Origin of the sequence: Kribbella sp. NPDC056861, from assembly GCF_040687575.1 — a bacterium.
Taxonomy (GTDB): Bacteria; Actinomycetota; Actinomycetes; order Propionibacteriales; family Kribbellaceae; genus Kribbella.
The window spans coordinates 390,503-553,598 of sequence record NZ_JBFBNQ010000006.1 but is presented as its reverse complement, the minus strand read 5'-3'; the positions used below and the strand labels follow the sequence as shown (position 1 = coordinate 553,598).

The following is a 163,096-nucleotide window of genomic DNA, read 5'->3' as shown; positions in this document are numbered from 1 at the left end:
GTCCTGCACCCCGCAGTACCGGCTGGGCCTGCACCCCGCAGTACCGGCTGGGCCTGCACCCCGCAGTACCGGCTGGGCCTGCACCCCGCAGTACCGGCTGGGCCTGCACCCCGCAGTACCGGCTCGTGGCGCTGCGCGCCACGTCGCCTCTCGCCTGGATGCTCACGCCCACAAGCCCGCGATGTCGTCAGCCGTGTGGCGGGCTCTGCCCCATCTCGGCGGTACCAAGCGCGTGGTGTTAGCCGCCGCCTCGCATGCTCACGCTGGAACCCGTGCTGAGCTATACGACTTGCAAAGCCGGTTGGCTGATCGACCAGGTCGGTTCGGCAGTTCTTCGCGAGCAGCCATCCGGTGGCAAAGGAGCCGGGCACACATGCTGGCATGGAGCGTGCAGTCGCCCGCAGGTTGCAATCACCGACCATCAGGCTGCGCGATCGGTCCTGAACCGTTGCGGTGAAGAGGAAAGCGCGCGGAGGCGGAGGGCTGTAGCCAATGGGTTCATCGGCATCGAAGGCCTCGACAGCGTCAGCATCCAGGCGGAGGCGAGGTGGCGCCCAGCGTCACGAGCCGGGGTGGTGGTGCGGGGTGGTGGTGCGGGGTGGGCAACCCGGAGAACCAAACAGGTGTGTCCCCATCGAAGGCTGAGCAGCGTCAGCATCCAGGCGTAGGCGAGGTGGCGCGCAGCGCCACGAGCCGGGTGAGGCGCAATCGGTGGAAGCGGCCGGGGCTGGCCGCGCATCACAGGTCGAGCCGCGTCAGCATCCAGCCGAGCGAGGTGGCGCGCAGCGCCACGAGCCAGTACTACGTGGGCCGGCCGCCGGGTGGCGGCAAGGGCTTCGAGCCCCCACCCAGCAGCCGCACAGGATCAGCCGAACGCCAGGCGCTTGGCCTCAGCCAGCCGCTCAGCTGACCGCACAGTCGGCGGTTCGGTGCCGACGATCAGATGGGTGACCCCCAGAGCCTCGTACTCCTTGAACGCCTCGGCCAACTCCTCAACCGTCCCCACGATCGCCGAAGCATCAGGCTCAGCCACCGCCGGCTGATCCCGATCAGTCACCGTGATCCCCACCGTCAGCTCCAGCGACTCAGCCGGCCGATCAGCAGCAGCAAGCGCCCCACGGATCCCAGCAAGACGTTCCTTCAGCTTGTCGTTGGGCAGACCGAACCAAGCCGTGTTCCACTGATCGGCCCACTTCGCCGTCAGTTCCAGCATCCGCGGCCGAAAGGACGCGACCAGAAGCGGAATCCGCCGCTCCGGCGCAGGAACCAGCGCCACGTCCTGAGCCTGGTGATACTTCCCCGCGAACGACACCGTCTCCTTCCGCAGCAGACGCGCGACAATCTCCAGCCACTCCTCAAACCGCCCCACCCGATGATCGGTAGGCAACCCGAAGGCCTCGTACTCCGGGTCGTGCCAGCCGGCGCCGACACCGAGGATCAGCCGGCCGCCCGAGACCATGTCGAGCGTCGCCGCCATCTTCGCGGTCAGCCCGGGGTCGCGGAACGACGCGCAGAGCACCATGTTCCCGACCTCGACTCGCTTGGTCACCGCGGCGACGGCGGTCAGCAGCGTCCACGACTCGTGCATCCCATGGATCACCCCGTCGGGCGCCTTGTAGAAGAAATGGTCCGCCAGCCAGACCGAGTCCAGCCCGGACTCGTCGGCCGCCACCGCGATCGCCTTCGTGTCCGCCCAGGTCGGCATCTCGCCGGTCGGGCCGTCGGTTCCGCCTACGGGCAACATCACGCCGATTTTCATTCCGCCAACCTAATCCGCCCGCCGCGAAGCCGCCCCTCGAATTCGCGGCGGGCAGACACCAAATGAAACGCAGACACTCAGGCGAACATGAGCTCCAGCAACCCACCGGAGAACGTCGGCCGCAGTACCGCCTCCACCCGCAGGTACTGCGCCCGCACCGGTGCAAACGAAACCTGATTCAACCGATCAACCTCCACCCCGTACGCCGAAGCGCCGTCCACCGCCCGCCACACAGCCCCGTCCAGCCAAAGCACCCGCCACGACGCCGGCACCCGGCACTGCCCAACCCCCGTGTCGTCAAACCAGTACGCCGAGGCAGCAGACACCTCCCGCACCTCCCGCAGGTCGTACTGAATCCACTCGGTGGACCCGCGCCGATCCCACCAGGTGAAGCGCGGAACAGAGCCATCAGACGACGAGCCAGGCAGGCGCCCGTCACCAAGCGCCTCGAGCGAGTCCCCGTCATTCACATGCGACGCAGTGACCCGAGTCCGGTAGCGCCACTCAGTGCCACCAGCAGCGATCGACGGGAACGAGGTGATCCGCAACCGAGCAGCACCCATCGGCAGAAGCGTCACCTGCTCCACAGGCTCCGTCGACCGCGCCGGGCTCGGCTGCAACAGCCCGACCACGTCCTCGCTGTCGGCCTCCCACTGCGGGATGCGCCGCGCCTTGGCCTTCAACTGCAGCGGCGTCCCCTCATGCGTGAACGGGTTGGCGCCGCGCGGGACGTTACGCCGTACGACGTCGAAGCGGCTACCTGCGACCAGCCCATAGTTCCACGGCGACTCCGGATAGACAGCAAGCTCCGGCCACTCCTCGGTCCCGCCGATCACCTCGTAGCGCTCGTCGATCGCCAGCGAGTAGGTCAGCGGCCCCCTGTCGACCGACACGGAGCCCTGGTTGTCCGACCAAACCCGGGTGCTCGTCCGCATCGGCAGTACGAGCTTCACTCGGTCCCCCGCACCCCAGGAGCGGTCCAGCTTGATCCACCCGCCCTGCGCCCGAGCAGGCGTCCGTGCCCCATTTACTGTGACAGTGAAGTCAGTAGCCCAGCCAGGAACCCTTAGGTAGAAGGGGAATCGAGCAGCTGTCTGCACAGTGAAGGTCATAGTGTCGCCGAACGGGTAGTCCGTCTCCTGCACGATGCTGACAGCAGTGCCGGCGGCACCGACCTTCGCAGTGACCTTACTGGCGGCGTACATGGAAGCGGCGAGGCCGTTGTCGGTAGAGGCCAGCCACAGCTCCTGTGCGTAGTACGGCCAGCCCATGCCGTAGTTGTGCGGGCAGCAGCGGTACTGATGGACGCCGTACTTGTAAGCCTGCATGGCAAAGCCGTTCTGGAACTGCCCGTGCTTCACCCGGTCGTCCAGCTGGATGCTGTTGGCGCAGGTGACGTAGTGCATCACTTTCTGCGCCGCGTCGTACGACGCAGGCAACAGGTTGAACGCCAGTTCCTCACAGCGATCGGTCCATTCGGTGTCGCCGGTGAAGCGGGTGAGCATCTCGAACGTGTGCATCAGCTCGACGATCCCGCACGTCTCGAAGCCCTGCCGCGGGTCACCGAAACCAGGACGCGAGTTCTCGTCCCCAGCGAACCCGCCGCCCGGGAACTGCCCGTAGAGCCCCATGATCGTCGAGTAGTTCCGGTACGTCGCTGCGCTGTGGCTGGGGTCGCCGCTCAGCAGTCCGTACTGCAGCGGCTCCCGGAACCCCTGCGCCAGGTTGACGTTGTGCCAGTTGGGGATGCCACTGACGTAGTCCGCCGACCCGGAGTGCATCTTGGCGACCAGGTCGAGCAGCCACTCGTCGCCGGTGCGGTTGTAGAGCCAGTAGGCGCTGTCGATGTTGTCGCCCCAGCGGAAGGCGCCCCAGGAGCGGTTGAACACCTCGGCCGGCTGGGTGTTCTGGAAGCCCAGGTAGTGGGTCATGAAGGGGATGACGCGCTCGTCACCGGAGTACTCGTACCAGGAGCGGAATGCGGCCAGTAGCGGCATGCCGGGCCAGAAGTCGGGTCCACCCTCCAGGGAGGTCCGCAGCCGCTCGGGGCCGAACCAGCCGTCAGGAGCCTGAGTGGCGAGGATGCCGTTGATCCACCGCTCGGTCCTGGTCAGTACTCCGGTGTCGCCGGTGACGTAGCCGAGATCGCCGAAGCCCCGGAGCCAGTAGGGGAGCTCCTCCCAAGCACCCTGAGTCGGGTCGACCCAGCCGTTGCCGTCGTACGGGAGGAAGTCCGAGACCTCGTCGTACCGGCGACAGAGGCCGTTGACCTGCAGGTCGAGTTGCTGGGCCAGCCAGCCGTGGGGCTCGATCGCACCCGGCGGGAGCTTCTGGAACGGCACCGGCTGGAGGGGAGCACGGTTGGGGACATAGTGGCCGCCTCTGGAGGCCGGTGGGCGGCCGGAGACCGCAGAGGCGGGTAGCGACTGGGCGGCGGTCATGCCGACCGCCATGCCGCCAGTAGCGAGCAGGAAGTCACGTCGGGGGATCCCTTCGAGCATGGTGGAGAGCCTTTCGCGTGATGGATCGGGGCGGAACCTCACACTGTCCACGGAAAAACAGCACACGTTTTCCGTGATCGATACTAGGCTGTCTTCCGACGGATTTGCAGAGCTGGAAGGAAAAGATGAAACAGCAGGCGCGGATCGTGGATGTGGCCGCACTGGCCGGCGTCTCCGCCGGGACCGCGTCGAAGGCGCTGAACAACACCGGCCAGTTGAGCCCGGCCACGCGGGAACGCGTCCGGCGGGCCGCCGAGCAACTCGGGTTCACCCCGGACACCCGCGGGCGCGCGCTCTCGTCGGGGCGGACGTACACGGTCGCGCTGCTGACCACCGACAGCTCGGGGCGGTTCAGCATCCCGATCATGCGTGGCGTCGAGGACGTGCTCAGCGCAGGCGAGCTGGCGACCATCCTGTGTGACACCCGGGACGACCCGCTGCGTGAGCAGCACTACCTGCGGTCGCTGATCGCCAGGCGGGTCGACGGGATCGTGGTGACCGGGCGCCGGACGGAGCCGCGCGCGCCGATCGACGTACCGCTGCCGGTTGTCTATGCACTCGCTGCGTCGACCGATCCGGACGACGCGTCGGTGATCGTCGACGACACCGGCGGCGCGACGTCGGTGGTCACCCATCTGCTGGGACTCGGCCGGGCGAGGATCGCGCATGTCACCGGACCGGCCAACCATCGCTCGGCGGCCGAGCGCGCGCGGGCAGTTGCCGGCACGGCGAAGCGGGCCTTCGTAGGTGAGCCGCTCTTCGGCGACTGGAGTGAGCGGTGGGGGCGCCAGGCAGTCGACGTCCTGCTGCGGGCGCACCCCGAGGTGGACGCCATCACCTGCGGCAGTGACCAGCTGGCCCGGGGCGTCTGCGACCGGCTCCGAGAGCTCGGCAAGTCAGTACCGGCCGACATCGCGGTCACCGGTTACGACAACTGGTCGGTGATGGCCGAGGCGAGTCGCCCGCCGCTCACCTCGGTCGACCTCCAGCTCGAGGAGCTAGGCCGCCGTACTGCGAACTTGCTGCTCGACGCGATCGCCGGCGACCCGCATCACGGAGTACTGGAGCTGCCGACGCATCTGATTCCGCGGGAATCCACCCTCGGGATGTCATAACCGCTTGTCGCGGGAAGGATTGGGTACTGTCAGCACGTCCAGTTTCGTGAGGCGATCTTGGGACGCGCGGTTCGCGCCCCTCACGAAAGGCAGTGATGTGATGACGGACTTCGCAGTACGCCCCACGGCGTACGACCTCAGACTGATCCTTGCTCTGCCGCTGCCCGCGCATGTCGTCGCTCTGATCGACGACGCCTGGCTGCCGGCCTGGCTGATCAGCCGCACGCACCACGCGGACGGCTGGATGGCGCTGGTTCAGTACACGGCCCCGGACGGCCGGGAGCTGACCTGCCGCTTGCCGGTCGATCGGCTCGGCCCACGGCGGTAAAGCGAAGCGCCCCGACCTTGTGGGTCGAGGCGCTTCTGCAGTCCGACTGGCTGGCTTCCGGGGCAGCTGGTCGGAGTACGGGGTAGGTCAGCCGAGGCGGGCCTTCAGGTTGTCGAGCTCGAGCTTGAGCGTTGCGGGGACCTTGTCACCGAGCTTGGTGAACCACTCCTCGATCAGCGGCAGCTCGGCCTTCCACTCGGCGTCGTCGACGTTCAGCGCGGTCTGCAGGGCCTCGAGGCTGAGGTCCAGGCCGGTGACGTCGATCGCGTCCGGGGTCGGCACGTGGCCGACCGGCGTCTCGACCGCGTCCGCGGTGCCCTCGAGCCGGCCGATGATCCACTTGAGCACCCGGCCGTTCTCGCTGAAGCCCGGCCAGACGAACTTGCCGGCCTCGTCCTTGCGGAACCAGTTGACGTAGAAGATCTTCGGCAGCTTGGCCGCGTCGTTGTCCTTGCCGACGGTCAGCCAGTGGTTCAGGTAGTCACCGGCGTTGTAGCCGAGGAACGGCAGCATCGCCATCGGGTCGCGGCGTACGACGCCGACCTCGCCGACCGCCGCGGCAGTGGTTTCGGACGACAGCGTCGCGCCCATGAAGACACCGTGGTCCCAGTCGCGCGACTGGGTCACCAGCGGCACCGTGGTCGCGCGGCGGCCGCCGAAGATGATCGCCGAGATCGGTACGCCGTTGGGGTCCTCGTACTCGTCGGCGATGATCGGGCACTGCTTGATCGGGGTGCAGAACCGGCTGTTCGGGTGCGACGAGAGTTCGCCGGACTCCGGCGTCCACTCACGGCCCTTCCAGTCGGTCAGGTGGTTCGGCGGGGTCTGCGAGTAGCCCTCCCACCAGACGTCACCGTCGTCGGTCAGCGCCACGTTGGTGAACAGGGAGTTGCCCTGCTCGATCGTGCGCATCGCGTTCGGGTTGGTCTTCCAGCCGGTACCGGGGGCCACGCCGAACAGGCCGAACTCGGGGTTCACGGCGTACAGGCGGCCGTCCTCGCCGAATCGCATCCAGGCGATGTCGTCGCCCAGCGTCTCGACCTCCCAGCCCTCCAGGGTCGGGTCGAGCATCGCCAGGTTGGTCTTGCCGCAGGCACTCGGGAACGCGGCCGCGATGTAGTGCACCTGCTTCTCCGGCGAGATCAGCTTCAGGATCAGCATGTGCTCGGCCAGCCAGCCCTCATCGCGGGCCATCGCGCTGGCGATCCGCAGCGAGTAGCACTTCTTGCCCAGCAGCGAGTTGCCGCCGTACCCGGAGCCGTAGGACCAGATGGTCCGCTCCTCGGGGAACTGGACGATGTACTTCTCGTCGTTGCACGGCCACGGGACGTCCTGCTGGCCCGGCGCGAGCGGAGCGCCGACCGAGTGCAGGCAGGGCACGTACTTCGCGTCGGTGCCCATCTTCGCCAGCACCTCGGCGCCGGTGCGGGCCATGATCCGCATCGAGGCGACGACGTACGCCGAGTCGGTGATCTCGACGCCGAACATCGGCTTCTCGGCGGTCAGCGGGCCCATGCAGAACGGCACGACGTACAGGGTCCGGCCGCGCATGCTGCCGCGGTACAGGTCCGTCATCAGGACCTTCATCTCGGCCGGCGCCATCCAGTTGTTGGTCGGGCCGGCGTCGACCTCGTCGACCGAGCAGATGAACGTGCGCTGCTCGACCCGGGCCACGTCGGACGGGTCGGTCCGGGCCCAGAACGAGTTCGGCTTCTTCTCGTCGTTGAGCCGGACCAGCGTGCCGCCGGCGATCAGCTCGTCGGTGAGCTCGGTGTACTCCGCGTCCGAGCCGTCGACCCAGTGGATCCGGTCGGGCTGGGTGAGTTCGGCAACCTCGGCAACCCAGGCCAGCAGGCCCGCGTGCTCAGTCGGGGCGTTACTCAGGTCGTAGGAGGTCGTCGGCGTGGTGACCGGGGTCTCGACACTGAGAGCAGTCTCGGTATGGGCAGGGCTGGCGGTTGTCGTCATCGGCGGCATTCCCTCTCGCTCGCGATCGTCCCGAACGTGCGGTCCCGACCCTCGACGCTGAGGGGGTACGACGTCGGCCGCCGGGGTCTCCGGCGGTTCGATTCAGCTGGCTGGCGGTGTGATCTGTCGCATACCAGTTCGCCCAGTGGGCGTATACCAGTGTGCAAGTGGTACTAACGGTACGCGACCAGGTCGGGTGTTGAGAACCGCTAAGACGTGAGGACCGTCACAGAATTTCGCCGACAAGGGCTTTCCCGACACAAAAGATCGGCCGCGCGGTGGTCGCGCGGCCGATTTACGGTCTGAGGTGGTCTGCTGCGGCGGATCTGTTGGGTGCCGGCTACGTGGCTGGCTACTGGCTGGCTATTGGGTCTGGCGCCAGATGTCGTTGAGGACGCGCTGGGCGGCGGGCTCCTCACCCGGTACTGCGGTGACGGTCACCCCGAGCAGCCAGGACTGCCCGTTGCTGGTGAACACCCGTGTCATGGTCAGCGTGTACGGCTTACCGCTGCTGACCATCAACCAGGTGTTGGGGGCTTTGGGAGTGGTGAGTGCCGCCACCTTGAAGATGCCGGTCCACTCCCGGTCGAAGGCCGCCCGGTCCGCCAGGCAGGCGGTGATCGATGCGCAGGGACGCAGCGCGAGCTTGGCGTCGAGGGTGACCGAGAAGGAGACCTTCTCTGCCAGCACCTGCCGGTACAGCGTGGTGTCGGACACGCCCAGGTCGACAGTTGTCGGCGGCCGCGGCCAGCCGAAGACGAACGGCAGCCCGAGCCCGGTCACCGGTTGGACGTCCTCATCGGTGTCGTAGGTCTCGCCGATCAGGCCCGCCGCTGCCGTCGGCGGAAGGTATGCGGCGGTCTTGGGCTTGGCGATACCCGGCTTGAGCGCAGGCGACGGCAGCGCGGCCGGTTCGACCAGTGCCGGGGTCGGCTGCGCTTGCGGCTGGCCCTTGGTCGCAGTGCCCAGCTTGGCGCCGGCGGAGTACAGGACACAGAACACGATCAGTACAGCTAGTACTGCGACCGGCGTCGCCCAGCGCGGGTACTTCGGCGTCGCGGCATCCTTCTGCGCCTGCCCTGCGTCCTGCGCCTGTCCTGCGTGCTGTGCCGCCTCGGCGTCCTCCGCCGTCCGCGAGCCTGCGCCCGCAGCCCTTACCTGCGAGCCTGCGCCCGCATCCCTCGCGTGTGAGCCAGCTCCCGCAGCTCCCGCCTGTGAGCCTGCGCCCGCAGCCCCCGCAGCCCCCGCAGCCCCCGCAGCCCCCGCAGCTCCCGGGTCCCCCGCCGTCCGGCCGCCCGCAGCCGCACGCCCTGTCGCACTGCCATCCGCGCCGGCAATCCGCGACGGGTCGAGCGAAACCTCAGCCCCCGCCCCACCACGCGCCCCACCGGGGATCGGCAACGCCCCGAACGCCGCCAGCTGACTACGAACCGCCTCCACCGACTCCTCGTCATTCCCCAACAACCCATCCAGCGGATCCAGCAGCCGCTCCGCCCCCGACTGCCCCGCCACCAACTGCGTCACGGCGTACGGACGAGCAGCAGTGAGATTGGCGGCCCACAGCGGCGTCTGCAGCTCCCCAGGCTTCAGCGCAGCCGTCCGGCTCGCCTGCCCGAGCCGCTCCCGTACCTCAGGGTCAGCCGCCCCACGCTCACTCAAGACGAGCGCGACAACCTCCATGCCGGTGAACGACCGCCCACGCCAGATCTCCGCCAGCGGGTGCTCCAGCAACCGCTGGTCGAGCTGGTACCCCTGCAGCTGCGGTGTGTCGTTCACTTGGTCTCCCAGATCGCCCGGTCAGCCATTACCAGGGCGGCTTGCTGCGCCGTCGCCAGGTCGATCGGATGCGCGGTGTAGTCCACCTGGACGGTGACACCGCCCCGCTGGACGAGTACCGAGACCCTCGAGTTCAGCCGGCCGTCGGCGGCCGGCTTCTTCTCCACCTTGGTGGGATACGGACGGCCGTTGACGAGCAGCCAGGGCTGCCGGTCGAACGCCTGCTTGGCGACCGCGGCTGGGGACTCGGGCAGCTGGTTCGCGCCCGCCTCGCGACCGGCGTACGGCCTGATCTTGAGGGTGAGCGTGGCCGCCGAGAAGGTCGACTGGCTCCGCTCGGACACGGCGACCGCGCACATCACCTCGGTCCGGCCGCTCTGGGTCAGCTTCGCGTTGGTGGCCTTCGGCAACAACGGGGAGACGTCCCCGAGCCGGGAGCACAGATCCGCAGGGAGCACTCTGGCCGGCTCGACGCCCTTGGACTGCGCGGTACCGCCGGCGGAGTAGCCGATCCCCAGGCCGAACGCGGCGGTGACACCGCCGGCGATCGCAGTACTCCGTACCAACCGACCACCCATGATCGCGACCTTAGTCACGCAGAGGTTCTCCCTTGCCGTCCGACATTCCGATCCCCCGAGCCGTGACCTTTGACGCCGGCCGGGCGGCGTCGGTTCCTGCCTATGCTGCGGCGATGACTGCATTCCCGGACATCGTCGTCGGCGCTCCCGGCGACGGCGAAGTACTGAACCTGCCGTTCGGCGTCTTCACCGTGCGCATCTCCGGCGAACAGACCGGCGGCGCGCTGTCCGTCGTCGACTCGATCCTCGGCGCCGGTGCGCTGGGTGCGGCGCCGCATATCCATCACGGGCATGAGGAGTACTTCCTGGTGACGGCCGGGGAGGTCACCTTCGACACGGAGTACGGCGTACTGACGGTTGGCGCCGGCGGATCGGTGGCGGTGCCGCGGGGGCAGGCGCACGGCTATCGCAACGCGACGGAGGAGGCAGCTCGGCTGACCACTCTGTTCACGCCCGCGGGGTACGAGAACTACTTCCGCGCGGTCGCCGAGGCGTTTGCGGCGGGCGAGCAGGTCACGCCCGAACTGCTCAACGCCCTCCGCGCCGAGCAACAGACGACACCGGCTCACTTTTGACCCTGTTGAGGCGGTCGGAGGATTAGCATCCCGGCATGGATCTTGGGGATTTGCTGGGTGGGCGTGACATCGGCGACGTGAAGAAGGCCGTCGGGTTCGTGATGGAGAACTCCGACGACTTCGAGAAACTCCTGAAGCTGGTCCGCGACCTGCCGGACGACGCGCTCGGCTTCATCGGCCGGCTACCGGACCTGATGAAGACGATCGGCTCCGGCCTGGCCGACGCCGGCGAACAAGCCGCCAAGGCCGCCGGCGCCCTGGTCGGCGACGACGGCGAGGGCGGCGCCCGCAAGGCCCTGACCGGCAGCGCCAACACGATGAACTCGGCCAAGGACAAACTCCACGACGCCGCCGGCATGCTGTCCGGCCTGGCCGGCGAACTCGACAAGATCCCCGGCATCGGCGACGCCGCCGCCAAACGCCTGAACGACGGCTCCGGCAACATCTCCGGCGTCGCCTCCGAGATCGAAAGCCTGGCCGGAAACCTGCAAGACCTCTCCGGCATCCTCGCCTCGGTCGGCGAGGCGTTGTCCGGGCTCGGCACCAAGCTCACCGAGTCGGGCGGCTCGGTCAAAACCCTGCTGAACTGAGCTTTCCACGGGGTTCGGTCAGCCTGCAGTACGGCGTACTGCGCCCTGCTTCGGGACCCGCGGTACGCCGTCTGCAGCCTCACTCCGGGGCCGATTGGCTCCCACCCCCATCCCGCGTGTATCGTTACCTTTCGTTGTCCGGCGCTCGTAGCTCAACGGATAGAGCATCTGACTACGGATCAGAAGGTTGGGGGTTCGAATCCCTCCGAGCGCGCCGCACTAAGCCCAAGTCAATCAGGTGGTTGACCTGGGCTTTTGTGTTTTCTGGGGACTGTGTTTCCCCCGCGCGGCCTGACTACGCCGGCTCCTCCGTCGCCTGCTCCGCAGACCGCTCCCACCCACCCTTGGTGCGGGCTGCGCCCTGTTTGAAAGCACCCTGGTCGCGGCGGCACGTGGGTTCGCCTGCAAACACGATGCGACCAGTTCCCTCGTCGCCCGCTCCGCAGACCTACTCGTCCACACCGGGACGCGTGCTTCGCCCACTCAACTAAAGCTGCTCGCCAACACCAAGCCGAGGCACCTGCGTTACTTAGGGTTGAGTCGAGCCTGCTGGCGATGTTCTCCCTCAAGGTCCGGCCTCAGACTGCGCGTGTCCGAGAACCTCAGCCGCATCGAAATGGCATTCTGCGGATCACCTTCCGGCGTGGTCCAGCACGCAGGCATCATCACGAGCACGCCAGGACGCGGCACGATCGTCCGTGAACGGATCATGGCTGACTACCGATCGAGCAAGATTGCTGGAGTTGCGATCGAAGCGGCACCGAAGCCGTGGCCGAAGAGGACCAGGCTAACCGCCGCGCCGACCACGGTCCTGCCAGGTCCACGACGACATCCGCGCCAGAGTTGAGAAGGTCGTCGGAGAACTCCAGACCGCCTAACCCGACGACCCGCAGAAGGATCTGTCGGGCTACCGTGATCGGATGCCAGAAACCCCGTCGCGCCAGCGCAATGCCATCTCCCAAGGAATGGCACTCGGCCTACTCGTCTGTGGCCACAGCTCCCTGCCGTTTCGCAAAGTCGATATCGACCTCGCTTTCGCCGGTGCATGGCGGTCGTGGGCGCATCGAGATCAGTTCCCACAGGTCAATACGGACCTGAAGAACGGCTCAGACCCTGTCTGGGTCATCACGCACGCTGACGCCAAGAAGCAGGTCCGGGTCTTGCACTGGGAGCAAAATCGCGCGCAGTTCGACATCTGTATCCACGAGGACGACTGGACGGTCAGTGACCCTGAGGATCTCGACCATGCCGTCGGCACCATCGACGGTCAGGTTCCCTTGTCTGGGTGGACCGAACTCGCCCGTAACTTCTTGGAGCGTTTCGAGCAGTAGCTCCGTCGCACAGACGAGCCGACCTTAGCCGGTGATCAGTGTCATGGCTGCCTTTTCGCTGCCAAGCGCACCGCTGTCAGCCTATCTCCCAGGAGGCTTTCTCAGTGATAGAACTGAGCGACGGGCCGCTCTTGAAACGACCATTAGGTAGACGTGACGTGGTTCAGCGCGATGCTGATGACAGCGAGAATATGAGTATCGATGTTAAAGGATGCAGCAAATCAGGATCCAATGAATAGCGTTATATTGAAACCGGGAAGCCCGAGTTTACCAAGCGCTTGCACGCGCCCTACTTGTCCAAGACGCGCCGAACCTGTCAAGAGGTGGTGAGTTCAGTTGTGACGCTGCTACGACGTCGTCTTCAGTCGGTCGAGATAGGCGCGGCAGCGGGCCAACCAGCCGACGTCTTTGGTGTCCTGCATGCATCGCTCTAGCAGGCTGACGGCTAATTCCCGAATTGCCGGATCCACCAACTGATCCTCGTACGCCTCAAGTTCGCCCGCAAGCTTACGGCGGGTTCCGATCTCCGAAAGATCGAGTTCTGCTAGGGCTTCGATTGCCGCTGTGACATCTAGCTGGAATAACGCTGGGACCAAACGTCGGATCACGCCGACGTCATCGCTATGGTTTGCTAGCGAGACGCAGTCAGCCAAGAATTCAGGGGCTGGGGGTCGCTGACGATACAAGTCAGCGAGGTGATGTATTGCGAGCCTTTGAACTCCCTGCTCGCGGCTGGCCACAAGTGCAGCTGCCGTCTCTGCGCTAGCTGCAGCTCGGTCGATCAGCGCAAAAATGGCGCGTTTCCTGAAGTACTTGTCCTCAAATTCGTCCAGGGCGACCTCTTCAGCCGCTGCTAGATCAGCGGTAGACAGATCGGCGGGCGCGGAGAGTATCCCAGCCAATGCCTCTCGCTGGAATCGTACTTGGAGACTTGACAATCCCGCCGTGAAGATTCGTGATGCCTCCCTGCGATACACGTCCGAGAAGTTCGCCATATCAAACTGCACTAACGTCAGGTGTCTTTCCGAACCTAATTCCGACATGGTTCGAATCAATTTACGCGTCCCATTATCCTTGATCGCGGTCAAATCAGGAACATTTCGTGTCAAGTTTAGGAACATATCGTAGGTTGAACTCAGGCAGAGGATTATGAAAGGTTTCCCGGCGTTGAGGGCTTCCTTTAATTCAGTATTCCAAGTGATATCGCCATGTCTACGTAAGATAACAAAGACACATAGGTCTACGCTAGCGACAGTCTCTCGCGAGTTCTCATTCCAGTCGGCGCTCAGTCGATTGAGGTGGTTGATCTCTCCAGACAAGTAGTGCAGTGGCTCCGCACCGAACTGACGGGTAACGAGGCTGAACTGGTCCGCCACATCGGCCATGTCCGAAGCGCCGCAGAGCATGATTCTCAGCATATCTGAGGATGACAGTCGAGGCTCTGTTGTGGAAGAACCGCGCCGGAGCTATGCGAAAAACGAATAGTGCGCAAACTCTGTAACGGCTCTGCGTCTCTGGGCGATGTTGCGTAAGAGATCGAGTCGCGCGCAGGCAGGCGGCATGCGATGCATCGTTAACCGATCAGGGGGAATCATGGATTATCAGGAAGATTTTGAATCGGCCGTTCGGGATGCTGTCGCGTCCTGTGTGAAGAGAAATCGGCAAACCCGAGATTGGAAGGATGACCAAGGCAACTCGGCAACTGGCTGGTCGGTCGAGCAAGAATCGTGGGGACCTAATATTGAAGGAAACCCTGGAGGCGGCTGGTGGCGAGAGCGCTGGGGGAATCGCGAATTCATCCTGGCTGTCGATGGGAAGATTTGGTACAGCCAGTTTAATGGCGAGGATAGTAGTGCATCGCCATCCTATCAAGGTACTCGAATGGAACTCGTTCCTGAGTCATGGCTGGTAGGCAACAAAGGTAAGCCGTATTCAGAATGGAAGGCGAAGATTGAACGCATGCCGTATCGCTGACGCCTCGGCCGCGCTTATCCTGGCGGCATCAGGCGAGTAAGATCGCGATCGGTGCCCTGTCTGGCTTTGGTCCAGCGCGCGTGCTCTTGCGAAACCAGCGCCTGAACCTTTTCTGCCAATACTGCGTCGCGATTATTCTCTTGGTATGGCCCGGCATGGGCGATGTAGAGGTATCGCTGCTGCTTTAATGCCTCGCTGGTGGAGCGATAGAGAACCTGGTCTGTCTGCCATTGGAACAGTTGTTGGATAGCCTCCAGCAGAATCACGATCGCTCCGAGGGATGCAGTGATCGCCGATGGGACCTCAAGCAGCGCGATAATTGGAACGGCAGAGCCAATTGTCAGTTGGCTAATCTTTACTAGGCGGTAATTGCGTAGCGCCAGTGCGCTCTTGGTGCTGTACCAGTGGACTTGCTCATCCATCCACTTGCGAGCGAATCCGATGTCGACCCCGGGGCTTCCGTCTGCCGCCACAGTTCTCCCTCCGTTCCGTGGTGCTGGCCCGAATGTCAAGCGTAGCGATGGGTTGGTCGGTTGCGTCTGGCTCGGCGTGGTCCGGCAGATGACGCGAAGCGTTGGCCCTTGCTGTAAACATCGATCGGGGTACTGAGGGGAGCGGAGTTTGCTAGGGCCCTAAGGAGAACTGCGGTAAAAAGTAGGTGGCATTTGAGGGAGGTTGGTTGCCGACGGTGACATAAGGCGACGGTCGTCTCTCCGTGTCACCACTGCATGCAACCACGTCTTTCGGCTGTAGGCCGACTGACGCTATTGCCTACTCGCCAACGGTGTAGCGGAGGTCAGGAAGTCTGGGGCGGCTGCTGGTCCGGCTTATCGAGGGTGTGCTCGGTCCGCGCTGGCAGTCCTGATCGGCCCTGACCGCTCGGTTGCGTATCAGACCGCTGCGCGTCAGGCGCGTTGCGTGCTGCATCCGGTTGTTGCGCATGTCAGTGCGGCCTCCACATATGAGGTTGCATCGCAGACTGCTCTCCGCCAACCCCGGGCAGCAATTGCACCCGCCGATCAAAGCACCTTGCTGCGCATTCACGGGCTCATCGACAGCCTTCACGCTCTGGCGCCATGCCTCACTCCCCACGCCCTCGCGGCTGCAATCCTCTTCCGCGCCGATCACGAGCGACCGCCGCCACCGGATGGCCTATACGCCTCACCCATTGGCCACGGAGTCAGCGTGCCCGCCGGCGGCGTACTACGTCGATGACGACCAGCGCGATGCTGATCAGCATCGCCAGGCCGAAAGAGCCGAGGGCCTTGACCAAGGCGGGGAGCATCGTGTCGACGGAGGCGCGATCGCCTACGTAGTACCGGATGGTGTTGTCCGCGTTGGTGCAGGTGACCGTGACCGTCTGCGGCGGGATGGGGGACCGCGAGTGGGCGATGACGTAGTAGCTCGGGCCGCTCACGGAGTAGTTCTCGCGTTTCAGCGGGCCCTTCAGGGGGATGTCGGCGCCGGTGGCGTCCTTGGCCTGGCAGGTCGGGGTCTGGCCGCGGGCGGTGGTCGAGATGGTCAGGCCTTCGTACTCCAGTTGGACCACGCCGTCCCCGAGCGGTACCGGCTCGTGCGGGATCATCCCGAGCATCGGCATCATGAAGATGCCGCTCACCACGATGCCGATGGCGAAGCAGGCGGCGGCGATCCACAGCAGGGGCCGGCGGCTGACGGGCGTTCGTACGCCGGGGGACATCGACATAGCCGAAGACTAGTGCTCGTGCCCGGTCACCAAGGCCTGCTTCTGGTTCGACTGGTGGGGCCCGGCCAGCCAGTCTTGCTCCAGGCGTACGTCGACTGGCTCCTCGCCTCGGCGAAGGGCTTCGAGGTAAGCGCGATCGGCGGCGATGCGAGCAGCCACCTCGGGGCCTTCGGCAACGGCTCCGTGGCCTGGGACCAGCACATTGACCTGCCTGACAGCTTCGGCCAGTTGGTCGAGTGCGGTCTCGTACGCGGTCAGTTGATCGGGGCGGCGCGGGTCGAGCAGCGGGATCAGTACGTCGGACAGCATGTCGCCGGCGATCAGGACGCCGCGGTCCGCGAGGAGCAGCGCGGCATGGCCGACCGCGTGCGCCTGATGCTCCACGAGCTGACCCGGTACGCCGCCGCCGTCCGCGGGGATCGGGGTGAGCAACGCGATCAGTTCGAGCGGGATGCCTGTCGCGCTCTCGGCCGCCATCGCCTGTGCGCGTTCCCGGGCTTCGCTGGCGAGTTGGGCACAGCCCGCAGTGGCATAGCGCGGTACGTCGCCGAAGCGGGCATGCCAGAGCAGGTGATCCCAGTGCGGATGGGTGGCGAAGCCGGCGACTACCGGCGTACCGAGCTGCTCCACGTCGTCCGCCAGCTGCTCCAGGTCGGAACCGTCGATGCCGGGATCGACCAGGATCAACCCGTCGTCGCCGCGCACCACGACGGCGTTGCTCCAGACCCATTCGCTCTGCCGGACCCAGACGCCGTCGGCCACCTCATTCAGCATCCGATCACTCTGCCAGCAGTCTCCGCCCAGCGCGAGTACCGGGATTTACCTTGCGCCCAGAGGGTTTGCGGCCATTCTGCTGCCGAGGTCGGCCTCGATCGCGCGGGCGGCCGAGCTGCTGGGCTTGCGGTCGGCCTGGGCCTGGAAACAAGCGAGGAACTCGTCAGTGAGGGTGAGACGAGGGTGGAGTTCCAGTACTTCGGCGCGGAAGGCGGCGCTGAGGTCGTCTGCGCTCCTGCCCACGATGTCCAGCGCCGCGGCCCGCGAGATCAGGTGACCTTCGGGGTCGGCGGTCGCGTCCACCTCCGGCAACATGTGCCTGACGATGACTTCGGCCAGGCGGTCGCGGCGGGCAATCGGCCAGCCGGCGCCGGCGGCGAACACGCGGGCGACATGCCCACCGGCTTCCTCGAACGAAACCGTGTGACTGTCGAACTCCGGCACGAGGCTGAGGTCGTGGAACATCGAGGCCACGAACAGCAGTTCGGCGTCGTACGGGATGTCCTGCTGGTTGCCGAAGGCGGCCGCCCAGAGGTAGACGCGGCGCGAGTGGCTCAGCAGGGTGGGGGACAGGTAGGCGGTGGCCACCTCCAGTGCCGCCGACGAGGCAGCGGTGTCGGGTAGTGCGAGGTCTTCTACGGCGATCATGCTTCGACGGTACGGCGGGGAAGGCCCGCGTCGCTGGTCCATTCCATGGGCACGATCGTGGGCCACTCAGCGTGCGGAATCGGCCCATGAACTGCGTCGGCGAATGGCCCACTCACGGCGTACTGCGGATGCGTACTGTCGGAGGAGAACCCATCAACTCAACCACCGCAAGGAACGTCATGCGTGCCATCACTGTCAGGGATCGCGAGGCCGGCGTCGGCGGATTGGCTCTGACCGAGCTGCCCTCGCCGCATGCTGCGGAGAACGACATCATCGTGCAGGTGCACGCCGCCGGCTTCACGCGCGGAGAGCTGGACTGGCCTGGGACCTGGACCGATCGTGCCGGTCGCGATCGCACCCCGAGCGTTCCCGGGCACGAGGTGTCGGGGGTGGTCGCCGAGCTCGGCTACGGCACTACCGGTCTCACGGTCGGTCAGCGAGTCTTCGGACTGACCGACTGGTCCCGCGACGGAGCGCTCGCGGAGTACGTCGCTGTCGAGGCTCGCAATCTGGCCCCGCTCCCGGCTGACGTCGATCACGTTGTCGCGGCGGCGCTGCCGATCTCCGGGCTCTCTGCTTGGCAGGCTTTGTTCGACCACGCGCGTTTGGAGACAGGGCAAACCGTTCTCATCAACGGAGTTGGTGGTGCAGTTGGTTTCGTCGCCGCGCAGTTGGCCCGCGAGGCGGGTGCCCGCGTCATCGGTGCCGGGCGGGCGTCCGACCGGCATGCGGCAGGTGAGCTAGGCGTTCACCAGTTCGTCGATCTGGAAGGCGAACGGCTGGAGGACATAGGCGAGGTCGATGTGGTCCTGGACGTGATCGGCGGCGAGATCCGCGACCGCTGCACCGCGCTGGTACGCCCCGGCGGCACGCTCGTCACCATCGCCGATCCGCCGACTGTGCACCCGCGCGCCGGTCGTGCTGTCTTCTTCGTTGTCGAGTCCAAGCGCGAACAGCTGACCCAGCTGATCAACCGCCTGCGGTCCGGCCGGCTCGCACCGCTGGTCGACAATGTGATTTCCCTGGCGGATGCTCCGGCTGCCTTCGCCGCCGGGGCTCGCGGCCGAACCATCGTCAAGGTGACGTCGGACGGAAAGCCGGCCTAAAGCTGTGGAAGCGGCGAACTGTCGGCCTCTATGGTGGGCCGATGGCGTCCGTGAAGGAATTCCAGGTCACTTTCGACTGCGCGGTACCGGAGCGCGTCGCGCGCTTCTGGTGCGAGGTGCTCGGGTACGTCGTACCGCCGCCGCCCCCGGGGTTCGCTGACTGGGGCGAGTTCGATCGCTCGCTGCCGCCCGAGGCCCAGGGCTCGGCGTTCGCTTGCGTCGATCCGAACGGCGTTGGACCGCGACTGTTCTTCCAGCGCGTTCCCGAGGGCAAGGTCGTCAAGAACCGGGTGCACCTCGACGTCCGCGCCGCACCGGGTCTTGTGGGCGACGAGCGGGTCGCCGCACTCGAGGCCGAGTGCGCCCGACTGGTTGCCCTGGGCGCCAAGCGCGTGCGCCTGCTGGTTGCCGACGGCGTCAACGAGTCGTGCCTCGTGATGGAAGATGTCGAAGGCAACGACTTCTGCCTCGACTGAGGAATGGAGCCCGAAGAGTTCCTGACCGGCGGAAACGTCGCGGCAGAGGTGGTCCGGGTCGGGTCGACTGTGCGGAAGCCGGCGCTCGCGCAGACGGCCGGCGTCGAGGCCGTTCTCGGTCATCTGGCTGAGAAGCAGTTCGGAGGAGCGCCGCGTGCGTTGGGACGGGACGAGCGCGGGCGGCAGGTCCTCGAGTACGTACCGGGCGCTGTGGCTGACACGCTGCCGCCGCTTTCGTTGGCCGAGCTGCGCCGCGTGGGGCGGTTGATTCGCGAGCTTCACGACGCGATGGCGGATTTCGAGGCACCCTCGGAGGTCGCTTGGGACGTGCTGGTGCCTGACCCGGCGGGCGGTGAACTGATCTGCCACAACGACCTCGCCCCGTGGAATCTGGTCCGCGACGATCAGCGCTGGGTCTTCATCGACTGGGACAACGTCGGGCCCACCTCGCGGTTGTGGGACCTCGGGTACGCCGCGACGGCGTTCGTGCCCTTTGCCGCGGGTGGCGACGTACAGGCTGACAGTCTTCGGTTACGCGCTCTGGTGGACGGCTACGGGCTCGATCTGCAGCAGCGTCGGGAGTTTCCCGCGCGGATCGCGGCCCGCACGTGGGGATCGTACGAACTGCTGGTGCGTGGCGATCGGACTGGTGAGCAACCGTGGGCGCGGCTCTATGGCGAGGGGCATGGCGACTACTGGGGACCGGCTGCGGCGTACGTCGAAGAGCACCACGACGCTTGGGTCGCCGCGCTTGTCTCCTAGGACGCGGCTTTCAGGCGGGAGCCGTCTCGCCAGGCTGCGGCGAGGTCTTGGATCGGGACGTCGAGGACGTCGCTGAGGGCGGCGATGGTGCCGAAGGCGGGGGTGGGGAGGCGCCCGGTCTCGATCTTACGGAGGGTCTCGGGGGACATGCCGGCCGCGTTGGCGACCTCGCCGAGGTCGCGGTTGGCTCGCGCGGCGCGCAGCAAGCTGCCCAGACGGCGGCCGGCCTCGATCTGTTCGGGCGTGAGCGGATTGCGAACCATGGGTCCCAGCGTACGGTTGGTATTTTAATACCGCAACGGCTACGGTGGTATTTAAATACCAAGGTACGACGTGAGGGCACGCCATGATCGAGTTGAAGTCGCCTGCGGAGATCGAGCAGATGCGCATCACCGGGCAGTTCATCGCCCAGACCCTGACCGAGCTCGGCGAGCTGGCCGAGATCGGCGTCAATCTTCTCGACCTGGAGCGCCACGTTCGTCAGCGGATCGGCGAGCGGGGGGCGGAGTCCTGCTACTGGGACTACGCGCCGTCCTTCGGCAACGGGCCGTTCCGCAACATGGTCTGCCTGTCGGTGAACGACGCGGTGCTGCACGGCATGCCCCACGACTACGTACTGCGCGACGGCGACGTCCTCAGCATGGATCTCGCGGTCGGGATCGACGGCTGGGTCGCCGACTCGGCCCGCACCGTCATCGTCGGCACCCCGGACGAGGACGATCTGCGACTGGTCCGTGCGACCGAAGAAGCGCTTGCCGTCGGCATCGAAGTCGCGCGGCCGGGCAACCGGGTCGGCGATATCTCCGCGGCGATCGAGGCAGTCGCGACGGCGTACGGGTATCCGGTCAACACCGAGTTCGGCGGTCACGGGCTCGGGCGGACGATGCACGAGGATCCGCACATCTCCAACAAGGGCCGGGCCGGCCGCGGGCTCAAGCTGCGCGCGGGGATGACGCTGGCGCTCGAGCCGTGGTTCGCCCGGACGACCGACAAGATCGTCTTCGACCCCGACGGCTGGACTATTCGCTCGGCTGATGGTTCGCGCACCGCGCACTCCGAGCACACGATCGCGATCACTGATGACGGCCCGATTGTGCTCACCGAACGCCTGCCGCATCACGCGACCGTGGCCTGAGGCATCTGCCAGGATCGCCGGTATGACGAAATGGAGGGAGCTGCGGGATGCCTACGGGCCGGCGACGGAGGTCCCGGGGCTGCTCGCGGCCGCCTCAGATCTCGCGGCGGCTTCAGATCTCGCGGCTGGCCCAGATCCCTCGGCGGCCCCGGATGATGGCGGCCGCGAAGTCTGGGACGACCTCTGGAGCCGGCTGTGTCACCAAGGCGCCGTCTACAGCGCCAGTTATGCAGCACTTCCGGTACTGACCGAGCTGGCCGACCGGCGCGCACCCGCCGGGTACGTCGAACCGCTGCACCTCGCCGCCGCGATCGTCGGCGCCGATGACGGCGCGGAGCCTTTCGCCGAGATCAGCCGCCGGTACGCCGCTGAGCTGAGCGCGCTGCGCGACCTGGCGGAACAGTCTCTGCCGCTGGCCGATGGGTCGATCGAATTCGTCTATGCGCTGCAAGGGTTGCTGGCGTTCGAGGGCACCCGAGCTTCGCAGTACCAGCTGGAGGCGCTGGCGGACGAGGAAATCCAACTGACTTGTCCGCAGTGTCGTGAGCATCTCGACATCAGCCTCGCCGCATCGCCGCCGCCGATCATCGCGGCAACGCCGGACAGTCTGGACGACGGCCCCGCAACACGCATGTATCAGCTGGCCGTGCACCACCGCCGTCCGGACGTGGCGACCGGAATCCTTTACCTGCTTGGCGAAACCACCTGCCCCGCCTGCGGGCAGCGCTTCGCCATCCCGCAGGCTCTTGCCTAAAGCACCCGTGGTCGGTTTGGATGGCGAGGTGGCGACATTCAGTGGATCCGACGACCTGCAAGGTGCTCAGTTCGTCGATGCGAGCCTGCGCGGGGCCCGGTTCGTCCGGGCTGATCTGTCCGGGGTGGTGATGCGTGCCGTCGATATCCAGGGCGCGGACATCGATGCTCCATGGCTGCTGGACGGCGAGAGTTCCCTGCGGGTCAACGGGGTCGACGTCGCGCCACTCGTCGAGGCTGAGCTCAATCGGCGCTTCCCCGGACGTGCTGAGCGCCGCGCTGCGGATCCGGACGGACTGCGCGCGGCGTGGGCTGCGCTGGAGAGCACCTGGGCGGCGACGCTCGAGCGCGCCGCCGCGATGCCGGCCGGCACGGTCGACGTGTCGGTCGACGGCGAGTGGTCGTTCGCGCAGACGCTGCGGCATCTGGTGATGGCGACAGATGTCTGGCTGGGTTCCGCGATCGAGGAGATCGAGCAACCGTTCCACCCGATCGGTCAGCCGAACGCGGAGTACGAGACCGACGGCCTCGACATGTCGGTCTTCGCCCCCGGCGTACCGGAGTACGCCGAAGTGCTGGCGGTCCGCGCCGGTCACGTCGCCAGAGTGCGCGACTTCCTCGCCACCGTCACCGTGGACGAGTTGGCCGTGCAACGCAAGAATCCGTGGGCGCCGCAGTACCCGGAGAGCACGCTCTCCTGCCTGCACACGATTTTTGAAGAAGAGTGGGGACACCACCGGTACGCCGTCCGCGACCTCGACGCGATCGAGGCCAAGCAGTAGCCATCAGAGGGTCAGGACCTGCTTCTGATAGCTCGCGAGATCGCGAACCTCGACGGTGACCTGAGTGTTCAACCCCGTCGCGGGCCTCAGATGATCGGTCAGGATCCCGAGGGTCAGCTCGCCGAGCCGCGCTTTGAGCTCGGCGTCGCGACCGGGCAGGATCGCCAGGTCGATGTGGATCATCGCCTCGCCGGGATCGCCGCCGCCGATCACGGTCTCGCCGGTGGTCCGAAAGCGGGTCTTGAAACCTGACACTGTGCTGCTGATCAACTCAGCCGCCTGAGGGTGCAACGCAAGCGCGAAACCGCGCCGATCGAAGGCGTCGGTGAGTGCTTCGGAGTACTCGACAGAGATCTGGGGCATGCCGAGCATTATGCGTGGCATCCGCATTGCAGGTTGATGCAATGGGGGTTTCCGCGGGGCGCCAGGTCGGTAGGGTGGGCGGACATTCGGCGGTGCGCGGGGCTCTTGGGGGGCATCGAGTACTTAGGGAGATCTCTGCTGATGAAGATTCGTCGATTTGGCGTGGCTGTGGCCGGGCTGAGCCTCATTGCTGGGGCAGCGCTGGCCGGGCAGGCCAGTGCCGGAGTACAGGGCGAGCCGGAGCCGGGGGCATGGCCGATCGGTAAGCCTGCGGCGAAGCTGCCGCAGACCAAGGCACAGGCCGCGGGGCCCTGCAAGGTGCTGATCGGCGGGGTGGACGCCACCGGTGAGGCAAGCGCTACCGAGCTGACTGCGACCAAGCCCCCGACCGCGGGCGGACCGGCGCCGTTCCAACTGTTCCCCGTCCGCGCCAGCTCCACCTGGTACTACGTGAAGGGTGGCGTCCAGCCGCCGCCGTACTACGCCGGGATCGTCCTGCAGGGCGCGAACCTGTACATCGCGAGGGCGACCTTCGTCCTCGACGCGCCTGGCGCAGCCAGCAGCACGAAGCTGGGCACCGGGTGGTCCGGATTCAGCACCATCGCGACCTCCAACTACGTGCAGGGCCCGAAGGCGCACGGGTTCCTCTACGGCCTGCACGCCAACGGCTCGCTGTACCGCTACGACCTCAACACCGGGGTCAAGCCGCTCGGCTCGGCGCCGGGCTACCAGGGGTTCAGGGCGATCACGGTGATCTCCGAGACGGCGACGTACGACACGCTGCTGGCCACTACCAAGGCCGGCGCGCTGTGGACCATCCGCATCCCCGTCACGGCGCCGTTCAAGGCAACCCTGAAGCTGGTCCGCTCGACCGGCTTCAAGGGCTATGACCAGCTCGTCGCCCAGCGCTGCGGTGCGAGCAGCACGCTCCTCACCGGGCTCAACAAGGCCAACAACAAGGCCACTCTGTACGCGATGAGCCGCGCCAACGGCACCGCAACGGTGATCAACACCATCGGCAACGCCGAGATCAACTCCGAGCCCGGAGTCCGCTTCCTCCGCACCAACGCCGACGGCCCGCAGCTCGTCGGCGAGTGACTTCCGCTCTGAACTGAGCACCGAACCGTACTACCAACAGAAGCCCAGGCCAGCGTGTCGGCCTGGGCTTCTGTTCGGGGGATCCGTTCCGCTGTCTGGCGGTCAGCGGAGGGGGATCAGATCAGTTGAACAGGCCGAGCAGGCCGTGGCTCCAGTTGCCGTGGCCGTGACCGCTGTAGCGGGAGCTGAAGTCCACGAAGATGCCGACGACGATGTTCAGGGTGCTGTGGTACATGAGGTCTCCAAATAGCTAGAGGTTTTGTAGCTGACAGCAAGCACTTCGGAGCGGAGCGTGGTGGTGGATGGGTCGATCCGGAAAATAGTTGCTTGACGCAACAGGTAAGGGGAGGACCCATCCGCTGGGGTGAGGGCGCCGAAGTAGGGGCGTCAAGGGTTGCGGCGTCAGCCGGTTCCATCACCTCAGGGAAGAGAGATTTGCCATGTCCAAGAACCTCGTTCGCGTCGGACTCGCCGCGTCTGCGCTGTCGCTCGTCTTTGTGACGGCCGCTTGTGGCAGCGATGACACCAAGGCCGGCGACAGCCCGTCGGCCACCTCCTCGTCGTCTGCTCCGATGGAGACCCCGTCGGCGTCCGCGTCGACGGACAACGCCGCTGGCCTGGTCGGCCCGGGCTGTGCCGACTACGCCAAGGCGAACCCGACCGGCGCTGGTTCGGTCGACGGCATGGCCGCCGCGCCGCTGGCCACCGCTGCGTCCGGTAACCCGCTCCTCAAGACCCTCGTTGCTGCGGTGTCGGGCAAGCTGAACCCGAAGGTCGACCTGGTCTCCACCCTCAACGGTGGCGAGTTCACGGTGTTCGCTCCGGTGGACTCCGCGTTCGCGAAGATCCCGGCCGCGACGATCAACACCCTGAAGACCGACAGCGCGCTGCTGTCGAAGATCCTGACCTACCACGTGATCCCCGGTCAGCTCGACCCGGCCGCGGTGGTCGGCAAGCAGGTCAGCGTCGAGAAGGGCGCCGTCACCGTCACCGGCTCCGGCGACAACCTGATGGTCAACAACGCCAAGGTCATCTGTGGTGGCGTCAAGACCGCCAACGCGACCGTCTACCTGATCGACACCGTTCTGATGCCGCCGGCCGCCTGATCCCAGTCGGACCAACGCAAAACCAGCAGTAACGCAAAACCAGCAGTAGGGACCGGCAGATGACCATGCAAGACGTTCACACCCTGACCGGTCCCTACGTGCTGGCCGCGCTACCTGACGACGAGCGAGCAGCCTTCGCGCAGCACCTGGCCTTCTGCCAGATCTGCGCCGACGAGGTCGCGGAGTTGCAGGAAGCGGTGACCAGACTGAGCACTCCGGTCGCCATGAAACCGCCGACCTTGCTGAGGGCAAGAGTGCTGGCGTCGGTCGACACGGCGAGACAACTCTCGCCAATGGTTGCCAAGCGCAACCAACGCGGATCGCGGCGATCGATCCTCGCCCTGGCCGCGGCGGCCGTCGTGATCGCGGTCAGCGGTGGTGTCGCGATCGATCAGCACCGCTCGCGGACGGTCGCGAGCCAAGCCGGCGGCGAGGTCAGCGCAGTACTCGCGGAGCCTGATGCGCGCACGCTCCACGGGGACGTGGCCGGTGGCGGGCGGGCGACTGTCGTGATGTCGACAAGACGAGACACCGCAGTCGTCGTACTGCGTGAGCTCCGCCCGTTGCCGGCCCGTCAGACCTACCAACTCTGGTCGATCGACACCGCCCGTACTGCGCGGTCGATCGGCCTGGTCGGCGAAAACCTCACCCAGGTGGTCCGTCGCCTCGCCGGCACGGCCGAGATCGGCCTCACGGTGGAGCCCTCCGGCGGCTCCGCGCAGCCCACACTTCCTGCTGCGGCGACGATCTCACTGACCTGACCGAGCGGTTTTGGAAAGCAGGGCACCGAGACGACGAATCCATGAAGCCCCGATGCCCTGCTTGCTCACCACGATGCCCCCATCGACGCCCCAACGCAAAATCGCACCATCGAAGGCGTGTCGTCCACACCCACCGGCGGAACATCTCAAGGGCTGCGTGAGTTGGTGGCAGAGTGGGGTACAGGTTTGGCGACGAGTTGGGAGCAAAGGTGAGCATTCGGGTCGGGTACAAGGCGTCCGCCGAGCAGTTCGGACCGCGGGATCTGGTGGAGTACGCGGTACGGGCCGAGGAGCTCGGGCTGGACAGCGTGACGGTGTCGGACCACTTTCTGCCCTGGCGGCACGAGGGTGGGCACGCGCCGTTCGCACTCGCCTGGATGGCGGCCGTCGGCGAGCGCACGAACCGGGTCCAGATCGGCACCTCGGTGCTGACGCCGACCTTCCGGTACAACCCGGCCGTGATCGCGCAAGCGTTTGCCACCATGGGGCTGCTCTACCCGGACCGGATCATGCTCGGGGTCGGCAGTGGTGAAGCACTGAACGAGATCGCCGTGTCGGGTCGTGAGTGGCCGGAGTTCAAGGAGCGGTTCGCCCGGCTGCGGGAAGCGGTCGAGCTGATCCGCAACCTGTGGACCCAGGAGGGGGTCAGCTCCGACGGGCCGTTCTACAAGACCGTCGACGCGTCGATCTACGACCGCCCGGAGACCCCGGTCAAGGTGTACGTCGCCGCCGGCGGACCGGTGGTCGCGAAGTACGCGGGACGCGTCGCGGACGGGTTCATCGCGACCTCGGGCAAGGGCATGGAGCTCTACACCGAGAAGCTGATCCCGGCGGTCAAGGAGGGCGCGGAGAAGGCGGAGCGTTCCTTCGACAACGACATCGACCGGATGCTCGAGGTGAAGATCTCCTACGACCGCGATCACACTCAGGCGCTGGAGAACACCCGGTTCTGGGCGCCGCTGTCGCTGACGCCGGAGCAGAAGCACAGCGTGACCAGCGCGACCGAGATGGAGCGGTTGGCCGACGAGCTGCCGATCGAGCAGGTCGCGAAGCGCTGGATCGTTGCCTCCGACCCCGACGAGGCGGTGGCGCAGCTGCAGCCGTACCTCGATGCCGGGTTCAACCACTTGGTGATGCACGGACCGGGGCACGACCAGGAGCGGTTCCTGACCCAGTTCACCACCGACGTCCTCCCGCTGCTGCGCAAGCTCGGCTAGCGGCGTGGGGTTCCGGCGGGGCGACAGGGGTCAGGGTTGACGGTCGAGATAGTGCGGGACGACGATCCGCGCTGCTCCGAGCTGGAGGCGGCCGGCTATCGGATCGTCGGAGAGTCCTGGGGTGCGCGGCTGCGTGATCCTGACCCGGCGCTGCTCGAGCACGCCGTACTGCGTGCCGCGGGGGTGACCGTCCGCGAGTTGGACCGCGGCTACGCGGCTCAATGGCATGCACTCGAGAAGGCGAACGAGAAGGACTACCCGTACACCCCGGCGACCCACCACGTCGTCCCGCCGGTGGAGGAGCTTGCCGAGCAGTGGACGACCGGCCGGGTGTTCGGCGCGCTCGATGGTGAACGGCTGGTCGGGGCGACGGTCATCAGCCTGGCCGGGGAGACCGGCTTCACCTCGGTGCTGGACGGCTATCGCGGGCGGGGAATCGGGCAGGCGGTCAAGGCCGCTTCGATCCTTGCGCTGTACGCCGACGGCGTCCGGGTCTTCGGGACGGGTGGCGCCGGCCTTAACGAGGCGAGTATCGGCGCCAATGTCGCTCTCGGGTACGTCATCGAGGAGCGGTGGCGCAGCTACGCGCCGCCCATCAGGTAGGGACGCCGTCCGGCCACCACGGCGGGACGCCCGCGGGACAGATACCGGGGTTGCCTGCCTGGGTGCCGGCCCAGGAGAACAGGGCCAGGTCGGCGATCGCGATGGCGATCAGAGCGGCGAGGAGCGGCATCGTCCACTTGCCGCCCTTGCCGCGGCGCATGAACCGGAAGACCAGGTTGAACAGCACGATGTTGACCACGCCCGCGACCGGGACGCCGACGAAGAACAGGGTCGGCCCGTTGCCGACGCCGCTCAGGGTGACCTGGCAGATGTCCCAGGCGCGACGGGTCATCACGATCAGCCCGAAGCCGGCCGCCCCGCCGATCACCACCGAGAAGAACGTCTCGCTCTTACTGCTTTTCGCCATGCCGTCACCGTAGAGCCTGCCGGGGACCACGGCTCGGGAGGAGCCGGACCGGGGTGTCGCGGCGTACCCTCCCGTCATGACGGCGAGGTTGGTGGCGCAACTGACGGTGGTGCTGATCGGGCTGCTGACGATGGTGGCCCCAGCGGTGCACGTGCGATCCGCGCGGAAGAACCTGCGCGACGATCTCTTGCTCAACCTCCAGCTGCTGAGGGAGCTGCCGGCTGAGAGTCGTCAGAGAGGCGAGCTCACTGCTCATGTCGAGCGTCAGTTCGAGGCGCGGCTGGCCCGGCTGGACGCCGGTGAACAGCCCACTGTGGAGTCGCCTTCGCTGGTGGTCGCCGCGGTGGCGACTGCGATCGGGGTGGCCGCGATCGGGCTCGGGGGGAACTGGTACTTCGCGCTGATCTTCACCGGTCTCGCGTTCCTGCTCACCGCGTTTCCGTCGAGCACGTCCGAGGACGCGCCGGATGCTGGCCGGCCGCAGGACGCAGTACCGGAGAAGCCTGCTGGTTAGAGGGTGATGGTGACCGGGCGCTCGGGGTGGGTGAGCGGGTCGGTCGCCAGGCGGGCGTGGCGTTCGACGTCGTAGCGGGTGCCGTCGTAGTTGAGGCGCTGGCGTTCGAGGCCTTCGAAGAGGAAGCCCGCGCTGGCCGCGACGCCGCAGGAGGCCGCGTTGTTGGTGCGGTGCCCGAGCTCGAGCCGGTAGAGGCCGGCGTCGTGGTGGGCCCAGTCGACCAGCGCTCGGAGCGAGTCGCGGGCGACACCTTGGCCGCGGACGTCGGCGATGGTCCAGTACCAGGTCCAGCCGACCTGGTGCCGGTCGATGTTGGTGACCGCGACACAGCCGACGGGGTGGTCGTCGGCATCCGCAACGGCGTACACGTGGCCGTTGTCGAGGTCCGCCACCCGGCCGATCCAGTCGACCGCGCTCGCGGTGTCCCGGATGCCGCCCTGGTTGACCATGTCAGGTTCTTGATGCGCCTCGGTCAACCGCAACGCATCGGCCACCCGCCACCGCCGGAGATCCAGACTCGCCAGGTCATAGCCCATCCATCGAGGCTACCGCCGCTGTTCACCCTAGGGTTGGGGTCATGGCGTTTCTTGATTTCAGTGGTCAGGTTGTTCTCGTCACCGGAGCCAGCAGCGGGATCGGGGCTGCGGCGGCGGTGGGGTTCGCGGAGGCGGGGGCGACGGTCGCGTTGCATTACCACCGCAACGAGGAGGGGGCGCAGCACACGGCCAACGCGGTACGCACCGCAGGCGGTGCGGCGTCGGTCCACCAGGCTGATCTCGCGGTCGCCGACTCGGCCGGGGTGCTGATCGACGAGGTGCTCGCGAAGCACGGGCGGATCGACGTACTGGTCAACAACGCCGGCGACCTGGTCAAGCGCGCGCCGGTGGTCGAAGTGTCGGACGACGAGTTCCACCGGATCATCGACGTCAACCTGACCTCGGTCTTCGCGCTGAGCCGCCGCATCATCCCGGTACTGCGTGCGCAGGGCGGCGGCGCGATCGTGAACGTCACCTCGATCGCCGGCCGGCACGGCGGAGGCGGCGGTTCGGTCGTCTACGCGACCAGCAAGGGTGCGGTCAGCACGTTCACCCACGGCCTGGCGAAGGAACTCGCACCCGACGGCATCCGGGTCAACGCGATCTCGCCCGGAGTCATCCGCACCCCGTTCCACGACCGGCACACCAGCGAGGAGCAGCTGAAGACGATGCTCACCACCATCCCGATGGGCCGCACCGGCACCCCGCACGAATGCGTCGGCACCATCCTCTACCTCGCCTCCGACCGGATGAGCAGCTACGTCACCGGCCAGCTGATCGAGGTCAACGGCGGCCAACTGATGCCGTGACCGCCGTCGAGGACGACGAGTTGGTGCGTCTGCACCGCTCAGGTTGGGTCGAGTGGAACTACCTGGAAGGCGGCGGCGACGGTCTAATCGAGATCGTCATCGCGTTGGCGGCGCTGCTGGCCAATCTCCTGGTGCACTTCCTGATCTTCTGGGGCGGTTGGACGATCCGGGTCACCGCCGGCAGCCGCTCCTGGAAGACGCGGTACCGCTCGAAGCGGGCAGCGCTGGCCGACCTGGATCGGCAGCGCGCATTGGCTGCCGAGGTCAGCGGACCGAGTGGCGGCGGGTGACTTCGTTGTCGTCGCGGCGGTCGGGGCGGAACAGCGTGTTGTGGTCGAAGGTGGCTCCGGTGGAGCGGTAGCCGAGCTCGTCCAGTACTGCGTGCAGGCGGCGTCTGAGGTCGGGGCGTTTGTCCTCGACCAGTACTGCGCGGGGCTGCAGCCGGATCAGCGTCCTGCTGGCGCCACCCAGGGCAGCGGCTTCCGAGCCCTCGACGTCGAGCTTGACCACGTCGAGGCGCTCCAGGGAGTGCTCGCGAGCCCAGTCGTCCAGCCGGATCACCGGGACGTCCTGGACGAACTCGCCGTCGGCCTGCAACGAGCGGACGCCCGAGTCGGCCGGGTCGTAGCGCGAGTCGGCGTGCAGCGTCGCCTGGTGCTTGCGCTCGCCGAGGGCGGCGGGCACCAGGGTGATGAGGTCGGCCAGTTTGTTGCACTCGGCGGCGGCGCGGAGCTTCTCCAGCGAGTCGGCCGCTGGTTCGAAGGCGATCACCCGGCCGTCGCCGCCGAGGTCACGCAACTGCTTGGCGGCGCCGAGGCTGTGCAGCCCGATGTTCGCCCCGATGTCCAGGACGACGTCGCCGGGCTTCAACTCGCCGCGGAGGAAGCGCGTGACGGCCGGCTCGTAGCGGCCGGCGTAGTACAGGACGGCTTGGAGGTTGTCGCGCAGGTCGAGATGCCAGCGCAGACCTTGACGGCGTACTTCGATGTCGGTGGTGACCCACTCCGGCGAGATCTTGGCCAGTCGCGGATTCACGTCGGCGACCCGCGGCGAGATGCGGTGCGCCATCCGGAGTACGCCGGCCTCGGTCAGGCCCTCGGCGGAGCCCACCACCCGCGCCAGTCGACGCGCGGCATCCACGCTGATCGACCGCCCGGCGACGCGCGGAACACCCCACGCCGCCCGGCGGACGACTCCATCGCGGTACTCCATCCCCCATGGTTACCCGATAGCGGTCAAATCACTCATCGTGGAACGTAAGGACCAGCGAAAGATTTCGCGATCGCCGTGACCTTTCAGTTCGACAGCCGGCGGAACCTGGCCGCGGACAGTGGCAGGAAGATCGCGGTCAGCAACAAGGGGCCGATGATCGCCGCCGCGAGCGCGTGCTCGCCGATCCACGACGCCGCCGACGGGTCGGGATTCCCGAACAGCGACCGGGCCGCGGTCGCCGTCCCCGACAGCGGGTTCCACTGGGCGATCGTGCCGAGCCAGTCGGGCATCGTCGACGTAGCGACGAAGACGCTCGACAGGAAGCCGACCGGCCAGACCGCGACCTGGACGGCGACGATGCTCTGCGCGTTCTTCACCGTCAGCCCGATGAAGATCCCGACCCACAGCAGCGCGAACCGCAGCAGCAGGAGCAGCCCGAACGCGGCCAGCGCCTCCAGCACACTGCCGTGCCAGCGCCAGCCGAGGGCGAGACCGGCCCCGGCGAGCACGACCAGAGTGACCGCCGAGTCGAGCAGGTCCGCGATGCACCGGCCGAGGACCACCGCCGCCGAACTCATCGGCAACGAGCGGAACCGGTCGGTGACACCCTTGGCCACGTCCGTGGTGACTGCGGTCATCGTCGCTTCGAGTCCGAACAGCATCCCCAGTGCGAAGATGCCCGGCACCAGCAGTTCGTAGTACGAGGTGCCGGCCGGGGTTTCGATCGCGCCGCCGAGCAGGGCGCCGAACATCAGCATCATCAGCACCGGGAACAGCCAGCCGAAGATCACCGGCCCGGGCTGCATCCGCCAGTGCAGCAGCGCTCGGCGCGCGATCGTCCAGCCGTCCGCGAGGGCCCAGCCGAGGGCGGTCATGCCGGCACCCCCGCCCCGGTCAGGTGCAGGAAAACCTCGTCCAGGGTGGGTCTGCGCAACGTGATGTCCTCCGGTTCGATCTTTGCCTCCTGCAACAGAGTGGCTACTTCGATGAGTGCTCTGGTCCGGTCCTTGACCGGGATGCTCACCTTGGTCCCGTCCACGTGGATCTCGCCGTCGGCCAATGGCTGGGCCAGCTGAAGGATCCGCGGAACGTCGGTGGTTGCGGTGAGCACCAGGTCGAGCCAGTCGGCGCCGAGTTGCGCCTTCAGCGCATCCGGGGTGCCCTCGGCAACGACCTTGCCGTCCTTGAGCATCGAGATCCGGTCGGCGAGCTGATCGGCCTCGTCGAGGTACTGCGTGGTGAGCAGCACGGTCGTTCCGGTTTTCACCAGCTCGCGTACTGCGGACCAGACCTCGGCCCGCCCGGCCGGGTCGAGCCCCGTGGTCGGCTCGTCGACGAACAACACCTTCGGCGCCACGATCAGGCTGGCCGCCAGGTCGAGTCGTCGGCGCATGCCACCGGAGTACTTCGAAGCCGGGATCGTGGCCGAGTCGGTCAGGCTGAACCGCTCGAGCAGCTCGTCGGCCCGGCTGGTCGCCTTCGTGTGGCCGAGATGGTTGAGCCGGCCGAACATGACCAGGTTCTGCCGGCCGGTGAGGATCTCGTCGACCGCGGCGTACTGGCCGACCAGGCCGATCCGCCGCCTGACCTCCGCGCCTTGGCGGCGTACGTCGTACCCGGCGATCCTCGCCTCGCCGGAATCCATCCTGAGCAGCGTCGCCAGGATGCGCACCGCCGTCGTCTTGCCGGCGCCGTTCGGGCCCAGCAGCCCGGTCACCGTGCCGGCGCTCACCTCCAGGTCGAACCCGTTCAGTCCCGCCCCCTCCTTGCCCCCGGCGTAGTTCTTGCGTACTTCGAACGCCTCGATCACTGGCTCCGACACTTGCCCGCCTCTCCTCGCGGCCTGAACCGTAGGCCGTACCGTACACCGTACGACTCGGGTACGATCGGGTCAACGACGACCGGCTGGAGTTTGTTCCCGTGAGTGGAAACCTGTGAGCGCGAAGAAGGCCGCGGCACCCGATCCGGCGCGCAGTCTGGCGCTGCTGTGGGGCAGTCACACGAAGGCCGGGCGGTCCGGGCTGACGGTGCGCGCGATCGTCACCGCCGCGATCGAGCTTGCCGACGCGAGTGGGCTCGAGGCGGTGTCGATGCGGCTGGTCGCCGAGCAGTTGAAGGTCGGGACGATGTCGCTGTACACGCATGTGCCGGGCAAGGGTGAGCTGACGGATCTGATGTTCGACAGCGTGCATGGGGATCTGTATGCGTCTGTGGATGAGCCTGTTGAGCAGCCGGGTGGGTGGCGGGGGGCGCTGGAGTTCATTGCTCGGCGGAACTGGGATTTGCTGGTGCGGCACCCGTGGCTGCATGAGGTGCCGGCTGGGCGGAATGCGCTCGGGCCGAACATCACGCTGAAGTACGAGGCTGAGCTGCGGCCGCTGGATGGGCTCGGGCTGACCGATGTCGAGATGGACTCGACGCTGACGCTGGTGCTCACGCATGTGCTGGGGACGGCTCGTGCTGGGGCCGAGCAGGTGCGGTCGCAGCAGGACTCGGGGATGTCGGACGAGGAGTGGTGGTTGACCACTAGTCCGGTGTTGGAGCGGTATATGGCTGGGGTCGCGGATCGTTTTCCGCTGGCGGGGCGGGTCGGGACGTCAGCTGGGGAGGCGTATCAGGCGACGATGGATCCTGCTCATGCGCTGTCTTTTGGGCTCACCCGCATCCTTGACGGGACGGCGCTGTTGATTGCCGAGCGAGGGTAGTTTTCCCGCGCGACCTCCGATGCCCGCTCCTTCGTCGCGTGCTCGTTCTGTCGCTCCCACCCGCCCGGGGAAAAGCCGCTCCTGCGTCGCGCGGTGCGACGACGGTGGCGGTTGGCAGAGTTGCGCGGGTGCAGCTAGTTGCCCTGCGGCCTCTGGTGCATGCTCCTGCGTCGCGCGGGTGCGAGCACGATGGTGGTCGGCTCGCTCGGCACGAAGCCAGGCAAACTCACCCGAATACCGGAGCGGTTCACACACTGGAGGTCAGGATGAGGTTGGATCTCGCGAGGGTTCTGTTGGCTCGTACTCAGATCGATCCGCTGTTCCTCGACACCCCGCAGTACGAGTGTGAGCCGTTGAGTGAGTTGCTCGGGTGTCGGTTGATTCTGAAGGTGGAGACGCTCAACCCGGTCCGGTCGTTCAAGGGGCGCGGGACCGAGACGGTTTTCAATCGCCTCCCGGCGAGCAGCACCGAGGTGGTCTGCGCGAGTGCGGGGAATCTCGGGCAGGCGTTGGCCTTCGGCGGCAGGCAGCGTGGCGTCGGGGTGACCGTGGTCGCGTCGGCTGCGGCTAATCCGTTGAAGGTCGAGCGGATGAAAGCGCTTGGTGCCGACGTGATGCTGGTTGACGGCGAGATCGAGGAGGCGCTGGCGGCCGCGACGCGGTATGCCGAGGAGACGGGCGCGTTTCTGGTGGAGGACAGCAAGGATGTCGGGACCTGTGAGGGGGCGGCGACGATCGGGGTGGAGTTGTCCGAGTTGCCGGGGGAGCTTGACGCGGTACTGGTGTCGTTGGGGGCCGGTGCGATGGCGTCTGGGGTGGGCTTTGCGCTGAAGGAGTTGCGTAAAGGCACCGAGGTCATCTGTGTTCAACCCGAGGAGGCTCCGGCGATGACCTTGGCGCTGCGAGCCGGGCGGGCGGTGGAGGTCGGGGCTCCGCGGACGATTGCTGATGGTGTGGCTGGGCGGTCTGTGATTCCGGAGGTGCTCGACGACCTCGCAGAAACAACAGACGACGCGGTGCTGGTCAGCGAGGCCGGCATTGTCGAAGCGATGCGGCTGCTTTATCGAAGCGCGGGACTGGTGGTCGAGCCGGCTGCGGCGCTCGGGGTAGCGGCGGTGCTGGAAGGAGGCGGACGGTTCAATGGCAAGACCGTTGCGACCATCCTGTGTGGGAGCAACGTGGCGCCGGGGGACTTCGAGCGCTGGGTCGGAAATGGTCGGTAGCGGCCACTAGCATCCGGCAGCATGAACGCCTCCTCCATCGACCAGCCTGCTGACCTCGAACTCGTGCGTGCCTCTTACGATCGCGTTGCCGACAACTACGTCGAGATGGATCTCACCGACGTCAACAAATACCCCTGGTTGCGGACGGCTCTCGATGGGTTCGCGGCTGCGGTGGACGGGTTGGGGCCGGTGCTGGATGTCGGATGCGGTCCGGGCGATGTGACTGCCTATCTGGCGGAGCGTGGGCTCGACGTGTCCGGGGTCGATCTGTCGGCGCGGATGATCGAGCATGCTCGGCAGCGATTCCCCGAGCAGCGGTTCGCGGTTGCCTCGGCGACCGAGCTTGAGTTGGCGGAGTCGTCGTACGGCGGGATTCTCGGGTGGTGGTCGTTGTTCAACCTGCCGCGGGACGTGCTGGCGCAGGTGCTCAGCTCGTTCGCTCGCGCGCTGGTGCCGGGTGGGCACTTCATCATGGCCACTCACATGGGCGACGGCGATCGCGAGCGGACCGAGGGGTACGGCGGGGTGCCGGTCACCTGGACGACCCACCTCTGGCAGCCCGAGGCGCTCTGGGAGCTGTTCGCGGCGGCCGGCCTCGACCCGGTGGCCGAGCTCCGCGTCCCCCCGAGCGTGGCCGCCGCGCCCTCCTTGGTCCTCGTTGCCAAGAGGTCAGCTGTTGAGTAGGTCCTCGAACGGGGTCGGGTTCGCGTAGGGATCGGCGACCGCGTGGCGTTCGTTGCTCATGGCATCTACCAGCTCGGCGGCGGCGCGGTCGATCCGGGTGTGGAGTTTGCCGGCGTCGGTGCCCCAGTCGGAGGAGGCGGCGTAGACGCCGGTGGGCATCACGATCGCCTTCAGGTAGGTGAAGAGCGGGCGGAGGGCGAAGTCGAGAATCAGGGAGTGGCGTTCGGTGCCGCCGGTGGCGGCGATCAGCACTGGTTTGCCGGCCAGGGCCTGGTCGTCCAGGACGTCGAAGAAGGTCTTGAACAAGCCGCTGTACGACGCGCTGAAGGTTGGCGTGACGGCGATCAGCGCGTCCGCCCCGACCACCGACTGCAGCACAGCCGACAGTTCCTTCGACGGGAAGCCGGTGAGCAGGTTGTTGGTCAGGTCGTGGGCGATGTCGCGCAGCTCGACCACCACCACCCGGTACGCCGTACCGCGGCCGTCCAGCTGGTCGCGGACGGCGGCGGTCAGGCGGTCGGCGAGCAGGCGGGTCGACGACGGGGTCGTCAGGCCCGCCGTCACCACCGCGATGGTGCGCTCGGTCATCGTGCGGTCCCCTCCAGCCCGACAACCTCCGGGCTGACCGTCTCGAGGTCGTGGCGACGCTCCGCCGCGGCCTTCAAAGAAGCGTGCGTCGGCGCCTCGGGAACGTGCGCCGGGCGGGCCGAGTCGAACTCCTTGCGCAGTACCGGGACGACCTCGGAGCCGAGGATGTCCAGCTGCTCCAGCACCGTCTTCAACGGCAGGCCGGCGTGGTCCATCAGGAACAACTGCCGCTGGTAGTCGCCGAAGTGCTCGCGGAAGGTCAGGGTCCGCTCGATCACTTCCTGCGGGCTGCCGACCGTCAACGGGGTCTCGCGGCTGAAGTCCTCCAGCGACGGGCCGTGGCCGTAGACCGGCGCGTTGTCGAAGTACGGGCGGAACTCCTTGACGGCGTCCTGCGAGTTCTTCCGCATGAACACCTGGCCGCCGAGGCCGACGATCGCCTGGTCGGCGGAGCCGTGGCCGTAGTGCTCGAAGCGGCGGCGGTAGAGGTCGATCATCTGCTTGGTGTGCGAGATCGGCCAGAAGATGTTGTTGTGGAAGAACCCGTCGCCGTAGTACGCCGCCTGCTCGGCGATCTCGGGGCTGCGGATCGAGCCGTGCCAGACGAACGGCGGGACGTCGTCCAGCGGCCGCGGGGTCGAGGTGAAGCCCTGCAGCGGGGTGCGGAACTTGCCTTCCCAGTCGACCACGTTCTCGCGCCAGAGCCGGCGCAGCAGCGCGTAGTTCTCGACCGCCAGCGCGATCCCGTCGCGGATGTCCTGCCCGAACCACGGGTAGACCGGGCCGGTGTTGCCGCGGCCCATCATCAGGTCGACCCGGCCGTCGGCCAGGTGCTGCAGCATCGCGTAGTCCTCGGCGATCTTCACCGGGTCGTTGGTGGTGATCAGCGTGGTCGAGGTGGACAGGATCAGCTTCGACGTCTGCGCCGCGATGAAGCCCAGCAGCGTGGTCGGCGACGACGGCACGAACGGCGGGTTGTGGTGCTCGCCGGTCGCGAACACGTCGAGGCCGACCTCTTCGGCCTTCCGCGCGATGGTGACCATCGCCTTGATCCGCTCGGCCTCGGTCAGGGTCCGGCCGGTGACCGGGTCCTGGGTGACGTCGCCGACGGTGAACACACCGAACTGCATCTGGACTCCTTGGTCGCATTTGGTGACTATCAAATCTTAAACTATCTGTCCGGGGTAACGCCACTCCACCGAGCCGCATTCCCAGCACGACCTCTTGCCAGCACGGTCCCATCCAGTGAAACTAGGTCCCGTCAGACGAAACCGCCCCCAAGGAGTCTGTCCATGCCCAAAGTCAGTCGTCGCCTGCTTCTGGGTGGAGCCGCTGCCTTCCCCGCGGCCGCAGCTCTTCCCGCTGCCGCAGCACCGGTCCCGTCAGGCGGAACCGCCGCCCGCAAACCGCGGGACCTCTCCGAAGAACTGCTCGACCAATGGTCCGAAGCGAACGGCACGCACCCGCTGATCCCCGACATCTCCCACGCCGGCTACCGCGGCGGCGAGCGCCCACGCCGCCCGAAGGTCGTCGCGAAGGTCACCGACTTCGGCGCCCGGCCCGGCAGTGACTCCGACGCGGCCGCCGCCTTCAACGCCGCAGTCCGGTACGCCGGTGAGCGCGGCGGCGGCACGGTCGTCGTACCCCGTGGCACCTATCGCCTCGACTCACCGATCTGGATCCACTGGTCGAACGTCGTCCTGAAGGGCTCCGGCTCCGACGACACCGTCCTGCACTTCACCAAGCCGCTCGACGAGTCGTACCGGACCAATCTGCAGCCGAGTCTGCAGAGTCGCTGGTCCTGGACCGGCGGACAGATCTGGGTGATCGCGCCCGAGCGGAAGGCCAAGTCGGAGGCCGAGGACTTCGCTGCCTCCGAGGGCTGGCTGCTCGGCGACACGTTGGCCGAGGTCGGCTCCGCCTCGCGGGGTCAGCGCACGTTGCTGGTGTCGGACACCAGCAAACTCGCGGGCGGCGATCTCGTCGTACTGGAGACGGACAATCCAGCCGATGCCGGCGTACTGCGCCATGTGGCGGGCGATGTGCCCGGGACTCGCGACTACAACTGGGCGGCCAAGGCGCCGCAGTTGACGACCGGTTCCGGCGGTCAGTACATCCAGTACGCGACCCTGCAATGGCCGGTCCGGATCGAAGCGGTGCTGGGCAACCGCCTGGTGAGGTTGGCCCAGCCGCTGCGCTACGACCTGCGACCTAGCTGGCCGTCACGGATCCGGGCGCTCGGTCCGACCGTGCACGATGTCGGGGTGGAGTCGCTGACGATCCGCAACGAGCTGCGGCCGATGACGATCCACAACCGTCATCCTGGCTCGAACGGCCTTTGTTTCCAGGCGGTTCACGACTGCTGGGCGGACGACGTACGGGTCGAGAACTGCGACCTGGGCTTCGGGTTCACCACCACCAAAGCGGTCACGCTGACCGATGTGGCGGTCGGCGGCCGGTCCGCGCACCACAGTTTTGCTTGCCGGATGCAATCACATGACAACCTGGTGGACGGCTTCGAGATCGAGAAGTTCACCGTCCCGCTCCCGGACGGCGCGCTGCACCACGGCCTCAACCTCGAAGGCCTGTCGGCCGGCAACGTCTGGCGCCGCGGCACGATGGCCGAAGGCACCTTCGACACCCATCGGGCGATGCCGTTCGAGAACGCGCGCACCGACATCACCCTGACCAACAACGGCCGGGTCGGCGGCTCAGCTGCGTCCGGCCCGCTCTTCGGCGCACGCATCGCGCACTGGAACATCCGCATCACCGCGGGCGTGCCCTACGCCATCGACCTCGCGGATGTCGCTCCCCGCAGCATCACCGTCGGACTCCAAGGCCTGACCGCCGCGGGGAGCGGCCTACCGCGAGACTTCCAAGGCGACCTCGAGAACGGCACCTACCAACTGGCCGACCGCCCCAAGATCACCGACCTGTACTCCGCCCAGCGACGCTAGCGTCCGCGCTGTACCCGGCGAAGAGATCCGAGATCTGCTCCAGCGAGGGAACCGACGAAGCCAGCAGCACCGCGGTCTGCTCGAAGGCGAACAGGAAGCCCTGGATCTCGCCGGGGGACAGCAGCGCGGTGTCGGCCATGAGGGACAGCTTGATGCGTTCGGCTGTCCCTCTGGTGTCGAGGAACAGCGCGGACCCCTCGATCTCCGACTTCTGCGGCCAGTCGAACGACGACTCCCGGACCAGCCGGTCGAGCTCGGCCGGTGACGAGTCCGGTCGGCCTGACGGTCGCGGCAGGGTCGACCACATGTCGTTGAACTGGCAGGCCGGCTCGGGCTCGACGCCTCGGCGCTCCGCCTCCACCCGGAAGACCTCAGCGGCGGCGCGAGCGTCGTACCGGCTGCGGCGGCGGGCGATGGTGGTGACGAACTCGGACTGCCGGAGCAGGTCCTCGAACGATCGGCCGGTTAACTCCAGGGCGGTCCGGACAGCCTGGTTGAGGCTGCTGACGCTGTGCATCGACTCGGCCGATCCGCGATTGCCCTGCATCAGATCGACACCAATGGCCGGTCCGGGCGCGAAGTTGCGGAACAGAGCCGTGGTAATCGACAGCAGCACGACCGACGTGGTGGTCCGATGCCGACGGGCCGCGACCCGGACGGCGACCGGAATCGCAGAGGATTCCAGCTCGCCACGGAAGTACCGCGGCGAGACCGGCTCGTGGCGGGTGGGCAGCGGCGTCTCCGGGATCTGCCGCAGCTGCTCGCGCAGGTGCCCGAGGGCCTCCACGTTGAGCATCTGCCCCTCCGGCGAGTTCTCGTAGGCGGCCAGGTCTGCGGGCTGCAGAGCAGGCCTGACCGCCGGTACGTCGGTCCCGTCGGCGCGGGCCTGGAGGAGAGCGGCCAGATCGGCCGAGACCACATCAGCGCTGGTGTAGTCGGCGGACAGATGCGAGACCCCGAACACCACGAGCACCGGAATGCCCTGGTGCATGGCGACATAGAACCGCACCGGTACTTCGGTGTCGTGGTCGAAGTGATCCGCCTCGGCCCGGGCCAGGCAGTTGGTCACGATGGTGGAGAACTCGACCGGATCCTCGGCCGGCCGGTCGAACACCGTGATGCCGACCGAGCCGCTGGCGAGCACCTCCTGCTGCGCATCGCCGCGATCGGTCGCGTGGTAGAGCGTGCGCAGCCCTTCGTGCCTGATCATCAGCTCGCCCAGCACCGCGAGCACGTCCGGCAGTCCGAGCAGCAGCGGGATCGACTGCCACCGGGTGACGACGAAGAACGGCTTGTCCTGCAGCAGCCAGTCCTGCATCACGTCCCAGCTGGCCTGCTGACCCCAGGCCAGCGGGGCGACGCGGGCCTTGCCGCCGAAGAACTCGACCTGGGCAGTGCTCTCGGTGATCATGATTTACTCGTCTCCAGTGAGTCGTCGACGGGCGCGGGCAGTGCCGGAGTACTCCGGTCGAACAGCACCCCGCGCAGGCAGAAGGTCGTGTAGGTCAGGCCGGCGGTCCAGCTCGCCACCACCGCCCACATCACCGCGTCGATCCCGAACGGCCCGTTCAGGAAGTAGGCGAACGGGATCTGGACGCAGACGAACGCGATCACCGTGCAGATCAACGGGGCCGTCGTCCGGCGTGAGCCGTTCAGGTAGCCGTGCGCGACGACCATCACGGTGTAGAGCGCCAGGAACGGATAGATGATCAGCAGGTACCGCTCGGTCAGCTCCCGGGCGGCGACGTCGTCGGTGAAGACGCCCGCGATCGGTCCCCGGGCCAGCAGCACCAGCGCGGAGACCAGCAGCGAGACCCCGATGGTGAGGTAGATCGTCTGCAGCAGTCCGCGCCGGGCCCGGGCCTTGTGCTCGCCGCCGAGGTTCTGCGCGACGAACGCGGTGACGCCGCCGGAGAAGTCCAGGAAGACCATCGCGGTGAACAACTCGATCCGGGACACCACGGTGAACGCGGCCAGCACCACCTCGCCGTACCCCTGGATGATCCAGACCAGGACCATGATGCCGAGGGCAAGGATGATGTGCTGGCTGGCCAGCGGGAAACCGAGCCGGACGGCGTCGATGAGCTCACGCCGTACTGCGGGCCGCCCGTCGCCGGCCGCCAGCGGGTACTTCTTGGCGGCGTACGCGAGACCGGCGATCAGCGCCACCGCGCTGGCCACCACGGTCGCCAGCGCCGCTCCTCTGATCCCCATCCGCAGCGGTGACACGAACCACCAGACCAGCACGATGTTGAGCACACTGCCCAAGGCCGCGACCCACATCGCCGAGCGGGAGTCGCCCAGGCCGCGGAAGTACGCGCTGACCGCCGCGCCGCCGAAGATCGCCGGGAAGCCGATCGACAGGGTGCTGATGAAGATGTAGCAGTTGTCGGCCAGATGACCCTCGATCCCCATCAGGCCCAGCACCGGCCGGGCCAGCACGGTGGCCAGGATGATGCAGCCGACCGACCAGATCACCGTGACCAGGGCGAGCGAGAGCACCACGCCGCGGCGTTCACCGTCCTGCTGGGCACCGCGCAGGTGCGCCAGCCGGATCGTGAACGCGGTGCTGAGGCCGATGAACATCGCGTTCAGCAGGTAGAACAGTGGTCCGGCCGCGCCGACCGCGGCCAGGCCCTCGATCCCGACGTACCGGCCCACCACGATGCTGTCGATCAGGACGTAGCTCTGGCCGACCAGGTTGGCCGCGGTCAGCGGGAGCGCGAAGCCCACGATCCGCCGCAGCGGCGGGCCGGTCGTCAGGTCGGTCATCAGGCCACGTCCGCCTCGAACTCGATCAGCGACTCCAGGTGGTAGGCGATCTCCGCGATCGTCCGGTCCGCCAGCAGGTCGGCGATCTCGTACTGGACGCCGTGCACGACGCTCAGGTTGGCGGCCACCGACGCGGCCATGATCGAGTCGCCGCCGAGGTCGAAGAAGTCCGCCTCGACGTCGAGCTCCGGATAGCCGAAGGCGAACGCGAGGCACTGCGCGACGGTCCGCTCGGTGTCGGTGTAGTCGTCGTCCGGACGCCCCTGGATCTCGACCTCGACCGCGGCCACGTTGGCCTTGATCTTGTCCGCGGCCTGCCGCAGCCGCTCGTCCAGCGCGAGCAGCTCCAGCTCGACCTTGGCCTCGATGTCGGCCGACAGCCGGACGTCGTACGACTTCAGCAGGTGGATCAGCTCGCCGCGGTAGTGCAGCTCACCGGCGAACAACCGGGACCGGCCCGACCGCAGTCCGGCGTCCAGGATGTCCAGCCCGACCGTGGTCGGCAGCGCCTTGAACATCGTGTCGCCGTTGGTGCCGTGGTCGACGGCCATCCCGATCTCCTTCCAGGCGACCCAGTCCAGCGCGATCACCCGGCAGGACCCGCCGGCCTGCGACCGGGCCAGGTTGTCCAGGTAGTAGTTGCCGGCGGCATAGTCCGCCTGACCGGGGGCCGGGAACACCGAGGCCACCGACGAGAAGTGCACGATGAAGTCGGGCCGGTCGTCCTTGGTCAGCAGATCCAGCATGAACGCTGCCTGCACCTTGACCCGGACGACGGCGTCGAAGTCCTCGGCCTGCCGGAACATCACCGTGCTGCCACCGGGCAACCCGGCCGCGTGCACGATCCCGTCGATCCGCCCGTGCTCGCTCTGGATCCACTGGACGGCGTCGGTCAGCGACTTCGGATCACCGGCATCGGCGGCCCGCACCACCACGGTGGCGCCCAACGCCTCCAACTCCTGTACTGCGCGAATGCGTCCGGCGATCGCGTCGCCCGACGACAGCAGCTCGGCCCAGTCCTCCTTGCCAGGAAGGCCGGAACGGCTCAGCAACACCAGTCGCGAGTCCGGCTGCGCGGTCGCGAACGACTTCGCCACCGCCAACCCGAGCGCACCGGTGCCACCCGTGATGAGGTACGTCCCGCCGGCCTTCAGATAGTCCTGCGGGCCATCGGCAACAAGTTCCGGTACCTCGACGAACACCTCGTGCAGCCGCTGCTCGCCTCGCAGCAGGAACACGCCGTACTCCGGTGCGAACACCTCCGCCCGCAGCGCCGCCGGCGGAACCGACAGGTCGATGTCAAGGTGCTTCACCTTGATGTACGGGTACTCCCGGCCGATCACCTTGCCGAAGCCGACCAGCGCCGAGTTCTCGGTCACCACGTCCGCATCGCCGTCCGCCGCAGCGATCGCGTACTGCGTGAGCACGGTCAGGTCGACCTTCACACCCGCCGACATCAGGGACTTGGACAACAGGAAGAGGCTGCCCAGGTTCTTGGTGTTCCGCCGCTCGATCTCGTCGATCCCGGTGGCCGCCTTGGACTCGAAGGCGAGCGCGTGGACGACGTGGGTGATCTCCTCGTCGCTGACCAGCTGGGCCAGCTGCTCGAACGCCTTCACGTTGTCAGGGGCAAGCAGTTCGCCACCCGGCCGGACCGGCTCGCAGAGCCGGATGACCTTGGCCTCGCCGAGTTGCGCGGCGGCCAGGATCTCCTCGGCCTCGGTGTCCGGGTCGATCAGCACGACGACCTTGGTGCCGGTCGGAACGGCCGCGATCGGCAGCGCCGGCGCGGGCTGGAACTCGATGTCGTGCGTGACCGGGTGGCGGACCTCGGTGCTGGTCAGCGAGAGCTGGGAGCGCCAGGTGTCCGGGAACTCCACCCAGGCAAGGGATTCGTCGAAGGCGTAGCTCGGCAGCCGGACGATGCGCGGCTGACGATCGCCGCTGAGCACCTTCCAGTCGACCGGCTGGCCGCCGAGATAGGACTGGGCCAGCGCGGCGAGCGGGCTGTCCGGGCTGATCGGGTCGGGGTTGGGCAGCTGCCTGCGCAGGTCGGCCACGTCCTTGACCGCGATCGCGATCCGCAGCCGGTGCGAGCTGCGCGAGACCTGGCTGGTGTAGCAGACGTCGGCGATGTCGACGCCGTCCAGCCCGCCGCCGTCGATGAACTTGACGTACCGCTCGACCAGCTGGGTCAGCGAGTAGACGGTCGCGCCGCTGAGGGTGAAGAGGAACTCGCCTGCCTCCGAGGCGGGACGGTCATCGGGCTGCAGGTACTCCTCGACCACCGCGTGCGCGTTGGTGCCACCGAGGCCGAAGGCGCTGACGCCGGCCCGGCGCGGTCCGTCGGTCGCCTCCCACGGCTCCAGGGCGGTGGAGACGTAGAGCGGGCCGGCGGCGAAGTCGAGCTTCGGGTTCGGGTTGTGGAAGTTGGCCTGCGGCGGGATCTGCTGGTTCCGCAGTACGGCGACGGTCTTGATCAGGCCGATCACGCCGGAGCCCTCGAACAGGTGGCCGACGTTGGCCTTGACCGTCCCGACGGCGCAGAAGTTCTTGTCGGTGGTGTGCTTGGCGAAGGCGCGCTTCATCCCCTCGTGCTCGATCGGGTCGCCGACCCGGGTCGCCGTACCGTGCGCCTCCAGGTAGCCGATGCTGCGCGGGTCGACGTCGGCGTTGCGCCAGGCCCGGATCAGCAGGTTGGCCTGCGAGTCCGAGTCGGGGTTGGTGATCCCCTCGGTGTTGCCGTCGTGGTTGACCGCGCTGCCCTTGATGACGGCGTAGATCTGGTCGCCGTCGGCAACGGCCTGGTCCAGCCGCTTCAGGATGACCGCGCCCGAGCCCTCGCCGAAGCCGGTCCCGTCGGCGGCCTCGTCGAAGGTCCGGGTGACACCGTCGGAGGACTCGATGCCGATGTTGGAGTGCGGGTGCTTGATCGGCGAGAACACGATCCGCGCGCCACCGACGACGGCCATCTCGCAGTCACCGGCCAGCAGGGCGTTCTTGGCCTGGTGAACCGCGACCAGGGTGGCGGAGCAGGCGGTGTCCACGACCAGGCTCGGCCCGCGCAGGTCGAGGAAGTGCGACAGCCGGTTGGCCAGCATGGTCGGGATGTTGCCGGTGATCGCCTGCTGGCCGACCGACGGGTCGATCCGGCAGATGTAGTCCAGGTACGTCGAGCCCGGGTTGACCGCGAAACCGACGAAGACGCCGGTGTTGCTGCCGCGCAGCCGGTCGATCGAGTAGCCGGCGTCCTCGAAGGCCAGGAACATCGCCCGCAGCACCATCCGGTGGTGCGGGTCGGTCAGCGTGGCCTGCCGCGGGTTCATCCCGAACACGGAGTAGTCGAAGGTGTCGACAGTGTCCAGGAAGCTGCCGTTGTGGTAGTCGATCTCGGTGTCCTCGATCGGGTCCACGCTGGTCGCCCGCAGGTAGCGGACGTACTCCCGCAGCTTGTCCCGCCGGTCGACCGGGAACGGCCGGGTCAGGCTGGTGCCGGAGCTGATGATCTGCCAGAAGGCGTCGAGGTCCTGGGCCCCCGGGACGTCGACGGACAGGCCGACGATCGCGATGTCGGAGTTGGCGGTCTGGGTCATGGTCGTCGATCTCCTCAGTTGATCCTGGTCAGCAGCGAACTCAACGTCTGGCCGTTGACCTCGTCGAACTCCGTCACGCCCTGCGCCCGCAACGTGGTGACGGCCTTGACCCACTCGACCGGCGCGGAGAGCTGCCGGGCCAGCAGGTCGGCACCCTCGGCCGGGTCGAACAGCTCACCAGTCACGCCCGAGACCACCGGGGTCTTGGCCGGGCCGAACTCGACCTCGGCCAGTACCTCGCGGAACTCCTTGGCGGCCGGCTCCATCAGTGGGGTGTGGAACGGTCCGCTGACGTTGATCGGGATCACTCGCGCGCCGGCCAGGGCCGAGATCGCCTTGCCTGCAACGGCGATCTCCGCCCGGTCACCGGCGATGGTGGTCTGCACGTCGGCGTTCAGGTTGGCCACGAACACCTTGCTGAGGCCGGTCTCGGTGAGCGCCCGGCGGACGAAGGAGACCGGAAGCCCTTGTACTGCGGACATCCCGCCGCCGGTGATCGCCGACATCACCTCGGCCCGCCGCTTCACCAACCGCAGCCCGGCGGCCAGGTCGAGCACCTCGGCCGCGACCAGCGCGTTGTACTCGCCGAGGCTGTGGCCGGCGAAGTACTGGTAGCCACCCGGCTCCTCGGCGATCCGCTGCACCCCGAGCAGGGCGTTGACGAAGAACACGGCCGGCTGGACGTACCGGGTGTCGCGCAATCGGCGGTCCGGATCTCGAAGACAGAGTTCCTCGATCGAGTAGCCGAGGATCTCGTCGGCGAGGGCGGTCTCGGCCGGGAAGGCGCCGAATAGCTCAGCGCCCATCCCCTTCTTCTGGACACCCTGACCGGGGAAAAGCAGACAACGCATGGCGGTGCTCCTAACGAACTCGACGCGAGAACTGCTGGACGGACTCGAAGCGGACGGTGCTGTCGCCGCGGAGGCATTCGCGGGTGAAGCGGCGGGCGGCGGCGCCCGGGCCGCAGTCGACGACCAGCTCGACCTTGGCGTCGCTGACGGCGTGCGCGGCGGCGACCTTCCAGTCGATCGGGCGGACGAACACCTGCTCGAGGTACTCGTCGACCAGGTCGGCGGACTCCTGCAGGTTGCGCGGCGCATCGGTGGCGTAGACGGGGACCGCCAGGTCGTCGGGGTCCGGCAGCGGTCCGATGAAGTCCAGGTCCTGGTCGCGGACCTGCTGAACGGCCGGGATCAGCTGGTCGCTGTGGAAGGGGATGGTGTTCGGCAGGAAGGACCATTGCGCCGGGGAGTTGGCGAACTCCGCGAAGTACAGGTCGAGCAGGTCGGCCGGGCTGCCGCTCAGGACCTGGGCCGTGGGGGTGTTCACCAAGCTGATCGAGATCGGCTGCCGGGCGGCTTCGGCGTTGTAGCCGGCGACGAGTTGCTGCAGGTCTGCCAGGGACAAGCCGGTGACGGACGCCATCGGGCTCGGAGTACGGGCTTTGCTGCCGGTGGCCAGGTAGCGGTCGACGACTGCCTGGTCGGGCTGTCCGCCAGCGGTGAGGTGGCGGGCGCGGAGCAGGCTCAGCACCACCAGCTTCAGCGAACTGGAGGTCACGGCGAGGAACTGGTCGAGCCGGCGGATCCGCAGTCCGGCCACCAGGGCCGCCTGCAGGCCGATACTGTGGCCGAGCGAGGCCACCACACTCGGGTCGGCGCCGCACTCGGTCGGCTGCAGCCGGCTGAGCTGGTAGGCGTGCACGAGAATTCCCGCGATGACCGACTCGGACCAGCCGGTCTCGGATAATTCGGCCGATAGTTCAAGCCATTGTTTCAATGGCAGCCCGGACGGCAGATAAGCCGCTCGGAGATCGGCGTCGGCATATTCCACAGCCTCGTCCAGGGCGGTGAAAACGGTCTGGAAATACGCCTGGTTCTCCGGCCGGGTGGACAACTCCCGGAGGGTGGCGAGCAGGCCGGCCTGGTTGCCGCCGAGCCCGTCGAAAAGCAGAAGGGTACGCATGTTGGCCTCACGGAAATGGGCAGCACACAGCGAATCCGCGGCGGCGGCCGGGCGGGGCAGCAGCCTTGGACTGAAGGAAGAAAGGGTGAGTTCAGCGCCGGCGGGCAGGCCGCCGTGGACCGAACGAAGAGGGTGGATTGATGGGCAGGCCTATCTACTCGGGGCGAGGCCGGCTCGAGCGACTGTGATCAAACCGGCGAGCAGGTAGAAGCAGCGCGCATTCCCCACAAATTGAGCGCTTCTGACCGCAACAGATTGATGTGCCGACGGGTTCTCTTCCACCAAAGAAATACACCCACCGGAGATACGAGCAGGACACTACCAGCCGTTCCGGCCGGAATCCAGCAATCCTTGACTCTTAGCGTACAGATGAACGCAAGGTGTCAAATATGATCTTTGATATGACCGGCGTGTTACTTGGCGCTCAGGCTGTGCGAGGTCAGGTGCGAGTCGTCGCCGGTCAGGGCGGCGGTGATCCGGCGGTGTTTGGTGGCCTCTTCGGGGCGGCCGAGGCGCTCCAGGGTGCGGGCCATCAGGAGGTGCGCGTAGTACTCGGTGGGGGCGCGCTCGATGATCTCCTGCAGGTGCAGCTCGGCAGGCTTGAGCAGGGCGCTGTGGAAGTACGCGCGGGCCAGCAGGAGGCGGGTGCCTACGTCTTCTGGGGTCTCCTCGACGACGGGGAGCAGGGCGCGGATCGCGCCGCGGTAGTCGCGGGCCTCGAAGTACTGCTGACCGAGGCCGTAGCTCAGTGCGCGCATGTCTTCCATACCCGGGCAAACGCAAGGGAGCACCGGCGGTATTCCACCGGTGCTCCCAGGCTTGGATCAGGCTGCGTCCAGGGTGGCGACCTGGTCGGGGGTGAGGGTCAGCTCGACCGCGGAGTACGAGTCGCGGATGGTCTCCGGGCGGCTCGCTCCGGGGATCGGGACGACGACCGGGGACTTGGCGAGCATCCAGGCCAGGGTGAGCTTCTGCGGGCTGACGCCCAGCTCGGCGGCCAGGGTCTGGAAGGCGGCGTGCTTCTCGCCGAGCTCGGAGGCGTTGGAGATGCCGCCGAGCGGGGACCACGGCAGGAACGCGATGCCGAGCTCGTCGCAGAGCTTCAGTTCGGGCTCGCTGGAACGGAAGGCAGGGGAGAACTGGTTCTGCACCGAGACGAGCCGGCCGCCGAGGATCTCGTTGGCCTGGCGGATCTGCTCCGGGTTCGCGTTGGAGATGCCCGCCTGCCGGATCTTGCCCGCGTCGAGCAGATCGCGGATCGCGCCGATCGACTCCTCGTACGGCGTCTTCGGGTCCGGCCGGTGGAACTGGTAGAGCCCGATCGCGTCGACCCCGAGCCGCTTGAGCGATTCCTCGGCCGCCTGCTTCACGTGCTCGGGAGAACCGTCCAGCGTCCACGCGCCGCCACCCGGTCGCAGATGCCCGCCCTTGGTCGCGACGAGCACCCCGGACGTGTCACCGCCGTACGAGCCGAGCGCCTTCGCGATCAGCGTCTCGTTGTGCCCGATGTCGGAGGAGTCGAGGTGATAGGCGTCGGCGGTGTCGATCAGCGTGACCCCGGCGTCGAGCGCGGCGTGGATGGTCGCGATCGACCGCGCCTCGTCGGGCCGGCCCTCGATCGACATCGGCATCGCGCCGAGCCCGATCGCACTGACCTGGATGTCGCCGATGCTGCGGGAGGAAGAAGTCATGCTTCCAACCTCCCGCAGCCCGACTCAGTTTTCAAACAGTAATAACCACTGACAGTCAGTAGCTCGCCTGCTGAATGGTCAGGAGGCGTGCACGTGCGGGTTGCGGTCCTCGACCACGTACGTCGCGCGGGTGGTGATCGGGGCGTCCGGGGTGCTGACGTAGGGCAGGACCCGGAAGTCGGAGCGCCAGCGGTGCTGGTCGGCGGTGACCCGGACGTAGCCGCGCTGGGAGTTGAAGAACTTGAGGTGCGGGTTGGCGGCCAGGAACTGCTCGCCCTGCGGGGTGGTGTCGGCGCCGTCGCCGCCGCTGGTGATCGACGTACCGACGAACTCGGTGCCGACCGTGCGGGAGTCCGGGTCGGCGAAGTCGCGCTTGAGCTCGAGGGCGTAGTTCTGGTGCCGGTCGCCGGTGATCACCACCAGGTTCCGGACGCCGCTGTCCTGCGCGGCGGCCAGCACCTTGTTGCGCTCGGCAACATAACCGTCCCACGGGTCGAGCCAGACGTGGGTCTCCGGGCCGGGAGTCCAGTCGGTCTGGCCCATCGGGGTCTGGTTGCCGATCACCTGCCAGCGCGCCCGGGACTGGCGGAAGCCGTCCAGCAGCCACTTGCGCTGCTTGCCGCCGAGCATCGTGTTGTCCGGGTCGAACCGGTCGTCGCAGGTCGACGAGTCGCCGTCGCCGCACGGCTGGTCGGAGCGGTACTGGCGGGTGTCCAGGATGGTGAAGTCGGCCAGCCGGCCGTACTGGAGCCGCCGGTGGTACCGGATGTCCGGGCCGGACGGCATCTGCTCGTGCCGCAGCGGCAGGTTCTCGTACATCGCCTGGAACGCCTGCGCCCGGCGCGCGCGGAACACCACCGGGTCCTGGTCCGGCTCGGTGTCGGCCTGGGACAGGTCGCCGGCCCAGTTGTTCTCCACCTCGTGGTCGTCGAAGGTGTGGATCCACGGATGCGCCGCGTGCGCGGCCTGCAATGGCGCCTCGGTCTTGTAGAGCGAGTACTGCAGCCGGTACCGCGCCAGGTCGAACGTCTCGGTGTGGAACCGCGGATCCGTCACCACCCCGCGCTTGTTGGTCTTCACCCCGGACTCGTAGAGGTAGTCGCCCAGGTGCACCACCAGGTCGAGATCCTCCTCGGCCATGTGCTGGTACGCCGTGAAGTACCCGTCCTGCCACGCGTTGCACGACGCGAACGCGAACCGCACCTCCCGCGGCGAACTGAGCGGATGCGGCGTGGTCCGGGTCCGGCCGACCGTCGAGATCTCGCCGCCGGTACGGAAGCGGTAGTAGTACTCGTGGTCCGGCAGCAGCCCGTTGACCTCCGGGTGGACCGAGTGGCCGAGCTCAGGCGTGGCAACCACGCTGGACCGGCGGACCAGGTGGCGGAAGTGCTGGTCGCGCGCGACCTCGTACTCCACCCGGACCGGCTTGGCGGGCATCCCGCCGCGGCCGTCGACGGCGTACGGGTCGAGCGCGAGGCGGGTCCACAGCACCACGCTGCTGTACTTCGGATCGCCGGACGCGACGCCGAGCGTGAACGGGTTGCCGCGCCCGGCCGGAGCGGCGTACGTGGTCGAGGCGTCCCAGGCGCCGGTGCCGAGGAGGACCGCGGCGGTGCCCGCGCCTCCGAGACCGATGAAGCGACGACGCGAAACTGCCATGGGGTTCCTCCGGAGCGGGTCGGGTCGGAAAGCGATTTCACCCTTCCGCCGCGAGGTGAACGTGACGACAAGAGAAGATGGGCAGATGCAGACAGCTGACCGAATCCGCCGCGCCCAGCCGGCCGACGTACCGGCGATCGTGGACCTCGTGTACGCCCTCGCGGAGTACGAACGCGCTCCGCAGGAGTGCCGGCTGACCGCCGACCAACTGCAGACAGCCCTCTTCGGTACTGCGCCCGCCGTCTTCTGCCACGTCGCCCCGGTGGACGACGAGGTGGTCGGCTGCGCGCTCTGGTTCCTCAACTACTCCACCTGGCGCGGCGTCCACGGCATCTACCTCGAAGACCTCTTCGTCCGCCCCGAGCACCGCGGCTCCGGCCTCGGCAAGGCCCTGCTGACCGCCCTGGCCCAGGAGTGCGTCACGAACAACTACGAACGCCTCGAATGGTCCGTCCTCAACTGGAACACCCCGGCCATCGACTTCTACCACTCCCTCGGCGCCACCCCCCAAGACGAGTGGACCACCTACCGCCTCACGGACACCGCCCTCACGAAGCTTGGCAGCTGAGCGAGAATGGGCGGGTGGAACTGAAACCGCTCTTGATCACTCGGATCTGTAATGCCTCGGTGTGGCCGCTGCTCGTCGGGGTCGTGGTGATCGCGTTGCGGGACGACCTGCCGTTGGCGGTGGTGATCGTGGGCGCGCTGGTGTGCGTCGGGGCGGCTGTCTACCTGGCGATGCTGGGGTGGCGGCTCGGGGTGGTGTTCGATGCGGACGGCATCGAGGTGAACGGGTTGCTGCGGAGCCGGCGGATCGCGAAGGAGGAGATCGTCGCGATCACGAACTTCCCGGCGGTGCGGTGGAAGAACGCGGACGGCAAGGCGCGGTGGACGCCGATCTTCGCGTTCGCCAATCCCGGCCGGGTGATCCCGTTGGTGGAGCGGCACAACGAGGCGGCGATCTCGATCCTGCAGGACTGGCAGACCGACGCCAAGCCGGAGCCGGTGAAGAAGAAGCGGCGGCAGCGGCCGGCCCGCTAGGACTTCCGGGGGACTAGAGGCTGGCGCGGTAGGCGCGTTTGGCCTCGTACATCGCGTTGTCGGCGGTGCGGAGCAGTTCGTCGAGGTCGGCGGCGTACGGGCTGACGACGGCCAGGCCGATGCTGGCGGTGACCGGTACGTCGATGCCGTCGAGCGGCTTGCTGATCGACTCGTCGATGCGGCGCATCAGGACGTCCAGGTCGTCGCCGTCGATGTCCTCGGCCAGTACGGCGAACTCGTCCCCGCCGAGTCGCGCCACCGTGTCGCCGTGCCGGACCTCGGTGAGCAGCCGGTCGGCGATCTCGCGGAGTGCCTTGTCGCCGGCCTCGTGCCCGTACTTGTCGTTGACCTGCTTGAAGTGGTTCAGGTCGCAGAACATCAGTACTCCGCGCCGCCCGGTCTGCCGGGACCGCTGCAGCGCCGCGTTGAACCGGTGCTGGAGCAGCCGCCGGTTCGGCAGTCCGGTGAGCGGGTCGTGCGCCGCATGGTGCCGCAGCTCGCGCTCCGCGTCCTTGCGCGCGGTCACGTCGTCGATCTGGATCAGGATGATCCGCGGCAGATCCTTGCCCTGGTCAACGATCGCGGCGGTGCCGCCCAGCCAGATGTCGTTGCCGTCGGTCCGCCGGAAGGTCCGCTCGAACCGGTACGGGCCGCGGCCGGTGGCGAGCTGCTCGATCTCCCGCTTGGTCTGGCCGGTCTGCTCGTCGCGCAGGTAGTCGACGAAGGTGGTGCCGACCAGCTGGGCCGGGGTGTAGCCGGTGATGTGGCAGAAGGCGTCGTTGACGCGCAGGATCCGGCCGGCCTCCGGGCCGTCGAAGGCGATCGTCGCCATCCCGTTGCCGGCCCCCTCGAAGACCATCCGGAAGGTCGTCTCACTCGCCTCCAGCCGGGCCTTCTCGGCCAGCAACTGGTCGGTCAGCCGGGCCTTGTCGATCGCCAGGCCGGCCTGGGTCGCGAAGATCTCCAGCAGCTCCCGCCGGATCTGCCCCGGCCGCCGCTGGTCCTCGGGCAGATCGACCGACAGCATCCCGACCAGCTCGCCGTCGGAGGAGTGCAGCGGCGCGAACAACGCGTCCAGTGGATGCCAGGCATCGGCCCCCGACGGGATCGGGATCTCCGGCACCCAGCCGACGATCTCGCCGCCCTCGGGCAGCCGCTCGTGCGGGACGAACCGCAGCCCACCCCACTTGTCCGCGATCGCGAACTCGGCGTCGAAGATGTCGCCCGCGCTGATCGTGCCGAGCAGCGCCTCCCGGGCCTCCGGCGAGCCGGCCACCGCGATCACCTCGAACTTGCCGTCGGACTGGCGCAGGTTCAGCACCGCGATACCGAAACCGAGGCCGTTCACGACGCCCTCGACGACCGCCTGGAGCGTTTCGGCCAGGCTTCGCCCGGCGCCCATCCGGGCGCTCACCTCGTAGAGACGGCGGACCGCCGTCATCCGTACGGTGGGCTCGTTCAGCACGTGGGATCTCTCCGGCGTCACGGCGTCGGCGGCCTCACGGGACCCCGCCGTGGTGAGGGCCCTCTTCCAGGGTGACAGACCGGCCGTGCCGGAGAGCGTTCTCCGGCGCGACACGGCCGCCTAATTACGCCGGACGGAAGCCAGCCGCGTGCAGTCAGTGACGAGAATACGCCTACTGACACGTACCGTCGTGAAACGGCCGTTCGCTTCACGGATTCCGGTCAGTACCGGAGCTCGGCCAGCGCCCGGTACGACGTCAGCGCCGACTGCCACTCGTCGGTCGGCGCATCGTGCTCGACCAGCCACTGCTCGACCCTACCCGACTCCGCCTCGGCGAAGATCGCCGCGAAGTCGAGCCGGCCGGTGCCCACGTCGGCGAACGAGCCGTCCGCCGCCATGTCCTTGACGTGCAGCGCGGGGAACCGGCCGGGGTGCCCGCGGAAGTAGTCGACCGGGTGCTTGCCGCCGTTGACGACCCAGTACAGATCGAGCTCGAAGCCGAGCAGATCCGGCTCGACCTCGTCCAGCAGGATGTCGAACAGCACCTGCCCGTCCACCTCGGCGAAGTCGTGACCGTGGTTGTGAAAGAGCAGCTTCAGGCCTTCCTTCTTCGCCAGTTGGCCGGCTGTGCTGAAGGCGCGAGCAGCCTCGCGGAACCCGTCCGGCGTCCACAGCTCCTTCGGCAGCGACGGTACGACGACCCACTGGCCGCCGAGCGTTTGGACGTCCGCGATAGCGCCCTCCCAGTTGTCGGTCAGCCGGGGATAGCCGACGTGCTCCAACACGATCCGGAGACCCGCCGCATCGGCGTACGAGCGGATCTGCTCGGCCGAGTGACCGAACCTGCCGCTCACCCCGACGGTGCGATAGCCGATCTCGGCCAGGCGTTGCAGGGTGCCGGGATAGTCCGCGGCGAGCGCCTCACGCATCGTGTAGAGGTGCATGCCGATGCCGTCAGCGGGGATCGTCCGGTCGCTCATGGGGAGAGGGCTCCTTCGAGTGCTGGATTGTCAGGCGACGTGTTCCAGATAGCGCGCCAGGGAGAGGTCGAAGACCTCCTGGCCCGGTGCGTCCCACAGTTGCTGGTTGAAGATCTCGACCTCGACCGGTCCGGTGTACCCCGCGGCGTCGCACGCCTCGCGCAGGCGGCGCAGCTCGATCGCGCCGTCGCCCATCATGCCGCGGCCGAGCAGGTTGTCGGCCGGGAGCGGCGTCACCCAGTCGCTCACCTGGTACGAGCAGATCCGGTCGCCGGCCCGCTCGATCTGCCGGTAGACCTCGGCGTCCCACCACAGGTGGTACGCGTCGACGATCACGCCGACCTGCTCGACCGGGAACTGCTCGGCCAGGTCGAGCGCGCCGCCGAGTGACGAGACGACACAACGGTCTGAGCAGAACATCGGATGCAGCGCCTCGACGGCGAGCCGGACACCCCGTTCCCCGGCGTACGGCGCAAGCTCGGCGAGGCCGTCGCGGATCATCCCGCGGGCGCCGTCGATGTCCCGCGAGCCGGCTGGCAGGCCGCCGCTGACGAGCACCAGGACGTCAGTGCCGAGAGTGGCGGCCTCGTCGATGGCGCGACGGTTGTCCTCGATCTTCGCCTGCCGCTCGGCCTCGTCGGTGGCGGTGAAGAATCCGCTTCTGCACAAGGAGGAAACGCGCAGGCCGGCATCGGCGACGAGCTTCGCCGACCGCTCCACGCCGTACTCCTGGATCGGCTCGCGCCACAGGCCGATCCACTGCAGCTCGGCTTTGGCGCTGGCGGCAACTACTTCCTCCAGTGACCAGTACTTCGTTGTTGCCTGGTTCAAGCTGTAGCGGTTCATGCGTCGACCCCGCCGACGATGAGCAGCTTGCGGAAGCGGTCGACGGCCAGCTCGGGTGACGTGAGCACACCGGCCGCGTCGGCGAGGCGGAAGGTGTCGGCCAGGTGCGCCAGGGACCGGCCGGTCTGCAGGCCGCCGACCATGCCGAAGCCGGGCTGGTGGCCGTTGAGCCACGCCAGGAAGGCGATTCCGGTCTTGTAGTAGTAGGTCGGCGCGGAGAAGATCTGACGCGCCAGCGGGACGGTCGGTGCGAAGATCTCCTCGTACTTCGTCAGCTCGCCGTCGTCGAGCGCCTTCAACGCGGCGGCGGCCGCCGGGGCGATGGCGGCGAAGATGCCAAGCAGCGCATCGCTGTAGTGCTCGTCGTCGCCGCGGATCAGCTCGGGGTAGTTGTAGTCGTCGCCGGTGTAGAGCCGGACGCCCTCGGGGAGACGCTTGCGCAGGGCAACTTCTTTGGCGGCGTCGAGGAGGGAGACCTTGATGCCGTCGACCTTGCTGACGTTTTCGTTGATCAGGTCAACCACAACGTCGGCGGCGGTGTCGAGGGAGTCGCTGCCCCAGTAGCCGTCGAGCGCCGGGTCGAACATCGAGCCGAGCCAGTGCAGGATGACAGGCCGGGAGGATTGGCTGAGCAGGCGGTCGTAGACCTTGCGGTAGTCGTCGGGTGAAGTAGCTGCAGCGCAGAGCGCCCGGCTCGCCATCAGAATCGGCTGAGCGCCGACTTCCTCGGCCAGCGCCAACTGCTCCTCATAGGCGCCGATCACCGCATCCAACGGATGCACACCCGCGGACAATTGATCCGTTCCTACGCCTACTGCGATTCGACCATCAGGTGCTTCGGCGGCGGAGCGGCGGATGAGTTCTTGGGTGGCGGGCCAGTCGAGGCCCATGCCGCGTTGGGCGGTGTCCATGGCTTCAGCCACCGACAAGCCGAGCGACCACAGGTGGCGGCGGAAGCCGAGGGTGTGCTCCCAGTCGATCACCGCGGGAGCACCCGGCGAGTTGTCGGCGAGGGGGTCGGAGACCACGTGCGCTGCTGCGAAGGCGAGTCGGGTGCGGGCCGGCGAATAGGTGCCATGGGCAACCGGAGTACCGGTGAGCTGGTAGGTCTCCAAGGCTCCGTCGAGTGGGAGCCGAAGCGACAGGCTCATGCCTGCGCCTCGATGTCGAGCGCGGGGACCTCCAGCTTGCGTCCCTCGCGCCACGACTGCAGACCGAGCTCCGCCAGCTGAACGCCCTTGGCGCCCTCGACGAAGTCCCAGGTGAACGGCGCGTCGTCGACGATGTGCCGCAGGAACATCTCCCACTGCACCTTGAAGCCGTTGTCGAAGACCTCGTTGTCCGGCACCTCGGACCACTGGTCGCGGAACGAGTACTCCGCTGGGATGTCGGGGTTCCAGACCGGCTTCGGGGTCGCCGAGCGGTGCTGGGCGTGGCAGTTGCGCAGTCCGGCGACCGCGGAGCCCTCGGTGCCGTCGACCTGGAACTCGACCAGCTCGTCACGGAACACTCGGGTGGTCCAAGAGGAGTTGAGCTGCGCGATGATGCCGCCCTCCAGCTCGAAGACGCCGTACGCCGCGTCCTCGGCGGTGGCGGTGTACGCCTGACCCTGCTCGTCGTACCGGGTCGGGATGTGGGTGGCGCCCTGGCAGTAGACCGACTTGACCGGCGCGAAGATCTGGTCGAGCACGTAGCGCCAGTGGCAGAACATGTCGACGACGATGCCGCCACCCTCTTCGGTCTTGTAGTTCCAGGCCGGCCGCTGCGCCTCCTGCCAGTCACCCTCGAACACCCAGTAGCCGAACTCGCCGCGGACCGAGAGGATCTCGCCGAAGAAACCGCCGTCGACGAGCCGCTTCAGCTTGCGCAGCCCGGGCAGCGAGAGCTTGTCCTGGACGACACCGTTCTTCAGCCCGGAGTCGCGGACCAGCCGGGCCAGGTCGACCGCCGCCTCCAGCCCTTCGGCGATCGGCTTCTCGCAGTAGATCGCCTTGCCGGCCTCGACCGCGGCGCGCACGCCCTTCTCCCGCAGCTGGGTGAGCTGGGAGTCGAAGTAGATCTCGACATCCGGCTCGGCCAGCGCCTCGGACAGGTCGGTGGTCCAGCGGGTCAGGCCGTACTTGTCGGCGATGTTCTTCAGCTTGAGCTCGTTGCGGCCGACCAGGATGGGCTCGGGGATGATCATCGTGCCGTCGGCGGCCGGGATGCCGCCCTGTTCGCGGATCGCCACGATCGAGCGCTCCAGGTGCTGGCGCAGGCCCATCCGCCCGGTCACGCCGTTCATCACGATGCCCACGTGTCTGTCGTTCACAGGTGCTACCTCTCTTCGGCGCAGGAGCGCAGGATGATGGCGGCCGTCATGGGCGCTCATTCAAGTCATAAACGTCTAGGCGGCCGCACATTCCGTGCTTGCCGAATTCAGTAGGTGCGGGGAGTTCGTGCAGTTCTGCGGTCTGCAGGTGCGGGGCCTTGCCGGCCTCCAACGCATCCAGCGCAGCACCCGTCTCGTCGGCCAAGCGGCGAGCGCCTTGCTCCCAACGACGTCGCCAATCGGCGAGCTGCGGCTGCACGATGCGCACTGCGGACTCATAGAACGCGTCCAGCGCAGAAGCACCCTCGGCGGCGTACGCCTCACGCAGTACGGCGAAACCCTCGAGCGCGAGGTTGCGGCGCGCCATCGCGGACGGCGTACGGGCTTCGCCTTCGCCGGTCAGCGTGGTCGCGCGCAGGTAGGTCTCGCGGTCGGTGAGGTGCTCGGGCGGAAGAGTCAGGACGGCGTCGCCCGCCTCGGGCAGACCGGAGTTCGACATCAGGGTGAGGATCTGCAGTTCGCCGCCGTTGATCAGCCGGTGGATCGTGCCGGGGTCGAACCAGACCACCGTGCCGGCCTGCAGCGGCGTCTCGGTGAAGCCCTTCGGATTGAGGGTCTGGACCGCGCCGGAGCCGGCGATCACGTAGTACCCCTCGGAGCAGGCGAGGTGGACGTGCGGGGTGCCGCCGACGAGTCCGTCCGGCGCCTCGAGGTCGTAGACCGACAACCGCGAGATGCCGATCCCGCCGGGCAGCGCTGCGGCCGGGCCGTGCTCACACATGCTCGCTCCTCCCGCTGCCGCCTTGGAAAGGGCTTTCCAAGGCTCGTGATCGCAACCTTAGGTGGGCGGTCCGGACGAGTCAACCTGTCGCGGAAGTCGGCGGAAAGCGATTGCAGACCGATTCCGGACACGCCGCCATGGGCTGCGTGCGGATGGACGGATGGGGTACGGCGAGGCGTTGGGCGTTAGCGTCGTTTCAGGTGACGAGAGGAGCACGGTGGTCAAGGGCGGTGATCGGGCAGCCGACGGGGCGGAGACGGGGTCGCCGTCGCTGGATGTCACGTTGTCGGAGGACCTGCGGCTGGGCGATCTGAGGCGTGCGGACGCCGCGAAAGCGCAGGCTGACGCGAGTGAGCGACGCCGCGGCGAGCGTCGGCAGGCAGAGCGGCGCCGGCGGGATCGCCGTGATGCGGAGCCGACGACGGGCGAGTTGTCGGTCGACGAGCTGTCCGCCGAGCTGCAGGCAGCCGACGAGCAGGCCCGCGACGAGCAGCGTGAGCTTTATCGCACCCTCGATCTGGCGCTCCGGATCGGCGAGGTCGTGCTCTCCAGCGGCGCCGGTACTGCGGATGCCACGGCGACCATTCTCAGCGTCACCGCCTCGGCCGGTCTGCGGGGCTGCGAGGTCGACATCACCTTCACCTCGATCGCGATCTCGTACCAGGCCGCGCCCGACGTCGCCCCCGAGACGCACATGCGCATCGTCCGGTACCGCGGTCAGGACTTCTCCCGTCTCACCGCCGTCGACCAACTGGTACGCCGGTTCGCCCGCGCCGAGCTGACCCGCGAGGAGGCCAGCCGCGAACTCGCCCGGATGGTGTCGGCCGGCCCACCCTTCCCGCGCTGGAGCTCGGTGCTCGCGTGGGGCGTAATGGCCGGCGGAGCGACGCTGCTGCTCGGCGGTGGCTGGCTGATCACTCTGGTCGCCGTCGTCACCGCCTGCTTCATCGAGCTCAGCAATCGCTGGTTCAACCGCCAGCGGTTGCCCGCCTTCTATCAGCAGGTGGCCGGCGCGTTCGTCGCCACCGCCGTCGCCCTGATCCTCTACGCCGTCGACGCTCCCGTGAAACCGTCCCTGGTAGTTGCCGCAGGCATCATCATGCTGCTGGCCGGGATCGCTCTCACCGGCGCCGTCCAGGACGCCATCACCGGGTACTACGTGACCGCGGCCGCCCGCAGCCTGGAGGCGATGCTGCTCACCGGCGGCATCATCGCCGGCGTCTCGCTGGGGATCAGCCTCGGCATCAAGCTAGGTCTCCCGGTCGCGATCGAGGCCCAGACGATCCAGCTCTCCAACCTCCCGATCATGGTCAGCTCCGGCGCCCTGATGGCCGTCGCGTTCGCCTACGCGTCGTACTCGCCGCTGCGTTCCCTGCTGCCGATCGCGGTGGTCGGCGCGCTGGGCTCACTCGTCTTCACGCTGATGACCCGGGCCCAGTTCGGCCCGGCTTGGTCGACCGCGGCCGCCGCCTTCGCGGTCGGTCTCGTCGGCTACTCGCTCGGCCGTCGTTCGGGCGTGCCGCCGCTGGTCGTGGTGGTTTGCGGCACCGTGCCACTGTTGCCTGGACTGACCATTTACAAGGGCTTGTACGAGCTGAGCCTCGGCCAGCTGGTCGGCATCGTCAGCCTCGTCACCGCCGTCGCCATCGGTGTCGCGCTGGCCTCCGGCGTGATCCTCGGCGAGTACGTCGCCCAGCCGATCCGCCGCGAAGCCCGGCGACTCGAGGACCGGCTCGCCGGCCCGCGCCTGGTCGGCCCACGCCGGCCGACGCGGCGTCGTACGGAACGCTCGCGCTCGCACCGCTCCCGGCGTACGAGGCGCGCGGACCAGCCTTAGACCGGCGGAGTGGAACCGCGGCCCTCGTAGAGATCCAGGTAGTAGGTGTTGATGGCGGCGGCGCGGGTACCGAGGTTCTCCTGGTCGAGGATCGCGTGCTCGAAGCCCAGTGCGCTGGGAAACTCGTGGGACAGCAACGGAACTCCGCTGTTCTCGGCGATTCCGCGGGGGACCTCGACCGCGCGGCGCAGGTCGATCAGGTCGTCGTTGGCCGAGGTGACCACCGCGACGCTGCGCAGCTTGTCGTTGACGGGGCGATCACGATAGTTGTGAACGATCCGGAGGTACTGCGTGAGCGCGCTGAAGGAGAAGCCCCGCTCGTTGATCTTGTCCGGCACCAGGTGGTAGCCGTAGAGCACAGTGATCGGCCGGACGACGATCCCCGGTGCTTGTTTGGGGCCCGGCTGGTAGAACGGTGACAGCGCGAGCAGATGGGCGACCGACTCGGTCCGGTACTCCGCCAGCCAGGTCGCGAGGTCCGCGCCGCCGGAGATCCCGATCACGCCGACCTCCTGGCCGAGGCCGGCCGCGATGTCCAGGCCGCTGTCGGCGTAGTCGAGCAGACCGTCGACGCTGACGTCGGCCGTGGCCTGCTTGTTCGTCAGGCCGTGATGAGCCTCGCGGGGTGCGTAGACGTTGTAGCCCTGGCGGTAGAACAGCTCGGCAAGCTCGTCGTAGTCCTCGGGGCAACTGGTGTAGCCGTGCAGCATCAGCACCGACTTGGCCGGCCGGTCCGGGTGGGTGAGCAGTTTCGTGCGGCACTCAGGCCGAACGTCTCCCTTGGCCGTGTCCTGCTGCACTGCTACCTCGGCGGCGGCCTTCGCCTGCGCGAACGGCAACGCGGTGACCTTGGGGTTTGTGGCCCGATCCGACCCCAGCGGGTACACGTACAGCGTCGTCACCAGCAGAGCCAGCAGCACCACCAGGACGCCGAGTCCGATCCCCGTTCGTTTCAACGCCTTGCGCAGCATCGCGCAAGTGTGACAGCCCGGCCGCACCGCGACGCAGTACGGCCGGAAGCTGCCATCAGCGGGGTTCGAGGCGCCAGGTCTGGGGTTGGAGGTTGTTGCAGGTCCAGACCTGGACGTTGGCGCCCGGGGCGCCTGAGCCGCCGGCCACGTCGAGGCAAAGAAGGCTGTTCTGGCCGACGAGCTTGTAGTAGCCGCGGCCGACGTTCACCAGGCGCCAGCGTTGCCAGCCGCCGTCCTGGCAGTTCCACTGCTGCACATTGGCGCCCGGCGTACCGGAGTTGCTGGCGACCTCCACGCAGAGCTGGCTGTTCTGGCCCTTGAGCCGGAAGAAGCCGTTGCCCTCGGAGGTGAACTGGAAGTTCTGCGGGCCCAGGTTGTTGCAGGTCCACTGCTGGATGTTGCCTGCGGGCTGACGTGAGTCGGCGGCGACGTCCAGGCAGTGGCCGCTCTGCGCGGACACCAGCCGGTAAGTCGCGTTCGCCACACCGGTCGCGTCCTGGGTGCCGATCGCCGAGCCGGTGGCGAAGAAGGTCTTGCAGACGCCGCCGTCGTAGTCGCTCGCCAGCTGCAGGACCCTGGCGCCGTCGGCGGACGGGACCAGCGGCGAGCTGTAGTTCGGGCAGAAGTTGTTGTAGGGATTGGTCACCGCGACCGGCGAGGCGATCTCGTACCAGTTGCCGTTGGCGCCTTCTGTGTTGACCAGGATCGTCCGGCCGTTGTCAGCGGCAACCGAACCGTTGGCGTTCTGCAGGATCTGCCCGATCAGCAGCAACTTGCCGTTGACGGTCGCGATCGTCGGCGCGTGGGTGAAGTACTTCCCGTCGACCGTGTGCGGCCGCCCACCCAGATTCGACGGCGGTCCCCAGTTCCAGCCGTCGCCGGACGTCCGGGTGTGGACCACACAGTCGTACTGACCGCCGAGTCCGCAGATCTCGTAGGCCATCACGTAGACGCCGGTCGGCAGCTTCCGGACGACCGGCATCCCCGGCCGGTGCCCGAAGGTCGGGCTGGAGACGGTCGGCACCCGATCGGTCCAGGTGATCCCGTCCGAGCTGCGGACCTCCATCAGCTTCTGGCTGTGGGCCGCGTCCGTCTCGTCGGCGTAGTGACAGACCAGCCGGCCGTCGGCGGCGATCGAGAACTCCGGCTCCCACAGGCCCTTGGTATTCGGTGCCGTCGCGCAGTTCGACAGATAAGTCCAGGTGCGCCCGACGTCGTTGCTCTTCCAGATTCGCAGGGCCATCGGGCGGGCGTCCGCTCCGACGGATGCTGCCCAGAGCAACGTTCCGGCCGGCATCGCGCCGACCTGTTGTGGCAGTTCGAAGAGCGTCGCGCAGCAGAGTCCCTTGCCTGCGCTCGCCGCTGGGTCCGCGACCGATCCGACCTGAGTGAACGAGGCGCCGTCGTTGGTGCTCTCGTAGATCGCCCCGATGCCGGAGTTGCCGGTGAAGGTGACGACGCTGGCGATCATCCGGCCGTTGGCGGTGCCGCTGTTCTGCAGTCTGACCGCTCGGGGATAGAGGCCGGTGTCGTTTCGCAGTAGTTGGCCGGTGGCGGTCGGCGCGGCCTGGATCTGCGGCGCGGCTTGGGGGTTCGACGCGGCTTGCGCGTACGACGTACTGACGAGGCCGCTGGCCAGCAAGGTCAGGACAAGGGGAACCAATCGCTTCTTCATGCGCGCTCCTGAGGGCGGGTCAGAGTGCGAGAAATCGATTACTCGCTTACCGTAACCAGCTAACCCCGGGCGGTCAACGTCTCAGGCGGAGAGCGACTGCTCCAAGGCGTCCGCGGTCTGGGCGACGGCGTCCTCTTCGCGCAGCAGGACGGCCAGCTCGGCGGCGCGCTGACGCGGGCCGTTGCAGAGCATCGGCTCGAGCGCGGCGAACAGAGTGGGCTCGCTCAGGTCGGTGAAGCGAAGCGTGCTGCCGACGCCCATCCGCTGGAGTTGGGCGCCCCAGAACGGCTGGTCGGCGAAGACCGCGCAGACCACTGTCGGCAGGCCGGCCCGCAGCGAGGTGGCCGACGTACCGGCGCCGCCGTGGTGGACGGCGGCCAGGCAGCGCGGCAGAACCGTGTCGTGGTTGAGGTTGCCGACCACCCGTACTGCGCTGCTGCTGGTCGGGCGGGCCTTGAGGCTGACCAGCGCCCGGACGCCGAGCATGTCGGCGACCTTCTCGATCATGGTCAGGGCGGCCTCCGGCTCGAGTACCGGCATGCTGCCGAAGCCGAAGTACACCGGGGGATCGCCGGCGTCGAGCCAGGCGTCCAGCTCGGGATCGTGCAGCTCGTCGAGCAGTTTGCGCTGCTGGGCCGACGGCGCGAGGAAGCCGGTCAGTGGGCGGCGCGGATCCCAGTCCACCAACTCCGGTACGACGTGCCGGCTGTACGCCTGGACCTCGAGGGAACCGGTCCGGGCGAGCCGGACGCCGGTCGTCTCGGTGGTCGACGGCAGGCCGACGCGGGTGCGGAGCTTGTTGACGAAGGGCTCGAAGACCGGCCAGTTGGAGCCGTCCACCTTGGCGTAGGTGGCCAGGTTCTGCTCCGGCGAGAAGATGTCGGTCGAGACCAGCAGGTGCGGGAACGCGCTGTTGCTGCGCATCGGGGCGTGGTAAATCGACGCGTACGGGATCCCCGCTGCCTCCGCGATCACGACGGCCTCGAGCTCGGTCGCGGTACCGGAGATCAGAACGTCGGCGTTCGACGCCAGGTCGATCAGGTCGGACTGCAGTTGGTCGGCGTACTGGCGTTTGTAGTCGAGCAGCCAGCGGACGTAGGACTGGAAGTCGCCCGCGGCCAGCCACTTCTGGCCCTGCGGCGACTCCAGGAACTCCTTGGCGCTGGCCTTCAGGTCGACCGTCTCGACGCCGAGCGCGCGGCCGATCCAGACCAGGTCGGAGCACAGGCCGAGGGTGACGTCGTGGCCGCGCGCGACCAGCTCCGCGCCGAGGACGGCCATCGGTTGCGCGTCGCCCCGACTGCCCATCCCCACCATGACTACTCGCATGCGCCCACCCCTGAGCCTCGAACCGCCGCGGAACCGGCGTACGGACCCTGATGCTAAGCGGCCGAGCAGGTCGGCGTCCCCTTCTTGCTCGGTTCCGGAACTCGTGGTCGCCCGCGGTGGCCGGATCGGCCCTGTCAGTGACCCTTGCCGGGGTCAAGCGTTAGAGTTACTGACTGGAAACATCGGCCTGCTATCGCCGGGTGAGCTGCCCGGCGGGCTCGGAGGATCGACGTGGCACTGGGTAGGACGTCCCCGCGGGACCTGCCGCTGTTCGCGGAGCTGTCCGGCCGGGAGATCAAGGACATCTTCCGGGCCGGCGAAGAGGTCTCGGTACCGGCCGGCTGGTCGCTGATCCTGGAGCAGACCGCGCCCGACGCGGCGTACCTGATCCTGAGCGGCACCGCGGCGGTCCGGGTCAAGGGCGAGGAGATCGCCGTGCTCGGCCCCGGCGACATCGCCGGCGAGGTCGCGGTCCGGCAGAACCGCTTGCGGACGGCAACGGTCACCGCGAAGTCGCGGCTGCAGCTGCTGCACTTCACCCGGGAGAAGTTCGACGACCTGACCACCCGGCTGCCGAACTTCCGCGACGCCATCGACGCCACCATCGCCGAACGCCGTGGCCCCCAGCCCGACTAACCCGGCCGAGCCCGACTCCGGCACCGACGGCGTGGACGGCGCCGCGGCCGGTCCGCCCTCGGACTCTGCTCCCGCCTCCGCCCGCGCCGCGGCCGTCCCGCTGGAGGCGGAGCCCTCTTCTGCTGGGGGGCAGGCTCCGGAGCCGGATCTGCTGGCGTTGCAGCAGGGGTTCGAGCAGGCGTTGCTTGGCGGTGAGCGAAAGTTCACCCGGATCCAGGTGTCCGAGCGGGCCGGGATCTCGATCGAGCGGGCCGAGCAGATGTGGCACGCGCTCGGGTTCGCGACCGTGCCGGACGACGAGATCGCCTTCACCGACGGGGATGTCGAGGCGCTCCGGATCGTCGCGGCGCTGGAGGACGACGGGTTCATCGACCCAGCGGTGGAGTCGTCGCTGGCTCGCAAGCTCGGTCAGACCCAGTCCCGGCTGGCGTCCTGGCAGTCCGCGATGTTCCTCGAGCTGCTCGGCGGCTCCAAGCTGTCCGCCGACGACGCGATCGAGGTCGCGTCTTTGTTGCTGCCAGCAATGGAACGACTGCAGACCTACGTCTGGCGCCGGCATCTGGCAGCCGCGGCGGGCCGGGCGGTGGCGGGCTCGGACGAGTTATCCCGGGGCGTCCGGGTGGTGGGCTTCGCCGACATCGTCAGCTACACGAGGCTGACCCGCCGGTTGTCGGTCGTCGAACTGGGCAGCCTGATCGAACGCTTCGAAGGACTGGCAGCCGATGTCGTCGCGCTGAACGGCGGCCGAGTGATCAAGTCGATAGGCGACGAGGTCCTGTTCGTCACCGACACTCCCGCGCAAGGTGCCGCGCTTGCTCTGGCCCTGCAGGACAAGATGACCGAGGCCGGCGACCTGCCTGAGCTGCGGATCGGCCTGGCCTACGGCAGCATCCTGATCCGGCTCGGTGATGTGTACGGCGAGGTCGTCAACCTCGCCTCGCGGCTGACCTCGGAGGCCAAGCCGGGGCGCGTCCTGGCCGACCGCGAACTGGCTGCCGCGCTCGACGGGCATCCGGCGTACCGGTTGCGGAGGCTTCGGCGGGTCTCCGTTCGCGGCTACCACCACCTCACGCCGTACGCGTTGCAACGCGCCTCGGCGGCCCACTGACACGTCAGACACAATGTCCGGGTGGATCAGATTTCAATGGCCGGGGAGCTGGCGACGAGGGCCGATGGCGATCTGCTGATGGTCTGGGCCGGCCAGGGCGACCTCGGCGGCCGCAGCAGGGCTTGGTACTCCGGTGAGGCGGTGGTGGTGGCCTCCGCGGATCTGTCGAAGCACGACCGGCTGGTGGTTCGCGGGCCGATGGACGAGTTGGCGCCGTTGGTCGAGAACGCGCTGGCCGAGCTCGGTCCGACGTACCGGCCGTTCGGTGAGGAGGCGGTGATCCGCGAGTTGGTGGATCGCGTGCCGGGATTGTTGCTCCGAGCCACTTTTGGGTGGATGGAGACGACGGTTGCGCCGTCCGAGACGACCACCGCTGCCTGGCAGGCCGACGCTGCGGGAGTCGATGAGTTGCTGACGCTCGCCTCACCTGGGTCCTACGCGTGGCCGGCGGATCCTGGGGTGACGCGGTGGGCGGCGATCACGGATGAGGCGGGCGAGTTGCTGAGCATCGCCGCTGATGCGTGGAGTGCGCCGGACGTTGGGTTCCTGGCGGGGGTGGCGACCCGGCCGGAGGCTCGCGGGCGGGGGTTGTCGCGGCAGGTTTGCGCGTTCGTGACGGCTGAGTTGGTGAAGCGGCACGGGCAGGCGGTGCTGATGGTCGAGGAGACCAACGAGGTCGCGATCGGGCTGTATCGCAAACTGGGCTACAGGTACCGCGGGGTTGCCGCGGCACAGCTGTAGCCCAGTCTTTTGGCGCTGTTGTTTGGTGCTGCTGTTGGTGCTGCGTCAGCGGGTCGGCGGGGGAACCGTGAGGGTGACGCCGCCCGGCGGGGGCGTGCTCGGTGCCGGCGTCGTGCTCGGTACCGGGGTGGTGCCTGCCTTCGGGGTGGTACTCGGCACGGTGGCGCTGGGATTGGCGCTCGGGGCTGGGGTCTCCGAGGGATTCGGCGTGGTGCCCGCGGAGGGCGTGTAGCTCGGCAGCGGGGTGGCCGGGGCCGGCGGCGGGACGAACGGCGCCTTGTCGGTGTCCTTGCAGTTCTCCGAACTGGTGGCACTGGTCGGATCCTCGCTGGACGGATTCTCGACGGCTTGCTCGGGCGCGATGGTGGCCAGCGGGAAGTAGTTGCTGACCGACTCCTGGCTGCCGTCGCCGTAGGACGCCTGGCAGTTCTGCAGGTTCAGGTTGATCGGCTTGCCGTCCTCGGTGTAGAGCCTGACCTTCAGCTGCCGGCCCTGCTCGTCGAACGGGTAGATGTTGTTGATCGGCGTACCGTCCAGGACCAGGCCGTTGGAGTAGTAGCTGTTGGGCTCGGGGGTGCTCCGGTAGTTGGTGAACGGTCCGGCGGAGCCGCCGACGAAGCTGTAGGCCAGCCAGAGCGGCACGATCACGGCTGCGGCGACGTTCAGCGGTACGACGTACCAGAGCCACCTGCGATCCTGCTGGGTCTGGCGGCCGATCCAGATCGAGACCACGGCGCCGACCAGCGCGCCGACTACGGTGACCGCCGAGGCGCCGAACACGGCGAAGACCGCGCCGCCGCCGACGATGCCGCGGGCCACCCACCAGACCGGCTGGCCGATCGTGACCAGGTCCTTGCGGACGTTCGGCGGGAGTTGCTCGACGCCGCTGCGGACGGCTTCGGCGCCCTGCTTGCCCAGGTTGGTGTCCAGCACGACGCGTGGGTTGTTGCCGCGCAGTGCTCGGACTCCCAGGTAGGCCGCGCCGAGCAGCACGGCCAGGCCGAACACGCCGAAGAACAACAGACCGCCGGTGCCGTTGAGCAGGCCGACGACCAGGAAGAACGGCCCGACGGTCGCGGCGACGATGCCCCACCGGACCGCGCTCTCGGCGCCGGTCGTCTGCTTCGGCGAGGCGGTCGGCGGCGGGTAGCCGGCCGCGGTTCGGAGCTCGTCGGCGTACTGCCGGGGCGTGCCGAGCCGCTCCTGCAGCGCCTCGGCGGTCGGCTCCTGCTCGAACTCCGCGGAGACCTCGCTCAGATGCCCGGTGACGTCCTCGAGCACGTCGGCCAGCTCGCCCGGCGGCAGGTCGCTCAGCTCGGTCCTGACCTGGGCCAGGTAGTTCGCGACCGGTCCGGTCAGAGTGCTGTTCACGCCGCCTCCTTGAGCAGCAACACCGACATGGTGTCGGCGAAGTGGTTCCAGGTCTTGGTGGACTGGGCCAGCAGGTCCAGGCCGGTCTTGTTCAGCCCGTAGTACTTGCGATGCGGGCCTTCCTCGCTGGGCATCACGTACGACGTCAGCGCGCCGGCCGCGAACAACCGCCGCAGCGTGCCGTACACCGAGGCGTCCGCAACGTCCTCGAGCCCGGCGGCCCGCAACCGGCGCAGTACGTCGTAGCCGTACCCGTCCGCGTCGCGCAGCACTGCCAGGACAGCCAGATCGAGCACGCCTTTGAGCAGCTGACTCGGGTCCATCGCCTCCACCTCCGGTTGGTGCACCGCGAAACCGGACCCCTCAGACCGGCCCCGCGGTGCTCTGCCGACCACACTACTACACGATGCGGAGTACTCCGCAATGCTGTTTGACTGGGGGTGCAGGTGGTTCTCCCGCGCGGCCTCCGACGTCCGCTCCTTCGTCGCGTGCTCGTTCGGTCGCTCCCACCCGCCCGTGCGAAAGCCGCTCCTTCGTCGCGCGGTGTGACCACGGTGGTGGCGCGCCGGGTTGCCGGGGGAAGGTGGTTGCTGTCGCCCGCGCGGCTGGTCGCGTCGTCGACTACCTGCCCCGCCCGTTGCCTGCCCGCGCGCTGGCCCGTGCCCGAGTCACCACCTGTTCGAGCGTCCCGCCTGCCGCGCCCTGCCCGCCTGCCTACTGACTGCCGTCGCCCTCGCCGTCGCGACTTGTTCTCGGTTCGGTGAAATCGATCAAGTCCGGCCCCCGTATTCGCGGGCACAGTGGAGGCATGGATTCCACTGACCTCTTCTCCGGGTTTGTTGCCGCGGTTGCCGACAGCCTCGATGACATCGGCACTACCGGCGGGGACCTGGCTCAGCGGGTGCATTTGTCGCGGTCGCATTGTGATCGGGTGGTGGCGGCGGTGGCGGGTGAGTCGCCGGCTGCGTTTCGGCGGCGGGTGTTGCTGGAGCGGGCGGCGTACCGGTTGCTGGCGGGGGATTCCGGGGTGCTCGAGTTGGCGATCGAGGCGGGGTACGGGTCGCACGAGGCGTTCACCAGGGCGTTTGTGCGGGCGTACGGGATGGCGCCGCGGGAATGGCGGCGGGAGGCGTCGCGTCAGTTCTTCCTGGCGGCGCCGAGTGGGGTGCATTTTCAGCCGCCGGCGGGTTTGCGCCTGCCGGCTCGGAAGGAGACGAGAGGGATGGACGTACTGGTCAGGATGGTCGAGCACCACGTGTGGCTCACGGGTGAGCTGATCGAGCGGGGTGCGCGGCTGGATGCCGTGGCGCTGGATCGGCCGATCGAGCTGTCGGTGGAGGGGATCGACGACGACGTGTCGATCCGGTACCTGCTGGATCGACTGGTTTGGCAGGAGGAGATGTGGCTGGCGTCGGTCGAGGATCGGCCGTTCCAGGTGCCGGAGTGTGGGCGGGAGGTGACCACGCCGATCGCCGAGTTGCGCGGTCGGCATGCGGAGGCGGGATCGCGGTTCGTGGCACTGGTGAATCGGCTGAACGACGAGGGGCGGTTCGACGACAGCTTCGTCGACACGACCTGTGAGCCGCCGCGGGTGTTCACGTACGGCGGGATGGTCGCGCACGTGCTGACCTTCGCGGCGCATCGGAGGTCGTTGCTGATCGGGGCGTTCTACAGCGCGGGGATCAGGGACCTGGGGTTCGGTGATCCGATGCAGTTCGTGGCGGACGGAGTACCGGGGTAGAAGTTTCTGCCGGCCGATGTCGAGAACGCGACAGCGGCTCCGTCCCTAGGGTGAGAGCGGCCGGAACCGGCCGCTCACCAACGGAGGAGAACCAGCGTGACGATTCGGCGGATGGACAACGTCGGGATTGTGGTCGACGACCTGGACGCGGCGGTCGCGTTCTTCGAGGAACTCGGGATGGAACTGGAGGGCAAGGCGCGGGTCGAGGGGCCATTCGCGAGCGGCTGCGTCGGGCTCGAGGACGTGAGCTGCGATATCGCGATGGTGCGTACGCCGGACGGGCACAGCCGGCTCGAGCTGGCGAAGTACCTGTCTCCCGCAGCGGTCGGGATCGGGCAGGAGAAGCTGCAGCACAACACGATCGGCATGCATCGGGTGATGTTCACGGTCGAGGACATCGAGGACGTCGTGGCCCGGCTGGGTGCTCACGGCGGGGAGGTTGTCGGCGAGATCGTCCGGTACGGCGACAGCTACAAACTCTGTTATGTCCGCGGACCCGAAGGCATCTTCGTCGGCCTGGCCGAGCAGCTCAGCGCGGGGTGAACTGCGATGGGCCGAGGACGCCGAGCATGGCCAGGCGGGTTTCGTCTTCGGTGCCGGGGGTGGGGGTGTAGATCAGCAGGCGTTGGTCTTCGGTGGGGGTGAGGAGGGTTTCCCAGTTGAGGGTGATGGGGCCGATCACCGGATGGGCCACGCGGAGGTGGGAGGTGCGGCGGGTCACTACCTCGTGCAGGGGCCAGAGTTCGGCGAAGCGGGGGCTGGTGGTCAGGAGATGGTGGACGAGCGCGGTGGAGGCGTCGTCGTGGCCGCGGCGGGTGGCGGCGGCTCGGAGGTTGGCTGTTTGGTAGTGGTCCAGGTCGTCGAGTTCGTCGGCGGGGTACGGGGCTCGCATGGCCGGTTCGGTGAACCAGCGGAGGACGACGTTGCGTTCGCCTTCGCGGACTGAGCAGATCGTGCCGAGCAGGGAGTCGGCGATCGCGTTCTGGGCGAGGACGTCGCCGAGGTCGTTGAGGATCTGGGCGGGGGTTTCCCTGAGTTCGTCGAGGACCCGGAGGAGGCCTAGGCTGATCTGGTCGCCGCCGGGGCGAGCGGCGGGTGGGCGGTGGCCGGCCAGCAGGTACAGGTGGTCGCGTTCCTCGTCGGACAGGCGGAGCGCCCGTGCGAGCGATGCGAGTAGTTGGGTGGACGGTTGCGGGCTGCGCGCCTGCTCGAGTCGCATGTAGTAGTCGGCCGACATGCCCGCGAGCTGCGAGACCTCCTCGCGCCGCAGGCCCGGCGTACGGCGACGGGGGCCGGTGGGCAGGCCTGCTTCCTGCGGGCTGACCCGTTCGCGGGAGCGGCGCAGGAAGTCGGCGAGCTGACGGCGATCCATGGCATCCATCATGACGCGCGGCCGGGCCGGGACCCAGGCCTCAGCCTAGGGCTGCCGATCCTAGGGAATCCGGTCCGCTCCTCAAGCCGCCGCCAGGCTGCCACCGTCGTGGTGACCACGAGCGATCAGAGGGAGCCATCGATGTCCAAGGCAATCAACTTCAGCAGGCACGGCGGGATCGAGGTCCTGGAGGTGGTCGAGGTTGCCAAGCCTGAGGCCGGTCCGGGTGAGGTGCTGGTGGCGGTGCGCGCGGCGGCGGTGAACCCGCTGGACTCGTCGATCCGCGAGGGGCTGATGCAGAGCATCTACCCGGTCGCGGCCTATCCGAGCGGTCAGGGGGTGGACTTCGCGGGCGTGGTCGAGTCGATCGGCGTAGGCGTGGTGGAGTTCGAGGTCGGAGCCGAAGTGCTGGGCTTCCTGCTGCCACCAGGCGCAGCGCAGGCGGAGTACGTCGTTGCCCCGGTCGCCCAAGTGGTCGCCAAGCCGGCGAACGTCCCGTGGGAGGTCGCGGGTGGGCTCTACACAGCCGGTACTGCGGCCTACGCCTCGGTGCGAGCGGTCGGGCCGCAGCCGGGCGAGACGGTGGTCGTGGCCGGCGCTGCGGGTGGAGTCGGTTCCATCGCGGTGCAGCTGGCTCGAAGGACCGGCGCGAAGGTGATCGGGATCGCCGGACCGGCGAACCATGCCTGGCTGTCAGCCCACGGCGTGACACAGGTTGCTTATGGCAATCAACTCGTGCTCGATCGGCCGGACGTCTTCATCGATGTCTTTGGCAACGGCTATGTCGATCTGGCGATCTCGCTGGGAGTGCCGCCGGAACGGATCAACACGGTGATCGACTTCGCCGCCGCGGCGAAGTACGGGACCCGGGCCGACGGCAACCGAGCAGCCGGTACGCCGCAAGCTCTGGCTGAGCTCGCGGCCTTGGTGGACCAAGGCGAACTGGAGGTTCCGATCGCCGCGACCTTCCCGCTCGACCAGGTCCAGGACGCCTTTGCACTGCTGGATCAGCGCCACACCCACGGCAAGATCATCCTGCGGCCCTGACCTCCACGGTGCCGTCGACCAACAGGTGGAGGACCTCGTCGCCGTAGCGGATCCGGGCTGTCGACGCTGAGCCGAGAGAGGTGACACGGGCGGTCACCAGCCGGCCGGAGTGCCACTCGATGTCGACGACGAAGCCGCCTCGGGCGCGAAGGCCGTAGACCTTGCCGGAAGGCCAACTGGTGGGGAGGGCCGGCAGGAGTTCGATCTCGCTCGAAGTCGATTGCACCAACAGCTCAGCCAGCGCTCCGGTGGCGCCGGTGTTGCCGTCGGTGGCGTAGATGTTCTCGGTGACGCCGGCGATTCCGGCGACCGAGTAGGACAGCAGGTTGGCTTCGCTGGCGTCCGTGATCAGGGCGCGGAGGTGGTCGAGGGCCAGGTCGCCCTTGAGGAGGCGGGCGTAGTACGCCATCAGGTTTGCCTCGACCCACTCGGTCTGCTCCCAGCCGTCGGCTGCCTGGCGACGGTCGATGGTGACCTCGCAGGCGCGGGCCAGTTCGGGGTGTTCGCGGGGTGTGATCTGGCGTTCGGGGTAGAGCGCGATCAGGTGGGACGTGTGGCGGTGGCTCGGGACGGCCTCGTCGAAGTCGTGCAGCCACTCCTGCAGTTGGCCGTGTTTGCCGATCTCGAACGGCGGGAGCTTCTTGCGAGCGGCATCGAGTCGGGCGCGGAAGTCCAGATCGGTGTCGAGCAGGGTCGCTGCCTCGTCGCAGATCCGGAAGAGGGCCTCGATCAGGACGGTGTCGCAGGTGGCGCCCATCGAGAGCGAGGCCTGGCCTCCGTCGGGAGTGCGGTACCAGTTCTCCGGGGAGTCGGACGGGCCGCTCAACAGGAGCCCGGTCGCGGGGTCTTCGGTCAAATAGGCAAGGAAGAACTCGGCCGCGTCACGGAGTACGGGGTAGGCGCGGTCGGCCAGGAAGGCGAGATCGCGGTGGTACTCGAAGTGCTCCCACAGTTGCAGCGAGATCCAGATCCCGCTGGTCACGTGCACTCCCCAGCCGAGTCCCCAGCCAGGTGCCGTGTAGCTCCAGGCGTTGCTGACGGTGTGCGAGACCCAGCCCGGTACGCCGTACAGCTCGCGGGCCGTCTTCTGTCCGCTGGCCCGCAAACCGTCGATCAACTGGAACAGCGGGTACTGGCATTCGCCGAGTCCGGTGATCTCGGCCGCCCAGTAGTTCTGCTGGGTATTGATGTCGAGGTGGTAGTCGTTGGTCCACGGACCACCCGATGCGCGGCCGTCGTTCCACAATCCCTGCAGGGCAAGGGGAAGTGGCGAATCCGTGCGTGATCCGGCGATGGTCAGATAGCGGCCGTACTGGAAGTAGAGCGCGAGCAGCTCGGGATCGTCGGCACCTGCGGCAGCTCGGCGCTCATCCGTCGGCAGACCCCGTACTGCGTCGCTGCTGCGGCCGACGTCGAGCCCGACCCGGCTGATCAGTGGCGTGTAGTCATCGAGGTGCGCCTGGCGAAGTGTCGCGTAGTCGGCGTCGTTCTGTACCGAACGAGACGGGCGCTCGGTGGGGTCGGCGCCGAGCCAATCAGTGCCGACAGCAACTAGCAAGGTAGTGGCGGTCGCGCTGTCGATCACCAGGTGGTTGTCAGCAGCAACAACTGTGCCGTCGGTGGTCGCGCGGGCTCGGAGGTCGACCAGGGTGCCGACTTCTCCGTTGCTGTGCAGGCTTTCACGGGCCTGGAATGTCAGCTGGAGGACATCGCCGTCAGTCACCGCGGACGGCTCGCTGAAGGAGACCTGAAAGCTCGCCGGGGCGCTGCTGGTCAGCCGGACCACGATCACGTCATCGGCATGCGACGCGAAGACCTCCCGCTCGAAAACGATCCCCGCGCGCTCGAAACGAGTCCGAACGATCGCGTCGCCGAGATCAAGCGATCGCTGGTAGCCCGTGGTCGAGCCGTCGATGGCGAAGTCGAGCAACAGTTCCGGCAGCTTGACGTTGGTGCCGAAGGAGACCGGGCGGCCGGGAAGATGCTGGTCGGCCAGCGCCTGCGCTTCGGCGTACCGGCCGTTCAGCAGGAGCTCCCGGATCGCCGGCAGGTTCTCCAGCGCCGTCGGGCTCACGTCGGTGTCGCTGGGAGCGCCGGACCAGGCGGTCGACTCGGCGAGGGCGATCCGTTCGCGGGTGTCGCCGGAGTAGACCATGCCGCCCAGGCGGCCGTTGCCGATCGGCAGCGCCTCGAACCAGCGCTCCGCGGGGCGGCGATACCAAAGCCGCCCGGCCTCGACGGCGGCGGACGGCTGTGGCTGGACTACCTCGTGCTCAAGCATGGCCCCACACTAAAGGGGATACTTCACGAAGGTAAGTATTGGGTCAGTGGGTGGGATCGTGCAGGTCCGGGCGCTCGCTCGGGGTGGTGATGGTGACGTTGAGCGGAGCGGTCCGCGCGGTCGCCGGGTTGACCTTGCCGACGGTGATCGGGAGGTTCAGCTTGCTGCCGGCCAGGTCGATGTCGATGGTCGCGCCGGTGTCGTTCGGCGTGGTCCACTCGGTGTCGCTCAAGGTCACCGCGAGGCCGAGCACGCGGCCCTTCGGGATCACCTCGTCCTGCGCCCGCAGCGGCACCGTGACGGTGGTCCACTTGCCCGGGGTGAGCGGCTTCGGCTTGCTCAGCGAACTGCTGTGCGCCGCGTCGATCCAGCCCCGGCTGACGATGCCGTGGTCGCTCTGCTCGGTCTGCTTCTCGACGGTGAAGTAGCAGGCGTCGTCGTACTCGACGCTCGAGCCTTCACAGGTCGGAGTGGTGGTCCGCCGGATGCCGGAGTACCGCTGGGCTTCGCCGTACTCGACCAAGCGGGCGGTCACCGGTGTGGTGGCCGCGTCGGCCTTGATCCGCAGCGTGACCGTCGGCGTACCGCTGACCCGGATCGAGGCCGGGAGCGGCGCGGACAGGAACATCTGCCGGCCCGCGATCACCTCCGACGGCGTGGCCACGATGTCGTCCTCGGTCAGCGAGGTCTCGTCGGTGATGCTGACCGTGCCCTTGCCGAAGGAACCGAGCTTGCCGGCCGCCAGCGGCACCGGCACGGTCTTCTGGGTGGCCGGCCAGGTGGCGTAGTTCTTCCACACGTCCGGCGCGGTCTCGACGGCTGCCATCGGCTCGCGCATCACGTTGTTCTGCAGGCCGAGCAGCCAGTAGTCGAACCACTTGTGCAGCTCGGCCACCCACTCGTCGCGGCGGAACTCGAACGGGTCGACGTGGTCTTCCAGGCCGAGCCAGATCTTGCGCTTCACGTTGTTCTTGGCCAGTGCGTCCCACCACTGCGCGAAGTGGTTGGTCTGCACGTTGTAGTCGCTCAGGCCGTGGGTGACGAAGACCGAGGCCTTCACCTTGCGGGCGTCCTTCAGGTAGTCGCGCTCGGCCCAGAACTTCGTGTAGTCGCCGGTCTCGTCGTCGTCCTGCTCGCCGAGGTCCGCGCGGACGGCGTCACAGGCGGCCGAGTCGTGGCCGACGTAGCCGCCCAGCCAGGGCATGTAGTCGACCGAGTACGGCACTCCGCCGGAGCGGGAGTAGTCGTACCACGAGGAGATCGCCGAGATCGGCACGATCGTCTTCAGCCCGTTCACGCCGGTCGCGGCCACACCGTTGGCCAGCGTGCCGTCGTAGGACTTGCCGATCATGCCGACCGAGCCGGTGCTCCAGGTCGCGCGGACCGGGGCGCCGGTCTTGGTGTGCGCGGAGTTGCGGCCGTTCAGCCAGTCGATCACCGCGACCACGGAGGCGATCTCGTTCTTGCCTCCGACGTCGCCGCAGCCGGTCGAGCGGCTGGTGCCGACCACGTCGACCCCGACCACGGCGTACCCGAGCGGGACGAAGTAGTTGTCGTAGTACAGCGGCATCTTCTGGATGTCGCCGTTCTCGTCGTAGGTCTTCTTCTCGCTCTCGTTCCCGCGGCCGCAGCAGGAGTAGTACGGCGAGGCGTCCATGATCACCGGGATCTTGCGGCCGGCCGCGGCGGTCTCCCGGGGCCGGACGATGTCGACCGCGATCACGTCGTTCGCGCCGTCGGAGTCGGTGTCCATCTTGGTGTCCACGTAGACCGATTCGCGGATCGCGTTCGCGTAGTCGTAGACCGGCTTGGTGCTGTGCTTCTTCGGGTCGACGTTCGGCGGCACGGCCGAGGCCGGCGCGAGCTGCGCGCCCTGCGCCGAGCTCAGCTCCGGCGCGGGCGGGGCAGCGGGGGCAGCGGACGCGCCCTCGACTCCGTCCGGTGCCGGTGCGGCGACCGCGGTACCGGTCACGGTCCCGAGGCACATCAGCGCGGTGGACGAAGCCAGCAGCAGCACCCTGGCGCGGACGGTCGTCATGGCTGGGAAGGCTAGTCATTCCGGGGCCGCAAAGCCAGGTTCTGGAGACATTGCCTACCGCTCAGCGCAGCCCGGCACACCACGGAGGGTGATGACGGGGCCACTTCCGATAGTGTGACCGCCACCCAGGGGGAGATGCACGGAAGGTGGGTAAGGCGATGAACCTGCGAGCACCGGTCACACTGCTCGATGTGGCACAGCGGGCGGGAGTGTCCGTAGCGACGGCTTCACGGGTGCTGAACGGCGGTGACCGGGTACCGCGCCCGGAGCTGCAGGAGCGTGTTCGCGACGCTGCCACGGCACTCGGCTACACCCCGAACGCGCAGGCCCAGGCGCTGGCGAAATCATCCACCAACCTGGTCGGCATCCTGGTCCACGACATCGAGGACCCGTACTTCGCGGCGATCGCGAACGGGGTGATGCGGGCGGCCGACGAGCGCAACCTGCTGGTGATGATGGCCAGCACGTTCCGTGACGCCGACCGTGAGATTGCTTACCTCTCGTCCTTGCGCGCCCAGCGCGCCCGGGCCGCGGTGATGATCGGTTCGCGCCGCACCGACGCCGACGGGCTGGCCCGGACGGCGACCGAGGTGCAGACCTTCCTGAACTCCGGTGCGGGGCTCGCGCTGGTCAGCCAGTCGGGGATGCCGGCCCACACGATCGAGCCCGACAACAAGGCGGGTGCGGCCGAGCTGGCCCGGTCGCTGGTGGGGCTGGGGCTGCGCAAGTTCGGCGTACTGGCTGGCCCTGAGGGGCTGGCCACGGCGAGGGACCGGCGGGACGGGTTCGTCGAGGGGCTGGCCGAGTCGGGGCTGGAGCCGGTCGCGGTACAGGCCGGGGACTTCACCCGGGACGGCGGTCATGCGGCGGCCCTGGAGCTGCTGGCGACCAAGGCCGAGCTGGACTGCCTGTTCGCGGTCAACGACGTGATGGCGGTCGGCGCGATGTCGGCGCTGCGGGCCAACGGCATCGACGTACCGGGGCAGCTCGGGGTGGCCGGCTTCGACGACATCGCGACCCTGCGGGACGTCTGGCCCGCCCTGACCACCGTGCGGCTGCCGCTGGAGCAGATGGGCCGTCGCGCGCTGGAGCTGGCCGTCGAGGGCGGGGACCCGACCACGGAGACCTTCCCGGCCGAGGTCGTACTGCGGGAGAGCACCCGCCGGCGCTGAGCGGCACCGGGCCTGAATATGCTCGCGGCGTGACTGATCCCGCGCAGGTCTCCGAGATTTTCGACCCGTCGAGGTGGAAGCAGGTCGACGGGTTCGACCTGGTCGACATCACCTACCACCGGGCGGTGGACGCCGGCGTGGTCCGGATCGCGTTCAACCGGCCCGAGGTCCGCAACGCGTTCCGGCCGCGGACGGTCGACGAGCTGTACCGGGTGCTCGACCACGCGCGGATGTCGAGCGACGTCGGCTGCGTGCTGATCACCGGCAACGGGCCGTCCCCGCGCGACGGCGGCTGGGCCTTCTGCTCCGGCGGCGACCAGCGGATCCGGGGCAAGGACGGCTACAAGTACGCCGAGGGCACCACCGCCGACACGATCGACCCGGCCAAGGCGGGCCGGCTGCACATTCTCGAGGTGCAGCGGCTGATCCGCTTCATGTCGAAGGTCGTCATCTGCGTCGTACCAGGCTGGGCGGCCGGTGGCGGGCACAGCCTGCACGTGGTCTGCGACCTGACCATCGCGTCGGCCGAGCACGCCCGGTTCAAGCAGACCGACGCGGACGTGGCGTCCTTCGACGGCGGTTTCGGCTCGGCGTACCTGGCCCGGCAGGTCGGCCAGAAGTTCGCCCGCGAAATCTTCTTCCTGGGTGACGAGTACTCCGCGGAAGATGCTTACCGGATGGGCATGGTGAACAAAGTCGTGCCGCACGCGGAACTGGAAAGCGTCGCGCTCGAGTGGGGATTCAAAGTTTGCGCAAAGTCACCCACCGCGCAGCGAATGCTGAAATACTCGTTCAATTTGATTGACGACGGTTTGGTCGGCCAGCAGATTTTCGCCGGTGAGGCGACCCGGCTCGCGTACGGCACCGATGAAGCAGCAGAGGGCCGCGACTCCTTCCTGGAGAAGCGGCCCGCTGACTGGTCGGACTATCCGTACGCGTTCTGACGCTAGTGTCCCGTAAGCGAAGTAGCTCGGCGCTGGAGGCGCCCAGGCACGCACCTCGCGGCACTTGACGAGCATCCACGATGCTCCGCATCGAGGACGCTCCTCAAGCACCGCGATGCACGCACCTGGACACCTCCATCGTTCGAGCTACTTCGCTTACGGGACACTCGGGACTCAGCCCTGCTTCCAGTGCTGCTCGGCGGCACCGGTGCAGCGGCGCAGGAACAGCCGGCCGCCGTTGTCGCTCTTGTCGGCGGTGACGCACTTGCCCTCGGCGGCCGGGTTGACCAACTCGTTCTTCTGGGTGACCCGGAACTGCTGGGCGGCGTTGCCGTTGCAGGCGACCAGCTGGACCGGGGTGTTCTCGGCGATCGAGCCCCAGGCCAGGTCCATGCACTGACCCAGTGACTGGACCGTGCCGTCGGGGTTGAACGTCCAGGTCTGGCCGGCGCCCTTGGTGCAGTCCCAGACCTGGAGCGGCGTGCCGTCCTTGCCGGAGCCGGCCCGGCCGTCCTTGACGTCGACGCAGCGCCTGGTGCCTTCGCTCTGCAGCTGGGTGGCCGAATCCGGACGCGGCCGCAGCGCCTGACCCTCGGCGGCGATCCCTTGTTTGCCAGGCTCCGTCACCTTGTTGGTCACGGTGGCGGTGGCGGTGGCTGTTGTGGTGGCCGTCACAGTGGCGGGCTTCAGCGGCGCCGGGGCCGGCGCGGTGATGGTGACCGGCGGCAGCGTCACGGTGGTGCCGGGCTGGACCACGGTGACCTGACCGCCGGGCGCGGTCATCGTGACCGTCGCGGTGGCGACCGAGATTCGCGGCGCCGACGTGATGGTGGTCTTGGTGGTGGTCGTCATGGTCGCCGTGGTGGTTGCCGTCGGCACCTTGGTCGGGGTGCCGACCGGGGTCTTGACGGAGATCGGCGCGTCCACCGAGATCACGGTGTCGGACTTCTGTCCGCCGCCCATGTGGGTCAGCAGCGGTACCGCGACAGCGGCGCCGGCCACGAAGGTGGTGACGAACGCCGTGGTGGTCCAGGCGCGCCGGTCGGGCATCGGCGCCACCCGGGGAACCACCGGCCGGCGGGCGAAGGTCTTGGCGAAACGGGCCGGGTTCTGCTGGCCGGACCGGCGAAAACCGGGCGATCGAAAGAGCGGCACGTCGACTCCAGAGGTGGGGGCGGACAGCGGTCAGGCGCCTGGTTGAAGGCATGACCACATTGAGAATCTCCCGAACCAGGGGCAGGAGTCAACGGATTCGTGAGTCACGCTCTCATCACAGTCGGAGACTGGATTGTGGCTGATTGTTCACCTACAGTCGGCGGCAATGGTTGCATTCTTCCACTAAGTTCAAGATCTGAATTCCAGGTCCTCCGCCCCTAAAATGAGGTCCCGACATCGACGAGATCAGCGCGAGCCGAATGAAAGCCATCGAGCTTTGTTTGGCCGAACGCGAGACCCTGCGCCGCTATGTTCAAGGCCTGGTGGGCTGGAATACGTTTGCCGTCGAAGATGTGATCCAAGAGACACTGCTTCGGGCCTGGGTCCAGGCCGAGACTCTGGACTGGGAGAGCCGGCCGATCCGGATGTGGCTGTTCCGGGTCGCCCGCAACCTGGTCGTCGACCTGCACCGCCGGGAGAGCCGGGCGATCCCGGTCGGGCTGTGCCAGACCGAGTTCGAGTCGGATCGCAGCGAGCCGGACCCGGCCGACCAGGTGACCGAGCGGACCGTGCTGGTGGAGGCGCTGAACCGGCTGTCCCCGGCGCACCGGGAGGTGGTCACCCGAGTTCACCTCTGCGGTCATCCCGGTGAGGATGTCGCTTTGGCGCTGGACGTCCCGATCGGTACCGTGAAGTCGCGTACTCACACTGCCGTCCGCACCTTGCGGGGGGATCTGTTGCGTCGCGGATGGGGCGAGGCCGCTGCATGACGGCTATGCAAGGCGGCAGCAACGTCCGCACGATGCTCGGGTACGCCGGCCTGGTGATCCTGGCTCTCATCCTGCTCAACCTGCTGGTTCGGCGGCTCGGTGGCTGGCGTCGCCTGGGCCGCTTCATCAAGCGGGAGACCAGCCGGACGGTCCATGCCTTCGTCGACCCGATCGCGGCCCGGATCCGGTACCGGCTCCGGGTGCGCTTCCTGAGCCGGATCCTGCGCAACAAGAACGGCTGGGCGCAGGCCGAACAGGCGATGGGCTACGCGGCGGCCGTCGACCCCACGATGGCGCCGTACGCGCTGGCGATCGCCAAGCAGCGGATCGGAGTACTGGTGGTCGGGGCGACGGCTGAGCGGGCCCTGCCGTCGCCGTGGCTGAAGGACCAGACGGATCCGCGATTGTGGTGGATCGAGCGCCGCGCTCTCACGGACTACTCGGTGCCGTCCGGGCACGTGCCCGCGCAGACGCCGTTGCTGGCCTGTCTCGGGACCGATGCCAGCGGCAAGAACGCGATCATGATCGACCTGTTGGCCGGCCCACCGTCGCTGTCCGTGTACGGCGTACCGCGCACGGCGCAGGCCGTCGTCCAGGCGCTGGCCGCGCAACTCGACGTACGGCTGCCGGCCGGTGCGGTCGAGGTGGCCGACGGAGTGCACAGCAAACACGACGGAATGCCGCTGGACGAGGCGATCCAGCGGCGCGGCGCCTGGTTCGTGATCGGCGCCGAGAAGCTGGAGACGCCGGTGCCGAAGGGCGTGCGGCTGGTCAGCCTCGGGGTCGGCCGGGGCAGCTCCCGTTTGATGGAGACGACACCGGACCACGGCCTGCGGCTGCACGGCGCGGCGACCTGGCTGGAGATCGACCCGCTGCCGCTGGCGGCGGCCGTCGCCCGGTCGGTCCGGCGGATGCCGCCGCACGACTTCGAGACCCGTGGCCCGGACGGCCCCGCGATCGGCACCGACGACTTCGGTGATCTGGATCTGCCGGTGGGTGTGGCCGGTGTGTCGGTGCTCGGCTCCGAGGCCGGGCGACCGACGGACGCGCCGAGAGGAAAGACAGCGTCGTGGAACTGAACCTGACAACCGTCGAGCAGCGCGGCGAACGGCGTACCGATCGGGTGGTGAAGCTTCCCCGTGGTCTGTCCGTCGGCGGTTTCGCCGAGGGGCTCGGGCGGCCTGGCCTGCCGTTGTTCGTCGGGACCAGGCGGCTGGACTCTGCTGCTCCACTGGCTGGGTCGGGCGTTCGCGATGGCGGCGTACTCGGGGTCGGGGCTCCGGCCGAGTCGCCGAACCTGGTGCAGAGCACGGCTGCTGCGGCGCCGGTCGTCGTCGAGTTGCATGCGGTGTCCGGTCCTGACGCTGGTCGCGTCTGGCGGATCGGGCCGGGCAGCCACGAGATCGGTTCTGATCCGCTGTGCTCGATCAGGCTGAGCGGGAGCGGCGTACCGCCTAGTGGCTTGTGGGTCACGGTCGGACCGTCGGGCGAGACGTACTGGCACCAGACCGAGACGATGGCCGGCAAGGTGATGAGCCGCCGGGTCGGCCCGCCGGAGGACGACGCCGCGACCAGCGCGATCCGGGTCGAGGACGTCGAGAACCCGCAGGACGGGACGTCGCCGGCCAGCGACCCGGGCGAGGTTCCGATCGGCCAGGTGAACGAATGGCCACCGGAGGAAGACCTCTCGGTCGGCTCGGTGCTGTTGCGCTGCAGCGGATCGCTGGAGCCGGTGGCCGCGATCCGGGCCGCCGACGACGGGTTCGGGCTCGACTACAACCGGCCGCCGCGGATCGCGCCGCACCTGGACGACAGCAAGATCCGGCTGCCCAACCCGCCGCCGCCGCCGGCGAAGCGGCCGTTCCCGTGGCCCGTCGTGCTCGCCCCGGTGGTACTGGGCATGGTGATGGTCGGGCTGTTCAACTCGTACTACTTCCTCATCTTCACGATGCTGAGCCCGTTGATGATGGGCATGAACTACTTCAGCGGCCGGAAGAGCAACCGGGCCGAGCACCTGGAGGCGATCCGCCGCTACGTCGCGCGGCGTGCGGCGCTGGAGGAAGAGATCCACGTCGCGGTCACCCGGGAGCGGTTGATCCGGAACGTGACCGCGCCGGACCCCGTTCGCGTTGCACAGTTGGCGATGCGGCCGGGTAGCCGGTTGTGGGAACGGCGTCGCAACGACCCCGACTACCTGCTGCTGCGACTCGGTACCGCGGACCAGGCGTCGCTGAAGGAGCTCGACGACCAAGGTCGCGAGGAGAACCACCGGACGATTCGCTGGACGATCCCGGACGCGCCGGTCGCCGTACCGCTGCGTGGGCACGGCGTGATCGGCATCGCCGGCAACTATGCCGAGTCGCGTGCGCTGGCCCGTTGGCTGGTGATCCAGTCCGCGGCGCTGCACTCGCCGCGGCAGTTGCGCATCGTCATCCTGGCCGAGCCGGACCGGATGGAGGACTGGGCCTGGGTGCGCTGGTTGCCGCATCTGCGGCCCGAAGGCGCGCCGGCCGCAGTACTGATCGCCAACGACGAGGCGACCACCGCGTCCCGGGTGACCGAGCTGATCTCGCAGGTGCAGGGCCGGCAACGGCGGATCGAGGCCTCCAGCAACAAACAGGAGCCGTTGAGCGATCCGGAGGTCGTCGTGATCGCCGATGGCGCGCGGCGGCTGCGCGACGTACCGGGATTCATCCAGGTGCTGACCGACGGGCCGTCGGTCGGCGTCTACAGCATCTGCCTGGACCGCGACGAGCGGTTGCTGCCGGAGGAGTGCGGCGCCGTGATCGCGACCGGGCGCGAGACGCTGACGGTGAAGCGGCCGGGGTTGCCGGACCAGAAGAACGTGCGCGCCGACCTGGTGACGTCGGAGTGGGCCGAGCAGATCGCGCGGGCACTCGCCCCGGTGCGCGATGTCAGCCCGGACCACGACGCGGGTCTGCCGAAGATGGTGAAGTTGCTTCCTGAGCTCGATCTCGAGCCGCCGACGGCCGAGGCCCTGGTGAACCGGTGGCAGCGACGCCCGGCCAGTACTTCGTTCGTGCTGGGCGCCGACTTCGACGGACAGTTCGTCCTCGACCTGGTGACCGACGGGCCCCACGGCCTGATCGCCGGTACTACGGGCTCAGGTAAGTCGGAGCTGCTGCAGACGCTGGTCGCCTCGCTCGCGGTGGTCAACCGGCCGGACGAGCTGACCTTCGTTCTCGTTGACTACAAGGGCGGAAGCGCGTTCAAGGAGTGTGCCGGTCTGCCGCACACCCTCGGCATGGTGACCGACCTGGACTCGCACCTGGTCGAGCGGGTGCTGGAGTCGCTGGACGCCGAGCTGCGGCGTCGGGAGCGCATTCTGGCCGCGGCCGACGCGAAGGACCTGGTGGACTACCAGGCCAAGCGACTGGTCGACCCGTCGTTGGGCCGGTTGCCGCGACTGGTGCTGGTGATCGACGAGTTCGCCGCGATGGTGCGGGAGATCCCGGACTTCGTGCCCGGGTTGATCTCGATCGCTCAGCGAGGGCGGTCGCTCGGGATCCACCTGATTCTGGCGACCCAGCGGCCTGCTGGTGTGGTGACCGGTGACATCCGGGCCAACACGAACCTGCGGATCGCCTTGCGGGTCACGGATCAGGCCGAGTCGCAGGACATCGTCGACGTGAACGAGGCTGCCTCGATCACGCCGGACATTCCCGGCCGGGCGATCATCCGGCGCGGGCCGCGGCTGGCCGACCTGTTCCAAACTGCCTGGGTCGGTGCCGAGCGCGATGTGGTCGACGACCTGATCGAGCAGGGTCCGCCCGACGCGTCGAACATGCAGGTCACCGACCTGGAGTGGGAGGCGTTGGGCAAGCCGGCCGTCAAGGACGAGCGGCCGGTGGAGGTCGACGACACTCCGGCGACGTTGGCGGTCACGGACCTGATGGCGTTGGTCGATGCGGTCCGTGGGGCTGTCGACCAGCTCGAGGACTTCGCAGTACAGCCGAAGCCTTGGCAGCCTGCGTTGACCGCGCAGCTGTTGTTGTCGGATCTGCCGGACACCACGCACAAGAAGCTGTTCGCGCCGTACGCGCTGGAGGACCTGCCGGCGTTGCAGCAGCAGCGAGTGGCCGGTGTCGACTTCGAGACTTTCGGGCATCTGTATGTGATCGGAGCGCCGCGGTCGGGGCGGACGCAGATGCTGCGGACGCTGGCCGGGTCGGCGGCGAAGAAGATCAGTACTGCGGACCTGCACATCTACGGCATCGACGCCGCTGGTGGTGGTCTGGCGGTGATCGAGACGCTGCCGCACTGCGGTGGAGTCGTCTCGCGGCACGACATGGAACGGATGAGCCGGATCCTGCGGCGGCTGGGCCAGGAGATCACCGAGCGGCAGGAGTTGGCCGGCAAGCACAACGCGACTGGGCTTACCGAGCTGCGGAACATGCTGCCCAAGGTTTCGCGGCCGGCGCACATCCTGGTGCTGATCGACGGCTGGGACGCACTGGCGTCGATGCTCGACGACCACGACCAGGGTCAGGTGCTGCAGGACGTCATGCGGCTGCTGCGTGAAGGCGCGGGTGTGGGCGTGCACGTGGTGGCGACGTCCGAGCGGTCGTTGCTGGGCGGGCGGTTGTCGTCGCACAACGACCACAAACTGCTGCTGCGGCAGGCTGATCGGACCGACTACCAGGCGGCCGGGCTGCGGCTGACCAAGGTGCCGGCGAACGTGATCCCGGGGCGTGGCTGGCACGTGCTGACCGGGACGGAGACGCACATCGCCGTACTGGCCGAGGGTGGCGGCGCCGCGCAGGTCGACGCGATCCGCGACATCGCGGCCGAGGCGAAGAAGCGGGACGCGAAGGTGCCCGCCGAGCGGCGTCCGTTCGCTGTCGCCGAATTGCCTTCGTCTGTTGAGTTTTCCGCGGCGTACGAGCTGGTCCCGGTCGAGGACCGGCGGCCGCTGTGGGGCCTGGTCGGGCTCGGTGGCGACGAGGCCGGCGCGCTGGGCGTCGACCTCAAGGGGGTGGCGTCGTCGTTCGCAGTACTGGGGCCGCCTGGGTCGGGGCGCAGCAACGCGTTGTCGTCGCTGGCCGTCTCGTTGCTGGCCGGCGGTACGACGCTGGTGCTGATCACTCCGCGCGAGACCCCGCTCCGTACGCTGGAACGGCATCCCCAGGTGGTGTTGATGCCGCAGGCGGACCCGGGCGAGGACTTGCTCCGCTCAACCTTGGACGGCATCCCCGGGCCCAAGGTGGTGATGATCGACGACGCCGACCTGGTGATGTCCGCCTCCGCCGACAAGCTGCTCAAGGAGATCATCGTCTCCGGCCGGGACAGCGGCATCGGCCTGGTCTTCGCCGCCTCGACCGACGGATTCCAGTCCGGCATGGGCGGCTGGCCCACCGCGGCCCGGCGAGCCCGTCGAGGACTGGTGATCGAACCACGCTCGATCGGCGACGGCGATCTGATCGGGGTGCGGTTGTCGCACAACATCACCCGGGCCACCCCGAAGACCGGGCGGGCCTGGACCACGGGCCCTGGCTCGACGCCGGTCGCAGTACAGATCCCGCTGACTACCTTGCGGGTCTAACACTAGCTAGTCAAAGATGACAACTCTTGAGGAATATCTAAAGGAAGCGGAAATACTCAAGAGCCTTCACTAGTTCTTAGGTCTGTTTTGGGGTGGCTAATGCGGTACTGGCGCCCATGTCAGACCGAATTGTTTCGATGATGACATCGATCTGAGTAAGTGCTTCCCCTGATTCCCGGCGCAAATCGTCCAGGATGGCAGGGTGTTCTCGTGCGTTACCATCAATCGTGTCCAGGGTAGAGTTGATAGCAATAAAGCACTTTACTAAAGCCCCACGCTCGGCGCGGACCGCATCCGACTCGAACAGGGCCATGTTGGCGCGAAGCTCATAAGGTGTCTTCCACCAGCCATCCGAGACTTTGTTTGTTAGAAGATTACTTTCGGGTTGACGCAGGATCTCCCGCACCGTTTCTTGCAACCAGTGCAGGTAATCGATGTATACCGTCGCCCGTGCATCCCATACTCTCTGGTCGTGTGCGCGGCGCGCTTCTAAATCAACTGTTGTAATAGAACGCTGTTTCTCCGCTTCGATCTGACGCGCCTGGGCGGATCTGTTAAAAATGAAACCGGCCAAGGCGACTAGTGTGGTCGCTGCAATGGCGGCGACCGAAACCCATGCTTGTGAGTTCATGGTGCGAGAGTGCTACCAGATACTGAATCTCGCAATAGTTCGAGGTGACCCTGAGGCGCGGAAGGTTTGGTTGCTTAGGTGTACCCTGCGCAGATTTCCTGCTGCGTCATAGTACAAGCTCCCATCTGGAGTCACCCCAGGTATCTGGCGGACAAATGCTGCTCGGACGCCTCTGTGTCGCCTCGCGTGACCTGGTAGGCGCTGGCGTCCGGGCGTGAGCTGACGATGTGGGCCAGGTGGCCGTTGACGAAATGCAGGCCGACACCGTCCTCAGCGGCGTACCCGGCGGGGAAGCCGTTCTGGACGAGTGCGCGGTAGGTGCCGCGTCTCAGCGGCTCCCCGTCGTAGTGCGGACAGGCGCTGCCGGCCAGCAGACCGAGACCGTCCGGCAGCGGGTCGAGGCCGTTGGAGTTGAACGAATCGGTGACCGAGGCCTCGAACCAGCAGTTCATCCCAGCACTGATCCCGGCCAGCACAACACCTGCCTGGTAGGCGTTGTTGAGTGCCGTGTCGAGCCCGTGCAGCCGCCAGACGGCGAGCAGATTCGCGGTGTTGCCGCCACCGACGTACACGATGTCCTGCTCGAGCAGGAATCCCTGCAGGTCGGTCACTGTGCGATCGAACAACGACAACACCGAAGCCTCGGCCCGCCCCTCCCCGAACGCCTCCAGAAACCGCGCGCTGTACCCATCGGAGTCCCCGCTCGCCGTTGGCACAAAACACACCCGCGGCCGCCGCCCAGCCGGCGCCAACCCCAGCAAGTAGTCATCCAGCAAAGGATTCTCCGGCTCCATCGAGAACCCACCCCCACCCATCGCGAGGATCTGAAGGTCAACCATTCGGGGTCCCGTCCTGGAGCTGGTCGAGGCAGGCTCGGCGGACGCCGGCCGCTAGTTCGGCGTGGGGAGTTTCCGTGTCGCCGGCGATGTCCCAGAGCACACCCATGGGCGGTTCGACGAGTTCTGCGGTGTGGCCGTGGGTGATTACGAGGTTCGCGACCGCGTTGACGGCCGAGGCCCAGTCGAGTCGGCCGTCGAGGTGCATCGTGGCGATCTGGGCGTAGAAGGTGCTGAGCGCCGACTCCTTGGAGGGCAGCGGCCTGATGCCGATCTCTTCGAGAGCAGCCGGGACGAGAGCTCGTACCTCGTCGGCGTCTCGGCCGCTGAGGCCGGCCAGTTCTGCCAGCGACTTCCCGTCGTACCCCTGGGCAAGCCAGTAGGCCGACCACATCGGTACTGACTCGGCGGGGAGGACGCCCAGGACAAGCCAGGCGGCCACCAGTCCAGGTGGTGGTGCTTCTCCGTCCGTGCGCACTTCCGGCAGCATGCCGTCATTGTCCTCGTGTCGTCGCGGAACGTGCGAAGGGCCCCAGGTGGTTGCCTGGGGCCCTTCGGGGTGGTGCTTGGTGCTGGGAGCTACTTCGACTGGTTGAGGCTGGCGCTGATGCCCTGGTCGAACTGCTCGGCGTTCTCCTTGATGGACTTGAACATGTCGGAGAAGTCCTGGATGCCCTTGACGGCAGCCTTCAGGGAGGTGTCGAAGTTGTTGTAGGTGTTCCGGATGACCTCGGAGGACTGCTTGAAGACCATTCCGTCGTCGACCAGGGTGTTCACCCGGGTGCGGAGGTTCTCGATCATCGGGGAGATCTGGTCGTGGGCGTTCGTCATCAGGTTGCAGACTTCGACGATCTTGCCGTAGTCGAGGTTAATGCCGTCGTACGCCATGGCTACTACTCACTTTCGTGGGTTGGGCTGAACACTGTGGGTTCGGTCAGACGCCGACGCTTGCGACAAAGGTCTCGTCATCGTCTTCATCGTTCTCTTCGACGCTCTCCGGGGTCTCGACCCATGGCTGGCTGGTACCTCGCCAGTCGTCGGCGCCCCGGGTGAACTCGTGCTTGGTGCCGTCGGCGTTCGTCACCGTCTGGGTGCCGCTGCCGTCCTTCGTGATGTTCGTGGTGGTCGTGTCCACCTTGCCGTCGGTGTCGGTGCTGGTGGAGGTGCTGGTGGAGCCACCGTCGGTCGCGATGTCGGTGACGTTGTGCACGGTGCTGCCGTCGGGATAGGTGCTGTCCGTGACGATGTGGTTGTGGGTGCTGTCGTACGTCGTCACCGAGGCGTAGGTCTTGCCGTCGTAGGTGACGGTGGTCTCCTCCTTGATGACGTTGCCCTTGTCATCGAGGGTGAGGTGGGTGTGGATGTTGCCCCGGTCGGTGACGATCGTCTGGTCGAGCGGCGCGGCCCCGGGATCCGTCGCGCCGCAGAACTCCGGCTGCTTGTCGCCGACGCACTCGTCCAGGTGGGACTGCTTGTGGTCCCACTGGTCCTTGTTCCGCTGCCAGTTCGAGAGCGCCAGGCTGCTGTTGGTGGCGTTCATGCCCTGGGCGATCTCGGCGTCGAACTGCAGGAACGCCTCACCGACCGAGCCGAACGAGTCGCCCAGCTTGGTCAGGCCGTCCTTGGCCTTGCCCATCGTGTAGCTCGCGTTGGAGTGCAGCGTGTAGACGGCATAGGAGATGTCGCTGCTGCCCAGGATGTCGTCGCTGGTACCGTCGCCGAGGCCCTGGAAGGCGTCGTCGTCCATCGACGGGATCAGGTCGTCAGCCAGCTGGTGAAGATCGCGCTTGGCGTCGTTCAGCAGGTTGTAGTTCATCTTCAGTTTGTCCGGCACGGGCACCTCCGCTGTCCAAACAGTTCCACCCAGTCCACGCTGTGGAGCGCGATCTGGTTCAGAAAAAGTTTTCCCGGGCCGATCCGGCCCGGATCTGAACCTCGGAGCGCTCTCACGCGTGGACTTTCCGGAGGGACCACTTCGGCGTGAGGGAGGGTTCGGGATGCCACGGCCAGGTGACTGGGATTCGATCGGTCTGGGGGGTGACCCCACACCGGGCGATCCCGAACGAATCAATGCGCTGGCGGACGGCTTCCAGAAGATGGGCGGCAAGGCGCGGGAGATCCTGACCGCGATCGAGGCCGTGATGAACAAGAACGACGACTCGGTCTTCGTCGGTCAGACCGCCGAGGCGCTCCGCGGCAAGGTCGACGGCCGGCTGCGCGGGCACGTCGAGGACGTCGCGGCCGCCTTCGAGACGTCGGCCACCGCGCTGCGCGAGTGGCGCGGCGTGGTGATCGAGCAGCAGGCCAAGGCCGACGCCGCCCTGAACGCCGGCCGCGGGCTGGCCGAGGACGACCCGGAGCGGGAGAACCAGAAGAACGCCGCCAAGTCGGCCGGTGAGTACCAGTCCGAGCAGGCCTCGACGTACGCCGGCCGGATCAACGGTGTCTCCGACATCCAGCTGCCGATCTCCGAGTGCGACGCGTTCTGGGAAGCCTTCAAGTGGCTGGCGATCATCCTGATCATCCCGGCGCTGATCTTCGGTGGCCCGATCGCGCTGCTCGCGCTGGCGGTCAACCTGGCCATCTTCATCAAGACCATCGTCGACGTCGCCAAGGGTGACGCGAGCTTCCTCGACCTGTTCCTGGCCGGGCTCGGCCTGATCGCGCCGACCACCAAGGCGCTGCCGATCTTCAGCATCGTGAAGGCGATCGGCAAGGGCATCGGGGCCGGCGTCAAGGGCATCGCGCAGAGCTTCAAGCAGATCTTCAGCAAGGAGTTCCTGTTCAACGGGCTGCTGACCGGCCTGAAGAGCATGCCGGCGCTGGCCAACATCGCGATCCGCGAGACCGGTTTGTTCGTGGTCAAGAACATCCGCAACTTCCCGGTCAACGCCGCCAACTTCGGCAACAACTTCGGCAAGATCGCGCTGAACGGGATCAAGGGCCTCGGTACGGCGTTCGCCGGCATGCCGGCCGCCCTCGGCCGCGGGCTGGCCGGCATCGGCAAGGGCTTCGCCACCGGCGCCATCAACACCTGGAAGTTCACCGCCGCCCACTTCGGCGGGATGCAGTGGACCCGGATCTTCCTGCCCGTCGCCGCCGACGAGATCCGCGCCTTCCGGGCCCTCGGGATGGGCAACTGGCAGGCCTTCACCTCGGCGCTGAAGGTCGGCGTGGTCGGCCGTGGCCTGCAGGGCACCAACGTCTTCGGGATGCCGATGACGAGCGCGATCGGCCGGGGGATCGGCGCGATCCCGATCGACACCGCGGCCGCCGGCGGGGGCTGGAGCAAGTTCGTCACCCAGCTGAAGACGCCCGAGATCAGAATCCCGATGATCAACGTCAAGGGCTTCGAGAACGCCTCCGGCGCGGGGTTCAGCGCCGGGCACGCCTTCACCGCGATCGACGACATCAACATCAACGTCGGCGGGATCAAGAGCGGCGACCTCGGCGTCAGCATCACCCCGCCGACCACGGTCACCCCGGGCGGCATCCACCTGCCGGGCAACGCCGGTACGAACATCCCGGCCCTCCCGGTCGGCAGCAACATCCCGGCCGCGCACATCGGTACGCCGCAGATGCCGTCCAACATCGTCGGCAACCTGGTCCAGCCCCAGGTCGGCACCCCGGTGCTGCCGATCCACATCGCCACCGGCGCCACCCCGCCGCCGGTGCACGTGAACACCCCGACCTTCAACGGGAACGCCGTCGTCGGCAACATCCCGTCGCCGCACATCGGTACGCCGGAGTTCACGGCCGGGCAGCACCTGAACAACATCAGCGTGCAGGCGCCGGGCCTGAACAGCGTCAACGTGCACGCACCGGGCCTGAACAACATCGGCGTACAGTCGCCCGGCCTGAACAACATCGGCAACCTGCACGTGCCGATCCCGTCGGCGAACGGCGCCGGGCTGAGCGACCTGGCCGGCTCCGCGATCCGCAACAACCAGCCGGCCGTTTCGCCGCACTTCGGCAGCTCGATCGGCGAGGGCGTCACCGGCGGCTTCCAGGCCAACCACTTCAAGCTCAGCATCGACGAGATCCTGAACACGCCGACCCCGGCGCACTTCAACGGCGTCCAGGCGCTGAACCCGCCGGCCGTCGACCGGATCAACGCCGCGCTCGACCTGGTGCACAACCCGAACGTGACCAGCCAGGGCGTCACCCCGCCGGCGTTGCACACCACCAAGCCGGTCGGCACCGACGTCAACGTCAACGTGAACCTGGCCGGCGCGGACTTCAAGACCCCGGCCCCGACCACGATCAAGATCGAGAACCCAGGTCTGGCCGGCGCCCAGAACGCGCCGACCGTGCCGTCGGTGAACATCCAGCAGGTCGCGTTGCCGAGCCGTGCGGTCGATCTGCACGTCCAGCCGGCCGCCGTGCCGGGTGGCACCAACCTGGCGACGCCCAACCTCCCGGGTGGCACCAACCTGGCAACGCCCAACCTTCCGGGTGGCACGAACCTGGCGACCCCGAACCTGCCGGGTGGCGCGAACCTAGCGACCCCGAACCTCCCGGGCGGCGCGAACCTCGCGACCCCGAACCTGCCGGGTGGCACGAACCTCGCGACGCCCAACCTCCCGGGCGGCACCAACCTCGCGACGCCCAACCTCCCCGGCGGCACCAACCTCGCCGCCAACCTGCCGCCCACCAACCTGGCCGGCAACCTCCCCGGTTCCACCAGCCTCCCGGGCAGCACCGCGATCCCCGGCAACGTCGGCGTACCGGGTCACGGCGTGAACCCCCACGCCGCCCTCGACACCCAGCTGGTCCCGCTGCACCCCCAGCCCGCCGCGGCGGTCGACAACCTCGGCGCGCAGAGCCTGAACACCCCCACCCTCAACACCAGCAACCTCGGCGCCCACAACCCAGGTTTCCGCGACCCCGGCTACTCGCTGGCCAAGGGTTTCGACATGGGCAACTCCGGCATCGGCACCAACTCGCTCGCCAGCAAGGTCGAGATCCCGCTCAACGGCCTGACCGACCGCCCCGGCGCCTACGTCCAGGTCGAGCGGACCGAAGGGGGCATGACCAGCTACAACCTGTACGGCGGCGGCCCCGACGGCCGGATGGACGTCCTGCCCGGCGGCAACCTCCGCTTCACCGACTCGGTGACCGGCAACACCACCCGCTTCGACAGCAGCGGCATCGTGATCGACCAGGGCCTGCGGCTCACCAAGGCCGACGGCGTACTGCGCCCCACCGACCAGATCCTGGTCACCCGGCCGGGCGGCGAGTTCCGGGTCACCTCGGTGACCGGCGACATCGCCCCGGACATCAAGGTCCGCCAGCTCGACAACGGCGGCGTCCAGTTGATCGACCAGAAGGGCGCCGGTTTCCACTACAACGCGCAGGGCAAGCTGGACAACCAGCCGCTCAGCGCGACCTGGGACGCCGACCTGGCGGCGAAGGCCGGGGTGTTCCGCAAGCCCGGCGACACCGACGCGATGGTCAACGCCAAGATGGCCGACTTCGGTCAGGTCCAGCGGGCCCAGACGCACTTCGACAACGCGCTGGAGAACGTCGCGGTGCACGGTCACCGGGCCGACGGACCCTCGACCGGCCCCGCGGTCGGCGACCAGGTGCACATCGACCTGCGCGCCGCCGAGGCCGACCTGAACTACGCCAAGACGACGTTCGAGGGCAAGCACGGCCTCAGCGCCGACGGCATCCAGCAGCAGCTCGAGAAGCTCACCCTGGACTCGATCAAGGATCGTCCGCGGCTGCTCGGCGGCGTCGCCCGCGAGTTCGACGTACCGGGTGGCGGCGGGACGAAGTTCGAGCTGAACGGCACCCAGGTCAGCTTCAGCGGACCGAAGGCCGACGCGTTCAGCAGTTCGCTGGACGGCAAGATCCTGACCATCACCGAGATGGGGGCCGGCGGCAAGGCCGCGCACAACTGGACCTACTCGCTCGGCTTCGGCGGCCGGGCGAACCAGATCGGCGAGTCGTTCCCGCTGAACGGCGGCCTGTTCGACGGTCAGCCGATCAGCCTGGAAGGCCGGATGGGGTCGTTCGACAAGGCCCTGGTGACCGACCTGCACGGCAACAAGCTGCCGGTGAAGCTGACCGACGACGGGTTCGTCGTCGCGTCGCCGAGCGGCCCGCTGTCCTACGACAAGGGTGGCAGTTTCCACGGCGGCGCTCCGTCGGTGGCCGGCGACCTGCCGAAGCCAGTTGCCCCCGGCAACCTGACCGGCAACGACCTGACCCGCTGGAACGCGCAGGCGGAGATCTCCCAGACGCACCTGACGGCGGCGGTGCAGAACAAGAACATCGACCTGCTGATGAAGGACGTCGCGGGCGGCTCGTTCACCTCCAAGAAGGGCTTCGAGGGGTACGTCAACCCGCAGTCGCTGAAGGACGGCACCCTGATCGCCAAGGTGCACAACTTCGAGAACGTCGCGAAGGAGCTGGCCTTCAAGGGCCCCGAGGACAACATCACCGTGTACCGCGGGGTCTCGATGGACCCGGGCAGCGCGAAGGCCGGCGCCTTCACCGAGCGGCTGCCGATCTCCACCTCGACCTCGATGAAGTTCCAGGACGACTGGGCCAAGAACGGGGTGAACAGCAACCGGGTGGTCTTCGAGATCGACGTACCGCCGGGGCACAGCAAGCTGGCGATGTCGTACCCCGAGGGTTACAAGCCGGTGGCCGGCGGCGCTCCCGAGGTGAACGCGAGCCAGTTCGAGGTCACCCTCGGCCCGACCACCCTGGTCCGGACCGGGCCGAGCCGCACGCTGGACAACGGGATCACCGTCATCCCGGTCAAGGCCGAGCCGATCCCGCCGTCGATGTACGAGTCGGTGATCACCGCCAAGTGGCCGGGCCTGTCGTCGGAGTCGGCGTTCGGCGACTTCGTGAAGTCGTTCGAGCTGAGCGCGCTGAAGCAGTTCCCCGACCTGGAGAACGTGACCGCGAAGTCGGTGCTGAGCACCGACGGCCTGACCCACACCACCACGGTCAGCAAGCAGGGCTTCGGCGACGACCTGACCATCACCGTGATGCGCGACCCGAAGGCCGACTCGGTCCGGGTGACGATCGCCTCCGACGGCGTGAACAAGTTCGACCAGACCTGGAGCAAGACCGACTTCAAGCACATCGCCACCGACCTGCGCGGCGGCGTCCTGCACAACAACGAGCAGTTCATGAACCTGCCGCAGCCCTGGCAGTGGCAGAAGGCCGAGCCGTTCCGCGGCGACGGCATCAGCGACGCCCAGGTGTTCCAGCGGATGGACGACTGGGCCGCCGTGGAGAAGGCGCAGCTCGAGCTCGACTCGATCAAGCGCGACTTCGGGCCGCAGACCGGACGGGTGGACGGCTCGTCGTCGATGCCGTCGGTGGGCGACCAGGCGAAGCTCGAGATCCAGCTCGCCGAGCAGCAGCTGGTCGAGGCGAAGGCCGCGTTCACCCAGTTGCACAACCTGGACGCGGACGCGACCGCCGACTGGCTCTCGATGCTCAAGACGCTGGACCTGCAGACGCACCCGGGGCTGCTGGGCGCCAGCGGCCGGCCGGGTCGCGGGATCGACCTGCCGGGCGCGGACGGCGTACAGCTGGTCCGGGACGGCCGCGCCTTCAAGCTGGCCGGCGAGGGCTCGGACTCGTTCCGCCTGCAAACAGGTGCCGATGGCAACATGATCGTCCAGAAGCTCGGCACCGGTGACACCGTGCTGCACTCGTGGACGATGAAGCCGGGTTTCCGGCCGAGTGTGATCGGCGAGACGCTGACGCTGGGCGACGGACCGCTGGCGGGCAAGTTCCTCGACCTGCAAGGGACCGCGGGCAAGCTGGACGGCGTCGTCGACGACGTCCGGGGCGGCCTGCCGGTCAAGGCGAGCGGCGACGAGATCGTCGTCGCCGGCCCGGGCGGCCTGTTCAAGTACGACCGGGACGGCTTCTTCCAGGGCCCGGGCGCACACCCCGGCGACAAGCTCGGTACTGCGGAACTGCCGCCGAGCCTGAAGCTGACCGGCGACGACGCGACCCGCTGGACCGCGCAGGCCGACCTGTCCCGCACGCACCTCAACGAGGCGGGCTCGAACAAGGCCGTCGAGAACCTGATGAAGGACGTCGCCGGCGGCAGCTTCACCTCCAAGAAGGGCTACGGGGGTTACGTCAACCCGACGGCGCTCGGCGACGGCACGCTGCTCGGCAAGATGCAGAACTTCCACGACGTCACCAAGGACCTGCTCACCAAGGGCCCGGCCGACAACATCACCCTGTACCGCGGGGTCTCGATGGACCCGGCCGCGGCCAAGGCCGACCTGTTCACCGAGCGGCTGCCGCTGTCCACCTCCAGCACGGTGAAGTTCCAGGACGAGTGGGCCAAGAACGGCGTCAACAGCAACCGGGTGGTCTTCGAGATCGACGTGCCGCCCGCGCACAACAAGCTGTCGATGTCCTACCCCGACGGCTACAAGCCGGGCGCCGGCGAGGCGAAGGCCTGGAACCAGGACCAGTTCGAGGTCACCCTGGCGCCGACCAACCTGGTCCGGACCGGGCCGAGCCGCACCCTGGACAACGGCATCACGGTGATCCCGGTCAAGGCCGAGATGATCCCGCCGTCGGCGTACGACGACCTGATCACCGAGAAGTGGTCCGGGCTGGCCTCCGGTACGGCGTTCGACGACTTCGCCAAGTCCTTCGAGCTGTCCGCGCTGCGGCAGTTCCCCGACCTGGAGAACGTCACCGCGAAGTCGGTGCTCAGCACCGACGGGATGGTCAACAAGATCACCGTCGGCAAGCCGGGTGCCCAGGGCAACGACATGCACATCACGGTGACCCGCGACCCGCAGGCCGACTCGGTCCGGGTGACCATCGAGTCGGACAGCCTGGTCAAGTTCGACAAGACCTGGAGCGGCCAGCAGTTCAACAACCTGGCCACCGACCTGCGCGGCGGCGTACTGCACAACAACGAGCAGTTCACCAACCTGCCGAAGCCCGCCGCCTGGGACGACCTGGCCGGCTCGGCCCCGCTCGACATCAAGGGCAAGGGCAAGCAGCTCGACCTGAACGACAGCTGGGCGAAGGACCTCGAGGCGAAGACGAACGTCTTCCGCCGGCCGGGTGACACCGACGCGATGGTCAACGCCAAGATGGAGGACTTCCGGCTGGTCCAGCAGGCGGACCTGAACGTCAAGCACGCGCTGCAGGACCTGGCCGAGCACGGGCACCGGTTCGACGGCACCTCCACCAACCTGCCGGTCGGGGTCCAGATGCGGATCGAGCTGGGCCAGGCCCAGTCCGACCTGGCGCTGGCGAAGGCCGGCTTCCAGCGCAAGTACGACCTGGACCCGAACGCCATCCAGACCCAGCTGGACGACCTGCTGAAGCAGTCGCTGAAGGATCGGCCGCGGCTGCCCGCCGGAGCTCCGGGCCAGTTCCCGGTGCCCGAGGGCGGGGCGATGTTCAAGCTCGACGGCGGCTCGGTCAACTTCACCGGCGGCCGGGCCGGCGCGTTCGACGGGGTGCTGGACGGCAAGGCGCTGCGGATCACCGAGACCAACGCCGACGGCGCGATCGTCCGGACCCTCGACTACGAGCTGAACGCCCGCAACTTCCCGATCCTGAAGTCGGACGAGCTGACCCTGAACGGCGGCGACTTCAACGGCCAGAAGCTGAAGACCGAGATCGACACCGGCCGGCCCTCGAACGGCTCGACTTTCGATGCCCATGGCAACGAACTGCCGACCCGGTACTACCAGGACAACTTCCAGGTGCCGTCCTCGGCCGGCGCGCAGGTCTACGACCGCGGCGGCAACTTCGTCAAGATCGAGGCCGGCCTGACCTCGAAGCTGCCCGAGACCGTGCCGCCGGTGCATCTCCAGGGCGACGACCTGGCCCGCTGGACCGCGCAGGCCGATCTGTCCCGCACCCACCTGACCGCCGCCGCGAAGTACGACCACGTCAGCGACATGATGGTCAAGGTCCGCGAGGGCGCGTTCACCTCGAAGAAGGGTTTCGACGGGTACGTCGACCCGCTGGTGCAGAGCCGGAACCTGAGCAACGACGTCCGCAGCTTCAACGAGGTGGCCAAGGACGTCATGTTCGACGGCCCGGTCGGCAACACCACCGTGTACCGCGGGCTGGCGATGGACTCGGCGACCGCGAAGGGCGACACCTTCATCGAGCGGCTGCCCGCCTCGACCTCGAGCAACTGGGACTTCCAGAAGACCTGGGCCAAGGACGCCGACCTGAGCAAGCGGGTCGTGTTCCAGATCGACGTACCGCCGGGGCACGGCAAGCTGTCGATGTCCTACCCGGAGGGCTACCACCCGAGCGCGCGCGAAGCCGATGCCTGGAGCAACCAGTTCGAGGTGACCCTGTCGCCGACCGTGCTGCAGCGCACCGGTGACTCGTTCGTCAAGGACGGGATGACCGTCATCCCGGTCCGGGCCACCCAGATCCCGGAGAGCCAGCTGGACGGGCTGATCGGCGCGAAGTGGCCGGGGATGTCCTCGGAGTCGGCGTTCGACGACTTCGCCCGTGGCTTCGACCAGGCCAGTCTGCAGAAGTTCCCCGGGATGGCCGACGTGACGTCGACCTCGAAGATGACCGACAACCTGGTCAACGAGATCGTGGTCAGCAAGCCCGGAATGAACGGGCACGACCTGACCATCGTCGTCACCCGCGACCTGGACGCCGACGCGGTCCGGGTCACCGTCACCGCCGACGGCAGGACCAGCTTCAACCACAGTTGGAGCAAGGAGCAGTTCGGCAACATCGCGACCGACCTGAAGGCCGGCACGCTGCACGACAACGACCTGTTCGTGAGCATGTCGAAGCCGGCCGAGTGGAGCAAGCGGCCGGTCGACCTGGGCACCACCAAGCAGGCCACTCCCGACTGGGCCGCCGACTACGCCGCGCACGCGAACGTCTTCCGCCAGGCCGGCGACTCCGAGGCGACGATCGCCGCCAAGATGGAGGACTTCGCCCGGATCCGGCAGAGCGACTACAACCTGCAGCAGGCGAACATCAACGCCGGTCTGCACGGCTCCCGCCCCGACGGCGGCTCCACCGGCGGCGGGCTCTCGGTCGGCGACCAGGTCAAGCTGGACCTGAACGCGGCACAGGCCGATCTGGACGTCGCCAAGGCCGGCTTCAAGCGCAAGTACTCGATGGACCCCGACCAGCTGATGGACGACCTCGGCCATGTGTCGAAGAAGCCGAAGGGGCCCGGCGCCGGCCGGCAGTTCGAAGTACCGGGTGGTGGCGTCAGCTACCAGATCGAGAACAACACGGTCCAGTTCACCGGCACCCGGGCCGGTGAGTTCACCGGATCGGTGGCAGGCCGGGAGATCACCGTCACCCAGCTGGCCGCGAACGGCGACGAGCTGGCGAAGTGGACGTTCACCAAGGGCTTCGGCCGGCCGAACCTGGTCGGGCAGAGCATCCACCTGACCGACGGCCCGCTCGGCGGTCAGATCGCCAACGTCAAGGGTGTGATGGGCCAGCTGGACGGCACCGTCAACGACGCCGGCGTCTGGCCGATGAAGACGGTCGGCGACGAGCTGTTCGTCGGTACGCCGGGTGGCCCGGTCCGCTACGGCTTCGACGGCAGCTTCCACGGCCCCGCACCGACCAGTACCACTCACCTGCCCACCCCCACGCTGCCGACCAACCTGCACGGCAACCCGGCGCACTGGACCAACCAGGTCGACCTGTCCCGCACGCACCTCACCGCGGCCGCCGAGAACAAGGCTGTCGAGCACCTGATGAAGGACGTGATGGGCGGTTCCTTCACCTCCAAGCGTGGCTTCGAGGGGTACGTGAACCCGCTCGCGCTGGAGGACGGCACCCTGATCGGCAAGGCGAAGGACTTCGCCGAGATCACCAAGGGCCTGCGGCTGGCCGGCCCGGACGCCGACGTGATCCTGTACCGCGGGGTCTCGATGGACCCGGTCAGCGCCAAGGCCGACGAGTTCCTCGACCGGCTGCCCAGCTCGACCTCGAACAACATCAAGTTCCAGGAAGAGTGGGCCAAGAACGGCGTCGCCAGCAACCGGTTCGTCTTCGAGATCGAGGTACCGGCCGGGCACGGCAAGCTGTCGATGTCCTACCCGCCGGGCTACCAGGCGCTGCCGGACGAGGCACGGGCCTGGAACCAGAGCCAGTGGGAGGTCACCCTGGCGCCGACCAACCTGATCCGGACCGGACCGAACCGGGTCGAGAACGGGATGACGATCATCCCGGTCCGGGCCGACCAGATCCCGGTCTCGGCGTACGACGACGTGATCGGCGCCAAGTGGCCGGGAATGTCGTCCGCGTCGGCCTTCGACGACTTCGCCAAGTCGTTCGAGCTGGACAACCTGCGCAAGTTCACCGGGCTGGAGAACGTCACCTCGAAGTCAGTGCTCAGCACCGACGGCCTGACCAACGCGATCACCGTCAGCAAGGCCGGCTACGCCGACGACCTGACGATCACCGTACTGCGCGACGCGGACGCCGACTCGGTCCGCGTCACGGTCGCCGCGGACGGGATGAACACCTTCGACAAGAGCTGGAGCAAGACCGACTTCAAGCACCTGGCCACCGACCTGCGCGGCAACGTGCTGCACAACAACGACCTGTTCGCAGGCCGGATGGAGCCGGCCTCCTGGAAGGGCGCGCCGGCCGCCAAGTCGATGGGCGAGGTCTGGCAGGCCGACAGCATGGCGCGGCTCGACGTACTGCGCCGGCCGGGCGACACCGACGCTGCGCTCAACCTCCGGATCGACGACTTCACCTCGGTGCAGAAGGCCCAGAACGACTACAAGACCGCCCTGGCGAAGTACGACGCGCTGGCGACCCGCGCCGACGGACCGTCCAGCGGGCTGTCGGTCGGTCACCAGGCCCGGATCGATCTGCAGACCGCGCAGCAGAACCTCGACATCGCCAAGCAGGCGTTCGATGCCAAGCACGGCGTGCAGTTCGACGGTCTGCAGCAGCAGTTGGACGACCTGCTGGACGCGTCGATCGCCGAGCGGCCTCGCCTGGTCGGTGGCGGCAGCATGTGGTCCTCGCCGGAGGTTCCGACCGGCCACCAGGTCACGGTGGGCAACCGCACCAGCCACTTCGACAGCCAGAACCAGCTGATCGAGGAGCACTTCGGGTTGTCCGGTTCACCGGACCGGTTCGTCGTTCGCCAGCCTGACGGTGGGCTGGAGCTGATCGGCGACGGCGCCGACGACTTCGTGGTCCGCGGGCTCGACGACGGCGGCTTCCGGATCTACGGCGCCGACGGCCACGCGCAGCGGTACGGCGCCGACGGCGTGCACCTCGGCGACGGCCGGTCGATTGTCGACGGCAACGGTCTCCGCGGCGACCGGTTCATCGAGTTCGACGCGGTCAACGGCCACCGGGTGGTGGACCTGCAGGGCACCCCGGTTCCCGGCCAGACGGTCGATCTGCTGCCTGACAACGGCTTCCGGATCACCGAGGGCAACCGCTCCTTCGGGTACGACGGCGACGGCATCCGGATCGACGCCCAGCTGCACCTGACCGGCGTGAACAACGGGCACGCCCTGGTGCACCCGGCCGGTGGCGGTCAGCCGCACTTCACCGGACCGAACGCGCAGCACCTCGACGTCCAGGACCTGCCGGGCGGCGGCTTCCGGGTAAACGATGCCCAGGGCAACAGTCAGCGGTTCGGGCCGGACGGTGTGCACGTCAACGACGGGCTGCGGGTGGTCGACCCGACCGGGCTGCAACCGGCCCGCTTCGTCGAGCCGAACCCGGCCGGCGGCGTCCACCTGGTCGACGCGAACGGCGCGCCGATCCCGAACACGCACACCACGACGTTGCCAAACGGCCAGACGATGGTGGTCGACGACGGGCTCAACGACGTCCAGTGGTTCGGCCGCGACGGGGTCCGGCAGGGTGTCGGCGTCCAGGTCGCGCACGGCGACTTCCCGAACGCGCAGGTCTACCTGTTCCGGGCCGACGGCGGCACTGTCTCCTTCATCGACAACCTCGGAGCGCAGCTGCCGCACCAGGTGGATGTCCTGCCAGGTGGTGGCTTCCGGCTCACCGACCCGGGCAACGGGATCGCGCGGACCTTCGACGACGCGGGTCTCGCGATCGATCGCCGGATCCCGCTGCACCAGCCGGGTGTCCAGCCGAACAACCAGCTGATCGCCGTCCACGACGTGCACGGCAACGTGAGCCTGGTGACCCGCGCGGACGCACCTGGTCCGGGCACGGTCGAGCTGACCGGCAACGGCGGCTACCGGGCGATCGACGGCGGCAACTACCACGTGTACGACGCCGACGGCGCACACCAGACGCGTGGTGTGGCAGTCGGGATCCCTGGCGAGCAGGGCTTCCTCGAGATCGGCGCCCAGGGGGCTCAGCGGGTCGACAACGCCTACCAGCCGATCCCGGGTCGCCAGCCGGTCGTCAACGCCGCCGCGGGCGAGATCACCGTGCCGCGGCCCGGCGGTCACGACGTCTTCGACATGCACGGCGTACCGGTTCGCCAGGTCACCGATCTCGACCCGCTCGGCGCCAGCCAGCTGGGCGGCCGGGTCACCCGCGACCAGAACGGCGTCGTCACCTGGACCGACGTGCACGGTACGGCGATGCCGACCCCGCACCGCGTCACGGTCGATGCCCAGGGCAACGCCAAGATCGAGATCCACGTCACCGCGGGCAGCCCGCGCAACGGCGAGTACCACCAGTACAACCGGGCCGGCAATCTCACCGAGCAGGGCTTCCCGGTGCTCAACAACGGCCAGGCGACGCCGTACAAGTACGTCGTCGACCGGGCCAACAGCACCTGGACCCGGACCGGCGGCACCGGCACGGCGGACGGGGTCTTCCAGACCGGCAAGGTCGAGGTGACCGGGGTCGGCAACGGCCAGATCAAGCTGATCAGCTCCAGCGCCAAGGAGGTCCAGGTCTTCGAACGGCGCTGGCTGCCGGGCGGCGAGATCATGGACAGCTTCCGCAAGACCGACACGCTCAGCTTCGGTACCTTCAACCGGCGCACCACCTGGGCGACGTACGACAACCTCGGCGGCGTCAGCAACTGGGGCAAGCGCGAGTTCGACACCAGCGGCTTCTCCTGGCGCGACCTCGACCACAACGGCCGGCAGGTTCACCACTACCAGCAGGGGCTGCAGAAGTACGACAACCCGATCGCGGACGAGATTGGCCCGATGGCCAAGGCCGAGAAGGAGATCACCGGCCACGTGCTGGCCACCCGCGGCGCGGGCGACGCCTGGACCTGGCACCGGTTCGACGCGGACGGCCTGCTGATCGGCTCCGGTCAGCGGAGCTGGGAGAAGGTCGGCGACGGCTTCACCGACCGGGTCACGCTGCAGGTCAACGGCGCCCAGACCACCGAGATCGCCCAGCAGAAGTGGGGCTCCTGGCACAAGGTCGACCAGGCCAACCAGTACCAGGAGTTCAAGCTCGAGAACGGCGCCAACGGGCTGGAGCGGCCGGGCAGCTGGGAGATCCAGGGCAGGGCCGGCAAGCCGGTCGGCAGCGGCACCAAGCTGTTCAACGACAACATCCTCAGCGCGCACCGGGTCGGCGAGCAGCGGCCGCCGGTCTGGTTCCGCGACTACGTCCAGCGCAACCCGATCCCGCAGGGCAACGTGTCGCACGTCGCCAACGACGCGCGGTACCAGATCTATCGCTGGGAGAACACCGGCGCGACCAACCCGGGCCACGGCGTCCGGTACGTCGCGGGCGACGAGTCGTTCGTCGACGTCGGGCTGGACGGCCGGTTCGTCCGGTTCGAGGGCAAGCTGCACGACGGGTCGAAGCTCAAGGTCGGCGACCACATCGAGGGCCTGACCGACGTCCACCCGAACCCGGGCGGCGGCGCGGTGATGGCCTGGGAGAACGACGGCGCGCTGGGCTGGCGGGTCTTCGACAACACCGGCAACAGCTGGGAGGACTTCAAGCCGTCGATGGGTCCGCACCAGCCAGGTCAGGGGCCGGACTGGATCTCGGTGCGGCAGAGCCGTCCCGGTGGCGAGGTCCGCGAGTTCCCGGAGGCGGGCAACACCCACATCTGGGTGCAGCGCGACGCGCACGGCAACCTGGTCGGCTCGTCCCACCAGGTGCCGACGTACGGGCCGAACCCGGCGATCCGCTATATCGAGGCGAGCGGCCCGGCCGACGCCTCCCGCTGGACCTGGCGCGAGCTGGACGTCAACGGCACCCCGACCGGGGTCAACGGCGAACGGTTCCACTTCAAGGGCTCGCGGGACGAGTCGATCAGCTGGGACAACTCGTTCCGCGACTTCGACACCCGGGGCAACCTGGTCCGCGACCGGCACATGCTGGACGAGGGCCGGTACATCGAGTCCTGGAAGTCGTCCAACCAGAACTGGCACGCCGCCGAGTTCGACAAGTTCGGCCAGCGGGTCGACGACGCGGTCACCTTCAACCGGCGCTGGAGCGACGGCACCAGCGCCTGGTCGGGGCAGTGGAACGCGCAGTCGACGCACTTCCGCGACGTCACCCCGACCACCGCACCGGTACCGCACCAGGTCCGGTTCGAGACGCCGCAGCACCTCGGGGACGGACAGCCGGTCCGGGTCCGCGAGTACCACGTGAACCCGGCGGGCAACTCCGACCAGGCGCAGTGGAAGGAGTTCGACTTCGACAAGATCGTCCGCGAGCGGGCGGCGTCGGGTGCGAACTACCTGGAGACCGACAAGCTGCACGGCCAGTGGAAGATCTGGGACAACAACGGCCGGGTGGTCGGCGAGCGGTCCGACACCGGACTGGTCTTCGAGATGCGCGACGGCCGGCTCACGCTGACCGGCAACGAGTTCGACTTCCGCGGCGCGATGACCGAGTTCCGCGGCTGGAACGCGCGGATCGGCGACGCCCAGCGGCAGCCGTGGCACCTGCACTCGGACTGGACCCTGGACGCCAAGACGCTGCGGCCGGGCGGCGATCCGCTCCGGATCGAGTCGAACTACGTCTCGTACTCGCGGCTGCTGACCCAGAAGATGCTGCTCACCGCGGGGACCGAGTTCATCCTCGACTACGCGGCCAGCCTGATCATCATGGGCATCATCGCCGAGGCGCAGAACCGGCCGTTCAGCGGCACGGACGCGCTCAAGGCGCTGATGAACGCCGCGGTCGGCACCACGCTGCGGACGGCGGCCGGTACGGCGCTGACCGAGACCCGGCTCGGCGGCGGGCTGCGGGACATGAAGACCACGATGGGCAACCTGGACAGCGGCACCCTGATCACCAAGCGGCCGAACAACAACAGCTCCCAGTGGGGCGTCGAGTTCGCCGGCAACACCAGCGTGACGAAGTGGCGCGGCGGCACCTGGGACTACGGCTTCGGGATGCTGATGCTGCCGCTGACCGGGTTCGTGAACGGCACGATGAACGCCGCGATCTTCGGGGTCAAGGGCCCGGACGGCAAGACCATCCACCTGTCCGGCTGGCAGGCGATGGCCGAGGGCGGCATGTCGGTCGCGACCGGCTACGCGATCGCCAACAGCATCGGCATGCTGCGCACCATCGGGATGGGCTTCGGCGCCGGCCGGTTCTTCCAGAAGGGCGGCATCGGCGACATGTCGATCGGCTTCGGGCTCAAGTTCTTCGAGAAGGGAATGGCGTCGATGCTGGCGCCGGCCCTGCGGGCCTCGATGAACCCGGAGTGGTCCCGCCCGGCGCCGCAGCCGACGCCCGCACCCTCGCCGCTGATCCTTCCGCCCAGTGTTACCGTGCCACAGCCGCAGGTGACCAGCGGCGGAGTGATCCTGCCGCCTGGTGTCCAGGTGCCGCCGACCCCCGCGCCGACGGGGACCCCGACACCGTGACCGGGAACGAACTGATGGAGAGCCAGTGACGACGAGGTATGTCGCCCCGAAGGGCGGACGCGGGACGTTCCGGCGGATCGCCGACGCGGTCAAGGCCGCGAGCCCCGGGGATGCGGTCGTGGTCTCGGCGGGCACGTACCAGGAGCAGTTGGTGCTCGACCGCTCGGTGGTGATCGTCGCCGAGCAGGGTCAGGGCAGTGTCGAGCTGGTCGGTATCAAGGGCAGCGGCCAGCCGACGATCGTGGTCGAGGGTCTCGAGTGCGCCCTGCGCGGCCTGATGGTCCGGGCCGGCGACGACTCCGACACCCCGGCCATCGGCATCTCCGGCGGCGCCGGCCTGCTGATCGAGGACTGTGTCGTCTCCGGCAGCCGGATCCATGCCCGAGGCAACGAAGCGGGTCAGGGCTCGGACCTGAGCGGGTACGGCGTGACGTCGGTGCTGGTCCGCCGGTCCAAGCTCGGCAGCGGCCGGCTGGCCGCGATGCACCTGTCCGGCCGGGTCCGGGCGCAGGTCGAGGACTCCACCATCGAGAAGATCGACGGCATCGGCGTCGTCCTGTCCGGCGGCGCGTATCTGGAGGCCACCCGGCTCCGGATGACCGACACCGTCGGCTACGGCTTCCGGCTCCGCGGCGACAGCCGAGTGAAGCTCACCGACTCCGTACTACGCCAGACGGGCATGGCCGGCCTGCTGCTCGAGGACGGCGCTACCGGCGTACTGACTGAGCTGACGATCGACAAGGCCGGGGCAGCCGCTATCCAGGCGTCCGGGTCGGCCCGGGTCGAGATGATCGACTGCCGGCTGCGGGACACCCAGGCCAGCGGTCTGGTGATTCAGGACCAGGCTCAGCTGACCGCGAAGGGCTGTGCCGTCTCCGACTCGGGGGCCAACGGCCTGCTGCTCTCGGACGGCGCTCAGGCGACTCTGATCGACTGCCGGGTGGACCGGTCGAAGTTCAGCGCCTTCCACCTGACCGGGTCGGCGAGCGTCGTACTGACCGACTGCCTGATCCGGGGTGGCGCCGAGCACGGTATCCACGCGACCGGCGCCTCGCGGGTCGAGATCGACGCCTGCGGGATCACCGACATCGGCCTGACCTCGCTCTCGGTGGTGGACGAGGCGACGCTCAAGGCGGAGGACTGCCGGATCACCGGCGGGACGATCGGCGTCCACCTGGAGTCGACGGCCGCGGCCAGCCTGGAGACGTGCTCGGTGGCCGGGACGTCGGGGACCGGGGTGGAGCTGTCCGGGTCGGGGTTCGTCGAGCTGAACGCAGTACGGGTCAGTAAGACGAAGGCGGCCGGGATCGTGATCGGGACCGGCGCGAGTGCCGAGATCACCGGCAGCACGATCGAGAGGTGCGAAGGATCCGGGCTGGTGGTCTGGTCCGGGGTGGCGCCGATCGTGACCGGGCTGCGGGTCACCGGGGTCGCCAAGAACGGGATCTACCTTGCAGACAAGGCCGCAGGGACCTACAGCGACTGCGACGTGGTCGGCACGAAGTACCCGGCACTGCATCTGAGCAAGGCCTGTACGCCGGTACTGCGGCACGTGCGCATCCGGGACTGTGACGGGGCGGTCGGCCAGGACGACGGCGCGAAGCCGGTGTTCGAGGACTGCACTGTGGACGGCGTCCCGATGGCTCCCGTGGAGACGGCCGCGGCCGCCGCCGGGACGGGTGGTGCGGCGCCGGTGACGGTCGGTCCGGTGGGCACGCTCGAGGAGAGCATGCCGCCGGAGGACGAGAAGCTCGAGGACGTGCTGGCCGAGCTCGAGGAGCAGATCGGTCTGGGCCGGGTCAAGCGCGACGTCCAGTCGATGGTGAACCTGATGCAGGCGGTCCGGATGCGGCAGGAGGCCGGTCTGCCGGCGCCGCCGCTGAGCCGGCACCTGGTCTTCGCCGGCAACCCGGGAACGGGCAAGACGACGGTCGCGCGGCTGTACGGCCGGGTGCTGAAGGCGCTCGGCCTGTTGCGCAAGGGCCACCTGGTTGAGGTGGACCGGACCGCGCTGGTCGGCGAGTACGTCGGCCACACCGGTCCGAAGACGCAGGCCGCGGTCAACCAGGCGCTCGGCGGCGTGCTGTTCATCGACGAGGCGTACTCGCTCGCCCCGGTCGGGATCGGCAACGACTTCGGCGCCGAGGCGATCGCGACGCTGGTCAAGATGATGGAGGACCACCGCGAGGACCTGGTGGTGATCGTGGCCGGCTACGTCAACGACATGGGCCGCTTCATCGGCTCCAACCCTGGTCTGTCGTCGCGGTTCACTCGGACGCTGCTCTTCGACGACTACACCCCGGCCGAGCTGGTCGACATCTTCGAGTACCACGCCGGCGAGCACCAGTACGAGCTGTCCGCGGACGCCCGGACGGCGCTCTCGGAGATGTTCCAGGTGCTGCCGCGCGGTGAGGGCTTCGGCAACGGCCGGTCGGCCCGGCAGATCTTCCAGCAGATGACCGAGCGGCAGGCCTACCGGCTCGCCACCATCACCGCTCCGACCCCGGAGCAGCTGGTCAGCTTGGAAGCCAGCGACCTGCCGATCGACTACACCGCGAACTCCTGAGGGCTACTGCGCTACGCCGTACAGGCGGTCGCCCGCGTCGCCGAGGCCCGGGACGATGTAGCCCTTCTCGTTCAGGTGCGAGTCCATCCCGGCGATGACGAGCGTGCAGGGGACGTCCAGGTCGGCGAGCTCGCGCTCGATCCGCTCGACCCCCTCCGGCGCGGCCAGGATGCAGATCGCGGTGATGTGGTCGGCGCCGCGGTCCACCAGGAACTGGATCGCCACCGCCAGCGTGCCGCCGGTCGCCAGCATCGGGTCCAGCACGTAGCACTGCCGGCCGTGCAGGTCCTCCGGGAGGCGTTCGGCGTACGTCGAGGCGTCCAGGGTCTCCTCGTTGCGGATCATCCCCAGGAAGCCGACCTCGGCGGTCGGCAGCAGCCGGGTCATCCCCTCCAGCATGCCGAGCCCGGCCCGCAGGATCGGGACCACCAGCGGCTTGGGGGAGGTCAGCTTGATCCCCTCGGCCTCGGCGACCGGGGTGGTGACGGTGATCGGGCCGGTCCGGACGTCCCGGGTGGCTTCGTACGCGAGCAGCGTGACGAGCTCCTCGGTCAGCCGCCGGAAAGTCGGCGAATCCGTCCGCTCGTCCCGCAGCGTGGTGAGCTTGTGGGCGACGAGCGGGTGGTCCACGACGAGGATCTGCATGCGCCGAACGCTACCGTCGGCGATTCGCTACCGGAAACCGTCCGCACTTTTAGGATGGATCTGCAGTCGATTTAGGTCAGCCGGCCCCCGCCCCGGGGCGCCTCTCCGAAACCGACCCAGGACGGTGCCGCCCGTGCCCGAACACACCGGCAAGTCGCCCGAACAACTCGACCGCCTCCGCCGTCGCGCCGCCTTCCTCCGCGAACTGGAAGAAGCCCGTGCCCTCCGCGCCCGGGTGGCCCCACGCCGTACCAGGGTCCGCCGGATCCGCGCCGCCATGCGCCGCGCCACCTACCATCATTGACCGGGACCAAAAGCCGGAAAAAGCGGAAGTTGCGGCCGGAGTCTGCGACCATGCAAAGGTGTCCGAACCCACAGCTGGGCCGATCACCACCACCGACCTCGACTTCGCGCTGGCCGCCTACACCGAGGACGGGGACTGGCAGGTTGCCCCGCTGGTACTACGGGGTGAACCGGACCTGTCCGCCTTGGTCTCGGCGCTGCGGCGCTACCCCGGCGACCAGGGCGTGGTCGGGATGATCTCGGTCGACGAGGACTTCTTCATCCTGCTCCGGGTGGTCGGCGGCCGGGCCAAGCTGCTGATCTCCGACGTCACCGCCGCCACCGAGTGGCCGCTGGCCAAGCAGGTCGTCGACGAGCTCGACATCCCGCTGGTCGATGACGACGACGACCAGGTGCCGGCCGGCGACCTGGCGATCCTCGCCGACCTGGGGATGAGCGCGATGGATCTCGGCGCGCTGATCGACGACGTCGACCTGTACCCCGAGGAGATGCTCGAGGAGATCGCCGACGCGCTCGGCTTCGGCAACCAGTTCCACGAGGCGATCGAAAGCATTGGCTAACCCAGCGCACCGCGCCTACGCCCGGTTGATGGGGGTGGCGCTGGAAGAGGCCGAGCGGGCCCACGTCAGTGCCGACGTGCCGATCGGGGCGATCGTGGTGGACGCCGACGGGCAGGTGATCGGCCGCGGCCACAACGAGCGTGAGCTGACCGGGGACCCGACCGCGCACGCCGAGGTGCTGGCGATCCGGCAGGCCGCCGACCACGTCGGCGAGTGGCGGCTGACCGGCTGCACCCTGGTCGTCACGCTGGAGCCCTGCACGATGTGCGCGGGGGCGATCGTGCTGTCCCGGCTGGACCGGCTGGTGTTCGCGGCGTACGACGAAAAAGCGGGCGCGGTGGGGTCGCTGTGGGACGTCGTACGGGATCGAAGGCTGAACCATCGGCCCGAGGTGATCGGCGGCGTGATGGCCGACGAAGCGGGTGCGCGGCTACGCGATTTCTTCAATGGCCATCGGTCTTGATAGCCTTGCGGCGGTGGCGTGTCCGAGCGGCCGAAGGAGCGCGCCTCGAAAGCGCGTGAAGGGTAACCCCCTTCCGAGGGTTCAAATCCCTCCGCCACCGCCAACCACCCCCGGGTGGTAGTTACGCCGAGGACCCTGATGCTGTGTGATGCGTCAGGGTCCTCGTTTTTTCTCACTGTCTCCTTGCAACCTTTTGATTCGTTGCCGGAGGCACGACTCCACTAAGCTGCAGTCCCCGACCCGAGAGGGCCGCTGTGGACGTTTCACAACTCGACCGGATCCTGCTGGCCGGCGCCGCTGTGCTGCTGGTGGCGATCATCGCTGTCCGGTTGTCCGGCCGATTGGGCCTTCCCTCGCTGCTGATCTACCTCGCGATGGGACTGGCGCTGGGGGAGTCCGGCGCCGGGATCCAGTTCGAGGACGCCCAGATCGCGCACGCGCTCGGGTTCGCCGCGCTGGTGATCATCCTGATCGAGGGCGGTCTGACCACCCGCTGGAACGAAGTCAGACCCGTGATGCCCGTCGGGGTGGTGCTGGCGACCCTCGGCGTCACCGTCAGCGTCGGCGTAGTGGCCTGTGTGGCCCACTTCATCCTCGGCCTGGACTGGCAGATCTCCGTGCTCCTGGGCGCCGTCACCTCGCCGACAGACGCCGCAGCCGTCTTCTCCGTACTACGCCGCGTCCCTGTCCGTCCGCGGCTCCGGGGGATGCTCGAGGCCGAGTCAGGGCTCAACGACGCCCCAACGGTCCTCCTGGTGACCCTGGTGAGCACTGGGGGCCTCAAGGAGCACGGCCTGCCGTACTTCGCCGGCCTGGTCCTCTATGAGCTCGTGATCGGCGCCCTGTTCGGGTTCGTGGTCGGCTGGCTGGCGGTCGGCCTGCTCCGCCGGGTCGCGCTCGGCTCGGCCGGGCTGTACCCGCTCGCGATCGTCTCCCTCTGCTTCGTCTCGTACGCCGGTGGCACGGTCCTGCTGCACGTCTCCGGGTTCGCCGCCGTCTACGTGACCAGCCTGATCCTCGGCCGCGCCGAGCTGCCGCACCGGATCGCGACCCGGTCGTTCGTCGACGGGTTCGCCTGGCTGGCCCAGATCGGGCTGTTCGTGATGCTCGGCCTGCTCGCCTCGCCGGGCCGGATCCGGCTGAACGACGTGCTGCTCGCGCTGGTGATCGGGATCGCGGTCACCGTGGTCGGGCGGTTCGCGGCGGTGACGATCTCGGTGTCGTGGTTCCGGATCCCGTGGCGAGAACAGACCTTCATCGCCTGGGCCGGGCTGCGCGGCGCAGTACCGATCGTTCTTGCCACCATCCCGCTCGCGGAGCAGGTGCCACAGGCGGACCGGGTCTTCGACGTGGTCTTCGTGCTGGTGCTGCTCTTCACCCTGCTGCAGGGCCCGTCGCTGCCGTGGCTGGCCAAGCGGCTGGGGGTGCTCGACGACAACGCGGCGCACGAGGTCGACATCGACGTGGCGCCGCTGGAGTCGCTGGGCGCGGACATGCTGCAGGTGCTGATCCCGAGCGAGTCACGGCTGGCCGGCGTCGAGATCGGCGAGCTGCGGCTGCCGCCGGGGGTGTCGGTCTCGCTGGTGATCCGGGAGAAGAAGGCGTTCGTCCCCGAGCGCCGGACGGTACTGCGCGCCGGCGACGCCGTACTGGTGGTCGCGCCGAGCGCGCTGCGAGAGCAGACTGTTCGGCGCCTCCGGGCAGTCAGCCGGGCCGGTCGCCTGGCCGGCTGGTTCGGCGAACGCGGTCGCGAACAGCAGTAACCAGCATCAGCGGCGAGATCGCGAGTAACCAGGATCAGCGGCGAGATCGCGAGTGACCAGCACCAGCGGCGAGATCGCGACGTACGCCTCGACGGGTGCGCTCGGTGACTAGTTCGGGTTCTGACCCGACGGGATCGGCTGCGTGGGCTTGATGCTCGGCAGGCAGAGGGTGGTGTCCTTCGGCAGCGCGATCGACTGCACCGGCTTGTCCCGCAGTCCGGGGTAGCCCACGCCGACCACCAGGTCGACCGAGTGGTCGGGGCGCGAGTCGGCGACGGCCTTCAGCTTGCCCTTGACCTGACCGGCGACCAGGTTCATCTCCGGCCCGTTCGTGGTGGTGCCGCGCAGCTCGACGCCGGTCACCTTGTTGCCGTTCGGCTCGTTGGCGATCTTGCCGACGTGGAAGCCGCTCTTGGTCAGCACCTTCGAGATCGCCGACGCCGTTCCGGCCTTGGCGCCGCCGTTGTAGACGTTCACGGTGACCTGCTTGGGCGTCAGCCGGTCGTTCGCCATCTTGGCGTCGACGCAGCTCGGCCCGGCGTTGCTCTCGGTCAGCGACTCCCAGCCCCACCACGCGCCGCCCACCAGGACCGCCAGCAGCGTCACCATCGTGATGGGCGTCCGCCAGTGAATGCGCGAGTGCGGTCGCGGCTGTACCTGGAGTGCGCTCATCTGACAGTCCCCCGACTCATCTTCTAATCCACGACCAGGACCCGGGCGTGCAGAACCAGACGCTGCTGCAGGGCCGCGCGCAGGGCGCGGTGCAGACCGTCCTCCAAGTACATCTCGCCCTTGAACTCGACCACATGGGCGAACAGGTCGCCGTAGAAGGTCGAGTCCTCGTCGAGCAGCGCGTTCAGGTCCAGAGTGCCCTTGGTCGTCACGAGCTGGTCGAGCCGCACCTGCCTCGGTGGCAGCACAGACCAGTCCTTCGGCTTGTACCCGTGGTCCGGGTAAGGCCGTTCCTCGCCGACGCGCTTGAAGATCACCCCCCGGAGTCTAGCGGTGCTTGAGGGTCGGTGAGTGGTCAGGAATGTCACCGGAAAAATACCCGCCGAGCCCTCAACCTTCGGGGGTGGTTGGGCGTCTCATGGGGATAAGGACCAAGAGGGGGAGAAAAATGAGGACTTTGACCCGAGTAGGCGCCGGACTGGCCACCTTGGTGGTGGCTGTCGCCGGCACCACGATTCCGGCCGACGCGCTGACCGTGACCCAGACCAGGACGGCCCAGACCCGGCTGACCAAGCTCGGCTGTACGCCGGGCCCGGTGGACGGCAAGTTCGGCGCGATGAGCCAGGCGGCGACCGTCCGGTTCCAGTCGGCCAACAAGCTGAGCCAGACCGGATCGCTGAACAGTACGACGTACGCCCGGCTGATCGCAGCGACCGCCAAGCGCTGCGACGTCCGCGCCGTACCGGCCGGCACCGGGGCGGGCCGCCGGATCGTGATCAGCCAGGGCCAGAACTGGGTCTGGCTGGTCGATGCCAAGGGCAAGGTGGTGCGGCAGGGCGGCATCATCGACAACCCGGCCTACCTGAAGCCGGGGACCTACACCAGCGGCGTCAAGTGCGGGCGGGCGGCCCGGATCAAGAAGAACACCGACGGCGCCAGCCTCTACCTGAACAACTTCGTCCGGTTCGCGCCGTGCGGGATCGGCTTCCACCAGATCCCGACGTACAAGAAGAACGGCGCCCAGATCCACGCGGACTGGCTGCTCGGTACCAACTCGAAGGCGTCGCACGGCTGTATCCGGGTCTCGGCCGCGATGTCGGCCACGATCTGGTCGTTCGCGGCGACTTCCGTCAGGGTCGTCGTCATCCGCTGAGAACACCACTAGCATCTCGAACGCACGGGGAGAGTTCCCTTCGTTCGTTCGAGAGGCACGTTGAGATGGCCGAGACAGCCGACGTCGTGGAGACCGTCAAGCAGGGGTACGCGTTCGAGGGGCCGGCGATCGAGCTGGGCGCACTCCTGGTTGACGGTACGCCGAGCCCCGAGGCGGCGGTCCGGATCCCGCTCTCGATGGTGAACCGGCACGGCCTGGTCGCGGGTGCCACCGGTACGGGTAAGACCAAGACCCTGCAGCTGATGGCCGAGCAGCTGTCAGCCGCAGGCGTCGCGGTCTTCGCGGCCGACATCAAGGGCGACCTGTCCGGTGTCTCGCAGCCGGGTGTGTCGAGCGAGAAGCTGCTGGCGCGGACCAAGACCATCGGCCAGGAATGGACCGGGACGGGCTTCCCGACCGAGTTCTACGCGCTCGGCGGGCAGGGCACCGGGGTGCCGATCCGGGCCACCATCACGTCGTTCGGACCGGTGCTGCTGTCCAAGGTGCTCGGCCTGAACGACGTCCAGGAGTCGTCGCTGGGGCTGATCTTCCACTACGCCGACAAGCAGGGCCTGACGCTGCTGGACATCAAGGACCTGCGCGCGGTCATCACGCACCTGACCAGCGACGACGGCAAGGGCGACCTGAAGGAGCTCGGCGGGCTGTCCGCGGCGACCGCCGGCGTCATCCTTCGGGCGCTGATCGGCTTCTCCGACCAGGGCGCCGAGGCGTTCTTCGGCGAGCCCGAGTTCGACACCGCCGACCTGCTGCAGCAGCGCGACGGCAAGGGCGTCATCTCGCTGCTCGAGCTGCCGAACCTGCAGGACCGGCCGGCCCTGTTCTCCACCTTCCTGATGTGGCTGCTGGCCGACCTGTTCCACGACCTGCCCGAGGTCGGCGACGTGGACAAGCCGAAGCTGGTCTTCTTCTTCGACGAGGCGCACCTGCTGTTCGCCGACGCGTCGAAGGCGTTCCTGAGCTCGATCGCGCAGACCGTCCGGCTGATCCGCTCGAAGGGGGTCGGCGTCTTCTTCGTCACCCAGACGCCAAAGGACGTGCCGGACGACGTGCTGGCGCAGCTCGGGTCGCGGGTCCAGCACCAGCTGCGCGCGCACACCCCGAACGACGCGAAGGCGCTGAAGGCGACCGTCTCGACCTTCCCGAACTCGTCGTACGACCTGGGCGAGGTGCTCACCCAGCTCGGCATCGGCGAGGCGATCGTGACGGTGATGAACGAGAAGGGCGCCCCGACGCCGGTCGCCTGGACCCGGTTGCGCGCGCCGCAGTCGCTGATGGCTCCGGCCACGGCGGAGCAGCTGACGGCCGCGGTCCAGGGGTCGGCGGGCAACGCGAAGTACACCGAAGTGATCGACCGCGAATCGGCGTACGAGAAGCTGGCCGCGCGGGTCCAGGCCGGCGCGGAGCAGGCCGAGGCGGAGGCGCAGAACAAGCCGGCCCCGCAGCCCAAGGCCGCGCCGTCGCCGCGGGCCCAGAAAGCGGAGAAGTCGATGGTCGAGCAGGTCGTCGGCTCGTCCGCCTTCAAGCAGTTCGCGCGCACCGCGGGCCGGGAGATCATCCGCGGACTGTTCGGCGCGGCCCGCCGGAAGCGTTAAGTTTTTCGGTTCACTTCCCGGCGGGACTTTGCGAGTCCCGCCGGTCCGTATTCGACCCTGATCGAATAGTCACCGTGCGTACGGCGATCACTGATCCTTGATCAAACGGTTGACACAGCAGCGGCTGGTTTTCGTTTCCAACTGGTTATCCACAGCGCGCCGTCGCGGATTGGGACCGAACCCTCACACGTCGTACGGTGGGAGGTAATGGTTGCTCAGAGTAGGCGAGCAGTACGGTCCTGGGCGCTGTGGACGCTGTCGGTCCCGGCGCTCGGAGTGGTCGTGCTCGTCGACCTGGCAGCGATCGCGTACGGCGCCCAGGCGTTCTCGGAGCTGCCGTCGTGGCGCGGGCTGACGGTCGTGGTGGCACTGACCGCGTCGGCGCTGATCTCGGTCGAGGGCGCCCGCCGGGTGGAGAGCCGCCGGCGACGCGGCGGTCCGCTGCACAAGGATCTCGCCCCGGCGTGGATGATCGCGGCCGCGCTGGTGCTGCATCCGGCGCTGGCGATCCTGGTCGCGGTGCTGCTGCGGATCTGGTGGCGGATCCGGGCAGGCAAGTGCATCCCGTACCGCTGGGCCTTCTCGACCGCTGTCTGCGTGATCGCGATCGGGGCCGCGCACGCGGTCTACCAATCGGCTCTGGCGATGACTGGGGGAAGCGACCTCGGCTTGGTCGTCGCGATGGTCGGCGGCGCGCTCGCTTATCTGGCGACCGACACACTGCTCTGCGGGCTGGCGATCTCGCTGATCGTGCCGGGCAGCAGCCGGCAGGACACGGTCGGCGACAAGGACGACCTGTGCGTCGACGCGACGGCCGGCACCCTCGGGTGTCTGCTGGCCGCGGCGACGCTGGTCAGCCCGTGGTTCGCGTTCGTGGCGATCCCCATCACCCTGACCGCGCAACGCGCGTTGCTGCTCGGCCAACTGGAAACCGAGGCGCACACCGATCCGAAGACCAGCCTGGGCCGGGTCGACTGGTGGCGCCGGCGGACCGAGGAGATACTCCGCGCGTCTCGCAGCCAGCGCGAGCCGATGGCCGTGCTGCTGATCGACATCGACCACTTCAAGCAGGTCAACGACCGGCACGGACACCTGGTCGGCGACGAGGCGCTGCGCGCGGTCGCCACGATTCTGCGCTCGGCGATCCGGACCAAGGACGTGATCGGCCGGTTCGGTGGCGAGGAGTTCGTCATCGCGCTGCCCGACACCGGTCTGGACGACGCCACCGTGACGGCCGATCGGCTCCGGACGGCTGTCGCCGCCAGCCCGCTGGCCGCGATGTGCGCCGGCGTACTGGACGACCCGGACCTCGATCCGGACACCTTCCGTCTCACCGTCTCCATCGGGGTCGCCGTCTACCCCGCCGACGGCAGCACGGTCGACGACCTGCTGCTGCGCGCCGATCGAGCCATGTACGCCGCCAAGGACGCCGGCCGCGACCGGGTCCGGCTGGCCGCTGATCTCCACGTGCGCCCGCGCGAGGCGACGCCTTCTGCAACAGCGCTCCCGCGCCCGACTCCGGCGGATCTCCAACACCGCTGAATCTCCAGCCGGAAAGTTTGCCGGGACGCAGAACCTTTCCCGGGCGGGTCGCGTCCTTGCTGGTGAGAGGCGACGGTCAGGGACGGAGAGTGGATGCAGCGGGCGGTCAGCCGCGATGACGACTTCACGGCCTTCGTGCTCGCCAGATCCGCGCAGTTGGTGCACTTCGCGCGGATGCTGTGCGGTGACGCGGGGCTGGCGGAGGATCTGGTGCAGACAGCGCTGGAGAAGTCCTACCTGCGCTGGGACCGGATCGAGCTCGGCGACCCCTTCGCCTACGTCCGGCAGGCGGTGGTCAACCAGCATCTGTCCTGGGTCCGCCGACGGTTGTGGCGGGAGCGGCCGCGGGGCAGTGCGGCCGAGCTCGACGAGCAGGTCGGGTTCTCGCCGGCCGGGCGGACCGCGGCGGACGCCAGTGTGGGAATCGAGAGCCGAACCGCGATCGCCGAAGCTTTGGCGACGCTGACCAGAAGGGAACGGGCCGTGGTGGTGCTGCGCTACGTCGAAGATCTGTCCGAGGCGCAGACCGCGGCCACCCTCGGCGTCGCGGTGGGCACGGTGAAGAGCGCGAACGCGCGAGCCCTCAAGAAGCTGCGGGCCGCGCCCGAGCTGAGCAGCAGCTACGCGGGGGAGCCGTCGTGAACGGCGACGAGCTGAGGGAAGCGCTGCGGCCGGCGGGTGACATCAGCCCGCTCGACCCGGCCAAGGTGATCGCTGGGGCGCATCGGCGGCGACGGCGAGGTATCGCGGCTGTTGGGGCGTCGGCGGGCGCAGTACTGGCTGTGGTTGCTGTTGGTGTGGTGGTGGGGATTCAGTCGAGTGGTGGTCCGGTGATCGAGCAGCCGGCGGCGCCTTCGACCAGTACTCCGGCTCCGAGCGCGCCGTCTCCGACTGCTCCGGCTACTCCGTCTTCTCCGGTGCCGAGTACGCCGGTTTCGCCGCCCGTGCCTCCGGTCAGGACGCCACCGCCGGTGCCTTCGGCCAACACTCCGCAGCCGGGCGGCGAGACTCCGACCGGTACGCCGGTGCCGCCTGGCAAGCACACGGTCGAGCCGCCGTCCGCGACTCCCTCCAAGGGGTAGCCGGCAGAACCTTTTCGGCTGGGGTCGCGTCCTTGAGCCCGACAGCACGAAAAACTTGCGGAGGGCAACAAATGACGAAGACCCTGATCAAGCGGCTGGCAGTGGCCGGTGTGGTGGTTGCGGCGCTGACCGGCGGAGCGGTGGCCGCCTCGGCCGCTGGGCTCGGTGGCCCGCCGAAGCCAAGCCCGGTGGGGATCGAGAACGCACCGACGCCGTCGCCGGACGAGGTCGCGAACGTGGCGACGCCGTCCCCGGCCGGGATCGAGAACGCGCCGACTCCCGGGCCGGCGACTCCGAGCGACCTCAGGAACGCGCCGACGCCGCCGCCGACTCCGGACGGCAGCAAGAACGTGCCGAGTGTGTCCCCGCCGCCGGCGACCCCGAGCAGCATCGAGAACGCACCCACTCCGTCGCCGGTGAGAGGTGTGAAACCGCCGACTGCAACGCCTTCCCAGCCCGCCACCCCGTCACGTGGGACCGGGGTTGAGCCGCCGAGGGCAACGCCGTCCTATGCGCCCACCCCCAGGGCTGTGAAGCCGCCGACCGTGTCACCAGGGAAGTAGACGCCAGCCGCCCGAAGGACCGGAGTACGGGTACTCCGGTCCGTCGGGTGCTTGCTGTCAGCAGGCGCCGAAGCTGCCCGCCTTGATCCACGCCTTCGAGACGTACATCCCCGCGTGCACCCGCAGCCAGATGTTCGTCGTGCCCTGCGATCCGGTGATGCTCTGGCCGGTGGTCTGGCACTCGACCGTCACCTGAGCCGCCTTGCCGGCCATCCCGACCACCGCGCCGCTGGAGCTCGCCGAGCTGCGCAGGTTGAGATAGCCCGAGGTGATCGTGACCGTGCCGCGGCCGCCGTCACCCGTCCACAGGTAGGTCGCGTCCACCCACGAGTTGTCCGTGAGCTTCAACGCGTCCCAGAAGACGCCGTCCGCCAGGTCGATCCCGGCCGGGTTGGCGACCTTGCGGCCGAACTGGTCCTTCCCGCCGTTGTAGTTGTTCTGGTACGCCGCCTGCGACTCCGGCCTGCCTTGCGCGAGGTCCTTCCACATTTCGCGCGTCGCGCTCGGGTTCCAGTAGTCGTCCTTGGTGTTCCACGGGCCGACATCCCAGACCGGCTCGAACGCGCACCGGCTCGCAGTGCACACCTTGACCGAGTAGTTGCCCGAGCCGTTGTTCGCCAGTCCTCGCCGCGATGGCAGCGCGACGAAGTGGTCCCGGCTCGTGATGACGTGCCCGTTGGCCGTCGTACCGCCGACCAGACCTTCGCGGGTCGCGAAGACGCGTGACTTCAGCGGAGCGGCCTGGATCGCCCTGCTGCCCGTGGCGGCCTTGTCCGTGGCCTGCACCCGGACGTCGCTGATCCACGGACTGCCGCCCTGCGGCGGCGCGATCACGATGATCCGGAGCTGGACCTGGTCGCTGGCGGCTGGCAGCGCGGTCGGCTGACCAGCCTTGGCCGTGGTCCACTCCGACCACCTGTCCTTGACCAGAGCCCGTACGTCGACCTCAGCCGTCGACAGGTCCGGCGTACCGGCGGTGTAGTCGACGACGACGGCGGAGGTGGCCGCGGGGAAGCGAATCGGTGCGAGGTTGGCGATGCCGGAGCGTTGCCGTACTTCGGCCGACCCGAGCGAGGCGGGAGCGTCGCCGAGGATGATGCGCTGCCCGTCGAGGCGAACGTTGGTGGATCCGTCCACAGGCTGAGCAGCCACGTTGACGGGGTCGGTGGGGCTTGCTGAGCTGGGTCCGGCCGCGAGCGCGAGCGGAGTGAGGGCGACCGCGGCGGTCAGACAGACCGCTGCTCGCACCTTGGTGGAGAGACGCATGACAGATATACCTCCGGGGCGGTGAGGTCACCGGGTTGCTGCCCGGTGCGCCCAATGTGACAAACAAACCGGTCTCTGTGTATAGCGCGTGAATAAATTTCTTCCAGTTATTTGGTGACGGAACAGAACCTATGCGGTGACCCACGGGGTTTGGACGGGTGTGACAGAGGCGAAGGAGAATCGATGACCCGCTCCGCGGACGCCGACTTCGAGCGGTTCGTGCAGGCCCAGTCGACCCGGTTGCTCCGCTTCGCGGAGATGCTGTGCGGGGATCGGCACACGGCCGAGGATCTCGTCCAGCAGGCGCTGATGCGGTCCTATCCGAAGTGGCACCGGCTCGAGGCTGATCCGCTGCGCTACGTCCGCCGGGTGCTGGTGAACCGGTTCCTGTCCGCCTCCCGCCGGCAGTGGTCCAACGAAGTACCGAGTGATCCGGTGGACAACGACTGGGACCACCGTGAGGTCGCCGACTTCTCCGCGGAGGTCCAGACCAGGGAAGCGGTCCTGGCGGCCCTGGCCCGGCTGACCGTCAAGGAGCGAGCAGTGGTCGCGCTGCGCTACTCGCAGGACCTCTCCGAGGTCGAGACCGCCGAGTTGCTCGGGATGGCCCTCGGGACCGTCAAGAGCACCGCGTCGCGGGCTCTGGCCAAACTGCGGCTGGCACCCGACCTGATCGACACCACTGTTGGAGGAAGAGCATGACCGACGACCAGCGGGTGCGCAGCGCGCTCGAGTACGACCTGGAGCCCTGGCAGCCCGACCCGGCCGACCTGATGCGTCGCGGCCGTCGCCTTGCTTGGCTCCGCCGAGGACTGGCCGCGGCGGGCGTGACTGCCCTCGCCGGCACTGTCGCAACAGTGTCCGCCGCGGTCGGGGGACCTACCGACGTCCGGAACCTGCTCGCTGGCGACAGCAAGCCGCCGGTCGCGGTCCCCGTCGCTACACCGTCGGTCGACCCGACGTGCCTGCCGAAGGTGCCGGCACCGGGGAAGCCGAGTTTGCCTTCGGTACCGACTGCTAAGCCTTCGCTGCCGGGGCAGCCGTCGTTACCGGGCAAGCCGTCCCTGCCAGGTCAGCCGTCCGTGCCTGGGCAGCCGTCCCTGCCGGGTCAGCCGTCGCATCCGGGGAAGCCGTCGCTTCCGCCGGTGCCGACCGTGAAGCCTTCGACGCCTGGGAATCCGGGCCTCCCGGGTAAGCCGGGTCTGCCGTCTGCGCCGACCGGCAAGCCGTCGCTGCCGGGCAAGCCGTCGGTACCGACTACTAAGCCGTCATTCCCCGGCAAGCCTGGCCAGCCCGGTACGCCAAGCCTGCCGCCAGTGCGGACCACCAAGCCGTCCCTGCCCGGCAAGCCGTCGCACCCGCCAGTACCGACGCCGTCGCTCCCCAACCTGCCGAAGCCCCCGACCGGTACGCCGTCACTGCCGACCCTGCCCCCGGTACCGACGGCCAAGCCGTCCCTACCCGGCAAGCCCTCGGTGCCGACCCCGACGCTCCCGCCCTGCGTCCACGTCCCGGTCCCGACCGCCAAGCCGTCCCTGCCCGGCAAGCCAACCCTCCCGCCGGTACCGACAGCCAAGCCGTCGCTCCCGAGCAAGCCAAGCAAGCCCACTCTGCCGACCGCCCCGCCGATCCCCACCGCGAAGCCGTCGCTCCCGGGCAAGCCGACCCTCCCGCCCTTCCCGACCACCAAGCCCAGCTTCCCCAAGCCACCGAAGCCGTCGTGGCCCACCACGACCCCGACCTGGCCGCACCCCTCGTTGCCCACCGGTACCCCCTCCTTCCACCGGTAGGCAGTCCCGGTCCACCGGCGGGTAGAGAGAATCGACCTCTACTCGCCGGTGGCCCCATCCGCGAGTTCCCGCGCGATATCGAGCTGCCCAACGTGCCGCGCGTGCTCCTGCAGCACGTGAAACAGAATCCAGTTCAGCGTCGGCGCCATGGCGGCATCCCCGAACCGGCCACCGACAGCACCCTTCGCCGCGAGATCGCCAGTCACCACCTCCCTGGCCCGTACGCCGCCCGCCCGCAACGCGACCAGGAGCTCAGCGAGGTCGTCCTCCGGCTCCAACTGCCAGGGATGGTCCTCCACCCCGGCGGAGTCGCCGAACGGCTGGTCGAACGGCTCAGCGACGAACCCCCAGCGCAACCACCGTCGTTCCATGAACACAAGGTGTTTGAGCAGTTCCAGTGGGGACCAGCCGGATGGGAGCCGGCTGGTCCGCAGTTCCGCGTCACTCAGCCCGGTGAGCTTCCGCTCGACCGTCTCGCGGTAGAAGTCCAGCCACGCCAGATGCAGCTCCCGGGTGTCCCCGAGCTGGTCGTCCGGCAGCATCACAACCCCCGCAAGTGCTCGGCGGTCGCCTGGTCAGCGGGGAAGAACGACTCGATCATCAGCTCCGACACCGTCACGTCCAACGGCGTTCCGAAGGTCGCGATCGTGGTGAGCAGCGACAACTCGCGATCCCCATGCCGAAGCTTCATCGGTACGACGACCTCGGCCGCCGCCGCGAGTTCGGTCCGCTCACTGCCGGCGTAGCCGCGCAGTTCGTCGTACAGGTCCTGCAGCTCGGGGTCCGCCGTACTGGCAACCTGCCGCTGCAAGCTGGACAGCGCGCTCGCGCGGACCTCAGCCAGGTTGCCGATCCGCGGCGCCATCCCGTCGGGGTGCAGCGTGAGGCGCAGCGCGTTGATCGGCGGCTTGAGCAGCTCCACCGAAACTCCCTCGGTGAACAAGGCGATCCCGGCGTTCGCCTCGACGATGTTCCACCACCGATCGACCACCAGCGCGGGGTACGGTTCATGGGCCTCGAGCAACCGCCGCAACGCCTCCCGTACTGCGAGCATCGTCGGCGAGTGCAACGACGACTCGCTGTAGATCGGCGCGTAGCCACCGGCCAGCAGCAACTGGTTGCGATCCCGCAGCGGTACGTCGAGATGCTCCGCCAGCCGCAGCACCATCTCGCGACTCGGCTTCGACCGCCCGGTCTCGACGAAACTCACGTGCCGGGTGGACACCTCGACCTGATTGGCCAGATCCAGCTGACTGAGCCGGCGACGCTCCCGCCACCCCCGCAACAGCTCACCCACCGGGCGCTGAAACGTCTCCTCGATCGTCGCCGTCATGCCCCGACGGTAACCGCTGAGGTGGTCACCACGATGACCTCCAACGTCATCGACCACCCCCCGCTCACTAGCTCAGCCGGGCATAGAAGCTGAGCCGCCGGACGCTCGCATCATCCAGTCCGGCCTCAGCTATCCGGCGGCGAAGCCGTGCTTTCTGCTTCTCGTCCGACAACTGTCCACTGTTGGCGCTTGTCCGGAACCAGTCGGTCAGCCTGATCCGGCCTTGGCGGCTCAACTCAGGGTCGGGGTCCGCCATCAGCCGCAGGATCGACTCGAGTGCCCACCAGGGCCCGCCACCTACCTCGACCCGGGTGGCGCCGGCCCGCGACCACGGTTGCTCGCAGGCCCATGCGGCGTCCACAAACTCGGCCGTCACATCCCGTGGCAACGACGCCAATGCAGTCGCCGCGGCGCCGACCACCTTGGGCGACGCATCCAGCAGCAACGGACCCAGCAGCCCGGCCCGCTCATCACTGCCGAGCCAGCCGGCCACAGCCTTGACCGCTGCCAGTCGCACCGCCGGCCCTCGATCCGCGAGGTGCTCCAGAACCAACGGGAGATCGCTCGCGTCACCGGTCTCAGACAACCCCGACACCAACCCTGTACGGCGACCCGCCACGATCCGACCAGCGCCGAGAGCCACGTCGCGGTAGGTCTTGGCCGGGTCGCCACCTCGCCGTCGACAACGCCATTGGGCCAGTTCGCGGACCCGCGCCGACCGATCGAACAGCGCGTGCTCGATCTGCTCATCGCCCAGCAGCTCTTCAGGCAACCGGAGCAGCCCAGCCATGCGCAGTTCGACGTACCGGCTGGTGAGGAGCCTCGGTGCGAGTTCGGCGTCGGCTTGTTGGGCCAGAGCATCGGCACACCGCACTCGGATCCACTGATCGTTGTCAAGGGCCCCTATCTCCAGCTCGGCCCGCGCGAGGGTGCCATCCGCCAGCCCGTGCTGATATGCCCACCGCCGCAGGTCGCGTACGCCGGCTGTGCGCATCCCCGCAAGCTGTTCGTCGGTCAACCGCTTCGCATACTCGTCGAGCAAACCCCCGCCGTGCAGGCGCCGACGGACGACCAGCAGGACCTCCATCGCGACCAGGGCAGGCGGCAATGCGAACAACAACTCGCGCGCCTGCGCCCGGATCTGCGGGACGTGATCGGCGGTCCGGAGCGCCAGCAGGACAGCCGCGAGTTCACCGGGCAGTTGGGACAGCGCGCGCTCCCGCAGTCGCCCGTCGTAGTACAGGCTCGCCAGCACCGCTCCCAGTCCGGTCGTCTCATCCGGATCAGGGCGTTTGCCGATGGCCGGGCCGGCATAGCTGGGCTGGGAGCGAGCGACGTCGTCGAGCCGGACCAGGTCTTCGCCCTGCAGATTCGCGAGCCAGGTGAGCCCTTCGCGCCGGGCGCTTGTCCGCAAAGGAGTCTCCAGCGCGTGACTCAGCCGCAGCAGGGCTTCGCGTGCCTCGGTCACGGTCATGGTCACGTCGCCGATTGTCCCGGCACGACACCAGGAGGCGCCACAGGTTTGCCGGCTCAGGGGTAGGTCAGGGATGTACTACGACTTTCGTCGGTGGGGTGGCCCGCCCGATGGGGGATGCTCGGGCGGTTGTCCCTTGCCTAGGTTCAACACATGAAAACACGTTGGAAACAAGGGCTTTCAGTGGCGGTGATTGCTGCCGGCATCAGCGGCTTGCTGGTGCCGGGTGTGGCGACGGCCAAGCCGGCGGGGATCAGTTGGAGTGAGTGCAAGCCGGGCAGCGTCGAGCAGTGCGGCAAGCTGAGTGTCCCGCTGGACTGGGCGAAGCCGGCGGGAGCCAAGACCGAGATCTACGTCGCGCGGGTGCCCGCGAAGGATCAAGCGCACAAGCTCGGGTCGTTGACGTTCAACCCCGGCGGTCCCGGTGGTGCCGGGGCGTCGATCTTCGCGGACGGGCTGGCCGACCGGCTGTTCCCCGACTATCGCGATCGCTACGACCTGGTCAGCTTCGATCCGCGGGGTAGCGGCAGCAGTACGGCGCTCGCCTGCGGCCCGGTACTGCGTCCCGGAGTACCGGTATTCCCCAAGAACAAGGCGCAGTACGACGCGATGGTTGCCTCCAGTCGCGCGACGGGTGAGGCGTGTCTGAAGAAGCACGGCGACTTCCTGCGCAACCTCGACACCCGCACGGCCGCGCGCGACATGGACGCGATCCGGGCAGCGCTGGGTGAGGAGAAACTCAACTTCATCGGCCTGTCCTACGGCTCCTACCTCGGTACGACGTACGCGCAACTCTTCCCGCAGCGGGTCGGCCGGATGGTGCTCGACGGGATCCTCGACCATGCGCAGGGGGCGACCCGGCTCATGCTCGACGAGGCCCGGACGATGGAGGACACCTTCAACCGGTTCGCCGCGTGGTGTGACAAGGACGCGTCGTGCGCGCTGCACGGGCAGGACGTCGGCAAGGTCTGGGACAAGCTGGTCGCGAAGGCAGACAAGACGCCGCTGCCGGTGCCTGATCACCCGCCGGTCACTGGTGACACGCTGCGGATGACGTTGCCGGCGCTGATGCCGAAGACCGATTTCATCGGCAACCCGTGGCCGCCGCTGGCCGAGGGGATTGCCCAGGCAGTCGAGGGCGATGCCTCGTTGTTCGCCGAGACGAGCTACCTCGGCGACTACGAGACGGCGTACGCGGCGGTGTCGTGCATGGATCTCCCCGGTGAGCTCAAGGGGTACGCCGACGCGAAGGCCCGGCTGGCGCTCGCCAAGGCAGTCGCGCCGCGCGTCGGCGCCGCGGTCGAAGGCTGGGTGATCACGGCAGCGTGTGCGGGCTGGCCGATCAAGCCCAGCAACCCGTGGCAGCCGACGCCGGTGAACGGCGTGCCGCCGATCCTCCTCACCTCGACCAAGCACGACCCGTCGACTCCGGTCAGCAACGCCTACGGGCTCGCCCGGCAGATCCAGGGCAGCCGGTTGGTGGTCGCCGACGACGCGATCGGGCATACGGCGTACCTCAACTCGGCCTGTGGTCGCGCGGCGATCGCGGCGTACCTGATCGACGGCAAGCTGCCGCCGAAGCGCTCTACCTGTCGCTGAGCGGAGCAGTGCTCTCCCGGACGATCAGCTCGGTGGCCAGCTCGACCTTGGGGCTCTCGAGTTGGTCGCCCTGGAGCAGCCGGAGGATCGTCCGGGCGGCGACCATGCCCATCTGGGTCAGCGGCTGGCGGACCGTCGTCAACGGCGGGCTGGCCCAGGTGGACTCGGGCAGATCGTCGAAACCGACCACGCTGATGTCGTCGGGTACCCGCAGCCCGCGACGGCGTACAGCTTCGTAGACGCCCAGCGCCATCTGGTCGCTGGACGCGAAGAAGGCCGTCGGCGGATCGGCCGAGTCGAGCAGCTGACCGGCGCCGGCGAAGCCCGACTCGTGGTAGAAATCGCCCTCGTAGATCAGCCCGTCCGCCGACAGCCCGTCCGCCGACAGCCCGGCAGCGTCGAGCGCGGCCCGATAGCCGTCCTGCCTGGCGCGACTGCAGAGCAACCGCGACGGCCCGGCGATCAACCCGATCCGGCGATGACCGAGCGAGATCAGGTGCTCGGTCGCGCTCAATCCGCCGGCCCAGTTGGTCGCGCCGACCGTCGGCACAGCCAGACCCGGTACTCCGGCAGGGTCGATCACCACGGTCGGCACCTGCAGCCGCCGCAACTCCGCTTGCAACTTCGGCTCCAGACCCGACGTCACCAAGATGACGCCGTCGGACGCGCGGGCCTGCAGGTTCTGCATCCACTGCTGCGCCGCCGTCGACTGCCGATGGATCGCGGACACCACCGTCCCCATCCCGGAACTGTGTGCGACCTCCTCCACACCCCGGATGATCTCCACCGCCCACGGACTGTCGAGATCGTTGAAGACCAGGTCGATCAGGTTGGCCCGCTCCACCCGCCGCGATCCGCGCCGGCGATACCCGTGGTGGTTGAGCAGCCCCTCGACCTTCGCCCGGGTGCCCGCCGCCACGTCGGCGCGGCCGTTCAGCACGCGGGACACGGTCGGCACCGAAACTCCCGCCTCCTTGGCGATGTCGGTGATCGTGACGCGCTCAGTGGTGGGCATCCAGCCTCCTTCGATCGACCGGACGCCCCAACTCAGCCGACAACCGCACCGCGTCGAGCAGTTCGATGGTGTCCGAGCCCGGATGATGCCCGCCACAGCCCTCCGCATGCCGAAGACCTTCGTCCCACGCCTGCGCCACCGGCTCCTCCCGCCCCGGTACCGCGGTGATCCGCCACTGGCTGCAGTCGCTGACCTCCACCGTCGCGTGCTCGAAGTCGAACCGCAGGTAGTTGACCTCCCGCGGCGCCAGCGAGCTGCTCACCACGTTGGCGATCGTCCCGTCCGCAAACGTCACCAGCGCAGCCGACAGATCCTCGGTCGCCGTACGCCGGGTCCGTCGGCTGGCCACCGCGACCACACTCGTCCACTCCCCGAGCACAGCCAGCAACAACTCCAGCTGATGCCTGTACTCCGGTACGGTCCCCGGCGCGAGGTACTCCGCCGGCCGCAACCACAAGGTGTTGCAGACCGCGCTCACCACCCGCCCCCACCGGGCGTCACCCGCCACCCGCCGCAACGGCACCTGCAAACAGGATGCGTCCACGCCGACCGCCCTCCTGAAAATTATCGAAACTCCCCCGGTTGATTCAGGCTAAGTTCGCCCGGAACCAGCGTCAATCTTTCCGATAATTATCGGAAAGCGGCCAGCAGTCGCCGACACCGCTCAGGGTCCTCGGTCAGCCCGGCGCTCAGCCCCCAGAGCCAGTAGCTGACAGTCCGGAACACCACCCAGTTCCGCGCCCGCTCCTCGCTGAGCCCGGCCTCCTGCACGACCGTGCCGAAGTGCTCGCGGATCTCCGCATCGGTCTCCATCTCGTCCAACCGGGTCCAGAGCATCCGGGCCAGGTCGTACTCGAGGTCGCCGCGGTACAGCAACGGGTCGACGACAAGCCACGGCTCGCGGGCGCCACGCAGTACCTGGTCGGAGTGGAAGTCGCCGTTGACGGCCAGCTCGGAGCTGGACTCCGACAGCTGTGGAGCGATCGCGAGTGTTTCGTCGAGCAGCGCTGCGTCGAAGGGTTGGCCGTATCGCTGCCAGTCCGCCTCGAGTTCCGTGGCGCGTCTCCCCGCGATTGCTGCGGTCGAGGGGACGTCCGGGGGCGCTGGTACGGCGAGCCGGCGCATCAGTTGGCCGAGGACGGTCATCGCCTCGCCGATCGGCTCGGCCGACAGGGAACTGCCGAGACGCTCCAGGAGCATCGCGCCGTTGGGGAGATCAGCGGCGTACAGGCGAACCATGCCGCGACCGTCCCACCAGCGCAGCGCCTCGGCCTGCTCGGCGACGTCAGGGCCGGGCGGTGTCATTCGTAGCACGAGGGGTTCGCCGGAGCGGGTGACCCGTATTGCGATCGCGTTCGATCCGTGGGAGATGGCTCCGTCCGGCTCGAGTCCCCAGTGATCGCACTGCCGCTCGACCGCCGCGGGGAGCTCGGCCAGCCAGTGTTGGCCCTCCGACCACCAGCGGGGCATTGCCAGGAAGGTGCCGGGGAGCTCGATCATTCGGCCCACCGTAGCGAGACGATCGGCGTCTGGTCTCCCTGTTGGCGCTTCGGCGGATCATGATGTGGGTCATGGGCGGAGATCTGGAGGGCGGGGATGAGTAACCTGCAGTTCGATCCGGAGGTGTCGCGGCAGATCGAGTCGGTCTACACGACACCCGACGTGATCGAGCAGCGTCGGGTGGTGCGGACCGCGCTCGCGCTCCGGCCGGGCGACCGGGTCCTCGACGTCGGCGTCGGACCGGGTTTGCTGGCCGCGGAGATGGCGGAGGAGGTCGGTTCCGGCGGGCGGGTCTGCGGGATCGACATCAGCGACAGCATGCTGGCGATCGCGAGAACTCGCGCCCAGGTGCCGGACGGCCCGACGATCGAGCTGGTGCACGCCGATGCCGGGCGCATCCCGCACGGCACCGAGAGCTTCGACGTGGTCGTCTCCACCCAGGTCTTCGAGTACCTCAACGACGTACCGGGCGCCCTCAACGAGATCCGCCGAGTACTACGCCCCGCCGGCCGCGTGGTCCTGCTGGACACGGACTGGGGTTCGATCGTCTGGCGCTCCACCGACGACACCCGGATGAGCCGCGTCCTGACTGCCTTCGAAGAGCACCTCGAGGATCCGCATTTGCCGCGCACACTCGGCGACGCGTTGGACAAGGCGGGCTTCACGGTCACACACCAGCAGGTGGTCCCGATGCTCAACACCGGCTACGACGCCCGCACCTACAGCGCCGGGCTGATCGACATCGTCGAGGCGTTCGTGCCGGGTCGAGCGAAGGTGACCGAGCAGGAGGCGACGGCCTGGGCAGACGACTTGCGCGGCCTGGGTGACAGCTACTTCTTCAGCCTCAACCGCTACCTCTTCGTCGCCTCAGCGCTTTAAGACGAACAGAAAACCCGAGCTGGTCCGCCGGCAGCTGCGGACCAGCTCGGAGTACTGGGGTTACTGCTTGCGGAGGCCGGCGAAGAAGACGCGGAGGTCGTCGGTGACGTCGAGCGGGCGTTCGAGGGAGGCGAAGTGGCCGCCGGCCTTGAAGTTGCTCCAGTGGACGATGTTCGAGTTGTCCCGTTCGGCCAGCGAGCGGATGGACTTGAAGTCGTCGGCGAAGACGGCGGCGCCGGTCGGGGCGGAGTTGATGGCTGGTTCGGTGCCAGCGTGCGCTTCCTCGTAGTGGTAGCGCCCCGCGGCGGCTGACGTGTTCGTGAACCAGTAGAGGGTGACCTCGGCGAGGATCTGGTCGGCGCTGACCAGGCTGGTGCCGTTGCCGAAGTTGTTGAACAGCTCGTTCCAAGCCAGCTGGCCGACCGGGGAGTCCGAGATGCCGACGGCAACCGTCTGCGGGCGGGTCGAGTTGATCGCGTTGTAACCGCCGACCGACTGGAACCACTGCATGTGCTCGAGCGCCGCGTAGTCCTCCGGGCCGAACTTCTCGAACTCCGACGGGTCACCCGACGGGAAGGAGAAGAGCTGCAGGACGTGCAGGCCGAGGAAGCCGGGAGGGTTGAGCAGGCCGAGTTCGCGGGAGATCATCGCGCCGCCGTCGGAACCGTGGGCGCCGTACGACGAGTAGCCGAGCCGGCGCATCAGCGTGTCGAAGGTGCGGGCGACGCGGGCCATCGTCCAGCCGCGGTCGGCGAGCGGAGTACTGAAGCCGAAGCCGGGGATCGACGGCACCACGACCGAGAAGGCGTCCTCAGGCCTGCCGCCGTGGGCGACCGGGTCGGTGAGCGGGCCGATCATGTCGAGGAAGTCGATGAACGAGCCGGGGTACGTGTGGATCAGCAGCAGCGGCGTCGCGCCCTCGACCGCCGATGGGACGTGGATGAAGTGCACGTTCTGCCCGTCGATGTCGGTCGTGTAGTGCGGGAACGCGTTCATCCGCGCCTCCTCCGCGCGCCAGTCGAACTGGTGCTGCCAGCGGTCGACCATCTCGGCGAGGTAGGCGTTCGGAGTACCGAGCTCCCAGTCGTCGCCGGGGGCCGGCTCGGGCAGCCGGGTGTTCGCCAGCCGGGCGTTCAGGTCGTCGACGTCCGCCTGCGGTACGTCGATCCAGAAGGGCTTGATGGACTCTGCGGAGGTGCTGCCGTTGTTGTTCATGGCTTTACCGTAGGAGCCATATAGGAACGTTGGATTCCTATTCAACCAACGACTTTTGCGGCAGCAGTCGATCGACCGTCGACCGGCCGATCTCACGCAAAGCCTCCGTGCTCATCTCCGTCTTCAACAGGAACTGCAGCCCCTGCAGGATGGTCAGCAGCAGCCGGCCCAGCTCCCGCGGATTGGTGTCCTCCGGCAAATCCCCCTCGGCCACAGCCCGGGCGACCCCGTTCGTGAGGCAGTCCTCGACCGCCTGGTACGTCGCCCGCGCGCACCCCATCACCTCGGGATCGCGCGCCGCGAGCTCGGTCGAACTGTTCGCCAGAAAGCAGCCGCGACTCGCCTTGACCGCTCCCTCGGACTCGGCAGGGTCCACAACGAAGAAGCCCCGCAGTGCGTCGATAGCCCGCTCGTCGCGCCCAACAGCCTCGCAGACGCCAGATGAGGTCTCGTGCGCGTAATCGTTCAGCACCTTGACGAACAACTGGTGCTTGTCGCCGAACGCGCCGTACAAGCTGCCCTTGCCCAGCCCGGTCGCCTTCATCAGGTCGTCGAGCGAGGTGGCGGCATAGCCCTTCTGCCAGAACTCGTCCCGCGCAGCCCGCAGTACCTGCGCCTCGTCGAACTTCCTCGGCCTACCCATACCGCCCAGCATACCGCGTATTTGACCGATCGGTCCTAAAGAGCTTTACTGGACCGTATGGTCAAAAACTCACTGCAAGGTAAGAACGCCCTGGTCACCGGCGGCACCCGCGGCATCGGCGCAGGCATCGTCGCCGAACTGCTGGCCGCCGGCGCCACGGTCGCCACCACCTCCCGTACACCGGTCGACAACCTGCCGGCCGGAGTCCACTACATCCAGGCCGACCTCGGTACGCCGGAAGGCGCGGCTCACCTCGGCGCGGAGACCCTGAAGCACTTCGACGGCAAGCTCGACATCCTGGTCAACAACGTCGCCGCCAGCCAGGCGTACCCCGGCGGTATCGCGACGATCCCGGACGAGGAATGGCTGACCGCGCTGAACGCGTCGTACCTGAGCACGGTCTGGGTCACCCAGCGGCTGCTGGCCGGCCTGATCGAGGCCAAGGGAGCAATCGTCAACATCTCCTCCACCGTGACGCTGGACGCCGTACCGCCGCTCGCGCACTACGCCGCGGCGAAGGCGGCGCTGGAGAGGTACAGCCTGACCCTGGCCGCCGAACTCGCCCCGAAGGGCGTCCGGCTCAACGTGGTCATCCCCGGCAACGTGACGACGCCGGGTGGCAACAAGGTTCGCCAGGAGATGGCGGACGGCTTCGGCGTCCCCGTCGAGGCCTTCACCGACGGTACGCCGCTGGGCCGCGTCGGCATCCCGGTCGACATCGCCGCGGCCGTCGCCTTCCTGGTCTCCGACCAGGCCGAGTGGATCACCGGCAGCAAACTCCTGATCGACGGCGGCGCGTCAGTAGGCCTGGCCGCCTGACCGCCAGAGCTCGGCCGTCTGCGCCTCGGTGTCTTCATCGTGGATGCGCTGAAGGTTCCGCCCACCCCGCGAGAACGTGTACGCCGTACCGCTCGGAACCGCCGATTCGGGAACCGGTGAGCTGGACCAGTCGCAGGCACGAACGTGCACAAGGTCGGCAGCCGCCGCGCCCGGCGATGCGTCGTACTGCCACGAACCGGTCAGGCGGCCGAGGTAGTAGGGGCCGTCCGGTTCTCGGGTCCACATGAACGCGCCGACGGGGATCTCAGCAAAGCGCTGCAGGCGGCGGGCGGTGCGTACGTCGTACGTGAGAGCGGTTGCGGTCAGCGCATCGGCGAGATCGGCAGGCGGGGGATTGAGGCGGCCGCCGAATCCACAGACGCCGAGGGTGAGAGCGCGATCCACGGCGAGGCCGACCGGTACGTCGTCGCGCCGCGAACGCAGCGGGGCGCGGTACACGGGAAGCGTCATGCGAAGTTCCGATCGAGCGCTGTCCAGCGGATTCGGGAGTGACGGCCAGGGGCGGGCGTACCGTGGGATACGCCCGCCGCCGTCGGTCGTTCTCCCGCCCCTCAGTGGGAGAACTCGCGGCTCGGTGAGCACCACCCATGCCCGAATGGGGCCGACTGAACCGCGGGACTGTCTACTCGTACCCCACCAGGTGCCGCTCACACCCGCGGACTCGGAAAACTTGACGTTCCTCATACACCGGCGCACACCCGCATGGACGGATGACACCGGCCGCCCCTACCCTGATTGACGATTCCGTGGCCGGGGGAGGTCGCGGACGTCGCAGGGGGAGGATCGATGACGGACGTCTTCGACGCGATCGAAGAGGACGAACTGACCGAGGACCAGCTGGATCAGCTGGAAGCGCTCGGCGCCGCCGAGGACGCGGAGCTGATCCTCGGGCAATTAGATGCCTGAGGCAAGGATCGTCTGGCGGCGGACGCAGCTGAACCGGCGGACCGTCGCGATGCTGGTGGCGGCCGAGAAGCTGTACCAGTCGCAGTTCAAGTTCATCCAGGGCTCGTACAACAAGGGCGGGGTCGAGGCGTCGGCCGGCACCCACGACGGTGGCGGCGCGGTCGACATCGACGTGGTGAGGCAGAGCCCGGCCCAGCGCCGGGCGATCCTGCTCGCGCTGCGCAAGGTCGGCTTCGCCGCCTGGATCCGTACTCCGGCGCAAGGCCGCTGGCCGTACCACGTGCACGCGATCGCGGTCGGCGACAAGGATCTGTCCCGCGGCGCGGCGATCCAGGTGCTGGAGTACAAGCGCAAGCGCAACGGCCTGGCCAATCGCGGCGCGGACGACGGCCCGCCCGGGTACTACGGGATGACCTGGGAGCTCTATCTCAAGGCGCACCCGGCACCGGTGCCGCCCGCGGTACCGGACTCGTCCATTTCGCGCGCCGCGATGGCCTACGCGCGTACCCACGACGCGATGACCGGTGCCTGGGGTGCTGATCGGGCCCGGGTGATCGCCTGGGCGGCGCATCCGCGGGTCGGGGCGATCACCAAGGCCGAGACGGTGCCGGCAGCCGGGGTGTCGTGGCATCTGCACTTCCAGCGCGTACTGCGCAAGGTCGAGCTGAAGTTCGGGCTGCCGCCCACCGGCATCTTCAATGAGGGGATTGCCGCGGTGATGCGCCGCTACGGCTACACGATCACCGCCTGACGCGCAGTACGAGACCAACGACAAGGCCCCACCGGTAGCAGCCGGTGGGGCCTTGATTGGTCCACTACCGCCCGAACATCTCCGGTGCAGCTGTGGAGGTGGAGAGCGGAACCGACGCCGATGCAGGGGTCAAGACGTCAGCTCCGCTTGCCTATGGGGTTATCTCGCGTCGACCGCCCAGACGTGTGCCTGGTGGGACTCGAGGTCTCGCTGCATGCCGACCGGGGCGCCGTTGGCTCCGAGGTGCTGGAGCGTCGGTACGACGACCGCTCGCACGTCCGACCGCTTCACTTCGTCCAGCAGCGCGTGGAACGCGGCGGACTCGGCGGCGTCGCGCTCGGTGTACACCGTGCCGAGGGTGAATCCCTCGGCGCTGGCGAACACCGCGAGCGAGTTCGTGGCCGCGGCCAGTTCCTCGGCGCAGCTGAGCGCGTCGGCCCGGACGTAGCCGAGCAGCGTCGGACGGGTGGTCATCGCGCCGGGGTCCCGATCGCGTCGACGAGAACCGGCTCGCTGGTCACCCGCAGGGAGGCGAACCGGCGGCGCATGGCTTCTTCGTACTGCGCTGCCTGGTCGACGTCCGCGGTGTGATCAGCGATCGTGGTGGCGCCGAACCAGACCCGCACGCGGCGGTGCGAGGCGGGAATCTCGATCGACTCGGTCATGGCTGGTCCTTCGTGTTCTCGAGGCGGCTGCCCGACGCTGGGCATATGGAAAGAACACCTCAAAAAGCCGCACCCCGGAATAGCCGGGCAGGGACCTTTACAGAGGGTTTACGCAGTGTGCTGGTCCGGTGAAACCGCTGGTCAGAAGTGCCGGGAGCGGTTCCGGGAACAGACTGCCTTTATGGCCTGTCAAGAATGTTTGCGGGAATTTGCCAATAACGATTCGGCCACCATGAAAACCTTTTCAACCTGGCGTTAAAGGTAGGACTTCCAGGTAACTCCGGGCGCTCACCCGGACACGGAGCGGGAGTATTGCGCCGCGTTTCGGGGCGGAGGCGCGCTGGATCAGCGTTGGCGCCGCTCCAACCGGGAGTTCTGCCCAGGACCGTAACTCCGGCAGATCAGGGTCAGCGTATCCGGCTGAGCTTCGCCGGATGCCCCGGTACTGCGAACAGTGTGATCGGCGCGGCTAGTACTGCGAGGGTGGCGATCACGTTGAGTGTGTTCGCCAAACCGATGAGGCCGACCAGGGCCGGCGCGGCGAGGGCCCCGATCACGACGCTGAGTGAGTCCATCGCGAAGAAGAGCGCGCCGATTCGGCTGAGTAGGTCGGTGGGGGCTACTCGCTGGACCGTGGTTTCAGCGGTGATCAGCAGGATGCTGCCGGGAAAGCCGATCAGCGCCGCGCCGGCGATTGCCCACGCGAGGCTCGGGGCGTTGAACATGGCGGCGAATCCAGCGGCCGTCGCCAACTGTGTGGTGATGAGCAAGTCGCGGATCCCCAACCAGGTAAGGGCTTTCGGACTGAGTGCGGCGCCGAGCAGAAAGCCGACGCCCAATCCCGAGATCAGGTAGCCGACACTCGAGCCGGATACGTCGAGACGCTCGACGGTAAAGGGGACAAGCAGCGCGGTCGCGCCGGCATTGGCGGTCAGAAAGACGCCGTTGGTGATCAGCAGACCTTGGAGAATCTTGCTTTTGACAACACCGCGCAGGCCTTCTTCGAGAGCCCGGAATCCGTTGTCTGTGGCGCTTCTCGGGAGCTGTCGATGCCGGAGCGAGGCGATGATTGCCGCTGACAATAGATAGCTGACGATGTCGACCGCGAGCACGAACTTGATCCCCGGCCCGGCGAGCAGCAAAGCGCCGAGAGGCGGCGCGGTCAGCCGGATGACGCTGCCGGAGAACGCGGGTGAGCGAGTTCGCCGCCACCAGTCCGTCGCCGGTCCCCACGACCGCCGGGGTGAGGGCTCTGGCGGCGGGTCTGAAGACTGTGGTCGCCACGCTCTCGGCCAGTACTGCGACGTACACGATCCATACTCGGTCGGCGGAATCGGCGAAGAGGATCATCGTGACGGCCGCCGCGCTCGCGAGGTCGGCCAGCCACATCGCGCGGGAGAGGTTCCAGCGGTCGAGCAGCACGCCGGCCCACGGTCCGACGATCAATGCCGGCAATGCCTCGAGGGCGACCGCGAGGCCTGTCGCCGCGGCCGACCCGGTCAGTTGGAACACGTGTACCGGGATCGCCACCACCAGCAGCCAGGACCCGATGCCGGAGATCCCGCCGCTGATCCAAAGCCGCCGGAAGTCGGGGTTCCGCAAGATCCTCACGATTGCGGGAGGTATCTCCACAGAACACTTCTTGGCAAAAGTGTTCTGTGGAGATAGTCTGCTCGGTGTGGACCTGAGTGCTGAGTTGCGCGACCGACGGAAGGCGGCCAACCGCACGATCGCGTCCGTCGCCGTCGATGCCGGGCTGTCGGTTCCGTACATCGCCAATCTGGAGAACGGCCGCGGGAATCCCACTCTCGCCGCTCTCGACCGGCTGGCTACCGCCCTCGGTACGAGGTTGCAGGTGACCCTCGTCGATGAGCAGCCGCCGACTACCTCCTCAAGCACTGCTTCAGAACTGCTGGCAACCTCCGCTCGCGCACCCCGGGTCGTCGCCGAGCTTGCCGCTGCCCGCGGCGACACCAAGCGGGTGGTCGAGCGCGACCTGCTCGCCACCCTCGACGCCCTCGGCAAACTCCTCCCCGGCGTCGAGCCGAGCACTGCGGACCTCGACCGCCTTCTGGACCTCCTTCTGCTCGCGGCCAAAACCTGAGCCTTTGTCGGGCCGTCCCGCTAGGGTCGACAGGGTGGGAATCGCAGCGCGGATCGCATCCGCTCAGATGCAGGGTTTGACTCGGGCACGCCGGCAGATCGTGGCCGGACCGCTGGTCGGCATGTTGCACGACGAGGACGTCTGGTTCCTCTCGGTCGCGGTCGCCGCCGAACCGGGGACGCCGTTCGACCCCGATGAGGTGACCTGGGCGCTGGACACCGTTCGCAAGGCCTTCGCCGCCGAAGGACGCTGGCTGCACGCCGAACTGATCGAGGAAGCCAACCCCGGTCTGGCCGAGGCGCTCGAGGCCAACGGGATGACGATCGTCTCGCGCCCACCCCTGCTGGTGGTCGAGCCCGCTGATCTGAAGCTCCCCGACCTCCCCGAAGGCATCACCGCGACGGTTGTCACCTCGGCCGAGGAACAGGCCGAAGCCGATGCGGTCGCCGCTGACGCCTACGACACCGAGGATGCGGCGAATCCCTTCCAGCCCAACCCGGCCAACGGCGCCACTGTGCTGATTCGCCAGAACGGCGTACCGGTCGCCACTGCCGCCTGGACCGCGATCGCCGACGGCGTCACCGAGGTCGCGGGCGTAGGCACACTCCACTCGCACCGCCGCCAGGGCCTGGGTGCCCTCGCAACGGCGTACGCGACTCAGCAAGCCTTCGAAACAGGCGGCGCGGCCCTTGCCTGGCTCACCCCGGGTGACGACGGCGCCGACCGCATCTACCGCCGCCTCGGCTACGAGCCCAAGGCGACCGCGGTGCACCTCGGCGACCCCGGCGGGCATCTGGCCGAGCTCCGGTAGACGACGTGACTACGCCACCCTTGTCACCAGTCCGGATCGGTGCTCTTGCGCCGCTGACTCGGCCTGGCTGGGCCGAGGCCGGCAGCCATTTGCTGGCTGGAATGACGCTGGCCGTCCGCGAGGTCAACGCGGCTGGCGGGATCGACGGCAGGCCGATCGAGTTGCTGGTCCGCGACACCGCGGCTGATCCGCAGCGGGCCGCCGCAGCCATCGACGAGCTGGCAGGCTTGGGCGTTGTCGCCGTGGCGGGGGAGTATCACAGCGTCGTCGCGCGCTCCGCTGCTGCCCGAGCCGATGCGCTCCAACTGCCGTTCCTCTGTTCCTCAGCGGTCCTCGACGCGCTCACCGAGGAGCCGACCGAGTGGGTCGCGCGCCTGTGCCCGCCACAGTCCCGCGGCTGGCGGCTCTTCGCAGACTTCCTGCACGACAAGGGCCACCGCCGAATCGCAGTAGCAACCCAGCCGAGCGTCTACTGGGCCGCGGGTGTCGGCCTGCTGCGTGACCAGCTCAGATCACACGGCGATACCGTCACCGAACTCGACCTCAACGCCCTCGACCCAGCAGCCGTATGCGACGAACTTGTCAACCATCGCGCAACCGCCCTGCTGCTACTCGCCGGCCACCCAGAGCCGGTGGTGTCACTCGTCAAGGCCGTCCGCGCCGACTATCGCCTCGCCGAACTCCAACTCGCCGCGCCGGCCGGTCAGCCGGAGTTCGCCGAGTGGGCGGCATCGCTGGGCGTCGACGGCACCGCTGTCCCGTTCCTCCGCTACCTGCCGGAAACCCTGACCCCACTAGGCACCCGGGTCGAGACGTCCCTGCGCGAGGAGTTGGGCGGGGCACCGTCCTTCGTCGCCCTCGAGGGCTACGACACGATCACCGTCCTCACCGCAGTACTGCGCACTCACGGCTTGGACCGAGCACGCATTGCCGGTGCCTGGGCGAGCGTCGCCGTCGAAGGCACCCGCGGGGAGATCCGATTCACCCGGACGCCAGGCATCAACGTCTGGCAATGGACTTGGCCGCCGATCCAAATCGTCGACCGCGACCCAGCCGCCCCCAACCACTTCCGAATCCTGCACACCGGCTGATCAGCACTCCGCCTGGCCAACACCGGCTGACCGCTTGACCGGCTGGCCAGCATTGGCAGATCCGCTGGCCAACACCGCGTCACCGCCGACACTGCCTGACCACCGACTCCGGCTGACCGGCTGGCCAACACCGCCTGATCGCCTGATCACCGGCGCCGGCTCACAGCTCTCGCCACCGACACCGCCTGACCAGCTGAATGACCTCGTCGGTCACATCAACGCCGACGCTCCGGCTATCCCAGCAGCTTCGTGAACATCAGCGTCGCATCATCATCGAGCCGGATCGTCTCGCCAGGCGGCACCGGCTTCCAGTCGTACATCACCCCGCGCCCATCCGGCAGATACCCACGCTGCACATACATCCGCTGCGCCGACCCGTAGTCGGCATACAACCCGACCCCGATCCCGATCACACTCGCCCGCTCAGCCGCCCGCGCCTCAGCCGCATCCATCAACGCATTCCCGATCCCCCGCCGCCGGAACACCGGCAACACGTTGAGATCCTGCACCTCCGGAATCCCCGCACCATGGTCGTACGTCGGCTCCCAGGTCAACGTCACGTACCCCGCAAGTTCCCCATCCACCGTCGCCACGAACACATCCCGCTCACCCCGAAGCTGCTGCCCCAACAGCCCCTCGTACCGCGCAACCGTCCGCCCCGGCCACCCCAACGCAGTGAACGCCTCGGAGATGACCACCGGATCCCCATCAACCATCGCCCTGATCTCCAGCACACCCATCAGCACCCCTCCGTCGCCCTGCACGCAACGTACGTCCCCACCACCCACCAGGCGACCGAATTACCTGCCCGCGGCAGCAGGTGGTCAGCAGATGCCAGCCCGAAGCTTGGCCAGCGAGGTCTACGGCGTCTTCAAGGTCGGGCAGAGCAGGACCCGCATCGAAGGCATTCGCGCTAGACGCCGAGCACCGCACGAGCGCTACGGCGCATGCGGTGAAGCACACAGCGCAGCACGAGCGGCAGGGCACACGCGGCACGGCGCGCTGCACGGCACACGCGGCACGGCACGAGCGACGCAGTACGCGGGCTGCGCGGCACACCCTGCGCAGCACGAGCGGCACACATGCGCGGCGCGGCACACCCGGCGTGGCATGCGACGCAGTACGAGCCGCACGACACACCGGCATGGCGCACGCGGCGCAGTACGGGCGGCATGGCATGTGCGGCGTGCAGTACGAGCCGCACGGAACGAGCTATACGGCACACCCGGCGCGGCATGCGCGGCGCAGCACATGTGGCGCAGCACGAGCGGCACGGCACACCCGACGCGGCACGAGCGGCGTAGTACACGGGGCGCGGTACACCCGGCACGGCATGCGCGGCGCAGTACGAGCGGCACGGCATGCGCAGTACGGCGTGCGCGGTTCGGCTCGAGGCGAGCGGCACACGAGGCACGGCGCGAGCGGCGCGGCGCACCCGGCACGGCACGAGCGGCGCGGCGCACCCGGCACAGCACGCGTGGCGCGGCACACGCGGCGCAGTACGGGCGGCGCGGCATGCGCGGAGCAGTACGAGCGGTACGGCACGAGCGGCGGGGCACATGCGGCGCACGCAGTACGAGCGGCACGATGCGCGGCGTCGGCCCCGCGCCCACTCGCGTCGTTAGAGGTGGTCGGTGACGTGTGCCTCGAGCGGGCCGAGCAGCCCGAAGTTCACGTGGGTGTGGATCGTGTTGCAGTTGGTCAGATTCGGCTTGTACGCCGTTCTTGCGAGGTGAAGCGCAGCGTCACGAGCTTGGTGGAAAGCCGAACGGCCGGCAACCCCGATGGGGTGGCCAGCCGCTCGAAGGTGTCCTACGAATCAGCGGACCGTGAAGCCTGCCTTGCGGAAAGCATCGGCCAGCGAACCCTCGTCCATCGGGACGTCCTTGGCCGGTTGCGCACTGCCACCCTGCCGACCGCCCTGACCGCCGGCACCAGCACCGCGACCGCCGCCACCGGAACCACCCGGTCCACGACCACCGCCACCAGATCCACCAGCACCAAGCCCACCAGCACCCGGTCCGCGACCCCCGCCACGGTTCTCGCCGCTACGGGCCGAGCGACCCTCACCCGAGCGCCCGCCCGACGTCGGCGCGCCGACCTCATCATCAAGACGCAGCGTCAGCGAGATGCGCTGGCGAGGGATATCGACCTCGAGCACCTTGACCTTGACGATGTCGCCCGGCTTGACCACCTCGCGGGGGTCCTTCACGTAGTTCTTCGAGAGCGCCGACACGTGCGCCAGACCATCCTGGTGTACGCCGATGTCGATGAACGCGCCGAAGGCCGCCACGTTGGTGACCTGGCCTTCCAGCCGCATCCCGGGCTTCAGGTCGCCGATCTTCTCGACGCCGTCGGCGAAGGTCGCGGTCTTGAACGCCGGTCGTGGGTCACGTCCGGGCTTCTCCAGTTCGGCCAGGATGTCGGTCACCGTCGGCAGGCCGAACATGTCGTCCACGAAGTCCGCCGCCTTCAGCGACTTCAACGCCGGCGAGCCGATCAGTGACTTGAGGTCCGCGCTGGTTGCGTCGAGGATCCGGCGCACCACCGGGTACGCCTCGGGGTGCACGCTGGACGAGTCCAGCGGGTCCGCGCCGCCGGGGATCCGGAGGAAGCCGGCCGCTTGCTCGAATGCCTTCGGGCCGAGTCGCGGCACCTCCTTCAGCGCGGTCCGCGACTTGAACGGACCGTTCTGGTCGCGGTAGATGACGATGTTGTCGGCCAGCCCCTGGGTGATCCCGGAGACCCGGGTCAGCAGCGGCGCGGAGGCGGTGTTGAGGTCGACGCCGACCGCGTTCACCGCGTCCTCGACCACCGCGTCCAGCGAGCGCGACAGCGAGGCCTCCGGCAGGTCGTGCTGGTACTGCCCGACGCCGATCGACTTCGGGTCGATCTTCACCAGCTCGGCCAGCGGGTCCTGCAGCCGGCGCGCGATCGACACCGCGCCGCGCAGCGTGACGTCCATCCCGGGCAGCTCGGCCGACGCGAACGCGGACGCGGAGTACACCGAGGCTCCAGCCTCCGACACGACCGCCTTGGTCAGCTTGAGCTCCGGGTGCTTGGCGATCAGCTCGGCCGCCAGCTTGTCGGTCTCCCGGGACGCCGTGCCGTTGCCGATAGCAATCAAATCGACCTTGTGTGCGGCGGCCAACGCGGCCAGTGTCGCGACCGAGCGGTCCCATTGGTTCTGTGGGACGTGCGGGTAGATCACACCGGTGGAGACGACCTTGCCGGTCGCGTCGACAACGGCGACCTTCACGCCGGTCCGGAAGCCCGGGTCGAGCCCCATTGTCGCGCGCGTGCCGGCGGGCGCCGCGAGCAGCAGGTCGCGCAGGTTTGCCGCGAAGACGCGGACCGCCTCGTCCTCGGCGGCCTGCCGCAACCGGGTGCGCAGATCGATGCCGAGGTGCACCAGGATCTTCGTCCGCCAGGCCCATCGAACCGTCTCGACCAGCCATTGATCGGCCGGCCGCCCCTGGTTCTCCACGCCGAACTTGCGGGCGATGGACGCCTCGTACTCCGTCGGCCCGTCCGCCGCCTCGACGCCCGCGGGCTCCGGCTCGACGGTCAGCGACAGCACTTCTTCCTTCTCGCCGCGGAACATCGCCAGGATCCGGTGCGACGGCATCTTGGTGAACGGCTCGTCGAAGTCGAAGTAGTCGGAGAACTTCGCGCCGTCGGTCTCCTTGCCCTCGCGCACCTTCGAGCCGAACCGGCCCCGGCTCCAGACCCGCTCGCGCAGCTCGCCGATCAGGTCGGCGTCCTCGGCGAACCGCTCGACCAGGATCGCCCGAGCGCCGTCCAGCGCGGCCTGCGCGTCCGCCACGTCGCCGGTCACGAAGACCGTCGCGGCGGCCAGCGGCGGCACGCTCGGGTCGGCCAGCAGGCCGTCCGCGAGCGGCTCCAGCCCGGCCTCGCGGGCGATCATCGCCTTGGTCCGGCGTTTCGGCTTGAACGGCAGGTAGATGTCCTCCAGCCGCGACTTGGTCTCCGCCGCCAGGATCGACGCCTTCAGCGCGTCGTCCAGCTTGCCCTGGCTCTCGATCGACTCGAGCACGGTCGCCCGGCGCTCTTCCAGCTCCCGCAGGTACCGCAGGCGCTCCTCGAGGGTCCGCAGTTGCGAATCGTCGAGCTCGCCGGTCACCTCCTTGCGGTACCGCGCGATGAAGGGCACCGTCGAGCCCTCGTCCAGCAGCCCGACGGTCGCCCGCACCTGGCCCACGCCGACTTCCAGTTCGTCAGCGATCCTCTGCTCGATCGACTGCAATGCCACTGTCCCGCATCCCCTCTAAATCCGATGACAGGCGAGCTATCTGCCCCGCTCGCCGCATCGCACATCCTTCCTTATCCCGCGGACAGAAGACGACTACCGCCCCCGCCCTGTGGACAACGGACCCGAATCCGGTACTACGAACCGTCGCGCGCCGGCCGCATCACGGTGCAGGCGATCACGACCGCGGCGGCGACCAGCACAGCGGCGATCGCGAAGGAGAGGTGGAATCCGCTGGTCAGCGCGTCGAGTACCGGAGTACCGGCTGCTGCCAGCGTCTCGGTCCGGGTCGCCGAGAGCGTCGCCAGGACGGCCAGCCCGAGCGCGGCGCCGACCTCGCCCATCGTCCCGATCAGACCGGACGCGAGACCCGCGTCCTCGGGCTTCACGTCAGCCATCGACAGCCCCATCAGCGCCGGGAAGCAGATGCCGCCGCCGAGGCCGAGCAGGAAGAGCACCGGCATCACGTGGACGAAGTAGTTGCCGTTGACGGGAGCCTGGGTGAACAGCGCCAGCCCGACGACGATCAGCGACAACCCGCCGATCAGCGGCCGGCGCGGCCCGAACCGGGTCACCAGCTTCTCGGAGTACCGGACCGACAGCAGGCCCATCACGAGGGTGGTCGGCAGGAACGCCAGGCCGATCTCCAGGGCGTCGTACCCGAGCACGCGCTGCAGGTAGAGCGAGCCGAGGAAGAAGATGCCGAACATGCCCGCGCTGGACAGCGCCTGGATCAGATTCGCACCGCTCAGGGTGCGCGAGCGGAAGATCCGCAGCGGGACCAGCGGGTTGTCCGCGGTCGCCTCGCGGACGACGAAGCAGGCGAGCAGGGTCAGCGTCAGCAGGCTGAGCGCGATCGTCCGCGGCGCGGTCCAGCCCAGCTCGGCGGCCGGCTTGACGATGGTGAAGACGCCGACCATCAGCGCTGCCGTGATCAGCACCGCACCCGGTACGTCGGTACCGCGGCCGAACCCGATGCCCTTGTCCTTCTCGATCAGCTTGACCGCCGCCAGCACCGCCGCGACCCCGATCGGCAGGTTCACGAAGAAGATCCAGTGCCAGCTGATCGCCTGAGTCAGTACGCCGCCCGCGAGCAGCCCGATCGAGCCGCCGGCCGAGGCGACGAAGGCGTAGACGCCGATCGCCTTGGCCTGCTCGCGCGGTTCGGGGAACAGCGTCACGATCATGCCCAGGATGACCGCCGAGGTGAGCGCGCCGCCGACGCCCTGCAGGAAGCGCGCGATCACCAGCACCTCCGCCGAGGTGGCGAGTCCGCAGAGCACCGAGGCGACGGTGAAGACCACCAGACCGGCCACGAAGATGTTCCGCCGGCCGAGCAGGTCGCCGAGCCGGCCGGCCAGCAGGAGCAGGCCGCCGAAGGCGATCAGGTACGCGTTCACCACCCAGGCGAGGCTGGAGCTGGTGAAGCCGAGGTCGTCCTGGATGGCCGGCAGCGCCACGTTCACGATGGTGACGTCGAGGACGATCATCAGCATCCCCGCGCAGAGTACGTAGAGGGCCGGCCAGCGCGAGCGGCCGCCCTGGGAGGCCGGCGTCTTCGCCAGAGTGTCGGTCGTCGCGTACATCGGGTGCTCCTTCTGGTCCGGTGAGGTCCCTTACACCTCTACGTCGAACCAGCTGGGCTCAGATTGACACGTCCGGAGAATCTTTTTCCGCCGGCTTGGTCCGGGTCCGGGCGATCCAGTAGCCGATCAGCCCCGGGACCAGTCCGGATCCGATCGCGAACAGGGTCGGCAGCTGGGAGACCAGCGCGAACCAGGTGAGCAGCGCGATCACGCCGCCGGCGACGGCGAGTGAGCGGCGCAGCAGGAAGAGGTTGGCCTCGCGGAACAGGCTCTTCGGCGTACTGGTGTCCGGCGCGGCCGGCAGGACGGCGAGCGCGCTGAGGTACAGGCCGACGATCATCCCGGTCAGCGGGATCAGAACGGCCAGCGCGGCGACCCGGATCGCGCCGTTCGCGTTCGCCCAGAACAACAGGCCGAACGCGAGCGCGATACTGCCGAAGTACAGGCCGAGCCCGGCCAGCCAGAACCGCGAGAAGGCCCACTTGAACTGCTGGAAGAAGCGGCGCAGCAGCTGCGGATGCTCCTGGCTGAGGGCGTCCGGCAGCACCCGCTGGAGCGCGAACGCGGCCGGGTAGAGCGTGACGACGCCGACGCTCAGGACGAGGAAGACGAGCTGCAGCATCAGCAGATCGCCGATCACCGTCAGCTTCGCCAGCACGGCGTTGGTTCGGCCGGCCCCACCGGTCTCGCTCACGCGTTCTCCTTCAGCTCGGATCTCATGATCGTATGATCACAAACAATCAGATCCGGAACACCGCCCCCGGAGGACCCGCATGCTTGCACCGGAACGCCACGAGCTGATCCTGCGCAGCCTGCGCCGGCACGGCCGGCTGCGGGTCGCCGAACTGGCGGCCGAGCTGGGCGTTTCCGCGATCACAGTACGCCGCGACCTGGCCGAGCTGGACACGGCGGGACTCCTGCGCCGGGTGCACGGTGGGGCGATCGGTACGACGCCCGCCCCGGTCCGCGGCGTCCAGGGCAGCCCCGGGAGCCAGCTGACCATCGGCATCATCGTGCCGAGCTCGACGTTCTACTACACCGACGTGATCCGCGGCGCCGAGGCGATGGCCGAGCGGTACGGCGCCCGCCTGGTGCTCGGTGTCTCGGGGTACGACGTGGCCGTCGAGCAGGAGCGACTCGAGAAGGTCCTCGGAATCGGCGTGGCCGGCCTGCTGCTCAGTACTGCGCTGGGCGACGGCCGCGCAGCCGAGGCGGCCAAGATGCTGGACGCGATCGACGTACCGGTGGTGCTGATGGAGCGCGCGTTCGGATTCCCCGACGCGACCCGCGAGTACGACCACGTCCGCACGGACCACGCGCACGGCGCGCTGCTCGCGCTGCGCCACCTCGTCTCGCTGGGCCACCGGAAGATCGGCATCAACCTGAACGCCAGCGTCACGGCGTACTGGCTGCGGGAGGGGATCGCCCGCGCCGCCGAGTCGCTCGGCGTGGAACTCTTCGTCTCCCCGGTCGCACTCCCCGCCCGCGGCGAGGACCCGACCACCCTCGCCCAGCACGACGCCTTCATGGCCGAATGCGAAGCCTTCGGCGCCCGCGCCGCCCTGGTCCACTCCGACGAACACGCCGCCCGCCTGACCGAACGAGCGATGGAACGCGGCCTGCGCATCCCCGACGACTTCGCCATCGTCGCCTACAACGACGAAACCGCCGCCCTGGCCGTCATCCCCCTCACCGCCGTCTGCCCACCCAAACTCACCCTCGGCGAAACCGCCTGCGAACTGTTGCTCCGCAAACTCAAGTCCGCGCCTCTCCCGACGCAGCATCTGAGCCTCTTGCCGGAGCTGAAGATCCGCTCGTCCTGCGGCGCACTCCCTGCACCCCAGTGGGCCTGACGCCCGATAGATTTGGGCCACCCGCGAGGAGGATCGAATGGACTACGACCAGTTCGACATCGAGTTCAGACGTGTCCACAAGGCTGCTGGTGGCGGCATGAGCAAGAAGTTGCTGCAGGCACAGATCGGCCGGCTCCGTCGGCTCGCGGAGACCATCGAGGACCCCCGTGCGCGCGAGAACGCGGGGTACGACATCGCCATGCTCGATGACCTCCTTGCCCACGACGAGGACCCGCCGCAGTCGGCCCTGATGACCGAAGCCTTCGACGTCTACCGAAAGGCGGCGGCGAACAGCGGAAGCACGGCTGACCGGATTGCCCGGGTGGAGGCAGGCATCGAGGACATCGAGCACATCGCGGACCGGGCGCCCGTCGACGAGCAACTGTCGATCGGCAGTCTCAACGAGTCGCTGTACATGCTGATCAGCGCACTTCGCGCCTGAGATCGCCCGTATTCCGGTTAGGTTTGAGTTCACGAATCGTCAGGAAGGGAGCGCACCTGTGGACTACGACGAGTTCAAGGCTGACTACCAGCGGGTTTTCGACTCGATCGACAACCAGCCGGCCGGCCACTTCGCGCCCGACCTGGCGCGCTTGAAGGCCAAGGCCGCCGCGATCGAGTCACCCAAGGATCGGCGTACCGCGGAGAACCAGATCGCGACGATCGAGGACGTGCTCGCGTACGACGACGAACCGCCGCTGTCCCCTGCGATGGCGGACGCGATCCGCGCGCACACCAGGGCCAGCGCGGGTGATGGCACGAACCAGGAGCGAATCGCTCGGGCAGAAGCGGGAATGGCCGAGATCGGCCGGATCGCCGAGGCCGCCGACCCAGCTGAGCAGGCGTCGATCCTGACCATGAACGAGTCCCTCTACATGCTGATCATGGCGCTGGAACCTGATCCGCAGTGAAGGTCAACAGCCACCAGGAGTTGATGGCTGAGCAGGCGAACGCCGCTGTCCGCATCTCCGGCGCCCACCACTCGTCCTGGAACGGCCGCCTCGACGTCACCGCCCCGGACCGGAAGGTGCGCGGGTCGGTCAAGTGGGACAACACGATCGAGTACTCCGATCGGTTGGTGAACGAGCCACTGCGCGAGATGTTCGACAATGCGCGATCTCACAACCAGGATCCGCAGACCCTGCAGTCCTACCGCGAGGCCGTGAAGACGGTCCTGCACGAGAACACCCATGTGCTTGCGGCCGAGGGCACGCAGCACAGCGACGCCAAGGACGCCTTCCAGAACCCCAGCGTGAGGGCGCTCGAGGAAGGCGTCACGGAGCTCTACAGCTACACCAACGTGGACCGCTACATCGACGATCTCGGCCTGGAGGAGATCGCTCCAGGGATCGGTGCCGCAGATGCCAACCGGTCGTACAAGCAATACGTACCGGCGGCCGAGACTTTCACCAAGGGCATCTCCCGTGAGAGCGGCGTCGACAATGACGAGGTCGTGCGGCGCCTGGCTGTGGTGAACGCGGAGCAGAAGTTCCGGGTGGCCGCGGAGACGCTGTACGACAACAGCGATCTGCCTGGACTGGTACCGGAAGCGGGGCGAGAGGCGGCGCTGCAGCGTATCGAGACCGCTATGCGGCCGGACTTCGAACCTCTGCCGGATCTGGACAAGTCAGACGACCAGACGCTGCGGCGCGCGTCGGCCAAGGCCGGCGGACGCGCGGTGAATGCGGGAGTCGCAGAGGTCGAAGCGATTCGCAACCAGTGGTCTGCTCCGCAGCCCGGACAGCGCGTCGAACGTGGACCTCAGCAGCAGGCGACCCAACAGACTCAGAACAACCCGAGGTTGGCGCAAGGCAGTCAGGGGCAGGTACAAGGCACGGAGACCACCCAGGCGATGGAGCCGCAGCAAGCGCAGGCGTCAGGGCAAGCGCGGCAGTCGGGGCAGTCTCAGCAGCCGGTGCAAGTTGGTGCGCAGTCGGGTGGTGGCGGTCAGCAGGCTGCGCAGTCGCCCGAACTGCAGCAGGCGATGCGGGCCGGGCTGAGCGGGTCAGCTCCGATGTCGTCGGCCCGGCAGTTGGCGGCTGGGGAGCAGGGATCTCGGCGAAGCGGAGCGCAGGGCGGCCAGGAGCGGCAGGGGCCTGAGCGCGGCGAGTGACTGCCGAAGCAGGCTGATCCCGCAATCGGCGCGTACGCAGTACCGCGTCAGGCCTCGCGATCGATAGATTCCGCCACCAGAGCCACCCCGAGGAGGCCCGGATGGACTACGACCAGTTCAATGCGAAGTACCGGCAGATCTTCGACTCGGTCGAGAGTCAGCCGAGCGCGTACTTCGCGCCTGACATCGCGCGGCTGAAGCTGCTCGCGGCCGAGCTGGAGGATGTCCACGAGCGGACCGAGGCAGAGAACCTCATCGCTGACCTCGAGGGTGTTCTCGAGTACGAAGCCGAGCCGCTCTCACCCGCGATGGTGGAGGCTGTCCGTGCCCACGCCAGGGCAGACGCCGCCACCGGTACCCCGGCCGAGCGCATCGCTCGCCTGGAGGCGGGTATGGCGGAGATCGCCCGCATCGCGGCAACCGCCGAGCCTGCCGAGCAGGCCTCCATCCTGGAGATGAACGATTCGCTGCACATGCTGATCGGCGCCGTGCGATCCGACCTGGGCTGAAGGTCACCAACTACCGGGCGTTCTGCGTGGAACTCTGATCACCCCTGTTCCGTAACTGATCGAATTTGATCATTCGAGCGCCCGCCTCTTGACGGGAAAGCCCTTTCCTCATACTTTCGCTGCACTTGGTGGTCTGGTCGTCACACGACGGGCGCGGGCCCCGCTCGGCAGCGAAGGAGTTCCCCTGTGAGACGTGGTGCCCGGAGTGGATTGGTGGTGCTGGCCGCGGTGCTCGGCCTGGCCGCCAGCAGTTGTGGCAACGGGGTGATCGACAAGTCCACGGACGGCGTGCCGCCGGCCGAGGCGACCGGGACGTTGCGGGTGCTGATCCCGTCCTTCCCGCCCAGCACCAAGGGGCGGGAGGAGTTCGACAAGGTCGTCGCCGACTTCAAGAAGGCCTACCCGAAGATGAAGGTCGAGCCCGACTTCGCGACCTACGGCAACCTGAACGAGAAGATGTCGACCTCGATCGCGGCCGGTATCCCGTACGACGTGATGGTCACCGGCGTCGGCTGGGTGCAGACCTTCGCGTCGAAGCGGATCTTCGCCGACCTCGCGCCGTACGGCGTCACGCCGGATCTGATCCGGGAGAAGAGCATCGGCGCGCTGATCCCGTCGGCGACGTACGAGGACAAGCTCTACGCCTATCCGCTGGTCGCCGACGCCCGCGCCGCCGCGCTGCGGATCAGCGCCTTCAGGGAGGCCGGTCTCGACCCGGACAAGCCGCCGACGAACCTGGCCGAGCTGAAGGTCGCCGCGGAGAAGCTGACCAAGCGCAACGCCAAGGGCACCATCACCCGGTCCGGGTTCGACCTGGCCGCGCCGACCAGCTTCCGGCAGACCTACACCACCCTGCTGGCCTCGACCGGCACCCCGCTGTACCTCGACGGGCAGCCGAACTACAGCAACGAGAAGGGCCTCGAGGTCCTCAACTGGCTGAAGTCGATGATCAACAACGTGCAGCCCTACGGTCAGCAGAACCCCTCCCAGCAACCCCTCGTGCTGACTGGTGACGCCGCGATGGGAATCGTCGGAGGCGCGGTCGACTGCTCCGAGAAGGGGATCGGCCAGAAGAACTGTGACGACCTGAAGTTCTTCCGGTTCAACAATGGCAAGGAGATCGAGTTCGTCGGTGGCGACCTGGCCTCGATCGGATCGCGCAGCCGGCACAAGGAAGCCGCCTGGTCGTTCATCCAGTCGCTGACCAAGCCCGAGTCGGTGGACGCGGTCGCCAAGCTGAACCGCAAGATCCCGGCGTACAAGGACGCGGTCAACTCGCCGCAGGCGAAGTCGAACCCGCTGAGCAAGTTCGTCGCCGGTGGTCTGGAGCTCGCCATCTACGAGGGCGGGTCGGCGAACTGGCTGGAGATGCGCGCCAACTTCGACTCCCAGCTCACCCAGGCGGTCCTCGGTCAGAAGGATCCCGCCAAGGTGCTGGCCAACCTGGCAGGACAGTCCCGATGAGCGCCACTCTCGAACGCCCCGCGCCGACCGTCAGCGCCGGTCGCCCCGCCCCGGCCAACGCCAGCCGCAAGCTGATCCGCAGCCAGGTCCGGACCGGCTGGATGCTGCTCGCCCCCGCGTTGCTGCACTCCGGGATCTTCATCGTGATCCCGGTGATCGCCGCGATCACCCTGAGCTTCACCGACTACAGCTTCGGCGACTCCTGGTCCTGGGTGGGTTTCCAGAACTACACCGACCTGTTCCGCGACCAGGACTTCCTGGCCGCGCTGAAGAACACGGTCCTGTACGCGATCGTCGTGATCCCCGTCTCGATGGCGATCTCGCTGGCGATCGCGATGGGCCTGAACCAGAAGATCCGTGCGATCGGCTTCTTCCGTACCGCGTTCTACCTGCCGACGGTCACCGCGACGGTGGCGATCGCGACCATCTGGCTGTGGATCTACAACCCGGGCTCGGGCCTGGCGAACGGGTTCCTGAGCCTGTTCGGGTTCGCCCCCGGCCGCTGGCTGTCGGACCCGAACACCGCGCTGCCGTCGTTGATGGTGGTCGGCATCTGGCAGGGACTCGGTACGAAGATCATTATCTACCTGGCTGCCCTGCAAGGCGTTTCGCGCGACCTGCTCGAGTCGGCCGCGCTGGACGGCGCGAGCCGGTGGCAGAAGTTCGTCAACGTCACCTGGCCGGCGCTCGGACCGGTGCAGTTCTTCGTCCTGGTCACCTCGATCGTCGGCACCTTCCAGGTGTTCGACCTGGTCTACGTGATGACGAAGGGCGGTCCCGGCACCGAGACCACGGTGCTGGTGCTGGACATCTATCAGAACGCGTTCCAGGCTCTGCGACTCGGCTCAGCGTCCGCCGAGACGGTGATCATGATGATCCTGATCGCGGCGTTCATCGGGCTCGGACGCCTGCTCCAGAAGGCGGATGTCAATGACTAGCGCAACGATGACCGGTCCGATCGTCGGCTCCAAGCCGCCGGCCGAGCGGGCCGGCCGGATCCTGCTGTACGTCGCGCTGAGTCTCGGCGCGCTGGTGATGATCACGCCGTTCGTCTGGATGGTGCTGACCGCGTTCAAGAGCGACCTGGAGATCGCCAAGTTCTCCTGGCTGCCGGGCGAGCTGCGCTGGCACAACTTCGTCGAGGCGATGCAGACGGCGCCGTTCCTGCGCTACTTCCGCAACAGCCTGTTCATCGCGGTCGGCGAGACGGCGTTCACGCTGGCAGTCTGTACGACGGCCGGCTACGCGCTGGCGAAGCTGCCGATCCGCGGCTCGAAGGCGCTGCTCAGCTACTTCATCCTGCTGCTGCTGGTGCCGTTCCAGATCATCCTGGTGCCGCTGTTCCTGATCGTGAAGTCGATCCCGCTGTTCGGCGGCAACAACATCCTCGGCCAGGGCGGCATCGGCTGGCTGAACTCCTGGTGGGGTCTCATCATCCCGCTCGGCGCCGCGCCGCTGTTCACCTTCCTGGCCAGGCAGTTCTTCGTCTCCCTCCCGAACGAGCTGGCCCAGGCGGCCCGCGTCGACGGGCTGGGCGAGTTCGGCATCTTCTGGCGGATCATGGTGCCGCTGGTGAAACCGGCCCTGATCACCATCTGCGTGTTCCAGATCGAGGCGGCCTGGAACGGTTTCCTCTGGCCACTGATGATCACCACGTCGGACTCGATGCGCCCACTGCAGCTGGGGCTGGCGATCTTCGCGCAGAACCCGGCGGAGATCCAGTGGCCCTACCTGATGGCCGGTACGGCGCTGGCGACGCTGCCGATGATCGTGATGTTCATCTTCGCCCAGAAGCGCTTCGTCGAAGGAATGGCGAACGTGGGAATCAAGGGCTGACAGCCCCGGGAAGTCCCCTCCGCAGGTGCTCGCCCCGCCCCGGGCGAGCACCTGCTGGGGCCCCCTCCACTTTCACCGGCGATCCCGAAGAAGCGCCGGAGCGTCCACTTGCCCCCCTCAAGACCAGGACCGCTCAACCTTTTATCGTCACAACCTGAAGGCCGTTACACCTTTCTCCACAATTTCCCTGATTCCCAGGACTTTTTCCGCCCAGGCACCCTTTTGACCGCATTTTCACTACCGGTCGAATCAGGGCCTTAACTCTCCGTGACAATGAAACAGAAAATCCCGTACTTCGGATGCTTCAGCCGAGGTGGGTGCGGATGATTCCGGGGATCAGCGTGGCGGGGTCGGTGTCCAGCAGTGCCAGCGCGTTGGTGATGGTGAGGGTGGCAAGGCCGTGCAGGTTGGTCCAGAGGGCGATGGTCCGGACCTGGGGGTCGGCGGCGCCGGATTCAGCGATCAGGGCGGTGATGGTGGCCAGCAGCGGGAGCGAGGTCTCGCGGAGATTGCCGCCGGCGCCTTCGAGCAGGTCGTGGCGGAAGATCAGCTGGAACATCGCCGGGCGGTCCTGGGCGAACTGCAGATAGCGCCGGCCGAGGTCGATCAGCTGAGTCTCGGGAGTGCTGCCAATAGGGGAGCTGAGGGCTGAGGCCAGGTCGGTGAGACCGGTCGCGGCGATGGCGGCGAGCAACGCGTTGTGGGTGGGGAAATAGCGCCGGGGCGCACCGTGGGAGACGCCCGTACGCCGGGTGATCGCGCGCAGCGACAGCTCGGCCAGGCCCTCTTCTTCGAGGAGTTCGACGCCGGCCGTGACCAGTCTGTCCCGCAGTGAGGTTCCGTCCACAGTAGACATTGTCTAGCATTTTCCGGCTGACCCCGGCCGCTGGTGCACTGGCCCTGGGGAGCCAACCCGAGGGAGGCGCAATGCAGGTCGGTGGAATCCGGGTGGACGCGATCAGCGACGGGACGTTCAGCGTGCACCCGAAGTACTTCGGCGCCGGCGTCCCCGCCGACGCGCGGCCGGAGTTCTTCGCCCGCCACAACCTCGCCTGGCTGCCGATCGGGTGCTTCCTGATCCGCACGGACGACCGCACGATCCTGGTCGACGCCGGCCTCGGTCCCGACCAGGACGACCTCCCGCACGGCATGCGCCTGGTCGGCGGCCAGCTCTTCGTCGGCCTCAACACGCTGGGGATCAGCGCCGCGGACATCACCGACGTCGTCATCACGCACTTCCACACCGACCACATCGGCTGGCTCTTCGACCTAGCGGCTGAGCCGATCTTCCCGAACGCCAAGCTCTGGTACGGCGCCGCCGACTGGGACTACTTCGTCAACGGCCCCGGCGACATCCGCACGCACATCCGCGAAGGCTTCCTCACCCACGCCTCCCGCCAGCACCCGCTCACCCAAGACGCCACGGTCACTCCAGGCGTCACCGCAGTACTGACTCCCGGACACACTCCCGGCCACCTCTGCGTCTCCATTGCCTCAGGCAACGAATCGTTACTCCTCCTCGGCGACGCGATCACCTGCCCGATCCAGCTCGCCGAACCCGCCTGGCACTCGTACGGCGACGTCGACGCCGCCACCGCCGACCGAACCCGCCAGGCCCTGTGGCAGCAGCTGAGGACCACCCCAGGTGTCGGCGCCCACTTCCCGAGCCTCGTCGGTGGCCGGGTCTCCCCGGCCACCGACTGGACTACTGCGCGACTTTGAAGAGGTCGTCCAGTTGGGTGTTGAGTTTGCTGAGCGAGCCGATCGGTGAGCTGCCGATGTAGACGGCGTCCAGGCGGGGCGCCATCAGGGCGGCGATGTCGGCGGCGTTGGTGGTGACCGGGAAGAGGAAGGTGGTTTTGTCCTTCACCTGCTGGGTGAACGGGGTGACGTCGAGTTTGCGTTCGTTCTTGTTGAAGGCGATCGCGAGATCGGTGCCGGCCGGGCGGGCCGGGAAGACGACGCCGGACTGGCCGATGATGTTCTGGCACTTGTCGCCGGACAGGAACTTCACCCACTTCGCCGCGTTCTCGGGTTGCTTGGACAAGCTGGTGACCGAGTCGGCCAGCCCGTTGAACATCGAGGCCCGTTTGCCGGTCGGGCCGATCGGGGTGGGGGCCAGGCCGATCTCCAGCTTCTTGCCGGCGGCGTCGGTCAGCTTGGTGAAGGTGGAGATCATCCAGGAGCCGCTCAGCCCCATCGCCGCCGTACCGGACTGGATCTGCTTGTCGGTGCCGATCGAGTTGGCGCCGCCGATCTCCTCGTAGCTGGCCATGTAGCCCTTCTCGACCAGGCCGAAGTACCAGCTCAGCGTGTCCTGCAGCTCAGGCTTGTCGAGGTTGAACTTCGTGCCCCACGGGTTCTTGTCGGTGGCCTGCCAGCCGGCGCTGCCGGTGAACGCCGACCACTGGGTCTGCCCCCAGCCGCCGCCGCCCGAGCCCTCGGAGGCGAGACCGTGGGTCTTCACCTTGGTCTTGTCGAAGCCTGGCTCGTCACCGCGTTTTCCGGCCGTGTCGATGGTCAGATGCGCGACCAGCTTCTCGAAGCTGCCGCCGTCCTGGGGATTCCAGTTCAGCGTCTGCAGCTCGGCCGGATCCACACCGGCCGCCTTGAGTGCGGCGGTGTCGTAGAAGATCGCGATCGTGTCCCAGTCCTTCGGGGCGCCGTACCGCTTTCCGTCCTGGCCTTTCCACAGCTCCGCCAGGCCTTCCTGGTATTCGCCGTCCTGCAGATCACTGGTCGGACCGAGATCGTCGAGCGGTCGCAGGACTTTCAGATCGACGTACTGCGCAAACTTCGACAGGTGATCGGTGAAGACGTCCGGAGCGGTGTCGGCGATGAACCCCGCGGTGAGCTTCGACCAGTACGCATCCCACCCGTACTGCGAGATGTGGATCTTCAGCTCAGGATTCTCCTGCTGGAACGCGTCGGCGCACTTCTGGTAGCCGGGTTGCTGCCCGGAGTCCCACAGCCAGTACTCGATGGTGCCGTTGGCGCTGCCGCCCGCGCCGCCGCTGCAGGCCGTCAAGGTGCTCGCGACCAGGACGGCGCCGACCGCCGCCGCCCGGATCCGTTGCCTGAATGTCGTCATGACGTCCTCACTTGATCCCGCTGAAGCCGATGGAGTTGACGATGCGCTTGGCGAAGAGCATGAACAGCAGCAGCATCGGCAGCGCGGCGACCAGGGTGGCCGCCATCAGGCCGGACCAGTCCGGGCCGGTCTGCGGGGTCTGCGACTTGAACACGCCGAGCGCGACGGTCAGCACCCGGGACTTGTCGGTGTAGCTGACCATCAGCGCCCAGAAGTACTCGTTCCAGGACGCGATGTAGGTGAGGATCGCCAGCGTGGTGATCGGCGCCATCGACATCGGGATGATCAGCCGGAAGAACACCCTGGTCTTCGAGGCGCCGTCCATCAGCGCCGCCTCCTCCACCTCGCGGGAGATGCCGAGGAAGAACTGGCGCAGGAAGAACACCGCGAACGGCGTCATGAACATGGTCGGCAACGCGATCCCGAGCAACGTGTCCACCAGGCCCAATTGCTTGATCAGCACGAAGTTCGGCAGCAGGGTGAAGATCGCCGGGATCATCAGGCCGGCCAGGAAGAACGCGAAGAACTTCTCCCGGTGCTTCCACTGCAACCGGGCGAACGCGTACGCCGCCATCGCGGAGAAGAACACCTGGCCGACGGTGATCAGGGTGGCGACGACGACCGAGTTGAACAGGTAACGCCAGAAGTTGATCGCCTGGCCGGCGCCGCCCGCGTCGATCGCTTCCTGACCGGTCTGCAGCCCGAACACCCGCTCGAACCCGCCGGCCGAGGTCTGGACCGGCAGCAGGCTGTCGGACCCGGCGTACAGGGCGTTGTTGCTGGACAGCGCGGTCCGCAGCATCCAGTAGAACGGGAACAGGCTGACGAGGATCACCAGGATCATGAAGGTCCAGGCGAGCGCCCGGCCGACGTTGAAGCGCCGTCCTTCGGGTGGGTGCACAGCCCGTACTACGGCCGGTCGTGGTGTCGCGGTCGCGACATCCGGGGTGGTGTCGGTGGTCATGGTCGCCTCCTCAGGCCAGGTCGGACGACGAAGCGCGGGTGAGCCGGTACTGGACGAACGTGATGATCACCAGCACCGCCAGCAGCGCGACCGACATCGCCGACGCGTAGCCGAACTGGAACCGCCCGAAGGCCACGTCGTAGATGTAGAACTGCAGCACCCGGGACGAGTCGACCGGTCCACCCCGGGTCGCGATCGCGACGGTGTCGAACACCTGGAACGAGCCGACCACGGTGATGATCAGGACGAGCGAAAGGATGGGCCGCAGCAACGGGACAGTGATGCTGCGGAACATCCGTACTTCGCCCGCCCCATCGATCCGGCCGGCCTCGTAGACCGTCTCCGGGATCGTCTGCAGCCCCGCGAAGATCAGCAGCGCGGTGTAGCCGACGTGCCGCCAGACGTTGATCAGCGCGATCGTCGGGATCACCCACGCGTCCGAGGACAGGAACGGGATCCGGTCGATCCCGACCGCGGCCAGCAGCGTGTTCCCGATCCCGAGCTGGTAGTCGAGGATCCACAGGAACACCATCGCGGCGACCACGTTGGAGACCAGGTACGGCGTGAGCACGATGCCGCGCAGCCAGGTCTTCTGGGTCAGCCGCTGCATCATCACCGCGATCACCAGCGCCAGCACGGTCTGCAGGCCGATGTTGAGGATCACGTAGTACACGGTCACCTTCATCGAGTTCCAGAAGACCGGGTCCTGGACCATCCGGACGTAGTTGTCCAGGCCGTTGAACTCGGGCGGGGTGAGCAGGTTGAACTTGGTGAAGCTGAGGTAGATCCCGCGCAGGGTCGGCCAGACCAGGAAGACCGTGAAGCCGATCAGGGCGGGCAGGATGAAGAGCAGTGCGAGCCGCGTGTCGTCACGCGGTCCGGTCCGGGCCCGGCGGGCGGCCGGCCGGGTCGGGGTCGTGGTGGCCATCGGATCTCCTTGCCGGAACGGCGGCACGCGGCCGGCGATGAGGGGTGCCGGTCTGCGCTCAGAGCTATTTACAGTCAGATTGAAAATAAGTCATAGTGTCGAGTGTGACAAGGGTCACCAGTAAACTGATCGGGTGGCAGTGACGAGCACGTCCGCGCGGTCGGCGCCCGAGAGACTGTCCGCGGGGGAGCTCGCCGTGACGCAGCTGCTGCTGACGCACGGTCCGGCCACCCGGGGCGACCTCGGCGACCGGCTCAACCTGTCCTATGCCTCGATGTCGCGGGTCGCCCGCTCGCTGATCGGCGGCGGGATCGCGGTGGAGGATCTCGAGCCGCCGTCCGCGATCGGGCGGCCGCGGCAGATCCTGACCGCGGTACCGGGAGCCCGGCACGTGGTGGGGTGCAAGCTGACCAGCGATACGGCGTACGGCGTGGTCTGCGATCTGTTCGGCGAGGTGAAGGCGACCGCGCGCGCCGCGTTGCCCGAGCCGGACGCCGACGGGGTGGTGCCGGTCGCCGCGACGGCCAAGGTGATCGCCCAGCTCGCTGCCAAGCTCGGCCGCAAGGTGCCGGCACTGGACGGGATCGGGGTGTCGATCGGCGGCGTGGTCGAGGACCAGTCGATCGTCGTGGAGGGCACCTTCCTCGGCTGGCGCGACGTCGACCTGGCCACTCCGCTCCGCGAGCGGACCGGGCTGCCGGTGATCATCTCCAACGATGTCGCCGCCCTGGCACGCGAAGAGCTGTGGTTCGGCGCGGGCCGCACCCACTCGACGTTCGGCCTCATCACGGTCGGCGCGGGCCTCGGGTTCGGCGCTGTCCGGGAGGGCATTCCGGTCGCCAAGACGATCGACAACGGCCACTTGCTTTCCCACTCGCCGGTGGACACCCGAGGCCCTCGCTGTGCCCTCGGGCATCGAGGCTGTGTCGCGGCCTACCTGAACCGGGAAGACGTCGAAGCCCAGGCATCGGCCGAGGCCGGGCGACCGGTGACCTTCGCCGATCTGATCGAGGCCCGCGCGGCCGGCGATCGTTCGGCAACTGCTCGCCTGGACGCCGCGGCCCGAGCGCTGGGACATCTGGTGTGCACGTTCGCCGGCGCGCTGCAGACCACGTGCATCGTGCTGGCCGGCGAAGACGTCGCAGTACTGGCTGACACCGCCTCCATGAACAAGGTCATCGCCGACCGCCTCCGCCCGGGCCAGGCGGAGACCCAACGCTGCAGCCTGGACATCTCCACGGCGTCGCTCACCTTCACCGACTGGGCGCGCGGCGCCGCCGTCACCACCACGCAGGCGATTCTCTGATTACGCGGTGGCCTTCGCGGGCACTGCGTACCTGATGACGACACGGGGCTCGACCAGGACAGCCGCCTCTCGGACGCGGAGTTGGCGGCTGCTGCGCGGTGTCCTCGCGATGGCCGTGTTCGCGCTGCCGGTGCTGCTGCTCGGGTTCGCGGTGCGGCAGCAGTTCGATCCGCTGATCCGCGCCGACGAGGCGGCGATCAGGGACGCCACGGGGTACAGCATCAGTCACGGACTGGTGCCTGCGCTGCATGTGGTGCAGGTGGTCAGCCTGCCGGTCATCATGTACTCCGTCGCGGTGGCGATCACGCTGTGGGCCTGGCGGGTCAAGGGTTTGAAGGGCAGGGCGTTGTGGGCGCTGGTCACGATGATGGTCGGCTGGAGCATCGGCGCGCTGGCCAAGATCGTCGTCCAGCGGGCCCGGCCGATCGTCGACGACGCGGTGCCGCATGCCGAGGGGTACTCGTTTCCCTCAGGTCATGAATTGAACATCACTGTCGCGGCCAGCGTCATGGTGTTCCTGCTGTGGCCACTGCTCTCGACGACCGGCCGCAAGGTCGCGATCGGGGTGTCCGTGCTGGCGGTCATCGTGGTCGGGCTGGACCGGGTGTTCATCGGGGCGCATTTCCCGTCCGACGTGGTGGCGGGTTTCATCCTCGGCGTAGGGATCGTGTTCTCATCATGGATCGGTTTCATCGGAAAGACGGCGGCGATCTCCTCACCCGCGCAGTCGCCCCAGGGATAGCCCTCGGCGGCCTGATCGTTGGTGGCGGATTCGCCCTGAAGGGGCCACTCGACGGACTGGCGAAGTCCGAGGAGTCGGTGAACAAGGACCTGGCGGCCGACCGGACCGGCACCTGGAACACCATCACGCAGGTCTGGTCCCACATCGGCAACACGGAGTACGTGATCGGGGTCTGCCTCCTGGTCGCGGCGATCCTGCTGTGGCGCACCCGCGACTGGCGGCTGGCCGTCGTACCGGTGATCGCGATCGCGATGCAGGGCCTGATCTTCCTGATCACCTCCCATGTCGTCGACCGCGACCGCCCACCGGTCGACAAGCTGGATCCGTCGCCACCGACCGCCAGCTACCCCAGCGGCCACACCGGCGCCTCCACCGGCCTGTACGTCTCCCTCGCGCTGCTGGCCCTCGCGATCCACCGCAGCTGGCTGCGCACCCTGACGATCATCGCCTGCCTCGCGATGCCGCTCCTGGTCGCCTTCGCCCGGCTCTACCGAGGCATGCACCACGTCTCGGACATCACCGCGGGCCTCCTCAACGGAGCAGTCTGCGCACTCCTCGCCTACGCCTGGTACCGCCACCGAACCCGAAGCGGCCGTGGTGCCGGCCGCCCGGGCTCGGCGCGTCTCACTTCTCGCCGGAGGTAAGGATGGCGAGCTGCTGGGTCGCGCGGGTCATGGCGACGTAGCGGTCGACGGCTCCTTCGATGCCTTCGCCGAAGGAGTCGGGGTCGATCAGGACGACCAGGTCGAACTCCAGACCCTTGGAGAGCTCAGGGGTCAGTGAGCGGACTCGCGGGGTGTCCTGAACCAGGCCGGCGTCGGTGGTGATCACGCAGGCGATGCCCTCCGCGTGCTCGGCCAGCCAGGTGTCGAGGATCGGCTGCAGGTCCGAGACCGGGCCGTGGACGACCGGGATGCCGCTGGTGCGGATGGAGGTCGGGACGTTGGCGTCCGGGAGTACGGCGCGAATGACGGGCTCGGCCTCCGTCATCACCTCTTCCGGGGTCCGGTAGTTGATGGTCAGCGAGGCCAGGTTGATGCGGTCGAGGCCGATCCGCTCGAGGCGTTCCTGCCAGGTCTCCGTGAAGCCGTGCCGGGCCTGGGCGCGGTCGCCGACGATGGTGAAGCTGCGGGACGGGCAGCGGAGCAGCAGCATCTGCCATTCAGCGTCGGTCAGCTCCTGCGCCTCGTCCACGACGATGTGCGCGAACGGGCCGGCCAGCAGGTCCGGGTCGGCGGCGGGGATCGCGGTGATGTCGACCAGGGACTCCTGGATGTCCTTCCCGCGCAGCATCGGGATCCAGCCCTCGTTGTCGTCGTCGGCCTCGATGATGTGGTCGATCACCGCGGACATCCGCTCGCGTTCGACCGCCGCGGCCGCCTGCTGCCGGCGCTTCCGTCGAGAAGCTTCCGGATCGCCGAGCCGCTGGCGCGCGGCATCCAGCAACGGCAGGTCGGACGACGTCCACGCCTGGGGGTCCGAGCGCTGGAGCTTCTTGACCTCGTCGGGGCTGAGCCAGGGCGCGCACATCCGCAGGTAGGCAGGCACCGACCAGAGGTCGCCGACCAGGTCGGTCGGCTCGATCAGCGGCCATGCCTTGCCGAACGCGTCGACCAGATCCTCGTTCTGCTGCAGGGATTTGCGGATGAGGTCGATCGAGAGGTCCTCGTCCTCGTACGCCTCCTCGTGCTTGTCCAGCAGGATCGTGAGCAGCTCGTCCCAGACCTGGTCGCGCGCCTCGTTGTGCGGTGTTGTGGGCTCGGCCGACCCGAAGGCCTCGGCCCAGTCGGCAGCGCTGAGCCAGACGTCGGCCCAGTGCGTCTCGACGGTCATGCCCTTGGTGGGCGCTTCCTCGTACAGCCTGACGGCCGGCTCGATCGCCTTCACCATGTCCGCGGTCGCCTTGAGCCGGGCGATCTCCGGGTCCGGCTCGGCCGGCGCCCACTTGCCCTCAGGAAGGAGATCTCGCAGCGTGCAGGTCTGCACACCTTCCTCGCCGAGGCTGGGGAGGACGTCGGAGACATAGGCCAGGTACGGCTGATGCGGACCGACGAACAGTACGCCGCCACGCCGGTCGCCCAGCCGCGGATCGGAGTACAGGAGGTACGCGGTGCGGTGCAACGCGACGACTGTCTTGCCGGTACCGGGACCGCCGTCGACGACCAGGGCGCCGCGCGACCCGGCCCGGATGATCGCGTCCTGGTCGGCCTGGATGGTGCCGAGCACGTCGCGCATCCGGGACGAGCGTTCGCTGCCCAGGCTGGCGATGAAGGCGGACTGGTCGTCGAGCGCGGCGGCGTGCCCGGCGAACCCGTCCTCGGTGAAGATCTCGTCCCAGTAGTCGTTGATCCGGCCGCGGTTCCACCGGTACCGGCGACGGCTGGCGAGACCCATCGGGTTGGCGTGCGTCGCGCCGAAGAACGGCTCGGCCGCGGGCGAACGCCAGTCGATCAGCAGCCGGCGGCCGTCGGTGTCGGTGAGGCCGAGACGTCCGACGTACAAGGGCTCCCCGTCGTCCGCGCTCACCATGTGGCCGAGACAGAGGTCCAGGCCGAAGCGGCGCAGGGCGCGGAGCCGGGTGGTCAGCCGGTGCACCTCCAGATCGCGATCGAGTGCCTCCTGGCCTTCGCCGCCGGGCGCTTTGCGGGTCTCGTCGAGCCGCTCGGACAGGTCGGCGATCGACTGCTCGAGGCTGGTCGCGATCGCCGCGAAGTGCTTCTCGTCACCGGCGATCAGCGCCGGGTCAGCCTTGGCGCTGAGGTTGCTGGGAAGGTCGAATGCGCTGGTTGTCAGCGGGCTCACGTCAGCGGCTCCCATCGAGCAGCAGCTTGGCGGCCACTGCCGTTCCGTCGGTCCGAATCATGCTGGCTACTTCTTTCGCCCGTACGCCGGTTGCAGGGGCGAGCGCCGTCTTGAGGGCGGCCGTGAGCGACTCGTTGGTCGGAGTCGGGCCGTCGTGCGCCGCGCCAATCCCGAGGTCGGCCACGCGACCGGCCCAGTACGGCTGGTCGGCCGCCTGCGGCACCACAACTTGCGGTGCACCGGCTCTGGTGGCGGTCATCGTGGTGCCCGAGCCGCCGTGGTGCACGACCGCGGCGACGCGGGTGAAGAGGGCCTGCTGGTTGATCTCGTCGACCACGAAGCAGTCGTCCGCGTCGTCGACCAGGGAGAGCTCGGCCCAGCCGCGGCGGAGTACCGTCCGGCGTCCTTGCGCACGGACCGCCTCGAGGGCGATCTGCGCCGTGTCCGTGGTCGAGCGCATCGGCATGCTGCCGAAGCCCACGAACACCGGTGCCTCGCCCGCCTCGAGGAACTCGATCAGGTCATCGGGCAACGGCCGCTCGTCCGGCAGGATCCACGAGCCGGTCTGGACGACGTCGAACCGCGACGACTCCTGCCAGGGGTCGAGGACCGGATCGGTCGCCAGCCAGGGCCGGTCGCCGATCGCGAAGTCGCGGATGTTGTGCACCGGCGCGAGGCCGTGCTCGACCCGGTTGCTGTTCAGCCCGTCGACGAAGAACAGATCGTTGCTCTCAGCATCCAGCTCCCAGAGCTTCTCGTTGTCGGTCACCTCCGGCGGGAACGGCCGGCCGGGCAACGCCAGCGGCTCATGTGTCGGCGACGGCAGGGTGAGCTGCTGGAAGGTCACCGAGACCGAGCGGATGCCGAGCTTCTCGGCCACCGACAGCGCACCGGCCTGGGCCGGCAGCATGCCGGTCGCCACCACCACGTCGTACCCCTTGGCCGCCTCGCCGATCACCTCGAACTGCGCGGTGATCAGCTCGGCCGCGTGCTCGGGGATCGACGACGGCGGCGGCGCCGACTGCGTCAACGCCCGCGCCGACCGCCCGATCGGCACCATCGGCACCCCGAACCCGGCCAGCAGCTCGGCGAAGTCGGGCGGCGCGCAGACCAGCACCTCGGCTCCCTGCCGCTGCAGCTCCAACGCCAGCCCGAGCACCGGCTCGACGTCCCCACGCGACCCGTACGTGGACAAAAACACTCTCATCCGTGCTCCCCGATTCGGTCGAGATTCTGACTACGAGGAGTGATTCTCCGGCACAAATGGGGGCTTGCGGCAACCCCGGGGGTGCGCTATAACTTAGGAGTGGAAAGAGGTGTTTCTCTCTTTCCGCTTTT

Annotated in this window: 144 protein-coding genes and 2 tRNA genes; 73 read left to right on the top strand and 73 right to left on the bottom strand. The window is 68.1% G+C overall.

The window, feature by feature from the left end; genetic code table 11:
* Positions 1–865 precede the first annotated feature (865 nt).
* The gene (locus AB0P21_RS30760; protein ID WP_363700922.1) at positions 866–1,759 is read right to left on the bottom strand and encodes an LLM class flavin-dependent oxidoreductase; all 894 of its coding nucleotides are present in this window, start codon (positions 1,757–1,759) and stop codon (positions 866–868) included.
* Between the two features lie 77 nt (positions 1,760–1,836).
* Positions 1,837–4,260, bottom strand: coding sequence for a beta-L-arabinofuranosidase domain-containing protein (locus AB0P21_RS30755; RefSeq protein WP_363700920.1), 2,424 nt, complete (start codon positions 4,258–4,260; stop codon positions 1,837–1,839).
* A 125-nt stretch (positions 4,261–4,385) separates the two neighbouring features.
* On the opposite strand from AB0P21_RS30755, the gene AB0P21_RS30750 reads away from it, so the two are divergent.
* Complete coding sequence (locus AB0P21_RS30750; protein ID WP_363700918.1) at positions 4,386–5,375, top strand: LacI family DNA-binding transcriptional regulator; 990 nt, start codon at positions 4,386–4,388, stop codon at positions 5,373–5,375.
* Between the two features lie 100 nt (positions 5,376–5,475).
* Positions 5,476–5,703: a hypothetical protein gene (locus AB0P21_RS30745; RefSeq protein WP_363700916.1), complete on the top strand. Its 228-nt coding sequence runs from the start codon at positions 5,476–5,478 to the stop codon at positions 5,701–5,703.
* Between the two features lie 87 nt (positions 5,704–5,790).
* On the opposite strand, the gene AB0P21_RS30740 is transcribed toward AB0P21_RS30745, so the two are convergent.
* From AB0P21_RS30740 to AB0P21_RS30730, 3 genes are all read right to left on the bottom strand, one after another.
* Positions 5,791–7,671 (bottom strand): phosphoenolpyruvate carboxykinase (GTP), encoded by a 1,881-nt coding sequence (locus tag AB0P21_RS30740; protein ID WP_363700914.1) that lies wholly within the window; start codon positions 7,669–7,671, stop codon positions 5,791–5,793.
* Between the two features lie 363 nt (positions 7,672–8,034).
* Positions 8,035–9,447, bottom strand: a complete 1,413-nt coding sequence (locus AB0P21_RS30735; RefSeq protein ID WP_363700912.1) for a hypothetical protein — start codon at positions 9,445–9,447, stop codon at positions 8,035–8,037.
* Positions 9,444–10,025, bottom strand: coding sequence for a hypothetical protein (locus AB0P21_RS30730; RefSeq protein ID WP_363700910.1), 582 nt, complete (start codon positions 10,023–10,025; stop codon positions 9,444–9,446). Before AB0P21_RS30730 ends, AB0P21_RS30735 begins: the two co-directional genes overlap by 4 nt.
* A 113-nt stretch (positions 10,026–10,138) precedes the next feature.
* On the opposite strand from AB0P21_RS30730, the gene AB0P21_RS30725 reads away from it, so the two are divergent.
* The 4 genes from AB0P21_RS30725 (at position 10,139) to AB0P21_RS30710 (ending at position 12,521) form a co-directional block, all read left to right on the top strand.
* Complete coding sequence (locus AB0P21_RS30725; protein WP_363700908.1) at positions 10,139–10,600, top strand: cupin domain-containing protein; 462 nt, start codon at positions 10,139–10,141, stop codon at positions 10,598–10,600.
* A gap of 35 nt (positions 10,601–10,635) precedes the next feature.
* Positions 10,636–11,190, top strand: coding sequence for a hypothetical protein (locus AB0P21_RS30720; RefSeq protein ID WP_363700906.1), 555 nt, complete (start codon positions 10,636–10,638; stop codon positions 11,188–11,190).
* Positions 11,191–11,331: 141 nt separating this feature from the next.
* Positions 11,332–11,404 (top strand) — tRNA-Arg (locus AB0P21_RS30715).
* Positions 11,405–12,110: 706 nt separating this feature from the next.
* On the top strand, positions 12,111–12,521 hold the full coding sequence (locus AB0P21_RS30710; protein WP_363700905.1) for a hypothetical protein: 411 nt from the start codon (positions 12,111–12,113) through the stop codon (positions 12,519–12,521).
* A gap of 347 nt (positions 12,522–12,868) precedes the next feature.
* Here the strand turns inward: AB0P21_RS30710 and AB0P21_RS30705 are convergent, their stop codons facing one another.
* Positions 12,869–13,906, bottom strand: coding sequence for a hypothetical protein (locus AB0P21_RS30705; RefSeq protein ID WP_363700903.1), 1,038 nt, complete (start codon positions 13,904–13,906; stop codon positions 12,869–12,871).
* 208 nt (positions 13,907–14,114) lie between these two features.
* Between AB0P21_RS30705 and AB0P21_RS30700 the strand changes: the two genes are divergently transcribed.
* On the top strand, positions 14,115–14,495 hold the full coding sequence (locus tag AB0P21_RS30700; RefSeq protein ID WP_363700901.1) for a hypothetical protein: 381 nt from the start codon (positions 14,115–14,117) through the stop codon (positions 14,493–14,495).
* Positions 14,496–14,509: 14 nt separating this feature from the next.
* On the opposite strand, the gene AB0P21_RS30695 is transcribed toward AB0P21_RS30700, so the two are convergent.
* From AB0P21_RS30695 to AB0P21_RS30680, 4 genes are all read right to left on the bottom strand, one after another.
* Entirely contained in the window at positions 14,510–14,917 is a 408-nt protein-coding gene (locus tag AB0P21_RS30695; protein ID WP_363700899.1) for a DUF4231 domain-containing protein, read from the bottom strand.
* A 758-nt stretch (positions 14,918–15,675) separates the two neighbouring features.
* Positions 15,676–16,200: a hypothetical protein gene (locus AB0P21_RS30690; RefSeq protein WP_363700897.1), complete on the bottom strand. Its 525-nt coding sequence runs from the start codon at positions 16,198–16,200 to the stop codon at positions 15,676–15,678.
* Between the two features lie 9 nt (positions 16,201–16,209).
* Positions 16,210–16,974 carry an MBL fold metallo-hydrolase gene (locus tag AB0P21_RS30685; protein WP_363700895.1) on the bottom strand — a complete coding sequence of 255 codons (765 nt, stop codon included), beginning with the start codon at positions 16,972–16,974 and terminating at the stop codon, positions 16,210–16,212.
* A gap of 45 nt (positions 16,975–17,019) precedes the next feature.
* Entirely contained in the window at positions 17,020–17,622 is a 603-nt protein-coding gene (locus tag AB0P21_RS30680) for a hypothetical protein (RefSeq protein ID WP_363700893.1), read from the bottom strand.
* Between the two features lie 179 nt (positions 17,623–17,801).
* Here AB0P21_RS30680 and AB0P21_RS30675 point away from each other — a divergent pair, with 179 nt between their 5' ends.
* From AB0P21_RS30675 to AB0P21_RS30665, 3 genes are read left to right on the top strand one after another with little or no spacing between them, the layout of a single operon-like run.
* The gene (locus AB0P21_RS30675; protein ID WP_363700891.1) at positions 17,802–18,728 is read left to right on the top strand and encodes an NADP-dependent oxidoreductase; all 927 of its coding nucleotides are present in this window, start codon (positions 17,802–17,804) and stop codon (positions 18,726–18,728) included.
* Between the two features lie 41 nt (positions 18,729–18,769).
* Positions 18,770–19,204 carry a VOC family protein gene (locus tag AB0P21_RS30670; RefSeq protein WP_363700889.1) on the top strand — a complete coding sequence of 145 codons (435 nt, stop codon included), beginning with the start codon at positions 18,770–18,772 and terminating at the stop codon, positions 19,202–19,204.
* A 3-nt stretch (positions 19,205–19,207) separates the two neighbouring features.
* Positions 19,208–19,966 carry a phosphotransferase gene (locus tag AB0P21_RS30665; protein WP_363700887.1) on the top strand — a complete coding sequence of 253 codons (759 nt, stop codon included), beginning with the start codon at positions 19,208–19,210 and terminating at the stop codon, positions 19,964–19,966.
* On the opposite strand, the gene AB0P21_RS30660 is transcribed toward AB0P21_RS30665, so the two are convergent.
* Positions 19,963–20,229 carry a helix-turn-helix transcriptional regulator gene (locus AB0P21_RS30660; protein WP_363700886.1) on the bottom strand — a complete coding sequence of 89 codons (267 nt, stop codon included), beginning with the start codon at positions 20,227–20,229 and terminating at the stop codon, positions 19,963–19,965. The genes AB0P21_RS30665 and AB0P21_RS30660 overlap by 4 nt on opposite strands.
* Positions 20,230–20,312: 83 nt before the next feature.
* Here AB0P21_RS30660 and map point away from each other — a divergent pair, with 83 nt between their 5' ends.
* The 3 genes from map to AB0P21_RS30645 are packed head-to-tail and all read left to right on the top strand — an operon-like array spanning position 20,313 to position 22,636.
* Entirely contained in the window at positions 20,313–21,101 is a 789-nt protein-coding gene (gene map, locus AB0P21_RS30655) for a type I methionyl aminopeptidase (RefSeq protein ID WP_363700884.1), read from the top strand.
* 22 nt (positions 21,102–21,123) lie between these two features.
* Positions 21,124–21,855: a hypothetical protein gene (locus tag AB0P21_RS30650; RefSeq protein ID WP_363700882.1), complete on the top strand. Its 732-nt coding sequence runs from the start codon at positions 21,124–21,126 to the stop codon at positions 21,853–21,855.
* Positions 21,856–21,883: 28 nt separating this feature from the next.
* Complete coding sequence (locus AB0P21_RS30645; RefSeq protein ID WP_363700880.1) at positions 21,884–22,636, top strand: DinB family protein; 753 nt, start codon at positions 21,884–21,886, stop codon at positions 22,634–22,636.
* Between the two features lie 3 nt (positions 22,637–22,639).
* Here AB0P21_RS30645 and AB0P21_RS30640 read toward each other — a convergent pair whose 3' ends face one another.
* Positions 22,640–22,999 (bottom strand): hypothetical protein, encoded by a 360-nt coding sequence (locus AB0P21_RS30640; RefSeq protein ID WP_363700878.1) that lies wholly within the window; start codon positions 22,997–22,999, stop codon positions 22,640–22,642.
* A gap of 141 nt (positions 23,000–23,140) precedes the next feature.
* On the opposite strand from AB0P21_RS30640, the gene AB0P21_RS30635 reads away from it, so the two are divergent.
* The 5 genes from AB0P21_RS30635 (at position 23,141) to AB0P21_RS30615 (ending at position 27,784) form a co-directional block, all read left to right on the top strand.
* Entirely contained in the window at positions 23,141–24,097 is a 957-nt protein-coding gene (locus AB0P21_RS30635; protein ID WP_363700876.1) for a hypothetical protein, read from the top strand.
* A 440-nt stretch (positions 24,098–24,537) separates the two neighbouring features.
* Positions 24,538–25,203, top strand: a complete 666-nt coding sequence (locus AB0P21_RS30630) for a fasciclin domain-containing protein (protein WP_363700874.1) — start codon at positions 24,538–24,540, stop codon at positions 25,201–25,203.
* Between the two features lie 59 nt (positions 25,204–25,262).
* The gene (locus tag AB0P21_RS30625; protein ID WP_363700872.1) at positions 25,263–25,964 is read left to right on the top strand and encodes an anti-sigma factor; all 702 of its coding nucleotides are present in this window, start codon (positions 25,263–25,265) and stop codon (positions 25,962–25,964) included.
* Positions 25,965–26,173: 209 nt separating this feature from the next.
* Positions 26,174–27,181, top strand: a complete 1,008-nt coding sequence (gene fgd / locus AB0P21_RS30620; protein ID WP_363700870.1) for a glucose-6-phosphate dehydrogenase (coenzyme-F420) — start codon at positions 26,174–26,176, stop codon at positions 27,179–27,181.
* A 36-nt stretch (positions 27,182–27,217) separates the two neighbouring features.
* Positions 27,218–27,784 (top strand): hypothetical protein, encoded by a 567-nt coding sequence (locus AB0P21_RS30615; protein ID WP_363700868.1) that lies wholly within the window; start codon positions 27,218–27,220, stop codon positions 27,782–27,784.
* Here AB0P21_RS30615 and AB0P21_RS30610 read toward each other — a convergent pair.
* Positions 27,777–28,151, bottom strand: a complete 375-nt coding sequence (locus AB0P21_RS30610) for a hypothetical protein (RefSeq protein ID WP_363700866.1) — start codon at positions 28,149–28,151, stop codon at positions 27,777–27,779. The two genes, AB0P21_RS30615 and AB0P21_RS30610, sit on opposite strands and share 8 nt — an antisense overlap.
* Positions 28,152–28,227: 76 nt before the next feature.
* On the opposite strand from AB0P21_RS30610, the gene AB0P21_RS30605 reads away from it, so the two are divergent.
* Positions 28,228–28,665: a hypothetical protein gene (locus tag AB0P21_RS30605; protein ID WP_363700864.1), complete on the top strand. Its 438-nt coding sequence runs from the start codon at positions 28,228–28,230 to the stop codon at positions 28,663–28,665.
* Here the strand turns inward: AB0P21_RS30605 and AB0P21_RS30600 are convergent.
* The gene (locus AB0P21_RS30600) at positions 28,662–29,201 is read right to left on the bottom strand and encodes a GNAT family protein (RefSeq protein ID WP_363700862.1); all 540 of its coding nucleotides are present in this window, start codon (positions 29,199–29,201) and stop codon (positions 28,662–28,664) included. The genes AB0P21_RS30605 and AB0P21_RS30600 overlap by 4 nt on opposite strands.
* Before the next feature lie 41 nt (positions 29,202–29,242).
* On the opposite strand from AB0P21_RS30600, the gene AB0P21_RS30595 reads away from it, so the two are divergent.
* Both AB0P21_RS30595 and AB0P21_RS30590 read left to right on the top strand, forming a co-directional pair.
* Positions 29,243–30,010, top strand: a complete 768-nt coding sequence (locus AB0P21_RS30595; protein WP_363700860.1) for an SDR family NAD(P)-dependent oxidoreductase — start codon at positions 29,243–29,245, stop codon at positions 30,008–30,010.
* Positions 30,007–30,300 (top strand): hypothetical protein, encoded by a 294-nt coding sequence (locus AB0P21_RS30590; protein ID WP_363700858.1) that lies wholly within the window; start codon positions 30,007–30,009, stop codon positions 30,298–30,300. Before AB0P21_RS30595 ends, AB0P21_RS30590 begins: the two co-directional genes overlap by 4 nt.
* Here AB0P21_RS30590 and AB0P21_RS30585 read toward each other — a convergent pair.
* The 3 genes from AB0P21_RS30585 to AB0P21_RS30575 all read right to left on the bottom strand — a co-directional run bounded on the left by AB0P21_RS30585 (position 30,275) and on the right by AB0P21_RS30575 (position 33,044).
* A complete protein-coding gene (locus AB0P21_RS30585; protein WP_363700856.1) occupies positions 30,275–31,222 on the bottom strand; it encodes an FkbM family methyltransferase in 948 nt (315 codons plus the stop codon). The genes AB0P21_RS30590 and AB0P21_RS30585 overlap by 26 nt on opposite strands.
* 83 nt (positions 31,223–31,305) lie before the next feature.
* Positions 31,306–32,097, bottom strand: a complete 792-nt coding sequence (locus AB0P21_RS30580; protein WP_363700854.1) for an ABC transporter permease — start codon at positions 32,095–32,097, stop codon at positions 31,306–31,308.
* On the bottom strand, positions 32,094–33,044 hold the full coding sequence (locus AB0P21_RS30575; RefSeq protein WP_363700852.1) for an ATP-binding cassette domain-containing protein: 951 nt from the start codon (positions 33,042–33,044) through the stop codon (positions 32,094–32,096). The genes AB0P21_RS30580 and AB0P21_RS30575 overlap by 4 nt, the downstream gene beginning before the upstream one ends.
* Positions 33,045–33,156: 112 nt before the next feature.
* Here AB0P21_RS30575 and AB0P21_RS30570 point away from each other — a divergent pair, with 112 nt between their 5' ends.
* The 3 genes from AB0P21_RS30570 (at position 33,157) to AB0P21_RS30560 (ending at position 35,834) form a co-directional block, all read left to right on the top strand.
* Positions 33,157–33,927: a TetR/AcrR family transcriptional regulator gene (locus AB0P21_RS30570; protein WP_363700850.1), complete on the top strand. Its 771-nt coding sequence runs from the start codon at positions 33,157–33,159 to the stop codon at positions 33,925–33,927.
* 266 nt (positions 33,928–34,193) lie between these two features.
* The gene (locus AB0P21_RS30565; RefSeq protein ID WP_363700848.1) at positions 34,194–35,150 is read left to right on the top strand and encodes a pyridoxal-phosphate dependent enzyme; all 957 of its coding nucleotides are present in this window, start codon (positions 34,194–34,196) and stop codon (positions 35,148–35,150) included.
* A gap of 21 nt (positions 35,151–35,171) precedes the next feature.
* Positions 35,172–35,834 carry a class I SAM-dependent methyltransferase gene (locus AB0P21_RS30560; RefSeq protein ID WP_363700846.1) on the top strand — a complete coding sequence of 221 codons (663 nt, stop codon included), beginning with the start codon at positions 35,172–35,174 and terminating at the stop codon, positions 35,832–35,834.
* Here the strand turns inward: AB0P21_RS30560 and AB0P21_RS30555 are convergent.
* Both AB0P21_RS30555 and AB0P21_RS30550 read right to left on the bottom strand, forming a co-directional pair.
* The gene (locus tag AB0P21_RS30555; RefSeq protein WP_363700844.1) at positions 35,820–36,422 is read right to left on the bottom strand and encodes an FMN reductase; all 603 of its coding nucleotides are present in this window, start codon (positions 36,420–36,422) and stop codon (positions 35,820–35,822) included. The genes AB0P21_RS30560 and AB0P21_RS30555 overlap by 15 nt on opposite strands.
* A complete protein-coding gene (locus tag AB0P21_RS30550) occupies positions 36,419–37,552 on the bottom strand; it encodes an LLM class flavin-dependent oxidoreductase (protein WP_363700842.1) in 1,134 nt (377 codons plus the stop codon). Before AB0P21_RS30550 ends, AB0P21_RS30555 begins: the two co-directional genes overlap by 4 nt.
* A gap of 162 nt (positions 37,553–37,714) precedes the next feature.
* Here AB0P21_RS30550 and AB0P21_RS30545 point away from each other — a divergent pair, with 162 nt between their 5' ends.
* Positions 37,715–39,379, top strand: coding sequence for a glycosyl hydrolase family 28-related protein (locus tag AB0P21_RS30545; protein ID WP_363700840.1), 1,665 nt, complete (start codon positions 37,715–37,717; stop codon positions 39,377–39,379).
* Here AB0P21_RS30545 and AB0P21_RS30540 read toward each other — a convergent pair.
* From AB0P21_RS30540 to AB0P21_RS30505, 8 genes are all read right to left on the bottom strand, one after another.
* Entirely contained in the window at positions 39,348–40,790 is a 1,443-nt protein-coding gene (locus AB0P21_RS30540) for a condensation domain-containing protein (RefSeq protein ID WP_363700838.1), read from the bottom strand. The genes AB0P21_RS30545 and AB0P21_RS30540 overlap by 32 nt on opposite strands.
* Positions 40,787–42,151: an MATE family efflux transporter gene (locus AB0P21_RS30535; RefSeq protein ID WP_363700836.1), complete on the bottom strand. Its 1,365-nt coding sequence runs from the start codon at positions 42,149–42,151 to the stop codon at positions 40,787–40,789. The genes AB0P21_RS30540 and AB0P21_RS30535 overlap by 4 nt, the downstream gene beginning before the upstream one ends.
* Entirely contained in the window at positions 42,151–45,744 is a 3,594-nt protein-coding gene (locus AB0P21_RS30530; protein ID WP_363700834.1) for an SDR family NAD(P)-dependent oxidoreductase, read from the bottom strand. The genes AB0P21_RS30535 and AB0P21_RS30530 overlap by 1 nt, the downstream gene beginning before the upstream one ends.
* 14 nt (positions 45,745–45,758) lie before the next feature.
* The gene (locus AB0P21_RS30525) at positions 45,759–46,595 is read right to left on the bottom strand and encodes an ACP S-malonyltransferase (protein WP_363700832.1); all 837 of its coding nucleotides are present in this window, start codon (positions 46,593–46,595) and stop codon (positions 45,759–45,761) included.
* 10 nt (positions 46,596–46,605) lie between these two features.
* Complete coding sequence (locus tag AB0P21_RS30520) at positions 46,606–47,709, bottom strand: hypothetical protein (RefSeq protein WP_363700830.1); 1,104 nt, start codon at positions 47,707–47,709, stop codon at positions 46,606–46,608.
* A 413-nt stretch (positions 47,710–48,122) separates the two neighbouring features.
* Positions 48,123–48,467 carry a tetratricopeptide repeat protein gene (locus tag AB0P21_RS30515; RefSeq protein ID WP_363700828.1) on the bottom strand — a complete coding sequence of 115 codons (345 nt, stop codon included), beginning with the start codon at positions 48,465–48,467 and terminating at the stop codon, positions 48,123–48,125.
* Positions 48,468–48,533: 66 nt separating this feature from the next.
* Complete coding sequence (locus tag AB0P21_RS30510) at positions 48,534–49,400, bottom strand: aldo/keto reductase (RefSeq protein WP_363700826.1); 867 nt, start codon at positions 49,398–49,400, stop codon at positions 48,534–48,536.
* 78 nt (positions 49,401–49,478) lie between these two features.
* Positions 49,479–51,059, bottom strand: a complete 1,581-nt coding sequence (locus tag AB0P21_RS30505) for an alkaline phosphatase D family protein (protein ID WP_363700824.1) — start codon at positions 51,057–51,059, stop codon at positions 49,479–49,481.
* Positions 51,060–51,144: 85 nt separating this feature from the next.
* Here AB0P21_RS30505 and AB0P21_RS30500 point away from each other — a divergent pair, with 85 nt between their 5' ends.
* Together AB0P21_RS30500 and AB0P21_RS30495 are read left to right on the top strand one after the other, a co-directional pair.
* Positions 51,145–51,627 (top strand): GNAT family N-acetyltransferase, encoded by a 483-nt coding sequence (locus AB0P21_RS30500; RefSeq protein ID WP_363700822.1) that lies wholly within the window; start codon positions 51,145–51,147, stop codon positions 51,625–51,627.
* Between the two features lie 59 nt (positions 51,628–51,686).
* Positions 51,687–52,100 carry a hypothetical protein gene (locus AB0P21_RS30495; protein ID WP_363700820.1) on the top strand — a complete coding sequence of 138 codons (414 nt, stop codon included), beginning with the start codon at positions 51,687–51,689 and terminating at the stop codon, positions 52,098–52,100.
* Between the two features lie 13 nt (positions 52,101–52,113).
* Here the strand turns inward: AB0P21_RS30495 and AB0P21_RS30490 are convergent, their stop codons facing one another.
* The 6 genes from AB0P21_RS30490 to AB0P21_RS30465 form a co-directional block, all read right to left on the bottom strand.
* Complete coding sequence (locus tag AB0P21_RS30490; protein WP_363700818.1) at positions 52,114–53,679, bottom strand: diguanylate cyclase; 1,566 nt, start codon at positions 53,677–53,679, stop codon at positions 52,114–52,116.
* Between the two features lie 107 nt (positions 53,680–53,786).
* Positions 53,787–54,545 carry a sugar phosphate isomerase/epimerase gene (locus tag AB0P21_RS30485; protein WP_363700816.1) on the bottom strand — a complete coding sequence of 253 codons (759 nt, stop codon included), beginning with the start codon at positions 54,543–54,545 and terminating at the stop codon, positions 53,787–53,789.
* A gap of 30 nt (positions 54,546–54,575) precedes the next feature.
* Positions 54,576–55,391 carry a sugar phosphate isomerase/epimerase family protein gene (locus tag AB0P21_RS30480; RefSeq protein WP_363700814.1) on the bottom strand — a complete coding sequence of 272 codons (816 nt, stop codon included), beginning with the start codon at positions 55,389–55,391 and terminating at the stop codon, positions 54,576–54,578.
* A complete protein-coding gene (locus AB0P21_RS30475; RefSeq protein WP_363700812.1) occupies positions 55,388–56,542 on the bottom strand; it encodes a dihydrodipicolinate synthase family protein in 1,155 nt (384 codons plus the stop codon). Before AB0P21_RS30475 ends, AB0P21_RS30480 begins: the two co-directional genes overlap by 4 nt.
* Positions 56,539–57,702, bottom strand: coding sequence for a Gfo/Idh/MocA family oxidoreductase (locus tag AB0P21_RS30470; protein WP_363700810.1), 1,164 nt, complete (start codon positions 57,700–57,702; stop codon positions 56,539–56,541). Before AB0P21_RS30470 ends, AB0P21_RS30475 begins: the two co-directional genes overlap by 4 nt.
* Positions 57,703–57,748: 46 nt before the next feature.
* Positions 57,749–58,483: a cupin domain-containing protein gene (locus AB0P21_RS30465; protein ID WP_363700808.1), complete on the bottom strand. Its 735-nt coding sequence runs from the start codon at positions 58,481–58,483 to the stop codon at positions 57,749–57,751.
* Between the two features lie 217 nt (positions 58,484–58,700).
* Between AB0P21_RS30465 and AB0P21_RS30460 the strand changes: the two genes are divergently transcribed.
* Positions 58,701–60,320, top strand: coding sequence for a threonine/serine exporter family protein (locus tag AB0P21_RS30460; RefSeq protein WP_363700806.1), 1,620 nt, complete (start codon positions 58,701–58,703; stop codon positions 60,318–60,320).
* On the opposite strand, the gene AB0P21_RS30455 is transcribed toward AB0P21_RS30460, so the two are convergent.
* From AB0P21_RS30455 to AB0P21_RS30445, 3 genes are all read right to left on the bottom strand, one after another.
* Positions 60,317–61,291, bottom strand: a complete 975-nt coding sequence (locus tag AB0P21_RS30455) for an alpha/beta hydrolase (protein ID WP_363700804.1) — start codon at positions 61,289–61,291, stop codon at positions 60,317–60,319. The genes AB0P21_RS30460 and AB0P21_RS30455 overlap by 4 nt on opposite strands.
* 55 nt (positions 61,292–61,346) lie before the next feature.
* The gene (locus AB0P21_RS30450) at positions 61,347–62,966 is read right to left on the bottom strand and encodes an RICIN domain-containing protein (protein WP_363700802.1); all 1,620 of its coding nucleotides are present in this window, start codon (positions 62,964–62,966) and stop codon (positions 61,347–61,349) included.
* An 81-nt stretch (positions 62,967–63,047) separates the two neighbouring features.
* Entirely contained in the window at positions 63,048–64,295 is a 1,248-nt protein-coding gene (locus tag AB0P21_RS30445; protein ID WP_363700800.1) for a glycosyltransferase, read from the bottom strand.
* Positions 64,296–64,526: 231 nt separating this feature from the next.
* Here AB0P21_RS30445 and AB0P21_RS30440 point away from each other — a divergent pair, with 231 nt between their 5' ends.
* From AB0P21_RS30440 to AB0P21_RS30430, 3 genes are read left to right on the top strand one after another with little or no spacing between them, the layout of a single operon-like run.
* Positions 64,527–64,931, top strand: a complete 405-nt coding sequence (locus AB0P21_RS30440; protein ID WP_363700798.1) for a cyclic nucleotide-binding domain-containing protein — start codon at positions 64,527–64,529, stop codon at positions 64,929–64,931.
* The gene (locus tag AB0P21_RS30435; RefSeq protein WP_363700797.1) at positions 64,912–66,039 is read left to right on the top strand and encodes an adenylate/guanylate cyclase domain-containing protein; all 1,128 of its coding nucleotides are present in this window, start codon (positions 64,912–64,914) and stop codon (positions 66,037–66,039) included. The genes AB0P21_RS30440 and AB0P21_RS30435 overlap by 20 nt, the downstream gene beginning before the upstream one ends.
* A 21-nt stretch (positions 66,040–66,060) precedes the next feature.
* Complete coding sequence (locus AB0P21_RS30430; RefSeq protein ID WP_363700795.1) at positions 66,061–66,780, top strand: GNAT family N-acetyltransferase; 720 nt, start codon at positions 66,061–66,063, stop codon at positions 66,778–66,780.
* A 45-nt stretch (positions 66,781–66,825) separates the two neighbouring features.
* Here AB0P21_RS30430 and AB0P21_RS30425 read toward each other — a convergent pair whose 3' ends face one another.
* Together AB0P21_RS30425 and AB0P21_RS30420 are read right to left on the bottom strand one after the other, a co-directional pair.
* A complete protein-coding gene (locus AB0P21_RS30425; RefSeq protein WP_363700793.1) occupies positions 66,826–68,151 on the bottom strand; it encodes a hypothetical protein in 1,326 nt (441 codons plus the stop codon).
* Positions 68,148–68,474, bottom strand: a complete 327-nt coding sequence (locus tag AB0P21_RS30420) for a PadR family transcriptional regulator (protein ID WP_363700791.1) — start codon at positions 68,472–68,474, stop codon at positions 68,148–68,150. The genes AB0P21_RS30425 and AB0P21_RS30420 overlap by 4 nt, the downstream gene beginning before the upstream one ends.
* 485 nt (positions 68,475–68,959) lie before the next feature.
* Between AB0P21_RS30420 and AB0P21_RS30415 the strand changes: the two genes are divergently transcribed.
* Positions 68,960–69,892, top strand: a complete 933-nt coding sequence (locus tag AB0P21_RS30415; RefSeq protein WP_363700789.1) for a helix-turn-helix domain-containing protein — start codon at positions 68,960–68,962, stop codon at positions 69,890–69,892.
* A 96-nt stretch (positions 69,893–69,988) separates the two neighbouring features.
* Positions 69,989–70,435 carry a VOC family protein gene (locus AB0P21_RS30410; RefSeq protein ID WP_363700787.1) on the top strand — a complete coding sequence of 149 codons (447 nt, stop codon included), beginning with the start codon at positions 69,989–69,991 and terminating at the stop codon, positions 70,433–70,435.
* Here AB0P21_RS30410 and AB0P21_RS30405 read toward each other — a convergent pair.
* Positions 70,422–71,264, bottom strand: a complete 843-nt coding sequence (locus tag AB0P21_RS30405) for a helix-turn-helix transcriptional regulator (protein WP_363700785.1) — start codon at positions 71,262–71,264, stop codon at positions 70,422–70,424. The two genes, AB0P21_RS30410 and AB0P21_RS30405, sit on opposite strands and share 14 nt — an antisense overlap.
* A gap of 141 nt (positions 71,265–71,405) precedes the next feature.
* On the opposite strand from AB0P21_RS30405, the gene AB0P21_RS30400 reads away from it, so the two are divergent.
* Complete coding sequence (locus AB0P21_RS30400) at positions 71,406–72,311, top strand: NADP-dependent oxidoreductase (protein ID WP_363700783.1); 906 nt, start codon at positions 71,406–71,408, stop codon at positions 72,309–72,311.
* Here the strand turns inward: AB0P21_RS30400 and AB0P21_RS30395 are convergent.
* Entirely contained in the window at positions 72,295–74,592 is a 2,298-nt protein-coding gene (locus AB0P21_RS30395; RefSeq protein ID WP_363700782.1) for a glycoside hydrolase family 95 protein, read from the bottom strand. The genes AB0P21_RS30400 and AB0P21_RS30395 overlap by 17 nt on opposite strands.
* Positions 74,593–74,635: 43 nt before the next feature.
* A complete protein-coding gene (locus AB0P21_RS30390) occupies positions 74,636–76,630 on the bottom strand; it encodes a Xaa-Pro dipeptidyl-peptidase (protein ID WP_363700780.1) in 1,995 nt (664 codons plus the stop codon).
* A gap of 158 nt (positions 76,631–76,788) precedes the next feature.
* Between AB0P21_RS30390 and AB0P21_RS30385 the strand changes: the two genes are divergently transcribed.
* Together AB0P21_RS30385 and AB0P21_RS30380 are read left to right on the top strand one after the other, a co-directional pair.
* Positions 76,789–77,802: a LacI family DNA-binding transcriptional regulator gene (locus AB0P21_RS30385; RefSeq protein WP_363700778.1), complete on the top strand. Its 1,014-nt coding sequence runs from the start codon at positions 76,789–76,791 to the stop codon at positions 77,800–77,802.
* 29 nt (positions 77,803–77,831) lie between these two features.
* On the top strand, positions 77,832–78,746 hold the full coding sequence (locus tag AB0P21_RS30380; RefSeq protein WP_363700776.1) for a 1,4-dihydroxy-2-naphthoyl-CoA synthase: 915 nt from the start codon (positions 77,832–77,834) through the stop codon (positions 78,744–78,746).
* Between the two features lie 174 nt (positions 78,747–78,920).
* Here the strand turns inward: AB0P21_RS30380 and AB0P21_RS30375 are convergent, their stop codons facing one another.
* Complete coding sequence (locus AB0P21_RS30375) at positions 78,921–79,901, bottom strand: RICIN domain-containing protein (RefSeq protein WP_363700775.1); 981 nt, start codon at positions 79,899–79,901, stop codon at positions 78,921–78,923.
* A gap of 260 nt (positions 79,902–80,161) precedes the next feature.
* Here AB0P21_RS30375 and AB0P21_RS30370 point away from each other — a divergent pair, with 260 nt between their 5' ends.
* Genes AB0P21_RS30370 through AB0P21_RS30360 form a run of 3 tightly spaced genes read left to right on the top strand, consistent with a single transcriptional unit; the run spans position 80,162 to position 86,234 of the window.
* Positions 80,162–80,671: a sigma-70 family RNA polymerase sigma factor gene (locus AB0P21_RS30370; RefSeq protein WP_363700773.1), complete on the top strand. Its 510-nt coding sequence runs from the start codon at positions 80,162–80,164 to the stop codon at positions 80,669–80,671.
* Positions 80,668–81,750 carry a hypothetical protein gene (locus tag AB0P21_RS30365; RefSeq protein WP_363700771.1) on the top strand — a complete coding sequence of 361 codons (1,083 nt, stop codon included), beginning with the start codon at positions 80,668–80,670 and terminating at the stop codon, positions 81,748–81,750. The genes AB0P21_RS30370 and AB0P21_RS30365 overlap by 4 nt, the downstream gene beginning before the upstream one ends.
* Complete coding sequence (locus AB0P21_RS30360) at positions 81,741–86,234, top strand: FtsK/SpoIIIE domain-containing protein (RefSeq protein WP_363700769.1); 4,494 nt, start codon at positions 81,741–81,743, stop codon at positions 86,232–86,234. The genes AB0P21_RS30365 and AB0P21_RS30360 overlap by 10 nt, the downstream gene beginning before the upstream one ends.
* Before the next feature lie 76 nt (positions 86,235–86,310).
* Here the strand turns inward: AB0P21_RS30360 and AB0P21_RS30355 are convergent, their stop codons facing one another.
* From AB0P21_RS30355 to AB0P21_RS30335, 5 genes are all read right to left on the bottom strand, one after another.
* A complete protein-coding gene (locus AB0P21_RS30355) occupies positions 86,311–86,865 on the bottom strand; it encodes a hypothetical protein (protein ID WP_363700767.1) in 555 nt (184 codons plus the stop codon).
* Between the two features lie 131 nt (positions 86,866–86,996).
* Positions 86,997–87,704 (bottom strand): peptidase E, encoded by a 708-nt coding sequence (locus tag AB0P21_RS30350; RefSeq protein ID WP_363700765.1) that lies wholly within the window; start codon positions 87,702–87,704, stop codon positions 86,997–86,999.
* Positions 87,697–88,191, bottom strand: a complete 495-nt coding sequence (locus tag AB0P21_RS30345; protein WP_363700763.1) for a hypothetical protein — start codon at positions 88,189–88,191, stop codon at positions 87,697–87,699. Before AB0P21_RS30345 ends, AB0P21_RS30350 begins: the two co-directional genes overlap by 8 nt.
* 89 nt (positions 88,192–88,280) lie before the next feature.
* Positions 88,281–88,589 (bottom strand): hypothetical protein, encoded by a 309-nt coding sequence (locus tag AB0P21_RS30340; RefSeq protein WP_270134663.1) that lies wholly within the window; start codon positions 88,587–88,589, stop codon positions 88,281–88,283.
* A gap of 46 nt (positions 88,590–88,635) precedes the next feature.
* Complete coding sequence (locus AB0P21_RS30335) at positions 88,636–89,535, bottom strand: hypothetical protein (RefSeq protein ID WP_363700761.1); 900 nt, start codon at positions 89,533–89,535, stop codon at positions 88,636–88,638.
* 163 nt (positions 89,536–89,698) lie between these two features.
* Here AB0P21_RS30335 and AB0P21_RS30330 point away from each other — a divergent pair, with 163 nt between their 5' ends.
* Positions 89,699–105,487: a hypothetical protein gene (locus AB0P21_RS30330; protein WP_363700759.1), complete on the top strand. Its 15,789-nt coding sequence runs from the start codon at positions 89,699–89,701 to the stop codon at positions 105,485–105,487.
* Between the two features lie 25 nt (positions 105,488–105,512).
* Positions 105,513–108,053: a right-handed parallel beta-helix repeat-containing protein gene (locus tag AB0P21_RS30325; protein ID WP_363700757.1), complete on the top strand. Its 2,541-nt coding sequence runs from the start codon at positions 105,513–105,515 to the stop codon at positions 108,051–108,053.
* Between the two features lie 3 nt (positions 108,054–108,056).
* On the opposite strand, the gene upp is transcribed toward AB0P21_RS30325, so the two are convergent.
* On the bottom strand, positions 108,057–108,698 hold the full coding sequence (gene upp, locus AB0P21_RS30320) for a uracil phosphoribosyltransferase (RefSeq protein ID WP_363700755.1): 642 nt from the start codon (positions 108,696–108,698) through the stop codon (positions 108,057–108,059).
* Positions 108,699–108,831: 133 nt separating this feature from the next.
* Between upp and AB0P21_RS30315 the strand changes: the two genes are divergently transcribed.
* The 5 genes from AB0P21_RS30315 (at position 108,832) to AB0P21_RS30295 (ending at position 111,787) form a co-directional block, all read left to right on the top strand.
* Positions 108,832–109,002 (top strand): hypothetical protein, encoded by a 171-nt coding sequence (locus AB0P21_RS30315; protein ID WP_363700753.1) that lies wholly within the window; start codon positions 108,832–108,834, stop codon positions 109,000–109,002.
* Between the two features lie 58 nt (positions 109,003–109,060).
* On the top strand, positions 109,061–109,561 hold the full coding sequence (locus AB0P21_RS30310; RefSeq protein WP_363700751.1) for a tRNA adenosine deaminase-associated protein: 501 nt from the start codon (positions 109,061–109,063) through the stop codon (positions 109,559–109,561).
* Positions 109,562–109,589: 28 nt separating this feature from the next.
* Positions 109,590–110,024: a tRNA adenosine(34) deaminase TadA gene (gene tadA, locus AB0P21_RS30305; RefSeq protein WP_363701269.1), complete on the top strand. Its 435-nt coding sequence runs from the start codon at positions 109,590–109,592 to the stop codon at positions 110,022–110,024.
* Positions 110,025–110,036: 12 nt separating this feature from the next.
* Positions 110,037–110,127 (top strand) — tRNA-Ser (locus AB0P21_RS30300).
* A 151-nt stretch (positions 110,128–110,278) separates the two neighbouring features.
* A complete protein-coding gene (locus tag AB0P21_RS30295) occupies positions 110,279–111,787 on the top strand; it encodes a potassium/proton antiporter (RefSeq protein WP_363700749.1) in 1,509 nt (502 codons plus the stop codon).
* A 108-nt stretch (positions 111,788–111,895) separates the two neighbouring features.
* Here the strand turns inward: AB0P21_RS30295 and AB0P21_RS30290 are convergent, their stop codons facing one another.
* Positions 111,896–112,459, bottom strand: a complete 564-nt coding sequence (locus tag AB0P21_RS30290) for a LytR C-terminal domain-containing protein (RefSeq protein WP_363700748.1) — start codon at positions 112,457–112,459, stop codon at positions 111,896–111,898.
* 23 nt (positions 112,460–112,482) lie between these two features.
* On the bottom strand, positions 112,483–112,776 hold the full coding sequence (locus tag AB0P21_RS30285) for a type II toxin-antitoxin system VapB family antitoxin (RefSeq protein ID WP_020388608.1): 294 nt from the start codon (positions 112,774–112,776) through the stop codon (positions 112,483–112,485).
* 131 nt (positions 112,777–112,907) lie between these two features.
* Between AB0P21_RS30285 and AB0P21_RS30280 the strand changes: the two genes are divergently transcribed.
* The 6 genes from AB0P21_RS30280 (at position 112,908) to AB0P21_RS30255 (ending at position 118,412) form a co-directional block, all read left to right on the top strand.
* Positions 112,908–113,612: a L,D-transpeptidase family protein gene (locus AB0P21_RS30280; protein WP_363700745.1), complete on the top strand. Its 705-nt coding sequence runs from the start codon at positions 112,908–112,910 to the stop codon at positions 113,610–113,612.
* A gap of 65 nt (positions 113,613–113,677) precedes the next feature.
* The gene (locus AB0P21_RS30275; RefSeq protein ID WP_363700743.1) at positions 113,678–115,225 is read left to right on the top strand and encodes a helicase HerA-like domain-containing protein; all 1,548 of its coding nucleotides are present in this window, start codon (positions 113,678–113,680) and stop codon (positions 115,223–115,225) included.
* A 207-nt stretch (positions 115,226–115,432) separates the two neighbouring features.
* Positions 115,433–116,767, top strand: a complete 1,335-nt coding sequence (locus AB0P21_RS30270) for a GGDEF domain-containing protein (protein WP_363700742.1) — start codon at positions 115,433–115,435, stop codon at positions 116,765–116,767.
* A 93-nt stretch (positions 116,768–116,860) separates the two neighbouring features.
* A complete protein-coding gene (locus tag AB0P21_RS30265; RefSeq protein WP_363700740.1) occupies positions 116,861–117,409 on the top strand; it encodes a SigE family RNA polymerase sigma factor in 549 nt (182 codons plus the stop codon).
* A complete protein-coding gene (locus AB0P21_RS30260; RefSeq protein WP_363700738.1) occupies positions 117,406–117,849 on the top strand; it encodes a hypothetical protein in 444 nt (147 codons plus the stop codon). Before AB0P21_RS30265 ends, AB0P21_RS30260 begins: the two co-directional genes overlap by 4 nt.
* Positions 117,850–117,920: 71 nt before the next feature.
* Complete coding sequence (locus AB0P21_RS30255; RefSeq protein ID WP_363700736.1) at positions 117,921–118,412, top strand: hypothetical protein; 492 nt, start codon at positions 117,921–117,923, stop codon at positions 118,410–118,412.
* Positions 118,413–118,469: 57 nt separating this feature from the next.
* On the opposite strand, the gene AB0P21_RS30250 is transcribed toward AB0P21_RS30255, so the two are convergent.
* Positions 118,470–119,678 carry a hypothetical protein gene (locus AB0P21_RS30250; RefSeq protein WP_363700734.1) on the bottom strand — a complete coding sequence of 403 codons (1,209 nt, stop codon included), beginning with the start codon at positions 119,676–119,678 and terminating at the stop codon, positions 118,470–118,472.
* A 183-nt stretch (positions 119,679–119,861) separates the two neighbouring features.
* Here AB0P21_RS30250 and AB0P21_RS30245 point away from each other — a divergent pair, with 183 nt between their 5' ends.
* Both AB0P21_RS30245 and AB0P21_RS30240 read left to right on the top strand, forming a co-directional pair.
* Entirely contained in the window at positions 119,862–120,380 is a 519-nt protein-coding gene (locus tag AB0P21_RS30245; RefSeq protein WP_363700732.1) for a SigE family RNA polymerase sigma factor, read from the top strand.
* Positions 120,377–121,468, top strand: a complete 1,092-nt coding sequence (locus AB0P21_RS30240; protein WP_363700730.1) for a hypothetical protein — start codon at positions 120,377–120,379, stop codon at positions 121,466–121,468. The genes AB0P21_RS30245 and AB0P21_RS30240 overlap by 4 nt, the downstream gene beginning before the upstream one ends.
* Before the next feature lie 38 nt (positions 121,469–121,506).
* On the opposite strand, the gene AB0P21_RS30235 is transcribed toward AB0P21_RS30240, so the two are convergent.
* From AB0P21_RS30235 to AB0P21_RS30225, 3 genes are all read right to left on the bottom strand, one after another.
* Entirely contained in the window at positions 121,507–122,010 is a 504-nt protein-coding gene (locus tag AB0P21_RS30235) for a DUF664 domain-containing protein (protein ID WP_363700728.1), read from the bottom strand.
* Complete coding sequence (locus AB0P21_RS30230) at positions 122,010–122,801, bottom strand: helix-turn-helix transcriptional regulator (protein ID WP_363700726.1); 792 nt, start codon at positions 122,799–122,801, stop codon at positions 122,010–122,012. Before AB0P21_RS30230 ends, AB0P21_RS30235 begins: the two co-directional genes overlap by 1 nt.
* 67 nt (positions 122,802–122,868) lie before the next feature.
* Positions 122,869–124,281 carry a hypothetical protein gene (locus AB0P21_RS30225; protein ID WP_363700724.1) on the bottom strand — a complete coding sequence of 471 codons (1,413 nt, stop codon included), beginning with the start codon at positions 124,279–124,281 and terminating at the stop codon, positions 122,869–122,871.
* A 147-nt stretch (positions 124,282–124,428) separates the two neighbouring features.
* Here AB0P21_RS30225 and AB0P21_RS30220 point away from each other — a divergent pair, with 147 nt between their 5' ends.
* Positions 124,429–125,874, top strand: a complete 1,446-nt coding sequence (locus AB0P21_RS30220; protein WP_363700723.1) for an alpha/beta hydrolase — start codon at positions 124,429–124,431, stop codon at positions 125,872–125,874.
* Here AB0P21_RS30220 and AB0P21_RS30215 read toward each other — a convergent pair.
* From AB0P21_RS30215 to AB0P21_RS30205, 3 genes are all read right to left on the bottom strand, one after another.
* Positions 125,861–126,889: a LacI family DNA-binding transcriptional regulator gene (locus AB0P21_RS30215; RefSeq protein ID WP_363700721.1), complete on the bottom strand. Its 1,029-nt coding sequence runs from the start codon at positions 126,887–126,889 to the stop codon at positions 125,861–125,863. The genes AB0P21_RS30220 and AB0P21_RS30215 overlap by 14 nt on opposite strands.
* On the bottom strand, positions 126,876–127,433 hold the full coding sequence (locus AB0P21_RS30210) for a hypothetical protein (RefSeq protein WP_363700719.1): 558 nt from the start codon (positions 127,431–127,433) through the stop codon (positions 126,876–126,878). The genes AB0P21_RS30215 and AB0P21_RS30210 overlap by 14 nt, the downstream gene beginning before the upstream one ends.
* A gap of 86 nt (positions 127,434–127,519) precedes the next feature.
* The gene (locus AB0P21_RS30205; protein ID WP_363700717.1) at positions 127,520–128,389 is read right to left on the bottom strand and encodes an aminoglycoside phosphotransferase family protein; all 870 of its coding nucleotides are present in this window, start codon (positions 128,387–128,389) and stop codon (positions 127,520–127,522) included.
* Positions 128,390–128,485: 96 nt separating this feature from the next.
* Between AB0P21_RS30205 and AB0P21_RS30200 the strand changes: the two genes are divergently transcribed.
* Positions 128,486–129,268 carry a methyltransferase domain-containing protein gene (locus tag AB0P21_RS30200; protein ID WP_363700715.1) on the top strand — a complete coding sequence of 261 codons (783 nt, stop codon included), beginning with the start codon at positions 128,486–128,488 and terminating at the stop codon, positions 129,266–129,268.
* A 60-nt stretch (positions 129,269–129,328) separates the two neighbouring features.
* Here AB0P21_RS30200 and AB0P21_RS30195 read toward each other — a convergent pair whose 3' ends face one another.
* Together AB0P21_RS30195 and AB0P21_RS30190 are read right to left on the bottom strand one after the other, a co-directional pair.
* Positions 129,329–130,483, bottom strand: a complete 1,155-nt coding sequence (locus AB0P21_RS30195; RefSeq protein ID WP_363700712.1) for an epoxide hydrolase family protein — start codon at positions 130,481–130,483, stop codon at positions 129,329–129,331.
* 37 nt (positions 130,484–130,520) lie between these two features.
* Positions 130,521–131,126 (bottom strand): TetR/AcrR family transcriptional regulator, encoded by a 606-nt coding sequence (locus tag AB0P21_RS30190; protein WP_363700710.1) that lies wholly within the window; start codon positions 131,124–131,126, stop codon positions 130,521–130,523.
* Between the two features lie 57 nt (positions 131,127–131,183).
* Between AB0P21_RS30190 and AB0P21_RS30185 the strand changes: the two genes are divergently transcribed.
* Positions 131,184–131,945, top strand: a complete 762-nt coding sequence (locus AB0P21_RS30185) for an oxidoreductase (protein ID WP_363700708.1) — start codon at positions 131,184–131,186, stop codon at positions 131,943–131,945.
* Here AB0P21_RS30185 and AB0P21_RS30180 read toward each other — a convergent pair.
* A complete protein-coding gene (locus AB0P21_RS30180) occupies positions 131,925–132,416 on the bottom strand; it encodes a GAF domain-containing protein (protein WP_363700706.1) in 492 nt (163 codons plus the stop codon). The genes AB0P21_RS30185 and AB0P21_RS30180 overlap by 21 nt on opposite strands.
* A gap of 448 nt (positions 132,417–132,864) precedes the next feature.
* Between AB0P21_RS30180 and AB0P21_RS30175 the strand changes: the two genes are divergently transcribed.
* A complete protein-coding gene (locus tag AB0P21_RS30175) occupies positions 132,865–133,623 on the top strand; it encodes a hypothetical protein (RefSeq protein ID WP_363700704.1) in 759 nt (252 codons plus the stop codon).
* Between the two features lie 159 nt (positions 133,624–133,782).
* Here the strand turns inward: AB0P21_RS30175 and AB0P21_RS30170 are convergent, their stop codons facing one another.
* The 3 genes from AB0P21_RS30170 to AB0P21_RS30160 form a co-directional block, all read right to left on the bottom strand.
* Positions 133,783–134,097 (bottom strand): hypothetical protein, encoded by a 315-nt coding sequence (locus tag AB0P21_RS30170; protein WP_363700702.1) that lies wholly within the window; start codon positions 134,095–134,097, stop codon positions 133,783–133,785.
* Positions 134,094–134,288, bottom strand: a complete 195-nt coding sequence (locus AB0P21_RS30165; protein ID WP_363700701.1) for a hypothetical protein — start codon at positions 134,286–134,288, stop codon at positions 134,094–134,096. The genes AB0P21_RS30170 and AB0P21_RS30165 overlap by 4 nt, the downstream gene beginning before the upstream one ends.
* A 407-nt stretch (positions 134,289–134,695) precedes the next feature.
* Positions 134,696–135,454 carry an MFS transporter gene (locus AB0P21_RS30160; protein ID WP_363701267.1) on the bottom strand — a complete coding sequence of 253 codons (759 nt, stop codon included), beginning with the start codon at positions 135,452–135,454 and terminating at the stop codon, positions 134,696–134,698.
* 26 nt (positions 135,455–135,480) lie between these two features.
* Between AB0P21_RS30160 and AB0P21_RS30155 the strand changes: the two genes are divergently transcribed.
* The 3 genes from AB0P21_RS30155 to AB0P21_RS30145 are packed head-to-tail and all read left to right on the top strand — an operon-like array spanning position 135,481 to position 138,294.
* Complete coding sequence (locus AB0P21_RS30155) at positions 135,481–136,392, top strand: helix-turn-helix transcriptional regulator (protein ID WP_363700699.1); 912 nt, start codon at positions 135,481–135,483, stop codon at positions 136,390–136,392.
* 34 nt (positions 136,393–136,426) lie between these two features.
* A complete protein-coding gene (locus AB0P21_RS30150; protein ID WP_363700697.1) occupies positions 136,427–137,203 on the top strand; it encodes a GNAT family N-acetyltransferase in 777 nt (258 codons plus the stop codon).
* A 5-nt stretch (positions 137,204–137,208) separates the two neighbouring features.
* The gene (locus AB0P21_RS30145) at positions 137,209–138,294 is read left to right on the top strand and encodes an ABC transporter substrate-binding protein (protein ID WP_363700695.1); all 1,086 of its coding nucleotides are present in this window, start codon (positions 137,209–137,211) and stop codon (positions 138,292–138,294) included.
* A 233-nt stretch (positions 138,295–138,527) separates the two neighbouring features.
* Here AB0P21_RS30145 and AB0P21_RS30140 read toward each other — a convergent pair whose 3' ends face one another.
* From AB0P21_RS30140 to AB0P21_RS30125, 4 genes are all read right to left on the bottom strand, one after another.
* Complete coding sequence (locus AB0P21_RS30140; protein WP_363700693.1) at positions 138,528–139,034, bottom strand: GNAT family N-acetyltransferase; 507 nt, start codon at positions 139,032–139,034, stop codon at positions 138,528–138,530.
* 1,079 nt (positions 139,035–140,113) lie between these two features.
* Positions 140,114–142,567, bottom strand: coding sequence for a Tex family protein (locus AB0P21_RS30135; RefSeq protein ID WP_363700691.1), 2,454 nt, complete (start codon positions 142,565–142,567; stop codon positions 140,114–140,116).
* 134 nt (positions 142,568–142,701) lie between these two features.
* Complete coding sequence (locus AB0P21_RS30130) at positions 142,702–144,150, bottom strand: DHA2 family efflux MFS transporter permease subunit (RefSeq protein WP_363700690.1); 1,449 nt, start codon at positions 144,148–144,150, stop codon at positions 142,702–142,704.
* A gap of 58 nt (positions 144,151–144,208) precedes the next feature.
* Complete coding sequence (locus AB0P21_RS30125) at positions 144,209–144,844, bottom strand: DUF624 domain-containing protein (protein ID WP_363700688.1); 636 nt, start codon at positions 144,842–144,844, stop codon at positions 144,209–144,211.
* Positions 144,845–144,923: 79 nt separating this feature from the next.
* Here AB0P21_RS30125 and AB0P21_RS30120 point away from each other — a divergent pair, with 79 nt between their 5' ends.
* The 8 genes from AB0P21_RS30120 to AB0P21_RS30085 all read left to right on the top strand — a co-directional run bounded on the left by AB0P21_RS30120 (position 144,924) and on the right by AB0P21_RS30085 (position 151,925).
* Positions 144,924–146,003, top strand: a complete 1,080-nt coding sequence (locus AB0P21_RS30120; RefSeq protein ID WP_363700686.1) for a substrate-binding domain-containing protein — start codon at positions 144,924–144,926, stop codon at positions 146,001–146,003.
* Between the two features lie 37 nt (positions 146,004–146,040).
* Complete coding sequence (locus tag AB0P21_RS30115; protein WP_363700684.1) at positions 146,041–146,445, top strand: hypothetical protein; 405 nt, start codon at positions 146,041–146,043, stop codon at positions 146,443–146,445.
* A 58-nt stretch (positions 146,446–146,503) separates the two neighbouring features.
* On the top strand, positions 146,504–146,914 hold the full coding sequence (locus AB0P21_RS30110; RefSeq protein ID WP_363700682.1) for a hypothetical protein: 411 nt from the start codon (positions 146,504–146,506) through the stop codon (positions 146,912–146,914).
* The gene (locus AB0P21_RS30105) at positions 146,911–148,116 is read left to right on the top strand and encodes a hypothetical protein (RefSeq protein ID WP_363700680.1); all 1,206 of its coding nucleotides are present in this window, start codon (positions 146,911–146,913) and stop codon (positions 148,114–148,116) included. Before AB0P21_RS30110 ends, AB0P21_RS30105 begins: the two co-directional genes overlap by 4 nt.
* A 101-nt stretch (positions 148,117–148,217) precedes the next feature.
* On the top strand, positions 148,218–148,625 hold the full coding sequence (locus AB0P21_RS30100) for a hypothetical protein (protein ID WP_363700678.1): 408 nt from the start codon (positions 148,218–148,220) through the stop codon (positions 148,623–148,625).
* Positions 148,626–148,811: 186 nt separating this feature from the next.
* A complete protein-coding gene (locus AB0P21_RS30095; RefSeq protein ID WP_363700676.1) occupies positions 148,812–150,089 on the top strand; it encodes an extracellular solute-binding protein in 1,278 nt (425 codons plus the stop codon).
* Entirely contained in the window at positions 150,086–151,027 is a 942-nt protein-coding gene (locus tag AB0P21_RS30090; RefSeq protein ID WP_363700674.1) for a sugar ABC transporter permease, read from the top strand. Before AB0P21_RS30095 ends, AB0P21_RS30090 begins: the two co-directional genes overlap by 4 nt.
* A complete protein-coding gene (locus AB0P21_RS30085; protein ID WP_363700672.1) occupies positions 151,020–151,925 on the top strand; it encodes a carbohydrate ABC transporter permease in 906 nt (301 codons plus the stop codon). Before AB0P21_RS30090 ends, AB0P21_RS30085 begins: the two co-directional genes overlap by 8 nt.
* A 304-nt stretch (positions 151,926–152,229) precedes the next feature.
* Here the strand turns inward: AB0P21_RS30085 and AB0P21_RS30080 are convergent, their stop codons facing one another.
* The gene (locus AB0P21_RS30080) at positions 152,230–152,781 is read right to left on the bottom strand and encodes a TetR-like C-terminal domain-containing protein (protein WP_363700670.1); all 552 of its coding nucleotides are present in this window, start codon (positions 152,779–152,781) and stop codon (positions 152,230–152,232) included.
* A 71-nt stretch (positions 152,782–152,852) separates the two neighbouring features.
* Here AB0P21_RS30080 and AB0P21_RS30075 point away from each other — a divergent pair, with 71 nt between their 5' ends.
* On the top strand, positions 152,853–153,647 hold the full coding sequence (locus AB0P21_RS30075) for an MBL fold metallo-hydrolase (RefSeq protein WP_363700668.1): 795 nt from the start codon (positions 152,853–152,855) through the stop codon (positions 153,645–153,647).
* Here the strand turns inward: AB0P21_RS30075 and AB0P21_RS30070 are convergent.
* Genes AB0P21_RS30070 through AB0P21_RS30060 form a run of 3 tightly spaced genes read right to left on the bottom strand, consistent with a single transcriptional unit; the run spans position 153,631 to position 156,908 of the window.
* The gene (locus AB0P21_RS30070) at positions 153,631–155,016 is read right to left on the bottom strand and encodes a sugar ABC transporter substrate-binding protein (protein ID WP_363700666.1); all 1,386 of its coding nucleotides are present in this window, start codon (positions 155,014–155,016) and stop codon (positions 153,631–153,633) included. The genes AB0P21_RS30075 and AB0P21_RS30070 overlap by 17 nt on opposite strands.
* A 7-nt stretch (positions 155,017–155,023) precedes the next feature.
* On the bottom strand, positions 155,024–155,980 hold the full coding sequence (locus AB0P21_RS30065) for a carbohydrate ABC transporter permease (RefSeq protein ID WP_363700664.1): 957 nt from the start codon (positions 155,978–155,980) through the stop codon (positions 155,024–155,026).
* Positions 155,981–155,990: 10 nt separating this feature from the next.
* Positions 155,991–156,908 (bottom strand): sugar ABC transporter permease, encoded by a 918-nt coding sequence (locus AB0P21_RS30060; RefSeq protein ID WP_363700662.1) that lies wholly within the window; start codon positions 156,906–156,908, stop codon positions 155,991–155,993.
* A gap of 133 nt (positions 156,909–157,041) precedes the next feature.
* On the opposite strand from AB0P21_RS30060, the gene AB0P21_RS30055 reads away from it, so the two are divergent.
* Genes AB0P21_RS30055 through AB0P21_RS30045 form a run of 3 tightly spaced genes read left to right on the top strand, consistent with a single transcriptional unit; the run spans position 157,042 to position 159,600 of the window.
* A complete protein-coding gene (locus AB0P21_RS30055; protein WP_363700659.1) occupies positions 157,042–158,214 on the top strand; it encodes an ROK family transcriptional regulator in 1,173 nt (390 codons plus the stop codon).
* A 34-nt stretch (positions 158,215–158,248) separates the two neighbouring features.
* A complete protein-coding gene (locus tag AB0P21_RS30050) occupies positions 158,249–158,956 on the top strand; it encodes a phosphatase PAP2 family protein (protein ID WP_363700655.1) in 708 nt (235 codons plus the stop codon).
* Positions 158,893–159,600, top strand: a complete 708-nt coding sequence (locus tag AB0P21_RS30045; RefSeq protein WP_363700653.1) for a phosphatase PAP2 family protein — start codon at positions 158,893–158,895, stop codon at positions 159,598–159,600. The genes AB0P21_RS30050 and AB0P21_RS30045 overlap by 64 nt, the downstream gene beginning before the upstream one ends.
* On the opposite strand, the gene helR is transcribed toward AB0P21_RS30045, so the two are convergent.
* Entirely contained in the window at positions 159,581–161,758 is a 2,178-nt protein-coding gene (gene helR / locus AB0P21_RS30040) for an RNA polymerase recycling motor ATPase HelR (RefSeq protein ID WP_363700651.1), read from the bottom strand. The two genes, AB0P21_RS30045 and helR, sit on opposite strands and share 20 nt — an antisense overlap.
* 1 nt (position 161,759) lies before the next feature.
* Positions 161,760–162,965, bottom strand: a complete 1,206-nt coding sequence (locus AB0P21_RS30035) for a glycosyltransferase (RefSeq protein WP_363700649.1) — start codon at positions 162,963–162,965, stop codon at positions 161,760–161,762.
* Positions 162,966–163,096: the final 131 nt, after the last annotated feature.

What these genes read in the sequence shown, in the direction of transcription:
- AB0P21_RS30420 (WP_363700791.1), bottom strand. Translation starts at nt 68,474, where the DNA reads ATGGACCCGAGTCAGCTGCTCAAAGGCGTGCTCGATCTGGCTGTCCTG.
- AB0P21_RS30385 (WP_363700778.1), top strand. Translation starts at nt 76,789, where the DNA reads ATGAACCTGCGAGCACCGGTCACACTGCTCGATGTGGCACAGCGGGCG.
- AB0P21_RS30480 (WP_363700814.1), bottom strand. Translation starts at nt 55,391, where the DNA reads ATGAACCGCTACAGCTTGAACCAGGCAACAACGAAGTACTGGTCACTG.
- AB0P21_RS30610 (WP_363700866.1), bottom strand. Translation starts at nt 28,151, where the DNA reads ATGGCGAAAAGCAGTAAGAGCGAGACGTTCTTCTCGGTGGTGATCGGC.
- AB0P21_RS30545 (WP_363700840.1), top strand. Translation starts at nt 37,715, where the DNA reads ATGCCCAAAGTCAGTCGTCGCCTGCTTCTGGGTGGAGCCGCTGCCTTC.
- AB0P21_RS30750 (WP_363700918.1), top strand. Translation starts at nt 4,386, where the DNA reads ATGAAACAGCAGGCGCGGATCGTGGATGTGGCCGCACTGGCCGGCGTC.
- AB0P21_RS30560 (WP_363700846.1), top strand. Translation starts at nt 35,172, where the DNA reads ATGAACGCCTCCTCCATCGACCAGCCTGCTGACCTCGAACTCGTGCGT.
- AB0P21_RS30140 (WP_363700693.1), bottom strand. Translation starts at nt 139,034, where the DNA reads ATGGGTGTGCTGGAGATCAGGGCGATGGTTGATGGGGATCCGGTGGTC.
- AB0P21_RS30230 (WP_363700726.1), bottom strand. Translation starts at nt 122,801, where the DNA reads ATGACGGCGACGATCGAGGAGACGTTTCAGCGCCCGGTGGGTGAGCTG.
- AB0P21_RS30565 (WP_363700848.1), top strand. Translation starts at nt 34,194, where the DNA reads ATGAGGTTGGATCTCGCGAGGGTTCTGTTGGCTCGTACTCAGATCGAT.
- AB0P21_RS30330 (WP_363700759.1), top strand. Translation starts at nt 89,699, where the DNA reads ATGCCACGGCCAGGTGACTGGGATTCGATCGGTCTGGGGGGTGACCCC.
- AB0P21_RS30625 (WP_363700872.1), top strand. Translation starts at nt 25,263, where the DNA reads ATGACCATGCAAGACGTTCACACCCTGACCGGTCCCTACGTGCTGGCC.
- AB0P21_RS30290 (WP_363700748.1), bottom strand. Translation starts at nt 112,459, where the DNA reads ATGAGCGCACTCCAGGTACAGCCGCGACCGCACTCGCGCATTCACTGG.
- AB0P21_RS30405 (WP_363700785.1), bottom strand. Translation starts at nt 71,264, where the DNA reads ATGGATCGCCGTCAGCTCGCCGACTTCCTGCGCCGCTCCCGCGAACGG.
- AB0P21_RS30710 (WP_363700905.1), top strand. Translation starts at nt 12,111, where the DNA reads ATGCCAGAAACCCCGTCGCGCCAGCGCAATGCCATCTCCCAAGGAATG.
- AB0P21_RS30165 (WP_363700701.1), bottom strand. Translation starts at nt 134,288, where the DNA reads ATGACCGAGTCGATCGAGATTCCCGCCTCGCACCGCCGCGTGCGGGTC.
- AB0P21_RS30170 (WP_363700702.1), bottom strand. Translation starts at nt 134,097, where the DNA reads ATGACCACCCGTCCGACGCTGCTCGGCTACGTCCGGGCCGACGCGCTC.
- AB0P21_RS30270 (WP_363700742.1), top strand. Translation starts at nt 115,433, where the DNA reads ATGGTTGCTCAGAGTAGGCGAGCAGTACGGTCCTGGGCGCTGTGGACG.
- AB0P21_RS30195 (WP_363700712.1), bottom strand. Translation starts at nt 130,483, where the DNA reads ATGAACAACAACGGCAGCACCTCCGCAGAGTCCATCAAGCCCTTCTGG.
- AB0P21_RS30355 (WP_363700767.1), bottom strand. Translation starts at nt 86,865, where the DNA reads ATGAACTCACAAGCATGGGTTTCGGTCGCCGCCATTGCAGCGACCACA.
- AB0P21_RS30255 (WP_363700736.1), top strand. Translation starts at nt 117,921, where the DNA reads ATGACGAAGACCCTGATCAAGCGGCTGGCAGTGGCCGGTGTGGTGGTT.
- AB0P21_RS30280 (WP_363700745.1), top strand. Translation starts at nt 112,908, where the DNA reads ATGAGGACTTTGACCCGAGTAGGCGCCGGACTGGCCACCTTGGTGGTG.
- AB0P21_RS30600 (WP_363700862.1), bottom strand. Translation starts at nt 29,201, where the DNA reads ATGGGCTATGACCTGGCGAGTCTGGATCTCCGGCGGTGGCGGGTGGCC.
- AB0P21_RS30700 (WP_363700901.1), top strand. Translation starts at nt 14,115, where the DNA reads ATGGATTATCAGGAAGATTTTGAATCGGCCGTTCGGGATGCTGTCGCG.
- map (WP_363700884.1), top strand. Translation starts at nt 20,313, where the DNA reads ATGATCGAGTTGAAGTCGCCTGCGGAGATCGAGCAGATGCGCATCACC.
- AB0P21_RS30665 (WP_363700887.1), top strand. Translation starts at nt 19,208, where the DNA reads ATGGAGCCCGAAGAGTTCCTGACCGGCGGAAACGTCGCGGCAGAGGTG.
- AB0P21_RS30450 (WP_363700802.1), bottom strand. Translation starts at nt 62,966, where the DNA reads ATGAAGAAGCGATTGGTTCCCCTTGTCCTGACCTTGCTGGCCAGCGGC.
- AB0P21_RS30535 (WP_363700836.1), bottom strand. Translation starts at nt 42,151, where the DNA reads ATGACCGACCTGACGACCGGCCCGCCGCTGCGGCGGATCGTGGGCTTC.
- AB0P21_RS30465 (WP_363700808.1), bottom strand. Translation starts at nt 58,483, where the DNA reads ATGTGTGAGCACGGCCCGGCCGCAGCGCTGCCCGGCGGGATCGGCATC.
- AB0P21_RS30455 (WP_363700804.1), bottom strand. Translation starts at nt 61,291, where the DNA reads ATGCTGCGCAAGGCGTTGAAACGAACGGGGATCGGACTCGGCGTCCTG.
- AB0P21_RS30415 (WP_363700789.1), top strand. Translation starts at nt 68,960, where the DNA reads ATGGATTCCACTGACCTCTTCTCCGGGTTTGTTGCCGCGGTTGCCGAC.
- AB0P21_RS30265 (WP_363700740.1), top strand. Translation starts at nt 116,861, where the DNA reads ATGCAGCGGGCGGTCAGCCGCGATGACGACTTCACGGCCTTCGTGCTC.
- AB0P21_RS30520 (WP_363700830.1), bottom strand. Translation starts at nt 47,709, where the DNA reads ATGCGTACCCTTCTGCTTTTCGACGGGCTCGGCGGCAACCAGGCCGGC.
- AB0P21_RS30745 (WP_363700916.1), top strand. Translation starts at nt 5,476, where the DNA reads ATGACGGACTTCGCAGTACGCCCCACGGCGTACGACCTCAGACTGATC.
- AB0P21_RS30080 (WP_363700670.1), bottom strand. Translation starts at nt 152,781, where the DNA reads ATGTCTACTGTGGACGGAACCTCACTGCGGGACAGACTGGTCACGGCC.
- AB0P21_RS30065 (WP_363700664.1), bottom strand. Translation starts at nt 155,980, where the DNA reads ATGACCACCGACACCACCCCGGATGTCGCGACCGCGACACCACGACCG.
- AB0P21_RS30130 (WP_363700690.1), bottom strand. Translation starts at nt 144,150, where the DNA reads ATGTACGCGACGACCGACACTCTGGCGAAGACGCCGGCCTCCCAGGGC.
- AB0P21_RS30540 (WP_363700838.1), bottom strand. Translation starts at nt 40,790, where the DNA reads ATGATCACCGAGAGCACTGCCCAGGTCGAGTTCTTCGGCGGCAAGGCC.
- AB0P21_RS30690 (WP_363700897.1), bottom strand. Translation starts at nt 16,200, where the DNA reads ATGTCGATGTCCCCCGGCGTACGAACGCCCGTCAGCCGCCGGCCCCTG.
- AB0P21_RS30365 (WP_363700771.1), top strand. Translation starts at nt 80,668, where the DNA reads ATGACGGCTATGCAAGGCGGCAGCAACGTCCGCACGATGCTCGGGTAC.
- AB0P21_RS30235 (WP_363700728.1), bottom strand. Translation starts at nt 122,010, where the DNA reads ATGCTGCCGGACGACCAGCTCGGGGACACCCGGGAGCTGCATCTGGCG.
- AB0P21_RS30640 (WP_363700878.1), bottom strand. Translation starts at nt 22,999, where the DNA reads ATGCCCCAGATCTCTGTCGAGTACTCCGAAGCACTCACCGACGCCTTC.
- AB0P21_RS30215 (WP_363700721.1), bottom strand. Translation starts at nt 126,889, where the DNA reads ATGCCCACCACTGAGCGCGTCACGATCACCGACATCGCCAAGGAGGCG.
- AB0P21_RS30755 (WP_363700920.1), bottom strand. Translation starts at nt 4,260, where the DNA reads ATGCTCGAAGGGATCCCCCGACGTGACTTCCTGCTCGCTACTGGCGGC.
- AB0P21_RS30555 (WP_363700844.1), bottom strand. Translation starts at nt 36,422, where the DNA reads ATGACCGAGCGCACCATCGCGGTGGTGACGGCGGGCCTGACGACCCCG.
- AB0P21_RS30370 (WP_363700773.1), top strand. Translation starts at nt 80,162, where the DNA reads ATGAAAGCCATCGAGCTTTGTTTGGCCGAACGCGAGACCCTGCGCCGC.
- AB0P21_RS30510 (WP_363700826.1), bottom strand. Translation starts at nt 49,400, where the DNA reads ATGACTTCTTCCTCCCGCAGCATCGGCGACATCCAGGTCAGTGCGATC.
- AB0P21_RS30250 (WP_363700734.1), bottom strand. Translation starts at nt 119,678, where the DNA reads ATGCGTCTCTCCACCAAGGTGCGAGCAGCGGTCTGTCTGACCGCCGCG.
- AB0P21_RS30045 (WP_363700653.1), top strand. Translation starts at nt 158,893, where the DNA reads ATGGATCGGTTTCATCGGAAAGACGGCGGCGATCTCCTCACCCGCGCA.
- AB0P21_RS30445 (WP_363700800.1), bottom strand. Translation starts at nt 64,295, where the DNA reads ATGCGAGTAGTCATGGTGGGGATGGGCAGTCGGGGCGACGCGCAACCG.
- AB0P21_RS30680 (WP_363700893.1), bottom strand. Translation starts at nt 17,622, where the DNA reads ATGATCGCCGTAGAAGACCTCGCACTACCCGACACCGCTGCCTCGTCG.
- AB0P21_RS30695 (WP_363700899.1), bottom strand. Translation starts at nt 14,917, where the DNA reads ATGGATGAGCAAGTCCACTGGTACAGCACCAAGAGCGCACTGGCGCTA.
- AB0P21_RS30505 (WP_363700824.1), bottom strand. Translation starts at nt 51,059, where the DNA reads ATGGCAGTTTCGCGTCGTCGCTTCATCGGTCTCGGAGGCGCGGGCACC.
- AB0P21_RS30345 (WP_363700763.1), bottom strand. Translation starts at nt 88,191, where the DNA reads ATGCTGCCGGAAGTGCGCACGGACGGAGAAGCACCACCACCTGGACTG.
- AB0P21_RS30720 (WP_363700906.1), top strand. Translation starts at nt 10,636, where the DNA reads ATGGATCTTGGGGATTTGCTGGGTGGGCGTGACATCGGCGACGTGAAG.
- AB0P21_RS30485 (WP_363700816.1), bottom strand. Translation starts at nt 54,545, where the DNA reads ATGAGCGACCGGACGATCCCCGCTGACGGCATCGGCATGCACCTCTAC.
- AB0P21_RS30180 (WP_363700706.1), bottom strand. Translation starts at nt 132,416, where the DNA reads ATGACGCTTCCCGTGTACCGCGCCCCGCTGCGTTCGCGGCGCGACGAC.
- AB0P21_RS30035 (WP_363700649.1), bottom strand. Translation starts at nt 162,965, where the DNA reads ATGAGAGTGTTTTTGTCCACGTACGGGTCGCGTGGGGACGTCGAGCCG.
- upp (WP_363700755.1), bottom strand. Translation starts at nt 108,698, where the DNA reads ATGCAGATCCTCGTCGTGGACCACCCGCTCGTCGCCCACAAGCTCACC.
- AB0P21_RS30200 (WP_363700715.1), top strand. Translation starts at nt 128,486, where the DNA reads ATGAGTAACCTGCAGTTCGATCCGGAGGTGTCGCGGCAGATCGAGTCG.
- AB0P21_RS30740 (WP_363700914.1), bottom strand. Translation starts at nt 7,671, where the DNA reads ATGACGACAACCGCCAGCCCTGCCCATACCGAGACTGCTCTCAGTGTC.
- AB0P21_RS30090 (WP_363700674.1), top strand. Translation starts at nt 150,086, where the DNA reads ATGAGCGCCACTCTCGAACGCCCCGCGCCGACCGTCAGCGCCGGTCGC.
- AB0P21_RS30650 (WP_363700882.1), top strand. Translation starts at nt 21,124, where the DNA reads ATGACGAAATGGAGGGAGCTGCGGGATGCCTACGGGCCGGCGACGGAG.
- AB0P21_RS30120 (WP_363700686.1), top strand. Translation starts at nt 144,924, where the DNA reads ATGCTTGCACCGGAACGCCACGAGCTGATCCTGCGCAGCCTGCGCCGG.
- AB0P21_RS30685 (WP_363700895.1), bottom strand. Translation starts at nt 16,974, where the DNA reads ATGCTGAATGAGGTGGCCGACGGCGTCTGGGTCCGGCAGAGCGAATGG.
- AB0P21_RS30075 (WP_363700668.1), top strand. Translation starts at nt 152,853, where the DNA reads ATGCAGGTCGGTGGAATCCGGGTGGACGCGATCAGCGACGGGACGTTC.
- AB0P21_RS30060 (WP_363700662.1), bottom strand. Translation starts at nt 156,908, where the DNA reads ATGGCCACCACGACCCCGACCCGGCCGGCCGCCCGCCGGGCCCGGACC.
- AB0P21_RS30205 (WP_363700717.1), bottom strand. Translation starts at nt 128,389, where the DNA reads ATGATCGAGCTCCCCGGCACCTTCCTGGCAATGCCCCGCTGGTGGTCG.
- AB0P21_RS30050 (WP_363700655.1), top strand. Translation starts at nt 158,249, where the DNA reads ATGACGACACGGGGCTCGACCAGGACAGCCGCCTCTCGGACGCGGAGT.
- AB0P21_RS30595 (WP_363700860.1), top strand. Translation starts at nt 29,243, where the DNA reads ATGGCGTTTCTTGATTTCAGTGGTCAGGTTGTTCTCGTCACCGGAGCC.
- AB0P21_RS30245 (WP_363700732.1), top strand. Translation starts at nt 119,862, where the DNA reads ATGACCCGCTCCGCGGACGCCGACTTCGAGCGGTTCGTGCAGGCCCAG.
- AB0P21_RS30085 (WP_363700672.1), top strand. Translation starts at nt 151,020, where the DNA reads ATGACTAGCGCAACGATGACCGGTCCGATCGTCGGCTCCAAGCCGCCG.
- AB0P21_RS30340 (WP_270134663.1), bottom strand. Translation starts at nt 88,589, where the DNA reads ATGGCGTACGACGGCATTAACCTCGACTACGGCAAGATCGTCGAAGTC.
- AB0P21_RS30525 (WP_363700832.1), bottom strand. Translation starts at nt 46,595, where the DNA reads ATGCGTTGTCTGCTTTTCCCCGGTCAGGGTGTCCAGAAGAAGGGGATG.
- AB0P21_RS30175 (WP_363700704.1), top strand. Translation starts at nt 132,865, where the DNA reads ATGCCTGAGGCAAGGATCGTCTGGCGGCGGACGCAGCTGAACCGGCGG.
- AB0P21_RS30670 (WP_363700889.1), top strand. Translation starts at nt 18,770, where the DNA reads ATGGCGTCCGTGAAGGAATTCCAGGTCACTTTCGACTGCGCGGTACCG.
- tadA (WP_363701269.1), top strand. Translation starts at nt 109,590, where the DNA reads ATGGGGGTGGCGCTGGAAGAGGCCGAGCGGGCCCACGTCAGTGCCGAC.
- AB0P21_RS30185 (WP_363700708.1), top strand. Translation starts at nt 131,184, where the DNA reads ATGGTCAAAAACTCACTGCAAGGTAAGAACGCCCTGGTCACCGGCGGC.
- AB0P21_RS30530 (WP_363700834.1), bottom strand. Translation starts at nt 45,744, where the DNA reads ATGACCCAGACCGCCAACTCCGACATCGCGATCGTCGGCCTGTCCGTC.
- AB0P21_RS30100 (WP_363700678.1), top strand. Translation starts at nt 148,218, where the DNA reads ATGGACTACGACCAGTTCAATGCGAAGTACCGGCAGATCTTCGACTCG.
- AB0P21_RS30705 (WP_363700903.1), bottom strand. Translation starts at nt 13,906, where the DNA reads ATGGCCGATGTGGCGGACCAGTTCAGCCTCGTTACCCGTCAGTTCGGT.
- AB0P21_RS30660 (WP_363700886.1), bottom strand. Translation starts at nt 20,229, where the DNA reads ATGGTTCGCAATCCGCTCACGCCCGAACAGATCGAGGCCGGCCGCCGT.
- AB0P21_RS30675 (WP_363700891.1), top strand. Translation starts at nt 17,802, where the DNA reads ATGCGTGCCATCACTGTCAGGGATCGCGAGGCCGGCGTCGGCGGATTG.
- AB0P21_RS30220 (WP_363700723.1), top strand. Translation starts at nt 124,429, where the DNA reads ATGAAAACACGTTGGAAACAAGGGCTTTCAGTGGCGGTGATTGCTGCC.
- AB0P21_RS30585 (WP_363700856.1), bottom strand. Translation starts at nt 31,222, where the DNA reads ATGGAGTACCGCGATGGAGTCGTCCGCCGGGCGGCGTGGGGTGTTCCG.
- AB0P21_RS30630 (WP_363700874.1), top strand. Translation starts at nt 24,538, where the DNA reads ATGTCCAAGAACCTCGTTCGCGTCGGACTCGCCGCGTCTGCGCTGTCG.
- AB0P21_RS30635 (WP_363700876.1), top strand. Translation starts at nt 23,141, where the DNA reads ATGAAGATTCGTCGATTTGGCGTGGCTGTGGCCGGGCTGAGCCTCATT.
- AB0P21_RS30240 (WP_363700730.1), top strand. Translation starts at nt 120,377, where the DNA reads ATGACCGACGACCAGCGGGTGCGCAGCGCGCTCGAGTACGACCTGGAG.
- AB0P21_RS30395 (WP_363700782.1), bottom strand. Translation starts at nt 74,592, where the DNA reads ATGCTTGAGCACGAGGTAGTCCAGCCACAGCCGTCCGCCGCCGTCGAG.
- AB0P21_RS30730 (WP_363700910.1), bottom strand. Translation starts at nt 10,025, where the DNA reads ATGGGTGGTCGGTTGGTACGGAGTACTGCGATCGCCGGCGGTGTCACC.
- AB0P21_RS30605 (WP_363700864.1), top strand. Translation starts at nt 28,228, where the DNA reads ATGACGGCGAGGTTGGTGGCGCAACTGACGGTGGTGCTGATCGGGCTG.
- AB0P21_RS30115 (WP_363700684.1), top strand. Translation starts at nt 146,041, where the DNA reads ATGGACTACGACCAGTTCGACATCGAGTTCAGACGTGTCCACAAGGCT.
- AB0P21_RS30400 (WP_363700783.1), top strand. Translation starts at nt 71,406, where the DNA reads ATGTCCAAGGCAATCAACTTCAGCAGGCACGGCGGGATCGAGGTCCTG.
- AB0P21_RS30070 (WP_363700666.1), bottom strand. Translation starts at nt 155,016, where the DNA reads ATGACGACATTCAGGCAACGGATCCGGGCGGCGGCGGTCGGCGCCGTC.
- AB0P21_RS30350 (WP_363700765.1), bottom strand. Translation starts at nt 87,704, where the DNA reads ATGGTTGACCTTCAGATCCTCGCGATGGGTGGGGGTGGGTTCTCGATG.
- AB0P21_RS30580 (WP_363700854.1), bottom strand. Translation starts at nt 32,097, where the DNA reads ATGACCGCCCTCGGCTGGGCCCTCGCGGACGGCTGGACGATCGCGCGC.
- AB0P21_RS30190 (WP_363700710.1), bottom strand. Translation starts at nt 131,126, where the DNA reads ATGGGTAGGCCGAGGAAGTTCGACGAGGCGCAGGTACTGCGGGCTGCG.
- AB0P21_RS30475 (WP_363700812.1), bottom strand. Translation starts at nt 56,542, where the DNA reads ATGAGCCTGTCGCTTCGGCTCCCACTCGACGGAGCCTTGGAGACCTAC.
- AB0P21_RS30515 (WP_363700828.1), bottom strand. Translation starts at nt 48,467, where the DNA reads ATGCGCGCACTGAGCTACGGCCTCGGTCAGCAGTACTTCGAGGCCCGC.
- AB0P21_RS30275 (WP_363700743.1), top strand. Translation starts at nt 113,678, where the DNA reads ATGGCCGAGACAGCCGACGTCGTGGAGACCGTCAAGCAGGGGTACGCG.
- AB0P21_RS30760 (WP_363700922.1), bottom strand. Translation starts at nt 1,759, where the DNA reads ATGAAAATCGGCGTGATGTTGCCCGTAGGCGGAACCGACGGCCCGACC.
- AB0P21_RS30550 (WP_363700842.1), bottom strand. Translation starts at nt 37,552, where the DNA reads ATGCAGTTCGGTGTGTTCACCGTCGGCGACGTCACCCAGGACCCGGTC.
- AB0P21_RS30500 (WP_363700822.1), top strand. Translation starts at nt 51,145, where the DNA reads ATGCAGACAGCTGACCGAATCCGCCGCGCCCAGCCGGCCGACGTACCG.
- AB0P21_RS30390 (WP_363700780.1), bottom strand. Translation starts at nt 76,630, where the DNA reads ATGACGACCGTCCGCGCCAGGGTGCTGCTGCTGGCTTCGTCCACCGCG.
- AB0P21_RS30725 (WP_363700908.1), top strand. Translation starts at nt 10,139, where the DNA reads ATGACTGCATTCCCGGACATCGTCGTCGGCGCTCCCGGCGACGGCGAA.